The following is a 230,686-nucleotide window of genomic DNA, read 5'->3' as shown; positions in this document are numbered from 1 at the left end:
GACTTGAGCGCCTCTCGCCTCGACAGGGGCGACAGGCGCGCCTCGTTGGCGGCGACGTAGCCTCGGACCCACTCCGAGTCCGTCTTGGCGTACTCACGCAGCGCCCACCCGATCGCCTTCCTCGCGAAGAAGTCCCGGTCCCCGATCGAGCCGTCGATCGCCTCCGTCAGCAGCGACAGGTCCGTCGCCTCGCGGAACCCCAGTTGGCAGATGATCGACGACCTCCGCAGCCACAGGTTGTCATCCCTCGACCACTCCCTCACCACGGGCTCCATGGCCTCGTGCGCGGATCGCAGCACGTCCCCGACGCAGTGCGACAACTCGTCGACGAGGTCCCACCAGGCTGCGTCGACGATGAGCCGACGCAGCAGCGGAACGATCTCCACATCACGGGCCCACTGCTTGTACCGAGGGGCGCGCAGCAGAGCGAGCGCCGCATAGCGCTCCTCGCGGTGCGTGGCGCCGTCCCACACCGCCTCGACGGTGTGCACGAACTCGGCGCGCGAGGCCACCGGCAGGCGCCTCACCAGGGAGCGGGTCAGCGAACGCACCTGCGGCACCGGGACCCCGTGGAACGGCAGCGCCGACTTCATGTACGCCTGCTGCTTGACGGCCCGATCCGGGTCGCCCAGCGTGGCCAGTTCGGCCCGGAGCGACTCGCGGAACTCGCTCACGCCCGCCGCCCCGGGCCGCGTGGCCCGACCGTCGACGGCGAGGTCATGCGGCGGGCCGCAACTCGGCGGCCGTCTTCGGAGTCGCGATCGCCCACCCGGCGACCCTGGTCGCGAACCTGCCGAGCGGCAGCCCGATCAGCCGGTCGAACCAGCGCGAGGTCGGCAGGTGGAGCAGTTCGCGCGCCCACCGCGGCAGCGTCGAGATGGCGCCCGCGGCGAGCATCCAGTAGCCGAGCTTTCCGGGCCACGGGACCGGCGGCGTCTTGAGGAGGAAGTCGACGGTGTCGATCGCGGCGGGCGAGGCCCGGAGCTCGGGCCGGTACGCCTCGATGGCTCCGACCAGGTCCGCCTCCGTCCGCGGCAGGTCGACGGCGCCGAGCAGCTCCCCGACGGGCGCGGCCGACGCGACGTACTGGTCGGCCTCGGCAGCCGTCAGCCGCGACCCGCCAAACGCCTGGTAGGCGGCGAGGAAACTCTGCGTCTCCGCGGCGTGGACCCAGGCGAGCAGGTGTGGGTCGGACGCGCGGTACGGGGTGCCGTCGTCGGTCTTGCCCCGCACGCGTTCGTGCACGCTGCGGATCCTCGCGACCAGGGCCTCGGCCGACGGGACCGGCCCGTAGGTCGTCATGGCGATGAACTCGCCGGTGCGCTGCAGCCGACCCCAGGGATCGGAACGGTAGCCCGAGTGGCCTGCGACACCGGCCATCGCGGCGGGGTGCAGCGCCTGCAACAGCAGCGCCCTGATCCCGCCCGCGTACATGGCCGCGTCGCGGTTCACCGTCCAGATGGGGTCGGACGGCTCGTGCCAGCGGGGGCCCTCCGCGCCCCAGATGCTCGCCTCGCGCGCCTCCGGATCGGGCCCCGCGACCTTCGCGCGGATGGCCGAGCCGATCAACTCGCGCAGCGCCTCCACCGGATTACGCATTGCCCTTCTCCTCCCGCCCTTGCCTCGACTCGGGTGCGCCTGACGCGCGAGCGACCATCCGGTCGACGCGGGCACAGCCCGAACTTCACCCCAGCGTAGGTGCCCGCTCAGAACACCTGCCGCCAGTTGGTCGTGGCCAGGTCGAGCAGTTCGTCACCGCGTCCGTTGAGGACTGTGCGGATCGCGTACAGCGCGAAGCCCTTGAGTTGCTCCTGCGTGATCTTCGGCGGGATGGTGAGTTCCTGGCGACCGGTGGGTACGTCGACCAGCGCGGGGCCGTCATGCGCGAACGCCTCGCGCAGCGTGTCCTCCAATTGGTCGGAGCTCTCGACGCGGAACCCTCGCACCCCCATCGCCTCGGCGACCGCGGCGAAGTCGGGGTTGACCAGTTCGGTGCCGAAGTCGACGAAGCCTGCGGCCTTCATCTCGAGCTCCACGAAGTTGAGGCTGGAGTTGTTGAACACCACGATCTTGACCGGCAACTTCTCCTGCACCAGCGTCAGCAGGTCGCCGAACAGCATCGTGAGGCCGCCGTCGCCCGACATGGTGACCACCTGTCGACCGGGGAACGTGGCCTGCGCCCCGATCGCCTGGGGCACCGCGTTGGCCATGCTGCCATGGCTGAACGAGCCGAGGATGCGGCGCTTGCCGTTCATGGTGAGGTAGCGCGCGGCGTAGATCACGGGCGAACCGACGTCGGGCAGGAAGACCGCGTCGTCGGTGGCGACCTTGTCGATCATGCGTGCGCATGGGGCCGAGCACCGACGTGCTCCGGGACATCGCCTCCGGGAGGGTGGCGGTCGAGTCGATTCTCGACGTCCCCCGACCGAGCAAGCCGTTGATCTACCTGCGCACGCTCCTACTCGACTCCGGTGCCCTGCCGCGCGATGCGACGGCCACGCGGCCGCTGATGGCCTGGGCGACGCACACCATCGGCGGAGCCCCCGCCGAGCACCACCAGATGCTGCGCACCTACACCCGATGGATGCTGCTGCGCCGAGCCAGCCGCGGCCCCTCAGGCGACATCGCTATCGGCGCAGCTCGGCACGTCAAAGCATCGCTACGCGGCCTCGTCACCTTCCTCACCTGGGCCGAGGAACAACAGACACCCCTGCGCGCCCTCACCCAGGCACAGATCGAGGAGTTCATCACCCTCCGCACCGCGCGACGATGGCTACCGCAGTTCCTCACCTGGGCGGCCGAACGCGGCGTCACGCCCGACCTCGACATTTCGACACTCCCTCGCCGAGAGCCAACGATCAGCACGTCCGAAGAACACCTCGAACACGTCATCCGGACCCTCGCCACGGATAGCAGCATCGCGCTCGATGCACGCCTCGCGGCACTGCTGATCGCGGTCTACGGACTCCCCGCGACCAAGACGTTGGCGCTGCGTCGCCGCCAGCTCCGTGACGAGAACGACGGCCTCGACCTCCACATCGGAGACCGTCCGCTCGCGTTGCCCGCACCGGTCGCAACGCTCGCCCGTGAGCAGCTCGACCTCCGGCCGGACGACGACGCATGGCTGTTCCCTGGCCGTCTCCCTGGGCAGCCTCTCGACCCGCAATACCTCGCACTTCGTCTGCGCCCTCTCGGCACCAGCATCTCCGCGCTACAGAACACCGCACGGTTCCGGCTCGCCGGAGCCGTCCCCGCCAAAGTCCTCGCAGACATACTCGATTTCAGCGTCGCCACCTTCGAGAACTACGCGCGCCTCGCAGGCGGCACCCGCGGCGACTACCCCGCACTGCGTACTCGGTAGCTCAGAAGGCGGCTCACCTGTCTCGTTTCGCGAGCCTCCGGAAGTACTCGGCGAGCACGAAGATGCCGACACAGATCGCGATGTCCTGCAAAGTGAGCCCGATACCGATGGCTGCGAACCGATCGCGAAAGAAGATCGTGACCAGAAGGAGCACGACATCGGCAGCGCCCGAGACGAGTGCGAGCCACATCGCGGCGCGCCGATTCCACAGGGAGACGATCAGCGCCAGCATCACGCCGATGACGTTGATCCCGAACAAGACGAGGAGATACCACGGGTAGTCCGCGAAGTACTCCACGCCCGCCGAGGTGTATCTGTCTGTGAGATACGCCTGATTCCGGGTGGCGACCATGACGAAGTCGTACAGGCCCACCGACATGAAAAATGTGGCGACGACGACGATCAGCCACAGGTGCCATGGGCGGGACTTTCTTGGTGGCGCGCTCACGAGTGGCCCTCCTCGCCAGACGGCGAGCCCAGCACCTTGCTCATCACATCGGCGTACTCCGCGGGATCGACCAGCGCGATGCCTCGCTCCACGTCGGCCATCAGCAGCAGAGAATCTCCGGGCCCGAGGCCAAACATGTCCCGCACTTCCTTCGGAATCACGATCTGCGACTTCGGGCCGAGCCGCACGGTGCTGATCCACTTGCCTTCCGGTCGCGCGTCTGCCCCCATGCATTGAGAGTAGCACGATTCTTACTTTTACTACACAATGTTGGATCAGTAACGCGTGGCTGGCGTCCGCACTACTCGTCGTGAGCGCCGACGCATCGTGTGCACCACGAATGCGATCGAGTCGGTCAACGCCCGCATCCGCAAGGCCGTCCGAGCCCGCGGGCACTTCCCCAACGAGCAGGCCGCGCTCAAGTGTGTCTACCTCGCCGTCATGGCGCTCGACCCCACAGGCAAAGGCAGGGCCCGCTGGACCCAGAGATGGAAGGAAGCCCTCAACGCTTTCGACATCCGATTCGACGGCCGCCTCAGCAGCCCCAGACCAGCATGACAACACAACCCAGTTATGTGAAGTCTCACGACATCGTGGCCGGTTCTGTCTCGGGACATCGTGGACAGTGAGTCTCACGACATCGTGGGCACTGGGTGCGGGTGGTTGGTTTGGGCATGGATTTCAACCACGTGCCCGCGGACGTGCGGTGGGCGATCGCGAACTGGCCCGATGATGCCGAGCGGGGTGCGGTCACGCGCTTCTGCGAGCGGCACCAGATCAGTCGGGCGGTGTTCTACAAGATCAGACGCCAGGCCGGTGAGGTCGGTCCGGTCGGCGCGACAGAGCCGGGCTCACGCCGCCCCCATCACAGCCCGAACCGGACCGACCAGCAGGTGATCGAGCACGCGCTGGCCGTCCGAGCTTGGCTCTCCGAGCAGGGGCTGGACGCCGGCCCCTTGTCAGTGCTGGCCAGGATGCGCCGACAGGGGCTGAACCCGCCCTCAAGGGCTACACTCGCTCGTGCGTTCGCTGCCGCTGGCGTGTCCAAGCCGGAACCGCGTAAGCGGCCGCGGGCGGCGAACCGCCGGTTCGTCTACCCGGCCCCGAACTGCTGTTGGCAGATCGACGCGTTCGCCTGGTCACTGGCTGATGGCACCAGCGTGTCGATCCACCAGGTCATCGACGACCACTCCCGGCTCGCCACCGCAAGCCTCGTCGCCGACGGCGAGACAGCCAAAGCCGCTGTGTTGGTCGTGTCTACCGCGATCCGCCGCTGGGGCGTCCCGCAGCGGCTGCTGTCCGACAACGGATTGGCGTTCAACCCCACCCGCCGCGGCTTCACCGGCAAGCTGGTCGACTACCTGCTCGACCTCGGGGTCAAGCCCATCACCGGCAAACCGGACCGGCCGACAACCCAGGGCAAGAACGAACGGTTCCACCAGACGCTGCAGAAGTGGCTCAACGCCAGGCCACCCGCGAAGACGATCGAGGCCTTGCAAGCACTGGTCGACCAGTTCGACCAGTACTACAACAACGAACGAGCCCATCAAGCACTCGACGGCAAGACCCCGGCCGAGGCGTGGGCCGCTACCCCGGCGGCACCCGAACCGACTCCTGAACCCCGCCTCCCGCAGATCCCACCCTCGGCGCGCGCCACGACCACACCGTCCTCCACCGAGACGGCCATGATCGCTACCAGAACGCGGCTCACCCTCCACCCTGCTACAGGACAGGCCCTCGTCAAGGTCAGACCCAACGGCCAGATCAAGACGCTCAGCTGCCTGTTCTACGTGGCCACCAGCCGGGCCGGGCAGCATGTCCACGTGACCTGGACCCCAGCCGCAGTAGAGATCATCGACCTCAACGGCGAGGTCATCAACACCTACCCTCGACCCGCGACCACCGGCATGTACTACGGGCCACGCAACCCCCAGCAGGGCACCCCGATGAAGACCACCCGCCAGAGCCCCTCCGCCGGGATCAGCGGGACCGCCATGCGCACCGTCACCAAAGGCGGCTACGTCGGAGCCCTCGCCTCCAAGTTCTACGCCGGCTACAAACGCCGAGGCGAACACGTCACGATCAGCTGGGATGCCGACACCGTCACCATCACCGACGCACAAGGACACACCATCGCGACCTACGACAAACCGACCACCCGCCACGGCTGGCACGGACCCACCCAGAACCGACCGTCCACGAAGTCATGAGACACCCAACCGTCAACGAAGTCCCGAGACACAACCGGCCACGATGTCGTGAGACATCACACAACACAACCCAGTTACACCGTTCGTTTGACACTTCGGTGGGACGAACGCGGAAGCGGGCCGAGGCGGGTGTAGCGTCGCCCTCGACAACATGTTATGACCGGAGGTCTCCCATGACCAACACCTTCATGCCTACTCAGGGCCCACTCGTCACCGCAGACGACGTCCACAAGTCCTTCTCCGTCGGGAAGCGCAAGGTGGAGATCCTCCACGGGGTGTCGTTCCAGGTGCGCGAGTCGGAGATGGTGGCCGTGATGGGGCCCTCGGGCTCAGGCAAGTCCACCCTCCTCTACTGCGTGGCCGGGCTCGAATCGGTGACCAGCGGCCGCACCACCATGCTCGGGCGCGACGTCACCCAGCTCAGCAAGGCCGACCTCGCCAAGCTCCGCCGCCGCGAGGTGGGGTTCGTCTTCCAGTCCTACAACCTCATCCCCACGCTGACCGCCACCCAGAACGTGGAGCTCCCCTACCGCCTGAGGCGTGAGCAGCCGCCGGCCGACCTCGTGCGCGAGGCCCTGCAGAAGGTGGGCCTCGGCGAACGATTGGGTGCCCGGCCGCCGTCGATGTCCGGCGGCGAGCAGCAACGCGTGGCGCTGGCCCGGGTGCTGGCGCAGCGGCCGCAGATCATCTTCGCCGACGAACCCACCGGCGCACTGGACACCCGCACGGGCGACGTCGTGCTGGAGGAACTCACCACCATCGCGCACAGCCCCGGCCAGTGCGTGCTCGTCGTGACCCACGACCCCAAGGTGGCCGCTGCCTGCGACAGGGTGCTGTTCATGCGCGACGGGCTGCTCGTCCACGAGCTCGCCCGCCCGTCGGTGACCGAGGTCGCCTCCAGCCTCGCCGAACTCAGCGGCTCCGATGCGTGACGTCCAGCTCGCCGAGCTGAGGGACTCGTGGACGGCGTGGCTCGGCGTGGCGCTGGTGTTCGTCGCCGTCAACCTCGGCCTGGGGCTCTCTGGGCTGCTCCAGGCCACCGCGGTCAACGCGGGAGCCAGGGGCCTCCTGCCCGAGGTCGAGGTGTTCGCGCTCACCTTCTCGGCCTCCACCAACCTGTTCCTCTCGGTGGTGGTGGGCATCGCCGTCATCTCGTCTGCCACCAGCCTGGTGGTGGATTCCCGGCGCGGGTCGCTGGCCCGCCTGGGGCTGGTGGGGGCCACCCCCGCCCAGATCCGCGGCACGGTGCGCATCCAGCTCATCGCCGTCTCCCTGGCCAGCGCAGTGGTCGGGCAGCTGCTGGCGATGCTCCTGCTGCAGCCGCTGCTCGATCTCACGATGGGCTCGCGGGCGCAATCCGGCGACTACACCGGTCCGCCCCCGCCGGCCGTCTACTCCCCCACCGCGGTGATCCTGGCCGCCGGCTTCACGGTGATCGTCGCGCTGATCGGCGGCGCCAGGCAGGCCAAGCGCGCCAGCATGATCGCGCCCGTCGAGGCTCTCCGCCAGGCCACCACCGGCGCCTCCACCGAGCGCTTCGGCGTCGGGAAGTGGATCCGCGTCGTGCTCCTCGCACTGGCCGTCGCCGCCTTCTTCGCCATCCCCACCGTCGTGAAGGGAATGTCCGAAGACCCTGATGCCGGCAACGCAGCGTTCAGCACCGCCATGCAGGGCACGGTGTTCTCCCTGGTGCTGGCGACGGCGCTGGTGGGCATGCTGACGCCGCTGCTGGTCGGCCCGCTGACGAGGATCTGGGCCGGGCTCATCCCGGCCGTCGACCCCGTGTGGCGGATGGCCAGGCAGAACATCGTCGCCCGCGGCATGCGGATGGCGCGCACCGTGGTGCCGATGATGTTCAGCATCTCGCTGCTCGTGGGCATGGTGATGGTGGGCGAATCCCTCAACGCCATGCTGCGCGCGGCCGGCGCGGAGGGCCAGTTGGAGAACATCGGGCTCTCGACCATGCTGCCGCTGTTGGGGATGCCGCTGATCATTGCGCTCGGCGGCGGCATCGGCTCGCTGATCATGATGAGCAGGCAGCGCGACGCCGAGCTGGCGCTGGCTGGCGTCGTCGGGGCCACCCCCGCCCAGCGCGTCGCCATGCCCGCTTACGAGGCGGTGATCATGGCCGTCAACGCGCTCCTGCTGAGTGCCGTCCCGGTGACGATCGCGCTGGTGCTCTGCCAGCAGTCGATGCAGGCCATCGGCATGCCGTTCGTCATCGCCGTGCCGTGGGCGAGCCTGTTCTGGGTGGTGCTGGTGTTGTTCGTCGTCGTCGTGGCCGCCACGGTGCTGCCGACCCTCGGGTCGCTGAGCAAGCCCGAACCGAAGGTGGTCGCCCGGTTGATCGCCGAATGAGCAGCGTCGTGGCAGGAAAGTGACCCCGGACCACCCCGGAGTGCTTGATCCCTGGGGAAGACTGGGCGGATGAGCTTTCCAGCCGACGCGATGGCCTTCTACCGCGACCTGGAACTGAACAACACCCGCGAGTGGTGGCTTGCCAACAAGCCCCGCTACGACGAGCACGTGCGCGGACCGCTCGAGGAGGTCACCGAGGCGCTGCAGCCGGAGTTCGGCGACGCCAAGCTGTTCCGCCCCCACCGCGACGTGCGATTCTCCGCCGACAAGTCGCCCTACAAGACACATCAGGGCGCCTACATCGCCACCGGCCCGGCCTGCGGTTACTACGTCGAGGTCAATGCGCGGGAGGCGACGGCGGGGGGCGGTTTCTACGCCGCCGACGCCGATGCCCTCACCCGCTTCCGCGAGGCGGTCGCCGACGACGAGGCCGGGGCCCGGTTGGCGGCGATCGTTGCCGAACTCCGCGAGGAGGGATGGGTGGTCGGCGGCGACCAGTTGAAGACCGCCCCTCGGGGACACTCCAAGGACCATCCCCGCATCGACCTCCTGCGACACAAGTCGCTGCACGTCATGCGGGAGATCACTGCAACGGGCGAGGCGGACTTCACCGACGCCGTCGGTGACGCCTGGCAGCGGCTGGGCACGCTCGTCGACTGGGTGAGCGCCCGCCTCCGCGACTAGGAGACTGCTGAAGAACGGCTGTTGCTGTCTGCTTGGTGGTTTCTGGGTGGGCAGTGTGGCGTCTGGGGCCTCTCAGTGGGGACTCCGCCGTGGATTCTCGCGGTTGGCTCCTGTGAGGAACGGGGCGTCAGGGACGTCTTCTCGGGCCCATGAGGCCGCTGGTAATCCGGGTGCCGTGTGCTCATGGGCCCCGGCTCAGGCGGTAACCCAGCTGGTGGGGCCCCAGGCCAGACCGAGGTTGAGGAGCCGTCGCAGGTTCAGACCCGCGGCGCGGTGGTGGAGCCAGGTGTTGTTCTTCGCGACGCCGCGGTAGGGCACGCGTCTGGCGCCGCGAGTCAGCCACGCGATCGAGCGCTCCACCATGGGTCGCAGGCTTCGGTAGGTGTCCTGGAAGGCCGGGTCGGTGGCGCGGACGCGGTGAGCGCGCTGCAGAGCATCGTGTTCATGGAGTTGCAGCTTGCGACCATTGACGGCGGTGGTGCATTGATCCCGCAGCGGGCACCCAGTGCAGGCGGAACCGAAGGTCACCTTCCGGGTCGGGCTGATCGGGCGGGTGACACCCTGAGGGCAGGTCGCCGAGCCGGCTGCCTCGTCGACGGTGAAGTCGTCGATGGTGAAACCGCCGGGGATCGGTGGCTTGATCGGCCAGGGCTTGATCACCGGAGGGTGTCAGATGGTTTGTGTAAGGGGTTGCTCCTGACACGAAAGCAGAATGATGACCGTGATAGACAAACTCGACCGTGAAGACCGGCGACGTGCGCAGCGCGACGGCGTGGCCGCGTTGGAGGCCTCCGGGGCTCTGGAGGACTTGTATGCCCGCATCGACGCCGGCGACGTCCGCCTGGAGGGCCGCGACGGGCTGATCCAGCAACTGATCAAGGCCGGCCTCGAGCGAGGCCTCCAGGCCGAACTCGCCGACCACCTCGGCTACGACAAGGGCGACGCTGAAGCCTCGATGTTCCCGAACTCGCGCAACGGGTCGTACCCGAAGACGGTGGCCACCAGCGTCGGTGACGTCGATCTGGCGATCCCCCGCGATCGGGACGGCTCGTTTACCCCGATGCTGGTCCCGAAGGGCTCCAGGCGCCTGTCAGGCCTCGATGACATGATCATCAGCTTGTATGCGGGCGGGATGACGGTCCGCGACATCGAGCATCACCTCGTCTCGACCATCGGGACCGAGATCTCGAGGGAGACGATCTCGAAGATCACCGACGAAGTCGCCGATGAGGTGATGATCTGGCAGCAGCGGCCGCTGGAGGCGTTCTACCCGGTGATCTACCTCGACGCTCTGATCGTGAAGGTCCGCGACGGCGCCCACGTACGCAACAAGGCCGCTCACATCGCCATCGGCGTCGACATGGACGGGATCAAACATGTGCTGGGGATCTGGATCCAGGCCACTGAAGGGGCGAAGTTCTGGGCTGGGGTCTGCGCGCAGCTCGCCAACCGCGGCGTCCGTGACGTCCTGATCGTGTGCTGCGACGGGCTGACCGGTTTCCCCGAGGCCGTCGAGGCCACCTGGCCGCAGTCGACCGTTCAGACCTGCGTGGTCCACTTGATCCGCTCCGCGATGCGATTCGTCAACTACAAGGACCGCAAGCAGATGGCGGCGGCGTTGAAGCCGATCTACCAGGCCGCCGACGAACCGTCCGCGCGGGCCGCCCTGGACACGTTCGCAGCCTCCGAGCTCGGCCGGGCGAACCCAAACACGGTGCGCGTGTTCACCGACGCCTGGACCCGGTTCGTGCCGTTCCTGGCGTTCCCACCGATGCTGCGCCGCGTGATCTACACCACCAACGCCATCGAGTCGCTGAACTACCAGCTACGGAAAGTCACGAAGAACCGCGGCCACTTCCCCTCCGACGAGGCCGCCGTGAAGCTGCTCTGGCTGGCGATCTGCAACATCGAAGACAAGCGGGCCCGCGACCGCGCCAAGGAGAAAGGACGCAAGAAGGGACAGAAACGCAACGCCGAAGGCCGCCTCGTCGAGGGGCAGGTCACCACGAACTGGAAACAGGCCCTCGCCCAACTCGCGATCGCCTACCCCGACCGGATCAACCCCTACCTCTAACCCACCCGGAGACCGAACTCCTTACACAAACAACTTGACCCGGTCCACCGAGTTGCGTAGGGCTGTAGTCACTCCTGGTGGGTGAGTGCGCGGTCAGGCGCAGCAGGACAGCTTCGAGACGTCGGTGGTGAAGGCCTTGGCGACGATGCGGATGCCTTCGGCCATGGTCAGGTATGGGGCCCACGCGTCGGCGACTTCTGCGATGGTCTTGCCGAGGATGTGGACGCCGGCGGCGGCGAGCTCGCCGGCGTCCTTGGCGACAGCGGTGAGACCGAGGATCTCGCCGGTGTCGGCGTTGGCGACCATCTTGATGAACCCACGCATGTCCCGGTTCACCAGCGCACGGGGCACGTACTCCAGTGGCAGGACGCGGCAGTCGCAGCGGATCCCGGCCGCGATGACCTCCTTCTCGGTCATCCCGACCGCGCCGATGGCGGGACCGGTGAACGTCACCCGAGGCATCCGTGTGTAGTCGACCGAAGTGTTGGCGTCGGTGAAGGCGTTCTCGGCGACGATCGTGCCGTGCCGGGCCGCGACATAGACGAACTCGGGGTGCCCGGTGACATCCCCGCCCGCCCAGACGCGGGGGTTGGCGGTCTGCAACTGGTCGGTGACCACGATCTGTCCGGCCTCGCCGGTCTTCACCCCCACGGCCTCGAGGTTGAGCCCCTCGGTGACCGGGCGGCGTCCGAGCGCGACGAGGATCTCGTCGGCACGGAACTCCTGCTCGCCGCCCGAGACCTCGGCCATGACGACGACCTGCCCGGTGACGGTATCGCGGGCAACGCGGGAGGGAACAGCGCGGCGGACCACCCGGATGCCCTCGTCGGCGAAGACTTCCTGCAATGATCTGGAAACCTCCGGCTCCTCCTTCGACGCCAGCCGAGAACGCACCAGCAGGGTCACCTTCGAGCCGAGCCGGGCGAACATCTGGGCCAGCTCCAGCGCCACGTAGCCACCGCCGAGCACCAGCAGCGAGTCGGGGCGCTCGGACAGTTCCATCGCCGACGTCGAGGTCAGGTACTCGACGCCGTCCAGCCCCTGGATGAGCGGGACCCAGGGACGGGTGCCGGTAGCGATCAGGTAATGGGCGGACTCGATGGTTTCCACGGTGCCTTCAGCGGCGGTGACCTCCAGCACAGGCGCATCCGGGGTGCCGGCGAAGGCCGCCTGGCCCTGGCGGACCGGCCAGCCGTAGGCTTCGGCCACGTCGAAGTACTTCTCACCCCGCATCGCCTCGACCAGGTCCTGCTTGCCACCCACCAGCCCGGGCATGTCGACCGCGCCCGCGGTGGCGGCGATCCCCGGGAACCGGGAGCCCGCGTCCGCGGCCACGTGGCGGGCCTCGGCGGCCGCTATCAGCGCCTTGGACGGCACGCACCCGGTGTTCACGCAGGTGCCGCCGAACGTACCGCGCTCGACCATCACCACCGACTTGCCCAGCGTGGTGGCGCGGATCGCTGCGGCGAACGCCGCGCCACCCGACCCGATCACGGCCAGATCAATCTTCGACTGCATCCCGAACCCTCCCCGGACTGTTGAGAAATCCTCCTGATGCGGCGATACTAAAGCTTCCAGTACAGGGGAAGGTCAAGGGTGAGACCTGTGACACACGAGGGGTGAGGATGCGGATCGGGGAGCTCGCTGAAGCGGCCGGCACGACCACGAAGACTCTGCGGTTCTATGAAGACCAGGGGCTCTTGCCCCCGGCCGAGCGCACGCCCGGCGGCTACCGCGACTACACGACCGAGAGCCTCACCCGGATCGACTTCATCCACCGCGGCCAAGCCGCCGGACTCTCCCTCGCCCAGATCCGGCAGGTCCTCGACATCCGCGACCACGGCCAAGCTCCCTGCGATCACGTACGCGACCTGCTCGACGCACGCCTGACCGACATTGACCTGAAACTCAGACAGCTCCACGACCTGCGCGACACCCTCGCCGGGCTACGCGACCAGGCCGAGCACGTTGAGCCCGACACGTGCAGCTCCGACCAGGTCTGCCGGTACCTGTAGCCAAGCCCGACGCCGCACGGACACGCCATCGAGGGGTGGTGGTCGACCGAGCCCCAGCCGCACAGCTGGAACGTTCCGCCTCGACCTACTGACACGAAAGTGTCAGCGGCGCAGTGGGCTTCGGAACTGCGCCCGAGGGACTCACAGCACGTATCGATCCGGGTGGGTCGACAGGGGTGAGGGTCGCCAACCCCGGTAGTCGTATGGGGATGGCCTTACGGACACGCAGGGCATCGCTACCACCCCCTCGCGTGCGAGGGAGTGGAGGCCGCCACTGAGCGTCTGAAAAACCCCGCCAATTAGCGGACAAAGTCACAGCCTGGGCGAACTCATCCCTGTCCATCTTGGACCACTCTGCGCCGTGCACCCGCTGGCGCAAGTCATCGAGAAAGCCGCCGATGCGATCCACTGCCAGGAAGTCGGTGTAGCCGCGCCCAAGCTCGGGTGGCCACTGCTTGCTCATATCGACCGTGCGATACTCCCCAGCCCACTCGTAGACGTCCTGGAACAGATGCCGGTGGATAGCACGCACGTGCTCCGCGTCGTAGGTCCTGGGGATCGCCACGTCACCGCGCAGCAGCTCGGTCGCGCGACCAGTGGTCTCGATGTACTCGAACCGGGCCAGTACCCGCGGATCGCGCTCGTCGTAGAGGTTCCGCAGGGTACCGTCCCCGGTTACCGGATTGATCGTCTCCGGGTAAAAGTAGGATTCCCAGCTGTCGTAGCGCCAGGCCATGTCACCGACCGGCAGGGACCAGCCCGGCGACGCGTCGCGCGGCCGCGTGGCCACGCCGGCGGTACTCGTCGACGTCGATCGCGCCGCGCGCCAAATCGGTCACGTTCTCCACGTCCTCGCGGGTCGGCTCGAAGCCCTCGTGCCAGCCGGCAGCGAGGGACTGACGCACGGCGTTGCGCTGGGTCGCGTCGAGCTGTGCGAACAGCTCGGGCCAGCGGTCCTCGACGTCAAACGTCTCCATGATGGGCCTCCCCTCTCGCGGGTTCTGCATCTATTCTAACCGACTTCCCGAAAACGGTCTAGGGGTAGTTTTGAGTCAGTTGGGTTTCGGTCCTCAGTTTCGGGCCGGCGTGTCATGCCTCACCGGCCCTCGGGCGTCGACGTCTCACAAACGATCGATTCCGGGCGGCCGCCGTTGAGGACGTCGACTGTGGATTTGATGGCTCAGTGGCGGGCTTCTGTGATCGCTCAGTGGCGGGGCATGGGCGGTCAGGAGGTGGTCGTGGTGCGGCGCAGCTCGCGGTAGATGGTGGTGCGGGAGACGTTGAACAGCTCGGCGAGCTCTGCCTGGGTGTGCTCGCCAGCCGTATGCAAGGTCATGAGGTGCTTGCGCTGAGAGGGCGAGAGCTTGGGCTTCTTGCCCTTGAGCTTGCCCTTGGATCTGGCGATGGCCATGCCCTCGCGGGTGCGCAGGCGGATGAGGTCCGCCTCGAACTCGGCCACCATGCCGAGCGCGTTGAAGAGCAGCCGGCCCACGGGGTCGTTGGGGTCGTAGACGCTGCCGCCGAGGCTGAGCGCGACTCCCTTGATGGTGAGCTCGTCGGCGATGTCCCTCGCGTCCGGGAGGGAGCGGGCTAGCCGGTCGAGCTTGGTCACCACCAGGGTGTCGCCCTCCCGGGTCGCGGCCAGCGCTTCGCGCAGCCCGGGCCGGGCGCGGGTAGTTCCGGTCAGGCCGTGGTCGAAGTAGATGTTCTTGCTCTCGACTCCGAGGCGCTCGAGCGCTTCCCGTTGGCCGGAGAGGTCTTGCTCGAGAGTCGAGACGCGCGCGTAGCCGACATGCATGTGCCCATTGTTGCAGTTGCCCTCCCCTCACCGCCCATATCACCGTACGGGTCTTCCGTACATGGCAATCCCTCGTAAAGAGTCGTCGAGGAGGAAGCTCGCTCGACGTACGGTGGAGGATCGGCTATCGAACGCGCCCAAGTGGTTGTTCGAGGGCGGCAGTCCTGGTTGTGACAGCTTGATTGGGCCCCGTTGTGACGGCCTGAACTGGCCCCGCGTGCGACTTGCCGGGGTGTTGACGGTCTGAAGTGGCCCCACCCCTGAACGCTGGTCCCCATCCATGGGAACTGTTCACGGACGAGGGAGCCGAGATGGGGTCACGAGTGCAGCTGTACGCCGACATCCGCCACGACGCGAGAGTGGATGGCCTGTCCATCCGGCAACTCGCGCGCAAACACGGAGTCCACCGCCGCACCGTTCGCCAGGCCCTCGCTGCAGCCGAACCCCCACCCCGCAAGACCCCGGTACGGTCCGCACCACGTCTGGACCCGTACAAGTCCGCGATCGACCAGATGCTGCTCTACGACCTGACCGCACCCCGCAAGCAGCGCCACACCGCGACCCGCATCCTGGCCAGGCTGCGTGACGAGCACCAGGCCACCGACCTGTCCTACTCCACCGTGCGCGACTACGTCAGGGTCCGCAGGGCGCAGATCGACCTGGAGGCCGGGCGCCGGGTGGAGGCGATGGTGCCGCAGGACCACGCCCCCGGCGCGGAGGCCGAGGTCGACTTCGGCGAGGTCTACGTCATCCTCGACGGCGTCAAGACCAAGTGCCACATGTTCGTCTACCGCCTGTCCCACTCGGGCAAAGCCATCCACCGCGTCTACCCGACCGGCGGGCAGGAAGCCTTCCTCGAGGGCCACATCGAGGCCTTCCACGCCCTGGGCGGCATCCCGACCCGCCACATCCGCTACGACAACCTCACCTCCGCCGTCGTCCAGGTAATCCATGGCGGTGACCGGCTACGCGACGAGAACGAACGCTGGGTGCTGTTCCGCTCCCACTACGGCTTCGACGCGTTCTACTGCCAGCCCGGCATCGACGGCGCCCATGAGAAGGGCGGCGTCGAGGGCGAGGTCGGCTGGTTCCGCCGCAACCACCTCACCCCCATGCCCGAGGTCGCCAGCCTGGACGAACTCAACGACCAGATCCGTGTCTGGGAAGTCGACGACAACACCCGCCGGATCGCCGGCCATGCGAACACGATCGGGCAGGACTACCGCGCCGAACTCGACCACCTGGCGCCGCTGCCGGCCGATGACTTCGACCCCGGCCTGATCCTCCACCCGCGCGTCGACCGCTCCGCCCTGATCACCGTCCGCATGGTCAAGTACTCCGTCCCCGCGCACCTGATCGGGCAGCGCGTCCGGGTCAGTCTGCGGGCCTCGTGCGTGGTCGTGTTCGAGGGCCGCACCGTGGTCGCCACCCATCCCCGCCTCGGCACGCGTGGGGTGACCCGGGTCGAGCTGGACCACTACCTCGAGGTTCTGCGCCACAAGCCCGGCGCGTTCCCCGGCTCGACCGCCCTGGCCCAAGCCAGAGCCGCGGGGGCGTTCACCGCAGCCCACGACGCGTTCTGGGCTGCCGCCAGCAAGACCAGCGGCGACGTCGCGGGCACCCAGGAGTTGATCGACGTGCTCCTGCTCCACCGCTCCCTGCCGACCGAGGCGGTGATCGCCGGGATCACCAGCGCCCTGTCCGTCGGGGCCGTCTCGGCCGACGTCGTCGCCGTCGAGGCCCGACGCCACAGCGTCAGCCACACCGCGCCCGCGCCGCAGCGCGGCGGCACCGTGGTGAACCTGCCACCGCGCCGCCACACCGACTCGAACTCGCTGATCGCCGCGCTACCGGCCGACACCCGGCCCCTGCCCACCGTCACCGCCTACGACGAACTCCTGCTGCGACGACGACACCCCGATCCCACCCCGGCCCGTGCCGAGGCCCACCACCACACCCCGACAGGAACCCCATGACCACCACCAGCACCCGCCCCGCCAGCCTTCGCCGTCGTCAGGGCCTCACCGAACAAGCCGCGCAGGCCGCGATCGACCAGGCCTGCCGCCGGCTCCGACTGCCCACCATCCGCGCCGTCGTCGACGACGCCGTGACGGCCGCCACCAAGGAACAACTCACCTACCAAGGCTTCCTCGCCGAACTCCTCCTGGCCGAGGTCGACGACCGCGACCGCCGCTCCACCCTGCGTCGCATCAAGAGCGCCGGCTTCCCCCGCGAGAAATGGCTGGCCGACTTCGACTTCACCGCGAACCCGAACATCAACCCCGCCACCATCAACGAGCTCGCGACCGGCGACTGGATCCGCCGCGGCGACCCCCTGTGCCTCATCGGGGACTCCGGCACCGGCAAATCCCACCTGCTCATCGCACTCGGCACCGCCGCCGCCGAGCAGGGCTACCGCGTCCGCTACACCCTCGCCACCCGCCTGGTGAACGAGCTCGTCGAAGCCGCCGACGAGAAACAACTCACCAAGACCATCAACCGCTACGGCCGGGTGGATCTTCTCGTCATTGACGAACTGGGCTACATGGAGCTCGACCGGCGCGGGGCCGAACTGCTGTTTCAGGTCCTCACCGAGCGCGAAGAGAAGAACGCCATCGCGATCGCGTCCAACCAGTCCTTCTCCGCCTGGACCGACACCTTCACCGACCCCCGCCTGTGCGCAGCCATCGTCGACCGCCTCACCTACAACGCCACCATCATCGAGACCGGCACCCACTCCTACCGCCTCGCCCACACCCGCGCCCGCCGAACAGGTGCATGACATCGATCATCTGCCGAATGCAGTGCTTTCGACGTGCGAGGGCACCCCTGCCGGTCAGGTCTCACAGGTGGCGGACCACGGTACTGAGCCAGGGACACCAGCACTTCCTGGACGCCGCTGACGCGGACACCGTAAGTGTGGCGTTGCCCGGCCGCAGCCGGGCGATGGAATGATCAGGTGCATGGTGAAATCGCAGCCAATCCCTGACGAGGATGCATGGTGGAACGGCCTGATGTGGGTCGACGGCGCGCGCATGCAGGCGCGACGGTTCGAGGACGTACTTAACGAATGGCTCGACGCGGAATACGACACCAAGCATCGCCACAGGAACAGCGGTGACGACGACATCGAACGCGGCTGGCGGGACGAGACAGATCGCAACTACCGGCCGTATGATTCACGGCGGCCGATCAGGGTGGTGACGGTAGCACTCGCGATGCAACTGGCTGTCGACCTGCGATTCCTCATCGTCGCCTGCAACCACGTCATGACCGCCCTGAAACGGATCCCCGCAGATGCCCGGCCCACCATGAGCGGCCAGGAGCTCTTGCACCTGATGCGGAATGTGTCCGAGCATTGGGAGGAGGCTGCTGGGCCTTCCGCGACTAAACTGGCCCTCGCGAATGTCGACCACACAACCATCACATTCAGCGGTAATCAAGCATGGATCGGCGACGGCAGGGACGCAATCCCAATGTCACGCGTCCACGACTGGCTCGAACGTTCCCGTGAGGCGCTCGTTGCGGCCCTCGCCGGCGCAGGACACGACGTGCCCGACGAGACCGAGTCGAACTACGCCGGCGACGACGAACTCGAGTGGCCACTGGACCGGCTCCGCTACCACTGGGCTCTGCCTCACATCGAACTAGAGGAGTGGGACGGCGCAAGATTCCCACCGGGTGCCCCGAACTGGTCCGCCCGTAAGCAAATCGGCTGGCTGCGCGCACAAGCATCAGGCGCCACGCACACAAACTAAGCGACTACATTGTCCAGGGATTTCCTCAGGTCTGCGATGTAACGCCTCCCTGATCCGCAGATGGTGCCCACGATGGAGTTTCGGAGTGAGAGTCAGATCGGCCAGTCGTCGTCGAGAATGACGCCGTTCTCATCGACTTCAAAGCCGAGGATGTCGTCGTCGTCATCGACAGACTCAGCCTGCTTCTCGGCCATCTGCACGTGCCATTCGGCCCGGGCGAGGAGTTCGTCGAACGTGATGATTTCCGGCTCCTGCAGGCTACGTCGGAACAGCTCGAAGCTGCGGACCTTGTCAGGAATCGGACCGCCCGATTTACCTGTTAGCTCGGTCAATGAGCCGATGATCACGAAGCTTCTGGGGTGCAGCAAGAATGTTCCGGACGGAAGGATCGCGCCATCGTCATCTTGGTCGGGTAGATAGTCGCTCAGGGTGTGTACGGCGAGGTGGACTGTCTGCTGAACCTGCACGACGGCACCGCTGAGGTCGTCCGATGGACGCCAGCAACCGGGGCGGTATTCCTTGGCCAGCAGGTTGGTGCGGTGGTGCTTGATCTCGGCGAAGACCATAGACCTGACCACACCTGCTGTACGCATCAGTGCGTCGGTGCGCTTGCCCACGCCGCCGATATGGCGACCGGCAACCACCTGCTCGAGCTTTTCTTCACTCCACGAGGTGTATAACTGGCCACCAAGACTCGCGCCGAGAACCCATGGATTCTCCTCCAACAGATGCTGCCAAGCGGCTTCAGGACCACCCTCGGCCTGCTTGGCTGCGTCGAAGGCTGCATCGTCAACGAGCCATGTACGCATCGTCTCCACGACGCCACGACGGTGCTGCAGCGCCACCACGTCGCGTGCGTCGGCGTCCGTCTCGATCAAGGCTCGAAAACGCTCTGGATCACTGGCGTAGACGCGGTTGATGCCATCAGGATCGGAGAACAGATCTCGCAGGACCTGGTCGTCGACCCTAACCGTGGTGTCGCCTTCGATCGGGATCGAGTCGATGGCCCTGAGCATCTCGATCAGGCGCATGGCTTGCTCCCGGTCGAGCTCGAGGACCGGCTCCAGCTTGTCGGCATCGGGATTCGTTGGCACTTTCTGGATCCGGATCTTGCGTACTGCACCTGCCGACCGCGCAACGTTGAGCGTGAGCTGCTTTCGACCGCCCGGGGTCACATAGACCACCTGGCTTGTCCAGTCCCAGTCGTCCTCATCAGGGGTCACCTCTTCGTCGAAAACCTTGCGAATATACCGCGCGGGCTCGCCTTGGTCGATGCCGTGAGCCATCTTGAACGTACGACTTATGTAGATGCGGCTTGGCAGGCGCCTTGTTGCGAACGTGACATCATCCGGCTCCTTGAAGAAGTCATCGAAGCTGATCTGCACCGTGGCCCCTTGTCGCCGTCGGCCGGTCCCAGAACGGACTGGAAGCGGATATTCGATCGTCGTCCTCCCATGACAATAACCGAAGTTCCTGCCGACGCTGCGAACTGCGACTCCAGTGAGTCGAGGTCCTCACAAGATGGGCGCTGCCACGCGGTCAGCGCCAACCCCAGCAGGTCGAGCTGCTTCGCGCATCGCCGCTGTTCGGGCCGGTCGCCCATGACTGGCTCCAGACCGCCAGATCGGGAAGCTCATTCAGTTCTGAGCCACCTGGGCCAGTCGCCTGTCCAACTACGCGCCTATCCCCGTGCCCGTTGAGCACGCTGGCGTACTCAGTCGAGAGACTTCTGCGGAGGCGCTGGATCCCCATCGAAGCCCTCCCCGCTGAACGCACTCATCTGCCGCAGAGGGTTGGGTCACAACCCGCTGCATTCCCTGAGGGTCAACAGTGTCCAGGTGGCCAGCAGGAGGCTGGCTGCCATGGGCACCCAGGGTGGGCAGAGCCAGGGAAAAGAAGCCGCCAGCTGGGATGCGACGCCCAAGCCGCCCACGGTTGCAAGCAGGGGCGATGGCTTCATGCTGCCCTGGAGCACATGGATCGTGAATGCTCCCGTTGACAGTGCCCCGCCGAGTGCGACCAGGTGGCGTGCGCCCAGGACGAGGCTTGCGACCAGCGGCAGGGTCGTGACGTCGAGCGGCAGTCCGGGGATGGGGTAGACGAGACGCCCCTCCACCGCGACCAACAGCAGGAGCGACGCCGACCCAATGAGCGCGCCCGCGATCCCGAGTGCCCAGGCCAGACCGGCCGGCCGGCGAAGTGGCTCGACCCTTCCGATGAGCCCTGTCAGGACCAGCACGAGCGTCAGCATCGTCAGCTCGTTGGCTCCCCGCAACGCCGCCAAGTGGGCGGCCACCCAGACCTCGAGGCCGCTGGTGTCAGGCATGCGGCCGGCAAGAGCCCTCAGGGACTCGGCGAGCATCCAGCTGAGGCTCCCACCCAACAGGCAGTGGTCGGGCCATCCTGGCTCGGGCCGCGTCTGCGTCGGATGGCTCGTGCTCATCCGATGATCCCGCGTAAGTAGGCCGTCAGTGTGGTCTCGAGGTCGACAGGTTCGGCGTGACTCGTGTCGTACATCAACAGCGCATCCACCAGCACCACCAACTGGGATGCCGGAACGTCACGGACTCCCTCGGGGACTCCTAGAGCGGCGAGAAGCCGCGCCGCGAGGTCGGTGACCTGACTGCGGACCGCGGCGGCGGGGGTGAGCAGGTCCCGCAGCTCCAGGTCGTCGCGGACCTCCAGCATCAGCAGGAATCGAGCCGCTTGCGCATCACCGCGCCCAGCCATGCCACGGGCCACCCCTGCCAGGATGCAGCCAGCCTCCGCAGGGGTGAGGACGTCCGGGATGACGAGGTGGTCGAGGTCTCCTGCGGACCCGTCGGACAGGCGTGCTGCGACCAGCGCGACCAGCTCTCGTCGTGTGCGGGCATAGTACGACGTCGACCCAGCGGGCAGTCCCGCTTCGACATCGACCCGACGGTGGGTCAGGGCATGGACACCCTCGCGGGCCACCAGCCGGATCCCCGCATCCGCGATCACATCCTTGCGCTCCATGCCTCCCCCTCGCTCGTGCTCTACGATCATAGAGACTCTACGAGCGTAGAGACCCGAGGGAGGCGACATGCGAGTGGCAGTGGTGGGCGGTGGAACGTCAGGTTTGGCGATCCAGCACGCCGTCGAGCAACGGGGAGCCGAGTGCGTGGTGATGTCGAGGTCGACCGGATTCGACGTCCGCGACGCCCAAGCCAGCGACCGGCTCACGGAGTTCGACGTGGTCATCGAGGCCGTCGGTGGGACGTTCCTGCGGCGGCGACCCGCGGAGGAGTTCTTCACCACCTCGACCCGCACCATCGCCCGCGCAACCGAAAGCAGTGGGACCCGGCATGTGCTGCTGTCGATCGTGAACTGCGACCTTCCCGAGGTACGGGGCTACGGCTACTTCGCCGCGAAGGCCGAGCAAGAGCGCGTGGCCCGCCAGGTGAGTCCACGGTTGTCGATCGTGCGATCCACCCAGTGGTTCGAGTTCGCTGGCCAGAACCAGCAACGCATGAAGGTCGGTCCCGTCTCCATCGTTCCGGCGATGCAGATCCAGCCCGTCGCACTCGACGCGGTCGCAGAGACGATCGCCGAGGAAGCCCTCTCGGACCGGCCCCACGATCTGGTCGAGGTGGCTGGCCCGGAGACCATGACCCTCCAGGAACTCACCCGCGCCACATGCCCACCGTCACCCCGTCCAGTGGAGGTCACCATCCCCACCACATATGGCAAGGCCTTCACCAACGGGGCTCTCCTACCCCCACCCACCACCCCCATCGTGGGCCCCGTCCTGAGTGACTGGCTCGCCTCCCGCAAGCTGCAGTAGTCGATCGATCAGCAGGACCACCACGCGATCATTTGTCGCGAGCCGCGGAGCGCAGGCTATGACCTGGTGTCGTGTCGGCGCCGTTCACCTGGGCTTATTGACCCACTGACTTAGGCGTGCAAACCAGCCCGGCTGTCGAGGCCCGCCGAAGGCAACGGAGTATTCGTCGGTGTAGCAGTTGATGACCGGGTGAGTGAAGTGGAAGAACTGGGAACGCAGAGCATCCGGGAACCCTCCCTCGCGCCACTCATACCGGACTCCTAGCGAACCCACGTATGCAGCCCCCACATATCCGACGAAGCGTGTCTGCTCGTGGTCCGCCCAGCACCCGTCGGGACAGGTACTGCGGGTGGAGCGGCTTGCCCTTCGGTGACGGGGTGGCCAGCTCGTCGAGCTTCTCCCGCGTCTTGCGGTAGTGCTTCTGAGCGTCCTCGAGGTGCGACCGGTTCTTCTTGCGGGTGACAAGGCCCGTCAGCGCCGCGGCCGTGTCCTTGACGGTGCCGATCAGGCCGAGGTCGAGCTGGACGCGGCGCCCGAGCTGCTCTCCCCGCACGTCGACTTGGATGATGGTGGCGTCGTCGGGATAGAACTGCTGGTAGGGGAAGTCGGTGCCGAGCATCAGGAGGGTGTCGGCGGTCGCCATCGCCCGGTAGCCGCTCGCAAACCCGAGCAGCCCCGTCATGCCGACGTCGTACGGGTTGTCGTACTCGATGAACTCCTTGCCGCGCATCGCGTGCACGATCGGGGCGCCGAGCGTGTCGGCCAGGGCCACCAGTTCGTCGTGGGCTCCCGCGGCTCCGGCGCCGGCGAGGATGGTGATCCTGCGCCCCGCGTCGAGCAGTTCCGCGGCGCGACGGAGGTCGCTGTCGGCGGGGATCACGCGGGGCAGCGCGTCGGAGGCGAGCGCGAGTTCGTCGCTGACGGCCTGCGACAGCGCCACGTCCCCCGAGATCACAAGGACGGCGACCCCGCGCTTGGATATGGCCTCCTGCATGGCGATCCGGAGCAGCCGAGGCATCTGCTCCGGGCTGCTGACGAGCTCGGCGTAGACGGAGCACTCGCGGAACAGTTCCTGCGGGTGGGTCTCCTGGAAGTAGTTCGAGCCGATCTCCTGCGAGGGGATGTGCGCAGCGATCGCCAGGACGGGAACGCGGCTGCGTTGGGCGTCGAAGAGGCCGTTGATGAGGTGCAGGTTGCCCGGCCCGCACGAGCCGGCGCAGACCGCGAGCCTGCCCGTCAGTTCAGCCTCGGCGCCTGCCGCGAAGGCGGCGGACTCCTCGTGGCGGACGTGAACCCAGGCGAGCTTCTTCGAGTTACGCACGGCGTCGGTGAGACCGTTGAGCGAGTCACCGGAGAGGCCGTAGATGCGTTCCACTCCTTGGGCTTCGAGCGATGAAATCAGATTCTGCGCGACGGTAGCCATGTCCATGATTCTTGTACATTCGCCGTCGCCGACAAGCCAGTTCGCACGATGTCCCTTGTCAACGCGATTCATCCCGACGCGAACACGCGCGAGTCGGACACCGTCGACCAAGAAACCGTCCACAACTCTTGACTCACAACCGTTTGGTTGTATGTTTGTCTCATGACCGAGCAGGATGAGGATCGCGCAGACGCGTTGTTCCACGCGCTCGCCGACCGGACGAGGCGCGACATCGTGCGCCGCGTCCTGGCTGGCGAGCACTCCGTCTCGGCCCTGGCGGCGAAGTACAACATGAGTTTCGCCGCCGTCCAGAAGCACATCGCGGTCCTCGAACGAGCCGGGCTCATCACCAAGCGGCGGCAAGGCCGCGAGGCGTTGACAAGCGGTGACATCGAGGCCGTGCGATCGGTCGGCGGGATGCTCGAGGAACTCGAGGGCATCTGGCGCGGTCGGATCGCACGGATCGACGACCTCTTAGGCGGGACCGACCCGCACACCACACCGAAAGGCTGACCATCATGCCCCTCACCGATGCAACCCACGACCTCGAGTCCCGCACCATCACCATCACCGCCGACTTCGCCGCCCCCGTCGAGCGCCTGTGGCAGGTCTATGCCGACCCGCGCCAACTCGAGCGCATCTGGGGCCCGCCGACCCATCCGGCGACCTTCGTCGATCACGACCTCACCCCCGGAGGTCGGATGAACTACTACATGACCGGCCCCGACGGCGAGAGGTACTACGGCTTCTGGAGGATCACGCAGGTCGACGAGCCCACCAGTTTCACCTTCGAGGACGGCTTCGCCGTGGACGACTCCTTCGCGGAGAACCCTGACCTTCCGGTCGGCTCCAACACCTTCACCTTCGAGCCCGACGGTGACCACACGCGGATGACGGCGGTCACCACCTACCCGAGCGCCGAGGCGCTGCAGCAGGTGCTGAACATGGGCGTCATCGAGGGCGCGACCTCCGCGATGGGCCAGATCGACGGCCTGCTCGCCTCCTGACGACCGACGTCACCGACCCCACGGCGCGCGGACGACAGGGCGACCTCGCGAACGGGACCACCGCCCCCTGACCAGGTCTTGAGCAGCATCCGTGGCTCGTTGACGATGTGCCCGTTCACGTCCGGCACCCGTCACACGAGGAACGGATCCTGCTCAAGGCTCAACCATACCCGCGCCCACCTACCTCCTCGCCGTCCACCACCCTCCGCGAAGACCGTTGAGACTTTGATTAGCTGAGCTAATGAGCTAGGGTAACGAGTTGGACGACGAGGGGAACAGACATGACTCAGCAGCACAACACCGGCGAATCGGAGATGTTCTCGCTTGCCAACGACCTCCGACTGGCCTGCCAGCGCATCGCCCGGCGGGTCCGCTTCGAGTCCACGAGCGCCGTCGCCCCCACCAGTTCTCGGTGCTGGTCTACCTCCACCGCGTCGGGGCTCAGACACCGACCCAACTCGCCGCGCACGACCGGGTGAGCGCGCCGTCGATGACGCGCACCATCAACTGCCTCGTCGACGACGGCCTGGTCGAGCGGTTCCCGCACCCGGACGACCGCAGGCAGGTCCTCGTCCGGGCGACCGAGGCCGGCGAGAGCGTGGTGCGCGAGACCATCGCCGAGCGAGACACCTGGATGCTCAAGCACCTGGAAGACAAGACCCCGAGCAGTTGGCCCTGCTACGGCAAGCCGCCGACCTGCTGCTGGAGGTCTCGGATGCCTGAACGCATGAAGACCTTCGCCTCGATGGCGATCCGCAACTACCGCTACTACTTCCTGGGCGCGCTGGTCAGCAACCTCGGCACCTGGATCCAGCGCATCGGCCAGGACTGGCTCGTCCTGACCGAACTCACCGACAACTCGAGCACCGCGCTCGGCATCGTGACGGCGCTGCAGTTCCTGGCGATCCCCCTGCTTGCCCCGTACGCGGGTTCCGTGATCGACAGGTACCCCAAGCGGAAGGTTCTGATCGTCACCCAGATCGGCCTGATGCTGACGGCGCTCGGGCTGTGGGCGCTGGTGGCGAGCCACCAGGTCCAGTTGTGGCATGTCTACGTGTTCGCGCTGCTGATGGGCGCGATCACGGCGTTCGACAACCCGGCACGCCAGGCGTTCGTCTCCGAGATCGTTCCGCGCGAGTACATCCCCAACGCCGTCGGGCTGAACTCCACGTCGTTCAACGGTGCCCGCCTCGCGGGCCCCGGCCTCGCGGGGTTGCTGGTCGCGGCCGTCGGCGTCGGGCCGACGCTCCTCATCAACGCGTTGAGCTTCATCGCCATGATCGGCGCGATCCTCCTGATGCACGCCGACGAACTGCATCCCGCGCCCATCGCCAAGACGCGCGGCGGGGCGCTCGACGGTCTGCGCTACCTCCGCAGCAGGCCCGACCTCATCGTCGTGCTCGTGATGGTCTTCGTGCTTGGCACCTTCGGGATGAACTTCCAGATCTTCAACGCGACCATGGCTACGACCGAGTTCGGGGTCGGATCGGCCGAGTTCGGACTGCTCGGAACCGTCATGGCCGTCGGCACTCTCGCCGGGGCGCTCATGGCGGCCCGCCGAACGCGGCCGACGCTTCGGGTGCTGGTGCTGTCGATGATCGGCTTCTCCGTGAGCACCCTGCTGCTGACGCTCTCGCCGAACTACGTGACCTACGCGTTGCTGCTGATCCCCGCTGGCTTCTTCTCCCTGACGGCGTTGACCACGGCGAACGCGTCTGTCCAGCTCGGCACCGCGCCCGAGTTCCGGGGCAGGGTGATGGCCGTCTACATGGCGATCTTCATGGGAGGCACCCCGCTCGGCTCGCCGTTGATCGGCTGGATCGGGCAGACCCTCGGGCCCCGCGCCTCGGTCGCTGTGGCGTCGATCACCACCGGGCTGTGCGCCGTCGGCATCTTCGCCTACTTCGCGCTGCACAAGGGCCTGCGGGTCAGGATCGCCAGGCACCCGCTGCGCATCAAGGTGTGGACGCACCAGAACGAAGTCGAGGCGACGAGTTGACCGCGTTGGGCTAGATTCGTGATCAGTCGACCAACGGAGGCGTCCATGTCCATCAGCGCGCTCGATCTGTTCAAGATCGGGATCGGGCCCTCGTCGTCCCACACCATGGGGCCGATGCGGGCTGGGGCGCTGTTCTCCGACGCCATCGCGCACCGTCTCGAGGACGTCGCCCGCGTGCACATCGACCTGTACGGCTCGCTCGCGGCGACCGGCGTCGGGCACGGGACCGACAAGGCGATCGTCGGCGGGTTGATGGGCTTCCTTCCTGAGGCGACCGACCCGGACGACTATGCGGCGGCCGTGGATGCGGTCGGACGTGAGGGTCGACTGGTGCTGGCGCGCCGAAAGCCCATCCCGTTCGACTGGGCCACCGACCTGACCTTCCACCGCGAGGCGCTCCCCCGCCATCCCAACGCGCTCGACGTCACCGCCTACGACAAGCACGGTGACGTGGTCCACATGGATCGCTACTACTCCATCGGCGGCGGCTTCGTCGTCGACGAGGAGGAGGCGGCCCGCGGGGAGACCGGGGTGAGCGAGGTCGCCGTCGCGCATCCGTTCTCCTCGGCCGAGGAACTGTTGCGGATCGCCCAGCAGGAGGGGCTGAGCATCGCCCAGGTGATCCTGCACAACGAGGCCGCATACCGCACCGAGGATGAGACGCGGGCCGCGCTGGTCAGGATCTGGAAGGTCATGGAGGCCTGCGTGGACCGTGGCGTGAAGCAGGAGGGAATCCTCCCTGGCGGGCTGCATGTGCCGCGTCGCGCCCCCGACCTGCTCCGTAGGCTCACGCGGGACGCCAGGCCGAACCTGATCACCGCGACGTTCTCGGCGATGGAGTGGGTCAACCTGTACGCGCTCGCCGTCAACGAGGAGAACGCGGGCGGCGGGCGCGTCGTCACCGCCCCCACGAACGGGGCGGCGGGCGTGATTCCCGCGGTGCTGCACTACTACATGGACTTCGCGGAAGACCCGACCGACGACGATGTCGTCGACTTCCTGCTCGCCGCGACCGCCGTCGGGGTGCTGCTGAAGCAGAACGCCTCGATCTCCGGGGCCGAGGTCGGCTGCCAGGGTGAGGTCGGCTCGGCGTGCGCGATGGCGGCCGCCGGCCTCGCTCAGGTGCTGGGAGGCACGCCCGCGCAGGTCGAGAACGCGGCGGAGATCGGGCTGGAACACAACCTTGGCCTGACGTGCGACCCGATCGGCGGGCTCGTGCAGGTGCCGTGCATCGAGCGCAACGCGATGGCGGCCGTGAAGGCCATCAACGCGGCGCAACTGGCGCTCAACGGCGACGGGACGCACCGGGTGACGCTCGATCAGGCGATCCGCACCATGCGGGACACGGGCCGCGACATGCTGAGCAAGTACAAGGAGACCTCGGAGGGCGGCCTCGCGGTCGCCTTCATCGAGTGCTGACGGCGCCCTAAATGCTCAGGGCCGAGACGGTGGCCCCCACGGCGATCACCACGCCGAACACGGCGTTGACGATGCCGACGATGGCGAGCGTCGGCACGACGGTGCGGGTGCCCGACTCGGCCAGTGCCCGGTTGATCGCCTGCGAGAACACGCTCCTGTTGAGCGTCTTCACCTCCACTCCGTCGGCTCCGATGGTCGCCTGGAAGCTACCCCCGACGGCGCTTCCGACCCTGACTCTCTGCTTGTTCCGTCGCCGCGTCCGGTCGAGGTCGACGCGGTTGAAGGCATTGGGGTCGCCGCCGCTGAACAGGGTGGTGCGCCAGCGGAACCGGATCGTCTGGTGCGATCCCGGCCGCCTGAAGGTGCCCGAGTCGTAGTAGATGCGCACTGCGTTCGGCGCGGTGGTGACGCGGTGCGGCAGGTCGCCGAGTTCCCGGTCGATCACGGTGGCGAGGTGCTGGACCTGGGGCGTCCCGAGCACCGGCCGACCGGCGTCGAGGGGACGAACTCGTCGTTGTGCGGCGCCTGCTCGTGGGAGTAGCGCGGCACGAGCGCCAGGTTCGCGATGCCCGCCACGACGAAGGGCCAGCCGAGCCAGCGGAGCGCGTCGGGGAGATGCTGGGCGACGACCAGGAGCAGCACGGCGCCGACCGCGAGCAGGACGACTCCGACGATGACGGAGCCGAGACGCTGGGCGTTGGTTGGCATTTCGGGTGGCTCCTCTGGTCGGCCGGTTCGATGCGAGGGGCGTCTCATGCCTTGTCAGATGCCTAATGGCGCCCAGGTGAGGGTAGCAGTCGGCGTCGGAAGTGCCCGCAGGAGGGGGCTCACCCTGCCGCGCCCGGGAGGGTCCTCGGGAGATGGCGCGGTCGGTTGTCCGGTCCGTCGGGCCCGGTCGATCCTGTGGTCGCCCGACGACGAGACGGTCGACGGCGACCGTCTGGCGCCCGCCGTGCGGTGGGCGTGGGCGACGTCCGGCGCCCACCGCGCGGTGGGAGCGAGCGGTCGGTCGGGCTCAGTCTTCGGCGGGCTTCGGACCGGCGCCGTTGGTCTCGGTCCGCTCGTTCAGTTCGATCCAGGACGAGTCGCAGCCCGGGCAGCGGTAGACCGGCGCACCCTCCACCCTCTCGTCGGTCTCGACGGTGCCGCAGGCGTCCTGGCAGGGCCAACTGGTCAGGAACCTGGCGCTCATCGGCCCCACGTGGCGCGCAGCCACGACGCGCACAGGTCGAGCCAGGCGTGCGCGTTCTCCGGGAGCGAGACGCGGTCGGCGTTGGCGACCGGGGTCGCCGTCGACAGGCCGTGCTCGCCGCGCGCGAAGTGGTGGTACTCGAAGGGAACGCCCGCGTCGGAGAGGGCGGTCGCGAACCTGAGCGACTGCGTCGGAGGGACGACGTTGTCCTCGTTGGTCGTCCACAGGAACGTGGGCGGGGTCTGGTCGGTGACGGCCGCGATGCTGTCGCTGAAGGAGATCTCGTCGGTGCGGTCATCGACCCAGTCGAAGTTGAACACGGCGTAGCAGGGCACGATCGCGTCGGGTCGGGGGCTGACGTCGAGGAGGCCCACGTTGGCGTCAAGGCCCCGCGCGGTGAGGGCCTCGTACTCGGCGCGCTCGGCCTCGTGGAGGCTCGGCTCGTCCCACCTGGTGCCGATCATGCCCGACACGTGACCACCAGCGGAGAACCCGAGGAAGGCGATCCGGGTGGGGTCGACGCCGAGGTCTGCGGCGTGCAGTCGCACCCACCGGACGGCGCGCGCGGCGTCGATGAGGGGGTTCAGGCCGATCGCGTGCTCACGGATGGAGTAGCGCAGCACGAACGTGTCGAAGCCCTTGGCGAGGAAGCCCGCGGCGACCGGGTCGGCCTCGCGCTGCGACAGGAACTCGTACCCGCCGCCCGGGCAGATGATCACCGCGGGTCGCGGCGACTCGAGCGAGGTCGGCTGCTCGTCCGGGCTCGGCAGGTCGAACACGGTCGCCTCGAGGGTGACGTTCCGCTCGGGGTTGAACTCGACGGTGAAGTTGCGCATGGCACAACCCTAGACGGCCACGCGGATGGGATGGTCAGCGGCGCCTGGGCCTCGGATCGCTGGTCGTGCCATGGCGGGTTGCTGGTTGAGGGATGGGGTCTGGTTGAGCCATGGCGGGCGCGGAGCGACCGGCATCGGTCGAAACCCCGTGACATGCCCGAAGTCTCGGGCCGCAGGAGGCATGGCGGGTCTTGCTGGTTGAGCCATGGCGGGCGCGAAGCGACCGGCATCGGCCTTGCTGGTTGAGCCATGGCGGGCGCGAAGCGACCGGCATCGGTCGAAACCCCGTGACGTGTCCGGAGTCTCGGGCCGCTGGTTAAGCCATGGCGGGCGCGGAGCGACCGGCATCGGTCGAAACCCCATGACGTGTCCGGAGTCTCGGCGGCAGGAGCCATGGCGGGTGTTGCTGGTTGAGCCATGGCGGGGCGCGAAGCGACCGGCATCGGTCGAAACCTCGTGACGTGCGCGGGGTCTGGGGCAGGCGCCATGCCAGCGGACTCCAACGGCGGGCGATGGGGATGGTCCCAGTCGTGCCAGGATGAGGCATGAGTGAATCCCCGCGGTTCGACCCGCTGGACCCCGACCTCGTGAGGCTGCGCGACATCGCCCTCGCGCTCCCCGGAGCGGGCGAGAAGTTGGTGGTCGGGCATCCGGCGTTCTTCACCCGCAAGGTGTTCGCCTACTTCGGGATGAGCTACAAGGTCGATGGGGAATGGGTGACCAACCCGAGGACGGTCAGCGTCCTGCTCCCCGAGGACGAGCGCCTGGCGCTGGCCGAGGAGCCGCGGGTCCACGTGCCCGGCTACATCGGGCCGTACGGCTGGCTGGGGATCTGCGTCGATGACGACACCGACTGGGCGGAGATCGCGGAGTTGGTCGAACTGTCCTACCGGGAGACGGCGGGAGTTCGGCGGATCGCCGAACTCGACGCGCGCGAGGAGGGCTGGCCGCGCGTTCCCTGAGGCACGGGCGGTTGAGGTTGAGGTTGTGGCGAGTCGAAACTCCACCGCGACCGCGACCGCGACCGCGCCAGCGGCCGTCGGCTTTCGGACCCCTCGACAAGCTCGGGGAACGACCGACACGAGTCCCCGCGCACGCCTCCCGATGCCCCGGCGGCCCGCTGGGCCGATCGTTCCTTGAGCCGGCCCGCCGACGAAGTCGCGCGGCCGAGTCGAAAGGTCCGCAACCACCAGCCACGGCCGACTCTCGGACCCCTCGACAAGCTCGGGGAACGACCGACACCAGTCCCCGCGCACGCCTCCCGATGCCCCGGCGCGCCCGCGGGACCCATCGTTCCTTGAGCCGGCCCGCCGACGAAGTCGCGCGGCCGAGTCGAAAGGTCCGCAACCACCACACCCACCGGCAGCGATCCACTCTCGGCCCCCTCGACAAGCTCGGGGAACAGCCACCACCAGTCCCCGCGCACGCCTCCCGACGCCCCGGCGCGCCCGCGGAGCCCATCGTTCCTTGAGCCGGCCCGCCGACGAAGTCGCGCGGCCGAGTCGAAAGGTCCGCAACCACCACACCCACCGGCAGCGATCCACTCTCGGACCCCTCGACAAGCTCGAGGAACGACCGACACCAGTCCCCGAACACGCTTCCCGACGCCCCGGCGCGCCCGCGGAGCCCATCGTTCCTTGAGCCGGCCCGCCGACGAAGTCGCGCGGCCGAGTCGAAAGGTCCGCAACCACCACACCCACCGGCAGCGATCCACTCTCGGACCCCTCGACAAGCTCGGGGAACGACCGACACGAGTCCCCGCGCACGCCTCCCGATGCTCCGGCGGCCCGCTGGGCCGATCGTTCCTTGAGCCGGCCCGCCGACGAAGTCGCGCGGCCGAGTCGAAAGGTCCGCAACCACCAGCAACGGCCGGCAGCCATCGACTCTCGGACCCCTCGACAAGCTCGGGGAACAGCCACCGCCAGTCCCCTGCGCACGCCTCCCGACGCCCCGGCGCGCCCGCGGGACCCATCGTTCCTTGAGCCGGCCCGCCGACGAAGTCGCGCGGCCGAGTCGAAAGGTCCGCAACCACCAGCAGCGGCCAGCCTCTCGACAGGCTCGGGGAACGAGTCCCCGCGCACCTCACGAGGGTTTCGACACAGCCCACGGGCGACTCCGTCGCCGCGGCTGGCTCAACCAGCGGACCTCGACAAGCTCGGGGAACGAGTCCCCGAGCACCCCACGAGGGTTTCGACACAGCCCACGGGCGACTCCGTCGCCGCGGCTGGCTCAACCAGCAGCGTCGCTGCCTAGACTTGGGCGCGTGGACGAGCAGGCGCTGACCGGGGGCAACGCGACCGACGCCGTGGTCCGCGCCGGGGACACGGTGCGCAAGCCGTGGACCCCCGCGACGCCGAGCGTCACCGCGTATGTCGAGGGCCTCCGAGCCGCAGGTGTCGATGCTCCCAAGCCGATGGGGCGCGACGATCGTGGCCGCTCCGTGCAGGAGTTCGTGATCGGCCCGAGCGCGATGGACGTCGACCCCCTCTCCCACGCGGACCTGCGACGGGTCGGTTCGATGGTCCGCCGGATCCACGACGCGAGCGTCGGATTCGTCCCGCCAGCGGATGCCGTGTGGGAGACGGCGATCCCCGCGCCCGGCGCCGATCTGGTCTGCCACAACGACCTCGCACCCTGGAACCTGATCGTCGGCGACCGGTGGGTGTTCATCGACTGGGACGCCTCCGCGCCAAGCACCCGGCTCTGGGACCTCGCCTACGCCGCCCAAGCGTTCACGCTGAACGACGCCACGACTCCACCGGAGGTCGCGGCCGCCCGGCTGACCGCGTTCGTCGACGGCTATGGCGCCGACCCCGAACTCCGGGAGGCACTCCCACAGGCGATGACCGCCCGGACAGCGGCGATGCTCGACCTCCTGAAGTCGTCCCATCGCGACGGTCGCGAGCCATGGGCCTCGATGTACCTCTCCGGTCACGGAGCACACTGGTCGGCTGCCCTGCGTTACGTCGAGACGCACAGCGCGCGCTGGGCGGCCGCCCTTGCCACCCCCGCTTCCTCTGACGCGACCGCTGACCCACCCGCGCGATCGGCGACGGATGCCTAGTCTGGGTGGCATGGCCGATCGCACAGTCCCGAACCTGCCCTCGCGGGATCTCGACCGAACGGCAGTCTTCTACGGGTCGTTCGGGTTCGTCGAGCAGTACCGCGACGGCCGCTGGCTGATCCTGCAGCGCGGGCCGCTCGGCCTGGAGTTCTTCCTGCACGTCGACGTCGACCCGTACAGCAGCGGATTCCAGTGCACGGTCCGCGTGGCGGACCTCGACGAACTGTGGGGCGCGATCCGCAACGCCGCGGTTCCCGTCGCCACCGTCGGGTTCCCACGACTGCACGAGCCGCGCGTCGAAGCTTCAGGGCTGAGGATCGGGTACCTCGTCGACCAGGATGGCACGCAGCTCACCCTGATCGAAGAGGCGTGAGGGCTACTCGCCTCGCACCTTGCCGGAGACCCACTTGCCGAGGTCGCTGATGCCGCCGCCGACGTCCTTGGCGAGCTTCGCGAGGGCGTCATCGCTCTCGTTGAAATCCTTGGAATAGGCCTCCGCTGCCGCGCTTGCCTCCGCCGAGATCTTGGCGTCCTTGTCGCCCGCGCGCCGCGGGTAGTTGCCGCCCAGGATGTCTGCGTAGGCGCCGGAGTCCACCCAGCGGCGGATCTCGCTTGCCCGCACGACGTTCATGGGGTGTGTCGTTCCGTCGACGAGCAGCAGCTTCGCGATGGAGTCGCGCAGGTCGTCGGTGTCCTGGTAGTCGCGGGCCTGCGCCAGGAACTCGGTCTGGTCGAGGTCCTCGAGGTGGCCGCCCGAGGCGAGCTTCATGTTGACGCGGATCGCGGCCTGCACGTCCTGGGTGGCCAAGAGCCCGGCGCGATCGGAGGAGAGTTCCGACTTTCGCGACCATTCACTGAGCGCGGAACGCAGCGCGATCAGGCCGATGCCGCCGAACGGGACGCTGGTCAGCGTCATGCCGAACATCAGGATGTATTGCAGCAGCGTGCGGTAGAGGGCGTGACCGCTGAGCGCGTGGCCGAGTTCATGGCCGAGGACGAAGCGCAGTTCCTCGTCGTCGAGCAGGTCGACGAGGGCCGAGTTCACGACGATCTTCGGGGTGTCGATGCCGATGGTCATGGCGTTGAACACGGGAGAGGCGATCACGTACAGCTCGGGGAGCTCAGGGGCATCGAGAGTGGTCGCCGCCTCAGCATGCAGGCGCTGCAGTCGGGGGAACTGGCGGTCGCTGACGCGCACCGCGGAGCCGAGGAGCTGCATCTTGATGGCGCGTTCGTTCATGAACGCGGAGAACTTGCGCAAGATGGTGTCGAAACCCTGCAGCTTGCGGAGGGCGACGAGCGCTCCCCGGTCGGCGGGGTGCTCCCATGCCCTGCTGGAGATGCCCTTGAGGACGACTCGGTGACGGGTGGTCTCGCTGCTCTCGTTCATTGCTCCAGTGTGCCCGGCTCGCGGCTCAGCGTGCCTCAGACCCTGGTCGTCCGTCGACGGTGATTCGACGCCACCCCGGTCGCGCCACGTCGAGCGCACATCCAGTGGGAATGCGAAGACCCCGGCCGATCGGCCGGGGTCTTGCTGCGTCGAAGGTCTCTCAGATCACTGAGCGACGACCTCGAACGGGACGTGAGCAGACACCGCGCCGTGCAACTTGATGTTGGCGGCGTGGGTTCCGACAGTCTTCACCGGCTTCGCGAACGAGACCGAGCGCTTGTCGATCGTGGGACCGCCGGCCTTCTTCACCGCGACAGCGAGGTCGCTTGAGGTGACGGCACCGAACAGGTGACCCTGCTCGGAGACGCGGGCGGGGATCTCGATCTTCAGGCCCTCGAGCTGCGAGCGGATCTCCTGCGCGTGCTCGACGCCGCGAACCTCGCGGGCGTCGCGGGCACGCTTGATGCCGTCGATCTGCTTCTCGTTACCGCGGGTCCAGCGGATCGCCTTGCCCTGGGGCAGCAGGAAGTTACGGCCGTAGCCGTCCTTCACATCGACGATGTCGCCGGCGATGCCGAGCTTGTCAACCGTGCCAGTCAGGATGAGCTTCATATTTCTTCCCTTCCAGATCAGCGAGCGGTCGACGCGTACGGCAGCAGGGCAACCTCGCGCGCGTTCTTGACGGCGATGGCGACCTTGCGCTGGTCCTGGACCGAGAGTCCAGTGACGCGGCGGGCGCGAATCTTGCCACGCTCGGAGATGAACTTCTTGAGCGTGTTGGTGTCCTTGTAGTCGATGTTGGCGACGCGAGTCGTCTTCACCGGCATGAGCTTCTTCTTGTTCACAGGCTTGCGCTGTGGACCGGCCATTGTGGTGCTCTCCTTTGCTAGGGGGCGTGGTGCCCTGAAAGCCCGTCTCTCGACGGAATGTGCCAGCTAGCCCGAGCGGGCTAGATAAGCGGTTGTATCAGAACGGGGGCTCTTCAGGCTGCGACTGGGCCCACGGATCGTTTCCGCCGCGGTTGTTGCCGCCGGCGTTGCCACCGGCGTTGCCGGAGCTGGCCCAGGGGTCAGACTGCTGGGCGTTGGTGTTGCCACCGCCGCCGCCCTGATTGCCCTGCCACGAGCCGCCACCGCCGCCGCCACCCGTGGTGCGGGTGACCTTCGCGGTCGCGTATCGCAGGGCGGGACCGACCTCGTCGACGTCGACCTCAAACACGGTGCGCTTCTCGCCCTCGCGGGTTTCGTAGCTGCGCGACTTCAGCCGGCCCGAGACGATGACGCGAGACCCCTTGGTGAGGGACTCGGCAACGTTCTCGGCGTACTGGCGCCACACCGAGCAGTTGAGGAACATGGCATCGCCGTCCTTCCACTCGTTCGTCTGACGATCGAACGTGCGGGGGGTCGAAGCGACCGTGAAGTTCGCGACAGCGGCCCCGTTGGGCGTGAAGCGAAGCTCAGGATCGGCGGTCAGGTTGCCGATGAGCGTGATGGGTGTCTCGCCTGCCATGTCTATCTGCCTTCCGATGATCGGACTTCGGTGAGCCGTTTGGCCGACTCACCTCGTGGTACCTGAGATTCTGGGCCAGCGTGCCGACACATTTTCAGGTAACCGGGAAGTTGTGGAAAAGAACTCAGTCCTCGAGACGGAGAACCTTGGTGCGCACAACCCTCTCGTCAATGGACATCAGACGGTCCATCTCGGAAACGGTCGCCGGCTCAGCGGTCAACTGGAGGACGGCGTAGATCGCCTCAGACTTCTTGTTGATGTCGTACGCAAGGCGACGACGTCCCCAGATGTCGATGTTGTCGATGGTGCCGCCATCTTTGGTGATGACTTCAAGGTGCTTGTCAACGAGTGCGGGTGCCTGACGCTCATCAACGTCGGAATCGATGAGAACCATGACTTCGTACTTACGCATACTTCAGCCCCACCTCCTTCGGACTAACGGCCACGGGTCTGTCCCGCGGCAGGAGGGCGTGACCGACCAGATGGTCAGTCAGCGCGCCACTCTACCGTGCGCCTCACCGGCGCGGAAATTGCTCACCTTCCGCGCAGTTCGTCGAGCTTCCCGCTCTCCACGATCGAGGCCCAGAACAGGTCGGCCCACGCGCGGTAGCCCTTGTCGTTGGGGTGGAACCAGTCCGCCGCCGTGTTGGTGTGGAACTTCAGGTAGCCCGTCTCGCGCATCGCCTGGTAGATCGGGACGAGGTGGTGGCCGTAACTGGCGATCAACTCCGATGCCCTCGCCGTCATGGACCTGGACCGCTTCGAGAGGCCAGGCACCATGAACCACGGCACGTCACCGACGAAGCTCCCGGGCGGAAGCGCGGAGAGGATCGCCTCGAAGCTTGCCGCGAAGGATTCGACGGTGTTGTCCGCGGCGAAGACGACGTCGTTTCCTCCGATGTCGAGGGTGACGAGGTCGGGCGTGAATCCGAGGTTCTGCAGCACGGGAAGCTGGCGCGTCACGACGTCGCCGCTGACGGCGCCGGAGATCGACAGGTTGGTGATCGCGACGTCGCGCCCCGTGGCCTCAGAGAGCCGGTCGGCGAGCAGCGCGACGTAACTCGCGCCGACGTGGGTCGCACCGACACCCTGCGCCGCCGAATCGCCAAGCGCGACATAGTGGAGCACCCCGTCGGGATGTGACTCGCTGCGCGTCTCCCAGTGCTCCCGGTAGGACTCGACGTGACCGTTGATCAGCCGATGGCCCTGCAGGTAGTTGTATCCCGCGGCGACCGCACCGGCGAGCGCCGCGCCGACGGCGAAGCCGGCCGCGAACCTGTTCATCAACGGCGCCGGTAAGGGCCGGGGAGCACGGGGTTGCCGTCCTTGGCCCATGCACGCAGCCCGCCCGCCACCGACTCGGCGAGCAGACCGGACTCGCGCAATTGAGCGGCGACGAGCGAGGAACGCAGCCCGTTGTCGCACATGACGACGACCGCGGCATCGCGTTCGGCGAGGGGATCGTCGCCGTGGATGGCGTCGACCGGACTCTCCCTCAGCAGCTTGGGGTCGACCGGCCTTGCGCCGGGTGCATGCCCCGCTTCGTACTCGACGGGGGTGCGCACGTCGATGAGCACCGCGCCCTTACTGAGCGCCATCAGCGTCTCTTCGATGCTCAGCCCTCCCGCCGAGCGCTTTCCGAGGAAGTCCATCAATCCCATGGGGCAATCGTGGCTCGCGAAAGCTCCAGAGCCAAGTCTCGGCGGGTCGTCACGGCTAAAACACCCCGGGTGGGAGCGCGTCGGGGCGACGCGTCGACGCCAGCCGGGCGGGACTGGACCTCCGTCGACCCCAACCGAAGAAGCAGGCCAAAGCCCGGGCGCGCGATGACAAGATGGGGAGATGAACGACCAGGTCGAGGTGCACACCTACACATCCAAGGACGCCCAAGCGACACTGAGCGTCTTCATCGACGCGGTGACGATCACCGCAGCCAGCAAGTACACCCCGGAGCAGGTCGCGGCGTGGGCCTCGCCCGCGGACCGGAACCTGGAGGACTGGCATCAGCGCCGCTCAAGCCGGGCGACCGTGGTCGCAACGGTCTCGGACGAGGTCGCAGGCTTCTCAGACATCGACATCGACGGCCTGATCGACATGCTGTTCGTCTCGCCGCGCTTCGCCCGCCGTGGCGTGGCGACCCGACTGCTGGCCGAGGTCGAGCAGCGGGCCCGGACGGTGGGCGCGTCGGCGATGACGGTGCACGCGAGCCTGCTGGCGCGACCGCTGCTGGAACGGCTCGGCTTCACCGTCGAAACGGAGGACCACCCCGTCATCCGCGGGGTCAGCCTGGTGAACTACACGATGGTCAAGCCGATCCGCGGCTAGAGGATGCCCGACTGGAACAGGCCGACGATGCCGAGCACGCCCGCGAGCCCGAGCCCGAGCAGGACGTAGCCCGCCCACTTCCTGCGCGCCCAGTAGGTCGTGAGGATCGGCAGCACCAGCCCCGCGAGCACCTGAGCGGCCCAGAGCACGGTCAGCCACACCGGCTGTGCCTGCACCTCGAAGTCGATCCCGGCGTCGTCGGGCGGCGGGATCAGCAGGCCGATGGCGCCGGTGAGAGTGCCCGCCGAGCCAAGCAGGAACGCGAAGCAGCCCATCGCGACGGCGCCTGGCCAGGTCGCCCACCAGATTCGCTTCGCCATGGCCCGAGTCTATGGGGCGATTTCTGCGCGTAGCGGGTGGGCGGCTGGGCCGCGGCCTAGATTGGTGGCCAGCCTCGGCGCACGGATGCGCGGGGCGACGTCGCGGCAAGGAGGCCATGATGACAACGCACACGAGGCAAGCCGACCTCCCGACCGAGGTGTTCGACTGGGGGTCGATCAAGTGGGGGTCTCCGACGAGCACTTCCCAGGAGCGCCCGCGACGGTAGGTGAGGTCGTGATCAATCCGACCATGGGTCACGACATTCACACGCATCCGGAGTCGGACGAGGTCCTCGTCATCCTCGAGGGCACAGGCCAACAGACCGTCGGCGACTCCGGGAAGTTCGACGTCGGGCCGGGCGACTCGATCTTCATCCCCAAGGGCACGGAGCACTCGACGTTCAACACGGGCTGGAAGCAGCTCCGGATCCTCGCGATCTACCTGCCCGGCGGCGCGGAACTGGCCCTCCGAGGCGCCCCCGACTATGCGCGACTGGCTGCCGGGGCGGCCCCGCTGTGGGTGCGCGGCTGACCCTGCGCCCACCAGCCAATCGCCTGACGGTGGCGGCGAGGGTCAGTGATGCTCGGCGTAGCGCTCCTTCAGACGCGCGTACATGTCGTCGACCATCGCCTTGAACCGGGCCTCCACCTCGCGACGACGCACCTTCAGCGTGGGCGTCAGGAGTCCGTTGTCCATGGTGAACTCCTCGTCGATCACCTTGGTGTCCTTCGGGCGTTCCTGGGTCGGCAGCTTCGCCGTCAACTCCTCGACGCGCCGCTTCAACTCCTCAAGCAGTTCGTTGGAGGCGAGCCAGTCCTGCAACCCGCCCTGCCAGTGACCTGCCTTCGCGAGGGCCTCGACGTGCGGGAGTGACGGCTTGACGAGCAGCGTCACGAACGGGCGGTTGTCACCGAGCAGCACCGCGTGCTCGAACAGCGGGTCGGCCAGGATCAGGCCCTCGATGGGCTGCGGGGCGACGTTCTTGCCGCCGAGCGTGACGATGATGTCCTTGAGTCGATCGGTGATGGTCAGGAAGCCGTCGGTGTCGATGTAGCCGACGTCCCCGGTGCGCAGCCAGCCGTCCTCGATCGTGTCGGCGGTCGCCTCCGGGTTGTTCCAGTACCCGGCCATCACGTTGGGGCCGCGGTAGAGGATCTCGCCGAGTTCGGCGATCCGGAGTTCGCCGCCGATCAGCACCTTGCCGACAGTGCCCTCCTTGAAGTCGTTCGGCGCGTTGAACGACACCAGGGGCGACGCCTCCGTGAGGCCGTAGCCCTCCATGATCGGCAGGCCGATCGAGCCGAAGAACTCCTCGATCTCGACGCGCAGCGGGGCACCACCGCAGGCGAGCACCGTCTTCGGGCCGCCCATCGCGTCACGGACCGCCTTCAGCACGAGCTTGTCGGCGACCTTCAGCTGGGCGCGCAGCCAGCCGCTCGGGGTGCGTCCGGAACGGTGGGCGTACTGGTTGTGGCGACCGACCTTCAGCGCCCACGCGAAGATCTTGCGCTTCGCTGAGGACCCCGCAGCCTTCGCATGCGCCGTCGTGTAGACCGTCTCGTACAGCTTCGGGACCGACACCATCATGGTCGGCTGCGCCAGGATCATCTGCTCCGCGACCGTGCGGGCATTCTCGACGTAGGTGTTCATGCAGCCGTGCAGCAGCACGACGGTCGTCCAGGCGCGCTCGAGGGCGTGGGACAGGGGCAGGAAACAGAGCGAGTGGTCGTCGGTGGTGATCGTGAAGAACTTGTCGAGCGCGTCGGCCTGCGCCAGGAGGGCCTTGTGCTGGATCATCACGCCCTTGGGGTTACCCGTGGTGCCCGAGGTGTAGATGATCGACGCAAGGTCGTCGCCGCTGGCCTCCGCGAGCCTCGCGTCGAGTGCGGCCAGGTCGGGGTCGGCCATGAAGTCGGTGTAGGAGACGACCTTGTCGCCCATGCCCTGGTACGGGTGCACGATGACGATGCGCTGAAGGTCCGGCAGGTCGGCGGCCAACACCCGCTCGGCCTCGCTCTGATTGCCGACGAACATCACCGTCAGCCCCGAGTCGCGGGCGATGTGCTCGATCTGCTCCGGCGTCGAGGTGGCGTAGAGCGGGACGGGGACGGCGCGCACGCTGAGTGCCCCGAAGTCGATCTCGGACCACTCCGGCGAGTTGCCGAGGAAGATCCCGACGCGCCCGCCGGGCTGGACGCCAAGGTCGAGGAGGCCCTGCGCGACGCGCTGGATCTTGGCACCGAACTGCGAGTAGGTCTGCACCGCCCAGGCGTCGCCACGTCGGATCCGGGTGGCCGGCCGCATCGGGTTCTCGGCGATCACAGAGCGCAGGCGGGTGATGATGTGGTTCGACATTGGACGCCCCTTCTGAAGGTGGCCCAACAGTACCTATCCGGGCCAAGATTGGGCGCCGATGCCAGAGCATGAACCCCAGGGCGTGGCCGCGCCGTCGTGTCGCACGGTCCCGCGGGGAAGCCGGGGCCGTGCCCTGGAGCGGGAAGGACTCTCCCGTTTCACGCCTGGGTCGCGTGTGAGCTTGAGCATGTTTGGTGACTCGTTGCGCGACACGCCGTGAAAACGCGGCTCCAGAGCAAACGAGCAACCAAACATGCTCAACGCCTTGGCCGACCACAGCGTCGCATCGACTACAGTGGACGCACCCCTAGCAGGAGGCCCGAATGACTGACTGAGCCTGGCACGCCCCGTTGGCGTGCCGTCCATCCCGACCGCATCCCAGCGACCCCCAGGACCACTCATGGCTCATTCCTCCCCTGCCGTCGTCGTCGACGGCCTCTCCTATCACCTCGCAGACGGCACCCCGATCCTCGACGGCGTCGACGCGACCTTTCCCGTCGGCATGACCGGCCTGATCGGCCCCAACGGCTCCGGCAAGACGACCCTGCTGCGGCTCATCTCCGGCGACCTCTCTCCCACCGGCGGCGCCGTCCGGGTGGCGGGCACCGTCCACGTGGTGCCGCAGCGCCTCTCGACTGCGGGCACCGTCGCCGACCTGCTCGGCATCGCAGACACCCGCGCCGCCCTGCTCGCGATCGAGTCCGGGTCGGTCGACCAACGCCACTTCGACGCCGTCGGAGACGACTGGGACGTCGACGCCCACGCGGTCGCCGAACTGGGCGTGCTCGGCCTCGACTCCGACGTCGCGTTCCTCGACCGCGACGCCACGAGCCTCTCCGGCGGGGAGGCGACCCGCATCGCGCTGGCGGGCGCCCGGCTCGCCAACGCCGACGTCACGCTCCTGGACGAGCCGACCAACAACCTCGACACCCGCACCCGCCGCTGGCTGTACGACGCGCTCGACGGCTGGGACGGCGCCCTCGTCGTGGTCAGCCACGATCGGGACCTGCTGGAACGCGTCGACGCCCTGGTCGACCTCGACCCCCGCGGCGTCGTCAGCTTCGGCGGCACCTTCTCGCAGTATCGCGAGCAGCAGGCGACCAGGCAGGCCGCCGCCGAGCGGCGCCTCCGGGAGGCCGACGCGGAACTCGACCGGGCGAAGAAGCAGGCCCAGGCCGAGCTTCAACGCCTGGCCCAGCGCGACAGGTCGGCCCGTAAGGAGCGGGCGCTCGGCAACGTCGTGAAGGTCGCCGCCGACTTCTACCAGAACCGCTCCGAGAAGAAGGCCGGCTCGAAGTCCCAACTCCACAACCAGGCGATCGCCGACGCGGGCGAGGCGAGGTCCGAGGCGGACGCGGCGGCGCGCACGGCCGACACCATCCGCATCGCGCTTCCCGAGACGACGGTCCCTAACGGCAAGGAGGTGCTGCGCCTCAGCATCGGCGGTGCCCGCCTGGATGTCGTCGGACCTGAACGGATCCGTCTCACCGGCGACAACGGGACGGGCAAGTCGACGCTGCTGTCCCTGATCCTCGGCCAAGGCGACGGTGAGCAGTGGCGCGCGCGGGTGCTTGGCGACGCGAGGCTCGACCTCGCCCCAGCGGTCGCGACGGGCCAACTCGCCCAGCGACTCGACGAACTCGACGCATTCCCCAGCGCCATCGAGGCCGTCCGGGACGCGGCGCCGTCCAGGTCCCCGCACGAGGCGCGGGCACTGCTCGCACGCTTCCTGATCCGCGGGGACAGGGCCGACCAGGCTCCGACGACCATGTCAGGCGGCGAGCGGTTCCGGGTGGGGCTCGCGAGGACGCTGTTCGCCGACCCCGCGCCGCAGTTCCTGGTGCTCGACGAGCCGACCAACAATCTGGATCTCGCCTCGGTCGAGCAACTCGTCGAGGCGCTCGACGACTACCGGGGCGCGCTGCTGATCGTCACGCACGACGAGCACCTCGCCGCCGAGCTGAGGGTCACCAGGCAGTGGTCCCTCGGCCGCGACGGCGAGGCGATGGTTGTGCGCGACGAGATCGCGTAACGCTCAGGCGCGCGCCCTGTCGGCGGCGATGACCTTGCGCATGCCCTCGATGGCGACCGGGATGACGTTGTCGACCTTGGAGGCCTCCTTCTCCTCGTCGGTCATCGGGGTGAAGTCGTGGTGGCCCATGATCATCATGATTCCGCCCGTGCGGACGCGGCGCACCGAGCCGAGCAGGAACAGCGCCGCGCATTCCATCTCGGAGACGAGGCAGCCGCCCTTGACCCAGGCGTCCCAGCGCTCGTGGAGGCGGGGGCCGATGGGCATCGAGTCGGGGTCGTGCTGCCCGTAGAAGGAGTCCTTCGACTGCGAGACGCCGACGTGCCACGTCTTGCCGAGGTCCTTGGCGGCGTCGACGAGGCCGTTGATCAGTTCGAGGTTGGCGACGGCGGGGAACTCCATCGGCAGGTAGTGCAGGCCGGTGCCCTCATCGCGGATCGCGGCGTTGATGACGGCGACGTCGCCGGGCTGGGTCTCGGGCTGCATCGCGCCGGACGTTCCGACGCGCATGAACGTGTCTGCGCCCACGTGGATCAGTTCCTCCACGCAGATGGCGGTGCTCGGGCCGCCCATGCCCGTCGAGGTGACGGCGACGGGAACGCCGTCAAGCTCGCCCGCCCACGTGGTGTGTTCGCGGTGCGATGCGACGAAGTGAGGGTTGTCGAAGTGCTGCGCGATGACCTCGCAGCGGCCCGGGTCCCCGGGCAGGAAGACGTAGCGGCCGATGTCGCCCTGCTTGAGGTGAATGTGGTACTCGTAACCCTCTGAATAGGCCATGGAAACTCCTTGTGTCGGACGTGATGCCTAACGCTAACGCGGAACGCGTGGTCGCGTCAGCCGGGACGCCCCGGAAGCCGTCCCGCGCGCCCGCGAAGCGCCCGGACGGGTGAGGCAGTCGGGTCACGGGGTCGTGACGATGGACGACATTGGGCTGCTGCACGGCTCGCGGACCCCTCGACAAGCTCGGGGAACGAGGACATGCACGGGACGGACCGGCCTTCGGGAACGGAACGGGTCGTGGCCGTGTCCTTGCCGAGGCCGATGAGCCGACGCCCACTCGTCGAGCCTGTCGAGACGTCCGAAACCCCGACCCGACCGCGCCTGGCCCACGCGCTCTGCACGGACCCCTCACCAAGCTCGCGGGACGGGGACACAAGCCGGGGGACGGCGACACGCTGAGGAAACGGCACCGCTCGGTGCACGGACCCTCGACAAGCTCGGGGAACAAGGACAAGCACGGGGAACGGGACCGGCCTTCGGGAACGGAACAAGTCCGCGGAGCCGACGCCCGCTCGTCGAGCCTGTCGAGACGTCCGAAACCCCGACCCGACCGCGCCTGGGCCACCCGCTCTGCACGGACGACTCACCAAGCCCAGGAGACAAGGACAGCCCGGGGAACGGGACCGGCCTTCGGGAACGGAACAAGTCCGCGGAGCCGACGCCCGCTCGTCGAGCCTGTCGAGACGTCCGAAACCCCGACCCGACCGCGCCTGGGCCACCCGCTCTGCACGGACGACTCACCAAGCCCAGGAGACAAGGACAGCCCGGGGAACGGGGGCGAGTCCTTCGGGAACGGAACAAGTCCGTGGAGCCGACACCCGCTCGTCGAGCCTGTCGAGACGTCCGAAACCCCGACCCGACCGCGCCTGGGCCACCCGCTCTGCACGGACCCCTCGACAAGCCCGGGGGCGACACGCTGAGGGAACCGCACCGCTCGGTGCGCGGACCCCTCGACAAGCTCGGGGAATGAGGACACGCTGAGGAAACGGCACCGCTCGGTGCACGGACCCCTCGACAAGCTCGGGGAACAAGCGCCAAGCTCGGGGAACGAGGGCGAGTCCGTCGGGGTCCAGCCCCGGTCTTCGGGAACGGAGCAAGTCCGTGGAGCCGACACCCGCTCGTCGAGCCTGTCGAGACGTCCGAAACCCCGACCCGACCGCGCCTTGGCCACCCGCACTGCACGGACCCCTCACCAAGCCCGGGGGACGAGAACACAAGCCCGGGACGGCGACACACTGAGGGAACGGCACCGCTCGGTGCACGGACCCCTCGACAAGCTCGGGGACGGGGACACACTCAGGGAACGGCACCGCTCGGTGCACGGACCCCTCGACAAGCTCGGGGAACGCGGGGCAAGCTCGGGGAACGGGCGACGAGCTCGAGGAACAAGGACAAGTCAGGGAAGGACCGCTCTCAGGGACCGCACCGGGGTGACACGCTCACGGGCGGCACCTTGGCCCGATCCGGACCACGGGCCCGCCGTGCAACACTCATCCCAACAGGGAGGAGCAGCCCATGATTATCGGGACGCTGATCAACGTCGTCGTGCTGATGTACCTGTCACGTCGACTTCTCGGGGTGCCCGTCGGCTGGGGCAGGACGCTGATCGTCTGCCTCCTCCAGAACGCCATCGCGTGGAGCTTCGCCGACCAGATCGTCCGGTCGCTCGGCATCAGCGAGAAGTCCCCGGTCCTGCCCGTCATCCTGGTCCTGGCCGTGATGGTCGGCTGCGTCATCGCGTTCGACCTCATCGTGCTGACGATCCTCGAGGCCATCGTGCCGACCTGGAGCGTCCCGACGCTGACCAGCGTCGTCACGGGCCTCCCCGCCGCCGTCCGCCGCGGCCGCCGCTACGTCGTCATCTGGTGGATCCTGCTGAAGAACGGCCTCACGGCCTACGTCGGGCCGACCCCGAAGAAGGACCGCGAGTCACCACGCGTCGCGCGTTCGCTGCGCACCGCGCTGACCGACGCGGGCGTCACGTTCGTGAAGTTCGGCCAGATGCTCTCCACGCGCGCGGACCTGCTCCCGGCGCCCTTCATCAAGGAACTCTCGAAGCTGCACAGCGACGTGGAGGCCGAGCCGTGGCGCGACGTCCGCCCGGCTCTCGCGGAGTCCCTCGACAAGCCCATCGACGAGACGTTCGCGGAGATCGACGAGACGCCGATGGCCGCTGCCTCCGTCGCGCAGATCCACGCCGCGAAGCTCCCGGACGGGACGGACGTGGTCGTGAAGTTGCAGCGCCCGAAGGCCCGCCAACAGGTCACCGCCGACCTCGACATCCTGCGCCGCCTCGCCGAGCGGCTCGAGCAGGGCACAGCCTGGGGCAGGCAACTCGGGGCGGTCGGGCTGGCTGATGGCTTCGCTGACTCGCTGCACGAGGAACTCGACTACACCGTAGAGGTGGCCAACATGCGCTCAGTCGCTGCCGCGTCCGACCTGATCGTGCCGATCCCCTACCCGGAGCTTTCGTCGGAACGCGTCATCGTGATGGAGCGCATCGCGGGAAAGCCGCTGTCCGCGGCGTCCGACGAACTCGCCGCCATGGACGCCGAGACGCGCGCCGCGCTGGCCGACCGGCTCCTGAGCGGCGTGCTGCGCCAGATCTTCGTGCACGGCGTCTTCCACGCCGACCTGCACCCGGGCAACGTCATCCTCACCGACGATCACGACCTGGCGCTGCTCGACTTCGGGTCGGTCGGGCGACTCGACCGCCCCACCCGATCTGCGCTCATCATGCTGCTCTACGCCGTGGAGCGGCAGGACTCGATCGCGGCCACCGACGCGCTGCTCGACCTGATGGACCGCCCCCCGACCCTCAACGACCGCGAACTCGAACGCGAGGTCGGCAAGCTGATGCTGCGCTACGGCGACGGGTTCGCCCCGGGCGGCTCCGCGTCCATGTTCGCCGACCTGCTCGACGTCGTCGTCCGCTTCGGGTTCCGCGTGCCTCCCCAGTTGGCGGCGGTGTTCCGAACCCTCGGCACTCTCGACGGGACCCTGCAACTGATCGACCCCGACATCGACCTGATCGCGCTGGCGCGCAGCAGGGGCTCCGAACTCGCGCAGTCGATGCTCGGCCGGGACGCCGTCAAGGCGCAGGTCGAGCACCAGGTCGCCACCCTGATGCCGATGCTGTCCCGACTCCCGAGACGCCTGTCGCGGATCACCGAACAGTTGGAGGACGGCTCCCTCACCGTCAACGTGCGTGCCTTCGCCGACCAGAGCGACCGCGCCTGGCTCGCGACCATCGGCAGCCAACTCAACCTCAGCCTCCTCGGCTCCGCGCTGCTGTTCGGCGGGCTGTTCCTGTTGACGCGCTCCGGCGGGCCGATGCTGCTGCCGACGCTGTCGATCTGGCCCTTCCTCGGCATCACGCTGCTGTTCCTCGCCTTCATCCTCGGGGCGCGTGTGCTGGCGGGCATCTTCTTCTCTGCGAGGGACTGAACCGTCGGCATCGCTGGATAGGGTGGGCCCATGACCATCCGCCTTGGAGCCCACGTCTCGTCCGTCCACCCGCTCGTCGACGCGGCAGGCATGGGCGCCGAACTGGTGCAGGTCTTCGTCGGCGACCCGCAGAGTTGGAAGAAGCCGGTCACCCCCTACCCGGACGGCGCGGCCGCCCTCAAGTCTGCCGCAGAGGCCGACGGCGTCGGCATCGTGGTGCACTCCCCCTACGTCCTCAACGTCGCGTCCACCAACAACCGGATCCGGATCCCCTCACGCAAGCTGCTGCAGCAGACCATCACCGAGTCCGCCGCGGTGGGCGCGATGGGGGTCGTGGTGCACGGCGGCCACGTGACCGCCAACGACGACCCCGCCGTCGGGTTCGAGAACTGGCGCAAGTGCATCGACGGCCTGAACCTCGATGTGCCGATCTTCATCGAGAACACCGCGGGCGGTGCCAACGCCATGGCCCGCACGCTCGAGTCGATCGAACGGCTCTGGGCCGCCATCGCCGACTCGCCCAATATCGACAAGGTCGGCTTCTGCCTCGACACCTGCCACGCGCACGCGGCAGGCCTCGAACTGGACGGCCTCGTCGAGCAGATCACGGCCATCACCGGGCGTCTCGACGTCGTCCACTGCAACAACTCGCGCGACGCGGCAGGCAGCGGTGCCGACCGGCACGCTGGCCTGACAGACGGCACCATCGACCCCGAACTCCTCCTGTCCGTGGTGCGCGCCGCCGACACCGCCACCATCCTCGAAACCCCGGGTGACGTGCCCGAACATGCCGCCGAGATCGCATGGCTCCGGGAGCACCTGGACCTCTGACGGTCAAACTTGTTTGATCCGTTAAACTACTTTCCGCCACCACGTACCCCATCCCGAAGGGACCACTGGCGTGCTTTATGCCTTGATCGCAGTCCACGCGATCCTTGGCGCGTTCACCCCCCTGATGGTCAAGAAGCTCGGCGCACGGGTCTTCTACGTCCTCTCGATCGCGCCCCTCGCCGCGGCGATCTGGCTCACCGTCCAAGCCCCGCACATCGTCTCCGGCGGCACCTACGTCGAGGCGTACCCCTGGATCCCGACGCTCGACGTGTCGCTGACACTGCGGATGGGCCTGGTCCAATGGGTGCTCGCCATGATCGTCACCTGGATCGGCTTCCTCGTCCTGCTCTACAGCAGGTGGTACTTCGAGGGGATCACCACCGGTAGGTCGGCCGCGATCCTGACCGTCTTCGCAGGCACGATGCTCGGGCTTGTGACCGCGGACAACCTCGTGCTGATGTTCGTCTTCTGGGAACTGACGACGGTGCTGTCGTACCTGCTCATCGGCCACGACCCCACCAGACGCGCGAACCGCGGCGCGGCGCAGACCGCGCTCATCGTCACCACCTCCGGCGGCCTCGCGATGCTGGTCGGCATCGTGGCGGTGTGGAGCACCACCGGCAACATGTCGCTTGCCGAGATCGTCGCTGACCCGCCCAAGGGCACGCTCGCGGGCATCGGCGCGATGCTGATGCTGGTCGGCGCGCTCAGCAAGTCTGCGCTGGTCCCCTTCCATTTCTGGCTTCCTGGCGCCATGGCCGCGCCGACGCCGATCTCTGCCTACCTGCACGCCGCCGCCATGGTGAAGGCGGGCGTCTACCTCGTCGCCGTGCTGGCTCCCGCGTTCGCGGACGTGCCGCTGTGGCGTCCGACCGTGCTGATCCTCGGCACCGTGACGATGATCCTCGGCGGCTGGCGGGCGCTGCGCCAGACCGACCTCAAACTGCTGCTCGCCTACGGCACAGTGTCGCAACTCGGCTTCATGGTGCTGCTGCTGGGCGTCGGAACAAAGGCCGCCGCGATCGCGGGCCTCGGCATGGTGATCGCCCACGCGCTGTTCAAGTCGACGCTGTTCATGTGCGTCGGCCTCATCGACCATTCCGCGGGCACCCGCGACATCCGCGAGTTGAGCGGCGTCGGCTACCGGGTGCCGTGGCTGGCGATCCTGGGTGGCCTCGCAGCGCTGTCCATGGCCGGCATGCCCCGCTGGTCGGCTTCCTCACCAAGGAGACGGCCTTCGAGTCGATCGTCTACCTGATCGACGGTGAGCTGACCATCCTGACGCCGCTGGCCGCGGTCGCGCTCGACGTGGCGCTGCTGTTCGGCGCCGCGATCACCGTCGCCTACTCGCTTCGCTGGTGGTGGGGAGCCTTCGCGTCCAAGGAGGGTGCGCCGGTGCTGAGCTGGCACCGTCCCGCGTTCGGGATGGCCGCCGTCCCGATGTTCCTCGGCCTGCTCAGCCTCGTGCTCGGCTTCCTGGGCGACCCGCTGACAAGGCTGCTCTACCCGTACTCCGTCGCCCTCACCACGGGTGAGGAGAGCCACGGTTTCGCGCTGTGGCACGGGTTCACGGTGCCGCTGCTGATGTCGGTGCTCGCGCTTGGCGCGGGCGTGGTGCTGTTCGTCTTCCGGCGCAAGATCGCGGCCGTGCAGGCCACCTTCCCCAAGGTCCACACCGCCGAGGAGTTGTACCACCGCTCCATGCACGGCATCGACAGGATCGCCGTCGAGGTGACGGCGCGCGTGCAGCGTGGTTCCCTGTCGATCTACCTTGGCACCATCCTCGTGACGCTCGTGTCGTTCTCGCTGTACGCGATGCTGCGGATCCAGGACTGGCCGAGCATCCGGCTGTTCGACTCTTGGCCGCAACTACTGGTGGCGACGGTGATGGTGACGGCGGCGCTCGGCGCGGCCGGTTCCCGCGGCCGGATCCGTGCGGTCCTCCTGGTGGGCGTCACCGGCTACGGTCTGGCGCTGCTCTTCGCGATCGGCGGCGCTCCCGACCTCGCCCTCACGCAGGTGCTGGTGGAGACCGTCACGCTGGTCGTCTTCGTGCTCGTCGTGCGCAAGTTGCCGCGCTACTTCACCAACCGTCCCCTGACGTCGACCCGCTGGTGGCGCGTGCTGGTGGCCGTCGCGACGGGCACCACCGTGACGCTGATCGCGCTCGTTGCCTCCGGCGCCCGGGTCGCCGAGCCGGTGTCGAAGGCCTGGTACGAGTGGGCCTACTCGTTCGGCTACGGCAAGAACATCGTCAACGTCGCCCTGGTCGACACCCGCGCCTGGGACACCTTCGGCGAGATCGCGGTGCTCGTCATCGCGGCGACCGGTGTCGCGTCGCTGATCTTCCTCCGCTCCCGGGTGGGGAAGGTCGCCACCACCAAGGACGCCTTCGAGGCCCGCGAGGACGAACCGCAGGCCGACAGCTCTCCCGGCGTTTGGCTGCGTGCCGGGCAGACCCTTTCGCCCATGGTGCGCTCCATCGTGTTCGAGGTCGTCACCCGGTTCCTGTTCGGCATCATGATCGTGGTGTCGATCTACCTGCTGCTTGCGGGCCACAACTGGCCGGGCGGCGGGTTCGCAGGAGGCCTGGTCGCGGGCATGGCGCTGATCATCCGCTACCTCGCCGCGGGCAGGCACGAACTGGACGAGGCCGCCCCAATCGACGCCGGCCGGCTGATGGGTGGCGGCCTGCTGCTCGCGCTGATCGCCGCGGTCGCCCCCTGGCCCTCGGCGGGACGATCCTGCAGAGCTTCGACGTGTACCTGACCATCCCCCTGCTCGGCGAACTGCACGTGGTGTCGTCGACCGTGTTCGACATCGGCGTCTACCTCGTCGTCGTCGGCATGCTGCTGGACGTGGTGCGAAGCCTCGGCTCCGGCATCGACCAGCACGCCACCGAGGAGATCGCCCCCGTGCCGCTGCCCGACTCGACAAAGGCCCTGCCCGGATACGGGGGTCGACGATGAGCGCCAACCTGGTCCTCGCCATCACGGCAGGCCTCCTCGTCGCGTGCGGCGTCTACCTGCTGCTCGAACGCTCCCTGACGCGCATCCTGCTGGGCGTCCTGCTCACAAGCAACGGCGTCAACATGCTGTTCCTGATCGCCGCGGGCAAGCCGGGCACTCCTCCGATCATCGGCCTCGCCGGGGAGGACGTCTCCGATCCGTTGCCGCAGGCGATGGTGCTGACGGCCATCGTCATCACGATGGCGGTGGCGGCGTTCGTCCTGACGCTCGCCTACCGGAGCTTCCAGTTGCACGGCCATGACGAGGTGGCAGACGACGTCGAGGACGCCCGCATCCGCGAACTCGCCGAGGCCGACGTCGCCTCCGAGTCCTACGAGGACACCACCTTCTCCGACACCGGCCGGGATGTGGTGAGCGAATGATCAACCTGCTTCCCGTCCCCGTCCTGCTCGCCATCTTCGGCGCCGCAGTCACCCTCGTGGTGCCGCGCCGCCCCGGCGTGCAGCGCCTCGTCTCCGTGGCGAGCCTCAGCGGCATCGTCGTCGTGGCAGGCGTGTTCATGTGGTGGACCAACGTCAACGGCCCCATGGCTCTGTGGCTCGGCGGTTGGGCCGCCCCGCTCGGCATCGCTCTGGTCGTCGACCGGTTGAGCGCCCTGATGCTGCTCGTCGCCTCCGTCGTGGCGCTCGCCGTCCTCATCTTCGCCACCGGCCAGGACAAGGACGAGGTCCGCCGCGAGACCCCTGTGTCGATCTTCCACCCCACCTTCCTGCTGCTGGTCGCCGGCGTGTCGAACGCCTTCCTCGCGGGCGACCTGTTCAACCTGTTCGTCGGCTTCGAGATCCTGCTGTTCGCCTCCTACGTGCTGCTGACGCTCGGCGGCACCGGCGACCGGGTGCGCGCAGGCACGACCTATGTGATCGTGTCGCTGCTCAGTTCGTCGCTGTTCCTGATCTCCATCTCGGCGATCTACGCCGCGACGGGCACCGTCAACATGGCCCACCTCTCGGTGCGACTGCGCGACCTGTCCGAGCCGGTGCAGTTGCTCCTCGAGGTGCTGCTGCTCGTCACGTTCGCCATCAAGGCGGCGGTGTTCCCGCTGTCGTCCTGGCTGCCCGACTCGTACCCGACGGCGCCCGCGCCCGTCACAGCGGTGTTCGCCGGCCTGCTCACCAAGGTCGGCGTGTACGCGATCATCCGCACCGAGACGCTGCTGTTCCCGCTTCACACGCTCGACACGATCCTGCTGGTGGCGGCGGGCCTCACCATGGTGATCGGCATCCTTGGCGCGATCGCGCAGGTCGAGATCAAACGAATGCTGTCGTTCACCCTGATCAGCCACATCGGCTACATGATCATGGGCATCGCGCTGAACACGACGGCTGGCCTCGCCGCGACCATCTTCTACACGGCGCACCACATCACCATCCAGGCCACGCTGTTCCTGGTGACCGGGCTCATCGAGCGACGCGGCGGCACGTCGTCCCTCGACGGGCTGGGCGGGCTACTGAAGACCGCCCCGCTGCTCGCGTTCCTGTTCTTCGTGCCCGCCATGAACCTCGGAGGCATCCCGCCGTTATCCGGCTTCATCGGCAAACTGGGCCTGCTGGAGGCAGCGGCCACCGTCGGCACCCCCCTCGCGTGGGTCGTCGTGACGGCCGGGGTCGCGACCAGCCTGCTCACGCTGATGGCCATGGCGAAGGTCTGGAACCGCGCGTTCTGGGGCGTGACGCCCACCGAGCAGCGCCGTCAGGCCGCGATCGCCGCCAACCAGGATCCCGAGGATGTCGAGGAGGACGACGACCCGCGGGTGATGCCCCCGCTGCAGGTCGGCGCCACCATCGGACTGATCGTCTTCGGGCTCGCCCTGACGGTGTTCGCGGGGCCGTTGTACGAGTACGCCACGGCCGCCGCCGAGTCGCTGCGCGACGGCTCGATCGTGGCCATCGTCCTACCGGAGGGGCTGCGATGAGCGAGACACGCAAGCAGCGCGTGCAGCGCTTCAAGTTCCGGCCGTTGTCGGTGCTCGGCATGGCGGCCGTGTGGGTGGTGCTGTGGGGCAGCGTTACGCCGATGACGATCGTGTCGGGCATCCTGCTCGGCTGGCTCGTCTCCGTCATCTTCCCGCTCCCGCCGATCTACTGGGAGGGCCGGTTCCATCCGCTCGGCTTCCTCAACCTCGTGTGGCACCTGCTGCGCGACCTGGTCGTCTCGTCGATCCGGATGGTGTCACTGGCGTTTGCCCGCAAGGTCGAACTGAACGCGGGCATCGTCCGCGTCGACCTGGACAGCGACAACGACCTGTACCAGGTGCAGGTCGCCGAACTGATCTCGCTTGTGCCGGGCACGGTGGTGGTCGAGGTCGTGCGGCACCCGCGTCGGCTGTACCTGCACGCCCTCGACCTGATCGGCCCGGATCCGGTCGACCGGATCCAGCAGATGACCCACGATGTCGAGGGCCGCGTGGTCGCAGCGTTCGGGTCGAAGCAGGAGATCGACGAGTACCGCGCGGCACGCACCGCGGGCGTCCCCGTCGTCGTCGAGGAACACCCCGAACTGGAGGTGGAGGAGTCATGATGATCGCCACCGAGACCATCTTGTCGATCGCCGCGGTCGTGCTTTTCGTGTCGGCCATGATCGGCGTCAACCGGATCGCGGTCGGGCCTACGCAACTGGATCGCTCGATCGCCGCCGACCTGATCGTCGCCGTCGTGGTCGCCGCGCTCGGCCTGTGGGCGGTGTGGACGGAACTGTCGACCGAACTGCTGGTGCTGGTGCTGCTGTCGATGCTCGGCTTCACGAGCGCCGTCTCGATCGCCCGGATGGTGAGCGACCGGATGGCGACACGTCGCCGCTTCCCAACGAGCAAGCGGCAGGAGCGAGACGCATGATCGACCAACTCTTCGACCTGATCGGGGCGGCTTTCGTCCTGGTGGGTGCGCTGCTGTGCTTCGGCGCCGCCGTCTCGCTGATCCGCTTCCCCGACGTGCTGAGCAAGATGCACGCCATCACGAAGCCGCAGGTGCTGGGGCTGATCATGGTGACCATCGGGATCGCCCTCAGCCTGCGCACCTGGTGGTCGCTCGGGCTCTGTCTGCTGATCGTCATCCTGCAGTTGCTGACGGCGCCGGTGTCGGCCAGCCTGATCGCCCGCAGCGCCAGCCGCTCCGGCCTGGTCGACGACCAGTTGCTGAAGGTCAACCAGTTGGCAGAGGACCTGGAGGACGCCGGCTACATCCGCGGGGAAAAGTAGCCGCGCGGGTCGTCCTCCGGTCAGTCGATCGGGAGGTGCCCGTCCAGGACGCGAGCGAGGTCGGCGCGCAGTTCCGCATGCACCTCGTCGGGTTCCACCGTCAGCCGCAGGAAGTATGCAGACCTGGTTCCAGTACCTGCAGGGCAACTTCTGGCTCAACGCCCTGGCCATCGGGCTGGCCACCGCCGCAACGGCCGCCTTCGTCGTCGGCCTCGACGCCTTGATGGGGCGCGCGGGGCTCGGGCTGGCCTCCGCCATCACCCTCCTGATCGGCAACCCGCTCTCCGGCGCCGCCGTTCCGTGGCAGTTCCTCGCAGAGCCATGGGGAGCCATCGGCCAGCACCTGGTGCCGGGCGCGTCGAACAGCCTGATCCGGTTGTTGAGCTACTTCCCCGATGCGGGCACGACGACGCAGTGGGCGACGCTGACCGCCTGGGCGGTCGGAGGCATCGCGCTGATCGGGGTGGGGGCGCTGCTGCGTCGCGGCAGGCCAGCACCTGCGGACACACCCCAGGCCAATGAGGAGCCGCTGGCGCCCGGGCACGCCGAGTCGGCGGCCTGAGCTCAGTCGATCAAGGCGTGCGCCGCGTGGGTCGGCTCGGAATCCTGGTTGCGGCCCTCCGACCAGCACAGGCAGGCGCGGTTGCCCTGGGCGTCCTCCAGGACCCGGAAGGTGGGCGTCTCCCAGGCGACCCGGCCGCCCGCGGCAAGCGCCGCCTCGGTGCGCGGCTCAAGTGCCTCGGGCGGAATGGTGATGTCGAGGTGGAAGCGCTGGTGCGGTGTCTCGTGCGGTTCGCTGTCCTGGAACCACAGGTCCGGGCAGCGGCCGAGCGGATCGACGACCGTGTCGTCGACGTAGTTGTCGGGGTCGCCGGTCAGGACCACTGACCAGAACTCACCGATAGCCGCCTGGTCGGGGGTATCGAGTGCCAGTTCGACGGCCTGCGTCGATGCCGGGTCGGCCAGCACCCCACGTTCGTCGGCGAGGGCCGAGATGACGCGCGCCATCTCGATGTCCTTGTCGGTCACCCCACCCTCGTCGTGCGTGGTGAGGAGGACAGCGACGCTGGGGTAGGTGAGCGTGACGTCCGGGTGATGCCCCGCCTCGTCTGCCGCCCGGGCGATGGCCGCCACGAGTTCGGCGCCCGTCTCGAAGTCGACGGTCAGGAAGCGGGCGGACAAGTGATGCAGCAGTGCGCGCCAGTCGTTGAGACCGGCGTCGAGAATCTGGGGATTGGTGAGCCTAGTCATACCCCAACCCTGCAACGAATCCGCCCGTGGAACCTGGATTCCGCGGAATCGGCGACCGGCGTCGTTCGATGCGGGCCGGTCAGAGGAGGGCGTCGGCGAGCAACTCCAGGCCGTGCAGCTTGGCGGGCCAAGCGTCGGAGGGTTCGCCGGGGCGGGCGCCCTGCACCGGGTGGACCATGATCTCGTCGACGTCGAACTCTGCGGCCGTCTCGCGAAGCTGTTCCGCGACCTGGGCTGCGTCCCCGATGGCCCAGGTGTGCAGCGCAGGGGCGACGACCTGACGCAGTTCGTCGGTGAGGACCGAGCGGACGTCGTCGCCGACCAGCCTGGCGCGCGAGAGTCCGCCGCCGGAGCGCAGGCTCGCCATCGAGTGGATGTGGGGCTCGGCCAGTTCCCAGGCCTGGTCGTCGGTGTCGGCGACCGAGACGTTGACCGTCACGAAGGTGCGCGGCTTGGTGCCGTTGTCGGTCGGGGTGAAGTTGCCGCGGTACAACTCGAGTGCCCGCTCCGTGCCGCGGCCGGAGAAGTGATGCGCGAACACGTACGGGAGGCCCAGGGAGGCCGCCAATTCTGCGGAATAGTCGCTGGATCCGAGCAGCCACACCTCGGGCCGGGCGGCTAGATCGGGCGCCGGGCGCAGCGTGTAGGTCTGGCCGTGGCGCAACAGCACCTCGGCACCGCCGGGGCTGAGCAGCGTCAGGATGTCCATCACGTTCTGCGGGAACTCGGCGACCGGGTCGAGCGGGCGCCCGTTGGCGTCCACGTAGCTCCCCGCGCCGAGGTGACCGCGGATGGCAGCGGACGTGACGGGATCGGTGCCGGGCGCGCGCCCGATGCCGAGGTCGATCCGGTCGCCGTACACGTTGCACAGCAGCGCGAACTGCTCCGCGACCGCCAGCGGCGAATGGTTCGGCAGCATCACGCCGCCCGAGCCGAGCCGGATCCGCTCGGTGTCCGCGCCGAGGTACATCAGTTCGACGGCGGGCGAGGTCGACGCCACCGACTCGGTGTTGTGGTGCTCGGCCACCCAGTAGCGCGTGTAGCCGAGCCGGTCGGCCAACTCGACCATCGCCTTGCTGGCCATGAGGGAGTCTCGGGCGGTCTGCCCGGTTCGCACATTGATGAGGTCAAGGACTGAGAGGCGCATGCCTCCACGGTAGTCGCGCCCGACGAGGGCCGTCGCGAGTCGGACGCGGCCAGGCTGGTGGGTCATCAAGGACGCAGCCATGCTGGTTGAGCCATGAAGAACGCGCCAGCGGACTTCATCGGTCGAAACCCTCCCGACCACAGCGGCCCGAACCGCTCCCAGCACCGGGAGCCAGAGGTTTCGACGCAGCAGCAGGCGACTGCGTCGCCGCGGCTGGCTCAACCAACGACACGCTGGTTGAGCCATGAAGGACGCGCCAGCGGACTTCATCGGTCGAAACCCACCGCACCCACAAGCAGACCCCGCACCGGGCGCCAGAGGTTTCGACACAGCAGCAGGCGACTACGTCGCCGCGGCTGGCTCAACCAACGACACGCTTGTTGAGCCATGAAGAACGCGCCAGCGGACTTCAGCGGTCGAAACCCTCCCGACCCCGGCCGCCTACCCAACCCCCAGCACCGAGCGCCAGAGGTTTCGACACAGCAGCAGACGACTCCGTCGCCGCAGCTGGCTCAACCAGCAAATCCCAGCACCGGGCGTCAGAGGGTTTCGACGCAGCAGCAGGCGACTACGTCGTCGCCGCGGCTGGCTCAACCAACGACACGCTGGTTGAGCCATGAAGAACGCGCCAGCGGACTTCATCGGTCGAAACCCTCCCGACCCCGGCCGCCTGCCCACCCCACAGCACCGGGTTTCGACGCAGCAGCAGGCGACTGCGTCGCCGCGGCTGGCTCAACCAACGGAGATGACTGCGTCGCCGCGGCTGGCTCAACCAACGGGTCGACCCACGAATTTGTCATGGTTGAGACTTCAACTATCATCGGAAGGGTAAGCGACAAGCGTCAGAAGGACATTCCTATGAAGATCGGCATCGTGCTCGGCTCCATCCGCGACCACCGCAAGGGCGAGTCCGTCGCCAACTGGGTGCTCGACGTCGCGTCGAAGCGCACCGACGCGACCTACGAGGTCATCGACATCTCCCAGTTCGACCTCCCCCTGCTGAGCGACGAGGTCCTCCCGGCAATGCGGCACAAGTCCTACGACGACCCGCGCGTGCAGGCCTTCTCCGACGCGATGGACGCCTGCGACGGCTTCATCTTCGTCACCCCCGAGTACAACCACGGCATCCCTGGCGCCTTCAAGAACGCCATCGACCTGCTGGGCTCTGAACTCAACGGCAAGCCGGTCGCCTTCGTCTCCTACGGCGCCGCCATGGGCATCCGCGCCGTCGAGCAGTGGCGTCAGATCGTGGCGAACTTCAACATGTTCGACATCCGCCCCCAGATCACCTTCGGCATCTTCACCGACTTCGACGGCCCGAAGCTCACCCCGAGCGAGCGCTCCGACAAGGATCTCGACGGACTGCTCGACGTCCTCGTCCCGATCGCGGCGAAGCTTGCCGCCTGAGCGCACCCCCTGCGTGCCCCGTCGCGACTCGCGGCGGGGCATTTGCTCAATCTCCCCCAGGGGCCAGGCACGAGGAAGGTTCCCGAGGTGAAGCAAGGTAAGGTGGCCGCGTGACCAAGAGTGTGTTCATTGCCTCATCGGAGCGGCAAGTCAGCAAGTCCTCCATTGCGCTTGGCGTGATTGACCTGTTCGCCCGCCAGGTGCGGTCGGTCGGGGTCTTCCGCCCCCTCGTCGCCTCCACGGAGAGCGACCCGGTGACCGAGGCGATGCTCTCGCAGAAGGGCGTCAACCAGTCCTTCGAGTCCGCCGTCGGGGTCTCCTACCCCGAGTACGCCGAAGACCCGGACAGGGCCATCGACACCATCGTCGCCAAGTACAACGCGCTCGCCGAGAGCCGCGACGCCGTCGTCATCCTCGGCTCTGACTACGAGGACATCGACACCTCCTCCGAACTCGCCCACAACGCCACCATCGCCGCGAACCTCAACTCGCCCATCGTGTTCGTCTGCCGCGCCGAGGGACGCTCCATCGAGCAGGTCCGCCGCCTGACGGAGGCGGCGATCGAGTCGCTCGAGCAGCAGCACAACACCGTCATCGGCATCGTCGCGACCCACACCGACCCCGAAGAGGTCGACGACCTGAAGGCCGCGCTCTCGACGCTCGGCGAGGTCGCCGTGTCGGTGCTCCCGTTCAACGCGGTGCTGCGCGCCCCCTCGGTCGGAGCCCAGTTCGACGCCGTCGGCGCGACCCAGTGGCTCGGCCAGGACGACTTCCGCCGTCACGAGTCGCTCCACACGCTCGTGGCTGGCATGACGCTGCCGAACCTGTTGACGCGGCTTCGACGCGAGGCGACGGTCATCGTCCCCGCCGACCGCCTCGACCTGCTCCCCGGGCTCCTGATGGCGCACCGCTCCCCCGACTACGGCCCGCTCGCCGCGCTGGTCCTGACCGGTGGCTTCGAGATCCCGACCTCGGTGTCCAAGCTCTTCGCCGACTCCTCGATCGACCTGCCGATCGCCGTGACCGAGCGCGACACCTTCCCGACCGCCGTCGCACTGCAGGCCGTGCGGGGCACCTCGACGAGCTCTGCCCGCAAGATGGCCGAGTCCAGGACGCTGTTCTCGCAGTACGTGGACGAGGACGCGCTGCTGAACGCGATCGACCTGCCGCGCACCGAGAACCGCACGCCGACCATGTTCGAGTACCAGATCATGCAGCAGGCGCGCGCCAACCGGCAGCGCATCGTGCTTCCCGAGGCGACCGACGACCGGATCCTCGAGGCGGCCGCGGTGTGCCTGCAGCGCTCCGTCGCCGACCTGATCCTGCTGGGCGACCACGCCAAGATCAGCCAGCGCGCCACGGAACTCGGCCTCAACCTCAGCGAGGCGACCGTCGTCAACCCGCACGATCCTGAGCTGATCGAGACCTTCGCCGCCGAGTACGCGCGACTCCGCGCCCACAAGCATGTGACGCTTGAGCAGGCCCGCGACAAGCTCAAGGACCTGTCCTACTTCGGCACCATGATGGTCCACCTCGACATGGCGGACGGCATGGTCTCCGGCGCGATCAACACGACCGCCAACACCATCCGCCCCTCGCTCGAGTTCATCAAGACGGTCCCCGGTGTGAGCGTCGTGTCCGGCTCGTTCCTGATGTGCATGAGCAACCGTGTGCTCGTCTACGCCGACTGCGCCGTCAACCCCGATCCCGACCCGTCGCAGTTGGCCGACGTCGCGATCTCCTCGGCGAAGACCGCCGTCGACTTCGGCATTGAGCCCCGCATCGCGATGCTCTCCTATTCGACGGGCGACTCCGGAGCGGGTGCCGACGTGGACAAGGTCCGTGAGGCCACCCGCATCGTCCGGGAGCGCGCCCCCGAACTGAAGGTCGAGGGGCCGATCCAGTTCGACGCCGCCGTCGACGAGGTCGTGGCGCAGAAGAAGATGCCGAACTCCGAGGTCGCGGGCAAGGCGACGGTGTTCATCTTCCCCGACCTGAACACGGGCAACAACACGTACAAGGCCGTGCAGCGCACCTCTGGGGCGGTCGCGATCGGCCCCGTCCTTCAGGGCCTCCGTCGCCCCGTCAACGATCTGTCTCGCGGCGCGCTCGTCGACGACATCGTCTCCACCATCACCATCACGGCGATCCAGGCCCAGTCGGTCTAGGGAACAGTTTCGCCCCGCAGCAAGCGGGGCACTCCGCCCGGCAGGGGCGGCGAAATCAACTCAATCGAACAGGAATGCCCATGTCGCAGCCGATCCTCCTCCTCAATTGTGGATCGTCGTCGATCAAGTACCAGTTGCTTGACCCCGCTCAGCCCGGCCCGCAGGCGGTGGGAATCGTGCAGCGCATCGGGCAGGACATGTCGACCATCGACCACGAGGTCGGCGATTCCGAGTACCACGAGGACGTCCCGTTCGCCGACCACACCGAGGCGGTCGCCGCGGTGGTGCGGATGTTCGAGGACCACGGACCGAGCCTTTCGGACGTCGTCGCCGTCGGGCACCGCACCGTGCACGGCGGCTCGGCCTTCGTCGAGTCGACCCTGATCGACGACGCGGTGGTCGCCAAGCTCGAGGAACTCTCCGACCTGGCCCCGCTGCACAACCCGCCCGGCATCGCTGGCATCCGCGCCGCGGAGGCGGTGCTGCCGAACGTGCCTCACGTGGCGATCTTCGACACCGCGTTCTTCTCGACGCTGCCCGCCGAGGCCTACACCTACGCGATCGACGCCGACCTGACCGCCAAGTACGGCATCCGCAAGTACGGCTTCCACGGCACCTCGCACTCCTACGTGTCGAAGAAGGCCGCCGAGTTCCTCGACCGCCCACTCGGCGAGCTGAAGACCATCGTGTGCCACCTCGGCAACGGTGCGTCGATCTCCGCCGTCGACGGCGGCGTGGCGGTCGACACGTCGATGGGCCTGACGCCGCTGCAGGGCCTCGTGATGGGCACCCGCTCCGGCGATGTCGACCCCGGCCTGCCGAAGTACCTCAACCGCGCCGCTGGGATGTCGGTCGACGACGTCGACGCGATGCTCAACAAGGCGTCCGGCATGGGCGGCATGTGTGGCTACACCGACATGCGCGACATCAAGTCCCAGATCGAGGCGGGCAACGAGCAGGCCCAGCTCGCCCTTGACGTCTACGTGCACCGCCTCGTCGGCTACATCGGCTCCTACATCGCGATCCTGGGCGGCGTCGACGCGCTCGTGTTCACCGCCGGCGTCGGCGAGAACGCCGATCACGTCCGCGGCCCGGTCGTCCGCCGCCTCAAGGGCCTCGGCTTCGACCTGGACGAGTCGGCCAACCTGGTGCGCTCCAAGCAGGCCCGCGAGATCTCGACGCCCGAGTCGCAGGTCCGCGTCCTGGTGATCCCCACCAACGAGGAACTGGCGATGGCAGAGGAGACCCTCGAGGTCATCGGCAAGCTCTGACGGACAAGCATGTGGTCACGGGCCCGGCGACTCAGGTCGCCGGGCCCGTTCCATACCCCTCCTGAGTTCGGCGGTGCGGTCGTCACACGAGGTCTCGACGCGGCGCGCCGACTCCGCCGCCACGGCCCGCTCCACCACCACCGTTGTCGGGCCCTCACAATCGCTCAACCTCCCGCTTGTTCAACCCTTACAACGAGGCGTTCCGAGACAGCGACCGCTTGGGCCGCCAGCGGCGAGGTGGCGTACCGTAGAGATCATGGCTTCAGCTTTGATCACGGGTGGCACGTCGGGCATCGGTCTTGCGTTCGCGCGGGAGCTGGCCGCCCGGGGCACCGACCTGATCCTGGTGGCCCGTGACCAAGACCGACTCAAGGGCGTCGCCGCCGAACTCGGCGAGGTGCACGGCGTCGCCGTCGAGGTTCTCCCAGCCGATCTGTCCGATCGTGACGACACGCTGCGCGTCGCCGCGCGGCTCGAGGACCCCAACCGGCCCGTCGAGTGGTTGATCAACAACGCCGGCTTCGGCCTCCACTCAACCGTCCTCGACCCCGATGACATCGATCTGCATGCCAAGGCCCTGGACGTGATGTGCCTGGCGGTGCTGATCCTCGGCGGAGCGGCGGGCAGGGCCATGCGCGGTCGCGGCCACGGGCACATCATCAACGTCGCCTCCTCGTCGGCGGCCATCTACACCGGCAACTACTCGGCCATCAAGGCCTGGGCGAGGACGTACTCGACGGCGCTGGCCCTCGAACTGCACGGCACGGGCGTCACCGTCACGGGGCTGCTCCCTGGCTGGGTCAAGACGGAGTTCCACGGGCGGGCCGGGATCAACGCGAGCAAGCTGCCCGGCATCGTGTGGATCGACCCGGACAAGCTGGTGCGCCAGGCGCTCACCGACGCGGAGAAGGGCAAGGCCGAGTCGATCCCCGACCTCAAGTGGCGCGCGGCGATGTTCATCGCCGACCACGGCCCGCGCGGCATCACCCGCCTGGTGTCTCGGATGCTGACCGCATCCAGGAAGAAGCACTGAGGTGTCGGGCGAGGTCGAACAGAGCAACTCGCGCTACACCTCCCGCCTGCAGGCGACCAGTAGGTCGACCGCACAGTTCCTGCTGCTGAAGCCGGCCCTCAACCGGCTGCTGAAGATCCACGTGCATGGCATCGCCAACCTGGACGGGCTCGAGGGTGCCTTCGCCGTCTACGGCAACCACTCCTCGCACCTGGACGCCCCGCTGATCCTCTGCTCCATGCCGGGCAGGCTCTCCAGGTACGTTGCCACCGGCGCCGCCGGGGACTTCTTCTTCGGCAACTGGGTCAAGTCGATCTCCATGAACCTCTTCATGAACGCCTTCGCCGTCGACCGGGGTAAGGGCGGAAAGGGCCGCAGGGGCATGGCCGGTCACCTCCTCCAGGACGGCGTCCCGATCCTTCTCTTCCCAGAGGGCACCCGGTCGCGCACCGGTGCCATGGGCCCGTTCACCCCTGGCGTCGCATCGCTGTGCGTCTCGCGCGGCGTCCCGGCACTTCCCGTCGCCCTCGTCGGCGCCTACGAGGCGTGGCCGTCGAACCAGAAGCACCTGCCGAAGGGCCGACCGGAGGTTCACGTGGTCTTCGGGCGCCCCTTGACCCCTTATCCGGGAGAGATCGCGCTCGAGTTCAATGAGCGGATGCGCCGCCAATTGCTGGAAGTCCACGACACGACGGCCCGCGCATACGGTAGAAAGACGCTTGCCGAGTACGAGCGAAGCCTCGCCTTGCAGAAGGCCGAGCAGACAGAGATTGCTTCCTTGGCCGAAAACGCCAAGGAGCAGGCCGACAAGCAGGAGGACCGATGATCGAGGGCGTGAAGCAGCAGAAGTGGTGGGGCTGGGGCGAGGACGGCCTGGCGTACCGCTACGAGGACAAGCCCAAGTTCCCCGCCTTCGTGCAGAAGATGGTCGGGATCGACGTGACGCGCCCCGTCAAGCCGATCCCGCCGTTCTCCTCGCTCGACGTGCCCGCCTCGCAGTTGAGCGACGACCTGCACGCGAAATTCGACGAGATCCTCGGCGCGAAGTACGTGCAGACCGACGACGAGACGCGCGTCGTCCATGCCTACGGCAAGGGTGTGCGCGACCTGATCCGGATCCGCAAGGGCGACCTGGGCCGCGTCCCCGACGTCGTGCTCTACCCCGGCACGCAGGATGAGGTCGAGAAGCTGCTCGACGCCGCCGTTGCCGCCGACGCCGTCGTCATTCCCTTCGGCGGTGGGTCGAACATTGTGGCCTCGCTCGAGGCGGAGCCCGGCGAGTCGCGTCAGGTGATCTCGGTCAACATGGGTCGCCTCAGCAAGGTGCTCGAGATCGACGAGACCTCCGGCCTGGCGCACATCCAGGCCGGCGTCTTCGGGCCCGACATGGAGGATCAGCTCAACGCCCGCGGCTGGACCATGGGGCACCACCCCGATTCCTTCGTCTGGTCGACCCTCGGTGGCTGGATCGCCACCCGGAGTTCGGGCATGCAGTCCGACAAGTACGGCGACATCTCAGACATCTGCCGCGGCCTCACCATGGTGATGCCCGGCCAGGTCCTTTCGCTCCGGCCGCTGCCGTCGTCGTCGTCCGGCCCTAGCGTCCGCGAGATGGTGCTCGGCTCCGAGGGTCGCCTCGGCATCATCACCTCGGCCTGGGTCAATGTGCACCGCATCCCGGAGGTCCGCGAACTGCAGGCCTACTTCTTCCCGACCTACGAGGACGGGCTGAAGGCGTGTGAGCAGATCGTTGCCTCGGACGCAGCCGTCATGATGGCGCGCGTGTCCGACCCGATCGAGACGCAGTACATCATGGCCAACGGCAAGAAGTCGGGGCGCGTCTCCTCGCTGGCGAACAAGGCCATCCAGCGGATCATGCTGCAGAAGGGCTGGGACCTCGAGAACATCGCGATGAGCTTCATCGGCTTCGAGGGCAGCGCCAACCACGTGCGCTACGAGAAGGGCCTCGTCGGCAAGATCGTCAAGGAGAACGGCGGCCTTGGCGTCGGCAAGGGCCCGGGCACGCTGTACGACCAGAAGAAGTACGACACCCCCTACATCCGCGACTTCATGCTCGACCGCGGCCTGATCTGCGACGTGTCGGAGACGACGACGCCGTGGGCGCACGCCGCCGAGATCCACTCGGTGATCATCGAGCGCTTCCAGCAGGCCATGGACGACCTCGGCGTGCGCGGCGTCGTGTTCTGCCACCTCAGCCACTCGTACCATTCGGGCGCGTGCCAGTACTTCACGTTCGCGATCGCCGACGACTCGGACCACCAGGAGGAGACGTACGACGTCGCCAAGCGGGTCATCCAGCAGGGCTTCATGGACTTCCACGGCACGGTGTCGCACCACCACGGCGTCGGCGAGGAACACAGCCCGTGGCTGGAGCAGGACATCTCGCCCGCTGGCGTGTTCATCCAGCGCAAGCTGTTCGAGGGCGTCGACCCCGGTAGCAACCTCAACCCGGGCAAGATCATCCACGACGGTCGCCCGGGGATCTCGTCGAACTCCAAGGACGCGTAGGTCGGCTGATTCCTTGAGCATGTTTGGTTGCTCGTTGCGCCGTGGAACGATCAAACCGGCCATTTTCGCCAACGACGTACCAAACATGCTCAAGTCACGACCCTCGCCGAGCGCCGGGGTCCGGCGGGCGGGCCAGGGCACCGTCGGGGCCATCTAGACTCTGAGGCATGCTCACCGTCCTGTCGCCCGCGAAGTCTCTCGACTACGAGTCGAAACTGCCGACCCGCAAGCACTCGGAGCCGCGACTGCTGGGCCAGTCCGACGGGCTCATCGAGATCATGCGGACCAAGACGCCCGCCGACATCTCCCACCTGATGCACATCTCCGACGACCTGGCGCACCTGAACGCGACCCGCTATGCGCAGTGGTCTCGCGAGCACACGCTGAAGAACTCCCGCCAGGCAGTCCTCGCCTTCAACGGCGACGTGTACCAGGGGATGCAGGCCTACGACTTCGACGCGCGCGACTTCACCGACGCCCAGAAGACCCTGCGGATCCTGTCGGGGCTCTACGGGCTGCTGCGCCCGCTCGACCTGATCGAGCCCTACCGCCTCGAGATGGGCACCAAGCTCGCCTCGAGCCGGGGTCGCACGCTGTACGACTGGTGGGGAACGCAGGTGACCGACCTGCTTGCCAAGGATCTGGAGGCCTCCCCCGGTTCGCCGGTGCTGGTGAACCTCGCGAGCAACGAGTACGCCAAGGTGATCGACCAGCGTCGGCTCGGCGCCCGGGTCGTGTCGCCCCGCTTCGAGGACCGCGACAAGAACGGCGAGCCCCGCATCGTCAGCTTCTTCGCGAAGCGAGCCCGCGGCTCGATGGCAGGCTGGATGGTACGCAACCGGGTCCGCTCGGCCGCCAAGCTCGCCGACTTCGACGTCGACGGTTACTCCTACGACGAGGCCCGTTCCAGCAGGAACGAGCCGGTCTTCGTCCGCTGACCACCCGCCGGTCGCGCCGCGCCAAGGCGTGCAGCGCCGGAGCTCGGTCGAGACCGACTCGCGTCCGGGCAGCGACCCGGCCCATGATCCGGGGCCTCTCACGAGGTTTCGAACGATGCCAGCCGCTCCGCGCCGACCATGACTCACCCAGCAGACCCGAACCCAATCGGACCCCTCGACAAGCTCGGGGAACGGGTCCCAGCCCACGTCACGAGGGTTTCGACGCAGCACACGCGCGACTACGTCGCGGCGGCTGGCTCAACCAGCCAGCCGCTGGTTGAGCCGCGCCAAGGCGCGAAGCGCCGCAACACCCGCCGACCGTGGGTTGAGCCGCGCCAAGGCGCGAAGCGCCGCAACACCCGCCGACCGTGGGTTGAGCCGCGCCAAGGCGCGAAGCGCCGCAACGCGCGTCGAAACCAACCCGCGCCCGGGCAGAGACCCGGCCCATGATCCTGGGCCTCTCACGAGGTCTCGCCCGATGCCGGCCGCTCCGCGCCATGGCTCAACAAGCGGACCCGTCCCCAATCGGACCCCTCGACAAGCTCGGGGAACGGGTCCCAGCCCACGTCACGAAGGTTTCGACGCAGCACGCGCGCGACTACGTCGCGGCGACTGGCTCAACCAGCGGCTCGGGGAACGGGTCCCAGCCCACGTCACCAAGGTTTCGCCCGCTGCCGGCCGCTCCGCGCCATGGCTCAACAAGCAGACCCGAATCCAATCGGACCCCTCGACCAGCTCGGGGAACGGGTCCCCACCCACGTCACCAAGGTTTCGACCGAGGCCGGCCGCTCCGCGCCATGGCTCAACAAGCGGACCCGACCACAGTCGGACCCCTCGACAAGCTCGGGGAACGGGTCCCCACCCACGTCACGAAGGTTTCGACGCATCACGCGCGCGACTGCGTCGCGGCGGCTGGCTCAGCCAACGGGCACAGAAATGGGGACGAGCGGCAACTGCCGTCTCGTCCCCTCCCCAAGAGTTGCCGTCAGCTGTAGGCGAAGAAGATCCCGAACATGACGACGTACATCAGGATGATCAGCGACCACATCACGATCCAGATGATCGAGAACACCTTGCCGAGCGTGTAGCCCGTCTTCAACTGGCCGCCCCACTCGTAGGGTGCGCCCGCTTCGATCTCCTTCTTCGCCTGAGCGCCCATGTACCAGGCGACGAACGAGGTGATCGAGGTGAAGATGCCCACGATGCCCAGGATGAACACCATCTGCGACTGCGGGTGGTCCATCTTGGCGTAACCGTAGGGCTGCTGGTAGGGCTGCATGCCGTAGCCGGGTTGGGGCTGTCCGTAGCCGGGCTGGGGCTGACCGTAGCCGTAGTTGGGAGCCTGTTGACCGTAGTTCGGCGCCTGCCCGTAGTCAGGCTGCGCGTAACCGAAGTTGGGTGACTGCTGCCCCGTCGGGGCACCGTAACCGGTCGACTGCGACGGCCCTTCGTAACCGGAGGGCTGCGAGTACGGATCCGCACCGCCAGGCTGCTCGCCAGGACGGAAGTCGGGTTGTTCACTCATGGTCGGGCCCCTTTCCGAGGATCGATTTCCAGTCTCTCACACGCCGGGTTTGCCCAGGCGTGACGACGGGCCGGACGCCGAAGCGTCCGGCCCGGGGGTTGCTCTGTGGGTCAGCCGCCGTAGACCGATGCAGCACCGAGGCCGGTGGCCAGCAGGATGATCAGCACGACGATGTAGAGAACGATCAAGCAGATGTAGATGATCGAGAACACCTTGCCCAGCATGTAGCCGGTCTTCAGCTTGGTGCCCTCCCAAGCGTAAGGAGCGCCCGCGTCGATCTCCTTCTTGGCCTGGCCACCCATGTACCAGGCGATGAACGCACACACGCCGACGAAGATGCCGACGATGCCGAGGATGAACACGGTCTGGGTCTGGGGGTGCTCCTGGCCTCCATAGCCGCCGGCTGCGCCATAGGCGGGGGGCTGCTGGCCGTAGCCGGGCTGCGGCTGACCGTAGTCCTGGCCGTAGTTCGGCGACTGCTGCGGATCGGGCTGGCCGTAGCCACCAGGCTGAGTCATGTCTTCTCCTATTTTCTCACGACACTTGCGTGACGATTCTGGATCATGACGGGGTCAACTAGCAATAGCCGCTTCCCAATCGGCCATTAGCCGAACATGATCCCCAGCATCATGAGTCCGAAAAGGAGGATCCCGAAGACCGAGTAGATGATCCCGACGACGTAGCCGAACTGGGCGAACCCCGAGAAGCGGTACGGGGCCCCGCGCGCAATTTCCTTCTTGGCCTTCGCACCCAGGTACCACGCGACGGGGGCCGTTACCCACACGCCGAAGCTGACCACGCCAAGGACACCCACCGTCGTGCTCGACGGGTGCTCCGGAACGACCGGGCCGTAGCTGTAGGGGTATGGCTGCACCGGGTACGGCTGCTGGTACGGCACGACGTTCGGGTGGTAGCCGTAGCCGTAGTTCTGCGGCCGCATCGGCACCATCGGATGGGGCATGGGTCGCGGACGAGGCTGCTGCAGGTTGATTGGCGCCGGCGCGGGGGTCTGGTAGCCCGTCTCCACGACCGGCGCAGGGGTTGGAGTGACGTAGCCCTCGTCATAGACGCTCGAGGCTGCTGGCCCATCGTCCAGCACCTCGTAGGCCGACGAGAAGTCGGGTCCCGACGTCGGTTGGACCGACGGTTCGGCCCGCGGGGCGGGCTCAGGTGCCTCGACGACCTCCGGCTCGACGGCGGCCCTGGCGGGGGGGATCGGCTCGGTCTCGGGCGCCGCCGGATCGGGGTCGGACGGAGACGCTGACGTCTCGTATCCGGGCGTCAGATAGTTCGGCTCGTACGACTCATGTTCGCGGTCGAACGGCGACGAGGACATCTCCACCTCCTGCTTGGCGTTCACCCAGTGTAGGCAGATGCCCGCACACCCCCGTCAGACGAGGGTGTGCGGGCGGCTCGTCATCCCTGGTTCAGCACTGCTCGCGCCGCGGCGAAACGGGCGATCGGTACCCGGAACGGCGAGCAGCTCACATAGTCGAGCCCGGCCGAGTTGAAGAAGGTGATCGAGTCGGGATCGCCGCCGTGCTCACCACACACGCCGGTCTTCAGTCCGGGCTTGACGGAGCGGCCCTTCTCGACGCCGATCTCGACGAGGGCGCCGACACCGTCGACGTCGATCGACTCGAACGGGTTGCGCTCGAGGACGCGCTCCATGACGTATGTGGTCAGGAAGCCGTTCTCGGCGTCGTCGCGGGAGATGCCGATGGCCGTCTGGGTCAGATCGTTTGTGCCGAACGAGAAGAAGTCGGCGTACTTGGCGATCTGGTCCGCGACGAGCGCGGCGCGCGGCAGTTCGATCATCGTCCCGACGGTGTAGTCGAGCTGACGACCGGCCTTGGCGAGCTCGTCCTCGACGGCCGCGACGACGATCTGGCGCTGGGTGTCGAGTTCCTGGCTCAGCGCGACGAGCGGGATCATGATCTCGACGCCGACCGTCTCGCCCTCGCGGTCGAGCACCGCGAGCGCCGCACGCACGATGGCGCGGGCCTGCATGTCGGGAATCTCCGGGTACAGCATCGCGAGACGGACGCCGCGGGTGCCGAGCATCGGGTTGAGCTCGTGCAACTTCTTGACCTGCGCCAGCGTCTGGCGGGCCTCGGCGAGCGCGGTCGCATCGCCGCCTTGCAGCTCCAGCCTCTGGACCAGCAGCGACTGCTCCACCAGATTCGGGAGGAACTCGTGCAGTGGCGGGTCGAGCAGTCGGACGGTGACGGGAAGGCCCTTCATGGCGGTGAAGATGCCCTCGAAGTCGACCTGCTGCATGGGCAGGATCTCGGCGAGGGCGGCGGCGCGCTGGTCGGCGTTCTCGGCGAGGATCATCTTGCGAACCGCAGGGAGCCGATCCTGGGCCATGAACATGTGCTCGGTGCGGCACAGGCCGATGCCCTCGGCGCCAAGCTCTCGGGCCTTGGACGCGTCGTCGAAGTTGTCGGCGTTGGCGCGCACGCCAAGCCGACGGACGCCGTCCGCCCACTCGACGAGGCGGGTGAAGTCCTCGTTGATCTGCGGCGGGATGAGATCGAGCGCCTCGCCGTAGACCTGGCCGGTGGTGCCGTCGAGGGTGACGACGTCGCCCTCGTTGAGCACGCGATCGCCGATGGTCAGCGTCTTGGCGACCGGGTCGATCTTGATGCCTGCCGCGCCCGCCACACATGGCTTGCCCATGCCTCGGGCCACGACCGCCGCGTGGGAGGTCATGCCGCCGTGGGCGGTCAGGATGCCCTGCGCCACGATCACGCCGTGGATGTCGTCAGGGGTGGTCTCGAAGCGGACCAACACGACCGGCTCGCCGCGTTCGCCGCGCTCGGCGGCGGTGTCGGCGTCGAAGACGACCTCACCGACGGCCGCACCGGGCGATGCGGGCAGGCCGGTGGCGATGGACTGCTTGCCGTGATTGGGGTCGATGGCCGGGTGCAGCAACTGGTCGAGCTGGGCGGGTTCGATGCGCAGCAGCGCCTCTTCCTTGGAGATGACGCCCTCGTCGACGAGGTCCGATGCGACCTTGAGCGCCGCCGCGGCGGTGCGCTTGCCGTTGCGCGTCTGCAGCAGGTAGAGATGCCCGTCCTCGACGGTGAACTCCATGTCCTGCATGTCCCTGTAGTGCTGCTCCATCTTGTGCATGGTGTCGATGAGCTGCTGGTACGCCTCGGGGAGCACCTCCTGCATCTCGGCGAGCGGCCGCGGCGTGCGGATGCCCGCGACGACGTCCTCTCCCTGGGCGTTGACGAGGAACTCGCCGTAGAGGGCCTTCTCGCCGGTGGACGGGTCTCGGGTGAAACACACTCCGGTGGCGGACGTGTCGCCGCGGTTGCCGAAGACCATCTGCATGATGTTGACGGCGGTGCCGAGGCTGGCGGGGATGTTGTTGGCGCGGCGGTACACCTCGGCGCGGGGGTTACCCCACGACTTGAACACCGCGTTGACGGCGCGGTTGAGCTGCTCACGCGGGTCGGAGGTCCACTCCCCGCCGAGCGCCTCGTTGGAGATCTCCTTGAAGCTGCCGACGAGTTCCTTGAGGTCGGCTGCCGTCAGGTCGGTGTCGTTCTCGACGCCGCGGGCGTGCTTGAGTTCGCTCAGCGCGTCCTCGTACAGGTGGCCGGGGATCGACTCGACGACCTCGCCGTACATCTGGATGAAGCGCCGGTAGCAGTCCCACGCGAAGCGCTCGTTGCCGAACTCCTCGGCAAGCGCCATCACGGAGTCGTCGGACATGCCGAGGTTGAGGATCGTGTCCATCATGCCCGGCATCGAGAACACGGCGCCGGAGCGCACGGAGACCAGCAACGGCTTCTCTGCGGCACCGAGCTTGCGGCCGGTGCGTTCCTCGAGTCGTGCGAGGCCTTCGGCGATCTGCGTGTCGAGGCCCTCGGGCCACTGGCCGCCGTTGTTCATGGTCTCGACACATGCCGTCGTCGTGACGGTGAAGGCGTCGGGTACCGGAACTCCGACCTTGTTCATCTCCGCGACGCCGGCACCCTTGCCGCCGAGCAGGTTCTTCATGCTCGCGTCGCCGTCAGAAAGGTCGTAGATGTAACGATCGTCACTCATGGTGGGGAAATCTCCTTTGACTGCCCAGGTTGAAGGACAACTTCGTCCTTTTTCCAAAGCCTAGCCCCCATGGCGCGGGCGCGAGGGGCGGGGATCGTTAGAAGCAAACGCTTCACGCAACCGTGTCGGCCCCTGACGGCAGGGTGCCGGCGGTGGTGGGCGTAGAGCAGCGACCCGGTGTTCGTGCGCCCCACGCCACGACTGCGGCGGGCGACCAGGCAGGCGGCGCGACGAGGCCTTCGGTGCGCGGGTCACAGACCCGCGCGGCTAGGGGCGCCAGGAGTCCCCTGCCCGCACGACGCCCGGTGGACGGCGTAGCCGCGCGCCGACCTTCTTGGCGCGCTCGTCGACGATGTCGATGATCCGCGAGGCCGCCTCCTCCAGCGCGACGCCGGTCGTGTCGATGATGGGTGCCCCCAACTTGCGGTGGACCTTGGCGATCTCGTCGAGTTCGTCGTAGATCTTGACGAGGTCGGCGTAGCCGTCCTTGGTGCCGAAGCCACCCATCCCACGCACCCGCTCGCCGCGGATCTTCAGCAGTCGCTCAGCGTCCATCGTGAGCCCGATGATGCGCCACTTGTCGATCGTGAACAGTTCGGGCGGCGGCGCGATCCCCGGCACCAGCGGCACGTTGACGGCCTTGTAGCCGAGGTAGCCGAGGTAGATCGACAGGGGCGTCTTGCCGGATCGGGAGGGGCCGACAAGGCAGATGTCGGCCTCGTGCAGCGCGCCGGGCATCGCACCGTCGTCGTTGCGGACCGCGAAGTCGATCGCCGACATCCGCACGAAATACTCAGCCTCGACGCCGGGCGCGCGCATCGCGACCTGATCCGCCTCGATCCCCGAGATCTGCTCAAGGGCGTGCATGGCGTCGGTCATCAGATCGGCGACGGGGATGCGGGCGTCGTGACAGAAGTTACGCACGAGGTCGGACAGTTCCTCGTTGACGAGGGTGTAGAAGACGGCGACCGGGTTGCCGGAGTCGCGCACCTCCTCGAGGGCCAGGATCAGCGCCTTCGTCGAGTTCATCTTCCTGTGCCGGACGATGGTGAACTCTCGCGTGGGAAACTGCGCCACGGCGGCCCGGGCTATCCTGGCCGCGGTCTCGCCGGTGGAGTCGGCGATGATGTGGATTTCGAGGGCTGACATGGGCACACTCTAGGCCCGCTCACCGGCGCGCCACCGGCGGGGGCGTGCCGACGCCGCACCGCGTCCCCCCTCACGCAGCCCCACACGATGCCCGGCCGGCACCGAACGGATCGATCCGCGGGTGGTTGAATCGGGTTGTGACCACCGCCCCAGCCCCGTTCGAGGGTTGGGCCCCGGGCCAGGCGCAGTACCGGCGCATCACCTTGGGCCTGTTCCTCGCGGGCCTCGCGACGTTCGCGCTGGTCTACTGCCCCCAACCTGTGCTGCCGCTGCTGGCCTCCGAGTTCGGCGTCGGTGCAGGCTCGGCAACGCTCGCGCTCTCGGTCACGACCGTCGCGATGGGCGTCGCGCTGCTGGTGTTCGGGCCACTCTCGGACGCCGTCGGACGCATGAACCTGATGCGCGTCACGCTGCTTGTCGCGGCACTGCTCGGCACGGCGGTCGCGTTCATGCCCTCGTGGCCGCTGCTTCTGGTGCTGCGGGCAGCGGTCGGGTTCGCCGTCGCGGGGCTGCCCGCGGTCGCCGCCGCCTACCTGCGCGACGAGATCGCACCGAGGTCGGCCTCCGCCGCGACCGGGCTCTACATCGGAGGCACCGCGATCGGCGGGATGACGGGCCGCCTCCTCACCGGAGTGATCGCCGACGTGCTGGGCTGGCAATGGGCCATCGGGCTGATCGGGGCCATGTCGCTGGCGATCGCCGTCTCCCTCGGAGTGCTGCTGCCGCCGGCGCGACGGTTCCAGCCGACGCCGCTCAACCACACCGAACTCGCGGCCAACGCGCGGCGGATGCTGCTCGACGACGGGCTGCTGCGGCTCTACTGCATCGGGTTCACCGCGATGGGCGCCTTCGTGGCCGCGTTCAACGCACTGGCGTTCAGGCTGGTGGGCGCGCCGTTCAACCTGTCGGTCGGGGTGGCGAGCCTCGTGTTCGTCAGCTATCTGCTCGGCTCGGTCAGTTCGCCATACGCGGGGCGCCTCGCCGCGCGGTTCGGGCCGAGCCGGGTCGTGCCGGTCGCGCTGCTGGTCTTCCTGCTCGGCATCGGGTTCACGCTCCTCGACAGCCTGGCGGCGGTCATCGTCGGGGTGGCCCTCATCACGACCGGATTCTTCGCGGCCCACGGGACGGCCAGCGCCTGGGTGACGCTGCGGGCGTCGCGGAAGGGCCGCGGCACGGGGATGGCGGGATCGCTCTACCTCGCGTTCTACTACTTCGGCTCCAGCGCATGCGGGTCGGCGGCCGGCTTCATCTGGACCCACTACGGATGGCCCGGCGTCGCGACGTTCTCGGGCGCGCTGGTCGGCGTGGCCATAGCGCTGGCCGCCTCGCTGAGGTCGGTCGATCCGGTCAGGGCCACCGGAGCCGAGGCCCCCCGGCGGCAGCCCTAGATCTACGCAAGCAGGATCTCGACGCCGGCGCAGCGGTAGGCATGCAGGGCGTCGGCGGGTGCGTCGGCGGTCGTGACCAGGTGCGTGAGGTCTGCCGGGTCACCGAACCGGAAGCTCGCGGTGCGGCTCAGCTTCCCTGCGGAGGTGACCAGGATCCGTCGTCGGGACGCGGCGATCACCGCCCGCTTGAGTTCGGCATCCTCGAACGTGGTGCTTGTCAGACCGTCCTCCGGCGCAGCGGAGCAGGCTCCGAGCAGCGCGACGTCGGCACGGAAGTTGAGCACGGCCGTCATGGCCGCAGAGCCCACAAGCGCCAACGTGTCCGTCTCGACGGGCCCTCCGGGAGTCGAGACGCTCGCCCCTGGCCGCGACGCGAGCGCTGCTGCCGCATGGAGCGAGAGCGCAAGCACCGTCAGGGGCCGCCCGGCCAGTTCCTGTGCGACCGAGTAGCAGGTCGTGCCGTTGTCGAGGATGACCGACTCATCATCCGCGATGAGTACCGCGGCCCTCCTGGCTAGCGCGGCCTTGACGTGCTGGTCGGCCTCCCGACGGGACGCGAACGGCATCGGGGCGCCCCTCTTGAGCGGACGACGCGCGCCCCCGTGGGTCCTTTCGAGCGCCCCAACCGCGGCAAGCTCGGCGAGGTCGCGACGGATGGTGATGCTCGATGCGCCCGTCAGCCGCATCAGGTCAACGACCCTGACCTCTCCCTCACCCAGGGCCTGGATGATCGTTTTATGACGAAGTGATCGTTGCACATGATCATTCAAGCACTTACCGTCGGGGGATGTCCTCTCCGCGACTCGCCCAGGTCGGCGTCTCCCTGATGTTCTTCACCAACGGTGCTCTGGTGGCGAGCATCCTGCCCCGACTGCCAGAGGTGAAGGCAGCGTTCTCGCTCAGCAACACCCAGTTCGGCCTCATGGTGATCGCGATGCCGATCGGGTCGATCCTGGCGGCCGCGGCAGGCGGGGCATTCGTCAGGCGCTTCGGGGCGCGGACGGTGACCGCTGTCGGCTCGGTCCTGCTCGGAGCGCTGATCGCGCTCGCGGGGTTCGCGCCGACCCCGGTGCTCTTCGCCCTCCCGTTTGTGCTCGCCGGGTTCACCGACGCCGTGGTCGACGCGGCCCAGAACATCCAGGGAGTGACGGTCGAGGAATGGCGCGGCCGCTCGATCATCAACTCGCTGCACGCGCTGTGGAGCCTCGGAGCGGCCACCGGCGGCACCGTGGCGGCCTGGAGCGCGGCCAGGGGCCTTCCGCTCGGCCCCCAACTGGCGGTCACCGGGGCACTCTGGGCGGCCATCGCCATCGTCGCCAGCCTCATCGCGGGCACCCCGCAGGACGGGCAACCACCCGCCGAGGCAGCCGCCGGAACTGAGGCCGGCTCGCCGACGCGATCCGCATGGCGACTGCTGATCCCGATCGCGCTGCTGGCCATCTGCGGCACGCTCATCGAGGACATCGCCAACAACTGGGTCACCCTGTTCCTGACCAGCGAGGCGGGCGCGACCATCGGGGTGGCGGGGATGGGCTACACGGTCGTCCTGCTCAGCCAGTTCGTCGGGCGCATCCTCGGCGACCCGATGACGGACCGGTGGGGTCGAGGAGCCGTCGCCCGGTTCGGGGGTGTGCTCGTCGCGGTCGGCGCCGTGATGGTGGTGACGGCACCTGGGGTCCTCGCCCCGTACCTCGGGTTCGCGCTGACCGGCTTCGGGTGCGCAACGCTGGTTCCCGCGGCCTTCGCTGCCGCCGCCCGGATCCCCGGATTCGCGCACGGATCCGGCGTCGCGTTGCTCGGCTGGTTGATGCGACTCGGCTTCCTTGGCACCTCCCCGCTGATCGGCGTCATCTCCGATGCCGTCGGGCTACGGCTCGCGATGCTGGTGCCCGTAGCGGCGGGTCTGACCGCCGCGTTGATCGCTCATCTGGTGTGGCGGGCCAAGCGCGATTCAGCCGCGCTCGTCGGCGCTCACGGCTAGGGTTGTACCACGGTCGGCAACGACGCTGGCCGCAGCAGGAGGTGCAGTCGATGCAAACCGCAGACCCCGCAGCAGACCTCACGAATCTTGAGGTGTCGCTCGCCGTGCACAAGCCCCTCGCCGACGTCTGGTCGGCCCTCATGACCCCGCCAGGTAATGAGGCTTTGCTTGGCACCGGCGGACGACTGGGCTCCAAGGGCGACGACTGGCGAGCCACTGACGGCTCGTACGGCGTCACGCGAAGCTTCCATCCCATGGAACAGATCAGATTCTCCTGGCACGCGGACGGGGAAGCGCCACGCACCGTGGTCGACCTGCGCCTCAGCGACCAGGACGGGCACACCCGGCTCGACCTGGCGCAGGACCGTCTCCCGGTCGACGCCGACCTCGATGCCCTGTCGTCCCACTGGGAGGACGCGCTCACCCGCCTGGCCGACCTGGCCTGAGGCTCAGTTCCACAGGGTCAGCGTCCCGTCGGGGTCGATCGTGGCCAGGTGGCTTCCGAGGCGGGTGAGGCTCCACGAGTCGCGCTGATCCCGCCACACCCACGAGATCGCGCCGCCCTCGGTGAGGGCGGCCACCTCGAAGGTCGGCGACGTGTCGTGTGCGTCGTACATCCGCGCGATGACCGTTTCGGTGCCGAGCATCACGTCGAGCACCGGTGACGGCGTCGTCGTACGCCACAGCGGTCGCCCGGTCGACAGGTCGAGGGCGGCGACCCACGGCGCGGCCGAGTCCGCCTTCGTCGTGCCCCGGTCGGGGAAGATCGTCTGGGCGCCCTCGTAGAAGACCAACTGGTCTCCGTGCTCGACAAGGGCCGTGAACACCGACCCGACGGCCGTGGTCCACTGCGTGCGGCCCGAGTAGGGATCGAGCCGACGCAACTCGCCCATCGACTCGATGATCAACGCGCTGTCGGTCCCGAACAGATAGGCCGAGGCCGGCTGCAATCGCCACAACTCGCGACCGGTGCGAAGTTCGCGCCCCTCGAGCCGGCCATCGACCCCGAACACCGCCACGCCGCGGGCGATCACGAACCGCTCGACGCCGCGCGTCCAGTCCGGCGCCCGCCCATCGGAGGCGCGGAGGGCAAGCGAGTATCGGCCGGAACCGCGCCATCCGTCTGCACTGCGCACGAGCAGCAACCCCTCGCGCTCCACCACGTCCATCTGCCGCAGCGCGAGCATCAGGACGGCGTTGAGGGGCACCTCCCTGCTCCAGACGACTGCCCTCGGGTCCGGCGCCGACAGGCGCGAGACGGTCAGGACCCGCCCCACTGACCCGTAACTCGGCACGGCCATCAGCAGCGTCCCCTTGTCGCTCGATCCGAACCAGGCGTCGCCGCCGTCGCCGTCGGGGAGGGTGAAGCGCCCCGCCTGGGCGCCGGTCAGCCGGTCGAGGAGGGTCACCTCGGAACCTGCCTGGAGCGCGAGCCAGCCGGTGCCTGGCAGGTTCCGCACCAGCAGTGGCCCGGCCTGACCGCGGACGTTGTGGCGCCACAACTCGCGCCCGCTCGTGGGGTCGATGCCGCGGACGGCCGCGCCCTGGTCGCCGAGTCGTCGTTGGTGGATGACGATCAGGTCGCCCCCGATGCCGATCGCCGACTCGTCGTCGGCGAGCTTCGTCGTCCAGGCGGGCAGCGGTGCCGCCTGCAGCGTGAGTCGGTCGCCGGGCGGGAGTGGGGCGGTCAGGAAGGTGAGGGCGGCGATGATGCCCGCGATGATGACCAGCGCCGCGAAGACCAGCCCGGTGTGGCGGCCCGTCCACCGGGCTTCGGGAGCCGGCCGAGTCAATTCGGCGAGCTCGATCACGTCGTCGGTCATGCCTCCTCCACGGCAACGGTAACCACGGGAACCCTGCGTTTGGAGTCCTCCCGCGCGATCCGTCCGCAGAAACGCCGAGCACTGATCGGAGGCCACGCGCCGGTGGTAGTCGGCAGGGACGTCTCTGGGTGCTCTCGACGCGCAGAGCCGCGGACTGTGGGGAACCCGGGGACGGGTTCGCGGCGCGGAGTCCGTTCGTCGAGCCTGTCGAGACGTCCGAACGACCAGCGCGGGTTGCGGACCCTTCGACAAGCTCAGGGAACGGCGACCGTTCGTCGAGCTTGTCGAGACGTCCGAGCGACCACTGCCGGAGGGAGGGGGATCCGTTCGTCGAGCTTGTCGAGACGTCCGAGCGACCACTGCCGGAGGGAGGGGGATCCGTTCGTCGAGCTTGTCCAGACGTCCGAACGACCAGCAGTGGTTGCGGACCCTTCGACAAGCTCAGGGGAGGGGGATCCGTTCGTCGAGCTTGTCGAGACGTCCGAACGACCAGCAGTGGTTGCGGACCCTTCGACAAGCTCAGGGAACGGCGACCGGCCCAGGCCACCTAGGCGCGAGGCGTCGACGCTCGGCACCTGCACCACGGGTCAGCGGTAGGCGACGACCTTGCCGTCGACGATGTCGACGACGCGGCGACCCACCACTTGCGGGGTGCTCGCGTCGAGGCGCCACCGCTCCTCACCCGTCGCCAGGTCGATCGCGAAGAGCGCCTCGTCGTTCAGGGACGCGACCGCGGAGCTGTCGGGGTCGCTCGTCATGGTCCACCCGTCGACCATCACGTACCCTTCCCCCAGCGCGGTGAACAACCCCGTGTAGCCGTCGATCTCGTGGGACCAGCGCACGGCGCCGTCGTCGAGGGCCAGCATCGTGAGCGCCGCGTTGCCGTTGATGGTGCGCAGGTTGGACACCAGGACGCCGTCGCCGGTCACCCGGGCGACGGAGGCCATGAGCGGCACCTGGGCGCGCCAGCGCTCCCGCCCGGTCCACGGGTCGATCGCGGACACCGTGCTGGTGAGCCCGCCAGAGCCGGGCTCGAGGGTGGCGTCGGGCTCGGGTGCGTCGATGAGGATCACCGTCCTTTCGCCCGCCACCGCGAGCGAGTGGTCGCCCTTCACCTGCCACAACAGCCGACCCGACGAGATCTCGTAGCCGCTGACTCCGCCGGGTTCCTGGGCCGCCACCACGTCGTCGACGACTCCCAACCGCGAGGCTGCCGCGCTCCAAGGCGGCTGCTCGCCCGTCCTGGCGTCCAGCGCCAGCGCGAAGCCCGACGCATCGTGCTCGGGATCCCACAGGTAGCCGCGCCGCTCCTCGACGGGGCGGTAGCCGCCCTGGAACCCCGCGCCTGCGTCGTGTGTCGGGAGATCGACGCGCCAGCGCGGTTCGGACGCGTCGAGGCCCTTGAGCGCCGTGACCCTCAGCCCCGAATTCAGCCCGGCCGTCCAGGTCGAGGCGATCAACAGCCGCCCTGACGTCGTGCCGGAGAGCGTCGCCGGGAAGTCGCTTGTCTGCGTCGGGAGGGGCACGCGGCCGGCGATGCTCCCGGTCTTCCTGTTCAGGAGCGTCACCTCGGGGGCCGCACCGACGGCAAGGTAGGGCGTGCCGACCAGGTCGCGAACCTCGAGGCTCCGCTGGTCGGGGACCTTCGCCGTCCAGGCCTCACGACCGTCGGCCGCCTCCAGGCACGTGACGGTGAGGTCGGGTGCAGTCATCTCCACCAGGGCGACCCGCTCCGCTCCGCAGGGAAACAGCAGCGGCACCTGCCGAGGGTTGGTCAGGGGCCTTTCCCAGGCAACGACCGGGCCTCCAACCATGCCGACGAGGTCGAGTGGCGGGTCGGGGCGCGGCCACAGCGCGACTGCGAGGGTGGCGACGAGGGCGGCGGCGACCCCGATCGCGACGGTGGCGAGCGTTCGCCGCGGCGTCCACGTCACCAGGGGCCCACGGGTGGGCGCCTCATCGAGGTCCAGGAACTCGGCGCGCGCGTCGGCGCTGCCCGGATCCGCGTCGACCTTCATGCCCGCATGCTAGACCGGGCCCGTCCCCGCATGTGACGAACCCCGGTGTCTATCGCCGGTCCAGCCAAGGACGGGGCGGGATGGCCGCGGCAGGACTTGAGCAGCATCCGTGCCTCGTTGCGCGACACGCCGCGTCCTCGTGGCGCACGGCGAAACGACCACCGATTACTGCTCAACGCCAGACCCAACCAGCGCATCGGTCAACGGCAGGCAGCGGTCAGCGGCAAGCAGCGGTCAGCGGCAAGCAGCGGTCAGCGGTAGACGGTGATGGTGCCCGACTCGTCCTGGGTGACGAGGTGACGGCCGATCACCTGGGCCGAGCCGCGCTCGAGGTCGAGGCGCCACCGGTCCTCGCCGGAGGCCAGGTCGAAACCGACGACCGTGCTCTCGTGTCCTGTCAACCAAATGAGCGTGCTCGACTCGTCGAGGTCGCGCTTCTCGAGCACGGTCGGCCCCGCCAACTCGACGACGACCACGCCGTCGCCGCCCTTCATGAACCCGAGGTGACTCTGCGGGAAGCGCCGCGTCCAGCGCACCTCTCCGGTGCGGGCGTCGAGCGCCGACAGGACGGCCTCCCCTCCGTTCCATGGGTTGAACGAGTTGTTCTCCGCCACCAGGAGCGCGTCGTCCACGACCGCGGTGACGCGGGCCGCGTGGTCGAGTCGTGTCGTCCACCGCTCCCGGCCGGAGCGCGGGTCCACCCTCGTCACCTTCGCCGCGTCGTGCTGCTGCGTGCGAGCACCGGTGACGGGGTCGAGCGATGCGGGGACGGCGGTCGGCTGGATGAGGAAGAAGGCCCCGAGCCCTGCCGTCGCAGTCAGACCGCGCCGCTGCTTCCCCCACAACGCCTCGCCGGAGGCAAGGTCGTAGGCGACCGCGCCGCCCGCAGCGACCGTGCCGAGCACCACGTCGCCCGAGAACGTCATCAGTTCGCTGCGACGGCTCCAGTCGGGCACCGACCCGTCGACGGAGTTGAGCGCGAGCCCGAAGCCCGCGTCCGAGACGTCGCTGCGGTCCCACAGGAACCCGCCGTATTCGACGAGCGGCTCTCCCCCGAAGCTGAGGCCCCTGCCTGCGCGACCACGGTCGACCCGAGCGGTCCACAGTCCTCGCCCGCCGCCCGTGACATCGAGCGCATTGACGGTGATGCCCTCCCAGTCCCCGGGGGTCGAGGAGTTGATCAGCAGCGTTCCACGGTCGGTGAACGCGACGGCGCTCAACTCCCCCGCGTCCAGGTTGATCGCGGGCAGCCGCAGGGTCGCAACGTCGCGTCCGTCGTCGCGGGCGAGCACGCTCGCCTCCCCACGTTGCTGGTCCAGCACAACGACGAACGGGCCGTGCGCGGAGGTCAGCAGCCCCGACTGCTGCGTCGGGTAGCTTCTGCGCCACAGTTCCACGCCGTCGACGCTCCCGCGGCAACTCACGGTGGACGATCCACGGTCGGCGGTGCTCATCAGTGCGATCCCGTCGCCCGCACAGTCCCCGAGCCGCCACACGTCCTGGCCGCTGTCGGCATCGACCACCCAGGCGACCTGGGGTCGTTCGGTGAGCCCGACGACCTCGACAGGCAGCGGCGCCTCCGGCCGAAGGAGCGCGCCGACGATGACGACGGTGAGCGCCCCAGCGACGACAGCGGTCACGCGCGACTCGCGGCGTCCCCACCGACGGTGCGGAGCGCGGGACGGTTCGAGGTCAAGGTTCACCAGGTCGACGTCGGACGGCGACGACCAACGACCACCCTTGGCCGTAGACCCCATGAGGCAATGCTAGGACGGCCGGGCCGTCGTCGGGCGTCATCCGGGCGGTTCTGCCCGACGCGGTCGCCGCCGCCTCAGCGGTACACCGTCACGGTGCCGTCAGAGGCATAGGTGATCAGGTGACCGGACACGACCTGCGCCCACATCTCCTCGACCTCCCACAGCGTCTCGCCGCTTCGCAGGTCGACCGCCACCAGGGCCGTCCTTGGGATCTGGTCGCCGTGCCCGTCATCCGGGTAGGTCACGAAGTGAGCCACGACCGAGTCGTCGCCGGAGTAGAGCCCGGCAAGCAGGGCCCCCTCCCGGGTGACGTCCCAGAGTCGGCGGCCGGTGCGATCGTCGAGCACGCTCAGCCTGCCCACCGCGCTCTCGGGCGAGCCGGAGAGAAGCGGCTCCGCGACCAACAGTCGCCCGCCGAGTTGCCGCACCACGCCGATGTCGTAGTTGAAGGGCGAGACCCACCGTTGTCGCCCAGAGCGGGGATCGACCTTTGTCAGTCGCGTCACGCCGTGCTGCTGCGTGTGCTCCCCCGTCTCGGGGTCGAAGCCTCCTGGTTCGGTCCGGCGCGTGAGCAGGTAGGCCGCGTTGGTCGCCCCTACCGCCGTCACCCCGAGTTCGTCCTTCGTCCACAACTCGGCTCCGGTCGCCAGGTCGACGGCCCGTACCCCCGAGGTCGACTGGGCGGCGATCGCGACCTCACCCACGTAGGCGAACTGGTCTCCTTCGAGGGCCCACTTGGGGGTCGAACCGTCGTTGCGGTCGAGCACGAGACCGTACCCGCCCCTGTCCAGGTTGCTGCGATCCCACAGGTATCCCGCGTGCTCTTCGAGCACCGCCCCGTACTGCCCCAGGAGCGCATTGCCCGGCCAGCTCTCCAGGTGCGTGGTCCAGAGGCGCCGCTCCGGGTGGGAGGGATCGATGGCCCAGGTCTCTACCGCGCCCTGCTCGGGGTCAAGGTGGCTCGCTACCAGCGTCCCCTCGTCACCCGCCGCCAGCGCGCTCCATCCGCCGGCGTCCCAGTCGGCCCCGGGGAGGACCAGTTCGGCGACGCTCTCGCCCGTGCGACGCTCCAGCAGCGTGTAGGTGGTGTCGTCCGTGTTCCCGCCGACGTATGGCGGTTGCACCACGAGGTAGGGGCTGCCGGGAAGGTCTACCACCCAGGCTCCCGTCGACTCGGGGTAGCTCTTCTCCCAGGTCACCGAACCATCGGAGGCGCTGCGGCATTCGAGTGTGGGGCCGACCTCGCTCTGTCGGGAGAGCCCGATGCCCCCATCCCCGCACTCGAAGGCAAGCACGCCCTGGTCGAGGTCGATCCTGTGGGTCCACGCCCCCTGGGGCGCCGTTCGGAGACCCGAGAGGTCCACCGGTTGGCGGGGCGCCGGTCGTAGTAGTACCGCGGTCAGGCCGACCGCGACCAGCGCGACGCCGACGAGCACCCACCGCGACTGACGCCGCCCCCACCTCTGCGGGGCGGCGTCTCGTTGTCGTCGAGATCGAACACGACGGGCTCGGGCGGGTGGCCTTCGGCCATCGGAGACCCCATAAGGGAGATGTTAGGCCTTCGCCGATCTTCCCTTGTTGATCATGTCGAACGCGACAGCCACGATGAGGACCAGGCCCTTGACGACGAACTGCCAGGACGGATCGACGCTCATGATCGACAGGCCCATGTTCAGCACGCCCATGATGAGCGCGCCGATGATGGCGCCCGACACGCGGCCGATACCGCCGGAGACGGCTGCGCCGCCGATGAAGCAGGCCGCGATGGCGTCGAGTTCGTAGTTCTGGCCGGCGGCGGCCACCGCGGCACCGGCACGCGACGTCACGACGACCGCTGCGAGGCCACACAGCACGCCCATGTTCACGAACAGCCAGAAGTTCACCTTGCGGGTGTTGATGCCCGACAGCTTCGCGGCCGCGAGGTTGCCGCCGATCGCATAGACGTGGCGCCCGAAGACGGTGTTTCCCATCAGCCACGAGTACAGCAGGATGACGAGGCCGACGATCACGAGCACGTAGGGAAGCCCGAGATTGCTGCTTGCGACCCAGTAGGTGGCAAGGGCGATCAGGACGCTGAGGCCGATCAGCTTGACGAGCATCAGCCCCATCGGCTCGACCTCGAGGCGGCGCGACCTGGCGACCATCCGGCGGCGCAACGTCGAGAAGATCAGCCCGACGATGCCGACAATGCCGACAATGACCGTGAAGGCGTCCAGGTCACCCATGAAGCCGACCCAGCCTGCTACGCCGCCGTTGGAGATGCTGACGAAGGAGTCCTCGAAACCTGCACGAGTGCGGCCGACGAGGACCTGCGCGACACCGCGGAAGATCAGCATGCCGCCGAGGGTCACGATGAAGGCGGGCACGCCGACAAAGGCGACCCAGAAGCCCTGCCACGCTCCGATCACCGCTCCGACGACCAGCGCGATGGCGACGGCCACCCACGGGTTGACGTGGTAGTCGGCCATCAGCACGCCGATCACACCGCCGACCGCGGCGACGACCGAGCCGACCGACAGGTCGATGTGGCCGGCGACGATGACCATCAGCATGCCGACCGCCAGGATGAGCACGTAGGCGTTCTGCTGCACCAGGCTGGTCACGTTGTTGGGTTGGAGCAGCCTCCCACCGGTCAGCACCTGGAACAGGATGACGATGAGCACGAGGGCGGCCATGATGCCGTACTCGCGCATCGTGGTGCCGAAGCCTCCCCAGGCCTTCGGCTTCGCCGTTGCAGTTTCGGTACTCATGCGCGAGCCGCCTCCAAAGTCATTAGTTCCATGAGCGACTCCTGCGTCGCTTCTTCTCGTGAGAGTTGGCCCGTGATGCGTCCCTCGCTCAGGGCGTAGATGCGGTCACAGATGCCGAGCAGCTCGGGCAGCTCGGAGGAGATCACGATGACCCCCCGGCCGCTGGCGGCCAACTCGTTGATGATCTGGTAAATCTCGTACTTGGCGCCGACGTCGATGCCTCTGGTCGGCTCGTCGAGGATCAGCACGTCGGGATCGGTGAACATCCACTTGCTGAGCACCACCTTCTGCTGGTTACCTCCCGACAGGTTCCCGACGCGCTGCTGGATCGACGATGACCGGATCCGCATCTTGTCGCGGTAGTCCCGGGCGACGCCGTCCTCCTTTGGCTTGTCGATGACGCCCGCCCGGCTGACCTTCTTCAAGGCGGCGCCGCTGACGTTGTGGCGGATCTCGGCGATCAGGTTGAGGCCGTACTTCTTGCGATCCTCGCTGACGTAGGCAAGCCCGTTGGCGACGGCCTTCGGCACCGTCGTGGTGTCGATCAGCTCGCCGCGCAGGTACACCCGGCCCGAGATTTTGGAGCCGTACTGGTGCCCGAACATGCTCATGGCGAGCTCTGTGCGGCCGGCGCCCATCAGCCCCGCGATCCCGACGACCTCGCCGGAGCGAACGTTGAGGGACGCGTCGTCGACGACCATCCGCTCGGTGTCCTCAGGGTGGTGGACCGTCCACTCCTCGACGCGGAGCAGTTCTTCGCCGATGTGCGGGTCGCGGTCCGGGAACCGGTTGTCGAGCGGTCGGCCGACCATCGATCGGATGATGCGGGACTCGCTTGCGGGGTTCTCTCCGGTCGTGACGTTGTCCATCGACTCGACGACCGACCCGTCACGGATGACGGTGATCGAGTCGGCGATCGCCATCAGTTCGTTGAGCTTGTGAGAGATGATGATCTGCGTCACCCCTTCGGACTTCAGCGTCCGCATCAGGCTCAGCAGGTGGGCGGAGTCCTCGTCGTTGAGCGCGGCGGTCGGCTCGTCGAGGATCAGCAACTTGACGTTCTTCGAGAGCGCCTTTGCGATCTCGACCAACTGCTGCTTGCCGACGCCGATGTCCATCACGCGGGTCTCCGGCCGCTCACGCAGGCCGACCCGCTGCAGAAGCTCCTTCGCCTCCCCGTTGGTGGCGGCCCAGTCGATGACGCCCATCTTGGAACGCTCGTTGCCGAGGAAGATGTTCTCGCCGATCGACAGGTACGGGGAGAGCCCCAGTTCCTGGTGGATGATGACGATTCCCTCTGCCTCGGAGTCGCGCAGCGACTTGAACCGCATCTCGCGGCCCTCGTAGACGATCTCCCCCTCGTAGGTCCCGTAGGGGTAGAGCCCGGAGAGCACGTTCATGAGCGTCGACTTGCCGGCGCCGTTCTCACCACAGATGGCGTGGATCTCACCGGGCAGCACGTCCATCGTGACGCCGCCCAATGCTCGGACGGGCCCGAAAGTCTTCCCGATGTCCTGCATTCGCAGGATTGGCTCAGTCATGCTCGTGTCCTTACTCTCCGGGCTCGCTCAACCTCACAGACCCAGATCGGAGGCCTTGTAGAAGCCGGAGTCGACGAGGGCGCTCTGGACGTTGTCCTTCGTGACGACCTCAGGCTCGACGAGGTAGGTCGGCACGACCTTCACGCCATTGTCGTAGGTCTTCTCGTCGTTGACGGAGACGGTCTCGCCCTTGATGAGCTGATCGACCATGGTGGCGACCTGCTCACCCAGCTTGCGGGTGTCCTTCCAGACGGTCATCGACTGCTTGCCGTCGAGGATGGCCTTGACGTTGGCGAGGTCGGCATCCTGGCCCGTGACGAGCGGCCAGTCGGTGCCGACCTTGTAGCCTGCGCCGTCGAGCGCCTGCTCGATGCCGAGCGCGAGGGAGTCGTTCGGCGACAGGACGATGTTGACCTTCTTGCCGGCGTAGAACGAGTTGAGCCGGTTCTCCATCTCGGACTGGGCCGTCTCCGACTTCCAGGCCTGGATGCCGATGGTGGTCCATTCCTCGTTGGTCTTCGGCGCCTTGCCGGAGGGGACGGCGAACTTGCCCGACGCGACCTCGGGGCCGACGAGGTCCCAGGCGCCCGAGAAGAAGAACTTCGCGTTGTTGTCGTCGGGCGACCCTGCGAAGGGCTCCAGGTTGATGGTGCCGTCGGCGCCCTTGTACTTGTCTGCGTTGTCGAGGATGAACTGGCCCTGCAACTGGCCGACCTTGTAGTTGTCGAAGGTCGCGTAGTAGTCGACGTCCTTCGAACCGTTGATCAGGCGGTCGTATGCGATGACCTTGACGCCCGCGCTCGCGGCAGCGGTCAGGACCGGACCGAGCGCGGTGCCGTCGATGGAGGCGATGACGAGCACCTTGGCGCCGTCATTGATCATGTTCTGGACCTGGTTGTTCTGCTGGTCCTGCTTGTTGTCCGCGTACTGCAGGCTGGTCTTGTAGCCGGCCTTCTCGAGCAGTTCGACGAGGTGGGCGCCGTCACGGTTCCAGCGCTCGAGGCTCTTGGTGGGCATTGCGATGCCGATCAGCGCGCCAGCGGCGCCACCGCCACCGGTGGTGCCGGTGGGTGCTGGCGACGTGCCCCCGCCACGCTCGCTGCTGCAGGCCGACAGTGCGCCAACCGCCACCGCGGCCGCCGAGACCGACAAGAGATTGCGACGTGAGATGTTCATTGAGGTCGTCCCTTCTGGTGGCACCCTCGCCACCACTTAGCGCCCCGCCTCCATGGCAGGCACGCTTTGTTTCGCAACAATACTTTCACGGATACCCTCGCGGTCAAGCCGCTTGGGTCACAAGGACATAACGATTCGCGCACACCGCGCTCGCAAGGCCTTTTGCGCCAATTCGGGGGTCGCGTTTCCTCATCTACTACACGTCGTAGGATGTCGAGCGACGGCGGTGAAGCCGTCCCTGACGGCAGCGTTGCCGTCTCGCTTTACCTGTTCACAGGAGATGTGATCGACGTGGAGATAGCTGGACCAATTCGCAGCAGGCTGACACCCAGCAGAGCAGGGGCCGCCTTGGCGGCGCCCCTTGTACTGCTCCTGGCAGGATGCGCCGGAGGCGGCGGCGGGGAACCCCACGTCGGCGGCGAGGCGAACCTGCAGTTGCCCGATCTCGGCAGCGTGAAGTTCCTCGGCATGCCGGGTGACGTGTTGCTCAGCCTCGGGCTGATCGTGTGCGCCCTCGGCCTCGGCTTCGGGGTGCTCACCTACACCCAACTGAAGAAGATGCCCGCGCACAAGGCGATGCGGGAGATCTCGGAACTCATCTACACCACCTGCAAGACCTACCTGCTGCAGCAGGGCCGCTTCCTGCTCCTGCTGTGGGCCTTCATCGCCGCCATCATCGTCCTCTACTACCTGTCGCTCGGCTTCGGCATCGGCAAGACCGCCATCGTGATCGGCTTCTCGCTGATCGGCATGGGCGGCTCCTACGCCGTCGCCTGGTACGGCATCCGCGTCAACACGCTGGCGAACTCCCGCACCGCGCACGCCGCGATCGGCGGCAAGCCGCACCCGCTCCACGACATCCCGCTTCGCTCCGGCATGAGCATCGGCATGGTCCTGATCTCCGTCGAGTTGGCCATGATGCTGATCATCATGGTGTTCCTGCCGGGTGAGATCGCGGGAGCCTGCTTCATCGGGTTCGCCATCGGCGAGTCGCTCGGCGCCTCCGCCCTCCGCATCGCAGGTGGCATCTTCACCAAGATCGCCGACATCGGCGCCGACCTGATGAAGATCGTCCTCCACATCAAGGAGGACGACGCGCGCAACCCCGGAGTGATCGCCGACTGCACCGGCGACAACGCAGGCGACTCGGTCGGCCCCTCGGCCGACGGTTTCGAGACCTACGGCGTGACGGGCGTCGCGCTGATCACCTTCATCCTGCTCGGCGTCCCTGAGCAGACGATGCAGATCCAACTGCTCGTGTGGCTGTTCGTGATCCGCGCCGTCATGGTGATCGCATCCGGCATCTCGTACTTCCTGAACGCGGCCATCAGCCGCTCCCGCTACGCGAACGCCGACGAGATGGACTTCGAGAAGCCCCTCACCTCGCTCGTGTGGATCACCTCCGTCGTCTGCATCGCCCTGACGTTCGGCACCTCGGCGCTGCTCATCTCCGACATGCCGGACGGCCTCTGGTGGAAGCTGTCGATGATCATCAGTTGCGGCACGCTCGCGGGCGCGCTGATTCCGGAACTGGTCAAGGTCTTCACCAGCACCAAGTCGCGCCACACGCGCGAGGTCGTGGTGTCGTCCAACAAGGGTGGCCCCTCGCTCGACATCCTCTCGGGCCTGGTCGCAGGCAACTTCTCCGCCTACTGGCTCGGGATGGCGATCACCGGCCTGATGGCCGTCGCCTACTGGATGTCGACGCTTGGCCTCGGGGAGTTCATGCTCGCCCCCGCAGTGTTCGCGTTCGGCCTTGTCGCGTTCGGCTTCCTCGGCATGGGGCCCGTCACGATCGCCGTCGACAGTTACGGCCCCGTCACAGACAACGCCCAGTCGGTGTTCGAGCTTTCCACCATCGAGGAGGAGGGCGTCGAGGACGAACTGGAGAAGGAGTTCGGGCGTCGCCCGGACTTCGAGAGGGCCAAGTACCTCCTCGAGGCCAACGACGGCGCGGGCAACACCTTCAAGGCCACCGCGAAGCCGGTGCTGATCGGCACTGCCGTCGTCGGCGCGACCACGATGATCTTCTCGATCATGATGGGCCTCACCGAGGGCCTGCAGCACGACGTGGAGAACCTGTCGCTGCTGCACGCCCCGTTCCTGCTCGGCCTGCTTGTGGGCGGCGCGGTGATCTACTGGTTCACCGGCGCCTCCATCCAGGCCGTCACGACCGGCGCCTACCGCGCGGTCGAGTTCATCGGCGCGAACATCGACCTGGACAGCGACGCGAAGCGGGCCAGCGACGAGGACTCCTCGAAGGTGGTGGCGATCTGCACCAAGTACGCGCAGAAGGGCATGTTCAACATCTTCCTCGGCGTGTTCTTCGCGACGCTGGCGTTCGCCTTCGTCGAGCCGTTCTTCTTCATCGGCTACCTGATCGCGATGGCCCTGTTCGGCCTGTACCAGGCCATCTTCATGGCCAACGCGGGCGGCGCCTGGGATAACGCGAAGAAGCTGGTGGAGGTCGACCTGGCCGCCAAGGGCACGGCGCTGCACGAGGCGACGATCGTCGGCGACACCGTCGGCGACCCGTACAAGGACACCTCATCGGTGGCGTTGAACCCAGTCATCAAGTTCACGACGCTGTTCGGCCTGCTGGCCGTCGAACTGTCGGTGCTGCTGCGCGACGAGGTAGGCGTTGGGCTCACCGGCGCACTCGCCGCCGTGTTCCTGCTCGCCTCCATGGTGTTCGTGTACCGCTCCTTCTACTCGATGCGGATCAACGAGGAGTTGGAGGACATCAAGATCGAGGTCGTCGAGGCCTCGTAGCAAACAAGCCTCGAAGGGCGTCCCGTGGGAGATTTCCTACGGGGCGCCCTTCGACGTTTGTCGGGTTTGAGCTGGTTGAGCCATGAGTGCGCGCAGCGGACGTCATCGGTCTTCGCTGGTTGAGCCATGAAGGACGCGCAGCGGACTTCATCGGTCGAAACCCCGCGACATCCGCCGCGACTCCTCCACACGCTCGGGAGCGCCACGGTGCAGGCCATGCGGCCATTCGCGGGTTGGTTTCGACGCGCGCTGCGCCGCTTCGCGGCTTTGCCCGGCTCAACCGGCGGATCGCTGGTTGAGCCATGAAGGGCGCGCAGCGGACTTCATCGGTCGAAACCCCGCGACGCCCCGCAGGGACCTTCCTCACGGCCCGGGCTCGGCGCGAGCACCGGTGCGGACCATGCCGTCGAGCGCGGCTGGTTTCGACGCGCGCTGCGCCGCTTCGCGGCTTTGCCCGGCTCAACCGGCGGATCGCTGGTTGAGCCATGAAGGACGCGCAGCGCGGACTTCATCGGTCGAAACCCCGTGACATCCGCACCCCCACACGGCGCGGCGACGCCCCGCGGCCAGGGGGGGAAGCCGCGGGGCGTCGGTACCGGGAACGAGCGTTGGTCGCTCAGAGGGTGAGGCCGAGTTCCTTGAGGAAGGCGGCCGGGTTGGAGGCCGAGTACACGTCGCCGGGGCGGGTGCCGGGCGTGTAGTACTCGAAGTGCAGGTGGGCGCCGAAGGCGCGGCCGGTCTCGCCGACCTTCCCGATCTGCTGGCCTGCGGTCACCTTGGTGCCGGGGGTCACCGTCTTGGCGCTCAGGTGCGCGTAGAGCGTGTGGGAGCCGTCGGCCGCCTCGATGATGACGTGCGTGCCCGCCCAGCCCCCGGCGCTCGACTCGACGACCGTGCCGTCAACGACCGCGAAGACGGGGGTGCCCGTCGGGGCAGAGAAGTCCATGCCCGTGTGGTAGCGCGACCAGGATCCGGTCGCACCGAACTGGGCGCTCAGGCGGTAGGTGCCCTTGGCCAGCGGCAGGGACGCGCCGTCGACGGCGAGGTTGCTCGTGGTTGCCGCGACGGTCGCCGTCGACGAGGACGACGAGGAGGCCGACGTCGAGGAGGTCGAGTAGTCGCGATCTCCGCTACCGCTCCGCTCGCTCGAGGACGAGGAGTCGTGCCGCGACGAGGAGTGATGCCTGGTCGTGCTCTTGCGGGAGGTCGACTCGTCGTCGTCCTTCGAGGACTTCGAGCTGGTCGAAGTCTTGGACGGCTTGACCGCCTCGGGCTTGGCCTGCTCGGTCGGCTTGGCCGTCGGGGTCTGCGAGGGGGCGGGCGTCGGAGCCGCGGACGGAGCGGGAGTCGGGTCCTCGGACGGGGTGTTCGAGGGGTTCGAGTCGGAGTCGCCCGAACCGCCGTCGCCTGCCTGCTCGTCCGAGCCGGTCGAATCGGAGCCCGTCGAATCGGAGCCCGTCGAATCGGAGCCTGCGGAGGTGCCGTCGCTCGCGTCGCCGCCGTTCGACTCTTGGCCGGACCCGCCGCCGGAGTCGGTTCCCCGGAGTTGTCGGACCCAGAGGTCGAGTCGCCCTTGCCGTTGTCGGCGGAGCCGGTGTCGCCCGAACCCTTGTCGCTCGAGGACTTCTGGGAGCCCTCGCCGGAGTCGGAGCCGCGGTCGGCGGAGGTCGAATGTGATGCAGTCACGGGGGCGCTGTCGTCGGCGGACGCGGTGCTTACCCCGAGCCCTGCCAAGCCGATCGTCGCCGCGGCCAGGCTCACAGTTGCCTTGCGCCACCAGGTCCCGGGCTCGCTCGGCGGTGTGTAGTCGAGCGCCCTTCGCGGCTGGATGGAGTTGGTGTTCACTGTGTCTCCTTGGTGTTGGATGCCCCGCCAGTCTGAGACTTTCTCAGACACTTTTCAAACTCCAGGGAGGGCCAACTCACAGGAAACCACGCCTGAACGACGCACCTTGAGCGCGATCCGCGCTCACATTCTGAGGACATCTCTCAGGTTAATCACAGGTTGGCGAGTGTCGGGCGCCGGCAGAACGGACGAGGGGCCGCGCCTTAATGGCGCGGCCCCTCGGAGTGGTTGTCGGTGGGTCAGTTGAGCCCGACCAGGTCGCAGACGAAGATCAGCGTCTCGCCGCCCGCGATCGCGCCAGGAGCGCCGCGGTCGCCATAAGCGAGGTGCGGAGGGATCGTCAGCTTGCGGCGTCCGCCGACCTTCATGCCCTGGATGCCCTGGTCCCAGCCCTGGATGACGCGGCCGCCACCGAGCGGGAAGGACAGCGCGGCGCCACGGTTCCAGGAGGAGTCGAACTCCTCGCCGGAACTGAAGGCAACACCGACGTAGTGCACGTGGGCGACATCCCCGGCCTTGGCCTCCTGGCCGTCGCCGACGACGATGTCGTCGATGACGAGCTCGGCGGGCGCCTCGCCCTCGGGGAAATCAACCTCGGGCTTCTCGTTCATATTGGTCATGGGACGACCTTACCCGGCGACGCCCCGCGCCGAGGGCTCACGGGACGGCAACACCGCGGCGACGACGAGGGCCGCAAGCGCGAGGAAGGCCCACAGCGTCTGCGCGTTGCCGAGGATCTGCTGGGCCCCGTTCCACTCGACGACGCCGGAGTCGACGATGGGCTGCTCCCAGATGATGCGCGAGTAGAAGACCCACAGGCCGAGGGCGGCGACCGCCGCGCCGATCCAGCCGACCACGGGGCCGCGGGTCCGCCCGAGGAAGGCGAGCACCAGGATCGCGGGCACGCACCACACCCAGTGGTGCGACCAACTCACGGGCGAGGCGAGCAGCGCGTACAGGGCCATCGTGACCATGGCGGCCGCGTCGAGGCCGACCTTGAAGAGGCGCCAGAGCAACCACAGCAGGCCGAGCCCGATGACGGCGCACGATGCGAACCAGACCAGGCTGGCCGCCCGGTCGTCGAGGATCAGCCGTCGGATCAGGCCGTTGATCGACTGGTTCGCGAGGTAGGCCAGGTTGCCGACCCGATCAGCAGAGAGCAGCGCGTCGGTCCAGTAGTTGACGGAGTCGCGCCAGGTGACGGCGAAGCCGATGGCGGTGTAGAGGAGCGCGGAGACGATCCCGACGACCAGCGCGCGCCAGTCCTTGCGCATCAGGAAGTAGGCGAGGAAGACGGCGGGGGTGAGCTTGATGGCCATCGCGAGGCCGATCAGGCAGCCCTGCGCCTTTCGGCCACGGAGCGCGAGCAGGTCGATGACCACGAGGCACATCAGGACGTTGTTGATCTGGCCGAACCAGATGGTCTCGCGCATCGGCCCGATCCACATGAAGGCGCCGGTGAGGGCGACGCCGAACCAGGCGGCCCTGGCTCCGCTGAGGCCGCTGACCTCGCGCCCGACAAGCCAGGTCGCAACGCCGAACGCGAGGATCGACACGACGGTGAACAGCGCGGAGGCGACCTTGAGCGGCATCATTGCGAGCGGGGCGAACAGGATCGCCGCGATGGGCGGGTACGTGAAGGGCAGGTTCGCGCCGAGTTCGATGTCGGGGAGCCTGCCGTAGAGGTCGCCGCCCTGGAGCAGCACCTGGCCGCCGAGTCGGTACACGTCGAGATCGGTGCGGTACACGTTGGCGCCGCGCTTGGCCATCCAGAACTCCTCGAGCCCCGGCACGCCGTAGAGCAGCAGGAACGCGCCGACGCCGACGGCCGCCATCGCGACGGCCCGGAAGACCCAGTTGTCGAGGACCTTGCCCGCGATCTCCGCGGCCCGCGCCCTGGTGTCGGTCGAGTTCTGCATGCGGCCATTCTCGCATCGCCGCCCCCTCCGGCCGACTCGGCGGTGGCTGGGCTCTGGCGTTGAGCAGCATCCGCAACTCGTAGGCCTGCGCGCCACGTGCTAGCGATAACACCAGCAACGAACACCCGAAACTGCTCAACCGCGTCCCCGGCCACGCTCCCGCCCGTCCCCGTCATCAGGACGCGGCGACGGCACGGGCCTGCTCATCGGGCCCGACTCCCCCGCGCGCCACCGCCGTCGACCCGCCCTGCGGAATGACCCCGGATCGGGTCCGCCCGGTAGCCTGTGGGGGTGAGCATCACCTGTCGACCCATCTCAGCCGAGCAGCACCTCGCCTTCATCGAGGAGCGCGGATCGGCGTCGTTCCTGCAGACCCCCGCCTGGTCGAAGGTCAAGGCGGAGTGGCGCGCCGAGTCGATCGGCTTCTTCGACGGCGACGTCCTGACGGGGGTCGGGCTCGTCCTGTACCGCCAGTTGCCCAAGCTGAAGCGCTACCTTGCCTACCTGCCGGAGGGCCCCGTCCTCGACTGGGCGCGCACCGACATCGACGAGCACCTGTCCGCCCTGATCGCCCACGCCAAGTCCCGCAAGGCGTTCGCCGTGCGGATCGGCCCGACCATCGTCCACCGGCGTTGGTCCCCCGTCACCATCAAGGCCGCCATCGCCGACGAGAACGTGACGCGCCTGTCGGAGGTCACGCCCGACGAGACAGCCAACGTCGCGACCCGACTGCGCAACGAACTGCTGCACGAGGGCTGGGTGACCGACGAGACGGGTCACGGCTTCGCGGCGGGTCAGCCGATGTTCAACTTCCAACTCCCCCTGCGGCACGCCGACGGCACCCAGAAGACCGAGGACGAACTCCTCAAGGGCATGAACCAGTTGTGGCGCCGCAACATCAAGAAGGCGACCAAGGAGGGCGTCACCGTCCGCACCGGGTCGCGCGACGAACTGGCCGACTTCCACCGCATCTACCTCGAGACCGCCGAGCGCGACGGATTCACGGGTCGCTCGCTCGGCTACTTCGAGACGATGTGGGACGCGCTGAACGCCGAGAACCCCCAGCGGATGAAGCTGTACCTCTCCGAGCACGACGGCGACCTGGTCGCCGCGACGACGATGGTGCAGGTCGGCGAGCACGCCTGGTACTCCTACGGCGCCTCGACCAACGCCAAGCGCGAGGTGCGCGGCTCCAACGCCATCCAGTGGCAGATGATCCGCGACGCCAACGACGCGGGCTGCGCCGTCTACGACCTGCGCGGCATCACCGAGGGCGTCGGGGCCGACGACCCGGAGATCGGCCTGATCCAGTTCAAGGTCGGCACCGGCGGTGAGGCCGTCGCCTACCTCGGCGAATGGGACTACGCGATCAACAAGCCGCTGTACTTCGCCTTCGACCTCTACCTGAAGAAGCGCTGACCATGCCGCTGACGCTCACCATCGACGACGCGCGCTGGGAGAAGCACCAGCGCGACCTGCTCGACCAGGTGCCGGGCCTCGTGCCGGTCGCCAAGGGCAACGGGTACGGCTTCGGCCTCGAACTGCTGGCCGACCAGGCCCGGCGTCTAGGGCTGACGACGATCGCCGTCGGCATCGCCCAGGAGGTCGACGCCGTCCGCGCGGGCGGCTGGGACGGCGACATCGTCGTGCTGAACCCGTGGCGCCCCTTCGACGCGGTCGCAACTGGGCAACTCGGCGACCCGTCGGTGATCGTCACGGTCTCGCGCCCCGAGGACCTTGCCGCGCTGGCCCGTGACCACGCAGGTACGCGGGTGCTCGTCGAGATCGAGACGGCGATGCACCGGCACGGCCTGCAGCCGAGCCAGGTCAACCCAGCCGACCTCGACGCGTTGCGGTTCGAGGGGTGGACGATCCATCTGCCCGCCAACGGCTCGCTGTCCGACGCCCGCACCCTTGCGACCGCGGGGCTGGCAGTCAGGACGGGGCCGATCTGGGTGTCGCACCTGAGCGCGTCGGACTACCGGGCGCTGCACGACGAACTCGACGTCGAGACCCACATGCGGGTCGGCACGCGGCTCTGGCTCGGCGACAAGGGCTCCTACCGCACGACCGCGACCGTCCTCGACGTGCATCCCATCAAGAAGGGACAGCCGCTGGGCTACCACCAGCACGGCGCCGCGAAGGACGGGTTCATCCTGATCATCTCGGGCGGCACCGCACACGGGGTCGCGCTCGCGGCCCCGGTTCCGCAGCGGACGCTGCGCCAGCGCGGCGTGACGGTCGCGCAGGGCATCCTCGACGCGACGGGTCGGACGCTGTCGCCGTATGAGGTGGGCGGCAAGAAGCGTTCGTTCGCCGAACCGCCGCACATGCACTCGTCGATGATCTTCGTGCCCGGCCCCGATCCGCTGGCGCGGGTCGGCGACGAGGTCCCGGTGACGACGCGCATGACGACGGTGCTGACCGACGAGATCCACCGGGCCTGACCCGGCCACCGCCGGTTGAGCCGCGACTGCCGCTGGTTGAGCCGGGCAAAGCCGCGAAGCGGCGCAGCGCGTCGAAACCAACCCTCGCTCAACCGCATGGCCTGCACCGCGGCGCTCAGGAACCGAGCCCGAGGCTGAGTCCGTGCGCCATCTCACGAGGTTTCGACCGATGAAGGCCGCTCCGCGACCTTCATGGCTCAACCAGCGGAACCACAGGGGTTTCGACCGATGAAGTCCGCTCCGCGACCTTCATGGCTCGACCAGCGCCTACTCGCCTACGAGGCCGTCGATTCTCTCGCGGATCAGGTCGGCGTGGCCGGCGTGGCGGGCGTACTCCTCGATCATGTGGGTCAGCACCCAGCGGAGGCTGACCCTGCGGCCCTCGGGTCCGTGCGCCGCCTCCATCGCTCCCGGCTGGTACTCCAGCAGGCCGTCGATCAGCTTCGTCGAATGCTCGATCGAGCGCTTCCACAGCGCGCGCAACTCGTCGCCGGTGCGCTCGGAGGCGCTCGTCCAGTCGTAGTCCCGGTCGGCCTCCCAGTCGGCGCTGAGGAACGGTTCGATGGGTTCCTTGCGACCGATCGTGGAGTTGAACCAGAAGTTCTCCGCGTAGGCCAGATGGCTGAGCAGCCCGCCGAGCGTCATGGTCGACGGCGGCAGGCTCACGCTCAGTTGCTCGTCGGTGAGGCCGTCGGTCTTCCAGGCGATGGTCGCCCGGAGGAAGTTCAGGAAGCCGAGCAGCGTATCCGGCTCGTCGGCGATCGCCGGCGGCTCGGGCCGGCCCTGCTCATCCACGGTGATCTGAGTCATGACCCAACGCTAGCCCTCGCCGCGGCTCAGGGCGCGTACCCGCCCCAGGTGACACTTCCGTGCACGAACACGACCCGGGTCTGCCCCGCCGTCCACAGCGAGAGCCAGCCTCCGTCTCGCCCGATCGTCGGCGTCGCGCCCCGGACCAGCGCCGGATCGGGCCATTCCAGTTCGCCGCAGTCGGTCGGCCCGCATCCGCAGCCTCCCCACACGACCAGCGCCCCGGCCTCGACCTCGCGACGCGCCGTCTCGCCGTCGATCTCGTCGAAGGCCGGTTGCATCCGGACGCCGTCCGGGGTGCTCAGTTCGTCGACCTCGTTGCGCTGCCCCGGCACCAGCGGCACGACCGCCTCCACGCGTGGGTGCCGCTTCGCCTCCGCCAAGATGTCCGCCATCGAGGTGCGCTTCCTGCCCGTCATGGCGCAAAGGCTATCGTCAGCCCGGCATTGCCTGGGTGAGCCGACACAGCGGTTACCGTGTCGCGATGGACCCATCAGCTGAGTATCGGCGGCTCACCGGCAGCGAACTGCAGGTGCTGCTCGGCAGCCTGGCCCATCTGCGTGACGAGGTGGAGCGGGTAACGGCCGACCTCAGCGATGCCCAACTCCTCGCCGGGACGCCGACGACGGACATCACGCTCGCCAGCCTGCTGAGCCATCTCGCCTTCGTCGAGGACCACTGGTTCGGTCGCCGCGACACCCGCGAGCCCTACCTGGCGCCACACTGGGATCCCGACGGCGACCACGGTTGGAAGCTCCGGGCTGGCGAGTCCCCCTCGGAGGTGAGGGAGCGCTGGCGGTCCGCCGTCCGGGTCAGCGACTGGATCATCGACGGCCAGGTTGAGCACCGCCCGGACGCGCTCGGACAGCCCCTCGCGCTGGCGGGAGGACGGGTCAGCCTGCGGTGGGCACTGCTGCGCCTGATCGCCGAGTACGCGCGCCACCTCGGGCACGCGGACCTGATCCGCGCGACCCTCGACGACTGATTCGGGAGAGTCGGAGGGGCCTCAGGCGGGCGCGGGTGAGGTGGCGAGCGGTTCGCCGGTGGGCGGGAGTACCTCCGCGGTGTTGAGGGCGCCGCCGATCGGGTCCGGGACGTCGGGCGATCGCATGGGATCGCGCACCGGGTCGAGGCAGTCGCGCAGCGACGCGATCACGATCCACAGATGCACGGCGGACCTGGCCAGGATCGCCAGCCAGTACAGCAGGTAAGGCCCCGACTGGTTGGTGGTGAGGGCCCCGCCAAGCCAACCCCAGATCGCGAGGTAGTAGCCGACCTCCGTCACCGTGAACGCGATCAGTTCGCGGCGGTAGGGGCGGCTGAGGATCAGCGCGACGAGCAGCCACAGCCCGGTCTGGGGCGGATATGCCGGCCCGAGCAGCGCCGTCGCGAAGACGACGACCGCGATCAGCGAACCGACCCGCGGCCGGCGCCCACTCACGTAGAGGTAGGCGATCAGGACGCCGAGGAAGATCATCAGCAGCATGAAGCCGAGCGACCCGGCGTCGCGGACGTTGACGCCGATCAGCGATAGAAAGTACCACAGCGAGCCGTAACCGGTCGGCTTGTTGATCTCCTGGTGGTAGAAGCCGTAGACGCGGTCGAAGTTGTCGATCAGCAGCGGAAGGTGCACCAGGGCGAAGGTGACCACCGCTGGCACCGCGAACCGCAGCGCCGCCCGCCGCCCGGCGCGCAGCCCGGAGGCGACCACGACGGCGAGCGCGATGGCGATCGGCATGGTGCCCGCACAGGCGGCGATGCCGATCAGGATCCCGCCCTCGATCGTGCGGCGCTGCGCAAACTGCAGCAGCCCAAGCAGCGACAGCGCGATCGGGAGGAACTCCCAGGAGATCAGGCCCGACGCGAACACCACCGGTGAGGCGGCGAGCAGCATCGCGTCCCAGGAGAGGCGTCCGTCGCGCCTCCTGCCGAGGTAGGCCAGCGTGAGGCAGGCGACGAGGAAACAGAAGAAGAGCCCGACGGTGGTGAGCGCGAAGAAGGCCAGGCTGGAGTCGATCTGGGTCTGCAGGTCGACGCCGGGCGCGACCTGCGCCCCGAACAGGCCGGAGGCGAGTTGCCTGGTCAGCAGGACCGCGACGGCGACCAACGGCGGGAAGGCCATGTAGTCGGCACCCAACGGGGAGACGCCCTCGCCGAACCCCTGGCTCAGGTAGGTCGTCTGGATGTCCGAGTAGCAGATCCGGATGTAGGCGTTGATCGGGTTGTCGTCGTAGCTCTGGAGGCATGGGACGTGGCGAAGGAACAGCAGCGTGAACAAGGCGGCCGCGGTGAACGCGACGGCCGGGGCGGGGCCGAACCAGAATCCGCGCTTGCGGGCGTGCCTGCCCATGGGCCCGCCGAGGCGCGGGTGCAACGCGTTGTCCACGCCCTCACCTTAGCCGCGGGGCCGCGGCACTCCGTGCCAACGGGAGTCGGCGAGCCTGGCTCTTCGTTTGCTCGGCGAACTGGTGCGGTGTGAGGTCGCGTGGGCGTCGGCTCTGAAGGTTTCGGACCCTTCGACACGGGCGCAGGCGCCCTGCTCAGGGAACGGACACGACCGAGCCTCAAGGGAACCGCTCCGGGCATTCAGCCTGACTCTCGGCCCGTTCGTCGAGCTTGTCGAGACGTCCGATCGCGTGGGCGGAGCCCGTCCGGCCAGGGTCCGCTCGGCGAGCTTGTCGAGACGTCCGCAACCCACCACCGTCCGGCTGCACATCCGTTCGCCGAGCCTGTCGAGACGTCCATCGCGTCCACCCAGCCGACCGACAAGCAACGCACCCCGGACCCTTCGACACGGGCGCAGGCGCCCTGCTCAGGGAACGGACACGGTCCGTTCGTCGAGCTTGTCGAGACGTCCGAAACCCACAACGAGTCCGGCTCCAGAACCGTTCGCCGAGCCTGTCGAGACGTCCATCGCGTCCACCGAGCCGACCGACACGCAACGCACCCCGGACCCTTCGACACGGGCGCAGGCGCCCTGCTCAGGGAACGGACACGGTCCGCTCGTCGAGCTTGTCGAGACGTCCGAAACCCACCACCGTCGGCTCCAGAACCGTTCGCCGAGCCTATCGAGACGTCCGTCGCGTCCACCAAGCCGACCGACAAGCCACGCACCCCGGACCCTTCGACACGGGCGCAGGCGCCCTGCTCAGGGAACGGACACGGTCCGCTCGTCGAGCTTGTCGAGACGTCCGAAACCCACCACCGTCGGCTCCAGAACCGTTCGCCGAGCCTGTCGAGGCGTCCGATCGCGTCCAGCGAGCCGTCCGACAAGCAACCCGGACCCTTCGACACGGGCGCAGGCGCCCTGCTCAGGGAACGGACACGGTCCGTTCGTCGAGCTTGTCGAGACGTCCGCAACCCACCACGAGTCCGGCTTCAGATCCGTTCGTCGAGCCTGTCGAGACGTCCGAACGCCAGGGCGCGTGCCAACCGGTCGAGCGGACCAGGCGACGCGTTCGGTCAGCCGATGGTTCCGTCCGCGCCCTGACCGGCGCCGTTCCCGTTGCCGTTGGTCGAGCCGCCGCCAGGTTCCTTCGTCGGTTCCTTGGTCGGTTCCTTGGTCGGTTCCTTGGTCGGTTCCTTCGTGGGCTCCTTGGTCGGTTCCTTAGTGGGCTCCTTCGTCGGTTCCTTGGTCGGTTCCTTCGTCGGCTCCTTCGTCGGCTCCTTGGTCGGTTCCTTCGTCGGTTCCTTCGTGGGCTCCTTCGTCGGGGTCGGCGTCGGAGTGGGGGTCTCGGACTTCTTCTCAGTCGGCTTCGCGGTCGGGCGCCTGGTCTCCTCGACCTCACCCTTCTGCGCCTTGATCGGCTTTGCCTCGTCGAAGTCCTGGACGGGCATGCCATCCGAGGCCGCCTTCATGAAGTCGACCCAGGTCATCAACGGGTACGACGACCCGAAGAACGTCGAGTCCTGCGGGCGCTTGTAGACCTCGAGATCCTCGTTGCCGCTGTCTCCAGCCACGAACATCACCGCGGTGGAGATCTGCTTGGTGTACCCGACGAACCAGGCCGACGTGATTGCGTCGTCGACGCCGTTGGTGCCGGTCTTGCCTGCGACGGGGCGCTCAAGGGAGGCGGCGCGGCGGCCGGTGCCCTCCTCGACCACCGAGGTGAGCGAGTCGGTCACGTTCGCGGCGACGTTCTGGTCGATCGTCTGCTCGTCGGCCTTCTTGGCCTCGTAGATGACCTGGCCGTTGCGGTCCAGCACCTTCGAGACGATGTGGACGGCGTTGCGCTTGCCGGAGTTGGCGAGCGTCGCGTACGCGTTGGCCATGTTGGTGGGGCTCACCTCGGCGGAACCGATCGCGACGCGGTTGACGGGGTCCCAGCCGGCGGCGGTCGGAGCGCCCGCGTCGTTGGCCGCCTGGATGACCTGCTTCGGGCCGTCGTCCATCTGCGTAGTGAGGTCGACGAACGCGGTGTTGATCGAATCAGCGGTCGCCTTGCGGAGTGTGACGGGGCCGTACTGGTGGCTGAACTCGTTGCGGATCGGCTTGGAGTCGCCCTTGGGCGTGAACGTGTCACCGTTGAAGACCGACCTCAACGAGAAGCCGTTGCGCAAGCCCGCGACGGTGGCGAAGGTCTTGAACGTGGAAGCGGCCGGTCGATCCGTGGTCGCCCAGTTGCGGCTGTTGGCGACGTAGTCGGCCCCGCCGTACTGCGCGAGAAGGGCTCCGCTGGCGGTGTCGACGGAGGCGATCGCCACGTGCAGGTCGGCCGGATTGGGATCACCCTTCGCCTTCTCCGCGGCCTGAGCCGTGTACTGCTGTGCCGTCTTGACGGCGGCGTCCTGCATCGACTTGTCGATGGTCGTGATGACCCTGAGCCCGCCGCCCTGGACCTCGGCCTCCGAGAAACCGAGCGAGCCGAGTTCCTTCTCGACCTCACGGATCAGGAAGCCCTTGGTGCCGCCGTAGCGGTTGTTCACCGGCACCTCCGGGAACTCGGGCAGCTTCGGGTACGCCTCGTCGTGTTGCGCCTGCGTGATGGCACCCATCTCGAGCATGCCGTCGAGGACGTACTTGTAGCGCCCGTACAGCCGGTCGAGCTTCTCCTGACCGCCCGACGGGTTGAACCCCGCCGGGTTGTTGAGGATGGCGGCCAACGCCGCCGACTCGGCGACGCTCAGTTCGCTCGCGGGCTTGAGGAAGTACGACTTCGCGGCGGCCTGGATGCCGTAGGCGCCGCGTCCGAAGTAGATGGTGTTGAGATAGCCCTCGAGGATCTGCTCCTTGGTCATCTCGCGGCCCATCTTGGTGGCGAGCATCAACTCCTTGACCTTGCGCTTCATGGTCTGTTCGGAGTCGAGGTACAAGATCTTGATGTACTGCTGCGTGATGGTCGAGCCGCCCTGCACCTCGCCTCCGGTCGCGATGGACCAGGCGCTGCGCAGGATGCCTGTCACGGAGAAGCCGGGATCCTCCCAGAAGCTCCGGTTCTCGGCCCCGACGACCGCGTCTTTCACCAGTTGCGGCATCTCGTCGTACGAGAGGTTGACGCGGTTCTGGACGGCGAGCGAGCCGAGTTGCTCCTTGCCGTCCTGGTAGTAGATGAACGTCGTCTGCGTCTGGAAGTCGCTGTTGGGGTCGGGAAGCTTGGTCGTGGTGTAGAGGTACGCGACGGTGCCGATGCCGCCGACCCCGAGCACGATGAACAGCACCAGGAAGGTGACGCCGATGCGCCCCCAGATCCTCCTGGCGCGCGATTTCGTCTTCTTGCTGCGCTTCGCCTTGCCTGCTTTAGCCATGAATGTCCTCGCCCTTGGTCTCTCTGCCCGCTGCGCGCTCCGCGTGCCCGGGTGAGCCTGTCTCGATGATGTGGCGCCCCTTGGCGCGTGCCGCGTCGACGCCCGCAACGACCACCTTCACGGGGTCGTGGGCGTCGCCGTCAGCGGCGCAGGATGCGCTCGACGACGGCCGCACGGAGCCGGGTTCGGCTCGTCGTTGCGGCGCGAAAAATCGTCGTTCGCGCGTGGACCACATGCTTCCAGGGTAAGCGCGGACGGCAAAAACCCCGTCCTCCTGGGGTGCTGAACGCTCCGACCACGGTCGTCGAAGCGGCACTCTCGGACCCGACCCTGGGCGGGTCTGCGGCGCCTCGACCTCGATCCGCGAGGCGCCGAACGGCGCCACCGCTGGCCCGACCTGGGACGGGCGTCAGCGTTCCTGGCGTCCCTGATGCCGTGGGTCGTAGGCCGGCCACTCGTCCTCAGGCAGGGACGGGTCGGCGGCGTCATGGCGACCAGGCTCGATCCGCAGCCACGGATGCTCGGCCGGCGCCTCGTTGAGTCTGATGCCGAAGGTCTCGCCGCTGACCCGGAACGTGCCGTTCCAGGTCCGCACGATGAGGAACGCGAAGATCGCGGCGAACAGGCCCGTCACGACGGCGACCAGGAGGCCACCTTCCTTGCCCGACATCGCCGCCGCGACGCCCATCGCGACGAAACCGGCGGTGAGCAGCCCCATCGACAGGCGGATCACCCAGGGCATGAGCATCGCGTCGGAGTCGAGCGCGTGCGGTGCGATCCTCGGGTGCTTGGCCAACAGGATCGTGAAAAGCGAGCCGACGATGCACGGCAGGATCAGCGATCCGACGGCGTCGGCGAGGGTGCGCGCCGCCACCACCGCGTACCCGGTCGAGAACAGCGTCACGAACCCCGAGGCGATGGTCGCGACCCACCAGGTCTGCGAGCCGCCCCTGATGTTCTTCAGCGCGTTCCTGCGCATGGCACCTCCCTCACGCGTGGCCCACTATTGCATCGCCCCAGGCCAGCGGCAGATGGGAAGGCCTAAGTGAGCGTCGCTCCTGGCAGGATCGGGCCGCGGATGCCCGCCTCGGCCAGCGCCCGCTGGGCGCGCTCTCGGATCGCACGGGTCGGGCCCCACTGCTGGTCGGGGCCCGTCTTGATGCTGATCTGCATCGTCATGGTGCCCGCCGACATCGACCCGACGCCGAGCACCTTCGGTTCCTCGAGCAGCTTCTCGGCCCACTCAGGCTCCTGCGCCATCGACCCGACGGCCTTGCGCAGCACCGCCTGGACCTGTTCGGGGTCAGCGTCGATCGCGACGGGGATGTCGATGACGGCGGTGGAGAATCCCTGCGACACGTTGCCGAGCGTCAGCACCTCACCGTTGCGGACGTACCAGACGGTGCCGGACGGGTCGCGCAGCTTCGTGACCCGCAGCGTCACCTCCTGCACGGTGCCCGTCAGCTCGCCGACCTTGATCAGGTCGCCGACACCGAACTGGTCCTCGGTGAGCATGAAGATCCCGGACAGGTAGTCCTTCACGAGCGACTGCGCCCCGAACCCGAGCGCGACGCCTCCGACGCCCGCAGAGGCGATCAGCGGCGCCATCGGGACGCCCCAGATGGCAAGCACCGTCAGCAGAGTGATGAGGACGAGCACCACGTCGACCACGTTGCGAAGCAGCGACCCGAGGGTGGCCAGGCGCTGCTTCTGGCGGGCAGACGACAGCCCGGCCGCCTTGTCGAGCATCTTGCGCGTCCGCGAGCCCTGCTCGTCGTCTCCCGTGGCCGGGACGGAGCGGACGGTGAGGGCTCGCACGGTCCGCCGGATGGCGAACAGCAGCACGAACCTCAACACCAGCGCGATCGCCACCACGATCCCGCTCATCAGCAACTTGTCCCAGAAGTCGTCCATGGCACCAGCCTGCCAGGCGCCGCCCGGATCTCGGGACGCCGCTCCCTGCCGCGGACGACCGGCCCCGGGGCGGCGTCGAGGCGCCCCTCCCATCGGCGACCGCGTAGACTTACCCCCGTGCCCAGCCTGACCCAAGCCCAGACCAACGCGATGCAGGAACTGCTGCGCATCGCGCCGGTCATCGACGACCTCGGCCGGCTCTTCACCGACGCGGGCCACGAGATCTACCTCGTCGGCGGCTCTGTGCGCGACGCGCTGCTCGGCGTCCTCGGCCACGACCTGGACTTCACGACCTCCGCCTCACCCGACCAGACAGAGGCGCTCCTGAAGCAGTTCACGCCGACCACCTGGGCGATCGGCAAGGAGTTCGGCACCATCGGGGCCCTCAAGAAGTCCGACGGGGCGCAGTGGCAGATCGAGGTCACGACCTTCCGCGCCGACGTGTACCGCAGCGAGTCCCGCAAGCCAGAGGTGGCCTTCGGGGACAGCATCGACGGCGACCTGATCCGCCGCGACTTCACCGTCAACGCGATGGCCATCAACCTGGCGACCAAGGCCTTCGTCGACCCGTACGGCGGCCTCGACGACCTCGCCGACGGCATCCTGCGCACCCCGTCGACCCCAGAGGTCAGCTTCTCCGACGACCCCCTACGGATGCTGCGCGCCGCCCGCTTCGCCGCGCGACTCGGTTTCACGGTCTCCCCCGACGTCGTCACGGCGATGAAGGACATGGCCGAGCGCATCGACATCGTGTCGGTCGAACGCATCCAGGCCGAGCTGACCGGTCTGCTGCTCACGGACGAGCCGCGCGAGGGCATCGACCTGCTGGTTCGCACCGGCCTGGCCGACCGGTTCCTTCCGGAACTTCCCGCGCTGCAACTCGAGGTCGACGAGCACGCCCGCCACAAGGACGTCTACCAGCACTCGCTGACGGTGCTCGACCAGGCGATCGAGCTCGAGAAGGCCCGCGGCCACGAGCCAGACATCGTCAACCGGCTGGCGGCGCTGCTGCACGACATCGGCAAGCCCGCCACGCGCCGCTTCGAGGGGGCGAAGGTCACCTTCCACCACCACGACGTGGTCGGCGCGAAGCTGGTCACCAAGCGCCTCAAGGCGCTGAGCTACCCGACGCACGTCGTGAAGTCCGTCGCGAAGCTGATCGACCTGCACCTGCGCTTCCACGGCTACTCCGACGGCAGCTGGAGCGATGCGGCCGTGCGTCGCTACGTGCGCGACGCGGGCGACGAACTGGAGCGGCTGCACATGCTCACCCGCGCCGACTGCACCACCCGCAACCGGCAGCGCGCCACGCGCCTGCGTCGCGCCTACGAGGAACTCGAGTGGCGCATCGACGAGTTGGCGGCGCAGGAGGAACTCGACGCGCTGCGTCCCCATCTCGACGGAACGCAGATCATGGAGGTGCTCGGCCTGAAGCCGGGCCGCGAGGTCGGACAGGCCTACGCGTTCCTGCTGGAGCATCGCACCGAGCACGGCCCGATCCCCGAGGACGAGGCCGTCGAGGTGCTGCGCGCCTGGTGGGCCGAGCGCAACGCCTAGCGCTTGAACGAGCCGGTCGAGTCCGACCCGGCCGAGGCGACGCAGTAGAACATCCGACTGCCGGTGGCGAACGCCGCCTCCGAGGGCGGAAGCACCTGCAGGTCCACCTCGGCGATGCCGAGGCCCGTGTACTCCTCGAGCGCCTCGCTGGTGCAGGTCGCCTGGACCGCGGGATCCTCGAGCACGTCGTCGATATTGGCCGACGCGACGTCGTCGGTCAGCGAGCCCATCCGGTACGCCTCCCACGGGTGCGGGTCGGCGCAGGAGGCCTCGCGGTAGGTGTAGTACCCGCTGATGGAGACGAGTCCGCCGAAGCAGATCGGCTCGGCGGGCGCGATGCTGCCGTAGTCGTCGGCCCCGCTCGGCTGGGGCGAGATCGCCGGGCTGGGCGACATCGAGGGCTCCGGCGACGGTGTCGTGCCGTCGGGCGTCTGGCTGCCAGCAGGCTTGTTGGTGTCCGTGCGCGCGGGCGGCTCCTCGGCCGACTGCAGCGGACCGTTGACGAGTTGGCGACCGATGGCAACGCCCCCGCCGCCGAGAGCGACGGCGAGCAGCACGCCGAGCACGATCGGCCACGCGCGCCGCGGTCGGGTCGGCCCGTCGATCGAGGCGAATTGGGCGATCGGTGCCGGAGATGGCGCCCCGAGCGGCGGCGGCTGCAGCGGCGGGCGCTGCCCATTCCCCGAACCGCCCGACGGGGCGAGCGGGAACCGCTGCTGCTGCAGGCCCGGCGTCATCCGGGTCACCTCGGCCCCCGCGAGCACGTTGTGCGGCCTGCCGAGCTGGCCGCGCAGCTCAAGGAGCGCGGAGTGCAGTTCGGCGCCGTCGGCGAAGCGCTGGTCGGCCTGCGGGGCGGTGGCTCGCCAGATGATGTCGAGCAGCGGGTCGGCGCCCGCGACGTGCGGGGCGGCTGGCAGCGGTCGGTAGAGCGACTGGATGATCTCGGCGACCGTCTGCGGCGACCCGTCGTCCTTCTGCCGCGGCGCGTATCCGGTCAGCACCGAGTAGAGGGTCGCGCCAAGCGCCCACACGTCGGCGCGCTTCGACGGGGTGGCCTGCTCGAACGCCTCGGGCGCCGCGTAGGCAGGGGTGAGCGCCTCGAGCGTGACGGACGCCTCGCCGTGCGCGGGAAGCGCAGCCAGGCCGAAGTCGCCGAGCCGTGGGGTGCCGTACGGGTCGATGAGGATGTTGGACGGCTTGATGTCGCGGTGCAGGATGCCCTTCTCGTGCGCGGCCGCCAGCGCGCTGGAGATCGCGATGCCTAGCTCAAGCACGTCGGGCGGGGGCATCGGACCGCTTCGCTTGACGAGTTGGCCGACCGACCCGTTGTCGCACAGTTCCATCACCAGGTAGGGGCGGTTGTCGCGGGTCGTGCCTGCGTCGATCAGCGACACGACGTGCGGGTGCGAGGAGATCAGCGCCGACGCGGTCGCCTCGCGCAGGAAGCGTCGCCGGTTGCGTTCGTCGTCGAGCACCCGGGAGTCGATCTTGATGGCGACGTCGCGGTCGAGCGAACCCTGCCTCGCGCGGTAGACGGTCGCGAACCCGCCCTTGCCGATCGCAGCCCCCAGGTCGAAGCCGGGCACGAGGCCGCCCGGTTCGTGGGAGACGCGGTCGGACATGACTCTCCTTGGCTGTGGGTGGCGTCACGGCGGGCATCGGACATCCGCTCGGAGTCTATCCGCCGGTCGGCTCCCCGCCCGATAGTTGAGATTTCAGTGAAAGGCGTTGATGGATATATGCTTGCTGCATGCACATAAACCAGGGACTGTCGGAGGAGTTGTTCCGCCTGTTCACCAACATCGGGCACGCCAACCACAACTCACCCATCAAGCCCGCGCTCACGCCGATCCAGTACACGCTGATGCTGACGATCGCGGCGCGCCCCCGACGCGGCACCGACCTGGTCGGCGTCGTCGGGCTTGACCAGTCGACCATCTCGCGCCGGATCGCCCAACTGTGCGACGCGGGCCTCGCGGAGCGGATCCCCGATCCCGACGATGGCCGCGCTCAACTGGTGCGCCTGACGGGCGCAGGCGTGGAGATGGTGGAGGGCGAACGCGCACGGCGCGTGCGCACGGTCACCGACGCCCTGGACGAGTGGGAGGACGAGGAGCGCGCCGACCTCGCCCGACTGCTCGCACATCTGAACGAAACGCTTGAGGCCCAACGCGGCCTGGCCACAAAGGAGCCACGTGTCTGAGCAAACCGAGACCTTCCGTCTCTCACCCGAGGCAAAACGGGTCTTCATCGGCCTGATCATCGGCATGTTCGCCGCGTCGATCAGCCAGACGATCGTCGGGCCCGCCATGCCGCGGATCGTCGCCGAACTCGGCGGCATGGACCACTACTCGTGGGTCGCCACCGCCGCCATGTTGATGTCGGCCGTCGTGGTCCCCATCGCGGGCAAACTCTCCGACCAGTACGGGCGCAGGCCGTTCTTCCTCGCAGGCCTCGCCATCTTCATGGCCGGCTCGCTTGTCAGCGGCTTCGCCGAGAACTTCTGGGTTCTGGTCGCGGGCCGCGCCATCCAGGGCATGGGCATGGGCACGATCATGCCGCTGTCGCAGACGATCATCGGCGACATCATCCCCGCCCGCCAACGCGGCAAGTACCAGGGCCTGATGGGCGCCGTCTTCGGCCTCACCTCCGTCGCGGGCCCCCTCGCCGGCGGCGTGATCACCGACAACCTCGGCTGGCGCTGGCTGTTCTTCGCGGCGCTTCCGGTCGGCGTCGCCGCCTTCGTGCTGGTCGCGCTGTTCCTGCACCCGCCGCACACCCGCGGGAAGCGAAGGTCGACGTCGCTGGCATGACGACGCTCAGCGTCGCGCTGGTCGCGGTCCTGCTCGCCACCAGTTGGGGCGGCACCACCTACCCGTGGGGCTCGGCGATCATCATCGGCCTGTACGTGGCGGGCGCGGTGCTGCTCGCGCTGTTCATCGTCATCGAGACCCGCGCCGAGGAGCCGGTACTTCCGCTTCGCCTGTTCCGCTCGTCGATCTTCACGCTCACCAACGTCGCGGTGTTCGCCTTCGCGATGCTGATGTTCGGCGCCATCATCTACATCCCCGTCTACGCACAGGGCGTGCTCGGCGTCAACGCGACCAGTTCCGGGCTGATCCTCATGCCGCTGATGATCACCTTCGTCGTGATGGGCATCGTGACAGGCCAGATCGTCACCCGCACCGGCCGCTACAAGGAGATCATGCTCGCGGGCATCGTCTTCATGGGCATCGGCGTCGCGCTCCTGACCCGGCTCGACCACAACTCGACGCCCTTCCAACTCTCGGCGTCCATGGTGGTGCTCGGCATCGGCATGGGCATGGTGTCGCAGCAGTACGTGCTGGTGATCCAGAACGCAGCCACCCGACGCGACCTTGGCGTGGCGACGGCGTCGACGCAGTTCTTCCGCAACGTCGGCTCGACGGTCGGCGTCGCTGTGATGGGCACCGTGATGAACGCGGGCCTGCAGCAGGCCATCGTGAAGCACCTGCCTCCCGGTGCGGCTGACGCCATGCCGGAGGGTGGGCTCGACGCGGGCTCGGTGCTCGACCCGACCGCCCTGACGTCGCTGCCTCCCGCGGTCGCCGACGCGGTGCGTCAGGGGCTGGCCGAGCAGTTGCACTGGGTGTTCATGCTGCTCTACCCGCTGCTGGCGATCCAGTTCCTGGCCACGCTGTTCATCAAGGCGCTGCCGCTGCGCGACACGCTGGACGATCCAGGCAAGGAGATGCTCGACTCGATGGCGCAGACGTCGGCGCACGAGGGCGACGTGGTGCCCGTGTTCCACTCCGCGTCGACGACCGGCGCCCGCTCCCGCGAGCGCGTGATGGGCTACCGCTTCCACCTGATGGCCGAACAGTCGCAACAGCCGTCGCACGTGATGCTGCGAAGGGCCGTCGAGGAGATCGGCTCGGGCGACCTGGAGCGCGGCCAGCGTTTGCTGCACCTCGCTGGAGACATGCTCGTCACCGAGGACCCCGAGGTCGCCGCCGAACGCGAGAAGTACGCCGCGGAGGTCGCGTCGAAGGTCAAGGGCGGCTCGATCCTCTCCCCCGCGCTGCGCATCGACCTCGCGACCGTGCTGTCCGACGTCGACCGCGCGGCCGTGGTCGGCAGCGTCGAACCGACGGTGGCCGAGCAGCACGAGGCGGTCGACGTGTCGCGCCTTCAGGAGGCCGCCACCGACCTCGCGGTCGCCTTCCTCGCCGACATCTCCGGCCGCGGCTCGCGCCTGACCCCGTCGGCCGAACCGGCCATCTGACCCGCACCCCACCGCCCGACCCGCCCGACCGTTCCTGCCAGCAGGCGTGGGGCGGGCAGGGCGTTGAGCAGCATTCGCTGTTCGTTGCCCTGGGCAGCACGTTTGCACGTTCACATCGGCAACCAACACTGGATGCTGCTCAACGCGACCCCGCCGCGCGACCCGGCCAGCACCCAGAGCCCTAGCCGCGACCCCCGCGGCTAGGGTGAGGAACATGCGCACCCTTCGCACCGTCACCATGAACACCGGCTACGACGACTACTACACCGTCAGCGGCCTGAGTTGGGGAGGACGGGGGACGCAGCACCAGTTCGACGCCGTCTGCTCCGGCAAGGGCATCTCCTGCGCCCGCACCGCCGTGGCGCTCGCCCTCCCGACCATCGCCTACGGCCTGATCGGCGAACCGGACAGGGCGGAGTTCTCCGCGCGGCTGACGAACGAGCACATCGAGCACCGCCTCTTCACCGTTCCCGGCCGGGCGCGCCACAACCTGACGCTGATCGACGCCACCGGCGAGAAGGTCGCGGCGCACTTCATGGCGCAGGGCTACGTGCTCGACGACCCGCTCTACGTCGCCCCGATGGTCGAAGCGGTGCTCGCCGACACGCGCACCGGCGACATCGTCACGCTCAACGGGTCGACCTGCAAGGGGCTGCCGTCCGACACCTGGGCTGCGCTCGCCGCGGGCCTCATCGAGCGAGGCGCCGACGTCATCGTCGACGCGCAGAACGACGCACTGCTCGACGCGCTGGACGTGTCGGGGGTCACGCTCTTCAAGCCAAACGACGACGAGATCATGGCCATCCCCGCCGTCCAGGCGGCCGACGACCGCGTCGGGGCGGCGCTGGAGGTGCTTCGCGACGCCGGGGCGAGGGTTCCGCTGGTGTCGCTCGGCGCTCGCGGGGTCGCCTTCCTTGACGAGCGTGGCGACCGGATCACCGGCACCTGCCGCGTCGAGTCCCCCATCCAGTCGGTGATGGCGGGCGACGCGTTCGTCGCGGGCTTCGTCTGGGGCATGGTTGCGGGCGACGACAGCCGCGAGTGGATCCGGCACGGCCTTGCCGCGGCGGCGGCGCACGTGGCAGGAAAGACGGGCGACGCCCTGCTTGCGCGCGCCATGGAGAACAGGTCGCTGGTCGAGTTCACCGCCGGCTGAGGCTAGTCGGCCTCGCGGGAGTCCTCGATGCGGGCCCTGGAGGCAAGGTAGGACAGGCCGCGCGCTGAGGGGTCTGCGAGGACGGCGATGACCGCGGCCACGGCGAGCCCGACGCTGAGCAGGTCGAGCGGGGTCCGCAGTACGTCCGGCAACCCAGGGATCGACGCGAGCACCTGGACGAGCATCCACCCACCGAACCCGCACAGCGACCGCAGCGCCCTTCGCGGCCGAGCCTCCCACTCCGGTTCCAGCCAGACGGCGCGCTGCCCGACGGAGGCCCCCGAGCCGACCAGCGTCGGCACGAGGAGCACGACGAAGCCGACCAGGGTCGCGACGGCGCTGGCCCCGGCGTCGTCGGAGGTGGCCGGCGCTCCGAGCAGGAGCGTGTCGACCAGTCGATAGCCGATCAGGACCGCCGCGGGCAGCACGACGAAAGAGAACCCGTCGATCAGCATCCCGATGAGGCGACGGCGCCGCGTCACCTGCCGCGCGTGGCCCCTCGAGCGGGCCGTCGCGCGGGCGTCGGTGACGAAGAACAGCAGCAGCGGCGCGGCGACGGCGCCGATGACGGTGCCGAGCGTGTTGAGGATCACGTCGTCGATGTCGGCGACCCGGTACCGGCACGGCAGCAGCCCGAAGGCGCCGGTGCCCTGGGCGGCCTCGATGAGCACGGAGGTGGCGAAGCCGAGCAGGATCGTCCACCCGGCGCGGATGCCGAAGTAGCGGCGCGCCAGCGCGCCGAACGGCACGAACAGCAGGACGTTGAGCGCTGCCTGCAGGAACACGAAGCTGCGCAGGAGGCGTCGAGCCCCGTGTTCGCGCAGGTAGTCGAGGTTGTCGCGGACCACCTCGAGCGGGTCGAGGTTGCGGCCCGGCAGGCGGTGGGTCGAGCACCACTCCTTGTCCGGGAACGGCAGCAGCGTGTAGGCGAGCAGCGCCACCGCGAACACGGCGACCATCGCGGCGCCGATCACCCGGTCGACGCGGATCTGGCCGTGTCGGCGCGACTCCCACACCAGGATCGGGACGAAGAGCGCCACGAACCCGACGCCGCCGAGCAGGACGGCGACGATGGCGGGCTGCGTCCAGGCGTCGATCACGTCAGCGAGTAAACCCGACGCGCCCTGCCCGGTTCAACGCGGGCGGCAGCACCGTCGACCAGGGGACGATGCGGTCGCGACCCTGGTCGCTCGGCAGTGAGGCGTCCCTCGTCCTAGCATCGGGGTAACACTGGAGGTGCACCATGACCGACGCGACCACAACCTGGCGACGCCGAACGCCGACGGCGCACGCCCCGTCGGCCCTTGTGGTCCCCGCCGCGCGTGGCCTCGGGCCTGCGCAGGTCGCGCTGGCCGCGGTACTCGTCGCCCACGCCGTCATCTCCGCCCTCCAGGTGCTGGTGCTGAACCCGCTGGCCGCGATCCCGGGTCGAGGACTCGCAGAGATCTACGCGGGCGTCACGGCCAGCGGCGAGTCGATGTCGGTGCCGACGGTGTTCGCGGCCCTCGCGCTACCGCTGGTCCTCGGGGCCGCGGTGCTGGCGCAGACGGCGCGCTCGTCGCTCTCCAGGACCACGTCGACAGGGCTTCTGCTCGGCCTGGTGGCGTTCTCCGCGGTGACCTACTGGTTCGCAAGCGGAGGGCCCGCGATGGCGCTCGCCGACGCCTACCTCATCTCCGGGGCGCCGTACTCGCCGTGGTGGATGGTGCCCGCCGGGCTGAGCCTCGCGGCGCTCGCCACCCTGGCGATCCGGGCGCGCCGCGACGCGTCACGCTAGGACGACCACCTGAAGGCCCGCCCCAGCGCTACGCGAACAGGGCCTGGCCGACGAACTCGCCCTCGGCGACGCCGGGCGGGACGGCCCACAGGCCGGAGCCGATGTGCTGGAGGTACTCCATCATCAGGTCGTTGCGACTCATCCGCGACTGCATCGGGATGTAGTGGGTGCGGGGGTCGGTGACGAAGGCGATGAAGAACAGGCCCGCGGACAGGCGACCGAGGTCGTCGTTGCCGTCGACGTAGTTGTAGCCGCGCCGCAGCATGTGGACGCCGTCGTTGTGGTCGGGGTGCGCGAGCGTGACGTGCGAGTCGACGTCCATGATCGGGACCCCGCCGCGGCCCTCGAGCGCGAAGTCGGGCTGGTCGAACTCGACGCCTCCCGACAGCGGGGCGCCCTCCCGCTTGGTGCGACCGACGATGTTCTCCTGCTCCCGCATCGGGGCACGGTCCCACGTCTCGATCTGCATCTTGATCTTGCGCGCCACCAGGTACGACCCGCCCTCCAGCCACTCGGCGGCCGGATCGGCCCCGTCGGGAACCCAGACGTGCTCGTCGATCATCGCCTTCTGCTCGCCGCGCAGGCCCATCGTTCCGTCCTTGAACCCGAACAGGTTCCTGGCGGTGACCTGGTCGACGCTGGTCGACGACGTGCGTCCGAAGCCAAGCTGCGACCACTTCAGCACCGCGCGACCGAACGCGATGCGCGTCAGGTTCCGGACGGCGTGCACTGCGACCTGCGGGTCGTGCGCGCAGGCCTGGATGCAGAGGTCGCCGTCGGACAGCGACGGGTTGAGGTTGTCGGCGACGAAGTGCGGCAACCGCTCCAAGGCCGCGGGCCTGCGGGTCGCGATCCCGAACCGGTCGGCGCCCGAGCCGTCCACGAACAGCGACGGGCCGAAGCCGAACGTGATCGTCAGGCCGGACGGCGGCAGGTCGTAGGCCTCGCCGGTGTCCTCGGGCGGTGAGTCGTAGTTGCCGGACATGGCGTCGAGTTCGCCCGCGGAGCCGCCCTGCGTCATGCGCGCCGCGGCATCTGTCCAGTCGGTCAGCAGCCCGATCAGCGCCTCCCGGTCGATCCCGTCCGCGACGTCGAAGGCCGCGAAGTGCATCCGGTCCTGAGCCGGCGTGACGATGCCGCCCTGGTGCGCCCCGTAGTAGGGGTAGGCGTCGGAGGCGTGGGGCTCCTTCTCAGCGGGCTTGCCCGCCGCCATCGACAGCGCGAGGGCGCCGGCCGCCGCGGTCCCGGCGCCCGCGGCCCCGAAGAGTCCACGACGGCTCAGCCCGCTCACGACAGGATCGCCCCGGCCATCTTCGACAGCGGCTCGGACAGCGTGTTGACCGCGTCGGCGAGCTGCTTGATGTCGTCCTCGGAGAGCTTGTCGTAGGTCACGAAACCCTCGCCGTCGCGGTGCTTGTCGAGCAGCGCCTGCAGCGAAGCGAACGCCTTCTCGATCTGGCCGTCGAGCGCCGAATCCTTGCGCTGCAGCAGCGGACGCAGGCCCTCCCATGCGACCTTCGCGCCGTCGACGTTGGCCTGGAAGTCCCACAGGTCGGTGCGCGACCAGTACTCCTCCTCGCCGGTCACCTTTCCGGTGGCGACCTCGTCGAGCAGGCCCTTCGCGCCGTTGGCGATGTCGGAGGCGGTGAACGTCATGTCGCGGGTGCGGTCGTACAGCGTGGCGGTGTCGGCGACCAACTTGTCGGCGACCGTCGCGCGCTCGGCATCGGTCATGGCCGTGTAGCCCTCCGCGCGGGCGGGCCACAGGTCCTTCTCGAGGCGGTGCCAGCCGGTGAACTCGTCGCCCGCCTCGAGGTCGGCCTCGCGGGCGTCCATCTGCGGGTCAAGGTCGCCGAAGCTCTCGGCGACGGTCTCGACGCGCTCCCAGTGCACCCGCGCATCGGCGTACATGGCGCGGGCCTCGTCGTCCTTGCGTTCCTTGACGAGAGTTGCGAACTGTTCGGTCTTGGTGACGAGCTGGTCGACCTGGTCGCGCACGTAGGAGGCGTACTGCTTGTCCGCCTCGGCGACCAACTCTGCATCCTCACCCTTCGGGCCGACGTCCTCGCCCGAGTCGGTGACGGTGAAGTCACCACGGATGCCCTCGCCGACCATGCCCGGCTTGCAGGCCGTGAAGTAGGTACCCGCCGGGGCGGAGAGCACCAGGTCGCGGGTCAGGCCGGGGCCGATGTTCTCGACCTCGGCGACGATCCGCAGGCCGTCCTCGCCGAGCAGGTAGAACTCGTTGATCTTCGAGCCCTCGTTGGTGACCTTGAACGTGAGGGTGCCCGACGGCGCCTCGACGCTCGACACCTCACACGCGGTGTCACTCGCCTTGACGCTCATGGTGCGGGCGTCGCCCGAGGCGGCGGTGTTGTCGGTGCAGGCGGTCGTCAGCAGCAGGCCGGCGGCCAGCACCGGGGCGACGAGGGATCGGATCATGAGGCGGCTCCTTGGGGAACGGGGGTCGCGGCCGGGCGGTGCGCGGCGCGGTTACGCAGAACGAAGAGGGTCCCGACGACGACCACGTAGCTCACCCAGGCGATCGCCTCGAGCACGGTGGTGACGGGGGAGAAGTTGAAGATGCCCTTGAGCAGCGAGCCGACCACGCTGTCGAGCGAGATGACGTGGCTGACGTCGAAGGCGATGGTGTGCAGGCCGGGCAGGAAGCGCGCCTCCTGCAGATCGTGGATGCCGTAGGCGAGCACGCCTGCCGCGACCAGGATCAGGAAGGCGCCGGTCCAGGTGAAGAAGACGCTGAGGTTGATCCGCAGCGCTCCCCGGTACATCAGGTAGCCGAGGACGATGGCGACCACGATGCCGAGCAGTGCGCCCAGAAGCGGTTGCAGGGTGGCGCCGGTGTCGCGGGCGGCCGCCTGGGTAGCGGCCCAGATGAACAGGGCCGTCTCCAAGCCCTCCCTGCCGACCGCGAGCAGCGCAACCACCACGAGCGACCACGGCCTGGTCGCCTCGTCGAGGCTCCCCCGCAGGGTGCGGCTGAGGCCCTTGGCCGCGGTCGCCATCCAGAGGATCATCCAGGTCACGAACGCGACGGCCACGATGGACAGGGTGCCGCCGATCAACTCCTGCGCCTCGAACGTGAGCCCCTTGGGGCCGTAGGTGAGCACGGCTCCGAAGACGAGCGAGATGCCGACGGCGATCCCGACGCCTGTCCAGATGTAGCGGAGGTCGGAACGGCGCTCCGACTTGACCAGATAGGCCACCAGGATGCTGACGATCAGCGCGGCCTCGAGCCCCTCCCGGAGCCCGATCAGAAAATTAGCCAACATCTGTTTGCCTTAAAGTGTTTTGGTGAGGTCAACCTAACTAAAAACCCGCGAGGGGGGTCGCGTCAACTCCGGAGCCACAGTGCCCATCAACCCGGCGGGTTCGGGGGCCGTCTACGATGAGACGGTGAGTCCACGACGAATGCTGCGCGCCCTGATGGCGACGCTGCTGCTCGTCGTCGGATTTCTGGTGACGCCGACGACCGCGTCCGCGGAGGGCGACTACCTCGACGTGCGCATCACGTCGGTGTCGACCCCGGTGCTCAACCTCTCCGATCCGCAGCAGGTCGTCGAACTGCGGGGGACCATCACCAACACCTCGACGGTGGCGATCGAGGGCGCCGTCGTGCACTTCTGGCGGCTACCCACCCCGATCCGCTCCGAGGGCCGCCTCGACGAGTTGGAGCAGAACCTGCCGATCGGCTCGCGCATCACCGACGAGGCCTCGCTGTACCAGTTCCCCAAGGACGTGCCGTTCGGGCCGGGTGAGCGGGCCGAGTTCAGCGTCAAGGTCACGATCGCGCAACTCACCCAGGGCCGCGACCCCTGCGGCAGGACGGCGCCGCCTACCTGATCGGCGCGCAGGTCCGCGGCGTGCCGGACGGCCAGTCCCGCGCGATCGTCGGCAGCGACACGTTCGCGATCACGGCGACGACCCAACCGGTGCGCTCATCCGCCCTCGTGGTGCTGTCCGCGACGCCCAGTTGGCTACCGGACGGCTCATTCACCGACTCGTCGCTGGCCGCCGATCTCGAGGACCGGCTCGACCCGCTGCTGACGAGCGCGGAACGTCCCGGCGTGCAGTCGGCCATCGACCCAGCCCTGTACGAGGCCGTCACGCGCCTCTCCGGCACCCACACCGTCGACGGGGCCTCCGTCGGAGGCAACGGGGTCGCGCTGCGCTGGATACAGCGGGTCGACGCGCTCGCCGAGCAGGGGCGCCTCTGGAGGCTCCCCTTCGGCGACCCCGACCTGACACGCGCCGCGCTCAGCGGCCAACTCGACACCGTCATGGACTGGAGCGCCGAGGCGGGTAGCGGGGTCCTGCCAGAGGTCGGCTCCGTCGCGATCCTGCGCGACGGCGCCTCGCCTGACCTGGTCGATCACCTCTCCGATCTCGACACTGTCGTGGTCGTTGGCATGAGCGGCGCGACGTCCGGGACCCCACAACTGCTGGGCGCGCGTCCCATCGGCGCCACCGCGCGACCCGATGGGGGTTCGCTGCCCGAACGCATCACCCGCGAGTTCCTCGCGGTGCGCCCGCCGCTGTACCTCATCGACTCGGTCCAGGCGGCCGACGCCGACGCCGACCTCGGCACTTGGCGCGAACACGTCGCGCCGTCGGCGAAGCCGTCCGAGGCGCTGACCTGGCCCGACACGACCTCCTCCGAGCCGTGGCCGGACCTCGCCGACACCCTCACGCAGGCGTCGAAGGACGCCGCGCTCCTGGACGACCTGACCGACGGTCCCTCGTCGATCAACCTCGCGGTGCTCGGCGCCACGTCGTGGTCGTCCGGATTCTCCGACCAGCGGCAGGCCGTCGCCTACGCCACGGCTGGCTCCCCGCCCGACCTCGACCTGAAGAAGGTCAAACTGCGCGCCGCCGCGTCGTTCGTGATGGGCTCACGCACCAACACCTTCCCTGCGACGCTGACAAACGACCTGAGCGTCCCCGTCACCGTCGGCGTCACCTTCCAGTCCGACTCCCCGCAGCGCATCCGGGTGCCGAGCGTGAAGCCGGTGACGGTCGAGCCTGGCGAGTCCATCACGCTCGACGTCACCCCGGAGGCGACCGCGAACGGTGTCGCCCTCGTCAGGGGGCAGGTCGTCACGACCGGTGGCGTCGCAGTCGGGAAACCCGTAACTATCGAGATCACTGCGACCGACTTTGGGCGCGTCGGCTGGATCATCATCCTCGTCTCGGGTGCAGTACTCCTAGGAGGAACCGCGTGGAGAATCCGCGCGGTGCGCCGGGAACGGGCCAAGGCCTCCGCGGAGGTAAGCGAGTGAGTCAGGTCAGCAGCACGAAGAAGCTCGTCTCGGCGAGCGCCATCATGGCGTCCGGGACGCTGGTCTCCCGTGTCCTCGGCATGCTGCGCGTGGTGCTGATCGTCTACATCCTCGGCACCGGCACCCGCCAGGCCGACATGTTCGAACTGGCCAACACCGTCCCCAACTCCATCTACATTCTCTTCGCGGGCGGCGCCCTCAACACCGTGCTCGTGCCGCAGATCGTGCGCGCCATCAAGAAGGACCCCGACGGTGGCGAGGCGTACACCAACCGCATCATGACGGCGTTCATGCTGATCGTCGGCGTGGTGGCGGTCGGGGTGACCATCGCGGCGCCCGTGATCACGTCGATCTACTCGTCGAGCAGTTGGCGCGCGCCCGAACTGTCCTCGCAGTACGCCTCGCTCGTGGCGCTGGCCTACCTGACGCTGCCGCAGATCTTCTTCTACGGGGCATTCTTCCTGCTCGGGCAGGTCCTCAACGCGCGCGACAAGTTCGGCCCCATGATGTGGGCCCCCATCGCCAACAACGTGGTGTCCATCGCGGTGCTCGCGCTGTACCTGGTCATCTGGGGCAACGACGTCGACACCTCGCTCGCCTTCACCTCCGGGCAGATCTGGATGCTCGGCGCCGGCTCGACGCTCGGCATCGCCGTCCAGACCGCGGTGTTGATCCCCTACGTCCGCAAGGCGGGCTTCAAGATCCGCCCCCGCTTCGACCTGCTGCACACAGGGCTCGGCAAGACGTTCAAGCTGGCCGGGTGGACGCTCGGCTTCGTCGGCGTCAACCAGTTGACGCTGATCGTGGTGCAGCGACTCGCAACCTCCGCGACCGCCTTAACGGGTCACGGCGCCGGCCTGAACGTCTACAACAACGCGCACCTGCTGTGGATCCTGCCGCACTCGCTGATCACGGTCTCGCTCGCCACCGCGATGCTTCCCAACGCGTCGAGGCTCGCCTCCTCCGGCGACAAGGCCGGTGTGGTCGCCGAGTTCACCAAGACGACCCGCCTCGCGCTGATCGTCATCGTCCCGGCCGCCGTCACCTTCCTGGCGCTCGCCGGCCCGATCTCGGCGATCCTGTTCGGGATCGGCCCGAGGGGCAGCGACGCGATCCTGATCGCGTGGACGCTGATGGCGTTCGCGGTAGGCCTGATCCCCTTCACGATCCAGTTCGTGTGCCTGCGCACCTACTACGCGCTGGAGGACACCCGCACGCCGTTCTTCCTGCAGATCCTCATCGCGGGTGTGAACATGCTCGCCGCGATCGGGCTGGTCGCGCTGACCACCTCGACGGATTGGGTCGCGCCTGCGCTCGGGCTGGCCTACTCGCTGGCCTACCTCGTGGGCGTGCTCGTGTCCTGGCAGTTGCTCGCGCGCCGGCTGCCCGGCCTCGGCGGCGGCAAGATCCTGCTGCACCTGATCCGGCTGCTGATCGGCTCGGCCGTCGGCGGCGTGGCGGCCTACTTCGTGTCGGGCTGGGTCACGGACCTGATCGGCGTCCGGCTGGTCGGAGACATCGTGGCGTGCGTGGTCGGCGGCCTGCTGATCCTCGGCTCCTACCTGATCGTCGGGAAGCTGCTCAAGGTCCGCGAACTCGGCAACCTCGGCGAACTGGTGCGCAGCCGCTTCGGTAAGGGCAAGGCGTCGGCGGCATCGGTGACCGGGCCTGACATCACCGACGACCAGGCCACCATCATGCTGCCCGCCTTCGTCGACGACTCCCCCTCGATGGCCGACGACGACTTCGACGACATCGGCCCCGTCACGATCGTGCGGAACCGCCCACCGATCAGCAGGCACACCTTCGGCACGCCTCCCGCCGTCACAGCCCCTGCGGCGCCCGAGGCCCCCGCGACCCAGCCGATGGCCGCCGTCGACCCAGACGTCGCGGACGTGCACGACGCGATCTTCCGACGCCCAGGCTCGAGCGCCCCCGCCCCGTCGCTCGACGACGACCAGGAGGAGTCGACCGACGGGCTCGACGAGGAGTCGACCGCTGAGAACTTCGCGGACCTGCCGACCGGCCCCATCGAGATCTCAGAGGTCTTCCGCGAGTCGAGCAGCCCGCGCCGGGTGCACCCCAGCCACATCGCGACGGTCGGCACGCTGCTGAACACCCGCTACGAGCTGATCGAACTGCTGGCGCAGCGCCACGGCACCGAGTCGTGGCGGGCTCACGACCAGGTGCTGTCGCGCGACGTCATCGTCCACGTGATCGCCCCTGGCGACGAGCGGATCTCCGAGTTGATGACGGCCGCCCGCAAGGGTGCGGTCGCCACCGACTCGCGCTTCCTGCGCGTCCTGGACGCAGACGAGGTGACCGACCCGACGCAGGGCATAGGCGCCTACGTGGTGGCCGAGTACGCCAATGGCCGCTCGCTGACCGAACTGCTCGCCAAGGGCCCGCTGAGCGCCATCGAGGCCGCCTTCATCGTTCGCGAACTCGCCGACGCGCTGGTCGCGGTGCACGGCCAGGGGCTCTTCCACGAGCAGTTGAACCCAGACAACGTGATCATCACCTCCTCCGGTGCCGTCCGACTGGTCGGCTTCGGCACGGAGGCGACGCTCGCGGGCGACGCTCTGGAGAGCAACGCCTGGGCCGTGCGGGAACGTTCGGACGTCGTCGGCCTCGGCAACCTGCTGTACGCCACGCTGGTGCGGCATTGGCCGGGCGGCAGCGACTTCGGCCTGCCCGCGGCGCCCATCGTGGCGGGCGAGACCGCCGCTCCACACAGCGTCCAAGCGGGCATCTCGCCCGCGCTGGACCGCGTCTGCTCGACGACGTTGACGCAGCGCGGCGCGATGTCGGAGCGCCGCATCACGACCGCGGCCCAGTTGGTGACGGCCCTCAACCAGGTGCTCGGCACCGCGGACGCGTCGGCCGACCTTGAGCAGCGCGTCAGGGCGTGGGACTCGCTGCGCGACGCGCCCGTTCCGCCGACGTCGGTGGACGAGCATTCGGGTCAGCTCAGCCTCGCGGCCCCCGCGAAGGGCTCGCCGGTGCGTCAACAGTCGCCCGATCCGCTCGTGCACGAGGAGCCGACCGGCCGGTCGCGCCGGGTCCTGTGGCTGCTGATCGCGCTCGCCGTGGTCGCACTGGTGGTCTCGCTGATCATCGTGGGGGTCAACAGCGCCAAGGACAACGCGGCGGGGCCCTCCCCGACTGGCAGCCCGAGCGTGACGGCGGAGCAGAGCCCGTCTGCTCCGGCGGCGATCACGATCGTCGGCGCGAAGGACTTCGATCCCGACACGGACGGCGGCAATAGCGAGGAGTTCCCCGAACTCACAAAGAACGTGTTCGACGGCGATCCGAAGACGTCGTGGAAGACGATGTCGTACAAGAACCGGCCGAACCTGGGCGGGCTGAAGCCCGGCGTCGGCCTCATCCTCGACCTTGGCGAGGTGCGCAAGGTGAGCAGCGTCGAACTGCTGATGACGGGCGGCGCGACGAGCGTCGAACTGCGCGTGCCGAAGGGCGAGGAGCCGTCGATGCGGACGGAGGCCGACTGGTCGATCGTCGCCGCAGACGCCGCGGCGAAGGGCACCGTGACGATGAAGCTCGACAAGCCTGTGGAGACTCGGTACGTGATGGTGTACTTGACGAAGCTCCCGAAGGTCGGCGACCGCTACATCGGCGAGATCAACGAGATCAAGGTCTCCTGAGCGCCGGTTGAACGCTGGTTGAACCAGCCCGCCAAACGCTGGTTGAGCCAGCCCGCCGACGAAGTCGCGCGGTGCGTCGAAACCCTCGTGACGGGTGCGGAGACCTGGCCAAGTAGCCGATGAAGCTCACGAGGCTTCGACCGATGCAGGCCGCTGACGCGCCCCGCATGGCTCACCCAGCGGTGGTCGCGCGGTGCGTCGCCCCCCAGTCCCAGGCACCCGCGCCTGACGGCTACGCGCAGACCGTCGCACCGTTGGCTGAACTTGTCGAAGCCTCCGAATGGCCTGGCGATCTGGTGGTTTCGGACCCTTCGACACGGGCGCCGGGCGCCCTGCTCAGGGAACGGTTCTTGGGCCAGCCCGACGAGGCCGAGCGGAGTGTCGCGCTGGTTGAGCCACCGGCCGACGAAGTCGCGGGCCGTGTCGCGGTGGTTGAGCCAGCCCGCCGACGACGTCGCGCGGTGCGTCGAAACCCACTGGCCCATGCGCGCATGACTGGCCCAGGATCGCGGAATCCTCACGGGGCTTCGACCGATGCGGGCCGCTGACGCGCCCCGCATGGCTCACCCAGCGGGCGTCGCGCGTGCGTCGATCGGCGTCAGTCGGTCGTCGGGTCGTACAGCGGCGTCGCCGTCCGCATCGCCTCGGCGACCGCCAGGTCCCGCGGGCGACCGCGTTCCCCCAAGCCCGTGATCGCGCCCTCCCTGTCGACCTCGGTGCGGTTCTGGGACAGCTTGAACCGGCCGACCACGTCCGTGATCCGCAACTCCAGGCCGACGATCCCGCGCAGCATCGCGTCGAAATAGTCACCGGGCAGTTCGGACGCCGTCCACGGCCCCCGATGCGCGTCGGCTGGGCAGCCCTCCCCGAACCGGAGTTCGTCGTGCAGCGCACCCAACTCGCTCACCTCGCGGCGAAGCCGTTCCCGGTCCCTGTGCACGGTCAACACGCCTGCGATCTGCACCTGCTTGTAGTTCCACGTCCCCACGCCGCGGCCCTCCGCGCGACCGCGCGCCGCGCCGCCCTCGGAGGCCGGCTGAACGCTCTGGTACCACCGGGGGCTGATGTAGGCGTCGGAACCCTGCACGAGCACGCGGCACGGCACCTCGCCCTCGATGATGGCGAACTGTTCGTTGTGGTCGGACGCGTGGGCGATCAGCAGGTCACCGCGCCACATCGTCGGCAACAGGGTCGCCGAGGGTGCGCCGTCTCCGCTCGTGATCCAGAGTGCGGCCCCGCACGCCTCGAGCAGGTCGCGCGACTGGGCCTCGTCGACGCGCTGGCTCGCTGGGCAGTACACGTAGCTGGCGATGTCCTTGGTCACGGTCCAACTCTAGGCCGTGCTCTCAGGGGAAGATCTGCCCAGGGTGGGACGCGCACGCCTCGGCCCGCCCCCTAGTCTTGGCACATGAGCTATGGCATGTACGGGTATGCATCGGTTCCGGTTCCCTCGATGTTCTACGTCGCCGGAGGATACGGCCAAGAGCACGGCCCTTACCCGGTTCAGGGGCTCGCCCACATGGCGGTGACGGGCACCCTTCGCCCCGACAGCATGATCCGCGACGCCGCTGGCGGCAACTACTTCCCCGCTGCCCAACTGCCGGGGCTGTACTCGAGCCGCGACTGGTCCGTCGCGCTGGTCCTCAGCATCCTGCTCGGCTGCTTCGGCATCGATCGTTTCTACCTGGGCCAGACGGGCCTCGGCATCCTGAAACTGATCACCGGCGGCGGCTTCGGCATCTGGTGGCTGATCGACGTCATCCTGATCGCGACCCGCAAGCAGCCCGACGCGGAGGGTCGCCCGCTGCGCTGACCCGCTGGGTGAGCCATGCGGACGCGCCAGCGGCCCGCATCGGTCGAAGCCTTCGTGACGTTCTGCAACTGCTGGGTCAAGTCCCCGCGCCTGTCGCGAGGGTTTCGACGCACCGCGCGACTACGTCGGCGGGCTGGCTCAACCAGCGCGCATCGTTCGAAGCCCTCGTGACGTTCAAGGCAACTGGTTCTAGCCTCCGCGATCTTTGGTCGCTCGTCGGACTGACTCGGCAGCCGTTCCCTGAGCAGGGCGCCCCGCGCCCGTGTCGATAGGTCCGCAACCACAGGCAGGTCGCGCTCGGCGATCGGAGGCTTCGACAAGCTCAGCCAACGAAGTGCCAGTCAGCGCGAAGGGTCCAGTAGGTTTCGACGCACCGCGCGACTTCGTCGGCGGGCTGGCTCAACCAGCGCATCGCACCGCGCGACCACCGCTGGGTGAGCCATGCGGGACGGGCCAGCGGACCGCATCGGTCGAAGCCCTCGTGACGTTCAAGGCAACTGGTTCTAGCCTCCGCGCGATCTTAGGTCGCTCGTCGGACTGACTCGGCAGCCGTTCCCTGAGCAGGGCGCCCCGCGCCCGTGTCGAAGGGTCCGCAACCACAGGCAGGTCGCGCTCGGCGACCGGAGGCTTCGACTAGCTCAGCCAACGAAGTGCCAGTCTGCGCGAAGGGTCCAGCAGGTTTCGACGCACCGCGCGACTTCGTCGGCGGGCTGGCTCAACCAACGGCTGGCTCAACCAGCGCCGAGGACCTTCGACAGGTCGTAGCTGACCGGCTCCTCCAACTGCTCGTACGTGCACGACTCCGGGTCGCGATCCTCGCGCCAGCGCAGGAACTGGGCCGTGTGTCGGAACCGGTCGCCCTCCATGTGCTCGTAGCGCACCTCGACGACCCGCTCGGGCCGCAGCGGCGTGAACGACAGGTCCTTCTTCGCGTTCCACCGCGAGTGCGCCGCCGACGTCGGGGTCCGCGGGATCGACTGGTCCCGGTTGTCCGGCAGCGACTCCTCCGGCTTCGCCCAAGCCCACGGATGGCCATCGAAGCCGGTCACCAGCGGCTGCAACTCCTCGAACAGTTCCTTCCGGCGCGCCATCGGGAAGGCCCCGATCACGCCGACCGAGTTCAGCACGCCGTCAGCCGTGTAGAGCCCCAGCAGCAGCGACCCGATCGCGTCCGACTCGTCCTTGTACAGCCGGTACCCGGCCACCACGCAGTCCGCCGTGCGCTCGTGCTTGAGCTTGTACATCACCCGCTTGTCCTCGGCGTACGGCTCGTCCAGCGGCTTGGCGATCACCCCGTCGAGCCCAGCCCCCTCGAACTGCTCGAACCACTCCATCGCGAGTGCCTCGTCGTAGGTGCCCTGCGTCAGGAAGATGGGCGGCTCGGCGTTCGCGAGCGCCTTCTCGAGCGCCTCCCGACGCTCCCGGAACGGCCGCTCCGCATAGTTGTCGGTGCCGAGCGCGAGCAGGTCGAACGCCACGAAACTGGCGGGCATCGAGGCGCTGAGCTTCTTGATCCGCGACGCCGCCGGATGGATCCGCTGCTGCAGGGCGTCGAAGTTGAGCCGGTCCCCCGACTCGGGGTCGATCATGATGATCTCGCCGTCGATGACGCTGTGGTCGGGGAAGTTCGCGATGATCGCCTCGACCAGTTCCGGGAAGTAGCGGGTCATGGGACGCGAGTTGCGCGACCCGATCTCGACCATGTCCCCCGAGCGCCAGATCAGCGACCGGAAGCCGTCCCACTTCGGCTCGAACAGGTACTCCCCCTTGGGAAGCTTCTTGACTGGCTTAGCGAGCATCGGCCCGAACGGCGGCACGACGGCGGTGCCCCACTCGGCGTCCCGCTCGGCCTTCGGCGCCATGTAGTCCTCGTCGGCGCGGTCTGTCTTGCGCTTGCTCGGCGGGACGCGGGGCGGCTCGCCCGGCATCTTGGGATAGTCCGGGGGAAAGTTGAGTTCGCCTAGCCCGTTGTCGAGGTCGGCCTGCCACATCGCAAGGGCCCCGGAGACGTCGCCGACGTGCTCGTCGATGTCCGACCAGGGGCAGCCGCGGCGCTTCAGCAGGGCGGGCACGGTGCGGACGGTGAGGTCGCGCGGGTCGGCGTCGACCAGTTCGTCCCAGCTCAGCGGGGTCGACACCGGCGCCCACGCCAGCGGCCGGGGCGAGTAGGCGCCCGCGATGGTGCGATCCCGGTTGGCCTGGTTGAAGTCGACGAAGACCTTCTCGCCGCGCTCCTCCTTCCACCACGACGTGGTGACGAGTTCCGGCATCCGCCGCTCAAGTTCCCGCGCGATCGCGATGACGCCGTGTCGGACGTCTTGGAACTCGTGCGTCGGCGCGATCCGGGCGTACACATGGACGCCGCGGTTGCCGGAGGTCTTGGCGTAGGCCGTCAACCCGCTCTCGGCCATCACCGTGCGCAGTTCGAGGGCGGCGGTGACGGCGTCGCCGAAGTCGCGGCCGGGCTGCGGGTCGAGGTCGATGCGGAACTCGTCGGGGTTGTCCAAGTTGGAGGTGCGCACCGGCCACGGGTGGAACGTGATGGTGCCCATCTGCGCCGCCCAGGCCAGTTCGGCCGGCTCGTCGAAGACGAGTTGCTCGTGACGGCGCCGCGACGGATAGGTGCACATCACCGCCTTGAGGTAGCTGGGCGCGCCGGGCGGCGGACGCTTGGAGAAGAACTCCTCGCCCTCGACGCCGTCGGGGAAGCGCTGCAGCGTCATGGGCCGGTCGCCGTTGAGGAACAGGAACGGCTCGGCGACCGCCAGCAGGTAGTCGGCGAGGTCACGTTTGGTGACGGGGTCGCCGTCGATCGGCCAGAGCACCTTGTCAGGGCTGCTGAGCTTGACCGACCTCGGCTCAGGGCCGGGCACCTCGAGGATCACATCCGCCATGGGGTCAAACCTAAACGCCACAGGCGTTGCGCGCACCGCTTACGCGCGTCGAATCGCCGCATGGCATGGTGGGCGCATGGGGACCAAGCATCCACCGATCGAGCTCAGCCTTGCCGAGATCCGGGCGGTGAGCGACTTCGCGTTGCGCTGCGCCGAGCGCGTCCTGCCGCTGTTCGCTGAGGCATTCCCCGACGACCCGAGGCCAGCCCTGGCGATCCTCGCCGGGCACCGGTTCGCCGACGGCGGCCCGCGTGAGACGGGCCTGCGGCGCGTCGCGATGGACGCCTGGCGGGCGGGCCGCGAGGCGACCGCGGAGGATCACGCGCGGGCCGGTCACGCGGCCTTCTCCGCGTCGTCGGCCGGGGCGTCGGCGTTCCTGCACCCGTTCGCCGAGGAGCATCAGGTCAAGCACATCCTCGGCGCGGGCGGGCACGCGGTGTGCGCGCTCGAACTGGACGATCTCGACGCCCAGGACGGCATTGACTGGGTCGACTCGCTCGCCGACGACGTGGTGCGCGAGGTGCTGCGTCGACTGCCGCCCGCGCCGCCGAAGGGAGGGCGCGTGGGGGCCGTCGTCAGGCGCCTGGATGCGCAGTTGCGCGGCTCAGGCGGCGCCGAGCCCACGGAGCAGGACGCGGACACGGGCGCGTAACGCGGCCTGCCTGTCGGGGGTGCCCCTGCCGACGACGTCCTGCAGCAACTCGCTGACGAGCGCGGAGAACACCCACCTGGCCGCCTCCGCCGGTTCCATCCCCTCGAGGCGGTCCTCGTAGGGGCGCAGCAGCGCCGCGATCCGGCTGACGACCTGGTCGACCAACCCCAGCGCCTCCCGACGCTGCGGGCCGTCCTCGCCGAAGAGGACCTCGCGCAGGAAGGGGGCCGCGTTCTCAGGCTGGCTCTCCGCGAGATCGATGATCGGGCTCAGCAGGTGCAGGATCTCGTCCTCGACGGCGGCGCCTGAGGGGTCCGCGACGCCGTCGACAAGGGGGCGCAGGTGCTCGTTGATGACCATCAGGAGCAACTCGGGCTTGCTGCCGGCGTAACGGAAGAGCGTGCCCTCCGCGATGTCGGCCGCCCGGGCGACCTGCTGCGTCGTGGTGGCGGCGTAACCCTGTTGCGTGAACAGCTCCGTCGCGGCTCGCGAGATGGCGGCGCGCTTGGCCGCCTTGTTGCGGTCGCGTCGGCCGAGGATGGGAACCGTGGTCATGGCAGCACTATAGCCCATTTCAGAGTGCACTCATTTATGAGTAGACTCCTCTTTGTGGATACGCCGCATCATGCCTTGCAGGACGACGAGACGCCGGATCCGGTGCTCGTCGCCAAGAACCTACGCCTCGAGACCGGCCATGGCGTCGTCTTCGACGGAGTCACCACCGAGGTGCCACGCGGCGCCGTCGTGGCCGTCACCGGGAAGGCGGGCGTCGGCAAGTCCGCCCTGCTGCTGGCCTTGACGGGTCGGATGCGCGGGGTCACTGGCGAACTGAGCGTCGACGGTAACGACGCGCTGCGTCACCCCGGCCGGGTGCGCAAGATCACGTCGGTCGCCCGGATTGACGACCTCGTCGAACCGGAGGACTCGCTCTCCCTTGAGGACTGCATCACCGAGCGCACGCTCGCGGACGCAGCATCCGCCCGCTCAAGGATGGCCAACTACCTGCACACGTCCACCCTGCTCGGCCTCGACGTTCCCCTCACGACGCTCTACGGAGACCTGTCCCCCGCCGACCAGGTGAGGGCCGCGATCTCGCTCGCCACGATCCGGCCCGCGCCGCTGATCGTGCTCGACGACATCGACCGTGAGACCACCACCCTTGAACAGGGCGACCTCTGGGAGGGACTGCTGAGGCTCTCCGACGAGGGCGTCAGCATCATCGCCTCCACGTCCGAACGCACCGCCATCCCCCTGTCGGTGCTCTCGATCGAGATGGATACCCCGCATGCCCGATAGCTCACGCAACCCACTCACCCTCGCCCGCTTCGAACTCAAGCGTTTCAAGGGGCCGCTGCCGCGGCTGGCGCTGGTGTTCATCCTGCTGATCCCGCTGCTGTACGGCTGCATCTACCTGGCGGGCAACTGGGATCCCTACGGTCGCCTCGACCAGGTGCCGGTCGCCGTCGTCAACGAGGACGTGCCAACCAAGGTCAACGACAAGGACGTGCACGCGGGCCAGGACTTCGTCGACAGCCTGCACCGCACCGGCACCTTCGACTTCCAGAACACCGACGCCGCCGACGCCGACGCAGGCCTGAAGGACGGCCGCTACTACCTCGTCATCACCGTGCCGAAGGACTTCTCCACCAACCTGGTCAGCGGCCAGGGCGACGACCCGACGCGCGCCAAGATCATGCTGCGCCGCAACGACGCAAACGGCTTCGTGATCGGCACCATCACCAACTCGGCGCAGAACTCGATCGCGAAGGCCATCGACGAGACCGCCGTCAGTAGCTACTTCGAGGCGGTCTTCGCCAACCTCAAGACGATCCGGGAGGGCATGGTCTCCGCCGCGGACGGCGCGGCTCAGCTCGACACCGGCCTCACCGACGCGCACGAGGGCAGCGGCAAGCTCCGGCAGGGCGCCTCCGACGCCGCCGCGGGCGCTGACGAGCTGAACACCGGCGCCGCGAAACTCGCCACCGGCGCGGGCACCGCCGCCGACGGGGCGGGCCAACTGGCCGACGGGCTCACCAAGCTCGACGACGGCGCGTCGAAGCTCAAGGACGGCTCACGACAGGTCGCGGGAGGCACCCAGCAGTTGGCCGACACCCTTGACCCCGTGCTCACGGTCGCGGCCGAGAAGCTGCCGGGAGTCCAGGCCGACGTCACGAAGGCAGCGGACGCCGCCGCCGACCTGACCAGCCTGACCGCGCAGGGAAGCGGCACGACCGCGGGCAACAGCGCAGCCATCTCCGACGCCGTCGACGACCTCGTGGCGCAGCACCCCGAACTCGCCGACGACCCCGCGTTCAAGCGGCTGCAGGCACACACCACCAACCTCGCCTCCATCACCGGCGACGTCGCAAAGCATGCGACGACCATCGCCGACGCGGTCGCGAAGGCCGACGACACCATCCGCAACACCGGCGACCTGTCCACCAAGGCCAAGGACGCCAAGGCCAAGGTCGACGCGCTCAACAGCGGCGCCCAGCAGGTCGCCTCCGGTGCCTCCGACCTGGCGGGCGGCACGTCGACGGCGCTCAGCGGCGCCACGTCGCTGAGGTCGGGCCTCGGCGACCTGAAGTCGGGCGCCGACCAACTCTCCGACGGCGCGGGAACCCTCGCGACAGGGCTGCACACGCTCTCTGAGGGGGCCGTCTCGCTCGACGACGGGCTCGCGAAACTCTCCGACGGCGCCCACGAACTGTCGACCAAGCTGGCCGACGGCGCCGCGCAGATCCCCGCCCTGACCGAGGACCAGGAGGCCGACGCTGTCAGCGTGCTGTCTGCCCCTGTCGACGTGACGATGACCGTCGACAACCCGGCGCACGTCTACGGCCGCGGCCTCGCGCCGATGTTCTTCTCGATCGCGCTGTGGGTGCTCGGCATCTCCGCGTTCTTCATCGTCCGGCCGATCACGGGCCGGGTGCTGGCTGCGCGGGGCAGCGACCTGCGGATCGGCCTGACGGCGTGGGCGCCGCTCGGGTTCATCTCGGTGATCGCGGGCTGGTTGATGCTCGCCGCAGCCTGGATCGGCCTCGGCCTCGACCCGGTGCATCCGTGGCTGATGATCCTGCTCGTGACGGTGGTCTCGCTCGCGTTCTCCGCGGTCGCGCACCTGATGAGAACCTGGCTCGGCTTCGTGGCGACCGCCGCGATGCTGGTGCTCCTGATCCTGCAGTTGACCGCCGCGGGGGGCACCTATCCTCCGGAGTTGCTGCCGCCTTTCTTCGCGGCGATCGGCCACTTCGTCCCGATGAGTTACTCGATCGACGCGTTCCGGATCGCGATCTCGGGCGGGCTGATGAGCAAGTTCGTCCGCGACCTGGCACTGCTGGCGACGCTGTTCTTCTCCTGCATGGCGCTGCTGGTGCTCGTGGTCCACCGCAAGCGCAGGTTCACCGTCAAGGACCTCCACCCACCGCTGTGACCCGCTGGTTGAAGGACGCGCCAGCGGACTTCATCGGTCGCGTTGGTTGAGCCGACGCGTCAGCGGACTCCATGGGACGCGCTGGTTGAGCCATGAAGGACGCGCCAGCGGACTTCATCGGTCGAAACCCACCGCACACCGACAGGCAGACCCGGCACCGGGCGCCAGGGGTTTCGACACAGCAGCAGACGACTACGTCGCCGCGGCTGGCTCAACCAACGACACGCTGGTTGAGCCTTGAAGGACGCGCCAGCGGACTTCATCGGTCGAAACCCCACCCGCACCCACAAGCAGACCCCGCACCGGGCGCCAGAGGGTTTCGACACAGCAGCAGACGACTACGTCGCCGCGGCTGGCTCAACCAGCAAATCCCCGCACCGGGCGCCAGGGGGTTTCGACGCAGCAGCAAGGGACTGCGTCGCCGCGGCTGGCTCAACCAACGACACGCTGGTTGAGCCATGAAGAACGCGCCAGCGGACTTCATCGGTCGAAACCCACCGCACCCGACAAGCAGACCCCGCACCGGGCGCCAGGGGGTTTCGACGCAGCGGCAGGCGACTGCGTCGCCGCGGCTGGCTCAACCAGCGAAACCCAGCACCGGTGCCAGAGGTTTCGACCGATGAAACGACGCTCCGCGCCGTCTCATGGCTCAACCAGCGGCTCAGTCCTCCTTGGGGACCTCCACGATGTCGGCCTCGGCGGCGTGCCTACGCACGGAGTCGACGCCGTTCTTCGCGCTCGCCTTCGACGAGTAGCCCTGGCTGGTCGCGATGACCTCGCCGTTGGACGCCTTCAGGCGGAAGCGCCACTTGCCGCCCTTGTCCTCGTAGACCTCGAACTTGCCTGCCATGGCGTGCCCCTTCGCTCGCTCTTGCCGGGAGCGGCTCTGCTCCCAGGCACACCATAGGGCGAGGGTCCCGTGCCCGGGCGAACTTGACGGGGATCGGTGCGACCGGATGAGCATCGCCGGTGCCGACGACGCGCGTCCTCAGGTGGTGCCGATGTGGCGGGCCACCGGATCCGGGAGCGGATACGGGCGCTCGACGGGCAGCGGAGACTTACCCGATCGGATGTCGGGCAGCGACTCGGTGATGTCGTCGAGGCCGACGACCCACTCGTCGACGTAGCGACGAACCGCGGGCCCCGTGAGGCCGATCTGCAGCGATCGGTGCGACAGGGGCGCCCCGCTGATGGTGCGCTCGGGGTCCCACTGGATCCGCACCGGCGAGGACGCCAACTCGGCCCGCCACGCCTCCTGGGATTCGTGGTGCTCCGGGTCGAACGCGCTCAGGCACGCCTGCGCGAGGGCCGCCTCGAATCCCGTGCGACGGATGCGCACGGCGAGCACCCGCTCCTGTCCCGACTTCTGCGCCCAGCCGCAGCGGTACATCATCCACAGGAAGGACGGCTTGATCCAGGTCATCCTGTCCATCGAGAACGGCGCGACGAAGGTGCCCGCCTCGACGGCGCGCGCGGCGATCTCCGGCCGGTAGGCCTGGTAGACGGTGATCGTGTCCCCGTCGTAGTCGGCACGGATCTGTCGGGTGGGCACCATGGCACCACGGTATCCAACGGAGCCAGCCGAGGAGGGCGTACCAAGGGACTATGCCCGGGACGCGGGGCGGGGGCGACCGTCAGGCCGCCCGCGCATCCCCCTCAGGAGGTTCAGCGCAGATCCGTCACCGGGGCCGGATCCATGTCATCGAAGGCCTGGTTCTCGCCCGCCATCGCCCACACGAACGCGTACGACGCGGTGCCGACGCCGGAGTGCAGCGACCAACTGGGCGAGATCACGGCCTGCCGGTCGGCGACCATCAGGTGCCTGGTCTCCTCGCGCTCGCCCATCAGGTGCACCACGCGGGCGTCGTCGGCGACGTCGAAGTACAGGTAGCACTCGGTGGGTCGGTCGTGGGTGTGGGCGGGCATGGTGTTCCACATCGAGCCCTCGTGCAGGCGGGTGACGCCCATCACGACCTGGCAGGACTGCACGCCGTTGGCGTGGATGTACTGCGTCAGGGTGCGCCGGTTCGACGTCTTCTGGTCGCCGAGTTCGAGGACGTTGCCCTCGTCGGGGTTGACCAGCACGGACGGGTAGGTGGTGTGGGCGGGTGCGGAGAACAGGTAGAACTGCGCCCCGGCGCCCGGCTCGTCGGAGAATGCGACGGACGCGATTCCGCGGCCCAGGTAGAGGCAGGCGCCCGGCACCAGGTCGTATCGCTGCCCGTCGGCCGTCACGCTGCCGGGGCCGCCGACGTTGACGATGCCGAGTTCGCGGCGCTCGAGGAAGGTGTCGCTGCGGATCTCGGCGTAGCCGGGCAGGTCGAGCGTGCCGCCGTCGGGAACCGCGCCGCCCAGCACGATCCGGTCGTGGTGGGTGAAGGTCAGGCGGATCTCGCCGGGCACGAACACCTCCTCGACCAGGTAGGTGGCCCGCAGGTCGGCGGTATCCATGCCGGGGATCTGCGACGGGTGGGTGGCGTAACGCTGTTCCATGGTGATTATCTCCGATGGGTTGTTGGTGGTCAGCGGACGAGCCAACCGCCGTCGACGGGGAGGATCGCCCCCGTGACGTAAGCGGCGGCGGGCGAGGCGAGGAAGACGAGCGCGCCGGTCAGGTCGTCGGGGCGACCCCAGCGCCCGGCCGGGATGCGGCCGCGGATCGACGCCTCCCGCTCGGGGTCGGCGCGCAGCGCCTCTGTGTTGTCGGTGTCGATGTAGCCGGGGGCGATGGCATTGACGGTGACGCCGGAGGCGGCCCACTCGTTGGCGAGCGCACGGGTCACGCCAGCGACGGCGTGCTTGGACGCGGTGTAGGCGGGCACCAGGATGCCGCCCTGGAACGACAGCATCGAGGCGATCGAGATGATCCGGCCGCTGCCCCGCTCGACCATGTGCCTGCCTGCCGCCTGCGACAGGTGGAACAGCGCGTCGAGGTTGACGCGCAGCACCGTGTCCCACGCGTCGGCCGGGTAGTCGACAGCGGGCGCCCGGTGGATGGTTCCCGCATTGTTGACGAGGACGTCGAGGCGGCCCAGTTCAGAGACGGCCCGATCCACGTCAGAGGCCAACTCGCCCGGGGTGGCCTCGGCCAGGTCCCTGGTGATCTCAACGGCCCGGCGGCCAAGCGCGCGGATCTCGGCGGCGGTCGCGCTCGCGTCGCCGCGGTTGAGCAGCGCCACGTCCGCGCCCGCCGAGGCCAGCGCGACGGCGGCCGCGCGGCCGATGCCCTTGCTCGACCCCGTGACAAGCGCGGTGCGACCCTCCAGGCTGAACTGTTCGAGGATTCCCATCTCCTGCTCCACTCTCTCTTCGCTCACCAGTAGGGGCGCCAGGACGGGTCGCTGCTGCGACGGAGCGCCTCGAGGTAGAAGTAGTCGCCCCAGAGCGTCCCCTCGTCGACGCCGATGCCGCCGGGCATGTCGTAGACGCCGTGCAGCAGCAACGGGTCGGCACCGGTGGTCGTGTCGGCCGTGTAGCCGCGGATCAGGGAGTCGAGGATCGCCTCGCCCGCGGCGCGGTACCGCTCACCGTCGTCGAGTTGGCCCGCCAGTTCGTACAGCCCGCACACGGCGATGGCGGCGGCCGACGAGTCGCGAGGCGCGGCGCTTCCGTCGCGGTAGTCCAGGTCCCAGTACGGGACCAGGTCCTCCGGCAGGTGGTCGAGGAAGTAGTCGGCGCAGCGGCGCGACGCGTCGAGCAATTCGGCCGACCCGACGGCGGAGGCGTTCAGCGCGAAGCCGTAGATGCCCCAGGCTTGCCCCCGCGCCCAGCAGGAGGTCGGCGAGGCGCCCTGAGCCGTGCCACCGCCGAGCGGCGCTCCGGTCTCCTCGTCCCAGCCGAAGGTGTGGAACGTCGAGTCGTCGTCGCGGACGATGTGTCTGGCCAGTTGCTCGCAGTGCCTTCGGACGACCTCGTCGAAGCGCTCCCGACCGGTGCGGGCACCCGCCCAGGTCAGCAGCGGCATGTTGAGCAGGCTGTCGATGATGGTGTGGCCGCGGTGTTCCGGGTCGGAGAGGTCGCCCCAGGCCTGGACGATGCCCGCAGGCTCCAGGAACCGGCCCGTCAGGTGCTCCGCGGCCGCGACCGCGGCCTCCGCCGCCGTGGCGTCACCCGTCAGGCGGTGCGACGCGACGCAGGACAGCGAGTAGAGGAAGCCCAGGTCGTGCATGTCGAGGTCCTCGCCCTCGCGGACCCTGCGGACGAAGTCAGCGGTGCCCGCCGCAGCGGCCTCGCGGACGGCCGGGTCTCCCCCGACCTCCCAGGCGATCCACTGCATGCCGACCCAGAAACTCGTTGTCCAGCCGTGGTTGCCGCCCTCAGGGACGGCGCCGGCCGCCGGCCGGGGAAGGTAGCGACCGTCTGTGGTGGTGTCGTCGGGAAACCCCCGGAAGTCGGTGGCGTTGCGTGCGACGGTCTCGACTGCCCGGTCGAGGGCGGCTTGGACGCGGCCCGTCACATCGGCCAGGTGGCCTCTGTCGTGGGTCATTGCGTTTCCTTTCGTGGCTGAAAATGGGTGCGGCGAACTACGGGTCGCTCCCGGTGGTGGATCGATCAGGGTGTTACTTGACGCTGCCCGCTGTGAGGCCTGCCCTCCAGAAGCGCTGCAGCATCACGAAGGCGACGACGAGCGGAATGATGCTCAACATCGAACCGGTGATGACCATGGGCGTGTACTCGGGCATCGCGACGGAGTAGCCCTGCCACAGCGACATGCCGACGCTGACGGGGAACAGGGAGCGGTCCTGCAGCATCACGAGCGGAAGCATGAAGTTGTTCCAGATGCCGACGAACTGGAACAGCCCGATCGTGACGTAGCCGGGCACCAGCATCGGCAGCCCGATGGACACGAACGTGCGGATCGGTCCTGCGCCGTCGACGCGGGCCGCCTCGAGGGTCTCGTCGGGGACGTAGCCAGCACTGAAGATGCGGGCCAGGTACACGCCGAACGGGTTGCAGAGCACCGGGATCAGCACCGACCACATCGTGTTGTTGATCCCGACCTGCGCGGCGAGCAGGTACAGCGGGAGCACGGTCGCGGTGTTGGGGATCAGGACCCCGACCAGCACGAAGCCGAATAGCGCCGACCTGCCCTTGAAGCTGAACTTGTCGAAGGCGTAGCCGGCGAGCACCGAGATCAGGCCGCCGACGACGGCACCGACCCCGAGTACAGCAGGCTGTTGAGCATCCACCGCAGGAAGACGCCGTTCGCCTCGCCGAGCACTGACCCGATGTTGCTCCACAGCGACATCCGCCCGAACGCGAACCCGGGGGTGCCGTACAGGTCGGCGTTGTTCTTGGTCGCGGCGAAGAAGAGCCACACGATCGGCAGCACCATGTAAGCCGAGCCGAGGATCAGCAGGCCGTTGACGCTGAGGCCGGTGGCGCTGGGGCGCCTGCGCCTGCGGCGCGGTGCGAGCGCGTCGAGGGTCGCCGGATCGGTGCCGACGCCGGCCCGGGGCGTCGGACGGGGCGGGGTCGCGACGGCGGTGGTGGTGCTCATGAGGTGGCCTTCCTGGAAGTGAACCGCGTCACGATCCAGGACAGGACCCCGGCGAGGAGCGCGAGGATGACCGACGCGGCCGCGGCCTGCGGGAGGTTGTTGCGGTTGAACGCGGCGTCGTAGGCCCACATGTTCGGCACCCAGGTGCTGGTGACCGACGTGGTGGCGCGCGACAGGATCGACGGCTCGGTGAACATCTGCAGGGTGCCGATCACGGTGAACAGCAGAATCACGGAGAGCGCGGGCGCGATCAGCGGGGTCTTGATCGACAGCGCGGTGCGGAACCCGGAGGCCCCGTCGACGTATGCGGCCTCGATGACCTCGCGGGGGACCGCCTGCAGCGCGGTGAACAAGATGATGACGTTGTAGCCGGTCCACTCCCACACGCTGATGTTCACGATCGAGGGCAGCACCATGGAGGCGCCGAGGAAGTTGACCTGGATGCCACCGCTGGCGAGTGCCGAGACGATGGGGCTGACGCCGGGGGTGTAGAGGTACGACCAGATCAGCGCGGCGATGACGCCGGGCACCGCGTGCGGCAGGAAGAGCATCAACTGGAAGAAGCGCTTTGCCTTCGTGACGGCCGCGTCGAGGAGCAGGGCCATCAGGAGCGCGAGGCCGATCATGATGGGGATGTACATGCCGACGTAGAGCGCGAGCCTGCCGAACCCGGCGACGAACGTCTCCGAGGCGAGCACGTCGCGGTAGTTCTGGATGCCGACGAACTCCCGCACGAAACCGCCGAAGCCGAGGCCGGAGCGTCGGTCGGCAAACAGGCTGAGGCCAACGGCGTAGCAGAGCGGGGCGAGCATCGCCACGACGAACAGGGCGAAGAACGGGGTGAGGAACAGCGCGGCGACGCGGCCCCCTCCCCGGATGCGGTTGCGGCGGGGAGAGCGGGTCATGGTGGTGGACATGAGTGCCTCCAGGTTTGGCCCGGGGCGGCCGGTGTGGCCGCCCCGGGGCGGGATCACTTGACGGAGAGGCCGAGCTGCTTGAGGCCGTCGACCGTCAGCGTGGCGGACTTCTCGAGGGCGGCGGGGATGGTGCCGTTGGCGCCGACCGCTGCGAGGTTGTCCTTCAGGGCCGTGGAGGTGATGTCCCAGTTCGGGCCCCACTGCCAGCCCTTGACAACAGAGGCGGCCGACTCGTCGAAGACGCTGTAGATGTCGTTGGCGAAGTAGTCGACGGGGAAGACGCTCTTGGCCTGCTCGGTGAGGCCGGGGAAGGCCAGGTAGGCCGACCCGACCTCGCCGCGGGCCTTGATGGCCTCAGGGTCGGTGGTGAGGAACTTCAGGAACTCGGCGGCGGCCGCGGTGTTCTTGGAGTCCTTGGTCATCACGAAGCTGGTGCCTCCGTAGAAGGCGCTGGAGGGGGCGTCCCGGGACGGCGGCTGAGCGGCGATCCACTTGCCCGCCTGGTCGGTGCCTTCGGTGCGGGCCTTGAGGCCGGCCGCGCTCCAGCTAGCGCCGATCAGGCCGACGGTCACGCCGCTGCCGAGGTCGGCGGTCCACTCATCGCTGAAGGAAGGCTGCACCTTGACGAGGTCGTCGTCGACGAGGCCCTGCCAGAATGCCGCGACCTTCGCGGAGGTCTCATCGTTGACGCCGATCTTCCAGGAGTCGCCCTCGGTGCCGAACCACTTGGCGCCTGCCTTCCAGGAGAGGGCGGCGACGATGGCGGGCTCGTTGGGGTTGAAGCTGACGAGGTACGCCTTGGGGTCGTGCTTGCGGACGGCCTCAGCGGCGGCGCGGAACTCGTCCCACGTCTTGGGGACCTCGACGCCGGCTGCCTTCAGCACGTCGGACCGGTAGTAGAACACCAGCGGGGCGGCGTCGTATGGCATGCCGTAGGTCTTGTCGCCGAAGGTGACGAGGCCGCGGACCTGCTCGGGGTACTTGGAGAGGACCTCTTCGCCGACGATGTCGTCGAGCGGCTGCAGCTGCTGGTTGGCGACGAACTGCGGCAGTTGCGGGTACTCGATGCCGACGACGTCTGGGCCGGTGTTCGACGTCAGGGCCGCGGACAGCTGGGCGTAGCCGCCGTTGGCGCCGTTGGGGATCTCCTGGAACTTCACCGTGATGTCGTCCTGCGAGGAGTTGAACTTCTCGGTGACCGCGTCCATGCCGCCGATGGCGGACCAGAACGTGATCTCACCAGAGGGCTTCTCGGCGGGGGCGGGTGCGGTGGGGCTGCTGGTCTCCGCCGGTGCGGGGTTTGCGCCTGCACAGCCGGCCATCAGGCCGGTGACGAGACAGGCGGCGACGGCGGTGAGGATACGTCGCGGATTCATGAATTCTCCTTCGAATATCAGTGACGACGCCTACCTAACCGCCGAACTCCGAACATTGCCAGGGAAAAACCCAACATCGAACAGAATCGAACATTTAGGATGCGGTCGACTCTCTCTGCACCAAGGTCGGGATCAGGGTGGCACGAATCACGGCCGAGGCGGGAGTCCGGCTTGTCAGGCGCTCGAAGCACATGCGCATCGCGCTATGCCCGAGGTCGAACTTGGGCGGGGCGACCGCCGTGATGGGCACCTGAGCGAGCGCCGCGAACTCGTCGTCGTAGGCGACGATGCTGAAGTCGCGCGGGGTGTGGAAGCCGCGCTCCGCCGCCAGGTCGACGAAGGCCATCGCGTCGGTGTCGTTGTGGATCACCACGGCGCGCACCCCCTGCTGGACGCAGTGCTCGACCAGTTGCTCGACGGAGGTGACCAGGTCGTCGGTGCCGATCCGAGGGTTGGGAAGCGTCCAGAACAGCCCTTCGGGGTCCTCGCCGTTGCGCTCCAGGACGCGCCGGTGCCCGAGCCTCAGCCAGGGAGCCGTCGCGCTGGTGCGCGCCGCGAGCAGCACCCGCCGGTGGCCCAACTCGTAGAGGTGCTGCATGGCGAGTTCGGCCCCGTAGGCGTGGTCGGTGCGGACGGACTCGATGGTCGCGCTGCCGGGGCCGGGCAGCACCTCGCGCTCGACGACCACGACCGGCTTGGTCGCGGTCGCCAGCAGTTCCCGGACGGGCGAGTCCTGGTCGACCTGGCTGGCCGGGGTGATCAGCAACCCGTCGACGCCGCCGCGCAGCAGTCTCTCGGCCTGGCGGACCTCCTGCGTGACGGAGTAGTTGGTGGTGCCGAGCACTAGCCGCACCGCGTAGTCGCGGGCCGCGGCCTGCGCACCCTGGATGACGGCCGGGTAGTAGTAATCGGCAGAGGGGACGACCATCCCGATGGTCGCCACGGGCCGGGCGACCCTTCCGTCCCTGCGGTCGGCGCGTGAGCGCTGCGTCGCCACCGACCTCGAGATCGCGCCGCCGTGCACCCTCTCCAACAGGCCGAGGTCCTCAAGTCGCGCCAGGTCGCGCCGCACCGTCATGGGCGAAACCCCATGTCGCGTCGCGAACGCGGTCACCTGCATGCTGCCGTGCAGTTCGAGTTCTCGAAGAATGGCGTCCTGTCTACCTTCGGCGACCATGCCGACCCCCTGGATGTTTGCTTCTGTGCCTTTGAGCGATTCTGTCTCATCCTATGCCTCAGAGTGGCCTAGTATCTGAGCCGATCGCAAAGGAGCGTCGATGCCAGACCTGACGAGCCACGCCGGCTGGGTGCACTCCGCCGACGACCTGCTGGCCGCGCTGCAGCCCCATCGGACGACCTCCGGGGCCCTCTACCGGGTGCCTGGTAGGCCGAGTTGGTCCGGGGAGCAGTCCGACGGGCTTGAGGGCTTCGCACGATCCTTCCTGCTGCTGGCCTTCCGGGTCGCAGGCACTGGCGGCGCGTCGAGTGGTGCGCTGCTTGAGGACTACCGCGAGGGACTCGTCGCCGGGGTGAGGCAGGGGCACGCCGACTCCTGGCCGCGCATCGTCGACCGGGGCCAGGCGCTCGTCGAGGCCGCCTCGATCGCGATCGGCCTGCACCTGACGCGGCCGTGGCTCTGGGACGCCCTGAGCGAGGCCGAGCAGGGCCTGATCGCCGCGTGGCTGGCGCCGTCGGCCGGCGTCTCCACCCCCGACAACAACTGGGTGTTGTTCCCGGTGATCGTGCAGGAGTTCCTGGCCTCCGTCGGGCTGCCAGCGGACCGGGGCAGGATCGCCTCCGGCCTTGCGCGACTCGAGGACTGGTACGACGGCAACGGCTGGTACCGCGACGGCGCCGGGCAGAACTTCGACTACTACAACGCCTGGGCGCTGCACCTGTACCCGACGATGTGGACGATGCTCCGCGAGGGCACCGCGCCGGACGAGGCTCTGGAACGCCGCGCGGGCTACGGCGAGCGGCTGGCGAGGTTCCTCCCCCAGCACCTGCTGTTCTTCGGGCGCGACGGCTCGCCCGTGTTCCAGGGCCGCTCGCTGAGCTACCGGTTCGCGGCGCTCGCGCCGCTGTGGGTCGACCAGTACGCCGGCTTCGGCATCGTCGAGCCGGGAGTGGCGCGCGACCTCGCGGCCCGCACGCTCGGCTTCTTCGTCGACGGCGGGGCGCTGAACGAGGGCCGGCTGACGAGCGGCTGGCTGGGAGAGTTCCCGCCGATGATCCAGCCGTACTCGGGCCCAGCGTCGCCGTACTGGGCCTCCAAGGGCTTCCTGGGCCTCGCGCTCGGGCCCGACCACCCCGTCTGGAACGACCCGCCCCGCGAGGCGGCGGACGAGCGCCGCGACGTCGTCGTGGTGGCCAAGGAGCCCGGCTTCCTTCTGGCCCGGACCGGGGCGGACGGGATCGCCCGGATCGTCAACCATGGCAGCGACAACCACCCGCCGCTGGTCGGCCTCGACGACCCGCAGTACGGTCGGCTGGCCTTCTCGTCGGCGACCGCACCGAGCTTCGATCCCGACCCCGTCGACTCACACGTCGCGCTCGTGGACGAGGCCGGGGTCGCCTCGCGACGCGGCGGGATCGTCAGGGAGCAGGCCGCAGCAGGCACGCTGGCGAGTTCGCACGTCCCGCTGTGGGCCGACCAGTCCGCAGGCGTGGGGTTGAGGATCTTGACGGCGTCGACTGCCGTCGGGCCGCACGTCGTCCAGGCGCACGTCATCTCCTCGGAGCGCGACCGCGAGTTCGCCGTCCGGGTCGGCGGGTGGGCGGTCGCCTCTGACCTGCCGCCGGTCGCCTCGGAGGCCAGCCAGGGGTGCACAGTCACCGCCGCCTGGGGTACGCGCAGCAACGCCGGGGACGGCGCGCTGGGAGCCCGGGTCGCGCCGTCGAGCGAGGGCGCTCGGGAGGGGGAGGCCAGGCTTGCTCCACCGAGCGACGGCGGTCGGACGCTCGCCTCGCGACTGGTGATCGTGCACGGCGAGGCGACCCCTGCCGTGCACCGTGCGACCGGCACCAGCCCGTTGGGCACGGAGGTCGCCGTCCCGGTGCTGGTGGCGCGACACTCGGGCCGCCGGACGGTGTTGGTCACCGTCTCGACGCTCACCGGCTCGGATCCGGTCGACCCGCCCCGCGTCCTCACCGCTTTGGTCGACGACAAGCTGATCGTGGAGGTCGACGGCGCCGCGACCATCCGCCTCCCCATGGCCCGTTAGCCAGCCTACGACCCGTCCAGGACCGGTGAAGTAGCCGCGGTGCACGTCTGGCGTTGAGCAGCATTCGGTGCTCGATGCCGCCAGCACCACACTTGCACGATCAAGCCCGCAACGACCCTGGACTACTGCTCAACGCCCTACCCGCCCCAGGACGCGCGAAGGGCGCCGGCCGAAGCCGACGCCCTTGCGGTGGGAACGAGACGGATCACTCGATGACGTCGTCGTCCATCCAGTCGAAGGTCCGCGTGACGGCCTTCTTCCAGTTGCGGAACAGACGGTCGGCCTCGCCGCGGTCCATTTCGGGGACCCAGCGCTTGGACTCTGCCCAGTTGTCGATGACGTCCTGCTCACCTTCCCAGTAGCCGACGGCGATGCCTGCGGCGTAGGCGGCACCAAGCGCGGTGGTCTCGGCGACGACGGGGCGAACCACCGCGACGTTGAGCTCATCGGCCTGGAACTGCATGAGGGTGTCGTTGGCGGTCATGCCGCCGTCGACCTTGAGCTCGGCCAGCTTGACGCCCGAGTCGGCTTCCATGGCCTCGAGCACCTCGCGCGTCTGGTAGGCGGTGGCCTCCAGGACGGCGCGGGCGATGTGGCCGCGGTTGACGTAGCGGGTCAGGCCGACGAGCGCGCCGCGGGCGTCTGCACGCCAGTACGGGGCGAAGAGGCCGGAGAACGCGGGCACGAAGTACGCGCCGCCGTTGTCCTCGACCGTCGCTGCGAGCTTCTCGACCTCGGGGGCCGAGTCGAACATCTGCAGGTTGTCGCGCAGCCACTGAACGAGCGAGCCGGTGACGGCGATCGAGCCCTCAAGGGCGTAGATGGCCGGCTTGTCGCCGATCTTGTAGCAGACGGTGGTGAGCAGGCCGTTCTTCGAAGGAACGATCTCCTCGCCGGTGTTCATCAGCATGAAGTTGCCGGTGCCGTAGGTGTTCTTCGCCATGCCGGACTCGAAGCAGGCCTGGCCGAAGGTCGCGGCCTGCTGGTCGCCCAGGATGCCCGCGATCGGGACGTCCGGCAGCATGCCCTGCTGACGACCGACGCCGTAGACCTCTGCCGAGGACTTGATCTCGGGAAGCATCGACATGGGGATGGTCATGTCGGCTGCGATCTCGGGATCCCAGTCGAGGGTCTTCAGGTCCATCAGCATGGTGCGCGACGCGTTGGTCACGTCGGTGACGTGGATGCCACCGTCGGAGCCACCGGTCATGTTCCACAGGACCCAGGTGTCCATGGTGCCCATGATCAGGTCGCCGGAATCGGCCTTCGCCCGTGCGCCCTCGACGTTGTCGAGGATCCACTTGACCTTGGGGCCACAGAAGTAGGTCGCGAGCGGAAGACCGACGCGCTCCTTGTAGCGGTCCTGGCCGATCTCGCCGCCGAGTTCCTCGACGATCTTGCCGGTGCGGGTGTCCTGCCAGACGATGGCGTTGTAGACGGGCTCACCGGTGTTCTTGTCCCACACCACGGTGGTCTCGCGCTGGTTGGTGATGCCGACCGCCGCGATGTCGTTGTGGTTCAGCGAGACCTTTGCGAGGGCGTCAGCGACGACCGCGCGGACGTTGTCCCAGATCTCCTTGGGGTTGTGCTCGACCCAACCGGCGCGCGGGAAGATCTGCTCGTGCTCCTTCTGACCCGTGGCGACGATGGTGCCCTTGTGGTCGAAGATGATGGCGCGAGAGCTCGTCGTCCCCTGGTCAATTGCGAGTACGTACTTGTCAGACATGTACTAACACTTCCTTGTGTGTGTTGTGTGTGAGTGAGCTGATCAGGCCGGCAGAAGGACGCCGGAGAGGAGGCCCGCGATGACGCCACCCAGGATCGGGCCGACGACGGGAACCCAGGAGTAGCCCCAGTCCGAGCCGCCCTTGCCCTTGATCGGCAGGATGAAGTGCGCGATGCGGGGGCCGAGGTCACGGGCAGGGTTGATGGCGTAGCCGGTGGGACCACCGAGGCTGGCGCCGATACCGACGATCAGCAGCGCCACGCCGAGGGCGCCGAGCCAGCCGAGGCCAGCGGGGGTGCCGACCGTCTTGTCGCCCCAGTGACCGGCGGCGAGCACGACGAAGACCAGCACGAAGGTGGCGATGATCTCAGTGACGAGGTTCCAGGCGTAGCTGCGGATGGCAGGTGCGGTCGAGAACACGCCGAGCTTGGTGGCCGCGTCGGGCTCCTGGTCGAAGTGATCCTTGTATGCCAGCCAGCACAGCGTCGCGCCGATGATGGCGCCGAGCATCTGGGCCAGGATGTAGACCGCGATGGACGCGAAGCCGACGGCGATGCCGCCCACGAACTCCTTGGCGCCGGAGGACGCGATACCGAGCGTCACGGCCGGGTTCAGGTGTCCACCCGACTTGTAGGAGACGAGGACACCCGCGAAGACCGCGAGACCCCAGCCCCAGTTGACGAAGAGGAAGCCGGTGCCGTTGCCCTTGGTCTTGGCGAGGGCCGTGTTGGCGACGACGCCACAGCCCAAGAGGATGAGCATGGCCGTACCGACCGTCTCAGAAAGGAAGATGACTCCCAACGACATAGTTGAAGCTCCGTTCCTGACAGCAATGTCAGCTTGGCGTCACTGCTGACGCGCACTTTGCGGACGACAAAGGTGTCGACCTCGCCTCTAGCGAAGCGTGACAATGCACGTCGTTGCAAGTACTGTGCACGTCTGTGCACACCATTGGGCGGGCGGTGCACTGGTTCCTGTCAACGTTAACTAGACCCAGGGATCTTGGCTAAACCAACCTCTGCAGACGACGCGCGGTGCGCCTAGCGAGCCGCAGATCCCAGGTCGAAAGGTCTCCAGCCCTCACCCCACCCTTTCGGCCCGACTTCCGGCACGGCTCAGCAGGCGCCCGCCATCCCTGCCGAGCGGGACGGGGAGACAGCGGACCGGGATGCGGCTCCCCTCCGGCCCATCCACTCAGCAGCGCCCGCGCCCGGAGGCGGCCGGCAGGTATGGCCCGGCAGGTCTGGCGTTGAGCAGTAGTGCGTGTTCGTTCGCGATCGCACCAGGTTTGAACGGTCGAATCGCAGACGAGTTACGGATGCTGCTCAAGCCCACCCCGGCCCCACCCCGGCCCGAGCGGGACAGGGCATCGGCTCACCTGGCGGTGGCCGAACCGTGGGCGCCGCCGACCCTGTTGGTGTCGCCCGGGGCGACCGAGGCCATCGCGCCGCCGGTCGGCCACTGCTGCGGGCGCAGGATCGCGGGCGAGTGCAGCGTGCTGGAGATCTGGTCTGCCAACTCGCCGCTGCTTCCCTCGACGGAACCACCCGCCGCGGCCGCGTTGATCCGCCTGAGCGTCTTGCGCAGCGTCGTGACCGCCTGCGCGGTGCGGCCGCCGAGACGGTCGGGTGCAGCCCTGTTGATCTCGTGGCGGGCGCCGACGAGGATCTCGGCGCACTCCTGGAAGATGGCGCGGTTGAGCCCGGCCATCAGGCGCAGCGCGTCCGAGACGCCGTCGGCGATGCCCGCCAGTTCGACCGAGGCGTTGCGCTGCACCGTCGACGCGTCGTGGTAGCCGGCGGCGGCGGTGCCCTGCCAGCCCTCGGGCTTGGCGATCGCGTCGATCTGTTCCGAGAACGCCGCGACCCGCTGTGCGGTGAGCAGCCACTGGTCGGCGTCGGCCTCGAGCGCCTCGGGGATGTGGGCCGCCTTGGCACCGATCCGGGCGACCGCCGCGGTGAGCGCCGCGACCGCCTGGTCGCACGAGACGTCCAGGTCGACGATGTCGATCCGGGCACGCCCGCGCAGCATGTCGATCATGGGGCCCGGGATGAGCGCGCCAAGGGCGTGCAGGATGCCGTCGATCTGGTTGGCGTCGCGCGTCTTGGCGCGCTCGACGGCGGCCAACAGCGCGTCCAACTTGCGTCGCACGTGCTCGAATGTTGTGGTCGCGTCCAGTTCGAGATCCTTGCGGTCCGCGTAGTCGCGGATGGTGGTGACGAGCTTGGCCGCCCCGCTGCCGCTGTCGATCACAGCGCCTCCCTCATGATGCCGGCGTTGGTCGTCTCGGCCTCGGTGTAGCTGGCGGCCGCGCTCATCAGGCGCTCGCCGATGGCGGTGAACTCGGCTCCAGCGCCACCCGACCACCCGGTCCCTGCTCCGGAGAGTTCGGACAGGCCGAGGTCGGGGACGAGGCCGAAGCTGGTGGGGGTCGGCGACGCCGTTGCCGCCTTGGCCTCGCTGCTCAGGTCGAACCACTTCTTGGCGGCCGTGCGCAGCGCATCGGGGGTGACGGCGACCTCGCGGCCACCGTCGTCACCGGTCTCGCCGCCCCCGCTCCCGTCATCGCCGGGGTCGCCGGGTCCGCCAGGGCCTTCGGGACCGGGCGGATCATCCGGCCCGCCGGTGCCGGTCGGGTCACCCGGGTCGGTGTCGTAGGGGTCGGGGATGCCATCGGGGTCGGGCGCGTTCGGGTCGTCGCCGGTCGCACCGCCGTCGCCCGGCTGGGTGCCGGGTCGGCCGCCGGTGATCTCGTCCCAGTCGGAGACGCCGTCGCCGTCGGAGTCGCGGTTCCGCAACTCCTCCTCGGTCGGCTGGCCCGGCACGCCGCCAGAGGGCTGCCCACCTGGCCCCTCGGTCGACGGCGGCTGGCCGGTCGCGTTTGGGGTGCTCGGGCTCCCGCGGCGCTGGGCCCCGCAGGCACTCCGCCGGGCATCCCGCCCGGCATCGCGGAGGGTCCTCCCCCTCCTGCGCTTCCTCCTCCCGGCAGGCCGCCCGCCCCTCCGGAGGGCAGTCCACCGGCCGGGATGCCAGCGCTCGCGGCACCCGGCGCCGAGGTCGCGGTCGGGGCGGCACCCATCGGCAGCGGTCCGCCGCCGGAGGCGGCCGAGGGGGCGGGCGGTGCGGCGGAACCTGCCCCGGCGCTGCTCAGCCCTCCTCCACCGCCTGACGCGCCCGCTCCGCCCTGGCCCGCGCCTCCCATCATCATGGGCGGCATCATGCCTCCGGCTCCGGCGCCTGCGCCCTTGCCGCCCGCGGCTGCCGGGTTGATCATGCCCTCGCGGAGCGAGGCGTCGTCGACCTCGTCGTCGCTGTCGGCGCGGATGCCCGCGAAGCGGCTCTCCGCCGCGCGCCGTTCCAGGGTGGCCCAGGCGTCGTCTGCGTCGGTCATCGTCGGCTCCTTCGCGGGTTGAGCATCGCCCGGTACGCCGCCATCAGGAGGCGGCGTTCCTCGAGCAGTTCGTCGAGTTCGGGGTGGGGGTCCTCGGTGTCGCCGTGCCTGGCATACGCATCCTGCGCCGCGGCGAGCACGGCCGAGCCGATCGCGCCGACCTGCACCTCGTCGAGCCACTCCTCCTCGAACCGGACGTCGCACGCCCTCCCCCTGGAGTCGAGGACGACGCCGACCCCCGGCGAGTTCCCGATCGTCGGCGGGGCGGGTTCTGCGCGCCCGGGGGACGGGTTGTCGACGGCCTCGTCGATGCGTCGCTCAAGTTGGGCGAAGAGTTCACCGAAGGCCGTGAGCGAGGACGCGGAGAGGCGGGGCAACTGGTCGAAGGCGTCGAGGTCGTCCGGAGCGGCATCGTCCTCGTCCTCGTCGACGGGTGCGGCCGACTCGGCGGGGACGTAGGCGAGGGCGAACGAGGCCTCGGCGAACGCCTGCCGGAAGTGGTTCTCGAGGGTGTCCTCGCCCATCACCCGGCGGAACCAGACGGGGCTGACGCGCACCTTGGTGAGCCGGTTGTCCTCGACCCAGACCCGGACGATCCGGTCGGGATCGGCGTAGCCTCCGACGCCCGGGTCGGCGGCCTCGTCTGGGGCGTCGCCGAAGTCGGGCGGCGCGAGTGGATCGAAGTCGTCGTCGAATCCGATGGTCATGGCTCACCCCTCTGCCTCGGGCCCACCAAGTTAAGCAAACGGCAGGGTCACGCCGGGATTGCCCGTCAGGGCAGCGAGGCCTGGAGGTCGGCCAGCGCGGTGTTGGCCGCGTTGTTCAGGCTGTCGGCCTGACCCTGGGTCAGTTCGCCGCCGGTCGCCGCATTCAGGTGGACGGTGATCTCCGCAAGGTGACCCGAAACCGAACGGGTCCGATAGAAGGTGCCGAAGGCCGGTGAGGGCTGCCGGAGAGACTGCTTGGCGCGCGCGATCGACTCGCGAACCTTGTCCGCGGCCAGTTGGTTCGCCGCGCTGACCTTCACCAGCGCCCCCGGCAGGTCGCCCGCGGCGCCGTTCATGATCCCCGCCGCCTGCCCCCGGGCACCCGCGAAGCCCCCGTAGCTGACCGAGGCTGCGCCGGTCCAGCCCTCGCCGGTCTGGAGCGAGTTGACCTGTTTGTCGAGGGCGCTCAGGGCGATCACGGTGTTCCCCCACTGGATTACGTCGGTCCTCAGCGCGCTGATCGCGGCCTCGAGGAGCGCCTGGAACTTGTCCAACTCGGTGCGCTGCCGGCTGAGGCTCTGCATGTTCGCCTCGTGGACTGCGCGGCAGGCCATCTCCGCAGCATTGGCCGCGAGCGACGCCGCCCCGCCGAGCACGGCGCTCGCCCCTGTCAGCACCTTGAACTCGCTGAGGTCCAGGTTCCAGGCCGACTGGACGGCGTCACTGAGTCGGTAGTGCTCCGCTACCACCTGGAGCGGTTGTGCTTCGGCAGTGTCGCGGGTGCGCTGGGCGGCCTCGATGGCCGCCTTCACGCGGCGGAGCAACTCCTGCAGGATCGTGTACAGGTCCATCGCTATCCTCCGATCTGCTTGGCGCTGGCCGCGTTGACCTGCTCCATGGTCTCGTAGCGGTCTGCCGCCTTCATCAGTTCCGCGCTGGTGTTGGCGTAGGTGGTGCTCGCCGTTCCCGCCTGCTTCGTGACGCCGGTCGCGAGCTCGGTGACCCCCGTCGCCTTGACGACGCCGAGGTCACCGGGGATCGGGGTCTTGGAGGCGTTGCCCGCCGTGTCGCTCGCGGCGGCCCACTGCTTGGCGAGCTTCCGGAGTTCCTCCGGGTCGACGGTGTAGCCGCCATCACTCTTCTCGGTCCTGGTGGGGGTGCCGCCGCTTTCATCCTTCGAGCGGCCCCCGCCATCGTCACCGCTGCGTCCGCCGTCGTCGCCGCCCTTGGAGCCGTCGCCACCCTTGGAGCCGTCGCCACCCTTGGAGCCGTCGCCACCCTTCGAGCCATCGTCGCCGCCTGGGCCGGGGTCGGAGATGGGCGGATCGTAGATGATCTCCGGAAGCTTGTGTAGTTCCGGATACTTTGACCCGCTAGGGTCGGGGTCGGGATCGGTCGGCGCAGTGCCCGGCGGCAGATAGCTGCCGGGCGGCTGGGTGCCGTTGTAGTCGGCGCCGGGGCGGTCGGGGCCGCCGTTGAGCCACTCCTGGTAGTCGGGGACTCCGTCGCCGTCGGAGTCCCAGCCGCCAGCCGGGGTGTCGGGGATCCCGTCACCATCCCGGTCGATGAGCGGCGTGTCGGGGATGCCGTCCCCGTCTGCGTCGATCATGTCGGGGATGCCGTCGCCGTCGGTGTCGAACATCTGCGGCGACGACGCGCCCGCGGCCGACAGCCCACCGCCGCCCCCGAGGCCGCCGAGGCCCCCGCCGGGAATCCCTCCGGGGCCCATGCCCTGCGTGCTGGCCAGCGCGGCTCCTCCACCCAGCGGAGCACCAGCGCCCGGCACGCCGCCGCGGAGCGCCTGACCGCCGAGCGCGGCCGCGTCGACCCCGAGGGGCTGGCCGCCTCCGGGAGCGACACCTGCCGGGCCGGCCGCGCCCTTCGCGCCCGCGCCGCCCATCATCGGCGGCATCGTGCCCGAGCCGCCGGAGCCGGAGCCCTTGGATCCCGTCGCATTGGGGTTGATCTGGCCCTCACGCAGTTCCGCCGAGTCCAGTTCGTCGTCGGTCTCGGCGCCGATGCCCGCGAAGCCGCTCGCCGCGGCCCTGAGTTCAAGCTTGTCCCATGCCGATTCTGCGTCAGTCATGACTTACTTCCCCTCGGATTGAGTACGGCAGTGATGGCTACCCCCAGCAGTTCCTGCTGCTTGAGGAGGTCGTCGGAGGCGCCACCGCGCGGAACCGGCCGGTACGACTCCTGCGCACGGTCGGACGCGAGTTGGACGTGGGTGACGATCGAACCGACCTGGGCCTCGTCGAGCCAGCGTTCCTCGAAGGCGACACTGTGGGTGCGACCGCATTCATCGAGCGTCACGCTGACCCCCTGAGACCGGCCGGTCACCCGGCGCGCCTCGCGCTGCCAGGCGTCCTGTTCCACGGCGAGCGCCTGGGTGATCTCGGCGTCCAGTTCGTCGGCGACCGCCCTGAAGGCCGTCACCAGTTCCTGGCTCAGCTCCGGGAGGTCGTCGAGTGCCGCGCGCACCTCCTCCGGCATGGCCGCGAGTTCCTCCAGCGGACCAAGCGGTTCGGGACGCTCGATGGGGTCGGCGCCGGGCAGTTGCGCCAGGACGAAGGCCTCGCGGAAGCGGTCCTCGAGGCGCTCCTTCGGCCCGATCCTGGTGAACCAGACGGGGCTGACGCGCACCCGGATGAGGCGGCCCGCGTCGTCGAGCCAGACGCGCACGAGCTTGTCCCTGTCGGAGAATCCGCCGTCGCCCTCGTCGTCGGGTTCGGGCTCTGGTTCCGGCTCGCCCGAGAAGACGGGTGCCGCCAACGGGTCGGCCTCCTCCTGGTCGTCCGAACGCTCCATCTCGGGCTCGGCGGCAGGGGCAGGCGCGGCCGCGACCGCATCCACGTCGGGCCAGTCGCCCGCAAGGGGCGCGGCAGGCACGGCAAGGTCGTCGTCGAACTCCCGCTGAGTCATCGGCACCTCTCCTTCACCGTGCCATTTAATCAGCGGTCGGGTCCGACCCGGGGTGCTCAGGCCGCCGTGGTGATGGACTTTCGGAACCGGTCGGCCGAGATGTGGCGCCTCGTGGCGATCGCCAGGTAGGACAGAGTGGCCGCGATCACGAACATCAGCACGGACACCGCCGCGATGCCGATCTCGCCCGTTCCACCCGACAGCCACGTGCGCACCAGCGTGAATCCGTTGTGCAGCGGGGACACGACCCCGACGGGGGCGAGCCAGCCGACGGCGGACGAGACGCCGAGGCCGATAGTGACCACGAGCAGCAGGGCCGAGATCGCGCGACCGATGTTGCCCCACCATCCCGCGAGGGCGTGGTTGGCGAGCACGAACGAGAGGCCGAGCAGCGCAAGCAGCCCCATCAGGCCGACCGTGGTGCCGAAGCCGACGCCGAGCACGACGCCTCCAACCAGGCCGAGCAGCAGGCCCTGCACACCGACGATCGCGGCGGGTAGACGCAGCGCCCTCGCCCAGAGGGTGAGGCTCGATTCACGGGAGGCGACGGCGTCGCGCGGCACTGGCCGGACGGCGACGTAGGCGGTGAGCGCTCCGAGCCACAGGCCGGTCAGCAGCAGCAGCGAGACAAGCGGCACCTTGCCCCGGCCATCAGCGAATCGGAACGTTCGACTGGGCTCGCGACGACCTTGGCCAGCTTCTCGCGGTCGCCCTGCGAGTAGCTGGGCACCTGGTCGGCGCCCTTGGCCAGCTCGGACGCGAACGTGCCGACGCCCTCGTCGAGCTTGGTGGTGCCAGCCGAGAGCTGAACGAGGCCGTCCACGAGAGAGGCGGTGCCGTCCGCGGCGGACTCGACGCCGTCGGTGTACTGCGAGACGCCGTCGACGAAGGTGGTGGCGCCGTCCATCAGCGCGCCGACACCCGAATCGAGCTGGGAGGCGCCGTCCGCGAGTTGCTGTGCGCCGCTGGAGAGCTGGTTGACGCCGCTGGGGAGTGCCCCGATCTCGTCGTTGAGCTGCTGGATGCCCGAGTTGAGCTGCTTGGCACCCTCGGAGAGCTGCGGGGCGCTGGCGACCAGCGGGGCAGCCTGCTCCTCGAGCGTCTTGGCGCCGTCACGCATCTGCTTCAGGCCACCGGTGAGCTCGCCCATCTGCTCGGCGGTCTCCTTGGCGATGGAGTCGGGAAGCGACGCGATGCCTGTGGAGAGTTCGGAGGCCCCGTCGGCGACCTGGGTCGCCCCGTCGGAGAGGTCCGAGGCGCCGCCGGACAGCGACTGCCCGGTGGCCGGGTCGGGGCTGGTCAACATGCCAGCGCCCACCCCGGTGCCCGTCTTGAAGCCCGCCTCGACGGCCTGCTTGAGCATCCCGCACATGGGGTTGGGGTCGTCTGGCTGGCAGCCGAGGCCGTCCTGGAACTGCTTGGTCACTCCGTCGACGGCAGCCTGCGTCTGCGGGTCGAGCGGTCCGCCCGCCGAGTAGCCGCCGAGCGTGCCCGCGACCGTGTCGATCCCCTTGCTGATGCCTGCGGCGCCGGTGCTGATCCCGGCGGTGCCGTCCTTGAGCCCGGACGCGCCCTTGACGAGGGGGTCGAACTGGCTGGTGTCGACCGGCGTGGAGCCGATCTCCGTGATCATCTTGTCGAGGCCCTGGCGCAGCGGGGTCACGCCGCCGATCGCCTGCGCGGCGCCGTCGGCGAACTGCGGGATGCCGCCGAGCAACTGGTCCGCGCCGGTGGCGAGCTCGCCCACGCCGGAGACCAGTTCGGGGGTCTGGGCCGCGAACTGGCTGACGCCGTCGGAGAGCTGGCTTGCGCCGTCGCTGAGTTGGCTCGTGCCGTCCTTGAGGTCGCCGATGCCGGAGACCAACTGGTCGCCGCCGACGACGAGCTTCGGGCCGTTCTCGGCAAGTTGGTCCATGCCGTCGCGCAACTGCGTGCCGCCCTGGGCCGCCTGCTGGGTGCCCTTGGCGAGCTCGGTGGAGCCGTCGTGGAGTTGCTTGGCGCCGTCCACGATGGTGCTGAACTGCTCGCCGACCGTGTTGAAGCCGACGTAGATCCCGTCGAGGTAGCTGCCGGTCAGCGTCGAGTTGATGGTGTCGACCGCAAGGCGCGAGATCTCCTGCGCGACCTGCGAGTCCGTGACGGGCGCGTTCCCGCTGACCTGCACCTGGATCGTCGCCTGCTCGGCCTTCGCGGCGTCGTTGGCGGAGAAGGAGGTCGCGGCGGCCGAGAAGCCCTTGGGGATCGTCACGACGGCCGAGTACTCGCCCGTCTTGAGGCCCGCCGCGGCGCTGGGGGCGTCGGCGAGCGTCCAGTCGATGTTCTCGCCGTCCCGGTCGACCATGGCGGCCGCGAGTTGGCGGCCCATCGGCACGTACTGGCCGTTGACGGTGACCGCCTCGTCGAGGTTGACGACGGCGGCGCTGACGGTGGAGTCGGCACGGTTGCCCGAAAGGCCGATCAGCGCGGCGACCGCGAGGAGCGGGACGAGCGCAAGGGCGACGATGCTCGCCCAGCCCATGCGTGGTTCGGTGGTCTTCATGCGTTGCTCCCCTCGAGCGATGCGGTGGGGGCGGCGTAGATGCCGTCCAGGGGGATGTCGCCGAGGCTCTCGGCGCTCGCCCCGCACAGGACGACGGCGCCGGTGGCCCGGGTGCGGTCGATGAGCCCGTTGAGGGCCTGGCGGGCCGAGTCGGTGTCGGCCAGTTCGATGGTGTCGACGAACACGACGGTGCCTGGGCGGGCGGCGGCCAGAGCCGCGGTCGGGTCGTCCACCGTCGCGAGGTCGAGATAGGTGACGCGCCTGCGGACGCGGCCGGCGCCCTCGGGGAGCAGGGCTCCCGCAACGCGGGCCTTGCCCGAGGTCGTCTCGAGGCGGCCGCTCAGCGCGAGGGCCGCGCCGGTGCGGGCGCCGACCGGCCCGATCAGGCCGATCACGTTGCCTTGCACCAGCCGCAGGTTGACGGGTCCAACGACGCCGTCGACGGCCAGGTCGTCGGCGAAGGCGACCGAGTCGTCGCCGGGCCAGTCGCGCAGTTCAACCTCGCGGGTGAGGACCTCGCCCTCCACGTCGAAGGTTGGAAGCAGCTTGTCCAGCCACTTGGGCAGCCACCAGGCGCGGTCGCCGAGCAGGGTCATGACGGCGGGCACCAGCGTCATGCGCACCAGGAACGCGTCGACCGCGACCCCGACGGCAAGCGCGAACGCGATCGCCTTGATGGCGGCCATCCCCTCGGGGACGAAGAACGCGAAGACGGAGATCATGATGACGGCTGCGGCCGCGACCACAGGCCCGGAGGCGACGAAGCCGCCCCGGATCGCCTCGACGGCGCTCTTTCCGTGCACGTACTCCTCGCGCATCCGGCTGACGAGGAAGACCTCGTAGTCCATCGCGAGCCCGAACAGGATGCCCATCAGCAGGATCGGCAGGAACGAGATCACCGGCATCGGCTTCTCGAGGTTGACGATCTCCTTGAACCAGCCGTGGTTGAACACCAGCGTCGTCATGCCGAAGGCGGAGCCGACGCTGAGGAGGTACCCGAGCGTCGCCTTGACGGGGACCCAGACGGAGCGGAAGACGGCGGCGAGCAGGATCAGGGACAGCCCGACGACGAGGATGCCGAACGGCCACAGCGCCGCCGTCAGCTTCTCGCTGATGTCGATCTGGATGGCGGTCGCACCCGTCACGTTGGTCTGGACGCCGTACTTGGCCTCCCAGCCCTCGCCCTTGTCGATCAGCGCGCGGACGAGGTCGGAGGTGGCCGGATCGTCGGGGCCGGTGGTCGGCACGACCTGGATCATTCCGGTGTCGACGTTGGGGTTAGGGGTGGCGATGGGCACCTGGTCGACGCCGGGCATCGCCTCGATGTCGGCCTTGAGCGAGTCGAGCAGGCCGATCGGGTCGGTCGAGCCGATGATGTCGGCGGTCACGATGATGGGGCCGTTTGCTCCCGGGCCGAAGTTCTCTGCGATCAGGTCGTACGCGACGCGCGCGGGCGAGCCGGCGTGCTGCTGGCCCGCGTTGGGTAGCGCGACCTGCAGCCCGACGGTCGGCACGGTGAGGCCAATCAGGCCAGCCACCACCACCACGATGGTGATGATGGGGTGCCGCGTTGTGACGCCGACCCACCAGGCGAACGCGCCCTGGCGCTTGGCCTTCGGCTCCTTGGCCGCCTTGGCGGGCTTCTTGGCCTTGGGGCGCATCCGCTCCCCCATCAGACCCATCAGCGCCGGCAGGAAGGTGAGCGCGATCGCGACGGCGATGGCGACGGTGGCCGCGGCGAAGATGCCCATCACCGTCAGGAACGGGATCTGCGCGACCGCGAGCCCGATCAGCGCGATGAACACCGTCAGGCCCGCGAAGACGACCGCGGAGCCGGAGGTGCCGACGGCGCGTCCGGCCGACTCCTCCGGGTCGAGGCCCTGGCGGAGTTGGTCGCGGTGCCTCGAGAGGATGAACAGGGCGTAGTCAATGCCGACCGCCAACCCGAGCATCACCGAGAGCAGCGGCGTGGTGGAGTTGATGTCGAAGATGCGCGTGAGCAGCAGCATGATCGTCATGGAGATGCCGACGCCGGTGATGGCCGTCAACAGCGGGAGACCCGCCGCGACGAGGGAGCCGAGCAGGATCGTCAGCACGATCAGCGCCACGATCAGGCCGATGCCCTCGATGATCGTGATGGCGGGCAGTTCGATGTTGTAGGCCTCGCCGCCCATGCTGACCTGGGCGTCATCGGGGAGGTCTGCCCGAAGGTCGTCGGCGACCTTGGTGATGGGTGCGAGGTCGTCCGCGCTGGGCGCGATGGTCGGGAACTCGAGACTGAGTTGGATGATCGCGGCCCGATCCGAGTCGGAGACCAGGCCTGAGACGTGTTCGTTCCAGGGCGACGTGGCCGCCTCGACCTCGGCGAGGCCGTCGAACTCGCTGACGGCCGCCTCGATCTGCGGCCGGTAGGTCTCGATCGACTCGCCCTCGGGGACCACCACGACTGCCATCGCCGACAGCGCGGCCGCCTGCGGGAACGTCATGCGGAGCTTGTCGAGCGCGTCCTGGGACTTGGACGATGGGATCTCGAACGTGTTGTTGAACGACCCCATGAACGTGAAGGCGAGGCCGCCGAGCGCGACCAGGAGGGCAAGCCAGATCGCGATGACGGTCTTCCTCCGTCGATAGCACCAGCGTCCCAAGGCGTAGAGCCATGCCGACATCTCGTCGTCCCTCCCGACCGGCGTACAGTTTCAGCACCCAAGGCTATGTGAATACAGTCGTGTATCCAAAACATGATTGTATCCGATACGCTTGTGTATCGAACTGGAGTGAAAGGGACGGAAATGAGCACCCCACGCGTCACGGCTCGGCGGCATGAGACCCGTCGAAGGATCGTCGAGGCGGCGCTCGATCTGTTCGGTCGCAACGGCATCGACGCGACGTCGGTCGAGCAGTTGTGCGAGGCCGCCGGCTACACGCGCGGAGCCTTCTATTCGAACTTCGAGACCAAGGACGACGTCTGCGAGGCGGTCGCCAGGTACATGGCCGACGAGTGCATCGACGCGTGCAAGGACGCGCTCGACTCGGCCTCCTCGAGCGTCGACATCGGCGAGTTGTTGACCACGCTGTTCGGGGCGGCCGCGTTCGGCCCCGACCGGCACCGCACGATGATCGAGATGCAGTTGCGGGCCAACCGGGAGCCGGAGTTGGCCATGCGGTTGCAGCGGGCCCGTGAGGACCAGTGGCCGCTGCTGACCGAGGTGGTCGAGCGCGGCGCGGCCCAGGCCGAGTGCCACTTCTCGATCGACGTCCACGACCTGCTGCGGTTGTGTGAAGCGCTGTACTTCTCTCCGCTGCTGTCCAACGACGGGTCGAACCTGCGCTTGATGACGGCGGTCGTCGAGTCCTTGGCGGTAAAGGAACACGCGACAAGCTGAGCCGGACCGCCGCTCGTTGAGCCGGACCCCACCGCTCGTTGAGCCGGACCCCACCGCTCGTTGAGCCGGATCGCCGACGAAGTCGCGCGTCCGCGTCGAAACGTCCGCAACCTGAACGCCGACCCGCCCCACGACCACGGACGCTCGGCTTTCGGACCCCTCGACAGGCTCGGGGAACGGTCCCGCTCGTTGAGCCGGATCGCCGACGAAGTCGCGCATCCGCGTCGAAACGTCCGCAACCCGAACGCCATCCCGCCCCACGACCACAGGCGCTTGGCGTTCGGACCCCTCGACAGGCTCGGGGAACGGTCCCGCTCGTTGAGCCGGATCGCCGACGAAGTCGCGCGTCCGCGTCGAAACGTCCGCAACCTGAACGCCGACCCGCTCACGACCACGGACGCTCGGCGTTCGGACCCCTCGACAATCTCGGGGAACGGTCCCGCTCGGCATTCGGACCCCTCGACAAGCTCGGGGAACGGTCCGCTCGTTGAGCCGGATCGCCGACGAAGTCGCGCGTCCGCGTCGAAACGTCCGCAACCAATACGCCGTCCCACACCAGTGACCACGCAGTCTTCGGACCCCCTCGACTAGCTCGGGGACGGTCCCGCTCGTTGAGCCGGATCGCCGACGAAGTCGCGCATCCGCGTCGAAACGTCCGAAACCTGCACGCCTACCCACCCACGAGCGCGCTCGGTGCTCGGACCCCTCGACAGGCTCGGGGAACGGAAACCGCTCGGCATTCGGACCCCTCGACAAGCTCGGGGAACGGTCCCGCTCGCCTTTCGGACCCCTCGACAAGCTCGGGGAACGGTCGACACGACCGACGTCACCAGCCCCGCGCGACCCACTCCTCCAAGTGGGGCGACTCGGCCCGACCGTGGTCGACGGCCCGTGGCCGGTGTGTACGACCGTCTCGGACGGCAGTGTGAACAGCTTGGTGCGGATCGAGTCGATGATCGTGTCGAAGCTCGAGTAGTCCCACCGCGTCGCTCCCGGCCCACCCTCGAACAGCGTGTCCCCGGTGAAGACGGCGCCGAGGTCGGCCGCCACGAACGACGTCGACCCGGGCGTGTGACCTGGCGTGTGGCGAGCCTCGAGCGTGACCCCGGCGACGTCGAAGCGCTGCCCGTCCGCGATCGGCCCGAACCCGACCCCTCCGTGGCTCTGCTGCCACAAGAAGGCGTCCGATGGATGCAGCAGGAACGGGGCGTCGACGAGGCGCGCGAAGTCGACAACCGCCCGCACGTGGTCCCAGTGCCCGTGCGTCAGCAGGATCTGGCGGACCCGCCTGTCCCCGACCGCCCGGGCGACCGCCTCCGCGTCGTGCGCTGGATCGATGACGATGACCTCGCTGTCGTCGCCGACTATCCAGACGTTGTTCTCGTGCACCGGAGGCCCAGCCGGGTCGGAGTTGCCTGCCGTGACGAGGTGTTCGATGCGCGCGTCCATCTGCGACCTTTCCTTTCCGGCCAGTCTCGCACGACCCGCTCGCGCAAACCGTCCACCACTGCAATCACCCGGTGGCCCGGTTCTAGGATGAAGGCTCAACCTGAGGAAGGAAGCACATGCAGATCTTGATCACGGGTGGCGCGGGCTATATCGGCAGCACTGTTGCCTCGGCCTGCGAGGACGCCGGGCATCAGGTCGTCATCCTCGACGACTTCTCGACCGGCCGTCGCGAGTTCATCGGCGACCGCACGCTCTACGAGGGCGACATCGCCGACCCCGCCCTGCTTGACCGGATCTTCACAGAACAGAACATCGACGCGGTCGTCCACTGCGCGGCCAAGATCGTCGTCCCCGAGTCCGTCTCGGACCCGCTCGGCTACTACGAGAACAACGTCTCCAAGACCGTCACGCTGCTCGAGGGCCTCCAGCGCAACGGCGTGCACCGCTTCCTGTTCTCCTCCTCCGCCTCGATCTACGCGCCGGACGAGAACTTCGTCGTGACCGAGGCCTCGCCGCTGCAGCCCGGCTCCCCGTACGCCCGCACCAAGTTCATGGTCGAGTTCATCCTTGAGGACTTCACGAAGGCGTCCGACGTCAAGGTCCTGTCGCTGCGCTACTTCAACCCGATCGGCACCGACCCGAAGCTCCGCTCCGGCCAGCAGCTTGAGCACCCCTCGCACGTGCTGGCGAAGCTGCTCGAGGCCTGGTCGAAGCACGAGACCTTCACCGTCACGGGCGTCGACTGGCCGACCCGCGACGGTTCCGGCATCCGCGACTTCATCCACGTGTGGGACCTGGCGCAGGCGCACGTCGCCGCGATTGAGGGCTTCGACAAGGCCACCGCGGACAGTAGCTACGAGGTGTTCAACATCGGCACCGGCAACGGCGTGACCGTCAAGGAACTGGCCGCCTCGTTCGAGGAGATCTCGGGCGACCCGCTCAAGCTGGAGTTCGGCCCGTCGCGCCCCGGTGACGTCGCGGGCGTCTACACCGTGTCGTCCAAGGCGAAGGACGTGCTCGGCTGGGAGGCGAGGCTGACGGAGCAGGACGCCGTCCGCGACGCCATCGCGTGGCTCCCGGTCCGCAAGGAGAAGCTGGGGTACTGAACCCCATCGACGACGAAGACCGGTCGCCCTGCTTGGGGCGGCCGGTCTCTTTCATCGTGTTGGCCCGTGACCGGGTCACGCGCGGCGCCACGCCACCGTGCGGCGGCGTGGGCGGACGGGTGTCAGTCGGTGGCCTCGGACCACAGTTCGCGGCGTCGCGCCGCCTTGCTGCGATCAACCAGGCTGGTCGTGGTGAAGACCAGCGTCAGCAACGTCATCAGCCAGAACATCTTTCGGATCATGTGCATCAATCTATGAGAAGCAGGCGCCATCGCGACACCATTTACGGCCAGCTTAAGACCACGGTGCACAAGGAAGGGCCAAGGGTTGCCCGCGGTCTGACGTCCCCCTCGTGCCACAGCACATAGGCTGAGGCCCATCATGAAGGAGACTCGTTGGTCGCGGGAGACCCGCACCGTGCTGCGCGACGCGGCGGTCGCCGGGCTCTTGAGCCTGATGACGCTTGCCCCGCTGGCCTTCATCCCCGACTCGATGTACGCGATCAAGGCGATCGCCTGGTCGTTGTTGATGTGCGCGTCGGTCATCCCCCGTCGGGTGGCGCCGCTGATCAGCCTTGCGATCCTGACGGTCGCGGGCGTCGGGATGGTCTTCACTCTGACGGCGCCGATGCCGTCCCTGCTGGCGGTGCCGATCGTGATCTACAGCGTCGGCCGCTACCGCCGCCTGTCCGGCCTGCAGTACGTGATCGCCTTCGGTATCGCTGGCTCGCTCGCGGGCCCGATCTCCTGGACCCGTGACCTCGACGCGAAGTACCGCTTCCTCGGCACCTCGGTCGTCGTGCTGCTCTGCGCCTGCGTCGTGGCGCTCGCGTACCTGGGCGGGCGCTACATGCGGGAGCGCGTCCTGAACGCGAGCCTCGACCGCGAGATCGTCACGGAGCGCTTCACCGCCGCCCAGCGGCAGAGCGAGCAGGAGTCGCTGCTGGCAACTGGCCGGGCGCGCGTCGAGGTGGCCCAGGAACTGCACGACGTGCTCGCCCACTCGCTTTCGGTGATCGTGGTGCAGGCTGAGGGCGCGAAGGCGTTGACGGCGAAGCGACCGGAGGCGGCGGCGCAGGCGCTCGGCGTGATCGCCGAGACCGGGCGCAAGTCGATCGACGAGGTGCGCCGCATCGTGGCGCTGATGCGCGGCGAGATGGAGAGCCCGCGGTTCGGGCCTGCCCCGACGCTCAGCCAGATCCCCGAACTGGTGGCGGGAGCGGGCGACCGGATCGACCTGAAGATCTCCGGGGACGTTCCACTGGTGCCCGAGTCCCTCGGGCTCACGGCCTACCGGATCGTCCAGGAGGCGACGACGAACTTCCTGAAACACGCCGGCCCGACGGCGACGGCGACGGTCTCCGTCAGCTACCTCGCGGACGAGATCGACATCACCGTCTCCGACGACGGCATGGGTGCACTGTCCAAGTCGGACGGCAGCGGCTCGGGCGTCGCCGGGATGCGGGAACGGGTCGCCGCGATGGGCGGAACGTTGGAGGCTGGGCCGCGCGCTGGTGGAGGATATGAGGTGAGGGCTCAGCTACCGATGCCGAGCCGTCTGGGGAAGAGTTGGCTGAAGGAGGCCGCACGGTGATCAAGGTTCTGCTGGCGGACGACCAGTCGCTGGTGCGCAGCGGCTTTCGGATGCTGATCGACTCGGCCGACGACATGGAGACGGTCGGAGAGGTCGACAACGGCCGCGACGCCGTCGCCCTCGTCAAGACCCGCCCCGTCGACGTCGTCCTGATGGACATCCGGATGCCGATCATGGACGGCACGGAGGCGACCCGCCTGATCTCGGCACTCGACGTTGACACGAAGGTCCTGGTCCTGACCACCTTCGACCTGGACGAGTACGTGTTCGCTGCCCTGCGAAACGGAGCGAGCGGCTTCCTACTGAAGGACGCCCTCCCCGAGGAGTTGCTCGGCGCGATCCGCTCGGTCGCGGCCGGCGACGCCGTTGTGGCACCGTCGACCACGAAGCGACTGCTGACGCACTTCGCGGACCTGCTCCCGAAGGCCACCAAGGAGGACGGCAAGCGCCTCGACGCGCTGACCGATCGCGAGCGTGAGGTGTTGGAGGAGGTCGCGCGGGGCGCGAACAACCAGGAGATCTCGGAGCGCCTGTACATGGCCGAGGGAACCGTCAAGACCCACATCGGTCGCCTGCTCAGCAAGTTGGACGCGCGCGACCGCGTCGGCCTCGTCCTGATCGCCCTCGAGGAGGGCCTCGGCGACTGAGTCCGGTGGGTCCTGGGTCGAGGCGGTGCCGCTGGTTGAGCCGGGCAAAGGCGCGCAGCGCCGCAGCCCGCGTCGAAACCCCCTGGCGCCCGGACGGGCACTAACCACGAATCGGCCGCGCCCCACGTGGCCCGCTCCTTGAGCCCGGCAAGGGCGCGGAGCACGACCGCTGGTTGAGCCGGGCAAAGGCGCGAAGCGCCGCAGCCCGCGTCGAAACCCCTGGCACCCGGACGCGAGGCCCGAGATCAGTCGGCGGGTGCCTCGGCGCGCGACGTCAGCGACTCGGTGCCACGCTCGAACGTTTCCGCCCCGAGCCTGCGCCTCGCGCCGCCCATCACCGCAGCGCACACCGCGTACGCGACCGCGATGCCGACGAACGCGGCCACCGAGAGACCCTCGGCAGGCAGCACGAACGCGGCGACGACGCCCGCGAGCACGAAGGCGCCGTTGAAGGACATGTCGTAGAACGTGAAGACGCGACCCTTGTAGCGGTCATCGATCGAGGCCTGGACGATGGTGTCGACGCAGATCTTGAACGACTGGACCGCCAGCCCGATCAGGAAGCTCGCGACGAACAGCACCGGCTTCGCCGATGAGACGACGATGGCGAGCGACACGACCGCTCCTCCGACGAGCAGCCCGACGGCGGAGCGACCCAGCCCGAAGCGGCGGGTCAGCAGCGGCACGAGCGGCGCGGCGAGGATGAACCCGGCCCCGGTCGCGACGCCCCAGATGGACAGGTCGGCCAGCGCGGCGTCGGGGTCGGAGACCGGGTGCCACAGGTGACGTGCCGCCAGGATCACGGCGACGCTCAGCAGGCCGAACAGCAGGCGCGTGACGGCCATCAACGCGAGCGCGACGACCGCGGCCGGCCTGGTGCGCAGGTGTCGACCGGCCTCCGCCAGTCCGCGCAGCACCTCGCGGGCACCACCGGGTTCGGCGTCCGAGGTCTCCATCGCGTCGGGCCCGAGCGCGTCGCGGGGGAAGCCGCGGCAGATCAGCACCGAGCCGACGAAGCCGGCTGCGGCGATCACGAAGACGAGCGAGTTGGCCCGGTCGACCCCCAGGAGGTCGGCGAAGCCGAACCGGACCACGAAGCCGATCGCCGCGCCGAGCACCACGCCGAGGGGTCCGACCGTCGGGACGATCGAGGACGCCGTCAGGAACTCCTCACGGTCGACGGTGTGCTGCAGCCCGGCCGACAGCCCGGCGAGCATGAACCGATTGATGCTCATCGCGACCAGCAGCGCGCCGTACAACACGAACGCCCACAGCCCGGTCGTGGCGCCGCTGAAGATGATGACCGCGATGATCAGGGCCAGCACGCAGCGGGCGATGTCGGAGTACAGGGCGATGTTGCGGCGCGACCAGCGGTCGAGCAGCGGTGCGACGAAGGGGCCGACGACGGTGAACGGCAGCAGCGTGAGCGCGAGCACTCCCGCAATCGCCCACGCGTCGGGCTGGGTCTGAGGGGAGAACAGGATGTAGGAGGCCATCCCCACCTGGAGGGTGCCGTCGGCGGCCTGGCTGAGGATGCGCAGCGTCAGCAGTCGCCGGAACGGCGCATGCTTCCAGAGCCGACGAACGGCGGAGACGACCCCCATGGATCAGTCGGTGCTCTCCGCGTGCAGTGCGCGCGCCTTCTCGACCTCGCGGTCGGCGCCGGTCTCCTCCATCATGGCCTGCACCTTGTCCTCGGGGAACTTCATCAACGAGGTCTCCGACGCGAGCATCTTGTCGAAGTGGAGCTGACGGTCGCTCTCGTCCGCGTGGTACGCGGTGTTGAGGTAGGCGTGTGCGTGGCGCTGCACGGACTTCACGGCCGACAGCATCTTGCCCTTGGGCGAGACGATCGACGCGACGACCGTGACCGTCAGGACGCCGACGATGATGCCGAGCGACGTGTACGGGTCGAACGTGTAGACGTTGAGCGGCTTGCCGTCGTTGATCCAGGAGAACTGGTTGGTGTGCATCGCCTCGAGGATCAGCTTGACGCCGATGAAGCCGAGGATGATTGCCAGGCCGTACTTGAGGTAGACGAGCCGGTCGAGCAGGCCGTCGATGAGGAAGAAGAGCTGGCGGAGACCCATCAGCGAGAACGCCGTCGCGGTGAACACGATGTAGACGTTGTCGGTGACGCCGTAGATGGCGGGGATCGAGTCGAGCGCGAAGAGGATGTCGGTGCCGCCGATGGCGATCATCACGAGCAGCATCGGGGTGAGCACCCTGCGGCCGTTCTCGATGGTGAACAGCTTGTCGCCGTCGTAGTGGTCGGTGGTGCGCAGGAAGCGCTTGGCGAGCCGGATGATGAAGTTGTTTGCCTCGTCGTCGCCCTCCTTCTCGGGGGCGAGGAGGCGGCCTGCGGTGATGATCAGGATCAGGCCGAACACGTAGAAGGCCCAGGTGAAGTTGTCGATGATCGCCATGCCGAGGAAGATGAACGCCGCGCGGGCGAACAAGGCGAAGACGATGCCGAACAGCAGCACCTTCTGCTGGTCCGCACGGGGCACGGAGAAGCTGGCAATGATCACGACGAACACGAAGAGGTTGTCGACGGACAGGGCCTTCTCAAGGATGTAGCCCTGGAAGTAGTCGACGCCCATGCCGTGACCGCCGACGACCCACAAGACGACGCCGAAGAGGATCGCGAGTCCGACGTAGATGGCGGACCAGATCGCCGCCTCACGCAGCGTCGGTTCGTGCGCCTTGCGCACGTGGAAGAAGAAGTCGAACGCCAGCAGGCCACCGATCACGAGGATGGTGATGAGCCAGACGTTCAGTGAAACGTTTGTTGTCAGAAGGGCAGTCGTCAACAAAGAAGTTGCTCCTGGGCAGGCGAGAAATCGGGGTTTCTGCCATCGGTACCCTTCAGGGCCAACGTCGATGACTGCCCCCAGAATACCCGGCGGCGCTCTTTTCGCCCAACCTTGCACGCTCCGCCGGAAGCCTGTCGTGGCCGCCCGGTACCCTGTTCGATGAGGACTCACGAGGAGGTTCCCCGATGCGCCGCGCACTCGTCGCCCTGTTCGCTGCAGCCCTGTTGGTGGCCGGCTGCACCCCCGGCGACGCCCCATCGCCCTCGCCGACCTCCGCGTCCCCGACGCACAACGGACCAAAGGTCGACGCACAGGTCACGGAACTCGTCACCGCGCTCAACGCCAAGGATCTGTCGAAGCTGCGCACCGTGCAGGGCGGCACGACGGCGCAGACCGACCTGACGCTGATCTTCGCGGGCATGGACGACGTGTACCCCACGTTCACGGCCGGCCCCATCGAGTACAAGGACGACATCGCCACGGCGAAGCTGACCGTCGCCTACCCCGACCTGGGCAGCGGCTGGACGTATCAGACGACGGCGAGCTTCCGGCTCTCCGGCGACACCTGGGTTTTCGACTGGGCCCCGAGCGTCATCCAACCCGAACTGACGGAGAAGACGCGCCTGCGGCACGTCCAGAAGGAGGCCAAGCGCGGCTCGATCAACGACTCGGCGGGCCTGGCGCTCGTCGAGGAGCGGTCACGCTACGAGGTCGGCCTCGACAAGAGCGCGATCCCCGAGGCCGAGTGGGCGGCGACGGCCAACAAGATCGCAGGGCTTCTGACGATCGACGCGGGGGCCTACGCGACCAAGGTCGCCGCGGCAGGCCCGAAGGCGTTCGTCGTGGCCTCCACCGTGCGACAGGAGGACATCCCGCCGTCGATCACCGACGTGAAGGGAAGCCACGTCAACGAGGTCACCGCGATCCTCGGCCCCACCGACACGTTCGCCGTCCCGCTGCTGGGTTCCGTCGGGCAGCCGACCGCGAAGATGATCGAGGAGTCGAAGGGCAAGCTCACCGCATCCGACCGGGTCGGGCTCTCGGGCCTGCAACTGCGCTACGACACCCAACTGCGCGGCGTCCCCTCGCGGGTGATCGAAATGGTGGCGCGCAAGGGCGTCGAGGGCGTCCCGCTGAAGGTGCTGTTCCAGCAGGACGCAAGCATCGGCAAGCCGATCGACCTCGCCCTCAACCGCGACCTGCAGACGAAGGCCGAGTCGGTGCTCAGCACCCAGACGGGCATCGCGACGCTGGTCGTCATCGACGTCAAGACCGGCGGCCTGCTCGCCGCAGCCCAGTCGCCCCCGGCGGGCACCTACCCGTACGCCACCTACGGCAAGTACGCGCCGGGCTCGACGTTCAAGGCCGTGACCGCGCTCGCGATGCTGCGCTCTGGCGCGACGGCGTCGTCGACCGTGCAGTGCCCGTCGACGCTGAAGGTCGACACCTACACCTTCGGCAACTACTCGGGCTACCCGTCCTCGGGGCTCGGCTCGGTGTCCCTGACGGAGGCGTTCAAGTACTCCTGCAACACGGCATTCGTCGGCGCCTCGAAGGTGACGGGCGACCTGCTGCACTCTGCGGCCGGCTCGCTGGGCGTCGGCACCGACTACGACGCGGGCTTCACGGCGAACTTCGGCACGGTCGCCCCGACCAACGCGATCGACGCCGCCGCGTCCAGGATCGGCCAGGGCCAGGTGACGATGTCCCCCCTCGGGATGGCAGCGGTGGCCGCGTCGGTCGCCTCGGGCAAGACGACGATGCCATGGTTGGTGAAGGGGCACCAGGCGACCTCGACTGCGGCGCCGCTGACGGCGTCGGAGGCCGGGCAGTTGCAGACGATGATGAAGGCAACGGTCGACTCGGGCACGGGAAAGCCGCTCAAGGGCGTCATGACCGGCGCGAAGTCGGGCACCGCCCAGTGGGGCAAGACCGGCGAACTGCAGACCCATGCGTGGATGATCGCCTACAACGAGAACTACGCGGTATCGGCCTTTGTCGAGGTCGGCGACTCGGGCGGCACCACGGCCGCGCCGCTGATCGTCCAACTGTTCAGTTGATCCCTCAGTCGCCCGCGAGGTCGTGGGCGTAGGCCAGCGCGACGAGCGCGGCACGATCGGGGGTCGGGAAGAACCAGTAACCCTTCGATTAACATTCGTATGACCGAACATGCCCTGGGGGCAGATACCTCGAGATCGGAGTCGAGCCGAGGCGCCCCGTGTCTGGTGTTTCCGGTCGGGATCCACGAGGGCGCGCGGTCATCGCCGCCGCCCAGCCTGGCGGCCGAGGGGCGAGCGGACGCGAGCCCACACCCGAAGCGGTGCGGGCGTGGCCCGCGCCGCCGCGGATCGGCGAGCACCGACCGGTCCGAGTCGACAGCCCGGATCAGCCGACCGGGATCGGCGCGGGACGGAGGTAGCGGTTCAGGACGCGGTGCCAACGGTTGGCGGGGGCGTCGTGGGTCAGCGCGATCCCGGCGCAGTACTTGCTGACCGACACGTCGCGCTGCGAGTAGCGGTGCAGGATGCGGTCCGCGATGCTCGGGCTCTCGGCGGCCTTCGTCTCGACGAGCACCCGACCCGCAGGCACGGCGGCGCTGGTCATCGGCGACTCGAAGGTGAGGTCGACGTCGCACGTCAGCCGCAGCCCCGCCTCAGCATGCACGAACGTGGCCCGGCAGTAGCGGCTCACCAACGACGGACGCAGGTCGGAGGCGTCGGGCTCGCCGTCGAGGAGGTCGTCGACGAAGTCGCGCCCACCGCTGCCGAGCCGAAACAGTTCGGAAGGCGACCAGTCGGTGCGGTGCTTGACCGTCTCCCCACGGCCGCCCTTCTCCTTGACCTCCAGCATCGTGAGGTCGCTGTCGACGTAGCGGCGCGTGCGGACCTTGTGCCGGATCCGTCGACCCTGAACGTGATCGCGGTAGAACTGCAGTCGCGGGGTGTCGAAGTAGACCGACTCGTACCCGAAGACGCGCAGCCCGTCGATCTCCAGCGCCCGCAGCCCGGGGCCGAGGTCGCGTAAGACCCGGCCGAGAAGGGGCAGCGGCAGCAGGTACTTCTTGTCGATGCGCGTCTGGAGGCTCGCCTCCTCGGTCGTCTCCGCGAGGCTGATCGGGGCGAGCCGTTGGGCGAGGGTCGCCAGAAGGCGCCGGTCGCTCATCGCAGCACCATCGTCGGGGCAGCGACCGACGGCGACTGGGGCGCGTTCGGCGTCCACGCGGCCGCAGGCTGACCGTGGGGCGGCGTCGGGACCGGGCGGGGGTTGGTGATAGGGCGGTACCAGACCTCCAGGATGGTGAGGTCGCGCACCAGGTCGATCTCGCGGACGTCAAGGCGTCGGACGATGCCGCCGACGCGCTCGCCGACGATCCGTTCGAGGCGATCCCGGTCGAGGACGGCGACGTCGAGGGTCATCACGAGCGAACGACTGCTGCGCGTCAGGTGTGGCGAGTCGGCGATGGCGATCACGGTGAGCAGGCCCGCCGCGAGGACCGGGGTGACCCACCAGGAGCCGGGCGCGAGCCCGCCGATCAGGCCGAGCGCGAGGGCGCCGAAGTAGTAGGCGACCTCGGCCTGGCTGATCGGATCGGAGCGGAGCCGGATGATCGACAGCACGCCGAACAGGCCGAGCCCAAGACCCGCCCCCGCGCCGGCCGAGCTGCCCAGGGCCGCGGCGACCACCATCACGCCGACGTTGAGGGTGATGAACGCGAACATCAGGTCGCGCCGCCTGTGGCGTCGGTAGTACAGCGGTCCGGCGAGGATCACGATGGCGATCAGGTCGGCCGCGATGGCGATGAGGCTTGTCGAGGTAAACATGGGCGACTCCTTCCGATGACCATGACCCTGTCAGTAGGGAGTTGGCGGGCGATGAGGGGTTGATGAGAGACCTCTCAGTCGGCGACACCGCGGAACTGGACGGTGTTGACGTGCTCGGCGAGCACCTCCGCAGTTGAGACACAGCCGGGGACGATTGGCGCTCGGTGTTCGGACCCTCGACAAGCTCGGGGAACAGGCCCGCTGGTTGAGCCAGCCGCGGCGACGCAGTCGCCCCCGCTGCGTCGAAACCCCCTGCCACCCGGCCAGCGACCCAGCCACAACGACCAACGCCCGGCACTCGGACCCCTCGACAAGCTCGGGGAACGGGCCCGCTGGTTGAGCCAGCCGCGGCGACGCAGTCGCCCGCCGCTGCGTCGAAACCCCTACCACCCGGGCAGCGACCAGCCACAACGACCAACGCTCGGCGCTCGGACCCCTCGACAAGCTCGGGGAACGGGATTCAACATAAGCCTTGCGTTATATAAGAGGGACTTGATATAAAGGGTTCATGAACGCCTTCGACATCCTCGGCGACCCGGTGCGACGCCGCATCGTGGAGCTGCTCGCCCCCGGCGACGTCTCCGCAGGCAAGGTCACCGAGGTCATCCAGGCCGAGTTCGGGATCTCCCAACCGGCCGTGTCCAGCCACCTGCGCACACTCCGCGAGGCGGGGTTCGCGACCTTCCGAAGGGAGGGCACCCGTCGTCTCTACGCGCTCGAACACCGCCCTCTACGCGAGGTGAGCGAGTGGGTCGAGCGTCAGACGGCGTTCTGGAACCAGCGGCTCGACGCCCTGGCAACCGAGGTCGCCCGCGGCAACCGCGCGGCCGGAAAGGAATCATCGTGAGCGAGTTCATCCGCGCGCTGGCCGGCTCGGCGACCCAGCCGAGCATCAGCCTCGAGCGCATCTACCCCACCGACCGCCGCGGCCTCTGGGGGGCTGTCACCTCCCCGAGCGCAGCATCACGCTGGCTCGGCACCATCGTCGGGGCGCCGTCGAGGCCCGGCGAGCGGTTCGCCGTCGAACTCGGCCCCGACGACGTCGCCGACTGCATGCTCGAGGACTGCTCGCCGATGGACCGGCTCGTCATCGGCTGGACCTGGGGAGATGAGCCGCCCGGCCGCGTGACGGTCGAACTGTTCGACGCGGAGGTCGGCACGGGTCTTCGCCTCACGCACGCGCTCCTCACTCCCGACACCGGCGCCGACTATGGCGGCGGCTGGGAGGAACTGCTCACCGACCTGGTCGCCTGGCTCGACGGACGACCCCACCCCGACCGAGTCCCAGGGGTCCTCGCCCGACAGTGGCAGGCGATGGCCGACGGCGCCCTGGAACTCGTGCGCGACCTCCCCGCCACGCCCGACCGCGTCTGGCAGGCGCTCACCTCCGGGATGGGCGAGTGGTGGTGGTCGCACTGGCCCGACGTCACGGTCGAGGCCGACGTCCGCCCCGGCGGACGCTACGAGATCGCCGCCCCGGGCGCGGGCATCACACTCAGCGGTGCCTACCTCGCCGTGGAACCGACGACCCATCTCGCCTACACCTGGCAGTGGTCCGACGCCGACGGCACGGCCCCGGACGAGGCCGTCGACCTGCGCCTCGAGGCGATCCCGACAGGGACGCGACTGACGGTGCGACACACGGGAGCATGGGCGGACGGCACCGCCGCGGAGGCCTACCGGGAGGGTTGGGGCTTCACGCTTGGCCAACTCGAGGCCGCGCTGACGGCGTCCTGAGCTCAGCGCTCAGCCTGGTCGCCAGCGTCCCCAAACCGAACGTCGGCCCGGACACGTCAGGCGTTACCGGCCGTAGGGGGAGTCGCCGTAGGGGGACTCTCCGTAGGGGTCGAGCTCGCCGACGGAGGGCTGCGACTGCGCCGACTGCTCGGCGCTCGGCACGCCGTAGGGGCCTGGCTGTCCCTGGTAGCCGACCTGCGGGTTGGGCTGGTACGCCGGGTTGGTGGGGTATCGCAGTTGCGCCTGGTAGCCCTGATTCTCCAGGGGTCGGTGGCCGGGTCGTCCGATGATGAGCGCGACACCGAGCAGGGCAGAGCCGATGAGGTTCACGGTGCCCGCGATGAGCGCGTACGCCTGAACACCCATCCGGTCGACGATCCCGGGCGCCAACACCGTCAGGACGGTGCCGATGACCGAGATGGCGACCCAGACGGCGAGCAGGATGCGGGCCACCCCGCGGCTTCGCACCACGCCGAGGATGAAGAGCGCGATGAACAGCACCTGCATGATCACGAACATGGGCTTGAACCTAGCACCGAGACGGCTCTGCCCCGTCTGGCTTCGGTCTTTGCGGACTCGCAAGGGGTGCGACGTTCGCCCCGTTCCCGACCCGTCGGACACCGGGCCATGCGCGGAGGAGGATCAACGGCCCATGGTCGTCGGACCGGGGCCCGGCCCCGTCGGGGCCAGCGCGCGCACCGATCCCGACGCGCCGATCATCCAAGCGCCGCAGCGCTGCTCAGTGGCCGTACGGAGCGTTCGACCCGTACCCCGGATTCGGGCCGGCCGCCGGCGGGTAGCCAGGCGAGGCGTATCCGGGCTGCGGATCGCCGCGGTACCCGGGGCGCCCGAGGATCAGCGCGAGCGCCAGGAGGATCGACCCGACCGCACCCAAGCCGGAGTTCAGCAGGATGTAGACGGTGTCCGTCGGGTGGAGCGGTCCGGGCACGAAAACGATGAAGAGGGTCGAAGCGAAGTGGATCACGACCCAGATCGCGAGCAGGATGCGCGCGACCCCCGCGCTCCGGATGACCCCGACGATGTACAGGGCCAGCATCGCGACCTGCGGCACGAGAAACAGGAGAAGGTCCGGCGCATGAAACATGCGCCGAACCTAGCACCAGGTCAGGCCGTGGTCGGGGCGCTCTTCGCGTCCTTCTTCGAGTCCAACTGCTTCAGGCCGACGACGCAGCCGACGATCCCGACGAGCAGAAGTCCCTTGAGCCACGACATCGGCTCCGCGCCGATCGCGACGGAGTAGCCGACGGTCAGCAGCGTGCCGACGCTCGTCCAGACGGCGTACGCCGTTCCGGTGGGGATGTGCTGCATGGCCATCGAGAGGCCGATGACCGACAGTACGGTCGCGACCAGGAAGATGACGGTGGGGACCGGCTGGCTGAAGCTCTTGCTCGCCGAAAGGGCGTTGGCCCAGACCGCCTCGAGGACGGCGCTGACCAGGAGCACCGGCCACGCCATCTTGGCGCTGATGAGGGTCTTCCTGCCCTTGTTGTTCACGTTCTGCTCACTCATGCCAGCACCTTCAGTCCGACCACGCACGCGACGATGCCGCACAGCAGCAGCACCTTCGCGAGGCTTGCCTTCTCGACCTTCGTGATCATCGCCCAGATCACCGTCAGGGACGCGCCCGTGGCGGTCCAGATGGCGTAGGCGGTGCCGGTCGGCAGCGTGTGCAGCGCGATGCCGAGGCCGCCGAGGCTGAGGATCGAGGCGACGATGAACACGAGCGTCGGGATCTTCTTCTTGAACCCGTCCGAGCGTCCGAGCGCGGTGGCCCAGACGGCTTCGAGGACGCCGGAGGCTAGGAGTATGACCCAGTCCATGTGACGACTTCCTTCCTTGTTAGAGGCTGGCCAGTCTTGTCTTCACCGGGTACTGGTCCGTCGTCCGGGGCGGGTCGCCGCGTTCAGGTTAGCAAATTTCGTACAACATTCCACCTTCCCTCGGGTGGAGTTACACTCGATTTACTTGAACTCTCAACATTAGGATGGGTCATGGACGTCGAGTTCGGCATCGACACCTTCGGTGACATCACCGAGGACGCCAACGGCAAGCTGCTCCCCGACGATGCGGTGATCCGCAACGTGATCGACGAGGCGGTCCTGGCCGACCAACTCGGCCTCGACGCCGTCGGGATCGGAGAGCATCACCGCAACGACTTCGCGATCTCCTCGCCCGACATGGTGCTCGCGGCCATCGCCGCTCGCACGTCGAGGATCAAGCTCGCGACCGCCGTCACGGTGTTGTCCTCGGACGATCCCGTCCGCGTCTTCGAGCGGTTCTCGACGCTCGACGCGATCAGCAGCGGTCGCGCGGAGGTCGTCGTCGGTCGGGGCTCGTTCGTCGAGTCGTTCCCGCTGTTCGGCTACGACCTGCAGGACTACGAGGCGCTGTTCGAGGAGAAACTCGAACTGTTCGCCAAGCTGATCCAGGGCGGTTCCCATACGTGGAAGGGGACGCTGACGCAGAGCCTGGACGACGTCGAACTCCACCCGAGGCTGGCGAGCGGCCCTCTGAAGACGTGGGTCGCGGTCGGCGGGTCGCCGCAGTCGGTGATCCGCGCCGCCACCTACGACCTGCCCCTGATGCTGGCGATCATCGGCGGCCCCGTCGAGCGGTTCGCGCCGTTCGCCGACCTGCACCGGCGCGCGCTCGAGGAGTTGGGCAAGGGGCCGCAGCCGATCGGCTATCACACCTACGGCCACATCGCCTCGACCGACGACGAGGCCCGCGAGCGGATGTACAAGCCGTGGCTGGAGCAGACGCGTCGGATCGGTGCCGAGCGCGGCTGGGGTCGGATGGACCGCTCGCACTTCGAGCAGGAGGCCGACCACGGGTCGATGGCCGTGGGGTCGCCCGAGACGGTCGCCAGGAAGATCGCCGACGGCGTCAAGGCGCTGGGGGCGACGCGCTTCCAGTTGAAGATCTCGACGGGCAGGCTTCCGCACGAGGCGCTGTTGGACTCGGTCCACCTGTACGCGACCGAGGTCGTCCCGCTCGTCAAGGACATGCTCTCCGAGTAGCCGCCGCCCTCAGGGTGCTGGGTTGGGCCCGGCGTTGAGCATGTTTGGTTGCTCGTTGCGGTTTGAGCCCGGATTTCACGTTCAAATCTGCAACGACTTACCAAACATGCTCAAGGTCACACCTAACCACCCACGGGTTACGGTGCCTTGACGGACAGGGCTGCGGCGGGTCGATCCACGACCGATCGCCGGTCAGGACGGTGGCGACTCCCGCAGCGATCGGGGCGGCATCGTCGACCCGGCCGCCTACCGCGGGCCGCGACCCTTCCCGTCCGCCCGATGCAGCGTCTGAGACCCGCCCCGACCCGTCCCGAGAACCCGGGGCGGGCTGCTAGCGTCGAGCCATGACCGACACACCCGTGCGCGCAGCCACGCCCCTCGACGCGATCGCCGACGCCTATGTCGACACGATCGCCTCCCTCAGCCCTATCACGGCGACGACGATCGGGGTCCCGGGCAACGAGAGGGCGGTCGACGACTTCTCCCCGGAGGGCCTCGGCGCCATCGCCGACGCGACCCGCGAGACGCTGCGCCAGGTGCAGGCCGCCGAGCCCGTCGACGCCGTCGATGAGGTCACCAAGGCCGCCATGATCGAGCGGCTCTCGCTCGACCTCGAACTGCACGACGCGGGCGAACAGTACGCCGACCTCAACAACCTCGCCTCGCCGCTGCAGGGCCTGCGCGGCGTGTTCGACCTCATGCCGACCGCCACCGAGGACGACTGGGCGACCATCGCCGAGCGCATGCACGCCGTCTCCGGCGGAGTCGACGGCTACATCGCGTCCATGCGCCGCGCCGCCGCGAACCCTGACGGCCCGTTCCCGGCCAAGCGTCAGATCGACATCGGCGTCGACCAGGCCCGCGAACTCGCAGGCCTCGACAGCTTCTGGTCCAAGTTCGCCGCAAGTGCAGAGGTGCCGTCCTCCCTCGCCGCCGACCTCACCAGGGGAGCCGACGCCGCGCAGGCCGCCTACCGCAGGCTCGCCGAGGCGCTTGCGGACCTCTACGACCGCGCCCCGGAGGCCGACGCCGTCGGCCGCGAACGCTACGGCCGGTTCTCCCGGCTCTTCCTGGGCGCCACCGTCGACCTTGACGAGACCTACGAGTGGGGACGCGAGCAGCTCGCCAGCATCCTCGCCGAGCAGGACGAGATCGCCCACCAGCTCTACGGCGACGGGACCACCACCGCCGAGGCGATGGAGAAGCTCAACGCGGACCCGACCCGTCAACTGCACGGCACCGAAGCCCTGAAGCAGTGGATGCAGGAGACCTCGGACGCCGCCATCGAGGCCCTCTCCGGCGTCCACTTCGACATCGCGGACCCGATCCGCCGCCTCGAGTGCTGCATCGCGCCGACGCAGGACGGCGGCATCTACTACACCGGCCCCACAGCCGACTTCTCGCGACCGGGCCGCATGTGGTGGTCGGTGCCGCCGGGCGTCGAGACGTTCTCGACGTGGCAGGAGAAGACGACGGTCTACCACGAAGGAGTCCCGGGCCATCACCTGCAGATCGGCCAGGCCGTCTACCGCGCCTCGGACCTGAACAAGTGGCGCAGCCTGCTGTGCTGGGTGTCCGGCCACGGCGAGGGCTGGGCCCTGTACGCGGAGCGCCTGATGGCCGACCTCGGCTTCCAGGACGACCCGGGCGACCGGATGGGCATGCTCGACTCCCAGCGGCTCCGCGCCGCGCGCGTCGTGCTCGACATCGGCGTCCACCTCGGGAAGGACTACCCCGGCGGCGGCACCTGGAACGCCGACAACGCGTGGGAGTTCCTGCGCGAGAACGTCGCGATGCAGCCCGACTTCCTGCGCTTCGAGCTGGATCGCTACCTGGGCTGGGCGGGACAGGCGCCGTCGTACAAGGTCGGCCAGCGACTGTGGGAGCAGGCGCGCGACGAGACGGCCCGACGCGAGGGCGACGCCTTCGACATCAAGCGGTTCCACGGCCGGGCGCTCGACCTGGGCTCGGTCGGCCTCGACGTGCTGGCTGAGGCGCTGCGCCGCTCCTGACGACGCACGATGGCGACCCCGTCGACCTGCGACTCCAGGTCGGCGGGGTCGGTCGTTTCAAGGGCTGACGAGGGGTAGACCGTTCCCCGAGCCCGTCGAGGGTCGGTTCGTTCCCCGAGCTTGTCGAGGGTCGGTTCGTTCCCCGAGCTTGTCGAGGGGTCGGCTCGTTCCCCGAGCTTGTCGAGGGGTCGGCTCGTTCCCCGAGCTTGTCGAGGGGTCCGTAACCACGGCGCTACCGCAGCCCGACCGACGCGACCTGCCGATGCGCCACTGCCGAACCAGTGACCCATCCCGAGACGCCGCACCAGGTGCCGGAGGTTTCGACGCGCGCTGCGGCGCTACGTGCCTTTGCCCGGCTCAACCAGCGATCCCGAGCCTGTCACGGGGTGAGTCGTTCCCCGCGCCCTGTCGAGGGTCGGCTCGTTCCCCGAGCCTGTCGAGGGGTCCGTAACCATGGCGCTACCGCAGGCGACCGACACGACCTACCGAGTCGCCACCAGTCGAGGGGTCCGTGCCCCGCGTGGTCAGCCAGCGGCCCTCAGTCCGCGTGCAGCGGAAACCAGCCAGGTTGGATCGTGACTCCCCCGCCCCGCAGTTGCGAGACCACCGCTCGCTGCAGCGAGGAGTTCTGCGGCAGGGTCGGCAGGTCGACCTCCTCGCCGCCCCGCGTCTCGCGGTGGAAACCGAAGTACAGAGCGTCCCGGTTGCCGGGCTCTGCCTTGCCGAACGGCGTGAAGCGGGCCGCGAACTTCGCCATGTTCGACTCCGGATTGAGCCTCGCGCTCAGGCCGCGATCCAGCAGCCACGAGTAACAGGTGAACCGCTCGATCGGGAACTCACCGTACGCGGCGACCGCGATCGTCCGGGCCAGTTCGAGCGACTCGTCGACGACCTCCGGAGTCAGCGGACCCGTCTCCGGGATGTGCACGCCGAGCGACCACGGGTCGGGCTCGAGCGTGTACTGCAGCCGCCCGAGCCACAGCATCGACCCGCTGAAGTTCACCGGAACCCACGGGCGTCCGCCGAACCCGAAGACCCCGTGCACGAGGCGGTGGATGTGCACCTGCTGTCCGAGGTCGGCCACAGAGTGCCACGCAACGTCCTCGTCGACGCCACGGCGCACCAGTTCCGCCTGCACCTGGGCCGCGACCCTCACCAGGGCGACCAGCAGCGGGAAGTCGATGCCGACCGGATGCTCGACGGCCTCCCCGTCCACGGGGTTGGTGCGCTGCTCGACGCGGCCGACGTTGGCGCTCAGCGCCGCGTAGTGGTCCTCGATGACCGTGATGTCCTCGGGGGTCAGCTCGTCGAGCCCGGCGCTGAAGGCGGCGGCGTCGTTGTCGCGGAACTCGAGCAGGCTCAGCAGTCGCTCCAGGCCGATGGGTTCGTGGCTGTTGGTCATATGTCCTCGCTGTCGGCAGACCCCCATCTCATCACGACTGGGGTGCCGACGCGAGGCGCGGTGCCTCCGAATGAGCGGTCAGAGGCTGGCGGCGGACGTCAGGAACTCGCCCTATCCGTCGTTCGACGACGGCGTGGCGCAGGTGCCCGCCGGGCGCTGGTTTGAGGTCAGAGGCCGACTGCGGCGGTCAGGAACTCGCTCCATCCCTCGGGCGAGGACAGCTTGGCGCGGATGCCTGCCGAGCGTTGGAACGAGCGGACGGCGTCCCGGGTGCGGTCGTCGAACTCCCCGGTGATCTCGACGTCGGAGCCGACGACGTGGCGCAGCACCCCCTGGACGATCTGGGTCTGCGCCTTGGAGCTCTCCTTGAACCGCGTCGGCTCGTATCCGTTGACGCCGTTGTCGACGTGCAGGTGGTTGTGGTGCTGGGCGTTGAAGGGGTAGGCGAGCGTGTAGGTGAACCGGGTCGACAGCGATGCGGCCAGCCGCCAGTACTGGCGCAGGCGTCCTCCGTCCTCCCCCACACGTCGTAGCGGCAGGAGACGCTTCCGTCGCGATGCACCAGGTCGGCGATGTCGAAGGCGCGCCCCGCGGCGTGCCAGGAGGGGCACTTGTCGACGTGCGCCCCATAGGTCGAGACCTCGGTGAGCGGGCCGAGACCGGCCACGGCGACCCACTCCTCCGTCCATTGCTGCAGCAGGTCGATGAACTGAGGATCCGCGTCGAAGGGCTGCCTGTTCCCGGTCTCCTCGTAGCTGAGCGGCGCGCCCCCGAGGGTGTCGAAGGAGGTGAGCGCCTCAGCGGACGGGCATCCGCCGGGAAGGCCGCCGGGGCCGCCGAGGGAGCAGCCCACCAGCGGCGCGAGCGCGGCGGTGACGCCAGCGCCCAGCAGGAACCGGCGCGAGATCATGGGGCAACGCTATGCGGTGGCTGTGAACGCCACCTCAGCCCTGGGGTTAGTCCGAGTCGGACCGGGGGCTGGTCCTAGTCCGTGATGATGGTGTGCAGGTTCCGCGCCCACTTACGCGCCGCCGTGCAGTCGACGTGGTCCTGGGCCTTCTGCCCGGTCACCTTCGCCAGCAACTTCGACAACAGCCCGACCTTCGCAGGGACGTAGCGACCGCCGAACGTCTCCGACGAGATGGGGGCGCAGCGCGCCGCGACCGCGTCGTTGTAGCCGAGCGCGGCGTCGCGCTTGTCGGGGTCGGCGGCGTTGAGGCAGGTGTTGTAGACGGCGACCTTCGCGCCGCGCAGTTCATCGGCCGAGGCGCGGACCCAGCCGACGGCCTCCGGGTACCAGGCGGCGGTGTTGATGCCGCTGCCGACGATCACGAGACGGGCGTCGTCGACCGACGGGTCCTTGTCCAGGTTCGCGACCCGCACCTCGTGTCCCGCCCCGCGGAACTCATCGGCGATGGCCTCGGCGATGTCGGCGGCCGCGCCGGTGCGTGTCGCATAACCGATCAGGATCTTTCCCATGTTTGCGAGGCTATCGGCGCGGCCATTGCCGCTTTCACTTGGGGTCGCTCAACCTTCGTCGAGCAGATGAGCTAGCGCTCAGTCGAAGATCGGGTCGACGGTGCGGGTGCGCTTCAGCTCGAAGAAGCCGTCGTACGCGGTGACCTTCTGCACCCCGTCGAACAGTTCGCCCGCCTGCTCGCCCTTGGGCGCCGGGGAGATGACCGGCCCGAAGAGGGACTTCCCGTTGATCCTGATCACGGGGGTGCCGACCTCGTCGCCGACCGGGTCCATGCCCTGGTGGTGCGACCGGCGTAGGTCGTCGTCGATGGCGTCGGTCTGCGCAATGTCGATGATGTCGGCGTCGGCTCCGACGGCCTCGAGGGCCGCGCGAACGGTGTCGGCATCCTTGCGCTCACCACCGGGGTGGAAGCGGGTGCCGACCTCGGTGTAGAACTCGCGCAGCTTCTCAGAGCCGTGACGCTGTTCGACCAGCAGCGCGGCGCGCGCCGGCGTCCAGGCGCGGTCCATGAACACGCGGTAGTCCTCGGGTAGCTCGCGGCCGTCGTTCAGGACGGAGAGGCTCATCACGTGGAAGGTGACGTGGACGTCGCGGACCTTCTCGACCTCGAGCATCCAGCGGGACGTCATCCACGCCCAGGGGCACACCGGGTCGAACCAGAAATCAACATTGGTCGTCATGCCTTCATCTCAGCACACGGAACAAGCCAGGTCGACGCGTTCTGCGGCCTCGTGAGACGCACGTCACCCCGCTGAGCGGGCTCTCCCGCATGTGGCGGTTCACGCTTCTGCGTCCAGGCGCCAAGGTCGACGATCCATGCGGACGGTCAGCCCTCAGGGGGCGACAGGAAGGGCAGTGGTGGTGCAGGCGGCCACGACCGGGTCGATCGCGGGGCCGCCTCCCGCGGCCGACGTCCGCGCCGTCATCCGACGCGGACGCCCAGGTGTTCCGCCTAGACGCGGACCTCGAGTTCTTCAGCCTCGAGCGTCAGTTCCTCCTGGCCCTTGCCCTTGCCGATCAACTTGTCCATGATCGCCGAGATGGCGCCGTCACCGGTGACGTTGGTCGCCGTCCCGAACGAGTCGATCGCGATGTAGGTGGCGATCATCAGGCCGACCTGCGCCTCGTTGAAGCCGAGCATCGAGGACAGCAGGCCCGCCGCCGTCATGATGGCGCCGCCGGGCACGCCGGGGGCTGCGACCATCATGATGCCGAGCATGAAGATGAAGCCGATCACGAGGCCAGGCTTGATCTCGATGCCGAACAGCATCATGACGGCGAGGGAGAAGCAGGTGATCTTGATCATCGAACCGGCGAGATGGATCGTCGCGCACAGCGGCACGGTGAAGGCCGCGACCGGCTTGCTGACGCCCATCTTGACGGCCTGGCGGAGCGTGACCGGGATGGTCGCCGCCGAGGATGAGGTGCCGAGCGCCGTCATGTAGGCGGGCAACATCGTGCCGAGCATCTTGATCGGGTTCCTGCCCGAGACGGCCCCCGCGACGGTGAACTGCAGCAGAAGCATGATCCAGGTCAGGATGAAGACGAACACGACGACGCCGAGGAACGTGACGATGACCGTCGCGACCTGACCGCCCTGCGTCATGTTGAGGAAGATGCCGAAGATGTAGATCGGCAGCAGGGGGATGATGATCTTGGTGATCATCCAGTTCACGAGGGCGCGGAACTCGACGAACCCCGTCATGAGGGTCGGTGCCTTGATCGCCGTCAGCGCGACGCCGACGACGAAGGCGAGCACGACGGCGGTCGTGACGCCGAACAGGGCGGGGATGTCGAGGCTGAAGTAGGGCTCAAGGAGCGATGTCTCGGGATTGGTGAGCGCCTCGGGCGGGTCGCTCGGGAGGACCCTCGGCAGCACGAGCATCGACGCCCCATAGCCCATGAAACCAGCGATCAGGGTGGAGAGGTAGGCGATGCCCGCCGTGATGGCGAGCCACTTCCCGGCCCCGCGGCCGAGTTCGGCGATCGCCGGCGCGATGAGGCCGAGGATGATCAGGGGGATGGCGAAGCCGAGGAACTGACCGAACAAGGCGTTGAACGTCACAAAGACGCGGGTCAGCCCGGCCGGGAAGAAGAGCCCACAGACGACGCCGAGGGCTATGGCAATGACGATGAGGATCAGCAGGCTCGGGCGCCTGCTCGTGGATTCTGGTGTGACCTGCGACGCTGCTGTCATGTCAGCACCGTAGTCGTCGCGCGTTGTCTGCAGACGATCGGGGTCCTTTTCGCTCCCAGAAAGCCCGCCGACGGGGGAACCCTGGTCGAGCCAGCAGCCGCCGACCAAGCTGGTTGAGTCGCCGGGAGCACGCTGGAAGAGCCGTCCGGGGCACGCTGGAAGAGCCGTCCGGGGCACGCTGGAAGAGCCGTCCGGGGCACGCTGGAAGAGCCGTCCGGGGCACGCTGGAAGAGCCGTCCGGGGCACGCTGGAAGAGCCGTCCGGGGCACGCTGGAAGAGCCGTGCGGGGCACGCTGGTTGAGCCGTCCGAGAGCGAAGCGACCGGGCGCGTCGAAACCTCCGCAACAGAACCGCGAACCCGCCCAGAACCCGCGACACGGCCTCGGCCCGGACACGCTGGTTGAGCCAGCCGCGGCGACGCAGTCGCCCGCCGCTGCGTCGAAACCCCCGGAACCCAACTGCCTGCCTGACCAAGCACACTCGGCCACGCCGTCGCCCGCAGTCGGCGCCTCAGCCGCGGGACCAGCCAAGGTGGAAGAGCCGCCGGGGGCACGCTGGTTGAGCCGTCCGGGAGCGAGGCGACCGGGCGCGTCGAAACCTCCGCAACTGACCCACGAACCCGACCAAGCACCCGCGGCGACGCCGTCGCCCGAGGACCGCCGGAGCGTTGCCCAGCCATGGGGCCAGGCGACCCACGGAAGCCGACCGGCCTTCACCGCGTCAGCGACCGCGCCGTCCGCAGCGCCTGCGCCAGGTAGCCGCCCCCGAACAGCACGACGTGCACCAACACCATGTGGAACTGGTGCAGGCCGATCCGATCCCGCCACCCGTCGGCCAACGGGCTCACCTCCCGGTACCCGGCGACCGTCGCGTCCAGATGGGGCGACCCGAACAGCGCCAACTCCGCGAGGTCGGTCTCGGCGTGCCCGCCGTTCGCGCACGGGTCGATCAGCGTGCCGACGACCCGGTCTCCCGAGTCGCCCCACACGACGTTGCCGCCCCACAGGTCGCCGTGGATCCGGGCGACCGCGGGGCACAGCCCCGGCTGAGGAGAGTCGAAGCGACCCGTGGCGACCGCGTCACAAGCCCGGTGCAGCAGGACCCGATCGTCGCCGTCGAGAGAGGTGGCCATCTCGACGTAGGGTCGCAGCCTCGCCTCGGAGTAGTAAGCGCCGAAGGAGTCCCAGACGGGCCGCGGCGCCGCGGGCGTCGGGAGGTTCGCGGTGGCCAGGTCGGCCGGATCCATCCCTGGAGGCGCCTCAGCCCACCACCTCGCCCCGGCGGCATGGGTGCGCGCGAGACGTCGTCCGAAGTCGGCCGCATCGTCCCTACTGGGGGCGGCCGCGGGAATGAGCACGGTCTCGAGCCAGGTGTCGCCGACCGCCGCGAGTTCGGCGACCGCCGCCCCGCCGTCCGCCGCGGCCAACCACTCGAGGCTCGCTGCCTCCGTCGCGATCGCCCGCCGCGACCCTTCCTTGCGGAACGTCCGCACGAGATCCACCTTCCTTTGACGGTCGGCCCGCCGCTCACCCCTCCGCCTGCGGCCGGGGTCCGATGGACTCGCCGCTCGCGCACGTCCGCGGCAACAGTCCGCGGCTTGGCCCCGAGGCTACCGTCGACCCTCAGCCCGGCACGGGCCCACGGCCCTCCGCGAGCGGCCTATTCTGGCCCGAGGAGGGACGATGAACAACGCGCCTGGTGACGTCGGCGGCTGGTTCCGCACGGCCCGCGCCGGCGTGGACGTCGCGTCCGATGCCACCGCGTGGGGCCCTGACGGCGGCTCCTTCGGTCGCGTCTCCCCCGACGACGACCTGGCCGCCGCGCTCGACCTGTTCCGGGGCAGGCCGACGCTCGTGCTGACCGGCGCCGGGATGTCGACCGACTCAGGGCTGCCCGACTACCGCGGCCGCGACGCGGTGCCGCGCTCCCCCATGACGTTCCAGGAGTTCGTCTCCTCCGACCTCAGCAGGCGCCGCTACTGGGCGCGCAGCACGGTGGGTTGGCGGGCATTCGGCAGGGCGCGACCCAACGAGGCGCACCTGGCCCTCGCGCGGCTCGGCCGGCTCACCCCGTTCACGGGGGTGGTGACGCAGAACGTCGACGGACTCCACCAACGGGCGGGCTCGGCGCCAGTGGTCGACCTGCACGGCAACCTCGCCGAGGTGATCTGCCTCGGCTGCGGCCGACTGTTCCCGCGCGAGGACCTGCAGGACGCCCTGCTGCGGATGAACCCGCGCTTCGCCCGCCAACTCGACGCGCTCACCGCCGAGGCCCGGACGGCCCCGGACGGCGACGCGGAGGTCGACCGGACCGAGGACTTCGAGTACCCCGACTGCCCCGCCTGCCAGGGGGTGCTGAAGCCCGACGTCGTCTTCTTCGGGGAGAACGCGCACCGCGACACGGTGCTTCGGGCCAACCGTCTGCTCGACGCGGCGGACGTGCTGGTGGTGCTCGGCACCTCTCTGACGGTGATGAGCGGGCTTCGGTTCGTGCGGCGCTCGGCGAAGGAGGGGCGCGACGTCATCATCTGCACCGACGGGCAGACCCGCGGCGACGACCTGGCGACGCTCCGTCTCCACGGCCGACTCGCCCCCGTGCTCTCCTCCTGGGTGCGCCTGGCCGGTGGTCGGGTCGGGCGTTGAGCACGTCCCGCTGTTCGTTCCTCCGTGGGCTTCATATGGTCGATCGGTTTCGAAACGCGTGACGGTTGCTGTTCAACCTCACGGGCGCCCCCGGCACGCCGTCACCGACCACCGACACCGCGATTCCGACGGCGTGAGCCCGCGCGACCCGTAGAATTTGCCCGTTCCATCGACGAAGGGCACCCATGGCAGGCGGACTCGCGGCACTCCTTGACGACATCGCGGCGATCGCGCGAGCCGCGGCCGCCTCGGTCGACGACATCGCAGCGGCCGCGGCCAAGGCCTCAACGAAGGCCGTCGGAGTGGTCGTCGACGATGCCGCCGTAACGCCGCGCTACGTCCAGGGCTTCACTGCCGACCGGGAACTGCCCGTGATCTGGCGCATCGCCAAGGGCTCGATCATCAACAAGATCGTGTTCATCCTCCCGGTGATCCTGCTGCTCAACTGGCTGCTGCCCTGGGCGTTGACGCCGCTGCTGATGTGCGGCGGCCTCTACCTCAGCTACGAGGGCGCCGAGAAGATCTGGGAGGCGGTCAGCGGCCACAGCAAGTCGAAGGAGGCGCCCGCCCTCGTCAAGGGCGCCGACTACGAGAACACCATGGTCAAGGGCGCCATCACCACCGACTTCATCCTGTCCGCGGAGATCATGGTGATCTCGCTGAACGAGGTCGCCGACCTCGGCTTCTGGCTGAAGGCGGGCAGCCTCGTCGTGGTGGCGCTCGCCATCACCGCTCTCGTCTACGGCGTCGTGGCCCTCATCGTCAAGATGGACGACGTCGGCCTCAAACTCGCCGCCAAGGAGAACACCCGTCGCCTCGGCGAGGGCCTCGTCAAGGCCATGCCCATCGTCTTGAAGGTGCTCAGCACCGTCGGCATCGCCGCGATGCTGTGGGTCGGCGGGCACATCCTGCTCGTCGGCATGAACGACCTCGGCTTCCATCCGATCTACGAGTTCGTCCATCACCTCGAGGTGCTCGCCGCCAACGCGGCGGGCGGGTTCGTCGGCTGGCTGGTCAACACCTTCTTCTCCGCGATCATCGGCCTTGCGATCGGCGCGGTGGCCGTGGTCGTCATGCACCTGCTGCCGTTCGGGAAGAAGAAGCACGACGACGCCGAGCACCCCAAGGCGCATGAGATCAAGGTCGAGCCCTCCGGCGCGGCGACCCCCGAGACGGAGAAGCGCTGACGGCGGTCGCGGACGGGGCGATCACCACCAGGTGAGGTGCGTGAACAGCGGCCGGGTGTGATCGGCCGAGCACTTAGTCTGAGCGCCATGACTTCGCAGCCGCCCGAGGGCAACCCCGACTTCACCGCCAACCCTGCCGGGGGGCAGAGCCCGCAGGAGCAACTCGGCTACCAGAACCAATGGCAGAACCAGGCGCCGCCGCAGCAGAACATGCCGCCGCAGAACATGCCCATGCAGCAGCACAATGCCCCGCCGCCGGCCCAGATGGGCACCTTGCGGGTCACCTTGCAAGGCTCGTTCTGGACCAACTCGATGGTCGCACCGACCGTGACGCTGGACGGATACCGCCTCAACGTGACGGGGTCCTCCGGCAGTTTCGACTTCCCCGTTCCCGCGGGCCAGCACCGGATTCACGCGCACGGCCAGTGGATGAAGAAGTACGGCAACGCGGACCTCGACTTCGTCATGGAGCCTGGCAGGCTCGTCGAGGTCTTCTACGCGGCGCCCATGAACCAGTTCGTCAATCAGGGCAACATCGGCTTCACGCCCCAGAAGCAGGCAGGCGGTGGCTGCCTGATCGCCCTGCTGGTCTTCATCGTGCTGATCGCGGTCCTCGCGGTCGCGCTGCCGATGATGCTCTGAGGCTCGACGAATCGTGCCCGCCGAGCGTCTCGGCGGGCACTCTCGCGCCTGGGCTCAGGCGATGACGGCGAAGCCCGCGGTCCAGCCGACCTGGTTCGACGCGGCCAGGACCAACTGCTGGAAGCCGATGGCCTCTAGTTCGCGGGCCCGCTTGAGCGGACCGGCATCGAGTGCCTTCATTCCCGAGGCGTCGACGATGTCGGCGAGGCTCTGCTTGGCGTCCTGATCGTCGCCCGCGATGAGGACGGTGGTCGTCGCGTCGCCGACCTTGCCCGACTCGAGGGTCGCGGCGAAGTTGGTGTTGAAGGCCTTGAGGACCTTCGACTGCGGAAGCTTGGCCTGCAGTTCGGCGGCCGCGGACGAGTCGGCCGGGACAACCAGCGAGTCGAAGGTGTCGAAGTCGACGGGGTTCGTGATGTCGACCACGATCCTGCCCGCAAACTCGTCCGCCCTGCGCGCCAGCACGTCGTCGACCGCCCCGAATGGGATGGCCAGCACGACGATCTCTCCGGTGACCGCCGTCACCGCATCGCTGCGGGTGAGAATCTCGACGGTGTTGCCGCCCGTGGTGACGAGGTTCGAGATCGCCTTGCCCATCTTTCCGCCGCCGATAATGGTGACCTTGCTCATAGCACTTACCTCCAGATTGCTTGTACCTACAACTACTCTACGCGAGTTAGTTGTTGTATCAAGTAATCATTACACTGCTTCCATGACGAAGTGGCTGAACGAACGCGAGATGTCGGCCTGGCTACGACTCGCGTCGCTCCTGGAGCTCGTTCCTGGGGTCTTGGAGACCCAACTGAAGCGCGACTCCGACCTGTCCCACTTCGAGTACTGGGTGCTCGCGATGCTCTCCCAGGCCCCCGAGCGGACCCTTCGGATGTCCTCGTTGGCGAGCCAGACCCGCGGCACGCTTCCACGCCTGTCGCACGTCGTCAATCGCTTGGAGAAGCGCGGACTCGTCGAGCGTCAGGCGGACCGCGTCGACGCGAGGGCGACCAACGCGTCGCTGACGGACGCGGGCTGGGACCTCGTGGTCAGAGCAGCCCCGGGTCACGTCGAGACGGTGCGCTCGTCGATCATCGACGCCCTGACGCCGGACCAACTCGACCAGCTCACGGCGATCGGCGACGCGATCCTCGCGAGGGTCCGCCCCGAGGCGTTGGAAACGATCCGCGCCTTGGACGAAGCCCGCTGACGCTGCCCCCAGGCGGCCTCGGGGAACGACGACGCCCGCAGACGCCCCCCTCGGGCGGCACTGACTCCGTTCCTTGAGCAGGCCCGCCGACGAAGTCGCGCGAGGCCGAGTCGAAAGGTCCGAAACCCATCAGACGAACCCGACCACCGGCTAGCGCGACAATCGGACCCCTCGACAAGCTCGGGGAACGGCACCACCCACGACCGGCTCGGGAAGCACCCGTTCCTTGAGCCGGCCCGCCGACGAAGTCGCGCGGCCGAGTCGAAAGGTCCGCAACCCGAGAGTCGCACCCGACCACCCTCCGCTCCTTGAGCAGGCCCGCCGACGAAGTCGCGCGGCCGAGTCGAAAGGTCCGCAACCCTCAAGTCGCACCTGACCACGCTGGGCGACGGGACCCCGCGACCGGCTCGGTGATCGCTGGTTGAGCCGGGCAAAGGCGCGCAGCGCCGCAGCCCGCGTCGAAACCTCTGGCGCCCGGTGCGGAGTCTCGAGAAGAGATTGACGGTGCGGGCAGATCGCGGTCGGCAACATCAGCACTGTGGTTGCGGACCCCTCGACAAGCTCGGGGAACGAAGCCCGCTGACGCGGCCCCGGGCGGCACTGACTCCGTTCCTTGAGCCGGCCCACCGACGAAGTCGCGCGGCCGAGTCGAAAGGTCCGAAACCAGTCGGTACACGCGACCACGCTGGGCGACGGGACCCCGCGGCCGGCTCGGGGAGCGCTGGTTGAGCCGGGTAAAGGCGCGCAGCGCCGCAGCGCGCGTCGAAACCTCTGGCGCCCGGTGCGAGGTCGCACTCGCCGTAGAGCGGGCACGGCCCGAACAGCTCGTCCGACTCGGCGACCAAGTGCGCCTGCCCCAGCATTCCGTGGCCTCGTGGCGTCGAGACCGCTTGCCCGACGCTCGGCAGGTCGCATCAGTCGGATACGTCAGCGCTGTGGTTGCGGACCCCTCGACAAGCTCGGGGAACGGCACCACCCACGACAAGCTCGGGGAACGCTGGTTGAGCCGGGCAAAGGCGCGCAGCGCCGCTGCGCGCGTCGAAACCCTCCGTCGCCGGTGCTGGGACAGGCTCAGGGCACAACGTGACTCAAGCGGCCAGCCCGAACAGGCGCAGGAGCGCTGCCGTCACGGCGCCCAGCAGGACCACGACGATGAACGGCGCCCTCAGCCACAGGGCGATCGCCGCGACCAGCACCGACGCGAGCCTCGCGTCGACCTCGAGCGACGAACCGGATGCGAACGTCTGCGTCACCACCAATGCCGACAACAGTCCGACCGTCACCCCGGACGACACGTAGGCGAACCGCGGGCTCTCCAACGCGTCGGAGGGCAGCAGGTAGCCGACCAGTTTCTGCGCGAAGCACGCCAGCGCCGCGACCAGCACCCAGATCCACAGTGTCATGCGTGCGCCCCCTTGCTCGCCGCGCCCCATCGCTGCTGCCACCAGGCGACCGCCGCCGCGGCGGCGCCGGCCGCCAGGATCGGGATGCCCGCAGGCGCCAAGGGCACGAGCACTGCCGCCAACAGGGCCGCGACGACGCCGACAGCCTGCGCCTGGCGGCGCTTCAGCCGCGGCCACAGCAGGGCGACGAACGCCGCGGCCGCCGCCCCGTCGAGGCCCCATCGCTTCGGGTCGCCGAGCACGTCGCCGAGCAGCGCGCCGCCGAGGGTCGCGAGGTTCCAGAACACGAAGACGCCCAAGCCTGCGGCCCAGAACCCGGCGCGCTGCGATGCCCGGTCTGGCTGAGCGAGCGACACCGCGACCGATTCGTCGATGGTCACCTGGGCCGCCGCTGCCTTGCGGAGCCCGCGCGGCTTGATCAGCGCCGACATCTGCAGGCTGTACAGGGTGTTGCGCACACCGAGCAGAAAGGCAGTCGCCGCGGCGGCCGGCCCGGCGCCTCCGGCCGCGATGACTCCGATGAACGCGAACTGGCTACCGCCGGTGAACATCAGGAGGCTTAGCAGGCAGGTCTGCCACAGGTTCAGCCCGCTCGCGACGGACAGCGCCCCGAACGAGATGCCGTAGGCGCCGGTCGCGAGCCCGACCCAGACACCTTGCCGGACGGCAGAGGTGACGGTGGTCGTCATGCCCCCGGGTGCTCCATGACCAGCACGATCCAGGTGCCGGGCTCCAGCGCCTCCGACACGTGGGCGACGTCGCCCGGATAGGTCACGTAGTCGCCCGCCACGACCTCGACCTCCTCGCCGACCGGCCCGATCCGCACCGACCCGGCCGCCACGACCACGTGTTCGACCGACCCGCGCAAGTGCGGATCGGAGCGCCGGGCGCTCCCCGGTTCGAGGGTGACGGCGTACACGTCGCGCCTCGCCGACGACCCCGCCGACAGCAGCGCCGCCGCGTAGTCCGCCTCGTCCGCGACAACGCTCTGACGCTCCGCCCGGCGGACGACGCGTAGCCGACTCTGCGGCGCGGCCACCAACTGCGAGAACGGGACCCCGAGCGCGACGGCGATCGCCCACAGCGTCTCGACCGACGGGTTCCCGGACCCGGCCTCAAGCTGGGAAAGCGTCGATTTTGAGACTCCCGCCAGGCGCGCGACGGCGCTGAGCGTCAGCCCGGCACGCTGCCGCTCTGCCCGAAGGTTGTCTGCGATGAGCTGCACCGGGCTGCCTGCAGCGTCGTGGCTTGTCGGTTCAGACGAGGTTCCCATACGTTCTGTATATCAGCCATTCGTTCGACTTATCGAACATCTCACGCTGGGCGGCGAGCCGGGATGAGGCCATTCCCCCGCCCCGGGCATCGCCCCCGGCAGCGGCGACCACCCCTCCCTAGTAGCCTCAGTGCCATGACCGTGCCGACCGCCTCAGAGATCTCCGAGTACATCTCTACCCTCAGCCGGTGGATCGACGAGGGCAACGCGGCGCGTCCGACAGAGGCACAGACCTGGGCGCGGCTGGCCAAGATCACCGAGGAGGCGGGCGAGGTCGTCGCCGCCTACATCGGGGCGACCGGCCAGAACCCCCGCAAGGGCATCACGCACACCATGCACGACGTCGAGGAGGAACTGCTCGACGTCGCCATCACCGCACTTGCGGCGCTGGAGCACGTCCGCGGCCACGACCGCCGTGCTATCGAGCTGATGACGGAGAAGGTGCGCCGCACGATGCAGCGCGCGAGGATCGATACAGGGGCTTAGTGCTGGGCAAGCCTCGCTCTGCTGAAGGGGCAGCTCCGACGGGGCTGCACGTGCGCTTGATCGGGCTCAACCCCTTGGCGGGGACGTTCAGTGCGTCGAGGTTCTTCCCCACGGGCTCACCCGCTGGGCGAGCAGGGACGAGGTCGGTGTCGACCAGTCCCCCACGATCGTGGGCTCACCCCCGCTTGGCGGGGCGGGACCGCGCCGCGAGGCCCGTGGCCCCAGGCCCATCGGGCTCACCCCCGCTTGGCGGGGCGGGACCGATCCTGGCGCGCTGGGGATCGTGGGGTGCCGGGCTCACCCCCGCTTGGCGGGGCGGGACTGGATCGTCCGGGTCGAGCCCTTGCTCGACCAGGGCTCACCCCCGCTTGGCGGGGCGGGACCTGCGCGGGCGTCGGGTCGCTTGTCGAGGTCGGGGCTCACCCCCGCTTGGCGGGGCGGGACGGCAACTACCTGCACCATTATTGAGGGGAAGGGGGCTCACCCCCGCTTGGCGGGGCGGGACGGTGTTGAAGCCCTGGGCGGCGACGTTGTGGCGGGCTCACCCCCGCTTGGCGGGGCGGGACATGTACCCCTCGCCCCGCGTCGCCGGGCAGACGGGCTCACCCCCGCTTGGCGGGGCGGGACGGCACCATCAGCTTCCTGCCCACCGACGCCATGGGCTCACCCCCGCTTGGCGGGGCGGGACACCTATTCGGCGGCTGCGGTGATTCCGTGGGCGGGCTCACCCCCGCTTGGCGGGGCGGGACCAACGATGGATGTGGGTTCGCATCCGGTCGCCGGGCTCACCCCCGCTTGGCGGGGCGGGACTGCGGGAGTGGGTGCCGGAAGATCTTCAGCTCGGGCTCACCCCCGCTTGGCGGGGCGGGACTTCAGGCCAGCGCCGAGGGTGGTCGCCAACTCGGGCTCACCCCCGCTTGGCGGGGCGGGACGGTGAGCAGACCAACCTTCAAGCTTGGGGGGCGGGCTCACCCCCGCTTGGCGGGGAGGGACCGGACGAGCAGAGGGACGCGATCCTGCTGGCGGGCTCACCCCCGCTTGGCGGGGAGGGACATGATGCGGAGGCGGCGCTTGTGCTCGTCGGTGGGCTCACCCCCGCTTGGCGGGGAGGGACCGATGTGATTGAGAGTGCTGATGGATGGTCGCGGGCTCACCCCCGATTGGCGGGGAGGGACCTATCGGCGGCGGCAGAGTACGCGCCGCGGACGGGCTCACCCCCGCTTGGCGGGGAGGGACAGACGTACTTCATGACGTCACTTCCTGCGTCAGGGCTCACCCCCGCTTGGCGGGGAGGGACCCAAGCGCTCGCCAAGACACTCGAGGGCCTCGGGGCTCACCCCCGCTTGGCGGGGAGGGACGTTGCCGGCAACATCGACCCCGACGCGCCGCCGGGCTCACCCCCGCTTGGCGGGGAGGGACAGCTTTGGACCCCCACCCGGTCAAGGGTGGGGGGGCTCACCCCCGCTTGGCGGGGAGGGACGGACGGCGGGGACACGCTCGGGCTTGAAGAAGGGGCTCACCCCCGCTTGGCGGGGAGGGACCCGGACGATCAGAGAGACGCGATCCTGCTGGCGGGCTCACCCCCGCTTGGCGGGGAGGGACGAACAAGATCCCGTGAATGTGGACGTGCCAGCCGGGCTCACCCCCGCTTGGCGGGGGAGGGACCCGCGTGACCCCGCGAACTTTGACCTCGACACGGGCTTACCCCCGCTTGGCGGGGAGGGACATCTGGTCCATCACGCTCACGAGGTGGTCGAAGGGCTCACCCCCGCTTGGCGGGGAGGGACAGGAGAGATACTTCTACCGCACATCCGCTGTGGGGCTCACCCCCGCTTGGCGGGGAGGGACGCAGCGTCCCGGTCCCGTACGTCCGCGGTGGCGGGCTCACCCCCGCTTGGCGGGGAGGGACTGAGCTAGGCGCTGCGGTGGCGGAGCCGGTGTGGGCTCACCCCCGCTTGGCGGGGAGGGACCTGCCCAACGTCGCCAAGCCGCAGATGGTCGCGGGCTCACCCCCGCTTGGCGGGGAGGGACGAACGCGACGCGCCCGCCGTCCTCTGACCACCGGGCTCACCCCCGCTTGGCGGGGAGGGACTCGGCAGCCGGGGCAGTGACCGACGAGTACCCGGGCTCACCCCCGCTTGGCGGGGAGGGACCTGGGGCTGCATCGTCCTCATCATCTGCTCGCCGGGCTCACCCCCGCTTGGCGGGGAGGGACCGATGCGTGGGGGCCGGGGTGGTGGCTGTCGAGGGCTCACCCCCGCTTGGCGGGGAGGGACGTCATTGGCGGCAAGCCCTCCTTCTCCGCGAAGGGCTCACCCCCGCTTGGCGGGGAGGGACCTGGCGCTGCGGCTGGTGCTGCTGTGGCGCTCGGGCTCACCCCCGCTTGGCGGGGAGGGACATGTAGGCGCGGTTGGCGCGCCCCTTGACGGTAGGCTCACCCCCGCTTGGCGGGGAGGGACACCGCGCCACTAGGACACGCCCCCATCGTGATGGGCTCACCCCCGCTTGGCGGGGAGGGACGGTGCGCTCGGGCGGGTGTATCGGCCCGGCTGGGGCTCACCCCCGCTTGGCGGGGAGGGACTTCACCCACACGTCCGGCGGCACGTCCTCGACGGGCTCACCCCCGCTTGGCGGGGAGGGACCCGCGCAACTTCCGGTGATCGAAGCGGTCGCCGGGCTCACCCCCGCTTGGCGGGGAGGGACGGAGAGCACCGGGGGCGCGAGGTACGCGCCGAGGGCTCACCCCCGCTTGGCGGGGAGGGACGTTCGGACAGATTGAACCTCAACTCAAAGAGTGGGCTCACCCCCGCTTGGCGGGGAGGGACCACGGCCTTCGCCTCGGCTTGTCGTCGCTCACGGGCTCACCCCCGCTTGGCGGGGAGGGACCGGCGGGGTCGACAAGAGTGCCGATGTCGTTGGGGCTCACCCCCGCTTGGCGGGGAGGGACTTGGTGAGGTCGGCGGCGGCGGCGTGGCGTCGGGGCTCACCCCCGCTTGGCGGGGAGGGACGCCGTAGCGGTAGTGCTCCGCCATGGCGTCGAGGGCTCACCCCCGCTTGGCGGGGAGGGACCGGGGTGCGTCGGGTAGGTAGCTGCGGATCCAGGGCTCACCCCCGCTTGGCGGGGAGGGACACGGTTGAGCCATTCTCCATCGCGGCATAGGTGGGCTCAGCCCCGCTTGGCGGGGAGGGACGTGGCCCTGCTCGGCGAGGACACGGAGGCCCTGGGCTCACCCCCGCTTGGCGGGGAGGGACAAGGTGCGCGGGCCTGCCAGTAGATCCTCAGCGGGCTCACCCCCGCTTGGCGGGGAGGGACCTGGGCATCAAGGCCTATGACGCTTCCGGTAAGGGCTCACCCCCGCTTGGCGGGGAGGGACGGACCGCATGGCCGAAGTCGAACTCGTCGCTGGGGCTCACCCCCGCTTGGCGGGGAGGGACTTGAGGAGGTCCCACGCCTCTTCGTCCTCGGGGGGCTCACCCCCGCTTGGCGGGGAGGGACGTCCCTTAAGACCGATCCGATCCCTGATTGCCGGGCTCACCCCCGCTTGGCGGGGAGGGACGCGATCGTCGCGGGCGCGGGCGCGTCGGTGCGGGGCTCACCCCCGCTTGGCGGGGAGGGACACCGACGTGTCACTCAGCACGCCCGAGCGCGTGGGCTCACCCCCGCTTGGCGGGGAGGGACCCGCTCGGCTTCACGGCAAACCGCACGGTTTCGGGCTCACCCCCGCTTGGCGGGGAGGGACCGCGATCACCGCCTTACGCCACATCACGAAGAGGGCTCACCCCCGCTTGGCGGGGAGGGACGCTCGTCGCTTGTCTGGGTGCTGAGACCCTCCGGGCTCACCCCCGCTTGGCGGGGAGGGACCTGCGTCGCGGCCTCCGCGTCCTCGACGAGGAGGGCTCACCCCCGCTTGGCGGGGAGGGACTCGGTCTTGCCGTCGGCTTGATCGTGGGAATCGGGCTCACCCCCGCTTGGCGGGGAGGGACCCTGGGCAACGTCACCGCCGTGGGCTGGTCCGCGGCTCACCCCCGCTTGGCGGGGAGGGACCCGGTCGTGTGGTCCCACGACTCCGACGACCCGGGCTCACCCCCGCTTGGCGGGGAGGGACTGAGACTGGCCCGGAGGAGGCGGTCAGCGTTGGGGCTCACCCCGCTTGGCGGGGAAGGACGGACGCTCTACGTGGGGTCACGCAAAGTGCGGGGCTCACCCCCGCTTGGCGGGGAGGGACTGCTGTTGGGGTGGGTGTAGGTGCCCATGGTTGGGCTCACCCCCGCTTGGCGGGGAGGGACCCACCCTGGAACGACCAGGGGAGGCAAGGACGGGGCTCACCCCCGCTTGGCGGGGAGGGACAGCTCGGGATCGTGTCATTGACCATCGCGGCGGGGCTCACCCCCGCTTGGCGGGGAGGGACGCCGAGGGGAAGGTGCCGCTGAGGGCCGCCGAGGGCTCACCCCCGCTTGGCGGGGAGGGACTCAGTTCGGTGCGTGCGGTCATCAGAACGGCGGGGCTCACCCCCGCTTGGCGGGGAGGGACCGCCTCCATGGCGGCGGTTGCTTCGGCCTCGAGGGCTCACCCCCGCTTGGCGGGGAGGGACGCACTTGTCATGAACTGGGACGCGGTCGTCGAGGGCTCACCCCCGCTTGGCGGGGAGGGACCCTGATCCTCGACCCCGGCGACCTCGTCGAGGGGGCTCACCCCCGCTTGGCGGGGAGGGACCATGCGGGAGAGCTTGGCAGCGAGGTCAGACAGGGCTCACCCCCGCTTGGCGGGGAGGGACCGGCGACAGTCGGGGTTTGCCGGTGTGGCCTGGGGCTCGCCCCCGCTTGGCGGGGAGGGACATGGGGCTGGCAGAAATAAGTGACGACCACCGGGGCTCACCCCCGCTTGGGGGGAGGGACGGTGATGTGGGCCATGAGGGCCTCCTATTTCGGGGCTCACCCCCGCTTGGCGGGGAGGGACCGCGGTCCGCAGGTCGAGGCCTCCCGTCCCATGGGCTCACCCCCGCTTGGCGGGGAGGGACCATAGTCGGTCATGTCTCTCCTATGAGTGCTGGGGCTCACCCCCGCTTGGCGGGGAGGGACGGTTTCGACGGCAAGCTCGTCGAGCAAGCCGCGGGCTCACCCCCGCTTGGCGGGGAGGGACAACGAGCGCGTGCGGCTCGCGGGCCTGTCCGCGGGCTCACCCCCGCTTGGCGGGGAGGGACCCACCTTGGAGCGACCAGGGGAGGCAAGGACGGGGCTCACCCCCGCTTGGCGGGGAGGGACTTGACAGCTACCGAAGGAGAAAGACCATGACCGGGCTCACCCCCGCTTGGCGGGGAGGGACTTCAGGCAGACACGCCCAGAATCTTGCGGACGGGGCTCACCCCCGCTTGGCGGGGAGGGACTCGTCGATGCTGATGATCCACGACGCCTCGGCGGGCTCACCCCCGCTTGGCGGGGAGGGACGGCCCCAAGGATCGGCACGAGTGCCTTCGCCAGGGCTCACCCCCGCTTGGCGGGGAGGGACCGGCTCTTCGTCTGGGCCTCCTACGATGCCGCGGGCTCACCCCCGCTTGGCGGGGAGGGACCGCGTCGACCTCGACCCCGACCGGCTCGGCCGGGGCTCACCCCCGCTTGGCGGGGAGGGACCTCCCGACAGGCCCTTTCACCACCCCAACCTTGGGCTCACCCCCGCTTGGCGGGGAGGGACCCAACGACGGCTGCCACGTCCGTGGATGCGGTGGGCTCACCCCCGCTTGGCGGGGAGGGACACCTATTGACTAGGGCAAACGTCCCAAGAAGCGTCGATACGAGCCCTCTTGTACCCTAGCGGCGCGACCTACGCGCACGCGAGGCGGCGCTCCATCCTCGACGCATAGGGTCTTCATCCCGCCCTCTTGACGGCGCATCAACGAGACCCCGTCGACATCAACCACTTCCCAGCTGTGGTTGTGGACCTTGAACCCGAGGCGCTGCTCGCCATTGGTTCCAAAGATCATGATGGCCCGGCCGTCCTTGCACATTTCTAGGACCCGAAGCCAAAGGTGGTCTCGGATCCGCGTGGTCAAGTGCCCGACAAAGACCCCGGGGCTCACCTCGAGGAGCCATCGGGTGAGGTGGCCGCGCAACCCTTCTGGGCAGTTCGACAAGACAATGACTACCAATCTGGCTCATCTCCCCAACTGCGCCCAGCCAAGATGCTCTCACCGCTCTCATCCCAGAGTTCAAGGATGTCCCATCCGTATCCGTCGTCAGGGTCACCTGACGCCGCGAGCACCGTGTGGATGTCACGTACACAACGGGTAAGCAGTCGTCGTGCGTGAATCTCGTCTCTCATCGCCCGGCGAGTCTCACCGGGGAGATCATCGCCAGCTTGAGCGGCCATCTCGAACGCGATCGGGACGGCGATCTCGGTCTTGTACAGGTCGGCGACGTCGTAGACGAAGGATCGGTCTTGCCCCGTGTGGACGAAGCCGAGACCGGGGACGAGGCCGAGCGCCACGATGACGGCATGGGTGACCCCGTAGAGGCAGGAGGTTGCCGCCGTGAGCGCCTGATTGACCGGGTCCGAGGCCTCGAACTCGGTGGGTTTGTAGCTGCGCTTATCCCACGTCACGCCATGGTCTTCGGCCGCGTCGCGGTAGGCCTGTCGAACTCTTGTGCCTTCACGTCCCCGGAGTTGCTTGAGCGTTGCCGTGGCGACCGACTCGTCGGGGAATCGCAACTCATACATGCGCCTAGCTACCTTGAGTCGCTCGTCGCGGTTCACGCACGCCGCCGCCTGAAGCTCAAGCAGTCGCGTCCTACGGGCCAGCGGCCGACCATGAGCGTAGTAGCGCACACCATGCTCGCCAACCCACACCGCTGTGGCGCCGCTGTCGGCGAGCAGCATCATCGCCTGGTGCGTGATGTTGGTTCCCGGGCCGAGGAGGAGGGCACCGATCATGGCGGCCGGAATGTGAACGACACCCTTGTCGCTGGTAGAGGTGATCGCGTTCGACTCGCGGTGGATCTGGCAGCGTTCAAGGTAGATGAAGCTGAGCCGGTCCTGAGCCCGGGCCAGCTCTTGCACTTCGGCCGGCCGCGACCCAGGAATCGGCTTCATGCCTCACCCCTCGGTTCGGCCCATGGGAGCCAACGTCATGAGGCCGCAGCCGTATCCCTTCGCAGGTCCGATGCCACGAGCGAGCGCGGCCCGTAACCGGTCGGGATCGACCACTGTCAGTGCCCCGTCGAGTTGAGCGATCGACAGCGTGACCGGTTTTGCCGCGGATCCACGCGTGAACCGCACCGTCTCGCGCTTCGTGACAGAGACGGCCGCCGCGCCCACCGCATCGAGCGGGAACTCCACACCAAGTGCGTCGTTCCTCTCGATCAGCCAGTCGCGTTGTTGGGTCGCGGTCACGTGCGCAACCCGCCGACCCCTGGCCCCCGGTTCGGCACGAAGCGACCGGACAGGGTTGGCAGCCAAGCGGAACCGCCACGACTGACCGGGGGTCAGGCGCTCCAGGAAACCGTCGTAGTTGGCGGTTCGCGCCGGGGCGCCCGTGTTCCAGCCCGCCTGCTCGTTGAGGGCCGTGAAGTCGGGCCGCAGGCCGCTCACGAGCAGCAGCTTGATCGCGTGGCTCGAGCTGACGTCAAGGCGCCAGAGCGCGCGAGACTCACCGTCACTCGACTGACCGGGCGGAAAGCAGCCGAGCACGGCCGCGTGCAGCCGCTCGCGCGAGGCCAGCAGATGCCGGGCGGACCGACGCCCCCCGTTGATGTCGAACTCGCTAAGGAACATCAGCCATCTCCAAGTGCAGCGAGCCAATCCGGCTCGTCGGTACCAACGTCGTTTCGCAACTGGATCGCGGATGAGGCGACCGTTCGCCAGCCATACTCGCGACGAGAGGGATCGAAGCTCAGAGGCACGTCACGTACGTCCTCGCCCGGAGCTTCTGGCGCCGAGTCGGTGTGGACATCGAGGGTGACGACAGTCGGCATCCGCTTGCGGTGCCACGGGGCGGCCTGCCACGGTTCGGTCGACAATGCGTCGTCCAACCCGCCTTCCCTCAGTCCGAGGGCCAGTTTCCCCTCGACAGGACAGGCGCGGCGACCCAAATAGAGGGGAAATTCGGGCCGTTCCACGGCGGCCAGAAGCGCCTCAAGCAGTGCCTGCTCCCCCTCGATACCCGCCACGAAAACCGCATCCGAAAGGTAGTAGCGGTGTGACAGCGGCATCGACGCGCCGGCCTGGTCGTGAGCCGTGTGGAAGTCGCGCACCACCGTTCCAGGTTGGTCGGCACGAACGCCGAACCGAAGCTGGAGGAGGTCCTCGATGCTGTCGGTGCGGCGACGCCCCTGCGCGGCGGCAAGCAGCCCGAGCACCCCGGATTTGGTTGGCTCGTGCCGGGTCGAGCGGACAGTGAACCGGCTGGAGTCACCCCACGATTGCAGCGGTCCGGCGAGCCGGAGCAGCAGCACGGTCACGAGGACGCCTGATCGGCAAGCACCGCGGCGGCGGCTTCGCGGGAGCGGTCGACGAGCTCGAGCAGCGAGACCACCTCACCCAACTGATCCAAGGCGACACCGGCGTTTGCCGTTCGGGTCACGAGCGAGACGGCCGCCGAGTCGAGGAAGCTCTTCTGAAGCTCCGTCACGTGCTTAGCCAGCGCGTCCACCGAGGGACGGACGTAGCCGCCGTCGGCCTCCACGGCAGCCTCGAACGCACCCACGTAGCTCACCGAGCGACCCTCCCTCAGCTGCACAAGGACGGCGTCTGGCAACGTGTTGTTGCCAAAGGTGTTCTGCTTACCGGTGGGCATCGAGACGATGAAGCCCTGCACGAAGGCCGCCGCCGCCTCGGCGGTGAGACCGACATCGCCGAGGTTGTGCAACAGCTCGGTGAGGCTGACGGTGGCGAACCGGTAAAGCGTGGACGAGTTGAACTCGATGGTGCCGATCATTCCGGCACCCGCGTCGTCCTCGTCGAGCTTGTAGTCGTCAACGGCCGTGAAGTAGTCGGCCTCGGTCTCCGCCGCATGGGTGCTGATGGCGTGGGCGACCTGCACCGCCGAGTCGACATTGAGGTCCTTCGAGTCGGCGACCATGCGGCCGAATAGGCTCACATCGATGCCGTGGTCCGTGTCTGCCGCTTGCTGGGCATCGCGCTTCGTGACCGCTCCTTCGGCCGTAGCCGCCAGCTCGGCCAAGCGGTCGAGCTGGTGACGGCTGAAGAAGATCAGGTATTGGGAGCGCTCGATCTTCTCGGGCTCATCCTTCTTGACCCGGGGCTTCTCGGTCTTGAGCCCCAGCGCGCCGACCACCTTGACGGCGCGGGCGACCATCTCGTCCACTGGCAGGTCGACCTTCATCTCCTTCATCCGATCGACGAGGAGTTCAATCACGCGCAAGGTCCGCACGCCGCGCTTCTCCGGGTCGACGAACTCGTCGAAGCTGGCGCGCACGGCCTTCTTCCACGCCTGGCTGCTCACCCGGGCTCGGCGCACGCCTCCATAGAGGGCGCTCTTCGGCGCACCTGTGTCGTCGCGGTTGACGTTGCTCGGCGGGACGCTCTGCAGGACGTGGATGTCGAGGTAGTAGGCGGTCACGAGTTCTTTCCTTCGGTGGGAGCGTCGGTTGCATCGGTTGGTTCGGCGGATGGTTTGTGGAGATGGAGTTGGCGGCCCCAACGGAGTCGAACACCGTCAGACTTCTTGTTATCGAGGAGCCAGAGGTCGGTGGCAAGTCGTCCGTAGTCCAGCGGGATCGACTCGGCCCGCAGCAACCCGACCAGCGCACGCAGGGAGTAGAGACGCGCCGCTCGGGACTGGGCCCGCACCAAGGCATGGAAGCGCGACAGGACGCCCGGCTCCAGCGTGCCATCACCGGATCGGACGCGCGCGAGGTCCCGCACCGCCTGCCCCAGCCCGACGCCCTGCCGGTGCATGGGTTCGGACTTCGACTGCTGGTGGATCGCGTACATCACGAGGGCGGCATGAGCGGCCGCCTCGCCGTAGCTGGGCGCGTCGCCGGTGCCCCGAACGGACTCGGGCAGGCCGTCGAGGGTCACCTGCCACAGAACGGGGTCGGCGCCAGGCAGCGACGCGTCCGCCCTGCGCAGTTGCGCCAGAGTCCGCTGCGACCAGTCGTCGCGTGGAGAACGCGTGTAACCCGCTTGCAGCCTCGACGCCTGGGACCCGACGAACCTGCCCGTCTCGATCCATGGTTTTGCGTCTAGCTTCTCGTCATTCATTCGATTCCTCCTCGTCAGCGTCCGCCTCCGATTGCAGTGTCGCCGCGCCGTCCGTGCTCGTGTGTCGGCGCAGTTGGGTCAGGAAGATGCTCCACGCTCGCGCCGTGTCCATGGCCTGCCCGGTGGCTGGGTCCGTGCGGCCCACCACGGCGGCGCGCCCCCCGTCTCGGCACATGTCGCCACCGAGCACGGTCATCCGCTGCCTGACCGCCGTCCTCCAGGCACCCTCCCGCTCGGGGATGCTCGAATCAGACGTCAGGTCGCGCACCCAGCGTCGGTAAAGGGGGTCCACCGCGTCATAGGCCTCAGTGAAGGCCTGGTCGCGTCGTGGGCCCGGGTCGACCCCGGCGGCCCTGGCCAGATTGGTCGCGAGGTTCGCCACGTCTATGACGGCCCACTGCGCCAGCCCGGCCGCCCAGATGGCGAGGCCTGCAAGTGACTCGTCATCGAGGAGAGCCACCGACATGGGCAACGAATCGTCGACCGCCGCCGCCAAGCTCGACTCTTGGGGGCCGTATTCGAACCCGACCACCCTGACCGAGACCAGGGCGTCTTGGGGGATGACGCCGCTTTCCCGGAGCCGCGACGCCCAGTCGAACAGTGCAGGACGGATCGTCTTCCTGTTAGGCACGTCCCTCTGCAGGAGCGGCTCAAGTCCGCGCCAGATGGCCCTGGCCGGGTTGTGGGTACGGGGCATCCACGTGTCCTGCTTCAGCTTCTTGGTCTGCGGCTCGCTGTAGCGCCAGCTCGACATGGGTTCGAACCGTTGCAGGTTCTGCGGGCCGATCTTGTCGCCGTTGCACACCAACGCGTCGACGACGTGATCGCCATTAAGGATCAGGCGCGCGCGACGCGTCTGCCACGTGTAGAGGTCGGTGATCCCAGTGAGTTCGGAGTGCAGCCAGTTCTCTCCGGCATCGTCCTGGTTTCGCTCCCACGGTGTGGAGTCGTCGTCGCTCGACATGGGAAGCACAAGGTTGAGCAGCAGCGTCTCGCGAAGGGAAGCCCCCTCGGCGACCACCAGCCCGATACGGCCGGTGATGCCAGTCCCGATTGGGTAGCCCTTTCCGCCCTTGACGCGATCGTCGCCGACCGCGCCCGACTTGATGCCGCTGATGTCGCTGGAGTGGAGCGCGACCAACCAGCGGGCGGCCTCCGCCAAGCTAAGCGATTCGATCCCCGCCCCATCGCGCGTGGTGAAGAACTTCGAACCGGACGGCACCTCCGCGATGAGTTTGTCGAGCCCTGAGGTGCTCCCCTTCTCGGTGCGAAGGCCAGCAACCTGGAAGAAGGGGCGATCGGCATCGAGCAGATCGAAGCGGGCCGCGTACTGATCGAGGTACGCATCGATCTGGTCGAGAGGCAGACCGTCTGCCCACCACGAACCCCACAGCACAACCGCCTCGTCTTCGTTGCGAATGTCATGGGTGGCCCGATAGGCGATGGCCAGCAACAGTCGGAGGACCGCCATGTCCTGCATGGGAATCTCGCCAGCGAGTCCGATGAACTCGCCCGCGCGGCGGAAGGCGTCACGGATCGATACCTCTTCGATCGCCCCTGTGCTTGTTCGAACCCGGATCCAGGGCGCGCTGATCAGACTAAATGACGCTGTCATTGGCGTATTGCTTTCTGCTCCGACTCGACGATGAGTCCGTGGCTGAGATCATAGACAATGCGTCTCCCGGCCAACTCGCCGACCCCCTCAGGAGACACGGCCAGGGCCAATTGACCCTTGAGCCACGGCGAGGCCTGCCACGCACTCACGTCGACCGCAGCCTCCAACTCATCGATCACACGGTCGACAATCCACATCCCTGAGAGGGAGTGCGGAAGCGCCAGCGTGCAGGCGGCGAGCGCCCGGGCCAACGGCCCTTCCGGGGTGGAATAGCCGATCGAGCCTCCGGAGTACGGCCCAACGTCGTCCGGCACCCGGTAGCCGTCTCCGTCATCGACGACGACGATCACCTCGAGCGAGTCCTCGCTGTCGCGCACTTGCCGATAGCCGTGTGAGTCGTCCGGATCGGAGGCGGGCCCGTTGATGAGCGCATTGAGGTTGCTCTTCCGCCGAGGGTCATCGAGCAGGAAGTCCCCGGCGCGTCTCACCTTGGACGACTGGTCGCAAGACGCTACCTTGGTCGCCTCGCGTGCGGCCGCCCCCCACGCCTCAGGAACGTCGGGCGTTATCTGGTAGGCGCGGGCCACCAAGGTCGGGATATCCCTTGGGATCGCGACCGAGCTGGTGTCCTCGACAATCGCGGCGCTTCTCAGCAGCGAGTCCCGCCCATAGATGCGCTCGGCACCGCCGGGAAACTCGGGAGGGTCCGTAAACCAATCGTCGACCCCACGAATGAGGCACTCGGGACGTTCAAGGCCCTTCGGCCGGGAACGGTCGTGACGGTGGAGCCTGCCGATGCGCTGCAGCATCAGGTCGACCGGCGCCAGATCGGTGATCATCAGGTCGAAGTCGATATCTAGGGATTGCTCAAGGACCTGGGTTCCCACGACGACGATCTGATCCGGCCGCTTATCGCCCGACGGGCCCAGGCGCCGAACCAGGTCGGCCTCACGGGCGGCCCGGTGCGGGGCGAGGAAGCGGCTGTGAAGCAGCACCACCTCACAGTCGAGGCGCCTCGAGAGGACGTCGAAGACCTCCTGCGCACGTGCCACGGTGTTGCAGATGACGCCAACGCAACCACCATCCTCGATGCGCTGGCCCACCTCGGTGACGAGGCTGTCCATACCGTCGTCGATGGTGGTTAGGGCCACGTGGACGTCATTGCCCTCCAGTTCGACGCCAACGGCGGTCGCACCGGCGTCGTCGACGGCATGGATCACGGGATAGCCGTCGGTCGTGGGAAGCTGTACCTTCCCCGTACGCCCATCGGCATAGGCCCGCAGCAACTCCTCCCGTTGTGACGGCGGAAGCGTCGCAGACATGAGGATCACCGGAGTGCCGTATCGGCCAAGCCAGGTGAGCACGCGCTTCAGATAGGTGCGCATATACGAATCTGCCGCGTGCACCTCATCGATGATCACCACCTTGGTCGCGAGGCCGAGGTGACGCAGTACGACGTGCTTGGCCTTGAGCCCTGCGAAGAGCGCTTGGTCGATCGTGCCGATGACGTGGTTCGCGAGCATCCCCTTCTTGCGGCCGAGGAACCAGGCATGAACCGTCGCGGCGGCCTCCCTTGTGCCCACCTCGTCGTCGTAGATGGCTGGCGCCGTCCGCGCCCACGGCATCAAACCGGCGAACTCGTCGTTGAGCCCAGCCTTGCTGTGCGCAAGGTTGACGCTGGTCACGCCGTCGGACGGGACATGATCCAGCCAATGCTTGACGCGCGCGAACATGGGGTTGGAGGTCGCCATAGTCGGCAGGCCCACGAAGACGCCGCCCAAGCCGAATCGTTGGGCAAGGATCTCGGCGGCAAGCAGGGCATCTTCCGTCTTGCCCGAACCCATGGGTGCCTCCAACAGCAAGAGGCCGGGCGTCTCCATCTCCTCGGCAACCCTCACCATCTCTCGTTGCATGGCGTTGAGCCGAGCCGTTGGCCCAAGCCTCGGAAAGCGGGATCGCAGCAGCTCGTCTGGGTCACCGGCCGACTCGACGGGTGACCAGGCGCCGGGGAGGTTGAGCTTGGCCAGTGCCCTCTCGGCCCGGTCGGCCTCGGGTGGGCCGTAGGGAAAGAGGTACTCGTCGCTGGCGATCCAGTCGGCCATGATGACGAGCCCGATGGTCAAGACTTGAACCTCGACCGGAATCGGCTTGGACAGCCACTGCTCTAGATATGCCTCTGCCCCGCTTCGGGTGGCGAAGACGTCCATGATCTCGTCTCGCACCTCGGCCCATCCTGGCGGCTCCTGCCTCAGAGCAATCCGCGCATCCACAAGCTCCGTGTCGGTGGGGTTGCTTCCATGATGCCCGCCGACGATACCCCCGAGATGCTGGGCCTTCAGAGGGTCCGCCGCGTAGCGTCGTGCGAGCCAATCCACGAGGTGCGCCTGCCCCAGCAGTGCGTGGCCTCGTGGACGATCGACGTGAAGTGGGACGTCGAGACCATTTGCCCGCATGGCGTCTGCGACATCGGGTCGGCCGGCTGGATACGCTTTGAAGGCGAAATGCTGCGACGCCTTACCGAGGTCGTGGACCGACGCTAGAAAGCAGACGAAGGCGCAGGCCGCGTCCTCTCCGCCCAGCGACTCGGCAAAGAGTCGCCGCACGTTACGGGGCTGCTGCGCCCACAGCGCCCGCATCACGTCCCCGGCGTCTTGGAGGTGCCGCACGAGCGGCAAGTGCATCGTCTCGTTGCCCTGGAGTTTGCCCCAACACGAGGTAGCTCGTTCGCTCCAATCAGCCATTGGAATCACGCCATCCACCCGAGGAGGGGTGGCTCCAGATCTGTCAGAGGTGACGGATATCTTGTCGCTAAGTGACCGCGGGTCATTGCTCGAATCATCGGAGGCTGCCTAACTGGCCGCCTCATTGCGGCCTCCCTTACAGGCTAGGCGAAGTTATTCGAGCTGTCAATCTATCCGTACCATGTTCCAGGATCACTCGGGCATTGACCCCGCGAAGGCAGGGATGGACGCTCAATCGTTCCGAACCATTGGCTCACCTCCGCCAGGCGGAGCAGAGAACCGAGCGTTCGTGATGGTACAACGCACCCCCGACGATTCTGGTCTGACCTGTTCGGATAGAGTCGAGCGAGGGAGGTACCGATGAGCACCGACTACACGCCAGAGACGATCCAGGTGGGCCCGCCCCGCAAGGCGGCGAGGCAAAGGCGCCCGCATCTGCTGCCCGGCTGGGCGCTCAAGGCGACCATGGCCGTCACCGGTGCGCTGTGGGTCGCCTTCGTGGCGATCCACCTCTTCGGCAACCTCAAGGTCTTCCAGGGCGCCGACGCCTTCAACGCCTACGCGACCTGGCTGCGGGAGGCGTTCTACCCGTTGCTGCCCAAGGAGTTCGTCCTGTGGTTGCTGCGGATCGCGCTGATCGTCTCGCTGACCGCCCACGTCGGCAGCGCCGCGATCGTGTGGTGGCGGGGGCGTCGCGCTCGGGGTCGACACCCGGCAAAGCTCCACGGCCTCCGTTCGTGGGGCTCCTGGCTGATGCCGATCACCGGCATCGTGCTCCTCGTCTTCCTCTTCGTCCACCTGTTCGACCTCACGATCGGCGTGGGACCGGCCGCAACGCAGTCGTTCGAGCACGCCACCGCGGGCACCTCGCACGCCTACGAGAACCTGGTCGCCAGCTTCCAGCGACCGCTGATGGCCTGGTTCTACGTCGCCGTGATGGTGTTGCTGAGCCTGCACATCGCCAAGGGCTCGGCGACCATGGTCGCCGACCTGGGCGTGATGGGTAGGCGCTGGCGGGCGGTGATGGTTGTCGTCGGAGGGTTCCTCGCGCTCGCCATCATGATCGGTAACGCGGCGATCCCGATGCTGGTTCAGTTTGGAGTGATCTCATGAGGTGGCCAGGACGCAAGCGCACGGTCGCACCCGTCGTCGAGGCGAGGCACGCCGCCCAGCGCGCGTCCCAGTGGCAGGCTCCTGACGTCGCGATCGACGGCGTGCGCGTCGGCACCCGGCTAGACGGGAACATCCCCGACGGCGACCCGGCGACCGCGTGGGACCGCCGCCGCGCGGAGTACAAGCTCGTCAGTCCACTCAACGCCAGGAAGTTCACCGTCGTGGTCGTCGGCACCGGGTTGGCCGGCTCCGGGGCGGCCGCCGCGCTCGGCGAACTCGGCTTCAAGGTCCACGCCTTCACCTACCACGACTCGCCCCGTCGGGCGCACTCCGTCGCGGCGCAGGGCGGCATCAATGCGGCCAGAGGACGCAAGGTCGACGGCGACTCGCTGCGCCGGTTCGTGGTCGACACTGTCAAGGGCGGCGACTTCCGCGCCCGTGAGGCAGAGGCTTTCCGGCTCGGGCAGGAGTCGATCCGCGTCATCGACCACATGAACGCCATCGGCGCCCCGTTCGCGCGCGAGTACGGCGGCATGCTCGCCACCCGCTCGTTCGGCGGCGTGCAGGTCTCGCGCACCTACTACACGCGCGGCCAGACGGGGCAGCAGTTGCAGATCGCGGGGGCGCAGGCCCTGCAGCGCCAGGTGCACCTCGGCAATGTCGAACTGCACGAGCGCACCGAGATGCTCGACCTGATCGTCGACGACGGGGTGTGCCGCGGCGTCGTCGTCCGCGACCTGGTCAGCGGCCAGGTCTGGGCGCAGCCCGCGCACGCCGTCATCCTCGCCACCGGTGGCTACGGCTCCGTGTACTTCCATTCGACGCTCGCCATGAACTCGAACGCCACGGCTGTGTGGCGCGCCGCCCGCCGCGGCGCCTACCTGTCGCACGCGTCGTTCGTGCAGTTCCATCCGACGGCGCTGCCGATCTCGTCGCACTGGCAGTCGAAGACCATCCTGATGTCCGAGTCGCTGCGCAACGACGGCCGGATCTGGGTGCCGAAGAAGGCGGGCGACGACCGCGCCCCCGCCGACATCCCCGAGGATGAGCGCGACTACTACCTGGAGCGCAAGTACCCGTCGTTCGGGAACCTGTCCCCCCGCGACATCTCCTCTCGGGCCGCGAAGGAGCGCATCGACGCGGGCCACGGCGTCGGCCCGCTGCACAACTCCGTCTACCTCGACTTCTCCGACGCGCTGAAGGAGCACGGACGCGAGACGATCGCGGCCCGCTACGGCAACCTCTTCGACATGTACTCGCACGCGACGGGCGAGGACCCCTACGAGGTGCCGATGCGGATCGCGCCGGGCGCACACTTCACCATGGGCGGGCTGTGGTCCGACTACGACCAGATGACGTCGATCCCCGGGCTGTTCGTCGGCGGCGAGGCCAGTTGGGCCTACCACGGCGCGAACCGGCTCGGCGCGAACTCCCTGCTGTCGGCCTGCGTCGACGGCTGGTTCACGCTGCCCTACTCGGTGCCGAACTACCTGTCCGGCCACCTCGGGGAACGGCTTCCTGGCGCAGACGACGCGTGTGTGCGCGACGCCGTCGGACGTGTCCAGACGCGCACGTCGGCACTGCTGGACGTCGGAGGCGATCTGGCGCCGTCGCACTTCCACCGCGAACTGGGCGAGATCATGTATCGCGGGGTCGGGGTGGAGCGGACATCCGAGGGCCTCCGGACGGCGATCGAGGAGATCCGCGATCTTCGGCGGCGGTTCTGGCGCAACGTGCGGGTCCCGGGCACGGGCGCTCACCTGAACCAGGCGCTCGAGAGGGCCGGCCGGATCGCCGACTTCCTCGAACTGGCCGAGGTGATGGCCGTCGACGCCCTCGACCGCCAGGAGAGTTGCGGTGCCCACTTCCGCAGCGAGTTCCAGGACGCCGGGGAGGCAAAGCGCGACGACGAACACTGGGCGTTCGCGTCGGCGTGGGAGGCTCTCGGCGACCCGGGAGCGACCGACGACCTGCGCTTCACGCGGCACGCCGAACCGCTGACGTTCACCTCCGTTCCGCTGGCGACGAGGAGCTACCGATGAGACTCAACGTGAAGGTGTGGCGGCAGGAGGGCCCCACGTCGAAGGGTCGCTTCGAGGAGCACCAGATCGACGGCGTCGAGCCGCAACTGTCGGTGCTCGAACTGCTCGACGCGCTCAACGAGCAACTGATCGACTCTGGCCAGGAGCCTGTAGCGTTCGAGTCGGACTGCCGCGAGGGCATCTGCGGCGCGTGCGGCGTGACGGTCGACGGTGACGTGCACGGCCCGGAGGACAACGTGCCGAGTTGCCACCAGCGGCTGATCCACTACTCCGACGGGTCGACCATTCGGATCGAGCCGCTGCGCGCCGGGGCGTTCCCCGTGCTGCGGGATCTGATCGTCGACAGGGGCGGCCTCGACGACGTGATCCGCGCGGGCGGGCACGTCGCCGTCAACGCGGGCACCGCCCCGGACGCCGACGACCTGCCGATCCCGACGCTGGTCGCCGAGGAATCCCTCGACTTCGCCGCCTGCATCGGCTGCGGGGCGTGCGTCGCGGCCTGCCCGAACGGGTCGGCGCATCTGTTCACGGGTGCGAAGCTGACGCACCTGTCGCTGCTGCCCATCCCCGCGCAGGAGCGCAATCGGCGGGCGAAGTCGATGATCGCCGAGGCGGACGAGTTGTTCGGGCCCTGTTCTCTCTACGGGGAGTGCGAGCAGGCCTGCCCCGCGGGCATCCCACTGACGGCGATCGCGGCGGTCAACCACGAGCGGTTCCTGGCGGGCATGCGCCGCCGGCTGTGACCTCGAGTAGGCGGGTCGTCGACCCCGCCTACCTTCCCCTTCGGGCCCGTTGGGCGCCCCCGGCTGATAACTCAGAACCGGTGGGCTAGCCTCGGCCCATGAGCGTGCCCGCGAACCTTCCGCCGCCTCCGCGCCACGTGGTGCACCGGAAGTGGGGCGCCCTCATCGTGCGCGACGACACTGGCGGCCCCGAGTTCGTCTACCACTCCGGCCGCCGGTGGCCCGCCAGTTACACCGCCCGGAATGAGTTCTCGGGGAAGGTGGGGCCGCGGACCTGGGAGGAGGTCGCGCTCGGCATCGGCCTGCCCATCGCCTCCTTGGTGTTGGTGAACACGCTGCTGCTCCCCTTCTGGCTGATCGTCCCGATCGTGGTGGCCACAACGCTTGGCGTCCTTGGAATGCGCGCCCTCGCCCGGGGTGCGACGACCGCGCGACGCCTCGACCGGGGCAAGGCCATCCGGCAACTCGTCCTGACGGGAAACGACGACCTCATCGAGGCCGCGATCGACGTCGTCATGGCGATGGACTCCGACCCGCGCGACGCGACCCGCCTGGTCGCCGAACTGGACGACGCCTGGCGAGCCGCGGAGCGCAGTAGCGCCACGGGCAAGGCGGGGATCATCGCGGCGCTGCGCCAGACCGCGTCCGACTTCCCCACCACCGACGAGGGCGTCGACCAGGTCCGCAAGGAACTGGCCGGGCTGCGTCGCTCGCTGGCGGCCCTCGACCGTGCCCAGCAGGCGCTGGACGCCACCACCTCGACCGCCGACATGGTCGACCCGCCACAACCGCCCGCCTCTCTCGGCCTGCTGCGGGCCGCGTCTCAGGGCATCACAGAGGACGCCCAGGTCGTGCTGGAGGTTGCGGAGGAACAGAGCGCCCTCAAGCGTGGCGGGTCGCACTGAGGAGCGTGTTCAATTTTTCTTGATGTTCAAGTAATATGAACAACATGGGTTCCCTGAACATGGCGCTAGCGGAGGCTCTCCACCAGTGGGGTGGAGGTGTTGAGGCCTACATCCATGACCGACTGCTGCACGTGGACGTCCCCGGCGATCGGGTTCAGAGTCAATGGCTCGTGGATTACCGCCCTGGCGTCGCGGTCGAGGTGACCCGCGCGGAAGTGACCAGGCTCGAGGAAGAGCAACATGGCCGCGTCGTCGTGGTCCACGACTACATCAACAGCCACCTGGCCGCCCGTTACCGCGCTCAGCACATCTCGTACCTGGACCGGGCGGGCAACGCGTTCCTGCGCACGCTAGGCCTGTTCGTCTACGTCGACGGTCGACCGCGTCCCGCGGGCCTCATGACGCGCTCCACCCCTCAGACTTTCACCAAATCCGGGGTGAAGGTCGTGTTCGCCTTGCTGGTCAGAAGCGACCTGACCTCGGCGCCGCTGCGCGAAATTGCCGCTGCGGCGAAGGTGTCGCTCGGCAGTGCACACACGACGCTCGCCAACCTTGACGACAGGGGGTTCCTCGCCGGAGGCGTAAAGGACCGAGCCGGGTTGGTCCGGATGGAGCCGTTGGTCAGCGAATGGGTCGCGGGGTTCGTCTCCAGGCTTCTCCCGAGCCTTCGATCCCGTCAGTTCGCCGGCCCTGATCCGAGGAACATGCGCACCCTCGCCAAGGAGATCCGGGACGTGACTCTCGCGGGCGAGGTCAACCACCCAGACCTGATCCGGGCCACCAGCACCACGATCTACGGGTTGCCTCCTTGGCCCCAAATCACGCGAGCAGGGCGCCTCAGGGACGGTGAGAGCCCCAACGTCACGTTGCGGGAACGCTTCTGGGACGATTCGGTCCTTCACCTCGGCGTGAACGGCCACCCTCTGCTGGATTACGCAGAGCTGTACTCCAGCGACGAAGGGCGGCAACTTGAGGTCGCCGCTGCAGTCCGGAGGCACCTCCTTGACTGAGTTGCCGCTCACCCCATCCCTCCTGGCCGAGCTCGAAGCACGGTTCCCGAACTTCCTGCTCATCGGCGCTCACGCACGTGACTACGTCGTTCACTCGCAGGGTGGCTTGAGAGTCCCGCGGTCGACAAGGGACATCGACGTGTCGATCGGCGTCGTCTCTCACGCCGAATATGCCGAGCGCACGGCGGGCCTTGAGGCGATCTGCGACACAGGGATGGCGTTCACCATCTGTGGCGTCCACGTCGACGTCCTTCCGTTCGGGAGCATCGCTGATCAGGACACTGGGCATGTTCTGACGGGGGACGGGGTCATCACGGATGTCACAGGTATGGCCGAGGCGTTCACGCACGCAAACCTGGTGCCCATCCATGGACACCTCGTTCGGATCCCGAACCTCGCCAACCTGCTAATCCTGAAGACCATCGCCTGGCGCATGCGTGGGGACCAGACCGACAAGGACGCAAGCGACCTGGGTTGGTTGATGGAGGCATCGAGCCACGGCTCGTTTGAGGAACGACTCTGGTCAGATGAAGGAGTGGCGCTTCTCGAACGGTTCACCCCGGATGAGATCGGCATCTACCTCGCCGGCGGCGACGCAGGAAGACAGAGCCCATCCGCGGCCAGGCAATGCCTGCCCGCCATCCGCGGCCCAGAGTTGGCGAGCGCCCTGGGTCGCCCCCGCCGGGCCCGGTGGTGGCTGGATGCGCTTGCCGCAGGAATCGCGGACTCCCTCGATGAGAGCTCTGACGCGCCGGCTGGCTCGTCGTGAACACTGGTGCCATGACGATCCACAGCAGCCACCCGTTCCTGCCTCCGCAGGAGGAGCGTGACCCGCTGCGTCGCCTACGGGGACGGATGCCTGCGCCGGTCACGATCTGGGCGAGCGGTTCGGGGTCGCGGCGCGACGGTTGGACGATCTCGTCAATGCTGGTCGCCGACGGGGACCCCGGCGAGTTGATCGCGCTGGTGAACGAGGACGCGGACTGGTGGGACCTGTTCCGGGAGACGGGATCGGCAACGGTCAACGTGCTCGGGGCGGGGCAGAGTTACCTGTCGGAGGTCTTCGCGCGGGTCGCCCCGTCGCCCGGAGGGCCGTTCCGCACCGGTGAATGGACCGACGCCGAGCACGGCCCGAGGGTCGCAGGGGCGTCGGCGTGGGTAGGGGTCAGGTTGGTCGACGCCGACCCGGAGCACTCCGGGTGGGGGCTGCTGGTGCGGGCGCGGATCGAGTCGATCGACCTGGCCGACGTCGCCCCGTTGCGGCACCAGGGCGGCCAGTACAGCTAGGCCCGGCGGGATCTGCGCGAAGGATCGGAGGGGTTCGACGCCGCGCGACCACCGCTGGGTGAGAGATGCGGGACGCGTCAGCGGCCAGCATCGGTCGAACCCTCGCAACGACTCGGAGACTTGGGCGAACGGGTGCAGGTGGGTTTCGACGCACCGCGCGACTACGTCGGCGGGCTGGCTCAACCAACGGGCGCCATCGGTCGAAGCCTTCGTGCCGGTATGCGGCACCTGGTTCAAGTCTCTCCGGGGTTCTGGCCGTCCTCGTCGGGCTGGCGGCCGTTCCCTGAGCAGGGCGCCCCGCGCCCGTGTCGAAGGGTCCGCAACCGACGTCAGGTCACGCTCGGGGATCGGAGGCTTCGACAAGCTCAGCCAACGGCGTGCCAGTCTGCACGCATGGCCGGAGGGTTTCGACGCACCGCGCGACCACCGCTGGGTGAGCCATGCGGGACGCGTCAGCGGCCCGCATCGGTCGAAGCCTCGCTACGTTTCCAGGGTCCTGGGGCACGTCTCCGCGCCTGTCGCGAGGTTTCGACGCACCGCGCGACTGCGTCGGCGGGCTGGCTCAACCAACGTGCGCATCGGTCGAAGCCCCCGCGCCGGCATGCGGCTACTGGGTCGAGTCTCTCCGGGGTTCTGGCCGTCCTCGTCGGGCTGGCTCGGCAGCCGTTCCCTGAGCAGGGCGCCCCGCGCCCGTGTCGAAGGGTCCGAAACCGCCAGCTCAAAGCAGCAATCGGAGGCTTGGACAAGCTCAGCCAACGGCGTGCCAGTCTGCACGCATGGCCGGAGGTTTCGACGCACCGCGCGACTAGTTCGGCGGGCTGGCTCAACCAACGGCGCGGCGCGACTTAGTGGACCCGCTCCAGACGACCACAGTCCCGAAGGCCAGGACGGCACCTCCGAGGGCGAGCGTCCACCACGGGAAGCCGGGGATTTCCGGGCGCTGGCCCGCCCGTTCGACGTCCTCGATCGGGGTCGGGGTGATCCTCTCCCCCGTCACCAGGTAGCGGTGGGTATTGATCCCCAACGGGGTGCAGGTGACGAGCGTCACGAGGTCCCGGCCGTAGCGCGGGACCAACGCCTGGGTCTTGTCCGGCTCGATCGTCTGGGTGTCGACGACCTGATAGGTCAGGACCTCACCGAAGACCTCGATCGTGAACGTGTCTCCCGGTTTCAGGTCGCCGAGGTTGTCGAAGAGCGTCGCGGAAGGCAGGCCGCGATGTGCCGTCAGGACCGAATGCTGCGACTCCCCTCCGACGGGGAGCGAGGTTCCCTCCAGGTGGCCGACGCCCTTGGTGAGGGTCTCGTCCGATGTGCCGTGGTAGATCGGCAGGTCGACGTCGATCGCGTCGATCCGCAACCGACCCATGTTCCCCGAACCAGCGTCGAGGATCGACCAGTAGTCCAGGGCAGAGGTTGAAGTGCCGGAGCCCTTCGGAATGTTCGACCCGGGCGACAGCAGCGCCCCGCCGGTCAGGGCGTCGTTGTACTCGCGGGCCGTCTGGATCTCCGCGTGCAGTCGGGCGGGTGGTTCGTCGTCGACCGCGGAGGACAGGTCACGGATGACATGCGACTGGTTGTACTGCGCGAACCACGAGGCGACGCTGGGATAGAGCATCACCAGGACGCCGACCAGCCCGACCAACGCCAGCCCTGTGTTGAACCAGGGCATCTTCCATCGGTGGCGTCGGTCGGGTGGCTCCGGCTGGGGGGTATGCCGGAGATCGGGGGAGGCGGTCACGTGAGCCTTCCTGATACGACGGGACGGGGAGGGAGCGTGTCCCTCCCCGTCGCGTCGGGGTTGATCGGCGATCAGCGGGTCGACTGGCGACGACGCGCCGCGCCCACCGTGATGGCGCCGACGGCGACGAGCACCATCGCCAGGCCGGTGCCGCCGAAGATGGCCGCGCCCACGCCGCCGGTCAGCGGGAGGGTGGGTCCGGTCTGCTTGGCGTTCTCGACCTGCACCGAGACCGGGGTCGTGGCGTCAGCCGTGACGGTCACCTTGATCCAGGCGGCATCATCAGCTGGGGTGACGTAGCCAGCGGGGGCCTTGGTCTCCTTCAGCCAGTAGTCCCGCGTGGGGTTGTCGCTCTTGCCGCCCCAAAGGCCGTCGATGGTGATGGCGCCGTTGGCATCGGTCGTGTACTTCGCTGCGTTGACAAGCTTGCCGTCCACCGCGTCGTACAACTCGAACTCGGCGCCCGCCAGCGTTTGGCCGGTGCTGGCGGCGTTGACCTTGGTCACCTTGACCGAGCCGAACCACACCGCGGGCTCATTGGTGTAGCGGATGGTGCCGTTGGTGTTGACGTTGGCGATGTTGGCGATGAAGGCTTCGTCGCCCAGACTCAGGACCTTCGTGGCGTAGGTGACGACGACGTCCTTGCCGGCCACCAGCTTGGGGCGGCCTGTGTCGGTGAACGTCACCACGACCTCCGGACCAGCTCCAACGGCGATCGTGTAGTCGCCGGCCACAAGTTCGACGCCCGCGATGGTGACGGTGACGTCAGTCTCGGCGATCGAGAGGCGCTCGTCGAACGTGTCGGTGATCACGAACTCCTTGTACGAGTCGCCGGTGGCCAGGGTTGGGACGGGTGCCGTGACGGTCCAATCCACCGTGCTGCCCACAACGAGCGCGTGGCCGGGGTCCGCGACCGTCTTGGTCGGCTCGGTCTCGTTCAGGACGTTCTTCGGGTAGACGTGCACGTCGTACAGCCACTCGTTGGCCGACGGGAAGGGCACCGAGACCAGGAACGGGGCGACCTTCGAGACGATGTTGTTCAGTCCGGAATCGGTCTCTTTCACCAGGTACATGCCAAACTCAAGGCCTACAAACGAGGCAGTACCGCCGTCCTTCGTTGTCCCGGGCACAGCTACGCCCGCAGTGAAGGCGCCACCGGGCTTGTCGACGGCGTCGGGCTCAAGCCCCTTGACCAGGTCCCAGCCCTCGCTGGTCGTCAAGTCGACGGGCGTCCCGTTGTGAAGGACGCGCTGGATGGTGAAGGTGACGCCCTCCAAGGCCTTGCCCGGGACGCTGGTCTGCTCGCCAGTGCCTGCGGTTCCCACGCCCGGGTCACCGACGTGCTTGTGCACGAACAGGTTGCCCTGAATCGTCGTGTCGATGTTGCCTGAGACAGGCGCGGCTTGGGCCGTCGTCGTTCCCAGTAATCCCGCCACGGCCAGAGCGAATGCCCCCATGCCGGCAGCGAGTCGCCGTAGCGGCGATTTCCTCTCAAACATGCCAGTTCCTACTTTCTCTGCTGCGGCCGGGCGGCCGGACAGGTTCTTGGTGTGTGCCGCGCGACGCATCAGGCGCCCCGGGCGAATCGCCGACGGGCCCCATAGCCCACGGCTGCGAGCAGGGCCACGAAGGCTCCCGCGAGGATGATCTGGTCCCGCCCGATGCCGCCGGTGAGCGGCAGCACGGGTCCCTCATGGGCCACGTTGCGGATGGGGCCCAGTCCGGCGGCCAGTTCATCGGCGCCGATCGTGAACGGATGCTCGGTGGCGTCTAGGGCGTAGCCGGGCGGGGCCTTCGTCTCGACCAGCGTGTACGCGCCCCACTCGAGGTCCTCAATCACGAACGACCCGGCTCCGGGATTCTTGTCAGGGCCGAGGCACTTGTCGCCGCCCGTCTCGATGCAGTCCTCGATGACCACGGTCGTGCCGTTAGGAGCGGTGAGGCTCCACTCGGAACCGGCGAGCAGCGTGCCCGCACCGTCGACCTTCGTCCAGCCGACCGAACCCAGGATCCGTTCGTTTCCGATGTCGCCCAGGTGCCTAATGCCGGCCACGTTGGTGGCATCGATCGTGAACAATATGGGATCGGTGGACATGTCGTAACCGGAGGGCGCCTTCGACTCCGTCAGTTCGTAGTCGCCCCAGACGAGCCCCTTGATGCTGAACTGGCCAGCGACGGGGTCCTGATCGGTGAACGGATCGTCCGAGCAGGTCCCGATGCAGTCGACGACTTCATGTGACGCGTTCTCGGGATCCTTCAGCGTCCACTTGGACCCTGCCAGCAACGACTTGTCGGTCGCGTCGACCTTCGACCACGTCACGGTGCCCGTCTCGCGGGTGTTCTCGATCGTGAATTCCTTCGTCTGCGTGACGTTGGTCGCGTCGATCGTGAACGGGAACGACTCATCGCTGGCCGTGTAGCCCTCGGGCGCGGTCTTCTCCGTCAGGGTGTAGTCGCCCCAGACGAGCCCGACGATGCTGAACTGGCCGGCGACGGGGTCCTGGTCGGTGAACGGGTCGTCCGTGCAGGTCCCGACGCAGTCCTTGATGTCATGCTTGGCGTCGCCCGGACCCCTCAGTGTCCACTCAGACCCGCCCAGCAGCGGCTTGCTTTCCGAGTCCGCGTCAATCTTGAACCACTTGAGGGTTCCGGTCAGGGCGGTGTTCTTGTGCGCGCTGCCATCGATCGTCTTGCCCGCGACCTCGGCCGTGATCTCGACGCTGAAGCTCGCCTCGCCGTCGTAACCCTGCGGCGGCGTCGTTTCGGCGATGAGGTGGGTGCCCCACGCGAGGCCCTCGACGAGGAACTTGCCTGCGGCCGGATCCCTGTCGGCGCCGGTGCAGTCCTTGGCGTCAAGCGCGATGCAGTCCTCGACGGTGATCTCTCCACCCTCGGGCGGCGTGATGCTCCACACCGATCCGCCGAGCAGGTCGCCGACCTCGTCGGTCTTGGACCACGACACGGCCCCGGGCCTGCGCTCGTTGGCCTGCGCGCCCTTGGCGACGTCCAAGGTCGCCTCGGCGACGGTGAAGGTGAAACTCAGGCCGCCGACGTAGCCGGTCGGTACCCCCGTCTCGTTGACGGTGTACTCGCCCCAGAGCAGATCCTTGAGTGCGAACTCGCCCTCGGCAGGATTGGTGTCCAGCCCGACACACTGGGCCGGATCATCGGCCACGCAGTCCTCGACGAGCTTGCCCGGCTCGGGGAAGCTCGGGCCGGCGATCGTCCAAGAGGATCCGCCGAGCAGCGACTCGTCGGTCGCGTCGACCTTGCTCCACGTCACGGAGCCGAGCACCCGCTTGGTGGTGTTGGTCACCGTCACGGTCCCAAGATCCTGCTTCGAGGAGACGACAGCGGCCGAGAATCCGGCCTCGCCGTCCCACTGGTGGGAGTGATCGTCGGCGACGGGCCACTGGTCACGAGTCTCGCTCGTCACCGCACAACTCGCGCCGAGCGGAATCCGATCGGCATCGGTCGACGCCCAGGTCACGTCTGCCGCGATCGGCCCCCAAACTCCGCTGACCTCCTCGGCTCCGAGGGTGCAGGTCCAACCGCCGGAGTAGGTGAGCGTTGCGTCGGCCGTGCTCCCTTCCGCGAGTTGCTTGGTGACCTGGAAGTTGCCGTAGACCCGCTCGACCGCATTCGTGACGGTGACGGTCGAGGTCGTCCCGCTGGCGATGGTCACCGGGCCGGTCACCGTCGGGGTGGCCCACGTCCAGGACGGGTTCGGGAGACCGCCCGTCGGCGTGGTCTCGGTGACGGTGCACACGGCATTGGCGGGAATCTGGTTGGCGGCGGGCGTGCCGGCCGCGGGCGTCAGCGTGGCCGCTCCCGCGCCAATCTTGGCCCAGGTGCCGGACGCGACGGTCGCGTTGTTGAGCGAACAGGTGAAGCCGCCCTGGAAGTCCACGCTCGCGCCGAACTTCTGCGCATCCGCGCCGGTGAGCGCCTTCGTGATGTCAAGGGCGCCGACCAGTTTCTCCTCGTTCTTGAACGTGCAGGTGATGTTCTCGCCGATGCCGATGCCCTCGATGGAGACCTTCTTTCCTGCCAGGTCGACCGTGGTCCCGCCGACGTCGCAGGTCAGGTCGGCAAGGCTCCAGCCGGTTCGATCCTCGAGTTCGGTCAGTGTCGCGGTCGCCTCGTCGCCCGGCTTGTCGAACTTCAGCGTCCACTTCGCCTTGCCCGCAGCGTCGGTGGCCTGGGTAGCCTCCGGGTCCGACTCCGTAGGCGCTGGGATCTGCGAGGCCGCGCCAGAGTTGGCCAGGCCGAACTTCCAGCCCTCGGCGGGAGCGTAGGTCCCGCCGTACGGCTTGGCCTGCTTCTCAACGGTGATGCTCGCCTCACACTTCAGACCCTCCGCGAAGGAGCTGAGCACCCCCTCGAGCTTGGCCCAGTCCGCGGAGATGTAGTCGAAGTCGCTCAGTGACATGCCTGGCGCGAACTTGGTCGGGCCCGAGATGGCGGCCAAGTTGTTGTCGTTGAGGTTGGAACCGATGCCCACCGTGATGACGCGGGCTCCGGTCTTCTTGATCGCATTGGCGGAGAAGACGGCGTTCTCCAACTCGCGTGTGGTGGTCTCCCGGCCGTCGCCTGCACCTATCGAGTAGGTGGGATTCCCGTCTGTGAGAACGAACACGACGTCGTACTTGTAGGCCGCGGATCCGAGCGAGGTCTCCCAGAGCCCCTTGTCCCAGTTTGTTCCATCCTTCGGCACGAAGGATGCGGTCTTCCCGTCATTCGTCGCATACAGCTTCTTGAAGTCCGCCGCGTCGGCAACCGCCTGGACACTGAGGGGTGACTTCTGGTTGCTAATGGCTCCAGGGCTCGATTGCGCGAAGCTCAACAGAGCGACACTCGAAGGGGTACCGACCAGACCGTCGACGAGGGCGGTGGTCGCGCGTGCCAGCGTGTCCTGGAACCCGTTGACGGACCCCGAGGTGTCAAGCAGGACCGCAACCTTCGCGCCAGCGCCGCAGGTCTGATTCAGTTGCGGATTGACAACTCGGTTGGCTACACGCGGGGCACGGTTGGTCATGCCTTTCGGCACCACTGGACTCTTGTTGTTGTTCTTCAGCGCTATCTCGATCCGGTAATCATCGAGAGTCGACAGGTTCTTGATCGGCGTGCCGAGGTGGATCGCGGCATCGGAGCCAGGCGTTGGCGCCTGCTCCCTGATAACCACAGTCAGGTCGCCATCGGGCGGCGTGATGACCTCCGGGAAGACACAGTTCCCTTCGTTCCCAGGCTGGATCTCGCAGTAGGCGAACGGGTCGCTTGACGTGTCCACCGACATCCCGAACCGCACTCCGACTGTGTGCTCCCCCGAGACTGTGTCAGCAGTACCTGCAGTGCGATAGGTCCCCTTTTGCACGGTGACTACCCAGCCCTTGGGTGCGGGGGCTGCCAGGGCCTCAGCTTGTAGGCCCTCCGGTTCCTGCGCCTTCTCGGCGGACGGCTCCCGGGCTTGGTCGTCCTTGGGGGCCACGTCCTCGCCGAGGACCCCGTTCGGCGCCTCGTCGGTCGCCGGGTCCTCGAACGGTGCGGGGTCGACCACAACTATGGGAGTCTCGTCCGCATCGAGGCCGACCGGGGGCGTCTGCTCAGGTTCGCTTGGAGGCGGAATCACCTCGGTCCCTTCGCCAGACTCGAGCGTCACCTCGACCTGATCACTCACGGCGAGCGTCGTCTCAACCGGTTCGGGCGGGGACGTCGGATCGTTGGCGTAGGCGAGGCCCGAAGCGAAGACCAGTGATGCGCTCAGGGCGCTGACGATCCCGATGGCGAGAGCCCTGCGTCGGCCCTCGCGCGCGGCCAGACGCGAACGGCGACGACGTGGAGCAGAGCCGAGCGAATCATTGGTCGACATCAGGAAATCCCCCAGATCAATTCCGGGGAATCACGAATTCAGACCCCCCGCCTGCACGAAAGCAAATCGGTTGGATAGCGAGTCTGTCAAGCCATTGGACGGACCATTCCTCGACCATCACGCAAATCTACTCAAAAGCAAGAATTGCGCCGGTATCGCATCGCTAGTGAATCCGCCTTTACCGGCAAACGGCGCGCGATATGTCTCAATTTGGTCACGAGCCGAGCGGCCGGGCGTGTCGCGGCGACCGCCTCCTGAGCGTGAATCGACGCTCGCGCTGCCCCGAGGCGGGCTCGCCGGCGCTGCCCAGCCCTCCGGTGACCGTGAGGAATTCCACGAGGAAACAGCCCGCAGAAGTGTCTCGACTATCACCCGCAATTGGGGATGTGGAAGATCTGCAAATATGCCTCTGCGGCCGACATAAGGCCTCTATTCTGAAATTCCTGCGCCTTTTCTCGATGCGGAATGCATCCGCATCGAGAGGTGACAAGAAGCGTCGCGACAAGACGACGCAGGGAATGTGACCTATTTGTTTCATGCCGCAAGCCAAGAATCCGAGACAGTTCATCGGGATCCGCGCGGCTTCGGGCCGACCAACGCAGAGGCGGTTCAGGAACGGAGGACGTGGCGACTCGCTCTGGGTCCGAGCACTCACCAGTGCCGTGAGGTCTTCCTGTTCGAACGGCAGCCTCAAACAGGCCGCGTGGCTCTCGCCTCGCTACCCGCGAAGCCGAGCGGAACGGATGGGGCGACAGCCCATCGACACTGCACCGCCCGAGAACGTCACCCCCGCCAACCCGTACAGGGTGTCGACAGGGCGCGTGCCCGCGTCGAAGGCGCTCAGCCCAAGGGCCCGTTCAGCCTGCGCGCCGGGCGACGCTGAGCGAGTGACGGCGGGCCTTCGCGAAACCGCTCCACACGATCACCGTCACGAAGGCCACCACCGCAGCGCCCATCGGCACGGTCCACCATGGAAACCCGGGGATCTCGGGGCGTTGGCCTGCCCGTTCGACGTCCTCGATCGGGGTCGGGGTGATGCGCTCCCCCGTCACCAGGTAGCGGTGGCTGTTGATCCCCAACGGGGTGCACGTGACCAACGTCACCAGGTCCTTCCCGTACCGCGGGACCAGCGCCTGGGTCTTCTCCGGCTCGATCGTCTGGGTGTCGATCACCTGATACGTCAGGACCTCACCGAACACCTCGATCGTGAACGTGTCCCCAACGCTCAACTCGCCGAGGTTGTCGAACAGCGTCGCCGACGGCAGCCCTCGGTGCGCCGTCAGGACCGAATGCTGCGACTCGCCGCCGACAGGAAGCGATGTCCCCTCGAGATGCCCAACACCCTTGGTGAGCGTCTCGTCTGACGTGCCGTGGTAGATCGGGAGGTCGACGTCGATCGCGTCGATCCGCAGCCGACCCATGTTCCCCGAACCGGCGTCGAGGATCGACCAGTAGTCCAACGCCGACGTCGACGTCCCGGAACCCTCCGGGACGTTCGACCCGGGCGACAGCAGCGCCCCGCCTGTCAGAGCGTCGTTGTACTCCCGCGCCTTGCTGATCTCGGAATGCAGGCGGGAGGACGGCTCCTCACGCACGCTCGACGAGAGGTCCCGGATCACCAGCGACTGGTAGTACTGCGCGAACCAACTCGCGACGCTGGGATACAACATCACCAGGACGCCCACCAGCCCGACCAACGCCAGCCCCGCGTTGAGCCAGGGGCACGCCATCGTCGACGTCGGTCGGGCGGCTCCGGCCGGGGGTATGCCGGAGATCGGGGGAGGCGGTCACAGAAGCCTTCTTCGTGCGGCGGGGAGGGACTGTGTCCCTCCCCGCCGGTGTGGTTGAGTGTCGATCAGTGAGTCGACTGGCGACGCCGCGCCGCGCCCACCGCGATGGCGCCGACGGCGACGAGCACCATCGCCAGGCCGGTGCCACCGAAGACGGCGGCACCCACGCCACCGGTCAACGGAAGGGTCGGGCCGGGCTGCTTGGTGTTCTCGATCGGATCGACGTGCACCGAGACGGGGGTCTGGGAGTTGGCGGTGACGGTCACCTGGGTCCAGGCATCCTCGCCGGTGGGGGTGATGTAGCCGGCCGGGGCCTTGGTCTCCTTCAGCCAGTACGTCCTCGAGGACCCCTCGGTCAGGCCGACCCAGAGGCCCTCGATGGTGAGGGTGCCGTCATCGCCTGTCACGAACGGGGTGTCACTCAGAGCGGCCCCGTCCCTGTCGCCGTAGAGCTCGAACTCGGCGCCCTGCAGCTTCTGATCGGCGTCGGCGGCGTTGACCTTGGTCACCTTGACCGACCCGAACCACACCTCCGGCTCGGTGGTGTCGACGCCGGTGTCGTTGGTGTTGACGTTGGCGATGTTGTCGATGAAGACGGTGTCGCCCAGTTCCTCAACCGTGGTGTTGTAGGTGACCACGACGTCCTGGTCGGCCGCCAGCTTGGCGAGTCCGGTCTCGGTGAAGGTCACCACGACGGTCGGGCCGGGGCTCGTGCCCGGGTCGATCGTGAAGTCGGCGTCCTCGAGCGTGACTCCCTCGATGGTGACTGTCACGTCGTCCTCGGTGATCGAGAGGCGCGGGTCGAACTCGTCGGTGATCACGAACTTCTTGTACGTGTCGCCGGTGGCGATGGCGGGGACCGGTGCGGTGACGGTCCAGGTCACGGTGCTGCCCTCGACGAGCGCATGGCCGGGATCGTCGACCGTCTTGGTCGGCTCGGTCACGTTCAGGACGTTCTTCGGGTAGACGTGCACGTCGTACAGCCACTCGTTAGCCGAGGGGAATGGCACCGAGACCAGGAACGGCTCGACCTTGGAGATGATGTTGTTCGTCCCCGAGTCGGTCTCGGTCACGAGGTAGAGGCCGAAGTCGAGGCCCTCGAACGACGCCGTGCCGTCCGCCTCGGTCACCTGGGGGTCGGCAGCACCGGCGGTGAAGCCGTCCTGGCCGATGTCGCCCGGCTGAAGACCGTTGATGAGGTCCCATCCCTCGCTGGTGTTCAGGTCGACGGGGGTGCCGTCGTGGCTGATCCGCTGGATGGTGAAGGTGACGCCCTCCAACGGTTCCGGCAGGCTCGTTCTGGGTGTCCCGTCGTGCGGGGCGCCATCACCACCGGGGTCGCCGACGTGCTTGTGTACGTACAGATTGCCTTCAGCCTCTGGGTCGATATTGCCGGGCGCGGCGTGAGCCGTCCCTGCCCCCAGGAATCCCGCCGCGGCCAGAGCGAATGCCCCCACGCCGGCAGCGAGTCGCCGGAGAGACGATTTCCTCTCAAACATGCCAGTTCCTACTTTCTCTGCTGCGGCCAGGCGGCCGGACAGGTTCTTGGTGTGTGCCGCCGGGCGCATCAGACGACCCGGGCGAAACGCCGACGGGCTGCGTAGCCCACGGCTGCGAGCAGGGCCACGAAGGCGCCCGCGAGGATGATCTGGTCCCGCCCGATGCCACCCGTGAGCGGCAACTCCGGGCCGTCGTGCGCGAGATTCTCGACGGCGCCCAGGTCGGCGGTCAGCGTCGCATCGTCTCCGACGCCGATCGTGAACGGATGCTCCGTGGCGTCGAGCAGGTAGCCGGGCGGCGCCTTCGTCTCGACCAGCGTGTACGCGCCCCAAGCGAGATCCTCGATCACGAACACCCCCTCGCCGGGATGCTTGTCCGCCTCGAGGCACTCCTCGGCGTCGGTCGCGATGCAGTCAGCGATCGCGACGACCTCCCCATCGGGGCCGGTGAGGCTCCACTCCGAGCCGGCGAGCAGCGTGCCGGATCCGTCGACCTTCGTCCAGCCGACCGACCCCGGGATCCTCTCGTTCGTGACGGGGCCCAAACCGCGGGTCTCGGACACGTTGGTCGCGTCGATCGTGAACGGGATCGACGTCGCGCTGGCCGTGTAACCGTCGGGTGCGGTCTTCTCGGTCAGGGTGTAGTCGCCCCAGGCGAGCCCTTCGATGCTGAACTGGCCGGCATCCGGGTCCTGGTCGGTGAACGGGTCGTCCGTGCAGGTCCCGACGCAGTCGACGACGTCGCGGGTGGCGTCGCCCGGACCCGACAGCGTCCACACCGATCCGGCCAGCAGCGACTGATCGGTCGCATCGACCTTCGTCCACTCGATGGTTCCCGTCTCGCGCTCGTTGGCCTGGATGCCCGCTTCGACGTCCACGGTCGCCTCGGCGACGGTGAAGGTGAAGCTCACACCGCCGACGTAGCCGGTCGGGGCGGTCGTCTCGGTGACGGTGTAGTCACCCCAGAGCAGGTCCATGAGGACGAACTCGCCCTCGGCAGGATTGGTGTCCGGCCCAGCGGCACAGGTGGCCGCATCGTCGCCGACGCAGTCCGCGATGAGCTGGCCCGGCGCGGGGAAGCCCGGACCGGTGATGGTCCACTCCGAACCGGCCAGCAGCGACGAATCTGTCGCGTCGACCTTGGACCACGTCACAGAGCCGAGCACCCGCTTGGTGGTGTTGGTCACCGTCACGGTTCCAAGACTCTGCTTCGCGGAGACGACAGCGGCCGAGAACCCGGCCTCGCCGTCCCACTGGTGGGAGTGATCGTCGGCAACGGGCCACTGGTCACGAGTCTCGCTCGTCACCGCACAACTCGCGCCGACCGGAACCCCAGCGGCATCGGAAGACGCCCAGGTCGCGCCAGCGGCGATCGGCCCCCACGTCCCGTTGACGATCTCGGTGCCGAGGGTGCAGGTCCATCCGCCCGAGTAGGTGAGCCCGGCATCGGCCGTGCTTCCCGCCGCGAGTTGCTTGGTGACCTGGAAGTTGCCGTAGACCCGCTCCACCGCGTTCGTCACGGTGACGGTGGAGGTCGTCGCGTTGGTGATGGTCACCGGGTCCGTCACCGTCGGCGTGGCCCACGTCCAGGACGCGTTCGGGAGACCGCCGGTCGGCGTCGTCTCCGTGACGGTGCACGACGCGTTGGCCGGAATCGCGTCGGGTGCAGGCGAGCCGGCGGCTGCGGTGAGCACTGCGGCTCCCGAACCCTGCCTCACCCAGGTGCCGGACGCGACGGTCTCATCGTCGAGCGAACAGGTGTAGCCGCCCTGGAAGTTCACGCTCGCCCCGAAGGCCTGCGCGTCGGCATCGGCAAAGGCCTTCGTGATGGCCAGGGAGCCGACCTGGCGCTCCTCGTTCATGAACGTACAGGTGACGTTCTGGCCGATGCCGATGCCCGGGATGGTGACCTTCTTTCCTGCCAGGTCGACCGTGGTGCCGTCGACGTCACAGGTCAGGTCGGCAAGGCTCCAGCCGGCGCGATCTTCGATCTCGGTCAGGACGGCGGTGGCGGTGTCGTCGGTGTCGGTGAACTTCAGCGTCCACGTCGCCTGACCGGCCGCGTTGGTGTCCTGGTTCGTGGTCGGCTCCTGCGAGTCCGCGCCGGTGCTGGTCAGCCCGAACTCCCAGCCCGCGGCGGGAGCGTACGAGCCGCCGTACGGCTTGGCCTGCTTCTCGACGGTGACGCTCGCCTCGCACTTCAGACCCTGCGCGAAGGAGTTGAGCACCGCCTCAAGCTCGGCCCAGTCGGCCGTGATGAAGTCGAAATCGTTCAGGGTATCGCCGGGCGAGTACTTGTTCGGGCCCGAGATGGCGCCGAGGTTGCCGTCGTTCAGTCCTCCGCCGATACCGACGGTGATGATGCGCGCACCCGTCTTCTTGACCGCGTTGGCGGAGAAAATCGACTTCTCCAGTTCGCCGGTGGTCGTGTCACCCGTGTTCCCAGGGTTGCTGTTCCCGCTCATGTACAGCGTCGGGTTGCCGTCGGTGAGGACGAAGACGATGTCGTAGCCCTTGCGCTGTCCGTTCTCCAAGTAGCCCTGCGAGGTCACCCACAGGCCCCTGTCCCAGTTGGTGCCCCCGCCGGCCGAGAAGGCGGCGGTCTGACCGTTGTTGGTCGCGTACAACTGCTTGACGGCCGCGGCGTCCGTAGCCGTCTCGACGCTGAGCGGGGTCGCCTGGTTTGCGATGCCTCCCGGGCTCGACGCGGCGAAGCTGAACAGCGCCACCGACGAGGGGGTGCCGACCAGGCCGTCCACGAGGGCCGTCGTGGCCTGCGCCAGGCTGTCCCGATAGGCGTCGACGGAGCCCGAGGTGTCCAGGACGACGGCGACCGTGGCGCCGGCCGAACACGTCTGGGGGAGCATGGGGTTGATGGCGCGATTGGCGATGACGGTGCGGTCGGGTGAGTCCGAGTCCGCGGGCACCGTGACGCTGCCGCCTCCAGTAGGCAACACGGTCTGGATCCGGTAGGCACCGGTCGACAGGTTCGTGATCGGCTCGCCGAGGTGGGTCGCGGCATCGGATCCAGGAGCTGCGGTCAGCTCCCTGATGAACACCGTTAGGTCACCGTCGGGCGGGGCGACGCCCGTGAAGAGGCAGTTGCCCAGGTTGGTCGACGGGATCTCGCAGGTCGCGAACGGGGCGCTGGATTCGGTCTCCGACATCCCGAACCGCACCCCGGCGGTGTGCTCGGCCGAGACCGCGCTAGCCGCGGTGCCGTTGCGGTAGGTGCCCTTCTTCACCGTGACGTTCCAGCGCGGTGGTGCCGCGACTGGGAAGTTCCCAAAGTCGTAGGTCCTGTCGCTGTTCCAGACGAGCCAGCCTGGAGAGGCCGAGTTGGAGTTAAAGAGCTGACCCGGGACCACTTCCCACCCCGTGCGCCCATTGGCGGAGTAGCCGGGTGGGGTGGTCGCGCGCTGGAGTCGGTATCGCGACGAGTTACTGATCGAGTGGGTTCCGATGTACTTGACCGCAAATGCCCCCGGCGCGGGGTCCAGATCCGGGCCAGGGCAGCCCGCGGTGACACAGTCCGTCACCGTGACGCTCCCCGCGTTGCTCCATGCACCGTTGTCGTTGCCCGAGCCTCGAGGGCCCTGCAGCGTGAACGTGGCGCCCCCGACTGGCTGAGCGTTGCCATCCTCGACGGTCCAGTACACGTAGGGAGGCTGGACGTTCGCGGGCACGGCCATAGGCACGATCGCGGGTCCGGCGATCCGCGGCTGAGCGCCCGTCTTCGGCTCGGGAGCTGCGGGGGTCGCGGCGGGTTGCGTCTCCGGCGCCGGTTCCTTCGTGGGCGTATCCTGCGGCTCGACCGGGGTGGTTTCGTCGTCTGTGACGATCGGGTCCACGACGACGATCGGCGTCTCGGTCGAGTCGCTCGGGGCGACCGGGGTGTCGACGGCGCCCGGCGTCGGGGTCGGCGTCGTCTCCTGTGCGTAGGCCAGCCCGGAGGCGAATACCAACGACGCGCTCAAGGCGCCTATGACGACGGCGGCCAGGCCCCCGCGTCGTCCCCCGCGCGATGCCCTTCGTGGGCGTCCGCGCCGAGGCGTTGAGCCGATCGAGTCATTGGTCGACATCAGTTGGTCCCCCAGTCGCTATCTTGGGGAACCGTCAATCTTGGCCCCCCGCCGCGAGAAGCAAATCGACTGGATAGTAGACGTGTCAAGCACCTCGGATGCGCCCTACATTCAGGGGTAACTGGGGATTCCGGCGGTCGCTGTTTCGCGGCGCATCACGGTCCTTGTCGGTGGCATTTCCTCGCCACTGTCACCCTTTTGGCCGATATTTGGCTCAGTCGCGACCTTCCGCGCGTGTCACGGTGGCAAGGCCTTCCGCCCCCCTGGCCTGCTGACACTGCTGGCCGCCAACAGGACGTCGACGCCTGGGAGCGCATGAATCGCCTCGCCGCCGCATTCCCACGGCAGGGCGATAGGGAGGCCTTCAGGAATGCTGCCCTTTGAGCCCACTCACCACGGACATTTCACCCGATGGGTGCCGCTCATATGGAGGCGTCCGTGGTCCTCAAGTCGACGACATGGGCACCATTGCCTCGCCGGTATTCCACCTCTTGTCGGCGATACTCGACGTCACCACACCCGGCGGGGGTCGGACGACGCGGCCAGGCCGGAGTGGCCGTCATCAACTGGAACGCAAAAAAAAACCCCCGCGGCCTGGGCCACGGGGTGTGCGGTGGGCCTAACTGGACTTGAACCAGTGACCTCTGCCTTATCAGGGCAGCGCTCTAACCGTCTGAGCTATAGGCCCGCTTACCGTCGTGAAACTCTAGCGCACCCGGTCGGTCGCCAGCAAACCGAGTCAGCGCTCCACCTGCGTCGTGCGCAACCGGTCCCAGGCGGAGAGACCACGGTCGATGTCGCGGTCCACGATGTCGTCCGGGTTGTAGCTGACGGCGTCGCGGTCGAACGTGGTCTCCGGCAGCGTCTCGCCGGTGGGCAGCCCGATCGGGTGGTCGCCCACCACCGGTTGCGCCGCTGGGGGCTCCTGCGGTTCGACCACGGGCGCACTCTTCGGCGGCTCGACGACAGGCTGGCTGGGCGGCGAGTCCACCACCGGTTCATCGGCCGGTGGCTCGACGATGGGCGGGTCGGGGGTGAGCGTGGAGACCAGTTTGTCGAAGTTGATCGACTCGAAGCCGACGGTCTCGCCGCCGCCACCGAGTTGGATCGAGGCGCCCTGGCTCACGTCCCGCCCGGCCGAGGATCCGCCGTCCTTCTTGTCCTTCTTGTCTTCCGCCTTGTCCTTCTCGTCCGCCTTGTCGTCCTTGTCCGACGTGTCCTTGTCCGACGTACCCGAGGTGTCCTTGGACGTCTCGTCCTTCGCTTCCTCGTCGGCGTCGTCGGTCGCCTCGGTACCGCCGACCTCGGCCGTCCCGCGGGAGTCGGTGTCGGTGCCCGCAGGTGCGCCCGTCACGGACACGCCCTCGCCGCTGACGGTGGTCTCCCAGGCGCCGTCCTTGTCCGTCTGAGCGTCCTTGTCGGTCTTGGAGCCGTTCAGGGATGCCTTGACGGCCTGAGGCCAGCTATAGCCTCCGGAAGAGGTCTCGGTGAGCCCGTCGGCGATCTGCGAGGCCGAGGGGCTCCAGGTGCCCTCACCGGAAAGCCACTGGCGCATCAGCGCCTCGACGTTGGTCAGGAGCGTGACCGCTCCGGCCGATCGGCTGAAGAACGCCGAGGGTGCGGTCGACACGTGGCCGCGCAACTGCTCGATGGCCTGGGTGAAGATCAGGCCGACGGCGTCGAAGATGTTGGACTGGATCGCGCCGACGACCAGCACCGACTCAGAGGCCGTCTCCGCGAGCCTCTGGAGTTCCTTCATGGCCGCGATCTGCTTCGGCACGACCGCGAGGTGCGCCTCGGAGGCACGGCCCCGCCACGTGGGCTGGTTCGAGAGGCGCTCCGCCGTCGCGATCATCTCGCCGACGCGACCGGCCTGCCGCCGCCACGACTTGCCGATCTCCGCCATCCGCCGCGGCGTCGAGGCGCACTTCTCGAGCGAGGCGAGGTGGCCGCGGATCTGGTCGGAGATCCGGTTGACCTCGTTGACGATCTGGGTGCCCTGCGTCTCGACGGCGGCGAAGATGGCCGCCACCTGGAAGAAGCCGTTGGGGACGGCCCGGGCGTTCGCGAGTTCGAGGAAGTCGGCCTGGATCATGGACGGCACCAGCGCGAAGAACTCTCCGGAGCGCTGCTGCACCGCCGGGTACAGGTCCAGTTCGGCGAGGGCGGTCAGCTTGTCGAGGACTTCCTTCTTCACTGTGCGCTCCTTGCGGTAGCGGCCGCGGCGGCCTCGTGGTCACGGTAGGCCTGCGCGCCGTAGGACAGGCCGGTGGCGATCTCGTCGAACTCCTTCGACGCGCCGCCCGCCAACTGCTGGATACCGGAGGTCATCTCTCCGTAGGGGCCGGCCGGTTGCTGCACGAGGCCGAAATCCTCGAGCGACGCCTGCAGTTCGGAGGCGGCCGAGCCGATGGTTGCCATCTCCTGTGCGAGGCCCGACCATTCCTTGGCGACCCGGTCGACCTCGGCCGGATCGATCGCGGTCTCGTCCGGCCCAGGGCCCGCATTGAGGGTGGCGTCCGTCGGCGTCGACGGTGGCGTCTGCTGTTCCTGGGGGACCTCTTCGGTCGCGTCCTCGGCCGCCGGTTCCTCCGACACCTGAGCGGCTTCGAGCCCGCCGGGCGGGGCCTCTCCCATGCCGTCTGGCATCCCACCGGCGGGCAGACCCGACGGCGAACCTCCGCCACCGGCGCCGAGCCCGGCTGCGGTTCCGACGCCGAGGCCGGCGGACGCTGCAGCGGGGCCGGTGAGGGTCGGCGCCACGCCAGGCATCGTCAATGGTGTCGCCTTGCCGACCATACTTGCCGCCGCGGTGTTGGCGGCCGCAGTGCTGAGGCCAGCCCCTCCGGGCGCTGCCGCTCCTGCGCCGCCGCCTCCCATGCCCATCATCGGGGGCATCATGCCGGGGCCGCCCTGGCCGCCACGTTGGTCGGCCTCGCGCGGATTGATCAGGGCCTCGTAGACCTCGAGGCTGTCGATGGCATCGTCGGACTCGGCGTCGATCCCGATGAAGCCGGTGCCGTGAGCGCGCTGCTCATCCTGGCTGTACACGTCCATGACAGGCCCTCCCCGGGGCGAGCGCTCGCCCCCGGTTCGGACATTACCGTGGCCCGTGGGTCAGCTTCCTTGGAAGCCTGCCGCAAGTTAGGCCGAATCAGTCCTCTGCGAGCGTCACCTCGAGGCCGCCCATCACGGTGGCCGCGAGGTTGTAGAGGAAGGCGAACAGCGTCGCGACGGCCGTGATGATGACGGCGTCGATGACGGCGAGCACCACCGCGAAGCCCATCACGCGTTCGACAGTGAGGAAGTCTTCAAGCTTGAAGCCCGAGCCGCCACCCTCGGTGTCGCTGAGCACCGTGTTGATGAGCGTGTTGGCCGACTCGAGCGCGCCGGAACCGGCGAGCACGGACCACAGCACGAACACGACGACGACCATCATGATGCCGAAGGCGATGGCGAACAGCAGCGTCGTCTTCATCACCGACCAGGGGTCGATGCGCGAGAGCCGCAGCCGCGCCTTGCGGGTGCGACGCGTGGAGCGCGGCTTCCGGTCGACGGCGGGAGTCGCGGCATCCGTCGTCGACGGGGCAGGCTTCGGCTCGGGTCGCGACGGGGTGCCCGGATGGGTCGGCGCCGTTGGCGCGGCGGGCATCCCGGTGACGGGCACCGCCGCCCACTCCTTGGCAGTGCTGGCGGCACGCTCGGAGGCCTTGGGCGTGATGCCGGTGACGCTCTTGGACTGACCGCCCGTGCCCTGGGGCTTGCCGGGCTGGCTGCCCTTGCCCTTCGGCTGCGGGGCGCCGTTGGGCCGCTTGTCCTCGGGCGCGCTGTTGGGCTTGGGCGTGATGACCGTCGCCGTGGCCGTTTCGGCCTCCTTGGCCTTGGCGCCGACAGGCTCCTCGACCTTCTCACCCGTCTTGCGGTAGGGCGAGAAGTCCAGGCCTGGCGACCCGTTACGACCGGGCCAGCGGGGCGAGTTCTCACTCATTCGAGTCCTCCTCGATCACCGTTTCGGCGACAATATCGTCCCCTACGGTACCCGCTTCGTCCTCGTCAGCGACATCCGCCGCCTCGACTTCCTCCGATTCGGGGTACAGGGCGATGGCTCCGACGGCGTCCTCACCGCGCACTCCGACGAACTTCACGCCCATGGTGTCGCGTCCCTTGACGGGGACATCGGCCACCGCGGAACGGGTCACCTGGCCCGAGATCTTGATGGCGATGACCTCGTCGGATTCGCGCACGATGAGCCCGCCGACCAGTTGACCACGGTCCTCGTTCAGCTTCATGGCCTTGATGCCGAGGCCGCCACGGCCCTGCTGGCGGTACTCCTCGATCAGCGAACGCTTCGCGAAGCCGCCGTCTGTGACGGTGAAGACGAACTGGTCGTCGAGGTCGTCGTCGGCGCGCAGCACGGCCATCGACAGAAGCTTGTCGCCGGCGCGGAACTTCATGCCGGTGACGCCCGAGGTGGCGCGACCCATGGGTCGAAGCTGCGAATCGTCGGCCTGGAAGCGGATCGCCTGGCCCTTGCGGGAGATCAGGAGCACGTCGTCGTCGGAGCTGACGAGCGCGGCACCGATCAGTTCGTCCCCCTCCTCGCGGAAGTTGATGGCGATGACGCCCGCCTGACGCGGCGAGTCGTAGGCCTTCAGTTCCGTCTTCTTCACGAGGCCGTGCTTGGTGGCGAGCAGCAG

The 230,686-nt window shown here is 68.5% G+C and carries 196 protein-coding genes, 1 tRNA gene, 5 pseudogenes, 3 CRISPR repeat arrays and 1 riboswitch (2 of these 206 only partly in view); of the genes and pseudogenes, 82 read left to right on the top strand and 120 right to left on the bottom strand.

What is annotated here, in order from left to right:
- From BW730_RS15580 to BW730_RS15570, 3 genes are all read right to left on the bottom strand, one after another.
- Positions 1–674: the 5' portion of a DNA alkylation repair protein gene (locus BW730_RS15580; protein ID WP_077687069.1), read on the bottom strand. 7 nt of this gene lie to the left of the window's left edge; 674 of the gene's 681 nt are visible here — the first part of the coding sequence; its start codon is at positions 672–674; the stop codon falls past the left edge of the window.
- Between the two features lie 43 nt (positions 675–717).
- Positions 718–1,599 (bottom strand): oxygenase MpaB family protein, encoded by an 882-nt coding sequence (locus BW730_RS15575; RefSeq protein ID WP_077687068.1) that lies wholly within the window; start codon positions 1,597–1,599, stop codon positions 718–720.
- A 107-nt stretch (positions 1,600–1,706) separates the two neighbouring features.
- Positions 1,707–2,339 (bottom strand): thiamine pyrophosphate-dependent enzyme, encoded by a 633-nt coding sequence (locus BW730_RS15570; protein ID WP_077687067.1) that lies wholly within the window; start codon positions 2,337–2,339, stop codon positions 1,707–1,709.
- An 8-nt stretch (positions 2,340–2,347) separates the two neighbouring features.
- Between BW730_RS15570 and BW730_RS15565 the strand changes: the two genes are divergently transcribed.
- On the top strand, positions 2,348–3,361 hold the full coding sequence (locus BW730_RS15565) for a hypothetical protein (protein WP_145952920.1): 1,014 nt from the start codon (positions 2,348–2,350) through the stop codon (positions 3,359–3,361).
- A 13-nt stretch (positions 3,362–3,374) separates the two neighbouring features.
- Here the strand turns inward: BW730_RS15565 and BW730_RS15560 are convergent, their stop codons facing one another.
- On the bottom strand, positions 3,375–3,809 hold the full coding sequence (locus tag BW730_RS15560) for a hypothetical protein (RefSeq protein ID WP_077687065.1): 435 nt from the start codon (positions 3,807–3,809) through the stop codon (positions 3,375–3,377).
- Entirely contained in the window at positions 3,806–4,039 is a 234-nt protein-coding gene (locus BW730_RS15555) for an AbrB/MazE/SpoVT family DNA-binding domain-containing protein (RefSeq protein WP_077687064.1), read from the bottom strand. Before BW730_RS15555 ends, BW730_RS15560 begins: the two co-directional genes overlap by 4 nt.
- Before the next feature lie 82 nt (positions 4,040–4,121).
- Here BW730_RS15555 and BW730_RS15550 point away from each other — a divergent pair.
- From BW730_RS15550 to BW730_RS15530, 5 genes and pseudogenes are all read left to right on the top strand, one after another.
- Positions 4,122–4,367: pseudogene (locus BW730_RS15550) on the top strand (transposase); the annotation flags it as partial.
- A gap of 116 nt (positions 4,368–4,483) precedes the next feature.
- Entirely contained in the window at positions 4,484–6,019 is a 1,536-nt protein-coding gene (locus BW730_RS15545) for an integrase core domain-containing protein (RefSeq protein WP_077685417.1), read from the top strand.
- A 173-nt stretch (positions 6,020–6,192) separates the two neighbouring features.
- Positions 6,193–6,951 (top strand): ABC transporter ATP-binding protein, encoded by a 759-nt coding sequence (locus tag BW730_RS15540; RefSeq protein WP_226996854.1) that lies wholly within the window; start codon positions 6,193–6,195, stop codon positions 6,949–6,951.
- Positions 6,944–8,377, top strand: a complete 1,434-nt coding sequence (locus BW730_RS15535) for an FtsX-like permease family protein (RefSeq protein WP_077687063.1) — start codon at positions 6,944–6,946, stop codon at positions 8,375–8,377. Before BW730_RS15540 ends, BW730_RS15535 begins: the two co-directional genes overlap by 8 nt.
- A 69-nt stretch (positions 8,378–8,446) precedes the next feature.
- Complete coding sequence (locus BW730_RS15530; protein WP_077687062.1) at positions 8,447–9,061, top strand: DUF2461 domain-containing protein; 615 nt, start codon at positions 8,447–8,449, stop codon at positions 9,059–9,061.
- Between the two features lie 195 nt (positions 9,062–9,256).
- Here the strand turns inward: BW730_RS15530 and BW730_RS15525 are convergent, their stop codons facing one another.
- On the bottom strand, positions 9,257–9,721 hold the full coding sequence (locus BW730_RS15525) for a transposase (RefSeq protein WP_077687061.1): 465 nt from the start codon (positions 9,719–9,721) through the stop codon (positions 9,257–9,259).
- A 55-nt stretch (positions 9,722–9,776) separates the two neighbouring features.
- On the opposite strand from BW730_RS15525, the gene BW730_RS15520 reads away from it, so the two are divergent.
- Entirely contained in the window at positions 9,777–11,135 is a 1,359-nt protein-coding gene (locus tag BW730_RS15520; protein ID WP_145952919.1) for an IS256 family transposase, read from the top strand.
- A 93-nt stretch (positions 11,136–11,228) separates the two neighbouring features.
- On the opposite strand, the gene merA is transcribed toward BW730_RS15520, so the two are convergent.
- Positions 11,229–12,653: a mercury(II) reductase gene (merA, locus tag BW730_RS15515; protein ID WP_065361614.1), complete on the bottom strand. Its 1,425-nt coding sequence runs from the start codon at positions 12,651–12,653 to the stop codon at positions 11,229–11,231.
- A 107-nt stretch (positions 12,654–12,760) separates the two neighbouring features.
- On the opposite strand from merA, the gene BW730_RS15510 reads away from it, so the two are divergent.
- Complete coding sequence (locus BW730_RS15510; RefSeq protein WP_019157843.1) at positions 12,761–13,150, top strand: heavy metal-responsive transcriptional regulator; 390 nt, start codon at positions 12,761–12,763, stop codon at positions 13,148–13,150.
- Positions 13,151–13,235: 85 nt separating this feature from the next.
- On the opposite strand, the gene BW730_RS15505 is transcribed toward BW730_RS15510, so the two are convergent.
- The 3 genes from BW730_RS15505 to BW730_RS15495 all read right to left on the bottom strand — a co-directional run bounded on the left by BW730_RS15505 (position 13,236) and on the right by BW730_RS15495 (position 14,948).
- Positions 13,236–13,886 (bottom strand): Fic/DOC family protein, encoded by a 651-nt coding sequence (locus BW730_RS15505; RefSeq protein WP_145952918.1) that lies wholly within the window; start codon positions 13,884–13,886, stop codon positions 13,236–13,238.
- A 1-nt stretch (position 13,887) separates the two neighbouring features.
- Positions 13,888–14,127 carry an antitoxin VbhA family protein gene (locus BW730_RS15500; RefSeq protein ID WP_226996853.1) on the bottom strand — a complete coding sequence of 80 codons (240 nt, stop codon included), beginning with the start codon at positions 14,125–14,127 and terminating at the stop codon, positions 13,888–13,890.
- A 248-nt stretch (positions 14,128–14,375) separates the two neighbouring features.
- Positions 14,376–14,948: a recombinase family protein gene (locus BW730_RS15495; protein WP_077687058.1), complete on the bottom strand. Its 573-nt coding sequence runs from the start codon at positions 14,946–14,948 to the stop codon at positions 14,376–14,378.
- A 311-nt stretch (positions 14,949–15,259) separates the two neighbouring features.
- Between BW730_RS15495 and istA the strand changes: the two genes are divergently transcribed.
- The 3 genes from istA to BW730_RS15480 all read left to right on the top strand — a co-directional run bounded on the left by istA (position 15,260) and on the right by BW730_RS15480 (position 18,706).
- Positions 15,260–16,924 (top strand): IS21 family transposase, encoded by a 1,665-nt coding sequence (gene istA, locus BW730_RS15490; RefSeq protein ID WP_077687057.1) that lies wholly within the window; start codon positions 15,260–15,262, stop codon positions 16,922–16,924.
- Positions 16,921–17,730: an IS21-like element helper ATPase IstB gene (gene istB / locus BW730_RS15485; RefSeq protein ID WP_077687056.1), complete on the top strand. Its 810-nt coding sequence runs from the start codon at positions 16,921–16,923 to the stop codon at positions 17,728–17,730. The genes istA and istB overlap by 4 nt, the downstream gene beginning before the upstream one ends.
- 181 nt (positions 17,731–17,911) lie before the next feature.
- Positions 17,912–18,706, top strand: a complete 795-nt coding sequence (locus BW730_RS15480) for a hypothetical protein (RefSeq protein ID WP_077687055.1) — start codon at positions 17,912–17,914, stop codon at positions 18,704–18,706.
- Positions 18,707–18,798: 92 nt separating this feature from the next.
- Here the strand turns inward: BW730_RS15480 and BW730_RS15475 are convergent, their stop codons facing one another.
- The 3 genes from BW730_RS15475 to BW730_RS15465 all read right to left on the bottom strand — a co-directional run bounded on the left by BW730_RS15475 (position 18,799) and on the right by BW730_RS15465 (position 21,703).
- Entirely contained in the window at positions 18,799–20,091 is a 1,293-nt protein-coding gene (locus tag BW730_RS15475; protein ID WP_145952917.1) for a Shedu immune nuclease family protein, read from the bottom strand.
- Between the two features lie 413 nt (positions 20,092–20,504).
- Positions 20,505–21,068 carry a hypothetical protein gene (locus BW730_RS15470; protein ID WP_145952916.1) on the bottom strand — a complete coding sequence of 188 codons (564 nt, stop codon included), beginning with the start codon at positions 21,066–21,068 and terminating at the stop codon, positions 20,505–20,507.
- A 77-nt stretch (positions 21,069–21,145) separates the two neighbouring features.
- A complete protein-coding gene (locus BW730_RS15465; RefSeq protein WP_145952915.1) occupies positions 21,146–21,703 on the bottom strand; it encodes a TetR/AcrR family transcriptional regulator in 558 nt (185 codons plus the stop codon).
- 67 nt (positions 21,704–21,770) lie between these two features.
- On the opposite strand from BW730_RS15465, the gene BW730_RS15460 reads away from it, so the two are divergent.
- The gene (locus tag BW730_RS15460) at positions 21,771–22,511 is read left to right on the top strand and encodes an SDR family oxidoreductase (RefSeq protein WP_077687052.1); all 741 of its coding nucleotides are present in this window, start codon (positions 21,771–21,773) and stop codon (positions 22,509–22,511) included.
- A 334-nt stretch (positions 22,512–22,845) separates the two neighbouring features.
- On the opposite strand, the pseudogene BW730_RS15455 reads toward BW730_RS15460, so the two are convergent.
- A pseudogene (locus BW730_RS15455) lies at positions 22,846–23,940 on the bottom strand (thiamine pyrophosphate-binding protein); the annotation flags it as partial.
- A gap of 156 nt (positions 23,941–24,096) precedes the next feature.
- On the opposite strand from BW730_RS15455, the gene BW730_RS15450 reads away from it, so the two are divergent.
- The 4 genes from BW730_RS15450 to BW730_RS15435 all read left to right on the top strand — a co-directional run bounded on the left by BW730_RS15450 (position 24,097) and on the right by BW730_RS15435 (position 28,359).
- Positions 24,097–24,447 carry an ArsR/SmtB family transcription factor gene (locus BW730_RS15450; RefSeq protein ID WP_077687050.1) on the top strand — a complete coding sequence of 117 codons (351 nt, stop codon included), beginning with the start codon at positions 24,097–24,099 and terminating at the stop codon, positions 24,445–24,447.
- A 5-nt stretch (positions 24,448–24,452) separates the two neighbouring features.
- Positions 24,453–24,941, top strand: a complete 489-nt coding sequence (locus tag BW730_RS15445; protein ID WP_077687049.1) for an SRPBCC family protein — start codon at positions 24,453–24,455, stop codon at positions 24,939–24,941.
- Positions 24,942–25,353: 412 nt separating this feature from the next.
- Positions 25,354–26,940 (top strand): MFS transporter, encoded by a 1,587-nt coding sequence (locus BW730_RS15440; protein WP_158522693.1) that lies wholly within the window; start codon positions 25,354–25,356, stop codon positions 26,938–26,940.
- 45 nt (positions 26,941–26,985) lie between these two features.
- Complete coding sequence (locus BW730_RS15435) at positions 26,986–28,359, top strand: L-serine ammonia-lyase (protein ID WP_077687047.1); 1,374 nt, start codon at positions 26,986–26,988, stop codon at positions 28,357–28,359.
- Positions 28,360–28,366: 7 nt separating this feature from the next.
- On the opposite strand, the gene BW730_RS15430 is transcribed toward BW730_RS15435, so the two are convergent.
- The 4 genes from BW730_RS15430 to BW730_RS15420 form a co-directional block, all read right to left on the bottom strand.
- Positions 28,367–28,840 carry a hypothetical protein gene (locus BW730_RS15430; RefSeq protein ID WP_077687046.1) on the bottom strand — a complete coding sequence of 158 codons (474 nt, stop codon included), beginning with the start codon at positions 28,838–28,840 and terminating at the stop codon, positions 28,367–28,369.
- On the bottom strand, positions 28,801–29,067 hold the full coding sequence (locus tag BW730_RS15425; protein ID WP_077687045.1) for a hypothetical protein: 267 nt from the start codon (positions 29,065–29,067) through the stop codon (positions 28,801–28,803). Before BW730_RS15425 ends, BW730_RS15430 begins: the two co-directional genes overlap by 40 nt.
- Before the next feature lie 307 nt (positions 29,068–29,374).
- Positions 29,375–29,551, bottom strand: coding sequence for a hypothetical protein (locus tag BW730_RS18685; protein ID WP_158522692.1), 177 nt, complete (start codon positions 29,549–29,551; stop codon positions 29,375–29,377).
- Positions 29,548–30,387: an alpha/beta hydrolase gene (locus BW730_RS15420; RefSeq protein ID WP_077687044.1), complete on the bottom strand. Its 840-nt coding sequence runs from the start codon at positions 30,385–30,387 to the stop codon at positions 29,548–29,550. The genes BW730_RS18685 and BW730_RS15420 overlap by 4 nt, the downstream gene beginning before the upstream one ends.
- Before the next feature lie 545 nt (positions 30,388–30,932).
- On the opposite strand from BW730_RS15420, the gene BW730_RS15415 reads away from it, so the two are divergent.
- From BW730_RS15415 to BW730_RS15405, 3 genes are all read left to right on the top strand, one after another.
- Positions 30,933–31,349, top strand: a complete 417-nt coding sequence (locus BW730_RS15415; protein WP_077687043.1) for an MmcQ/YjbR family DNA-binding protein — start codon at positions 30,933–30,935, stop codon at positions 31,347–31,349.
- Between the two features lie 1,301 nt (positions 31,350–32,650).
- Positions 32,651–33,451: a phosphotransferase gene (locus BW730_RS15410; RefSeq protein WP_077687042.1), complete on the top strand. Its 801-nt coding sequence runs from the start codon at positions 32,651–32,653 to the stop codon at positions 33,449–33,451.
- A 10-nt stretch (positions 33,452–33,461) separates the two neighbouring features.
- Positions 33,462–33,824: a VOC family protein gene (locus tag BW730_RS15405; protein WP_077687041.1), complete on the top strand. Its 363-nt coding sequence runs from the start codon at positions 33,462–33,464 to the stop codon at positions 33,822–33,824.
- Positions 33,825–33,827: 3 nt separating this feature from the next.
- Here BW730_RS15405 and BW730_RS15400 read toward each other — a convergent pair whose 3' ends face one another.
- From BW730_RS15400 to BW730_RS15370, 7 genes are all read right to left on the bottom strand, one after another.
- Entirely contained in the window at positions 33,828–34,841 is a 1,014-nt protein-coding gene (locus tag BW730_RS15400; protein ID WP_077687040.1) for a M48 family metallopeptidase, read from the bottom strand.
- A gap of 165 nt (positions 34,842–35,006) precedes the next feature.
- A complete protein-coding gene (gene rplI / locus BW730_RS15395; protein ID WP_077687039.1) occupies positions 35,007–35,453 on the bottom strand; it encodes a 50S ribosomal protein L9 in 447 nt (148 codons plus the stop codon).
- Positions 35,454–35,470: 17 nt separating this feature from the next.
- The gene (gene rpsR / locus BW730_RS15390; RefSeq protein WP_077687038.1) at positions 35,471–35,710 is read right to left on the bottom strand and encodes a 30S ribosomal protein S18; all 240 of its coding nucleotides are present in this window, start codon (positions 35,708–35,710) and stop codon (positions 35,471–35,473) included.
- A 97-nt stretch (positions 35,711–35,807) separates the two neighbouring features.
- On the bottom strand, positions 35,808–36,350 hold the full coding sequence (locus BW730_RS15385) for a single-stranded DNA-binding protein (RefSeq protein WP_077687037.1): 543 nt from the start codon (positions 36,348–36,350) through the stop codon (positions 35,808–35,810).
- A gap of 124 nt (positions 36,351–36,474) precedes the next feature.
- On the bottom strand, positions 36,475–36,762 hold the full coding sequence (gene rpsF, locus BW730_RS15380) for a 30S ribosomal protein S6 (protein WP_077687036.1): 288 nt from the start codon (positions 36,760–36,762) through the stop codon (positions 36,475–36,477).
- 122 nt (positions 36,763–36,884) lie between these two features.
- Positions 36,885–37,634: an SGNH/GDSL hydrolase family protein gene (locus BW730_RS15375; RefSeq protein ID WP_158522691.1), complete on the bottom strand. Its 750-nt coding sequence runs from the start codon at positions 37,632–37,634 to the stop codon at positions 36,885–36,887.
- Positions 37,634–38,011 carry a rhodanese-like domain-containing protein gene (locus BW730_RS15370; RefSeq protein ID WP_077687034.1) on the bottom strand — a complete coding sequence of 126 codons (378 nt, stop codon included), beginning with the start codon at positions 38,009–38,011 and terminating at the stop codon, positions 37,634–37,636. The genes BW730_RS15375 and BW730_RS15370 overlap by 1 nt, the downstream gene beginning before the upstream one ends.
- A 181-nt stretch (positions 38,012–38,192) precedes the next feature.
- Here BW730_RS15370 and BW730_RS15365 point away from each other — a divergent pair, with 181 nt between their 5' ends.
- Entirely contained in the window at positions 38,193–38,675 is a 483-nt protein-coding gene (locus tag BW730_RS15365) for a GNAT family N-acetyltransferase (RefSeq protein ID WP_077687033.1), read from the top strand.
- On the opposite strand, the gene BW730_RS15360 is transcribed toward BW730_RS15365, so the two are convergent.
- Positions 38,672–38,995, bottom strand: a complete 324-nt coding sequence (locus tag BW730_RS15360; protein WP_077687032.1) for a hypothetical protein — start codon at positions 38,993–38,995, stop codon at positions 38,672–38,674. The genes BW730_RS15365 and BW730_RS15360 overlap by 4 nt on opposite strands.
- Before the next feature lie 235 nt (positions 38,996–39,230).
- Here BW730_RS15360 and BW730_RS15355 point away from each other — a divergent pair, with 235 nt between their 5' ends.
- Complete coding sequence (locus BW730_RS15355) at positions 39,231–39,527, top strand: cupin domain-containing protein (protein WP_237267968.1); 297 nt, start codon at positions 39,231–39,233, stop codon at positions 39,525–39,527.
- 42 nt (positions 39,528–39,569) lie between these two features.
- Here BW730_RS15355 and BW730_RS15350 read toward each other — a convergent pair whose 3' ends face one another.
- The gene (locus BW730_RS15350) at positions 39,570–41,351 is read right to left on the bottom strand and encodes an AMP-dependent synthetase/ligase (RefSeq protein WP_077687031.1); all 1,782 of its coding nucleotides are present in this window, start codon (positions 41,349–41,351) and stop codon (positions 39,570–39,572) included.
- A gap of 400 nt (positions 41,352–41,751) precedes the next feature.
- On the opposite strand from BW730_RS15350, the gene BW730_RS15345 reads away from it, so the two are divergent.
- Complete coding sequence (locus BW730_RS15345; RefSeq protein WP_077687030.1) at positions 41,752–43,383, top strand: ABC-F family ATP-binding cassette domain-containing protein; 1,632 nt, start codon at positions 41,752–41,754, stop codon at positions 43,381–43,383.
- Positions 43,384–43,386: 3 nt separating this feature from the next.
- On the opposite strand, the gene udp is transcribed toward BW730_RS15345, so the two are convergent.
- Positions 43,387–44,160: a uridine phosphorylase gene (gene udp / locus BW730_RS15340; protein WP_077687029.1), complete on the bottom strand. Its 774-nt coding sequence runs from the start codon at positions 44,158–44,160 to the stop codon at positions 43,387–43,389.
- A 1,518-nt stretch (positions 44,161–45,678) separates the two neighbouring features.
- Here udp and BW730_RS15335 point away from each other — a divergent pair.
- From BW730_RS15335 to BW730_RS15295, 10 genes and pseudogenes are all read left to right on the top strand, one after another.
- Complete coding sequence (locus BW730_RS15335; protein ID WP_077687028.1) at positions 45,679–47,610, top strand: ABC1 kinase family protein; 1,932 nt, start codon at positions 45,679–45,681, stop codon at positions 47,608–47,610.
- A 30-nt stretch (positions 47,611–47,640) separates the two neighbouring features.
- A complete protein-coding gene (locus tag BW730_RS15330) occupies positions 47,641–48,441 on the top strand; it encodes a deoxyribonuclease IV (RefSeq protein WP_077687027.1) in 801 nt (266 codons plus the stop codon).
- 70 nt (positions 48,442–48,511) lie between these two features.
- Positions 48,512–49,699 (top strand): proton-conducting transporter transmembrane domain-containing protein, encoded by a 1,188-nt coding sequence (locus BW730_RS19555; protein ID WP_226996851.1) that lies wholly within the window; start codon positions 48,512–48,514, stop codon positions 49,697–49,699.
- 167 nt (positions 49,700–49,866) lie between these two features.
- Positions 49,867–51,410: pseudogene (gene mbhE / locus BW730_RS19550) on the top strand (hydrogen gas-evolving membrane-bound hydrogenase subunit E).
- A complete protein-coding gene (locus BW730_RS15320) occupies positions 51,407–51,832 on the top strand; it encodes a Na(+)/H(+) antiporter subunit C (protein WP_077687026.1) in 426 nt (141 codons plus the stop codon). Before mbhE ends, BW730_RS15320 begins: the two are co-directional and overlap by 4 nt.
- Positions 51,829–53,382: a Na+/H+ antiporter subunit D gene (locus BW730_RS15315; RefSeq protein WP_077687025.1), complete on the top strand. Its 1,554-nt coding sequence runs from the start codon at positions 51,829–51,831 to the stop codon at positions 53,380–53,382. Before BW730_RS15320 ends, BW730_RS15315 begins: the two co-directional genes overlap by 4 nt.
- A complete protein-coding gene (locus BW730_RS15310; protein ID WP_077687024.1) occupies positions 53,379–53,987 on the top strand; it encodes a Na+/H+ antiporter subunit E in 609 nt (202 codons plus the stop codon). Before BW730_RS15315 ends, BW730_RS15310 begins: the two co-directional genes overlap by 4 nt.
- Positions 53,984–54,301, top strand: coding sequence for a monovalent cation/H+ antiporter complex subunit F (locus BW730_RS15305; protein WP_077687023.1), 318 nt, complete (start codon positions 53,984–53,986; stop codon positions 54,299–54,301). Before BW730_RS15310 ends, BW730_RS15305 begins: the two co-directional genes overlap by 4 nt.
- Positions 54,298–54,663, top strand: coding sequence for a monovalent cation/H(+) antiporter subunit G (mnhG, locus tag BW730_RS15300; protein WP_077687022.1), 366 nt, complete (start codon positions 54,298–54,300; stop codon positions 54,661–54,663). The genes BW730_RS15305 and mnhG overlap by 4 nt, the downstream gene beginning before the upstream one ends.
- A 115-nt stretch (positions 54,664–54,778) precedes the next feature.
- Positions 54,779–55,225 carry a hypothetical protein gene (locus BW730_RS15295; protein ID WP_077687021.1) on the top strand — a complete coding sequence of 149 codons (447 nt, stop codon included), beginning with the start codon at positions 54,779–54,781 and terminating at the stop codon, positions 55,223–55,225.
- 2 nt (positions 55,226–55,227) lie between these two features.
- Here the strand turns inward: BW730_RS15295 and BW730_RS15290 are convergent, their stop codons facing one another.
- Entirely contained in the window at positions 55,228–55,914 is a 687-nt protein-coding gene (locus tag BW730_RS15290; protein WP_077687020.1) for a 4a-hydroxytetrahydrobiopterin dehydratase, read from the bottom strand.
- Positions 55,915–55,993: 79 nt separating this feature from the next.
- Positions 55,994–57,061: an LLM class flavin-dependent oxidoreductase gene (locus BW730_RS15285; RefSeq protein WP_077687687.1), complete on the bottom strand. Its 1,068-nt coding sequence runs from the start codon at positions 57,059–57,061 to the stop codon at positions 55,994–55,996.
- Positions 57,062–57,919: 858 nt separating this feature from the next.
- On the opposite strand from BW730_RS15285, the gene BW730_RS15280 reads away from it, so the two are divergent.
- The 7 genes from BW730_RS15280 to yaaA all read left to right on the top strand — a co-directional run bounded on the left by BW730_RS15280 (position 57,920) and on the right by yaaA (position 66,386).
- Positions 57,920–58,468, top strand: a complete 549-nt coding sequence (locus BW730_RS15280; RefSeq protein ID WP_077687019.1) for an NADPH-dependent FMN reductase — start codon at positions 57,920–57,922, stop codon at positions 58,466–58,468.
- 110 nt (positions 58,469–58,578) lie between these two features.
- Entirely contained in the window at positions 58,579–60,636 is a 2,058-nt protein-coding gene (gene pta / locus BW730_RS15275; RefSeq protein WP_077687018.1) for a phosphate acetyltransferase, read from the top strand.
- Positions 60,637–60,716: 80 nt separating this feature from the next.
- A complete protein-coding gene (locus BW730_RS15270) occupies positions 60,717–61,907 on the top strand; it encodes an acetate kinase (protein WP_077687686.1) in 1,191 nt (396 codons plus the stop codon).
- A gap of 256 nt (positions 61,908–62,163) precedes the next feature.
- A complete protein-coding gene (locus BW730_RS15265) occupies positions 62,164–62,940 on the top strand; it encodes an SDR family NAD(P)-dependent oxidoreductase (RefSeq protein ID WP_077687017.1) in 777 nt (258 codons plus the stop codon).
- Position 62,941: 1 nt separating this feature from the next.
- Positions 62,942–63,745 (top strand): lysophospholipid acyltransferase family protein, encoded by an 804-nt coding sequence (locus BW730_RS15260; RefSeq protein ID WP_077687016.1) that lies wholly within the window; start codon positions 62,942–62,944, stop codon positions 63,743–63,745.
- Entirely contained in the window at positions 63,742–65,448 is a 1,707-nt protein-coding gene (locus BW730_RS15255) for an FAD-binding oxidoreductase (protein ID WP_077687015.1), read from the top strand. The genes BW730_RS15260 and BW730_RS15255 overlap by 4 nt, the downstream gene beginning before the upstream one ends.
- 167 nt (positions 65,449–65,615) lie before the next feature.
- Entirely contained in the window at positions 65,616–66,386 is a 771-nt protein-coding gene (gene yaaA, locus BW730_RS15250; protein WP_077687014.1) for a peroxide stress protein YaaA, read from the top strand.
- Between the two features lie 985 nt (positions 66,387–67,371).
- Here yaaA and BW730_RS19540 read toward each other — a convergent pair.
- From BW730_RS19540 to BW730_RS15225, 5 genes are all read right to left on the bottom strand, one after another.
- Complete coding sequence (locus BW730_RS19540; protein WP_077687013.1) at positions 67,372–67,911, bottom strand: hypothetical protein; 540 nt, start codon at positions 67,909–67,911, stop codon at positions 67,372–67,374.
- A gap of 110 nt (positions 67,912–68,021) precedes the next feature.
- Complete coding sequence (locus BW730_RS15240; protein WP_077687012.1) at positions 68,022–68,429, bottom strand: hypothetical protein; 408 nt, start codon at positions 68,427–68,429, stop codon at positions 68,022–68,024.
- An 86-nt stretch (positions 68,430–68,515) separates the two neighbouring features.
- Positions 68,516–69,271: a DUF4190 domain-containing protein gene (locus tag BW730_RS15235; RefSeq protein ID WP_077687011.1), complete on the bottom strand. Its 756-nt coding sequence runs from the start codon at positions 69,269–69,271 to the stop codon at positions 68,516–68,518.
- Between the two features lie 56 nt (positions 69,272–69,327).
- Entirely contained in the window at positions 69,328–71,976 is a 2,649-nt protein-coding gene (gene ppdK / locus BW730_RS15230) for a pyruvate, phosphate dikinase (RefSeq protein WP_077687010.1), read from the bottom strand.
- A gap of 267 nt (positions 71,977–72,243) precedes the next feature.
- Positions 72,244–73,125 carry a pyruvate, water dikinase regulatory protein gene (locus BW730_RS15225; RefSeq protein WP_077687009.1) on the bottom strand — a complete coding sequence of 294 codons (882 nt, stop codon included), beginning with the start codon at positions 73,123–73,125 and terminating at the stop codon, positions 72,244–72,246.
- Positions 73,126–73,262: 137 nt separating this feature from the next.
- Between BW730_RS15225 and BW730_RS15220 the strand changes: the two genes are divergently transcribed.
- On the top strand, positions 73,263–74,513 hold the full coding sequence (locus BW730_RS15220) for an MFS transporter (protein WP_226996848.1): 1,251 nt from the start codon (positions 73,263–73,265) through the stop codon (positions 74,511–74,513).
- Between the two features lie 2 nt (positions 74,514–74,515).
- On the opposite strand, the gene BW730_RS15215 is transcribed toward BW730_RS15220, so the two are convergent.
- Complete coding sequence (locus BW730_RS15215; RefSeq protein ID WP_077687008.1) at positions 74,516–75,271, bottom strand: DeoR/GlpR family DNA-binding transcription regulator; 756 nt, start codon at positions 75,269–75,271, stop codon at positions 74,516–74,518.
- Between the two features lie 29 nt (positions 75,272–75,300).
- Between BW730_RS15215 and BW730_RS15210 the strand changes: the two genes are divergently transcribed.
- Positions 75,301–76,494, top strand: a complete 1,194-nt coding sequence (locus BW730_RS15210; protein WP_077687007.1) for an MFS transporter — start codon at positions 75,301–75,303, stop codon at positions 76,492–76,494.
- Between the two features lie 50 nt (positions 76,495–76,544).
- Positions 76,545–76,940 (top strand): SRPBCC domain-containing protein, encoded by a 396-nt coding sequence (locus BW730_RS15205; protein WP_077687684.1) that lies wholly within the window; start codon positions 76,545–76,547, stop codon positions 76,938–76,940.
- Between the two features lie 3 nt (positions 76,941–76,943).
- On the opposite strand, the gene BW730_RS15200 is transcribed toward BW730_RS15205, so the two are convergent.
- The 7 genes from BW730_RS15200 to BW730_RS15170 all read right to left on the bottom strand — a co-directional run bounded on the left by BW730_RS15200 (position 76,944) and on the right by BW730_RS15170 (position 87,559).
- On the bottom strand, positions 76,944–78,317 hold the full coding sequence (locus tag BW730_RS15200) for an outer membrane protein assembly factor BamB family protein (protein ID WP_077687006.1): 1,374 nt from the start codon (positions 78,315–78,317) through the stop codon (positions 76,944–76,946).
- A gap of 587 nt (positions 78,318–78,904) precedes the next feature.
- Complete coding sequence (locus tag BW730_RS15195) at positions 78,905–80,335, bottom strand: outer membrane protein assembly factor BamB family protein (protein WP_077687005.1); 1,431 nt, start codon at positions 80,333–80,335, stop codon at positions 78,905–78,907.
- A gap of 251 nt (positions 80,336–80,586) precedes the next feature.
- Positions 80,587–82,092: an outer membrane protein assembly factor BamB family protein gene (locus BW730_RS15190; RefSeq protein WP_077687004.1), complete on the bottom strand. Its 1,506-nt coding sequence runs from the start codon at positions 82,090–82,092 to the stop codon at positions 80,587–80,589.
- Between the two features lie 74 nt (positions 82,093–82,166).
- A complete protein-coding gene (locus BW730_RS15185) occupies positions 82,167–83,528 on the bottom strand; it encodes an outer membrane protein assembly factor BamB family protein (protein WP_077687003.1) in 1,362 nt (453 codons plus the stop codon).
- 117 nt (positions 83,529–83,645) lie between these two features.
- Positions 83,646–84,842, bottom strand: coding sequence for a multiple monosaccharide ABC transporter permease (gene mmsB, locus BW730_RS15180; RefSeq protein ID WP_077687002.1), 1,197 nt, complete (start codon positions 84,840–84,842; stop codon positions 83,646–83,648).
- Complete coding sequence (gene mmsA / locus BW730_RS15175) at positions 84,839–86,383, bottom strand: multiple monosaccharide ABC transporter ATP-binding protein (protein WP_077687001.1); 1,545 nt, start codon at positions 86,381–86,383, stop codon at positions 84,839–84,841. The genes mmsB and mmsA overlap by 4 nt, the downstream gene beginning before the upstream one ends.
- Before the next feature lie 33 nt (positions 86,384–86,416).
- Entirely contained in the window at positions 86,417–87,559 is a 1,143-nt protein-coding gene (locus BW730_RS15170; protein WP_077687000.1) for a substrate-binding domain-containing protein, read from the bottom strand.
- 321 nt (positions 87,560–87,880) lie between these two features.
- Here BW730_RS15170 and BW730_RS15165 point away from each other — a divergent pair, with 321 nt between their 5' ends.
- Positions 87,881–90,331 carry a sodium-translocating pyrophosphatase gene (locus BW730_RS15165; protein ID WP_226997235.1) on the top strand — a complete coding sequence of 817 codons (2,451 nt, stop codon included), beginning with the start codon at positions 87,881–87,883 and terminating at the stop codon, positions 90,329–90,331.
- Between the two features lie 616 nt (positions 90,332–90,947).
- Here BW730_RS15165 and BW730_RS15160 read toward each other — a convergent pair.
- The 3 genes from BW730_RS15160 to BW730_RS15150 form a co-directional block, all read right to left on the bottom strand.
- Positions 90,948–92,108 carry a M23 family metallopeptidase gene (locus BW730_RS15160; protein ID WP_077686998.1) on the bottom strand — a complete coding sequence of 387 codons (1,161 nt, stop codon included), beginning with the start codon at positions 92,106–92,108 and terminating at the stop codon, positions 90,948–90,950.
- 307 nt (positions 92,109–92,415) lie between these two features.
- Positions 92,416–92,787, bottom strand: a complete 372-nt coding sequence (locus BW730_RS15155; protein ID WP_077686997.1) for an FKBP-type peptidyl-prolyl cis-trans isomerase — start codon at positions 92,785–92,787, stop codon at positions 92,416–92,418.
- A gap of 18 nt (positions 92,788–92,805) precedes the next feature.
- Positions 92,806–94,095, bottom strand: a complete 1,290-nt coding sequence (locus BW730_RS15150; RefSeq protein ID WP_077686996.1) for a glycosyltransferase 87 family protein — start codon at positions 94,093–94,095, stop codon at positions 92,806–92,808.
- Positions 94,096–94,386: 291 nt separating this feature from the next.
- Here BW730_RS15150 and BW730_RS15145 point away from each other — a divergent pair, with 291 nt between their 5' ends.
- The gene (locus BW730_RS15145) at positions 94,387–95,514 is read left to right on the top strand and encodes a lipid II:glycine glycyltransferase FemX (protein ID WP_077686995.1); all 1,128 of its coding nucleotides are present in this window, start codon (positions 94,387–94,389) and stop codon (positions 95,512–95,514) included.
- Positions 95,515–95,516: 2 nt separating this feature from the next.
- Positions 95,517–96,542, top strand: coding sequence for an alanine racemase (locus tag BW730_RS15140; RefSeq protein WP_077686994.1), 1,026 nt, complete (start codon positions 95,517–95,519; stop codon positions 96,540–96,542).
- Positions 96,543–96,809: 267 nt separating this feature from the next.
- Here the strand turns inward: BW730_RS15140 and BW730_RS15135 are convergent, their stop codons facing one another.
- Both BW730_RS15135 and BW730_RS15130 read right to left on the bottom strand, forming a co-directional pair.
- On the bottom strand, positions 96,810–97,352 hold the full coding sequence (locus tag BW730_RS15135; RefSeq protein WP_077686993.1) for a DinB family protein: 543 nt from the start codon (positions 97,350–97,352) through the stop codon (positions 96,810–96,812).
- Between the two features lie 26 nt (positions 97,353–97,378).
- A complete protein-coding gene (locus BW730_RS15130; protein WP_077686992.1) occupies positions 97,379–97,771 on the bottom strand; it encodes a hypothetical protein in 393 nt (130 codons plus the stop codon).
- Between the two features lie 65 nt (positions 97,772–97,836).
- On the opposite strand from BW730_RS15130, the gene BW730_RS15125 reads away from it, so the two are divergent.
- Positions 97,837–98,337, top strand: coding sequence for a mycothiol transferase (locus BW730_RS15125; protein WP_077686991.1), 501 nt, complete (start codon positions 97,837–97,839; stop codon positions 98,335–98,337).
- A gap of 21 nt (positions 98,338–98,358) precedes the next feature.
- Here BW730_RS15125 and BW730_RS15120 read toward each other — a convergent pair whose 3' ends face one another.
- The 5 genes from BW730_RS15120 to BW730_RS15100 form a co-directional block, all read right to left on the bottom strand.
- Complete coding sequence (locus tag BW730_RS15120) at positions 98,359–99,738, bottom strand: glycosyltransferase family 87 protein (RefSeq protein ID WP_077686990.1); 1,380 nt, start codon at positions 99,736–99,738, stop codon at positions 98,359–98,361.
- A 1,076-nt stretch (positions 99,739–100,814) separates the two neighbouring features.
- Positions 100,815–103,097, bottom strand: a complete 2,283-nt coding sequence (locus BW730_RS20530) for a transglycosylase domain-containing protein (protein ID WP_077686989.1) — start codon at positions 103,095–103,097, stop codon at positions 100,815–100,817.
- Positions 103,090–103,332: a hypothetical protein gene (locus BW730_RS15110; RefSeq protein ID WP_145952912.1), complete on the bottom strand. Its 243-nt coding sequence runs from the start codon at positions 103,330–103,332 to the stop codon at positions 103,090–103,092. The genes BW730_RS20530 and BW730_RS15110 overlap by 8 nt, the downstream gene beginning before the upstream one ends.
- Positions 103,333–103,506: 174 nt before the next feature.
- On the bottom strand, positions 103,507–104,076 hold the full coding sequence (locus tag BW730_RS15105) for a hypothetical protein (protein WP_077686987.1): 570 nt from the start codon (positions 104,074–104,076) through the stop codon (positions 103,507–103,509).
- A 62-nt stretch (positions 104,077–104,138) separates the two neighbouring features.
- Positions 104,139–105,011 carry a mechanosensitive ion channel family protein gene (locus BW730_RS15100; protein ID WP_077686986.1) on the bottom strand — a complete coding sequence of 291 codons (873 nt, stop codon included), beginning with the start codon at positions 105,009–105,011 and terminating at the stop codon, positions 104,139–104,141.
- 150 nt (positions 105,012–105,161) lie between these two features.
- Between BW730_RS15100 and BW730_RS15095 the strand changes: the two genes are divergently transcribed.
- Positions 105,162–106,568, top strand: a complete 1,407-nt coding sequence (locus tag BW730_RS15095) for a CCA tRNA nucleotidyltransferase (RefSeq protein WP_077687683.1) — start codon at positions 105,162–105,164, stop codon at positions 106,566–106,568.
- Here BW730_RS15095 and BW730_RS15090 read toward each other — a convergent pair.
- Complete coding sequence (locus BW730_RS15090; protein WP_077686985.1) at positions 106,565–108,190, bottom strand: serine/threonine-protein kinase; 1,626 nt, start codon at positions 108,188–108,190, stop codon at positions 106,565–106,567. The genes BW730_RS15095 and BW730_RS15090 overlap by 4 nt on opposite strands.
- Positions 108,191–108,318: 128 nt before the next feature.
- On the opposite strand from BW730_RS15090, the gene BW730_RS15085 reads away from it, so the two are divergent.
- The 4 genes from BW730_RS15085 to BW730_RS15075 all read left to right on the top strand — a co-directional run bounded on the left by BW730_RS15085 (position 108,319) and on the right by BW730_RS15075 (position 111,988).
- Entirely contained in the window at positions 108,319–108,771 is a 453-nt protein-coding gene (locus tag BW730_RS15085) for a MarR family winged helix-turn-helix transcriptional regulator (protein WP_077686984.1), read from the top strand.
- The gene (locus BW730_RS19535; protein WP_226996847.1) at positions 108,764–109,381 is read left to right on the top strand and encodes an MFS transporter; all 618 of its coding nucleotides are present in this window, start codon (positions 108,764–108,766) and stop codon (positions 109,379–109,381) included. Before BW730_RS15085 ends, BW730_RS19535 begins: the two co-directional genes overlap by 8 nt.
- Complete coding sequence (locus BW730_RS19530; RefSeq protein WP_226996846.1) at positions 109,378–110,832, top strand: MFS transporter; 1,455 nt, start codon at positions 109,378–109,380, stop codon at positions 110,830–110,832. Before BW730_RS19535 ends, BW730_RS19530 begins: the two co-directional genes overlap by 4 nt.
- Before the next feature lie 214 nt (positions 110,833–111,046).
- Entirely contained in the window at positions 111,047–111,988 is a 942-nt protein-coding gene (locus BW730_RS15075) for a 1-phosphofructokinase family hexose kinase (RefSeq protein ID WP_077686983.1), read from the top strand.
- A gap of 2 nt (positions 111,989–111,990) precedes the next feature.
- Here the strand turns inward: BW730_RS15075 and BW730_RS15070 are convergent, their stop codons facing one another.
- Entirely contained in the window at positions 111,991–113,088 is a 1,098-nt protein-coding gene (locus BW730_RS15070) for a VanZ family protein (protein WP_077686982.1), read from the bottom strand.
- 143 nt (positions 113,089–113,231) lie between these two features.
- Between BW730_RS15070 and BW730_RS15065 the strand changes: the two genes are divergently transcribed.
- Complete coding sequence (locus tag BW730_RS15065; RefSeq protein WP_077686981.1) at positions 113,232–113,765, top strand: hypothetical protein; 534 nt, start codon at positions 113,232–113,234, stop codon at positions 113,763–113,765.
- A 28-nt stretch (positions 113,766–113,793) separates the two neighbouring features.
- Here the strand turns inward: BW730_RS15065 and efeB are convergent, their stop codons facing one another.
- From efeB to efeU, 3 genes are read right to left on the bottom strand one after another with little or no spacing between them, the layout of a single operon-like run.
- On the bottom strand, positions 113,794–115,056 hold the full coding sequence (gene efeB, locus BW730_RS15060) for an iron uptake transporter deferrochelatase/peroxidase subunit (protein ID WP_145952911.1): 1,263 nt from the start codon (positions 115,054–115,056) through the stop codon (positions 113,794–113,796).
- Complete coding sequence (gene efeO, locus BW730_RS15055; protein ID WP_077686979.1) at positions 115,053–116,207, bottom strand: iron uptake system protein EfeO; 1,155 nt, start codon at positions 116,205–116,207, stop codon at positions 115,053–115,055. The genes efeB and efeO overlap by 4 nt, the downstream gene beginning before the upstream one ends.
- On the bottom strand, positions 116,204–117,055 hold the full coding sequence (gene efeU / locus BW730_RS15050; RefSeq protein WP_077686978.1) for an iron uptake transporter permease EfeU: 852 nt from the start codon (positions 117,053–117,055) through the stop codon (positions 116,204–116,206). Before efeU ends, efeO begins: the two co-directional genes overlap by 4 nt.
- A 124-nt stretch (positions 117,056–117,179) precedes the next feature.
- Between efeU and BW730_RS15045 the strand changes: the two genes are divergently transcribed.
- The 3 genes from BW730_RS15045 to murJ are packed head-to-tail and all read left to right on the top strand — an operon-like array spanning position 117,180 to position 122,727.
- Positions 117,180–117,626, top strand: a complete 447-nt coding sequence (locus BW730_RS15045) for a hypothetical protein (protein WP_145952910.1) — start codon at positions 117,180–117,182, stop codon at positions 117,624–117,626.
- 20 nt (positions 117,627–117,646) lie between these two features.
- Positions 117,647–119,062, top strand: coding sequence for a DUF6049 family protein (locus BW730_RS15040; RefSeq protein ID WP_077686976.1), 1,416 nt, complete (start codon positions 117,647–117,649; stop codon positions 119,060–119,062).
- Positions 119,059–122,727 (top strand): murein biosynthesis integral membrane protein MurJ, encoded by a 3,669-nt coding sequence (murJ, locus tag BW730_RS15035; RefSeq protein WP_077686975.1) that lies wholly within the window; start codon positions 119,059–119,061, stop codon positions 122,725–122,727. Before BW730_RS15040 ends, murJ begins: the two co-directional genes overlap by 4 nt.
- A 598-nt stretch (positions 122,728–123,325) precedes the next feature.
- On the opposite strand, the gene BW730_RS15025 is transcribed toward murJ, so the two are convergent.
- Positions 123,326–124,051, bottom strand: a complete 726-nt coding sequence (locus BW730_RS15025; RefSeq protein ID WP_077686973.1) for an FMN-binding negative transcriptional regulator — start codon at positions 124,049–124,051, stop codon at positions 123,326–123,328.
- An 84-nt stretch (positions 124,052–124,135) separates the two neighbouring features.
- On the opposite strand from BW730_RS15025, the gene BW730_RS15020 reads away from it, so the two are divergent.
- Positions 124,136–124,540, top strand: coding sequence for an NINE protein (locus BW730_RS15020; RefSeq protein WP_077686972.1), 405 nt, complete (start codon positions 124,136–124,138; stop codon positions 124,538–124,540).
- 731 nt (positions 124,541–125,271) lie between these two features.
- On the opposite strand, the gene BW730_RS15015 is transcribed toward BW730_RS15020, so the two are convergent.
- Positions 125,272–127,434 (bottom strand): ATP-dependent DNA ligase, encoded by a 2,163-nt coding sequence (locus BW730_RS15015; protein ID WP_077686971.1) that lies wholly within the window; start codon positions 127,432–127,434, stop codon positions 125,272–125,274.
- 76 nt (positions 127,435–127,510) lie between these two features.
- Here BW730_RS15015 and BW730_RS15010 point away from each other — a divergent pair, with 76 nt between their 5' ends.
- Positions 127,511–128,086: a putative immunity protein gene (locus tag BW730_RS15010; RefSeq protein WP_077686970.1), complete on the top strand. Its 576-nt coding sequence runs from the start codon at positions 127,511–127,513 to the stop codon at positions 128,084–128,086.
- Here BW730_RS15010 and BW730_RS15005 read toward each other — a convergent pair.
- On the bottom strand, positions 128,039–128,641 hold the full coding sequence (locus BW730_RS15005; protein ID WP_158522690.1) for a TetR/AcrR family transcriptional regulator: 603 nt from the start codon (positions 128,639–128,641) through the stop codon (positions 128,039–128,041). The genes BW730_RS15010 and BW730_RS15005 overlap by 48 nt on opposite strands.
- Before the next feature lie 54 nt (positions 128,642–128,695).
- Here BW730_RS15005 and BW730_RS15000 point away from each other — a divergent pair, with 54 nt between their 5' ends.
- The gene (locus BW730_RS15000; RefSeq protein ID WP_158522689.1) at positions 128,696–129,382 is read left to right on the top strand and encodes an ATP-binding cassette domain-containing protein; all 687 of its coding nucleotides are present in this window, start codon (positions 128,696–128,698) and stop codon (positions 129,380–129,382) included.
- On the top strand, positions 129,372–131,519 hold the full coding sequence (locus BW730_RS14995; protein ID WP_077686967.1) for a YhgE/Pip domain-containing protein: 2,148 nt from the start codon (positions 129,372–129,374) through the stop codon (positions 131,517–131,519). The genes BW730_RS15000 and BW730_RS14995 overlap by 11 nt, the downstream gene beginning before the upstream one ends.
- Positions 131,520–132,180: 661 nt before the next feature.
- On the opposite strand, the gene BW730_RS14990 is transcribed toward BW730_RS14995, so the two are convergent.
- From BW730_RS14990 to BW730_RS14950, 10 genes are all read right to left on the bottom strand, one after another.
- On the bottom strand, positions 132,181–132,369 hold the full coding sequence (locus BW730_RS14990; protein WP_077686966.1) for a YegP family protein: 189 nt from the start codon (positions 132,367–132,369) through the stop codon (positions 132,181–132,183).
- Positions 132,370–132,507: 138 nt separating this feature from the next.
- Positions 132,508–133,074: a DUF4291 domain-containing protein gene (locus tag BW730_RS14985; RefSeq protein WP_077686965.1), complete on the bottom strand. Its 567-nt coding sequence runs from the start codon at positions 133,072–133,074 to the stop codon at positions 132,508–132,510.
- 110 nt (positions 133,075–133,184) lie between these two features.
- The gene (gene kduI / locus BW730_RS14980) at positions 133,185–134,012 is read right to left on the bottom strand and encodes a 5-dehydro-4-deoxy-D-glucuronate isomerase (RefSeq protein ID WP_077686964.1); all 828 of its coding nucleotides are present in this window, start codon (positions 134,010–134,012) and stop codon (positions 133,185–133,187) included.
- A gap of 29 nt (positions 134,013–134,041) precedes the next feature.
- Positions 134,042–134,809: a 2-dehydro-3-deoxy-D-gluconate 5-dehydrogenase KduD gene (kduD, locus tag BW730_RS14975; RefSeq protein WP_077686963.1), complete on the bottom strand. Its 768-nt coding sequence runs from the start codon at positions 134,807–134,809 to the stop codon at positions 134,042–134,044.
- A 23-nt stretch (positions 134,810–134,832) separates the two neighbouring features.
- Positions 134,833–136,005: a glycoside hydrolase family 88 protein gene (locus tag BW730_RS14970; protein WP_077686962.1), complete on the bottom strand. Its 1,173-nt coding sequence runs from the start codon at positions 136,003–136,005 to the stop codon at positions 134,833–134,835.
- Between the two features lie 73 nt (positions 136,006–136,078).
- Positions 136,079–136,708: a carbohydrate ABC transporter permease gene (locus tag BW730_RS14965; RefSeq protein ID WP_226996845.1), complete on the bottom strand. Its 630-nt coding sequence runs from the start codon at positions 136,706–136,708 to the stop codon at positions 136,079–136,081.
- The gene (locus tag BW730_RS19525; protein WP_226996844.1) at positions 136,654–137,019 is read right to left on the bottom strand and encodes an ABC transporter permease family protein; all 366 of its coding nucleotides are present in this window, start codon (positions 137,017–137,019) and stop codon (positions 136,654–136,656) included. Before BW730_RS19525 ends, BW730_RS14965 begins: the two co-directional genes overlap by 55 nt.
- Entirely contained in the window at positions 137,016–137,936 is a 921-nt protein-coding gene (locus BW730_RS14960) for a carbohydrate ABC transporter permease (protein WP_077686961.1), read from the bottom strand. Before BW730_RS14960 ends, BW730_RS19525 begins: the two co-directional genes overlap by 4 nt.
- Before the next feature lie 53 nt (positions 137,937–137,989).
- A complete protein-coding gene (locus BW730_RS14955) occupies positions 137,990–139,312 on the bottom strand; it encodes an ABC transporter substrate-binding protein (protein ID WP_077686960.1) in 1,323 nt (440 codons plus the stop codon).
- A 94-nt stretch (positions 139,313–139,406) separates the two neighbouring features.
- On the bottom strand, positions 139,407–140,489 hold the full coding sequence (locus BW730_RS14950) for a LacI family DNA-binding transcriptional regulator (RefSeq protein WP_077686959.1): 1,083 nt from the start codon (positions 140,487–140,489) through the stop codon (positions 139,407–139,409).
- A gap of 100 nt (positions 140,490–140,589) precedes the next feature.
- On the opposite strand from BW730_RS14950, the gene BW730_RS14945 reads away from it, so the two are divergent.
- Positions 140,590–142,536 (top strand): DUF2264 domain-containing protein, encoded by a 1,947-nt coding sequence (locus tag BW730_RS14945; RefSeq protein ID WP_077686958.1) that lies wholly within the window; start codon positions 140,590–140,592, stop codon positions 142,534–142,536.
- A 205-nt stretch (positions 142,537–142,741) separates the two neighbouring features.
- On the opposite strand, the gene glpK is transcribed toward BW730_RS14945, so the two are convergent.
- From glpK to BW730_RS18720, 4 genes are all read right to left on the bottom strand, one after another.
- Complete coding sequence (gene glpK / locus BW730_RS14940) at positions 142,742–144,262, bottom strand: glycerol kinase GlpK (protein WP_077686957.1); 1,521 nt, start codon at positions 144,260–144,262, stop codon at positions 142,742–142,744.
- A gap of 42 nt (positions 144,263–144,304) precedes the next feature.
- On the bottom strand, positions 144,305–145,069 hold the full coding sequence (locus BW730_RS14935; RefSeq protein WP_077686956.1) for an MIP/aquaporin family protein: 765 nt from the start codon (positions 145,067–145,069) through the stop codon (positions 144,305–144,307).
- 567 nt (positions 145,070–145,636) lie between these two features.
- The gene (locus tag BW730_RS14930) at positions 145,637–146,515 is read right to left on the bottom strand and encodes a hypothetical protein (protein WP_077686955.1); all 879 of its coding nucleotides are present in this window, start codon (positions 146,513–146,515) and stop codon (positions 145,637–145,639) included.
- Complete coding sequence (locus tag BW730_RS18720) at positions 146,512–147,087, bottom strand: hypothetical protein (protein ID WP_077686954.1); 576 nt, start codon at positions 147,085–147,087, stop codon at positions 146,512–146,514. Before BW730_RS18720 ends, BW730_RS14930 begins: the two co-directional genes overlap by 4 nt.
- Before the next feature lie 201 nt (positions 147,088–147,288).
- Here BW730_RS18720 and BW730_RS18295 point away from each other — a divergent pair, with 201 nt between their 5' ends.
- Positions 147,289–147,675 carry a hypothetical protein gene (locus BW730_RS18295; protein ID WP_145952909.1) on the top strand — a complete coding sequence of 129 codons (387 nt, stop codon included), beginning with the start codon at positions 147,289–147,291 and terminating at the stop codon, positions 147,673–147,675.
- Here BW730_RS18295 and BW730_RS14920 read toward each other — a convergent pair.
- The 7 genes from BW730_RS14920 to BW730_RS14890 all read right to left on the bottom strand — a co-directional run bounded on the left by BW730_RS14920 (position 147,650) and on the right by BW730_RS14890 (position 156,487).
- On the bottom strand, positions 147,650–148,360 hold the full coding sequence (locus BW730_RS14920) for a hypothetical protein (protein WP_077686953.1): 711 nt from the start codon (positions 148,358–148,360) through the stop codon (positions 147,650–147,652). The genes BW730_RS18295 and BW730_RS14920 overlap by 26 nt on opposite strands.
- Before the next feature lie 65 nt (positions 148,361–148,425).
- Complete coding sequence (locus BW730_RS14915) at positions 148,426–149,211, bottom strand: hypothetical protein (protein ID WP_077686952.1); 786 nt, start codon at positions 149,209–149,211, stop codon at positions 148,426–148,428.
- A gap of 2 nt (positions 149,212–149,213) precedes the next feature.
- Positions 149,214–150,446 carry a hypothetical protein gene (locus BW730_RS20085; RefSeq protein WP_077686951.1) on the bottom strand — a complete coding sequence of 411 codons (1,233 nt, stop codon included), beginning with the start codon at positions 150,444–150,446 and terminating at the stop codon, positions 149,214–149,216.
- The gene (locus BW730_RS14905; RefSeq protein ID WP_077686950.1) at positions 150,443–151,282 is read right to left on the bottom strand and encodes a hypothetical protein; all 840 of its coding nucleotides are present in this window, start codon (positions 151,280–151,282) and stop codon (positions 150,443–150,445) included. Before BW730_RS14905 ends, BW730_RS20085 begins: the two co-directional genes overlap by 4 nt.
- Positions 151,283–151,338: 56 nt before the next feature.
- Positions 151,339–151,920, bottom strand: a complete 582-nt coding sequence (locus BW730_RS14900; protein ID WP_077686949.1) for a hypothetical protein — start codon at positions 151,918–151,920, stop codon at positions 151,339–151,341.
- The gene (locus BW730_RS14895; RefSeq protein WP_077686948.1) at positions 151,893–153,821 is read right to left on the bottom strand and encodes a YhgE/Pip domain-containing protein; all 1,929 of its coding nucleotides are present in this window, start codon (positions 153,819–153,821) and stop codon (positions 151,893–151,895) included. Before BW730_RS14895 ends, BW730_RS14900 begins: the two co-directional genes overlap by 28 nt.
- On the bottom strand, positions 153,818–156,487 hold the full coding sequence (locus BW730_RS14890; RefSeq protein ID WP_077686947.1) for an MMPL family transporter: 2,670 nt from the start codon (positions 156,485–156,487) through the stop codon (positions 153,818–153,820). Before BW730_RS14890 ends, BW730_RS14895 begins: the two co-directional genes overlap by 4 nt.
- A 123-nt stretch (positions 156,488–156,610) precedes the next feature.
- Here BW730_RS14890 and BW730_RS14885 point away from each other — a divergent pair, with 123 nt between their 5' ends.
- The gene (locus BW730_RS14885; protein ID WP_158522688.1) at positions 156,611–157,204 is read left to right on the top strand and encodes a TetR/AcrR family transcriptional regulator; all 594 of its coding nucleotides are present in this window, start codon (positions 156,611–156,613) and stop codon (positions 157,202–157,204) included.
- Between the two features lie 951 nt (positions 157,205–158,155).
- Here the strand turns inward: BW730_RS14885 and BW730_RS14880 are convergent.
- Positions 158,156–158,653 (bottom strand): annotated as a pseudogene (locus BW730_RS14880) (MBL fold metallo-hydrolase); the annotation flags it as partial.
- A gap of 116 nt (positions 158,654–158,769) precedes the next feature.
- Between BW730_RS14880 and galE the strand changes: the two are divergent.
- The 3 genes from galE (at position 158,770) to BW730_RS14865 (ending at position 161,999) form a co-directional block, all read left to right on the top strand.
- Complete coding sequence (galE, locus tag BW730_RS14875; protein WP_077686945.1) at positions 158,770–159,759, top strand: UDP-glucose 4-epimerase GalE; 990 nt, start codon at positions 158,770–158,772, stop codon at positions 159,757–159,759.
- 381 nt (positions 159,760–160,140) lie between these two features.
- Positions 160,141–161,352 (top strand): sensor histidine kinase, encoded by a 1,212-nt coding sequence (locus tag BW730_RS14870; RefSeq protein ID WP_077686944.1) that lies wholly within the window; start codon positions 160,141–160,143, stop codon positions 161,350–161,352.
- 50 nt (positions 161,353–161,402) lie between these two features.
- Positions 161,403–161,999 (top strand): response regulator, encoded by a 597-nt coding sequence (locus BW730_RS14865; protein WP_237268058.1) that lies wholly within the window; start codon positions 161,403–161,405, stop codon positions 161,997–161,999.
- A 245-nt stretch (positions 162,000–162,244) separates the two neighbouring features.
- Here the strand turns inward: BW730_RS14865 and BW730_RS14860 are convergent, their stop codons facing one another.
- Entirely contained in the window at positions 162,245–163,603 is a 1,359-nt protein-coding gene (locus BW730_RS14860; protein ID WP_077686942.1) for an MFS transporter, read from the bottom strand.
- A gap of 3 nt (positions 163,604–163,606) precedes the next feature.
- Entirely contained in the window at positions 163,607–164,812 is a 1,206-nt protein-coding gene (locus tag BW730_RS14855; protein WP_226996843.1) for a TerC family protein, read from the bottom strand.
- A 188-nt stretch (positions 164,813–165,000) separates the two neighbouring features.
- Here BW730_RS14855 and BW730_RS14850 point away from each other — a divergent pair, with 188 nt between their 5' ends.
- Positions 165,001–166,875, top strand: coding sequence for a penicillin-binding transpeptidase domain-containing protein (locus tag BW730_RS14850; RefSeq protein ID WP_077686941.1), 1,875 nt, complete (start codon positions 165,001–165,003; stop codon positions 166,873–166,875).
- Between the two features lie 325 nt (positions 166,876–167,200).
- Here BW730_RS14850 and BW730_RS14845 read toward each other — a convergent pair whose 3' ends face one another.
- Together BW730_RS14845 and BW730_RS14840 are read right to left on the bottom strand one after the other, a co-directional pair.
- Positions 167,201–167,977, bottom strand: coding sequence for a polyphosphate polymerase domain-containing protein (locus BW730_RS14845; protein WP_077686940.1), 777 nt, complete (start codon positions 167,975–167,977; stop codon positions 167,201–167,203).
- Positions 167,974–168,636: a DUF4956 domain-containing protein gene (locus BW730_RS14840; protein ID WP_077686939.1), complete on the bottom strand. Its 663-nt coding sequence runs from the start codon at positions 168,634–168,636 to the stop codon at positions 167,974–167,976. The genes BW730_RS14845 and BW730_RS14840 overlap by 4 nt, the downstream gene beginning before the upstream one ends.
- Before the next feature lie 508 nt (positions 168,637–169,144).
- Between BW730_RS14840 and BW730_RS14835 the strand changes: the two genes are divergently transcribed.
- Both BW730_RS14835 and BW730_RS14830 read left to right on the top strand, forming a co-directional pair.
- Complete coding sequence (locus BW730_RS14835; RefSeq protein WP_077686938.1) at positions 169,145–169,483, top strand: ArsR/SmtB family transcription factor; 339 nt, start codon at positions 169,145–169,147, stop codon at positions 169,481–169,483.
- Positions 169,480–170,373 carry an SRPBCC family protein gene (locus BW730_RS14830; RefSeq protein WP_145952906.1) on the top strand — a complete coding sequence of 298 codons (894 nt, stop codon included), beginning with the start codon at positions 169,480–169,482 and terminating at the stop codon, positions 170,371–170,373. The genes BW730_RS14835 and BW730_RS14830 overlap by 4 nt, the downstream gene beginning before the upstream one ends.
- Before the next feature lie 63 nt (positions 170,374–170,436).
- Here BW730_RS14830 and BW730_RS14825 read toward each other — a convergent pair whose 3' ends face one another.
- The 4 genes from BW730_RS14825 to BW730_RS14810 all read right to left on the bottom strand — a co-directional run bounded on the left by BW730_RS14825 (position 170,437) and on the right by BW730_RS14810 (position 172,214).
- Positions 170,437–170,892, bottom strand: coding sequence for a hypothetical protein (locus tag BW730_RS14825; protein WP_077686936.1), 456 nt, complete (start codon positions 170,890–170,892; stop codon positions 170,437–170,439).
- Between the two features lie 220 nt (positions 170,893–171,112).
- On the bottom strand, positions 171,113–171,478 hold the full coding sequence (locus tag BW730_RS14820; protein ID WP_077686935.1) for a hypothetical protein: 366 nt from the start codon (positions 171,476–171,478) through the stop codon (positions 171,113–171,115).
- A gap of 20 nt (positions 171,479–171,498) precedes the next feature.
- Positions 171,499–171,903 carry a DMT family transporter gene (locus BW730_RS14815; protein ID WP_226996842.1) on the bottom strand — a complete coding sequence of 135 codons (405 nt, stop codon included), beginning with the start codon at positions 171,901–171,903 and terminating at the stop codon, positions 171,499–171,501.
- Positions 171,900–172,214 (bottom strand): DMT family transporter, encoded by a 315-nt coding sequence (locus BW730_RS14810; protein WP_077686934.1) that lies wholly within the window; start codon positions 172,212–172,214, stop codon positions 171,900–171,902. Before BW730_RS14810 ends, BW730_RS14815 begins: the two co-directional genes overlap by 4 nt.
- A gap of 25 nt (positions 172,215–172,239) precedes the next feature.
- Positions 172,240–172,300: riboswitch (guanidine-III (ykkC-III) riboswitch) on the bottom strand.
- Positions 172,301–172,385: 85 nt separating this feature from the next.
- On the opposite strand from BW730_RS14810, the gene BW730_RS14805 reads away from it, so the two are divergent.
- On the top strand, positions 172,386–173,414 hold the full coding sequence (locus BW730_RS14805; RefSeq protein WP_077686933.1) for an LLM class flavin-dependent oxidoreductase: 1,029 nt from the start codon (positions 172,386–172,388) through the stop codon (positions 173,412–173,414).
- Positions 173,415–173,758: 344 nt separating this feature from the next.
- Positions 173,759–175,426: a DUF885 domain-containing protein gene (locus BW730_RS14800; RefSeq protein ID WP_077686932.1), complete on the top strand. Its 1,668-nt coding sequence runs from the start codon at positions 173,759–173,761 to the stop codon at positions 175,424–175,426.
- Positions 175,427–175,964: 538 nt separating this feature from the next.
- Here the strand turns inward: BW730_RS14800 and BW730_RS14795 are convergent.
- From BW730_RS14795 to BW730_RS14770, 6 genes are all read right to left on the bottom strand, one after another.
- Positions 175,965–176,828 (bottom strand): acyltransferase domain-containing protein, encoded by an 864-nt coding sequence (locus tag BW730_RS14795; RefSeq protein WP_077686931.1) that lies wholly within the window; start codon positions 176,826–176,828, stop codon positions 175,965–175,967.
- Positions 176,829–176,995: 167 nt separating this feature from the next.
- Positions 176,996–177,352, bottom strand: a complete 357-nt coding sequence (locus tag BW730_RS14790) for a peptidoglycan-binding domain-containing protein (protein ID WP_077686930.1) — start codon at positions 177,350–177,352, stop codon at positions 176,996–176,998.
- Positions 177,353–177,812: 460 nt separating this feature from the next.
- Positions 177,813–178,307, bottom strand: a complete 495-nt coding sequence (locus tag BW730_RS14785; protein ID WP_077686929.1) for a flavodoxin domain-containing protein — start codon at positions 178,305–178,307, stop codon at positions 177,813–177,815.
- Positions 178,308–178,385: 78 nt separating this feature from the next.
- Positions 178,386–178,988, bottom strand: coding sequence for a mycothiol-dependent nitroreductase Rv2466c family protein (locus BW730_RS14780; protein WP_077686928.1), 603 nt, complete (start codon positions 178,986–178,988; stop codon positions 178,386–178,388).
- 272 nt (positions 178,989–179,260) lie between these two features.
- Complete coding sequence (locus BW730_RS14775; protein ID WP_077686927.1) at positions 179,261–180,505, bottom strand: dicarboxylate/amino acid:cation symporter; 1,245 nt, start codon at positions 180,503–180,505, stop codon at positions 179,261–179,263.
- A gap of 712 nt (positions 180,506–181,217) precedes the next feature.
- Positions 181,218–181,997, bottom strand: coding sequence for a fructosamine kinase family protein (locus tag BW730_RS14770; protein ID WP_077687680.1), 780 nt, complete (start codon positions 181,995–181,997; stop codon positions 181,218–181,220).
- 190 nt (positions 181,998–182,187) lie between these two features.
- Between BW730_RS14770 and BW730_RS14765 the strand changes: the two genes are divergently transcribed.
- The 3 genes from BW730_RS14765 to BW730_RS14755 all read left to right on the top strand — a co-directional run bounded on the left by BW730_RS14765 (position 182,188) and on the right by BW730_RS14755 (position 184,976).
- Positions 182,188–183,147 carry an NAD-dependent protein deacetylase gene (locus tag BW730_RS14765; RefSeq protein ID WP_077686926.1) on the top strand — a complete coding sequence of 320 codons (960 nt, stop codon included), beginning with the start codon at positions 182,188–182,190 and terminating at the stop codon, positions 183,145–183,147.
- Positions 183,148–183,332: 185 nt separating this feature from the next.
- Positions 183,333–184,334: a DUF808 domain-containing protein gene (locus BW730_RS14760; RefSeq protein WP_077686925.1), complete on the top strand. Its 1,002-nt coding sequence runs from the start codon at positions 183,333–183,335 to the stop codon at positions 184,332–184,334.
- Between the two features lie 87 nt (positions 184,335–184,421).
- On the top strand, positions 184,422–184,976 hold the full coding sequence (locus tag BW730_RS14755) for a hypothetical protein (RefSeq protein WP_077686924.1): 555 nt from the start codon (positions 184,422–184,424) through the stop codon (positions 184,974–184,976).
- A gap of 54 nt (positions 184,977–185,030) precedes the next feature.
- On the opposite strand, the gene BW730_RS14750 is transcribed toward BW730_RS14755, so the two are convergent.
- Positions 185,031–185,606 (bottom strand): NADPH-dependent F420 reductase, encoded by a 576-nt coding sequence (locus tag BW730_RS14750; RefSeq protein WP_077686923.1) that lies wholly within the window; start codon positions 185,604–185,606, stop codon positions 185,031–185,033.
- An 82-nt stretch (positions 185,607–185,688) separates the two neighbouring features.
- On the opposite strand from BW730_RS14750, the gene BW730_RS14745 reads away from it, so the two are divergent.
- On the top strand, positions 185,689–186,177 hold the full coding sequence (locus tag BW730_RS14745; protein ID WP_226996841.1) for a MarR family winged helix-turn-helix transcriptional regulator: 489 nt from the start codon (positions 185,689–185,691) through the stop codon (positions 186,175–186,177).
- 1,088 nt (positions 186,178–187,265) lie between these two features.
- On the opposite strand, the gene BW730_RS14740 is transcribed toward BW730_RS14745, so the two are convergent.
- Genes BW730_RS14740 through BW730_RS14730 form a run of 3 tightly spaced genes read right to left on the bottom strand, consistent with a single transcriptional unit; the run spans position 187,266 to position 188,853 of the window.
- Positions 187,266–187,580, bottom strand: coding sequence for an AzlD domain-containing protein (locus tag BW730_RS14740; RefSeq protein WP_077686922.1), 315 nt, complete (start codon positions 187,578–187,580; stop codon positions 187,266–187,268).
- Positions 187,577–188,269 (bottom strand): AzlC family ABC transporter permease, encoded by a 693-nt coding sequence (locus BW730_RS14735; RefSeq protein ID WP_077686921.1) that lies wholly within the window; start codon positions 188,267–188,269, stop codon positions 187,577–187,579. The genes BW730_RS14740 and BW730_RS14735 overlap by 4 nt, the downstream gene beginning before the upstream one ends.
- Positions 188,266–188,853, bottom strand: a complete 588-nt coding sequence (locus tag BW730_RS14730; RefSeq protein ID WP_077686920.1) for a helix-turn-helix domain-containing protein — start codon at positions 188,851–188,853, stop codon at positions 188,266–188,268. The genes BW730_RS14735 and BW730_RS14730 overlap by 4 nt, the downstream gene beginning before the upstream one ends.
- A gap of 135 nt (positions 188,854–188,988) precedes the next feature.
- Between BW730_RS14730 and BW730_RS14725 the strand changes: the two genes are divergently transcribed.
- Positions 188,989–189,339, top strand: coding sequence for a MazG-like family protein (locus BW730_RS14725; protein ID WP_077686919.1), 351 nt, complete (start codon positions 188,989–188,991; stop codon positions 189,337–189,339).
- A 171-nt stretch (positions 189,340–189,510) separates the two neighbouring features.
- A CRISPR array of direct repeats spans positions 189,511–193,445; the repeat unit is 29 nt; unit sequence GGGCTCACCCCCGCTTGGCGGGGAGGGAC.
- Between the two features lie 90 nt (positions 193,446–193,535).
- Positions 193,536–194,175: direct repeats of the CRISPR family, unit length 29 nt; unit sequence GGGCTCACCCCCGCTTGGCGGGGAGGGAC.
- Positions 194,176–194,266: 91 nt separating this feature from the next.
- Positions 194,267–195,089: a CRISPR direct-repeat array (repeat unit 29 nt; unit sequence GGGCTCACCCCCGCTTGGCGGGGAGGGAC).
- A gap of 55 nt (positions 195,090–195,144) precedes the next feature.
- Here BW730_RS14725 and cas2e read toward each other — a convergent pair.
- The 8 genes and pseudogenes from cas2e to BW730_RS14685 form a co-directional block, all read right to left on the bottom strand.
- Positions 195,145–195,482 (bottom strand): annotated as a pseudogene (cas2e, locus tag BW730_RS14720) (type I-E CRISPR-associated endoribonuclease Cas2e).
- A complete protein-coding gene (gene cas1e / locus BW730_RS14715) occupies positions 195,476–196,423 on the bottom strand; it encodes a type I-E CRISPR-associated endonuclease Cas1e (RefSeq protein WP_077686918.1) in 948 nt (315 codons plus the stop codon). The pseudogene cas2e and the gene cas1e overlap by 7 nt, the downstream one beginning before the upstream one ends.
- Positions 196,424–196,426: 3 nt before the next feature.
- Entirely contained in the window at positions 196,427–197,104 is a 678-nt protein-coding gene (gene cas6e / locus BW730_RS14710; protein ID WP_077686917.1) for a type I-E CRISPR-associated protein Cas6/Cse3/CasE, read from the bottom strand.
- Complete coding sequence (cas5e, locus tag BW730_RS14705; protein WP_077686916.1) at positions 197,104–197,790, bottom strand: type I-E CRISPR-associated protein Cas5/CasD; 687 nt, start codon at positions 197,788–197,790, stop codon at positions 197,104–197,106. Before cas5e ends, cas6e begins: the two co-directional genes overlap by 1 nt.
- A complete protein-coding gene (gene cas7e / locus BW730_RS14700) occupies positions 197,787–198,911 on the bottom strand; it encodes a type I-E CRISPR-associated protein Cas7/Cse4/CasC (RefSeq protein WP_077686915.1) in 1,125 nt (374 codons plus the stop codon). Before cas7e ends, cas5e begins: the two co-directional genes overlap by 4 nt.
- Positions 198,908–199,555, bottom strand: coding sequence for a type I-E CRISPR-associated protein Cse2/CasB (gene casB, locus BW730_RS14695; RefSeq protein WP_077686914.1), 648 nt, complete (start codon positions 199,553–199,555; stop codon positions 198,908–198,910). Before casB ends, cas7e begins: the two co-directional genes overlap by 4 nt.
- Positions 199,548–201,170, bottom strand: coding sequence for a type I-E CRISPR-associated protein Cse1/CasA (casA, locus tag BW730_RS14690; protein ID WP_077686913.1), 1,623 nt, complete (start codon positions 201,168–201,170; stop codon positions 199,548–199,550). The genes casB and casA overlap by 8 nt, the downstream gene beginning before the upstream one ends.
- The gene (locus BW730_RS14685; RefSeq protein ID WP_077686912.1) at positions 201,167–203,911 is read right to left on the bottom strand and encodes a CRISPR-associated helicase/endonuclease Cas3; all 2,745 of its coding nucleotides are present in this window, start codon (positions 203,909–203,911) and stop codon (positions 201,167–201,169) included. Before BW730_RS14685 ends, casA begins: the two co-directional genes overlap by 4 nt.
- A 360-nt stretch (positions 203,912–204,271) precedes the next feature.
- On the opposite strand from BW730_RS14685, the gene BW730_RS14680 reads away from it, so the two are divergent.
- The 7 genes from BW730_RS14680 to BW730_RS14650 all read left to right on the top strand — a co-directional run bounded on the left by BW730_RS14680 (position 204,272) and on the right by BW730_RS14650 (position 211,011).
- Positions 204,272–205,024: a succinate dehydrogenase cytochrome b subunit gene (locus BW730_RS14680; RefSeq protein ID WP_145952903.1), complete on the top strand. Its 753-nt coding sequence runs from the start codon at positions 204,272–204,274 to the stop codon at positions 205,022–205,024.
- Positions 205,021–207,066, top strand: a complete 2,046-nt coding sequence (locus tag BW730_RS14675) for a fumarate reductase/succinate dehydrogenase flavoprotein subunit (protein WP_077686911.1) — start codon at positions 205,021–205,023, stop codon at positions 207,064–207,066. The genes BW730_RS14680 and BW730_RS14675 overlap by 4 nt, the downstream gene beginning before the upstream one ends.
- Positions 207,063–207,809, top strand: a complete 747-nt coding sequence (locus BW730_RS14670) for a succinate dehydrogenase/fumarate reductase iron-sulfur subunit (RefSeq protein WP_077686910.1) — start codon at positions 207,063–207,065, stop codon at positions 207,807–207,809. The genes BW730_RS14675 and BW730_RS14670 overlap by 4 nt, the downstream gene beginning before the upstream one ends.
- 98 nt (positions 207,810–207,907) lie before the next feature.
- Entirely contained in the window at positions 207,908–208,714 is an 807-nt protein-coding gene (locus tag BW730_RS14665) for a hypothetical protein (protein WP_077686909.1), read from the top strand.
- Positions 208,715–208,845: 131 nt separating this feature from the next.
- Positions 208,846–209,724: a type IV toxin-antitoxin system AbiEi family antitoxin gene (locus tag BW730_RS14660; RefSeq protein ID WP_158522687.1), complete on the top strand. Its 879-nt coding sequence runs from the start codon at positions 208,846–208,848 to the stop codon at positions 209,722–209,724.
- Positions 209,725–209,863: 139 nt separating this feature from the next.
- Positions 209,864–210,493, top strand: coding sequence for a hypothetical protein (locus BW730_RS14655; RefSeq protein ID WP_145952902.1), 630 nt, complete (start codon positions 209,864–209,866; stop codon positions 210,491–210,493).
- A gap of 11 nt (positions 210,494–210,504) precedes the next feature.
- Positions 210,505–211,011, top strand: coding sequence for a flavin reductase family protein (locus BW730_RS14650; RefSeq protein WP_145952901.1), 507 nt, complete (start codon positions 210,505–210,507; stop codon positions 211,009–211,011).
- 823 nt (positions 211,012–211,834) lie between these two features.
- Here BW730_RS14650 and BW730_RS14645 read toward each other — a convergent pair.
- The 11 genes from BW730_RS14645 to gyrA all read right to left on the bottom strand — a co-directional run.
- The gene (locus BW730_RS14645; RefSeq protein WP_145952900.1) at positions 211,835–212,680 is read right to left on the bottom strand and encodes a class C sortase; all 846 of its coding nucleotides are present in this window, start codon (positions 212,678–212,680) and stop codon (positions 211,835–211,837) included.
- Positions 212,681–212,820: 140 nt separating this feature from the next.
- Positions 212,821–214,248, bottom strand: a complete 1,428-nt coding sequence (locus tag BW730_RS14640) for a SpaH/EbpB family LPXTG-anchored major pilin (protein WP_158522686.1) — start codon at positions 214,246–214,248, stop codon at positions 212,821–212,823.
- A gap of 68 nt (positions 214,249–214,316) precedes the next feature.
- On the bottom strand, positions 214,317–218,618 hold the full coding sequence (locus BW730_RS14635; RefSeq protein WP_077686904.1) for a SpaA isopeptide-forming pilin-related protein: 4,302 nt from the start codon (positions 218,616–218,618) through the stop codon (positions 214,317–214,319).
- Positions 218,619–219,475: 857 nt separating this feature from the next.
- Complete coding sequence (locus BW730_RS14630; RefSeq protein ID WP_077686903.1) at positions 219,476–220,348, bottom strand: class C sortase; 873 nt, start codon at positions 220,346–220,348, stop codon at positions 219,476–219,478.
- Between the two features lie 125 nt (positions 220,349–220,473).
- Positions 220,474–221,907, bottom strand: a complete 1,434-nt coding sequence (locus BW730_RS14625; RefSeq protein WP_158522685.1) for a SpaH/EbpB family LPXTG-anchored major pilin — start codon at positions 221,905–221,907, stop codon at positions 220,474–220,476.
- A gap of 68 nt (positions 221,908–221,975) precedes the next feature.
- Complete coding sequence (locus tag BW730_RS14620; protein WP_077686901.1) at positions 221,976–225,884, bottom strand: SpaA isopeptide-forming pilin-related protein; 3,909 nt, start codon at positions 225,882–225,884, stop codon at positions 221,976–221,978.
- Between the two features lie 719 nt (positions 225,885–226,603).
- Positions 226,604–226,677: transfer RNA gene (locus tag BW730_RS14615), tRNA-Ile, on the bottom strand.
- Between the two features lie 51 nt (positions 226,678–226,728).
- Positions 226,729–228,186 carry a hypothetical protein gene (locus tag BW730_RS18675; RefSeq protein ID WP_077686900.1) on the bottom strand — a complete coding sequence of 486 codons (1,458 nt, stop codon included), beginning with the start codon at positions 228,184–228,186 and terminating at the stop codon, positions 226,729–226,731.
- Positions 228,183–229,046 (bottom strand): hypothetical protein, encoded by an 864-nt coding sequence (locus BW730_RS14605; RefSeq protein ID WP_077686899.1) that lies wholly within the window; start codon positions 229,044–229,046, stop codon positions 228,183–228,185. The genes BW730_RS18675 and BW730_RS14605 overlap by 4 nt, the downstream gene beginning before the upstream one ends.
- Before the next feature lie 97 nt (positions 229,047–229,143).
- On the bottom strand, positions 229,144–229,977 hold the full coding sequence (locus tag BW730_RS14600) for a DUF3566 domain-containing protein (RefSeq protein WP_077686898.1): 834 nt from the start codon (positions 229,975–229,977) through the stop codon (positions 229,144–229,146).
- Positions 229,970–230,686 carry the 3' portion of a DNA gyrase subunit A gene (gene gyrA, locus BW730_RS14595; protein ID WP_077686897.1) on the bottom strand. Its footprint extends 1,884 nt past the window's final position, so the window shows 717 of its 2,601 coding nt (coding positions 1,885–2,601); its start codon lies beyond the right edge, outside the window; it ends in the stop codon at positions 229,970–229,972. The genes BW730_RS14600 and gyrA overlap by 8 nt, the downstream gene beginning before the upstream one ends.

Origin of the sequence: Tessaracoccus aquimaris, assembly GCF_001997345.1 — a bacterium.
GTDB lineage: Bacteria > Actinomycetota > Actinomycetes > Propionibacteriales > Propionibacteriaceae > Arachnia > Arachnia aquimaris.
The sequence above is the reverse complement of the archived record's forward strand: the minus strand, read 5'-3'. Positions and strand labels throughout refer to the sequence as shown.

Bases quoted from the DNA above. Each gene is read 5' to 3' on its own strand.
- BW730_RS15545 (WP_077685417.1), top strand. From the start codon at position 4,484: ATGGATTTCAACCACGTGCCCGCGGACGTGCGGTGGGCGATCGCGAAC.
- BW730_RS14935 (WP_077686956.1), bottom strand. From the start codon at position 145,069: ATGTCGTTGGGAGTCATCTTCCTTTCTGAGACGGTCGGTACGGCCATG.
- BW730_RS14860 (WP_077686942.1), bottom strand. From the start codon at position 163,603: ATGGGGGTCGTCTCCGCCGTTCGTCGGCTCTGGAAGCATGCGCCGTTC.
- BW730_RS14945 (WP_077686958.1), top strand. From the start codon at position 140,590: ATGCCAGACCTGACGAGCCACGCCGGCTGGGTGCACTCCGCCGACGAC.
- BW730_RS15565 (WP_145952920.1), top strand. From the start codon at position 2,348: ATGGGGCCGAGCACCGACGTGCTCCGGGACATCGCCTCCGGGAGGGTG.
- BW730_RS20530 (WP_077686989.1), bottom strand. From the start codon at position 103,097: ATGGCTAAAGCAGGCAAGGCGAAGCGCAGCAAGAAGACGAAATCGCGC.
- BW730_RS14745 (WP_226996841.1), top strand. From the start codon at position 185,689: ATGACGAAGTGGCTGAACGAACGCGAGATGTCGGCCTGGCTACGACTC.
- casA (WP_077686913.1), bottom strand. From the start codon at position 201,170: ATGACAGCGTCATTTAGTCTGATCAGCGCGCCCTGGATCCGGGTTCGA.
- BW730_RS15290 (WP_077687020.1), bottom strand. From the start codon at position 55,914: ATGACTAGGCTCACCAATCCCCAGATTCTCGACGCCGGTCTCAACGAC.
- istB (WP_077687056.1), top strand. From the start codon at position 16,921: ATGACCACCACCAGCACCCGCCCCGCCAGCCTTCGCCGTCGTCAGGGC.
- BW730_RS14955 (WP_077686960.1), bottom strand. From the start codon at position 139,312: ATGAATCCGCGACGTATCCTCACCGCCGTCGCCGCCTGTCTCGTCACC.
- BW730_RS15435 (WP_077687047.1), top strand. From the start codon at position 26,986: ATGTCCATCAGCGCGCTCGATCTGTTCAAGATCGGGATCGGGCCCTCG.
- BW730_RS14985 (WP_077686965.1), bottom strand. From the start codon at position 133,074: ATGGTGCCCACCCGACAGATCCGTGCCGACTACGACGGGGACACGATC.
- BW730_RS14785 (WP_077686929.1), bottom strand. From the start codon at position 178,307: ATGGGAAAGATCCTGATCGGTTATGCGACACGCACCGGCGCGGCCGCC.
- BW730_RS14635 (WP_077686904.1), bottom strand. From the start codon at position 218,618: ATGTCGACCAATGATTCGCTCGGCTCTGCTCCACGTCGTCGCCGTTCG.
- BW730_RS15015 (WP_077686971.1), bottom strand. From the start codon at position 127,434: ATGGCGGATGTGATCCTCGAGGTGCCCGGCCCTGAGCCGAGGTCGGTC.
- BW730_RS14740 (WP_077686922.1), bottom strand. From the start codon at position 187,580: ATGACACTGTGGATCTGGGTGCTGGTCGCGGCGCTGGCGTGCTTCGCG.
- BW730_RS14750 (WP_077686923.1), bottom strand. From the start codon at position 185,606: ATGAGCAAGGTCACCATTATCGGCGGCGGAAAGATGGGCAAGGCGATC.
- BW730_RS14915 (WP_077686952.1), bottom strand. From the start codon at position 149,211: ATGGACCTGTACACGATCCTGCAGGAGTTGCTCCGCCGCGTGAAGGCG.
- BW730_RS14640 (WP_158522686.1), bottom strand. From the start codon at position 214,248: ATGTTTGAGAGGAAATCGCCGCTACGGCGACTCGCTGCCGGCATGGGG.
- glpK (WP_077686957.1), bottom strand. From the start codon at position 144,262: ATGTCTGACAAGTACGTACTCGCAATTGACCAGGGGACGACGAGCTCT.
- BW730_RS14600 (WP_077686898.1), bottom strand. From the start codon at position 229,977: ATGAGTGAGAACTCGCCCCGCTGGCCCGGTCGTAACGGGTCGCCAGGC.
- kduI (WP_077686964.1), bottom strand. From the start codon at position 134,012: ATGGAACAGCGTTACGCCACCCACCCGTCGCAGATCCCCGGCATGGAT.
- BW730_RS14680 (WP_145952903.1), top strand. From the start codon at position 204,272: ATGAGCACCGACTACACGCCAGAGACGATCCAGGTGGGCCCGCCCCGC.
- BW730_RS14990 (WP_077686966.1), bottom strand. From the start codon at position 132,369: ATGGCAGGCAAGTTCGAGGTCTACGAGGACAAGGGCGGCAAGTGGCGC.
- BW730_RS14735 (WP_077686921.1), bottom strand. From the start codon at position 188,269: ATGACGACCACCGTCACCTCTGCCGTCCGGCAAGGTGTCTGGGTCGGG.
- BW730_RS15110 (WP_145952912.1), bottom strand. From the start codon at position 103,332: ATGTGGTCCACGCGCGAACGACGATTTTTCGCGCCGCAACGACGAGCC.
- BW730_RS19525 (WP_226996844.1), bottom strand. From the start codon at position 137,019: ATGAGCACCACCACCGCCGTCGCGACCCCGCCCCGTCCGACGCCCCGG.
- BW730_RS15005 (WP_158522690.1), bottom strand. From the start codon at position 128,641: ATGACCACGGTTCCCATCCTCGGCCGACGCGACCGCAACAAGGCGGCC.
- BW730_RS19540 (WP_077687013.1), bottom strand. From the start codon at position 67,911: ATGAGTGAACAACCCGACTTCCGTCCTGGCGAGCAGCCTGGCGGTGCG.
- BW730_RS14810 (WP_077686934.1), bottom strand. From the start codon at position 172,214: ATGGACTGGGTCATACTCCTAGCCTCCGGCGTCCTCGAAGCCGTCTGG.
- BW730_RS14775 (WP_077686927.1), bottom strand. From the start codon at position 180,505: ATGACAGCAGCGTCGCAGGTCACACCAGAATCCACGAGCAGGCGCCCG.
- casB (WP_077686914.1), bottom strand. From the start codon at position 199,555: ATGAATGACGAGAAGCTAGACGCAAAACCATGGATCGAGACGGGCAGG.
- BW730_RS15130 (WP_077686992.1), bottom strand. From the start codon at position 97,771: ATGACGGGCAGGAAGCGCACCTCGATGGCGGACATCTTGGCGGAGGCG.
- BW730_RS14920 (WP_077686953.1), bottom strand. From the start codon at position 148,360: ATGACCATCGGATTCGACGACGACTTCGATCCACTCGCGCCGCCCGAC.
- BW730_RS14795 (WP_077686931.1), bottom strand. From the start codon at position 176,828: ATGACCAACAGCCACGAACCCATCGGCCTGGAGCGACTGCTGAGCCTG.
- BW730_RS15125 (WP_077686991.1), top strand. From the start codon at position 97,837: ATGGACCCATCAGCTGAGTATCGGCGGCTCACCGGCAGCGAACTGCAG.
- BW730_RS15255 (WP_077687015.1), top strand. From the start codon at position 63,742: ATGATCGAGGGCGTGAAGCAGCAGAAGTGGTGGGGCTGGGGCGAGGAC.
- BW730_RS15100 (WP_077686986.1), bottom strand. From the start codon at position 105,011: ATGGACGACTTCTGGGACAAGTTGCTGATGAGCGGGATCGTGGTGGCG.
- BW730_RS14780 (WP_077686928.1), bottom strand. From the start codon at position 178,988: ATGACGACCAATGTTGATTTCTGGTTCGACCCGGTGTGCCCCTGGGCG.
- BW730_RS15450 (WP_077687050.1), top strand. From the start codon at position 24,097: ATGACCGAGCAGGATGAGGATCGCGCAGACGCGTTGTTCCACGCGCTC.
- BW730_RS15105 (WP_077686987.1), bottom strand. From the start codon at position 104,076: ATGCGCAGGAACGCGCTGAAGAACATCAGGGGCGGCTCGCAGACCTGG.
- BW730_RS14625 (WP_158522685.1), bottom strand. From the start codon at position 221,907: ATGTTTGAGAGGAAATCGTCTCTCCGGCGACTCGCTGCCGGCGTGGGG.
- BW730_RS15270 (WP_077687686.1), top strand. From the start codon at position 60,717: ATGTCGCAGCCGATCCTCCTCCTCAATTGTGGATCGTCGTCGATCAAG.
- BW730_RS14725 (WP_077686919.1), top strand. From the start codon at position 188,989: ATGACCGTGCCGACCGCCTCAGAGATCTCCGAGTACATCTCTACCCTC.
- udp (WP_077687029.1), bottom strand. From the start codon at position 44,160: ATGGCCTATTCAGAGGGTTACGAGTACCACATTCACCTCAAGCAGGGC.
- BW730_RS15470 (WP_145952916.1), bottom strand. From the start codon at position 21,068: ATGCTCGCCGAGTCCCTGAGGGCTCTTGCCGGCCGCATGCCTGACACC.
- BW730_RS15135 (WP_077686993.1), bottom strand. From the start codon at position 97,352: ATGACTCAGATCACCGTGGATGAGCAGGGCCGGCCCGAGCCGCCGGCG.
- BW730_RS15350 (WP_077687031.1), bottom strand. From the start codon at position 41,351: ATGTCGAACCACATCATCACCCGCCTGCGCTCTGTGATCGCCGAGAAC.
- BW730_RS14730 (WP_077686920.1), bottom strand. From the start codon at position 188,853: ATGGGAACCTCGTCTGAACCGACAAGCCACGACGCTGCAGGCAGCCCG.
- mmsB (WP_077687002.1), bottom strand. From the start codon at position 84,842: ATGAGTACCGAAACTGCAACGGCGAAGCCGAAGGCCTGGGGAGGCTTC.
- BW730_RS14845 (WP_077686940.1), bottom strand. From the start codon at position 167,977: ATGAGCGACCGGCGCCTTCTGGCGACCCTCGCCCAACGGCTCGCCCCG.
- BW730_RS15365 (WP_077687033.1), top strand. From the start codon at position 38,193: ATGAACGACCAGGTCGAGGTGCACACCTACACATCCAAGGACGCCCAA.
- BW730_RS14645 (WP_145952900.1), bottom strand. From the start codon at position 212,680: ATGCCCTGGTTCAACACAGGGCTGGCGTTGGTCGGGCTGGTCGGCGTC.
- BW730_RS14685 (WP_077686912.1), bottom strand. From the start codon at position 203,911: ATGGCTGATTGGAGCGAACGAGCTACCTCGTGTTGGGGCAAACTCCAG.
- BW730_RS14820 (WP_077686935.1), bottom strand. From the start codon at position 171,478: ATGTTTCATGCGCCGGACCTTCTCCTGTTTCTCGTGCCGCAGGTCGCG.
- BW730_RS19530 (WP_226996846.1), top strand. From the start codon at position 109,378: ATGACGACGCTCAGCGTCGCGCTGGTCGCGGTCCTGCTCGCCACCAGT.
- efeO (WP_077686979.1), bottom strand. From the start codon at position 116,207: ATGATCCGATCCCTCGTCGCCCCGGTGCTGGCCGCCGGCCTGCTGCTG.
- BW730_RS15460 (WP_077687052.1), top strand. From the start codon at position 21,771: ATGCGAGTGGCAGTGGTGGGCGGTGGAACGTCAGGTTTGGCGATCCAG.
- BW730_RS15265 (WP_077687017.1), top strand. From the start codon at position 62,164: ATGGCTTCAGCTTTGATCACGGGTGGCACGTCGGGCATCGGTCTTGCG.
- BW730_RS14800 (WP_077686932.1), top strand. From the start codon at position 173,759: ATGACCGACACACCCGTGCGCGCAGCCACGCCCCTCGACGCGATCGCC.
- BW730_RS15155 (WP_077686997.1), bottom strand. From the start codon at position 92,787: ATGAACGAGAAGCCCGAGGTTGATTTCCCCGAGGGCGAGGCGCCCGCC.
- BW730_RS15020 (WP_077686972.1), top strand. From the start codon at position 124,136: ATGAGCTATGGCATGTACGGGTATGCATCGGTTCCGGTTCCCTCGATG.
- efeU (WP_077686978.1), bottom strand. From the start codon at position 117,055: ATGTTGGCTAATTTTCTGATCGGGCTCCGGGAGGGGCTCGAGGCCGCG.
- BW730_RS15150 (WP_077686996.1), bottom strand. From the start codon at position 94,095: ATGCAGAACTCGACCGACACCAGGGCGCGGGCCGCGGAGATCGCGGGC.
- BW730_RS14605 (WP_077686899.1), bottom strand. From the start codon at position 229,046: ATGGACGTGTACAGCCAGGATGAGCAGCGCGCTCACGGCACCGGCTTC.
- BW730_RS15445 (WP_077687049.1), top strand. From the start codon at position 24,453: ATGCCCCTCACCGATGCAACCCACGACCTCGAGTCCCGCACCATCACC.
- BW730_RS15200 (WP_077687006.1), bottom strand. From the start codon at position 78,317: ATGACCGACGACGTGATCGAGCTCGCCGAATTGACTCGGCCGGCTCCC.
- BW730_RS14755 (WP_077686924.1), top strand. From the start codon at position 184,422: ATGACTTCGCAGCCGCCCGAGGGCAACCCCGACTTCACCGCCAACCCT.
- BW730_RS15065 (WP_077686981.1), top strand. From the start codon at position 113,232: ATGACCGACGCGACCACAACCTGGCGACGCCGAACGCCGACGGCGCAC.
- BW730_RS15420 (WP_077687044.1), bottom strand. From the start codon at position 30,387: ATGCGCAACTTCACCGTCGAGTTCAACCCCGAGCGGAACGTCACCCTC.
- BW730_RS15090 (WP_077686985.1), bottom strand. From the start codon at position 108,190: ATGTCCGACCGCGTCTCCCACGAACCGGGCGGCCTCGTGCCCGGCTTC.
- cas1e (WP_077686918.1), bottom strand. From the start codon at position 196,423: ATGAAGCCGATTCCTGGGTCGCGGCCGGCCGAAGTGCAAGAGCTGGCC.
- rpsF (WP_077687036.1), bottom strand. From the start codon at position 36,762: ATGCGTAAGTACGAAGTCATGGTTCTCATCGATTCCGACGTTGATGAG.
- BW730_RS15190 (WP_077687004.1), bottom strand. From the start codon at position 82,092: ATGGGGTCTACGGCCAAGGGTGGTCGTTGGTCGTCGCCGTCCGACGTC.
- BW730_RS15225 (WP_077687009.1), bottom strand. From the start codon at position 73,125: ATGTCAGCCCTCGAAATCCACATCATCGCCGACTCCACCGGCGAGACC.
- BW730_RS14835 (WP_077686938.1), top strand. From the start codon at position 169,145: ATGAACGCCTTCGACATCCTCGGCGACCCGGTGCGACGCCGCATCGTG.
- BW730_RS14675 (WP_077686911.1), top strand. From the start codon at position 205,021: ATGAGGTGGCCAGGACGCAAGCGCACGGTCGCACCCGTCGTCGAGGCG.
- BW730_RS14765 (WP_077686926.1), top strand. From the start codon at position 182,188: ATGAACAACGCGCCTGGTGACGTCGGCGGCTGGTTCCGCACGGCCCGC.
- BW730_RS14885 (WP_158522688.1), top strand. From the start codon at position 156,611: ATGAGCACCCCACGCGTCACGGCTCGGCGGCATGAGACCCGTCGAAGG.
- BW730_RS14840 (WP_077686939.1), bottom strand. From the start codon at position 168,636: ATGTTTACCTCGACAAGCCTCATCGCCATCGCGGCCGACCTGATCGCC.
- mnhG (WP_077687022.1), top strand. From the start codon at position 54,298: ATGATCGACCAACTCTTCGACCTGATCGGGGCGGCTTTCGTCCTGGTG.
- BW730_RS15370 (WP_077687034.1), bottom strand. From the start codon at position 38,011: ATGGGATTGATGGACTTCCTCGGAAAGCGCTCGGCGGGAGGGCTGAGC.
- BW730_RS14665 (WP_077686909.1), top strand. From the start codon at position 207,908: ATGAGCGTGCCCGCGAACCTTCCGCCGCCTCCGCGCCACGTGGTGCAC.
- istA (WP_077687057.1), top strand. From the start codon at position 15,260: ATGGGGTCACGAGTGCAGCTGTACGCCGACATCCGCCACGACGCGAGA.
- rpsR (WP_077687038.1), bottom strand. From the start codon at position 35,710: ATGGCCGGTCCACAGCGCAAGCCTGTGAACAAGAAGAAGCTCATGCCG.
- BW730_RS20085 (WP_077686951.1), bottom strand. From the start codon at position 150,446: ATGACTGACGCAGAATCGGCATGGGACAAGCTTGAACTCAGGGCCGCG.
- BW730_RS15535 (WP_077687063.1), top strand. From the start codon at position 6,944: ATGCGTGACGTCCAGCTCGCCGAGCTGAGGGACTCGTGGACGGCGTGG.
- galE (WP_077686945.1), top strand. From the start codon at position 158,770: ATGCAGATCTTGATCACGGGTGGCGCGGGCTATATCGGCAGCACTGTT.
- BW730_RS18295 (WP_145952909.1), top strand. From the start codon at position 147,289: ATGCCAGCGCTCGCGGCACCCGGCGCCGAGGTCGCGGTCGGGGCGGCA.
- BW730_RS15195 (WP_077687005.1), bottom strand. From the start codon at position 80,335: ATGAAGGTCGACGCGGATCCGGGCAGCGCCGACGCGCGCGCCGAGTTC.
- BW730_RS15320 (WP_077687026.1), top strand. From the start codon at position 51,407: ATGAGCGCCAACCTGGTCCTCGCCATCACGGCAGGCCTCCTCGTCGCG.
- BW730_RS15330 (WP_077687027.1), top strand. From the start codon at position 47,641: ATGACCATCCGCCTTGGAGCCCACGTCTCGTCCGTCCACCCGCTCGTC.
- mmsA (WP_077687001.1), bottom strand. From the start codon at position 86,383: ATGACTGAGCCAATCCTGCGAATGCAGGACATCGGGAAGACTTTCGGG.
- BW730_RS15140 (WP_077686994.1), top strand. From the start codon at position 95,517: ATGCCGCTGACGCTCACCATCGACGACGCGCGCTGGGAGAAGCACCAG.
- BW730_RS14960 (WP_077686961.1), bottom strand. From the start codon at position 137,936: ATGTCCACCACCATGACCCGCTCTCCCCGCCGCAACCGCATCCGGGGA.
- BW730_RS14870 (WP_077686944.1), top strand. From the start codon at position 160,141: ATGAAGGAGACTCGTTGGTCGCGGGAGACCCGCACCGTGCTGCGCGAC.
- BW730_RS15415 (WP_077687043.1), top strand. From the start codon at position 30,933: ATGAGTGAATCCCCGCGGTTCGACCCGCTGGACCCCGACCTCGTGAGG.
- BW730_RS15285 (WP_077687687.1), bottom strand. From the start codon at position 57,061: ATGCGCCTCTCAGTCCTTGACCTCATCAATGTGCGAACCGGGCAGACC.
- BW730_RS15210 (WP_077687007.1), top strand. From the start codon at position 75,301: ATGTCCTCTCCGCGACTCGCCCAGGTCGGCGTCTCCCTGATGTTCTTC.
- BW730_RS15280 (WP_077687019.1), top strand. From the start codon at position 57,920: ATGAAGATCGGCATCGTGCTCGGCTCCATCCGCGACCACCGCAAGGGC.
- BW730_RS15400 (WP_077687040.1), bottom strand. From the start codon at position 34,841: ATGAACGAGAGCAGCGAGACCACCCGTCACCGAGTCGTCCTCAAGGGC.
- BW730_RS15360 (WP_077687032.1), bottom strand. From the start codon at position 38,995: ATGGCGAAGCGAATCTGGTGGGCGACCTGGCCAGGCGCCGTCGCGATG.
- merA (WP_065361614.1), bottom strand. From the start codon at position 12,653: ATGCAGTCGAAGATTGATCTGGCCGTGATCGGGTCGGGTGGCGCGGCG.
- BW730_RS14805 (WP_077686933.1), top strand. From the start codon at position 172,386: ATGGACGTCGAGTTCGGCATCGACACCTTCGGTGACATCACCGAGGAC.
- BW730_RS14630 (WP_077686903.1), bottom strand. From the start codon at position 220,348: ATGGCGTGCCCCTGGCTCAACGCGGGGCTGGCGTTGGTCGGGCTGGTG.
- BW730_RS15555 (WP_077687064.1), bottom strand. From the start codon at position 4,039: ATGGGGGCAGACGCGCGACCGGAAGGCAAGTGGATCAGCACCGTGCGG.
- BW730_RS15530 (WP_077687062.1), top strand. From the start codon at position 8,447: ATGAGCTTTCCAGCCGACGCGATGGCCTTCTACCGCGACCTGGAACTG.
- cas6e (WP_077686917.1), bottom strand. From the start codon at position 197,104: ATGTTCCTTAGCGAGTTCGACATCAACGGGGGGCGTCGGTCCGCCCGG.
- BW730_RS15095 (WP_077687683.1), top strand. From the start codon at position 105,162: ATGCAGGAACTGCTGCGCATCGCGCCGGTCATCGACGACCTCGGCCGG.
- rplI (WP_077687039.1), bottom strand. From the start codon at position 35,453: ATGAAGCTCATCCTGACTGGCACGGTTGACAAGCTCGGCATCGCCGGC.
- ppdK (WP_077687010.1), bottom strand. From the start codon at position 71,976: ATGAGTGACGATCGTTACATCTACGACCTTTCTGACGGCGACGCGAGC.
- BW730_RS14895 (WP_077686948.1), bottom strand. From the start codon at position 153,821: ATGAAGACCACCGAACCACGCATGGGCTGGGCGAGCATCGTCGCCCTT.
- BW730_RS15310 (WP_077687024.1), top strand. From the start codon at position 53,379: ATGAGCGAGACACGCAAGCAGCGCGTGCAGCGCTTCAAGTTCCGGCCG.
- BW730_RS15425 (WP_077687045.1), bottom strand. From the start codon at position 29,067: ATGCCAACCAACGCCCAGCGTCTCGGCTCCGTCATCGTCGGAGTCGTC.
- BW730_RS15010 (WP_077686970.1), top strand. From the start codon at position 127,511: ATGGGGACCAAGCATCCACCGATCGAGCTCAGCCTTGCCGAGATCCGG.
- BW730_RS15205 (WP_077687684.1), top strand. From the start codon at position 76,545: ATGCAAACCGCAGACCCCGCAGCAGACCTCACGAATCTTGAGGTGTCG.
- BW730_RS15480 (WP_077687055.1), top strand. From the start codon at position 17,912: ATGGTGAAATCGCAGCCAATCCCTGACGAGGATGCATGGTGGAACGGC.
- BW730_RS14815 (WP_226996842.1), bottom strand. From the start codon at position 171,903: ATGAGTGAGCAGAACGTGAACAACAAGGGCAGGAAGACCCTCATCAGC.
- BW730_RS15465 (WP_145952915.1), bottom strand. From the start codon at position 21,703: ATGGAGCGCAAGGATGTGATCGCGGATGCGGGGATCCGGCTGGTGGCC.
- BW730_RS14970 (WP_077686962.1), bottom strand. From the start codon at position 136,005: ATGACCCACGACAGAGGCCACCTGGCCGATGTGACGGGCCGCGTCCAA.
- BW730_RS15540 (WP_226996854.1), top strand. From the start codon at position 6,193: ATGACCAACACCTTCATGCCTACTCAGGGCCCACTCGTCACCGCAGAC.
- BW730_RS14670 (WP_077686910.1), top strand. From the start codon at position 207,063: ATGAGACTCAACGTGAAGGTGTGGCGGCAGGAGGGCCCCACGTCGAAG.
- BW730_RS15170 (WP_077687000.1), bottom strand. From the start codon at position 87,559: ATGAACATCTCACGTCGCAATCTCTTGTCGGTCTCGGCGGCCGCGGTG.
- BW730_RS15305 (WP_077687023.1), top strand. From the start codon at position 53,984: ATGATGATCGCCACCGAGACCATCTTGTCGATCGCCGCGGTCGTGCTT.
- BW730_RS14850 (WP_077686941.1), top strand. From the start codon at position 165,001: ATGCGCCGCGCACTCGTCGCCCTGTTCGCTGCAGCCCTGTTGGTGGCC.
- BW730_RS15315 (WP_077687025.1), top strand. From the start codon at position 51,829: ATGATCAACCTGCTTCCCGTCCCCGTCCTGCTCGCCATCTTCGGCGCC.
- BW730_RS15385 (WP_077687037.1), bottom strand. From the start codon at position 36,350: ATGGCAGGCGAGACACCCATCACGCTCATCGGCAACCTGACCGCCGAT.
- BW730_RS15575 (WP_077687068.1), bottom strand. From the start codon at position 1,599: ATGCGTAATCCGGTGGAGGCGCTGCGCGAGTTGATCGGCTCGGCCATC.
- BW730_RS15345 (WP_077687030.1), top strand. From the start codon at position 41,752: ATGGCTCATTCCTCCCCTGCCGTCGTCGTCGACGGCCTCTCCTATCAC.
- BW730_RS18685 (WP_158522692.1), bottom strand. From the start codon at position 29,551: ATGAGCGCCAGGTTCCTGACCAGTTGGCCCTGCCAGGACGCCTGCGGC.
- yaaA (WP_077687014.1), top strand. From the start codon at position 65,616: ATGCTCACCGTCCTGTCGCCCGCGAAGTCTCTCGACTACGAGTCGAAA.
- BW730_RS15505 (WP_145952918.1), bottom strand. From the start codon at position 13,886: ATGGCCTGGCGCTACGACAGCTGGGAATCCTACTTTTACCCGGAGACG.
- BW730_RS15520 (WP_145952919.1), top strand. From the start codon at position 9,777: ATGACCGTGATAGACAAACTCGACCGTGAAGACCGGCGACGTGCGCAG.
- BW730_RS15085 (WP_077686984.1), top strand. From the start codon at position 108,319: ATGCACATAAACCAGGGACTGTCGGAGGAGTTGTTCCGCCTGTTCACC.
- BW730_RS15495 (WP_077687058.1), bottom strand. From the start codon at position 14,948: ATGCATGTCGGCTACGCGCGCGTCTCGACTCTCGAGCAAGACCTCTCC.
- BW730_RS14825 (WP_077686936.1), bottom strand. From the start codon at position 170,892: ATGTTCGTGATCATGCAGGTGCTGTTCATCGCGCTCTTCATCCTCGGC.
- BW730_RS15075 (WP_077686983.1), top strand. From the start codon at position 111,047: ATGCGCACCCTTCGCACCGTCACCATGAACACCGGCTACGACGACTAC.
- BW730_RS14995 (WP_077686967.1), top strand. From the start codon at position 129,372: ATGCCCGATAGCTCACGCAACCCACTCACCCTCGCCCGCTTCGAACTC.
- BW730_RS14650 (WP_145952901.1), top strand. From the start codon at position 210,505: ATGACGATCCACAGCAGCCACCCGTTCCTGCCTCCGCAGGAGGAGCGT.
- BW730_RS15500 (WP_226996853.1), bottom strand. From the start codon at position 14,127: ATGGAGACGTTTGACGTCGAGGACCGCTGGCCCGAGCTGTTCGCACAG.
- BW730_RS15375 (WP_158522691.1), bottom strand. From the start codon at position 37,634: ATGAACAGGTTCGCGGCCGGCTTCGCCGTCGGCGCGGCGCTCGCCGGT.
- BW730_RS15570 (WP_077687067.1), bottom strand. From the start codon at position 2,339: ATGATCGACAAGGTCGCCACCGACGACGCGGTCTTCCTGCCCGACGTC.
- BW730_RS14905 (WP_077686950.1), bottom strand. From the start codon at position 151,282: ATGACTCAGCGGGAGTTCGACGACGACCTTGCCGTGCCTGCCGCGCCC.
- BW730_RS14890 (WP_077686947.1), bottom strand. From the start codon at position 156,487: ATGTCGGCATGGCTCTACGCCTTGGGACGCTGGTGCTATCGACGGAGG.
- BW730_RS14760 (WP_077686925.1), top strand. From the start codon at position 183,333: ATGGCAGGCGGACTCGCGGCACTCCTTGACGACATCGCGGCGATCGCG.
- BW730_RS15510 (WP_019157843.1), top strand. From the start codon at position 12,761: ATGCGGATCGGGGAGCTCGCTGAAGCGGCCGGCACGACCACGAAGACT.
- BW730_RS15295 (WP_077687021.1), top strand. From the start codon at position 54,779: ATGCAGACCTGGTTCCAGTACCTGCAGGGCAACTTCTGGCTCAACGCC.
- BW730_RS15335 (WP_077687028.1), top strand. From the start codon at position 45,679: ATGATTATCGGGACGCTGATCAACGTCGTCGTGCTGATGTACCTGTCA.
- BW730_RS14950 (WP_077686959.1), bottom strand. From the start codon at position 140,489: ATGGTCGCCGAAGGTAGACAGGACGCCATTCTTCGAGAACTCGAACTG.
- BW730_RS14865 (WP_237268058.1), top strand. From the start codon at position 161,403: ATGCTGATCGACTCGGCCGACGACATGGAGACGGTCGGAGAGGTCGAC.
- kduD (WP_077686963.1), bottom strand. From the start codon at position 134,809: ATGGGAATCCTCGAACAGTTCAGCCTGGAGGGTCGCACCGCGCTTGTC.
- BW730_RS15405 (WP_077687041.1), top strand. From the start codon at position 33,462: ATGGCCGATCGCACAGTCCCGAACCTGCCCTCGCGGGATCTCGACCGA.
- BW730_RS15240 (WP_077687012.1), bottom strand. From the start codon at position 68,429: ATGACTCAGCCTGGTGGCTACGGCCAGCCCGATCCGCAGCAGTCGCCG.